This window comes from Ferrovibrio sp. GW821-FHT12E11, assembly GCF_058806975.1.
In genome coordinates this window covers 443,270-666,287 of record NZ_JBXAQG010000001.1, presented here as the reverse complement: position 1 = coordinate 666,287, position 223,018 = coordinate 443,270, and the positions used below count along the sequence as shown (strand labels likewise).

The 223,018-nt window shown below is 64.0% G+C and carries 220 protein-coding genes, 4 tRNA genes and 1 pseudogene (2 of these 225 cut by a window edge); 143 read left to right on the top strand and 82 right to left on the bottom strand.

All coding sequences use genetic code 11. The annotated features are described in order from the left end of the window. The 4 genes and pseudogenes from AC1ROT_RS03345 to AC1ROT_RS03330 form a co-directional block, all read left to right on the top strand. Positions 1-943, top strand: partial view of a Re/Si-specific NAD(P)(+) transhydrogenase subunit alpha gene (locus AC1ROT_RS03345; protein ID WP_492970143.1) — the 3' portion only. It extends 209 nt beyond the left edge of the window; the window shows 943 of its 1,152 coding nt (coding positions 210-1,152); the start codon falls outside the window, past its left edge; the stop codon is at positions 941-943. A 20-nt stretch (positions 944-963) separates the two neighbouring features. Further along, positions 964-1,245, top strand: a pseudogene (locus tag AC1ROT_RS03340) (proton-translocating transhydrogenase family protein); the annotation flags it as partial. Positions 1,246-1,255: 10 nt separating this feature from the next. Further along, positions 1,256-2,653, top strand: coding sequence for an NAD(P)(+) transhydrogenase (Re/Si-specific) subunit beta (locus AC1ROT_RS03335; protein WP_492997207.1), 1,398 nt, complete (start codon positions 1,256-1,258; stop codon positions 2,651-2,653). Between the two features lie 241 nt (positions 2,654-2,894). Beyond that, positions 2,895-4,013, top strand: a complete 1,119-nt coding sequence (locus AC1ROT_RS03330) for a pentapeptide repeat-containing protein (RefSeq protein WP_493001127.1) — start codon at positions 2,895-2,897, stop codon at positions 4,011-4,013. Between the two features lie 6 nt (positions 4,014-4,019). Here AC1ROT_RS03330 and AC1ROT_RS03325 read toward each other — a convergent pair whose 3' ends face one another. After that, positions 4,020-5,138: a hypothetical protein gene (locus AC1ROT_RS03325; RefSeq protein ID WP_492997206.1), complete on the bottom strand. Its 1,119-nt coding sequence runs from the start codon at positions 5,136-5,138 to the stop codon at positions 4,020-4,022. A gap of 428 nt (positions 5,139-5,566) precedes the next feature. Here AC1ROT_RS03325 and AC1ROT_RS03320 point away from each other — a divergent pair, with 428 nt between their 5' ends. The 3 genes from AC1ROT_RS03320 to AC1ROT_RS03310 all read left to right on the top strand — a co-directional run bounded on the left by AC1ROT_RS03320 (position 5,567) and on the right by AC1ROT_RS03310 (position 6,297). Next, on the top strand, positions 5,567-5,776 hold the full coding sequence (locus AC1ROT_RS03320; RefSeq protein ID WP_492970146.1) for a cold-shock protein: 210 nt from the start codon (positions 5,567-5,569) through the stop codon (positions 5,774-5,776). A 98-nt stretch (positions 5,777-5,874) separates the two neighbouring features. Beyond that, the gene (locus AC1ROT_RS03315) at positions 5,875-6,039 is read left to right on the top strand and encodes a hypothetical protein (protein ID WP_492997205.1); all 165 of its coding nucleotides are present in this window, start codon (positions 5,875-5,877) and stop codon (positions 6,037-6,039) included. Positions 6,040-6,069: 30 nt separating this feature from the next. Then, a complete protein-coding gene (locus AC1ROT_RS03310) occupies positions 6,070-6,297 on the top strand; it encodes a hypothetical protein (RefSeq protein ID WP_492970148.1) in 228 nt (75 codons plus the stop codon). A gap of 7 nt (positions 6,298-6,304) precedes the next feature. On the opposite strand, the gene AC1ROT_RS03305 is transcribed toward AC1ROT_RS03310, so the two are convergent. Further along, entirely contained in the window at positions 6,305-8,800 is a 2,496-nt protein-coding gene (locus tag AC1ROT_RS03305; protein ID WP_492997204.1) for a hybrid sensor histidine kinase/response regulator, read from the bottom strand. A 143-nt stretch (positions 8,801-8,943) separates the two neighbouring features. Next, entirely contained in the window at positions 8,944-9,414 is a 471-nt protein-coding gene (locus AC1ROT_RS03300) for a YaiI/YqxD family protein (RefSeq protein WP_492997203.1), read from the bottom strand. Between the two features lie 35 nt (positions 9,415-9,449). On the opposite strand from AC1ROT_RS03300, the gene greB reads away from it, so the two are divergent. Genes greB through AC1ROT_RS03285 form a run of 3 tightly spaced genes read left to right on the top strand, consistent with a single transcriptional unit; the run spans position 9,450 to position 11,475 of the window. Further along, positions 9,450-10,013 carry a transcription elongation factor GreB gene (gene greB, locus AC1ROT_RS03295; RefSeq protein WP_492970151.1) on the top strand — a complete coding sequence of 188 codons (564 nt, stop codon included), beginning with the start codon at positions 9,450-9,452 and terminating at the stop codon, positions 10,011-10,013. Continuing rightward, a complete protein-coding gene (locus AC1ROT_RS03290; RefSeq protein WP_492970152.1) occupies positions 10,010-10,267 on the top strand; it encodes a ParB N-terminal domain-containing protein in 258 nt (85 codons plus the stop codon). The genes greB and AC1ROT_RS03290 overlap by 4 nt, the downstream gene beginning before the upstream one ends. 5 nt (positions 10,268-10,272) lie before the next feature. After that, positions 10,273-11,475: a BaiN/RdsA family NAD(P)/FAD-dependent oxidoreductase gene (locus AC1ROT_RS03285; protein WP_492997202.1), complete on the top strand. Its 1,203-nt coding sequence runs from the start codon at positions 10,273-10,275 to the stop codon at positions 11,473-11,475. A gap of 25 nt (positions 11,476-11,500) precedes the next feature. Here AC1ROT_RS03285 and AC1ROT_RS03280 read toward each other — a convergent pair whose 3' ends face one another. Then, complete coding sequence (locus tag AC1ROT_RS03280; RefSeq protein WP_492997201.1) at positions 11,501-11,779, bottom strand: hypothetical protein; 279 nt, start codon at positions 11,777-11,779, stop codon at positions 11,501-11,503. A gap of 220 nt (positions 11,780-11,999) precedes the next feature. Further along, positions 12,000-12,326, bottom strand: coding sequence for a YciI family protein (locus AC1ROT_RS03275; protein ID WP_492997200.1), 327 nt, complete (start codon positions 12,324-12,326; stop codon positions 12,000-12,002). Positions 12,327-12,502: 176 nt separating this feature from the next. Between AC1ROT_RS03275 and AC1ROT_RS03270 the strand changes: the two genes are divergently transcribed. Next, positions 12,503-14,152 carry a GMC family oxidoreductase gene (locus tag AC1ROT_RS03270; protein WP_492997199.1) on the top strand — a complete coding sequence of 550 codons (1,650 nt, stop codon included), beginning with the start codon at positions 12,503-12,505 and terminating at the stop codon, positions 14,150-14,152. Here AC1ROT_RS03270 and AC1ROT_RS03265 read toward each other — a convergent pair. Together AC1ROT_RS03265 and ppa are read right to left on the bottom strand one after the other, a co-directional pair. After that, the gene (locus tag AC1ROT_RS03265) at positions 14,149-14,655 is read right to left on the bottom strand and encodes a PAS domain-containing protein (protein ID WP_492970160.1); all 507 of its coding nucleotides are present in this window, start codon (positions 14,653-14,655) and stop codon (positions 14,149-14,151) included. The genes AC1ROT_RS03270 and AC1ROT_RS03265 overlap by 4 nt on opposite strands. Before the next feature lie 114 nt (positions 14,656-14,769). Further along, the gene (gene ppa / locus AC1ROT_RS03260) at positions 14,770-15,303 is read right to left on the bottom strand and encodes an inorganic diphosphatase (RefSeq protein WP_492970161.1); all 534 of its coding nucleotides are present in this window, start codon (positions 15,301-15,303) and stop codon (positions 14,770-14,772) included. A gap of 152 nt (positions 15,304-15,455) precedes the next feature. On the opposite strand from ppa, the gene pyk reads away from it, so the two are divergent. Then, a complete protein-coding gene (gene pyk, locus AC1ROT_RS03255; RefSeq protein WP_492997198.1) occupies positions 15,456-16,877 on the top strand; it encodes a pyruvate kinase in 1,422 nt (473 codons plus the stop codon). Next, positions 16,877-17,209, top strand: coding sequence for a DMT family protein (locus tag AC1ROT_RS03250; RefSeq protein WP_492970163.1), 333 nt, complete (start codon positions 16,877-16,879; stop codon positions 17,207-17,209). The genes pyk and AC1ROT_RS03250 overlap by 1 nt, the downstream gene beginning before the upstream one ends. 7 nt (positions 17,210-17,216) lie before the next feature. Here the strand turns inward: AC1ROT_RS03250 and AC1ROT_RS03245 are convergent, their stop codons facing one another. Further along, on the bottom strand, positions 17,217-17,759 hold the full coding sequence (locus tag AC1ROT_RS03245) for a tetratricopeptide repeat protein (RefSeq protein ID WP_492970164.1): 543 nt from the start codon (positions 17,757-17,759) through the stop codon (positions 17,217-17,219). 153 nt (positions 17,760-17,912) lie between these two features. On the opposite strand from AC1ROT_RS03245, the gene AC1ROT_RS03240 reads away from it, so the two are divergent. From AC1ROT_RS03240 to AC1ROT_RS03230, 3 genes are all read left to right on the top strand, one after another. After that, positions 17,913-18,302, top strand: a complete 390-nt coding sequence (locus AC1ROT_RS03240; RefSeq protein WP_492970165.1) for a COG4315 family predicted lipoprotein — start codon at positions 17,913-17,915, stop codon at positions 18,300-18,302. A 72-nt stretch (positions 18,303-18,374) separates the two neighbouring features. Beyond that, on the top strand, positions 18,375-18,911 hold the full coding sequence (locus tag AC1ROT_RS03235; RefSeq protein WP_492970166.1) for a sigma-70 family RNA polymerase sigma factor: 537 nt from the start codon (positions 18,375-18,377) through the stop codon (positions 18,909-18,911). Further along, the gene (locus tag AC1ROT_RS03230) at positions 18,908-19,690 is read left to right on the top strand and encodes an anti-sigma factor family protein (RefSeq protein ID WP_492997197.1); all 783 of its coding nucleotides are present in this window, start codon (positions 18,908-18,910) and stop codon (positions 19,688-19,690) included. Before AC1ROT_RS03235 ends, AC1ROT_RS03230 begins: the two co-directional genes overlap by 4 nt. A 7-nt stretch (positions 19,691-19,697) precedes the next feature. On the opposite strand, the gene AC1ROT_RS03225 is transcribed toward AC1ROT_RS03230, so the two are convergent. The 6 genes from AC1ROT_RS03225 to phaR form a co-directional block, all read right to left on the bottom strand. Further along, entirely contained in the window at positions 19,698-20,585 is an 888-nt protein-coding gene (locus tag AC1ROT_RS03225) for an alpha/beta hydrolase (protein ID WP_492997196.1), read from the bottom strand. A 7-nt stretch (positions 20,586-20,592) separates the two neighbouring features. Next, a complete protein-coding gene (locus AC1ROT_RS03220; protein WP_492970169.1) occupies positions 20,593-21,573 on the bottom strand; it encodes a 2-dehydropantoate 2-reductase in 981 nt (326 codons plus the stop codon). 1 nt (position 21,574) lies between these two features. After that, positions 21,575-23,095, bottom strand: coding sequence for a glycerol-3-phosphate dehydrogenase (gene glpD / locus AC1ROT_RS03215; protein WP_492970170.1), 1,521 nt, complete (start codon positions 23,093-23,095; stop codon positions 21,575-21,577). 34 nt (positions 23,096-23,129) lie between these two features. After that, complete coding sequence (locus AC1ROT_RS03210; protein ID WP_492970171.1) at positions 23,130-23,570, bottom strand: hypothetical protein; 441 nt, start codon at positions 23,568-23,570, stop codon at positions 23,130-23,132. 79 nt (positions 23,571-23,649) lie between these two features. Further along, on the bottom strand, positions 23,650-25,476 hold the full coding sequence (locus AC1ROT_RS03205; protein ID WP_492970172.1) for an adenylate/guanylate cyclase domain-containing protein: 1,827 nt from the start codon (positions 25,474-25,476) through the stop codon (positions 23,650-23,652). 61 nt (positions 25,477-25,537) lie between these two features. Further along, a complete protein-coding gene (gene phaR / locus AC1ROT_RS03200) occupies positions 25,538-26,131 on the bottom strand; it encodes a polyhydroxyalkanoate synthesis repressor PhaR (RefSeq protein WP_492970173.1) in 594 nt (197 codons plus the stop codon). A gap of 357 nt (positions 26,132-26,488) precedes the next feature. Between phaR and AC1ROT_RS03195 the strand changes: the two genes are divergently transcribed. The 3 genes from AC1ROT_RS03195 (at position 26,489) to phbB (ending at position 29,909) form a co-directional block, all read left to right on the top strand. After that, positions 26,489-27,784, top strand: a complete 1,296-nt coding sequence (locus tag AC1ROT_RS03195; RefSeq protein ID WP_492997195.1) for an alpha/beta fold hydrolase — start codon at positions 26,489-26,491, stop codon at positions 27,782-27,784. 118 nt (positions 27,785-27,902) lie between these two features. Continuing rightward, positions 27,903-29,078: an acetyl-CoA C-acetyltransferase gene (locus AC1ROT_RS03190; RefSeq protein WP_492970175.1), complete on the top strand. Its 1,176-nt coding sequence runs from the start codon at positions 27,903-27,905 to the stop codon at positions 29,076-29,078. A 108-nt stretch (positions 29,079-29,186) separates the two neighbouring features. Then, entirely contained in the window at positions 29,187-29,909 is a 723-nt protein-coding gene (phbB, locus tag AC1ROT_RS03185; RefSeq protein ID WP_492970176.1) for an acetoacetyl-CoA reductase, read from the top strand. A gap of 51 nt (positions 29,910-29,960) precedes the next feature. Here phbB and AC1ROT_RS03180 read toward each other — a convergent pair whose 3' ends face one another. Continuing rightward, on the bottom strand, positions 29,961-30,422 hold the full coding sequence (locus AC1ROT_RS03180) for a PAS domain-containing protein (protein WP_492997194.1): 462 nt from the start codon (positions 30,420-30,422) through the stop codon (positions 29,961-29,963). Between the two features lie 187 nt (positions 30,423-30,609). On the opposite strand from AC1ROT_RS03180, the gene AC1ROT_RS03175 reads away from it, so the two are divergent. The 5 genes from AC1ROT_RS03175 to AC1ROT_RS03155 all read left to right on the top strand — a co-directional run bounded on the left by AC1ROT_RS03175 (position 30,610) and on the right by AC1ROT_RS03155 (position 34,903). Continuing rightward, entirely contained in the window at positions 30,610-31,059 is a 450-nt protein-coding gene (locus tag AC1ROT_RS03175) for an RT0821/Lpp0805 family surface protein (protein ID WP_492997193.1), read from the top strand. 96 nt (positions 31,060-31,155) lie between these two features. Further along, the gene (locus AC1ROT_RS03170) at positions 31,156-31,968 is read left to right on the top strand and encodes a class I SAM-dependent methyltransferase (protein ID WP_492997192.1); all 813 of its coding nucleotides are present in this window, start codon (positions 31,156-31,158) and stop codon (positions 31,966-31,968) included. 85 nt (positions 31,969-32,053) lie between these two features. Next, positions 32,054-32,713 (top strand): methyltransferase family protein, encoded by a 660-nt coding sequence (locus AC1ROT_RS03165; protein ID WP_492997191.1) that lies wholly within the window; start codon positions 32,054-32,056, stop codon positions 32,711-32,713. 98 nt (positions 32,714-32,811) lie between these two features. Beyond that, entirely contained in the window at positions 32,812-34,029 is a 1,218-nt protein-coding gene (locus AC1ROT_RS03160) for an ABC transporter substrate-binding protein (protein WP_492970181.1), read from the top strand. Positions 34,030-34,144: 115 nt separating this feature from the next. Then, positions 34,145-34,903: an SDR family NAD(P)-dependent oxidoreductase gene (locus AC1ROT_RS03155; protein ID WP_492997190.1), complete on the top strand. Its 759-nt coding sequence runs from the start codon at positions 34,145-34,147 to the stop codon at positions 34,901-34,903. Positions 34,904-34,905: 2 nt separating this feature from the next. Here AC1ROT_RS03155 and AC1ROT_RS03150 read toward each other — a convergent pair. The 4 genes from AC1ROT_RS03150 to AC1ROT_RS03135 all read right to left on the bottom strand — a co-directional run bounded on the left by AC1ROT_RS03150 (position 34,906) and on the right by AC1ROT_RS03135 (position 39,346). Beyond that, positions 34,906-34,980: transfer RNA gene (locus AC1ROT_RS03150), tRNA-Gln, on the bottom strand. Between the two features lie 64 nt (positions 34,981-35,044). Then, the gene (locus tag AC1ROT_RS03145) at positions 35,045-35,944 is read right to left on the bottom strand and encodes a 4-(cytidine 5'-diphospho)-2-C-methyl-D-erythritol kinase (RefSeq protein ID WP_492997189.1); all 900 of its coding nucleotides are present in this window, start codon (positions 35,942-35,944) and stop codon (positions 35,045-35,047) included. A gap of 6 nt (positions 35,945-35,950) precedes the next feature. Continuing rightward, complete coding sequence (locus AC1ROT_RS03140) at positions 35,951-37,696, bottom strand: tetratricopeptide repeat protein (RefSeq protein ID WP_492997188.1); 1,746 nt, start codon at positions 37,694-37,696, stop codon at positions 35,951-35,953. Positions 37,697-37,699: 3 nt separating this feature from the next. Further along, positions 37,700-39,346, bottom strand: coding sequence for an electron transfer flavoprotein-ubiquinone oxidoreductase (locus tag AC1ROT_RS03135; RefSeq protein ID WP_493001126.1), 1,647 nt, complete (start codon positions 39,344-39,346; stop codon positions 37,700-37,702). A gap of 141 nt (positions 39,347-39,487) precedes the next feature. Between AC1ROT_RS03135 and AC1ROT_RS03130 the strand changes: the two genes are divergently transcribed. The 7 genes from AC1ROT_RS03130 to AC1ROT_RS03100 all read left to right on the top strand — a co-directional run bounded on the left by AC1ROT_RS03130 (position 39,488) and on the right by AC1ROT_RS03100 (position 46,230). Then, a complete protein-coding gene (locus AC1ROT_RS03130) occupies positions 39,488-40,366 on the top strand; it encodes a uracil-DNA glycosylase (RefSeq protein ID WP_492997187.1) in 879 nt (292 codons plus the stop codon). Next, positions 40,363-41,571, top strand: coding sequence for an MFS transporter (locus AC1ROT_RS03125; RefSeq protein ID WP_492997186.1), 1,209 nt, complete (start codon positions 40,363-40,365; stop codon positions 41,569-41,571). Before AC1ROT_RS03130 ends, AC1ROT_RS03125 begins: the two co-directional genes overlap by 4 nt. A gap of 91 nt (positions 41,572-41,662) precedes the next feature. Continuing rightward, positions 41,663-43,432 carry a lytic transglycosylase domain-containing protein gene (locus AC1ROT_RS03120; protein WP_492997185.1) on the top strand — a complete coding sequence of 590 codons (1,770 nt, stop codon included), beginning with the start codon at positions 41,663-41,665 and terminating at the stop codon, positions 43,430-43,432. A gap of 66 nt (positions 43,433-43,498) precedes the next feature. After that, positions 43,499-44,074, top strand: a complete 576-nt coding sequence (gene moaB / locus AC1ROT_RS03115; protein ID WP_492970188.1) for a molybdenum cofactor biosynthesis protein B — start codon at positions 43,499-43,501, stop codon at positions 44,072-44,074. A gap of 95 nt (positions 44,075-44,169) precedes the next feature. After that, complete coding sequence (locus tag AC1ROT_RS03110; RefSeq protein ID WP_492970189.1) at positions 44,170-44,616, top strand: GNAT family N-acetyltransferase; 447 nt, start codon at positions 44,170-44,172, stop codon at positions 44,614-44,616. 64 nt (positions 44,617-44,680) lie between these two features. Further along, the gene (locus tag AC1ROT_RS03105; RefSeq protein ID WP_492997184.1) at positions 44,681-45,790 is read left to right on the top strand and encodes a PA0069 family radical SAM protein; all 1,110 of its coding nucleotides are present in this window, start codon (positions 44,681-44,683) and stop codon (positions 45,788-45,790) included. A 14-nt stretch (positions 45,791-45,804) separates the two neighbouring features. Then, the gene (locus tag AC1ROT_RS03100) at positions 45,805-46,230 is read left to right on the top strand and encodes an MmcQ/YjbR family DNA-binding protein (RefSeq protein ID WP_492997183.1); all 426 of its coding nucleotides are present in this window, start codon (positions 45,805-45,807) and stop codon (positions 46,228-46,230) included. Here AC1ROT_RS03100 and AC1ROT_RS03095 read toward each other — a convergent pair. Beyond that, positions 46,215-47,018 (bottom strand): phosphodiesterase, encoded by an 804-nt coding sequence (locus AC1ROT_RS03095; protein WP_492997182.1) that lies wholly within the window; start codon positions 47,016-47,018, stop codon positions 46,215-46,217. The two genes, AC1ROT_RS03100 and AC1ROT_RS03095, sit on opposite strands and share 16 nt — an antisense overlap. 111 nt (positions 47,019-47,129) lie before the next feature. On the opposite strand from AC1ROT_RS03095, the gene AC1ROT_RS03090 reads away from it, so the two are divergent. Both AC1ROT_RS03090 and AC1ROT_RS03085 read left to right on the top strand, forming a co-directional pair. Then, positions 47,130-47,336, top strand: coding sequence for a hypothetical protein (locus AC1ROT_RS03090; RefSeq protein ID WP_492997181.1), 207 nt, complete (start codon positions 47,130-47,132; stop codon positions 47,334-47,336). A 3-nt stretch (positions 47,337-47,339) separates the two neighbouring features. After that, the gene (locus AC1ROT_RS03085) at positions 47,340-47,510 is read left to right on the top strand and encodes a hypothetical protein (RefSeq protein ID WP_492970194.1); all 171 of its coding nucleotides are present in this window, start codon (positions 47,340-47,342) and stop codon (positions 47,508-47,510) included. Between the two features lie 17 nt (positions 47,511-47,527). Here AC1ROT_RS03085 and AC1ROT_RS03080 read toward each other — a convergent pair whose 3' ends face one another. Next, positions 47,528-47,788: a hypothetical protein gene (locus tag AC1ROT_RS03080; RefSeq protein WP_492970195.1), complete on the bottom strand. Its 261-nt coding sequence runs from the start codon at positions 47,786-47,788 to the stop codon at positions 47,528-47,530. A gap of 291 nt (positions 47,789-48,079) precedes the next feature. Here AC1ROT_RS03080 and AC1ROT_RS03075 point away from each other — a divergent pair, with 291 nt between their 5' ends. Continuing rightward, entirely contained in the window at positions 48,080-49,003 is a 924-nt protein-coding gene (locus AC1ROT_RS03075; protein ID WP_492997180.1) for a ketopantoate reductase family protein, read from the top strand. A 28-nt stretch (positions 49,004-49,031) separates the two neighbouring features. Here the strand turns inward: AC1ROT_RS03075 and AC1ROT_RS03070 are convergent, their stop codons facing one another. From AC1ROT_RS03070 to AC1ROT_RS03030, 9 genes are all read right to left on the bottom strand, one after another. Continuing rightward, positions 49,032-50,201, bottom strand: coding sequence for a hypothetical protein (locus AC1ROT_RS03070; RefSeq protein ID WP_492997179.1), 1,170 nt, complete (start codon positions 50,199-50,201; stop codon positions 49,032-49,034). Positions 50,202-50,215: 14 nt separating this feature from the next. Next, positions 50,216-51,028: a peptidoglycan-binding protein gene (locus AC1ROT_RS03065; RefSeq protein ID WP_492997178.1), complete on the bottom strand. Its 813-nt coding sequence runs from the start codon at positions 51,026-51,028 to the stop codon at positions 50,216-50,218. Next, entirely contained in the window at positions 51,025-52,029 is a 1,005-nt protein-coding gene (locus AC1ROT_RS03060; protein ID WP_492997177.1) for a hypothetical protein, read from the bottom strand. The genes AC1ROT_RS03065 and AC1ROT_RS03060 overlap by 4 nt, the downstream gene beginning before the upstream one ends. Before the next feature lie 33 nt (positions 52,030-52,062). Then, on the bottom strand, positions 52,063-53,877 hold the full coding sequence (locus AC1ROT_RS03055; protein WP_492997176.1) for a hypothetical protein: 1,815 nt from the start codon (positions 53,875-53,877) through the stop codon (positions 52,063-52,065). A gap of 321 nt (positions 53,878-54,198) precedes the next feature. Further along, positions 54,199-55,050, bottom strand: coding sequence for an adenylate/guanylate cyclase domain-containing protein (locus AC1ROT_RS03050; protein WP_492997175.1), 852 nt, complete (start codon positions 55,048-55,050; stop codon positions 54,199-54,201). Between the two features lie 474 nt (positions 55,051-55,524). Continuing rightward, positions 55,525-55,601, bottom strand: a tRNA-Ile gene (locus AC1ROT_RS03045). A gap of 71 nt (positions 55,602-55,672) precedes the next feature. After that, complete coding sequence (gene rpoD / locus AC1ROT_RS03040) at positions 55,673-57,757, bottom strand: RNA polymerase sigma factor RpoD (RefSeq protein ID WP_492997174.1); 2,085 nt, start codon at positions 57,755-57,757, stop codon at positions 55,673-55,675. Positions 57,758-57,821: 64 nt separating this feature from the next. Then, positions 57,822-59,654, bottom strand: a complete 1,833-nt coding sequence (gene dnaG, locus AC1ROT_RS03035; RefSeq protein WP_492997173.1) for a DNA primase — start codon at positions 59,652-59,654, stop codon at positions 57,822-57,824. A gap of 52 nt (positions 59,655-59,706) precedes the next feature. Further along, positions 59,707-60,165, bottom strand: coding sequence for a GatB/YqeY domain-containing protein (locus AC1ROT_RS03030; RefSeq protein ID WP_492970200.1), 459 nt, complete (start codon positions 60,163-60,165; stop codon positions 59,707-59,709). 287 nt (positions 60,166-60,452) lie between these two features. Between AC1ROT_RS03030 and carA the strand changes: the two genes are divergently transcribed. From carA to AC1ROT_RS03005, 5 genes are read left to right on the top strand one after another with little or no spacing between them, the layout of a single operon-like run. Continuing rightward, positions 60,453-61,628 carry a glutamine-hydrolyzing carbamoyl-phosphate synthase small subunit gene (gene carA, locus AC1ROT_RS03025; RefSeq protein ID WP_492997172.1) on the top strand — a complete coding sequence of 392 codons (1,176 nt, stop codon included), beginning with the start codon at positions 60,453-60,455 and terminating at the stop codon, positions 61,626-61,628. A gap of 30 nt (positions 61,629-61,658) precedes the next feature. Beyond that, the gene (gene carB / locus AC1ROT_RS03020) at positions 61,659-64,892 is read left to right on the top strand and encodes a carbamoyl-phosphate synthase large subunit (protein ID WP_492997171.1); all 3,234 of its coding nucleotides are present in this window, start codon (positions 61,659-61,661) and stop codon (positions 64,890-64,892) included. A 21-nt stretch (positions 64,893-64,913) separates the two neighbouring features. Continuing rightward, complete coding sequence (gene greA / locus AC1ROT_RS03015) at positions 64,914-65,387, top strand: transcription elongation factor GreA (protein ID WP_492970203.1); 474 nt, start codon at positions 64,914-64,916, stop codon at positions 65,385-65,387. A 24-nt stretch (positions 65,388-65,411) separates the two neighbouring features. After that, a complete protein-coding gene (locus tag AC1ROT_RS03010; protein ID WP_492997170.1) occupies positions 65,412-66,269 on the top strand; it encodes an alpha/beta hydrolase in 858 nt (285 codons plus the stop codon). A gap of 10 nt (positions 66,270-66,279) precedes the next feature. Continuing rightward, positions 66,280-66,972 (top strand): response regulator transcription factor, encoded by a 693-nt coding sequence (locus AC1ROT_RS03005; protein ID WP_492997169.1) that lies wholly within the window; start codon positions 66,280-66,282, stop codon positions 66,970-66,972. A 3-nt stretch (positions 66,973-66,975) separates the two neighbouring features. Here AC1ROT_RS03005 and AC1ROT_RS03000 read toward each other — a convergent pair whose 3' ends face one another. Next, complete coding sequence (locus AC1ROT_RS03000; RefSeq protein ID WP_492997168.1) at positions 66,976-67,731, bottom strand: enoyl-CoA hydratase/isomerase family protein; 756 nt, start codon at positions 67,729-67,731, stop codon at positions 66,976-66,978. 122 nt (positions 67,732-67,853) lie between these two features. On the opposite strand from AC1ROT_RS03000, the gene AC1ROT_RS02995 reads away from it, so the two are divergent. Beyond that, on the top strand, positions 67,854-68,687 hold the full coding sequence (locus tag AC1ROT_RS02995) for an MBL fold metallo-hydrolase (protein WP_492997167.1): 834 nt from the start codon (positions 67,854-67,856) through the stop codon (positions 68,685-68,687). 32 nt (positions 68,688-68,719) lie between these two features. After that, positions 68,720-69,535 (top strand): class I SAM-dependent methyltransferase, encoded by an 816-nt coding sequence (locus AC1ROT_RS02990; RefSeq protein ID WP_492997166.1) that lies wholly within the window; start codon positions 68,720-68,722, stop codon positions 69,533-69,535. Here the strand turns inward: AC1ROT_RS02990 and AC1ROT_RS02985 are convergent. From AC1ROT_RS02985 to AC1ROT_RS02935, 11 genes are read right to left on the bottom strand one after another with little or no spacing between them, the layout of a single operon-like run. Further along, entirely contained in the window at positions 69,532-70,701 is a 1,170-nt protein-coding gene (locus AC1ROT_RS02985; protein ID WP_492997165.1) for an ABC transporter permease, read from the bottom strand. The two genes, AC1ROT_RS02990 and AC1ROT_RS02985, sit on opposite strands and share 4 nt — an antisense overlap. Positions 70,702-70,707: 6 nt before the next feature. Next, positions 70,708-71,733: an ABC transporter permease gene (locus AC1ROT_RS02980; RefSeq protein ID WP_492970210.1), complete on the bottom strand. Its 1,026-nt coding sequence runs from the start codon at positions 71,731-71,733 to the stop codon at positions 70,708-70,710. 18 nt (positions 71,734-71,751) lie between these two features. After that, complete coding sequence (locus AC1ROT_RS02975) at positions 71,752-73,653, bottom strand: ABC transporter substrate-binding protein (protein WP_492997164.1); 1,902 nt, start codon at positions 73,651-73,653, stop codon at positions 71,752-71,754. Then, positions 73,650-75,572: an ABC transporter ATP-binding protein gene (locus AC1ROT_RS02970; protein ID WP_492997163.1), complete on the bottom strand. Its 1,923-nt coding sequence runs from the start codon at positions 75,570-75,572 to the stop codon at positions 73,650-73,652. Before AC1ROT_RS02970 ends, AC1ROT_RS02975 begins: the two co-directional genes overlap by 4 nt. Further along, entirely contained in the window at positions 75,569-76,069 is a 501-nt protein-coding gene (locus tag AC1ROT_RS02965) for a hypothetical protein (protein ID WP_492997162.1), read from the bottom strand. The genes AC1ROT_RS02970 and AC1ROT_RS02965 overlap by 4 nt, the downstream gene beginning before the upstream one ends. Next, positions 76,066-76,863: a polysaccharide deacetylase family protein gene (locus AC1ROT_RS02960; protein WP_492997161.1), complete on the bottom strand. Its 798-nt coding sequence runs from the start codon at positions 76,861-76,863 to the stop codon at positions 76,066-76,068. Before AC1ROT_RS02960 ends, AC1ROT_RS02965 begins: the two co-directional genes overlap by 4 nt. After that, positions 76,860-78,014, bottom strand: a complete 1,155-nt coding sequence (locus AC1ROT_RS02955) for a glycosyltransferase family protein (protein ID WP_492997160.1) — start codon at positions 78,012-78,014, stop codon at positions 76,860-76,862. Before AC1ROT_RS02955 ends, AC1ROT_RS02960 begins: the two co-directional genes overlap by 4 nt. A 6-nt stretch (positions 78,015-78,020) precedes the next feature. Continuing rightward, a complete protein-coding gene (locus AC1ROT_RS02950; protein WP_492970216.1) occupies positions 78,021-78,593 on the bottom strand; it encodes a histidine phosphatase family protein in 573 nt (190 codons plus the stop codon). Next, positions 78,590-79,729 carry a glycosyltransferase family 4 protein gene (locus AC1ROT_RS02945; protein ID WP_492997159.1) on the bottom strand — a complete coding sequence of 380 codons (1,140 nt, stop codon included), beginning with the start codon at positions 79,727-79,729 and terminating at the stop codon, positions 78,590-78,592. Before AC1ROT_RS02945 ends, AC1ROT_RS02950 begins: the two co-directional genes overlap by 4 nt. Positions 79,730-79,736: 7 nt before the next feature. Then, positions 79,737-80,975: a glycosyltransferase family 4 protein gene (locus AC1ROT_RS02940; RefSeq protein WP_492997158.1), complete on the bottom strand. Its 1,239-nt coding sequence runs from the start codon at positions 80,973-80,975 to the stop codon at positions 79,737-79,739. A 31-nt stretch (positions 80,976-81,006) separates the two neighbouring features. After that, positions 81,007-82,233, bottom strand: a complete 1,227-nt coding sequence (locus AC1ROT_RS02935) for a glycosyltransferase family protein (RefSeq protein WP_492970219.1) — start codon at positions 82,231-82,233, stop codon at positions 81,007-81,009. A gap of 201 nt (positions 82,234-82,434) precedes the next feature. Between AC1ROT_RS02935 and AC1ROT_RS02930 the strand changes: the two genes are divergently transcribed. The 6 genes from AC1ROT_RS02930 to AC1ROT_RS02905 are packed head-to-tail and all read left to right on the top strand — an operon-like array spanning position 82,435 to position 90,778. Next, complete coding sequence (locus AC1ROT_RS02930) at positions 82,435-85,086, top strand: ABC transporter transmembrane domain-containing protein (RefSeq protein ID WP_492997157.1); 2,652 nt, start codon at positions 82,435-82,437, stop codon at positions 85,084-85,086. Between the two features lie 27 nt (positions 85,087-85,113). Further along, entirely contained in the window at positions 85,114-85,569 is a 456-nt protein-coding gene (locus AC1ROT_RS02925) for a cyclic nucleotide-binding domain-containing protein (RefSeq protein ID WP_492970221.1), read from the top strand. A gap of 6 nt (positions 85,570-85,575) precedes the next feature. Continuing rightward, positions 85,576-86,064 carry a class I SAM-dependent methyltransferase gene (locus AC1ROT_RS02920; protein WP_492997156.1) on the top strand — a complete coding sequence of 163 codons (489 nt, stop codon included), beginning with the start codon at positions 85,576-85,578 and terminating at the stop codon, positions 86,062-86,064. 48 nt (positions 86,065-86,112) lie between these two features. Continuing rightward, positions 86,113-88,248, top strand: a complete 2,136-nt coding sequence (locus tag AC1ROT_RS02915; RefSeq protein WP_492997155.1) for an NAD(P)-binding protein — start codon at positions 86,113-86,115, stop codon at positions 88,246-88,248. Beyond that, the gene (locus tag AC1ROT_RS02910; protein ID WP_492997154.1) at positions 88,248-89,279 is read left to right on the top strand and encodes a P1 family peptidase; all 1,032 of its coding nucleotides are present in this window, start codon (positions 88,248-88,250) and stop codon (positions 89,277-89,279) included. The genes AC1ROT_RS02915 and AC1ROT_RS02910 overlap by 1 nt, the downstream gene beginning before the upstream one ends. An 11-nt stretch (positions 89,280-89,290) precedes the next feature. Continuing rightward, positions 89,291-90,778 (top strand): ABC transporter substrate-binding protein, encoded by a 1,488-nt coding sequence (locus AC1ROT_RS02905; RefSeq protein ID WP_492970225.1) that lies wholly within the window; start codon positions 89,291-89,293, stop codon positions 90,776-90,778. Between the two features lie 70 nt (positions 90,779-90,848). On the opposite strand, the gene AC1ROT_RS02900 is transcribed toward AC1ROT_RS02905, so the two are convergent. After that, positions 90,849-92,033 (bottom strand): hypothetical protein, encoded by a 1,185-nt coding sequence (locus AC1ROT_RS02900; protein ID WP_492970226.1) that lies wholly within the window; start codon positions 92,031-92,033, stop codon positions 90,849-90,851. Between the two features lie 261 nt (positions 92,034-92,294). Here AC1ROT_RS02900 and AC1ROT_RS02895 point away from each other — a divergent pair. Continuing rightward, a tRNA-Arg gene (locus AC1ROT_RS02895) sits at positions 92,295-92,371 on the top strand. Between the two features lie 230 nt (positions 92,372-92,601). On the opposite strand, the gene AC1ROT_RS02890 is transcribed toward AC1ROT_RS02895, so the two are convergent. Beyond that, a complete protein-coding gene (locus AC1ROT_RS02890) occupies positions 92,602-92,919 on the bottom strand; it encodes a hypothetical protein (RefSeq protein ID WP_492997153.1) in 318 nt (105 codons plus the stop codon). 8 nt (positions 92,920-92,927) lie between these two features. Continuing rightward, positions 92,928-93,572 (bottom strand): GntR family transcriptional regulator, encoded by a 645-nt coding sequence (locus AC1ROT_RS02885; RefSeq protein ID WP_492997152.1) that lies wholly within the window; start codon positions 93,570-93,572, stop codon positions 92,928-92,930. A gap of 251 nt (positions 93,573-93,823) precedes the next feature. Between AC1ROT_RS02885 and AC1ROT_RS02880 the strand changes: the two genes are divergently transcribed. The 32 genes from AC1ROT_RS02880 to AC1ROT_RS02725 all read left to right on the top strand — a co-directional run bounded on the left by AC1ROT_RS02880 (position 93,824) and on the right by AC1ROT_RS02725 (position 125,617). Next, positions 93,824-94,321 (top strand): gamma-glutamylcyclotransferase family protein, encoded by a 498-nt coding sequence (locus tag AC1ROT_RS02880; RefSeq protein ID WP_492970229.1) that lies wholly within the window; start codon positions 93,824-93,826, stop codon positions 94,319-94,321. Positions 94,322-94,365: 44 nt separating this feature from the next. After that, positions 94,366-95,256, top strand: coding sequence for an ABC transporter substrate-binding protein (locus AC1ROT_RS02875; RefSeq protein WP_492997151.1), 891 nt, complete (start codon positions 94,366-94,368; stop codon positions 95,254-95,256). 152 nt (positions 95,257-95,408) lie between these two features. Continuing rightward, positions 95,409-96,260 (top strand): amino acid ABC transporter permease, encoded by an 852-nt coding sequence (locus tag AC1ROT_RS02870; RefSeq protein ID WP_492970231.1) that lies wholly within the window; start codon positions 95,409-95,411, stop codon positions 96,258-96,260. 6 nt (positions 96,261-96,266) lie between these two features. Next, entirely contained in the window at positions 96,267-97,043 is a 777-nt protein-coding gene (locus AC1ROT_RS02865) for an amino acid ABC transporter ATP-binding protein (protein ID WP_492997150.1), read from the top strand. A 24-nt stretch (positions 97,044-97,067) separates the two neighbouring features. Continuing rightward, positions 97,068-97,505, top strand: coding sequence for a VOC family protein (locus tag AC1ROT_RS02860; protein WP_492997149.1), 438 nt, complete (start codon positions 97,068-97,070; stop codon positions 97,503-97,505). Positions 97,506-97,744: 239 nt separating this feature from the next. Beyond that, positions 97,745-101,629, top strand: coding sequence for a trifunctional transcriptional regulator/proline dehydrogenase/L-glutamate gamma-semialdehyde dehydrogenase (gene putA, locus AC1ROT_RS02855; protein ID WP_492997148.1), 3,885 nt, complete (start codon positions 97,745-97,747; stop codon positions 101,627-101,629). 110 nt (positions 101,630-101,739) lie between these two features. Then, positions 101,740-102,618, top strand: coding sequence for an amidohydrolase family protein (locus AC1ROT_RS02850; protein WP_492997147.1), 879 nt, complete (start codon positions 101,740-101,742; stop codon positions 102,616-102,618). 28 nt (positions 102,619-102,646) lie between these two features. Then, positions 102,647-103,609, top strand: coding sequence for a Bug family tripartite tricarboxylate transporter substrate binding protein (locus AC1ROT_RS02845; protein WP_492970236.1), 963 nt, complete (start codon positions 102,647-102,649; stop codon positions 103,607-103,609). A gap of 19 nt (positions 103,610-103,628) precedes the next feature. Continuing rightward, positions 103,629-104,708, top strand: a complete 1,080-nt coding sequence (locus tag AC1ROT_RS02840; RefSeq protein ID WP_492997146.1) for a 4-oxalomesaconate tautomerase — start codon at positions 103,629-103,631, stop codon at positions 104,706-104,708. Between the two features lie 24 nt (positions 104,709-104,732). After that, positions 104,733-105,452, top strand: a complete 720-nt coding sequence (locus AC1ROT_RS02835; RefSeq protein ID WP_492970238.1) for a PIG-L deacetylase family protein — start codon at positions 104,733-104,735, stop codon at positions 105,450-105,452. Continuing rightward, complete coding sequence (locus AC1ROT_RS02830; protein ID WP_492970239.1) at positions 105,449-106,147, top strand: 4-carboxy-4-hydroxy-2-oxoadipate aldolase/oxaloacetate decarboxylase; 699 nt, start codon at positions 105,449-105,451, stop codon at positions 106,145-106,147. Before AC1ROT_RS02835 ends, AC1ROT_RS02830 begins: the two co-directional genes overlap by 4 nt. Before the next feature lie 4 nt (positions 106,148-106,151). Continuing rightward, positions 106,152-107,057, top strand: coding sequence for a DUF1932 domain-containing protein (locus tag AC1ROT_RS02825; protein WP_492997145.1), 906 nt, complete (start codon positions 106,152-106,154; stop codon positions 107,055-107,057). Positions 107,058-107,093: 36 nt separating this feature from the next. Next, positions 107,094-108,392, top strand: coding sequence for a gallate dioxygenase (locus AC1ROT_RS02820; protein ID WP_492997144.1), 1,299 nt, complete (start codon positions 107,094-107,096; stop codon positions 108,390-108,392). Between the two features lie 62 nt (positions 108,393-108,454). Next, positions 108,455-109,351 carry a LysR family transcriptional regulator gene (locus AC1ROT_RS02815; RefSeq protein ID WP_492997143.1) on the top strand — a complete coding sequence of 299 codons (897 nt, stop codon included), beginning with the start codon at positions 108,455-108,457 and terminating at the stop codon, positions 109,349-109,351. Between the two features lie 280 nt (positions 109,352-109,631). Continuing rightward, the gene (locus AC1ROT_RS02810) at positions 109,632-110,405 is read left to right on the top strand and encodes an ABC transporter ATP-binding protein (protein WP_493001124.1); all 774 of its coding nucleotides are present in this window, start codon (positions 109,632-109,634) and stop codon (positions 110,403-110,405) included. After that, a complete protein-coding gene (locus AC1ROT_RS02805; protein ID WP_492997142.1) occupies positions 110,402-111,265 on the top strand; it encodes an ABC transporter permease in 864 nt (287 codons plus the stop codon). Before AC1ROT_RS02810 ends, AC1ROT_RS02805 begins: the two co-directional genes overlap by 4 nt. Before the next feature lie 30 nt (positions 111,266-111,295). Further along, positions 111,296-113,023 carry an N-acyl-D-amino-acid deacylase family protein gene (locus tag AC1ROT_RS02800; RefSeq protein ID WP_492997141.1) on the top strand — a complete coding sequence of 576 codons (1,728 nt, stop codon included), beginning with the start codon at positions 111,296-111,298 and terminating at the stop codon, positions 113,021-113,023. 25 nt (positions 113,024-113,048) lie between these two features. Beyond that, a complete protein-coding gene (locus AC1ROT_RS02795) occupies positions 113,049-114,107 on the top strand; it encodes an ABC transporter substrate-binding protein (RefSeq protein WP_492997140.1) in 1,059 nt (352 codons plus the stop codon). A gap of 32 nt (positions 114,108-114,139) precedes the next feature. Next, positions 114,140-114,988 carry a GntR family transcriptional regulator gene (locus tag AC1ROT_RS02790; RefSeq protein ID WP_492970246.1) on the top strand — a complete coding sequence of 283 codons (849 nt, stop codon included), beginning with the start codon at positions 114,140-114,142 and terminating at the stop codon, positions 114,986-114,988. Continuing rightward, complete coding sequence (locus tag AC1ROT_RS02785) at positions 114,985-116,205, top strand: ABC transporter substrate-binding protein (protein ID WP_492997139.1); 1,221 nt, start codon at positions 114,985-114,987, stop codon at positions 116,203-116,205. Before AC1ROT_RS02790 ends, AC1ROT_RS02785 begins: the two co-directional genes overlap by 4 nt. 57 nt (positions 116,206-116,262) lie before the next feature. After that, positions 116,263-117,135, top strand: a complete 873-nt coding sequence (locus AC1ROT_RS02780; protein ID WP_492997138.1) for a branched-chain amino acid ABC transporter permease — start codon at positions 116,263-116,265, stop codon at positions 117,133-117,135. Positions 117,136-117,138: 3 nt separating this feature from the next. Continuing rightward, entirely contained in the window at positions 117,139-118,104 is a 966-nt protein-coding gene (locus AC1ROT_RS02775) for a branched-chain amino acid ABC transporter permease (protein ID WP_492997137.1), read from the top strand. After that, positions 118,097-118,849, top strand: coding sequence for an ABC transporter ATP-binding protein (locus tag AC1ROT_RS02770; RefSeq protein WP_492997136.1), 753 nt, complete (start codon positions 118,097-118,099; stop codon positions 118,847-118,849). The genes AC1ROT_RS02775 and AC1ROT_RS02770 overlap by 8 nt, the downstream gene beginning before the upstream one ends. Next, entirely contained in the window at positions 118,842-119,543 is a 702-nt protein-coding gene (locus AC1ROT_RS02765) for an ABC transporter ATP-binding protein (protein WP_492997135.1), read from the top strand. Before AC1ROT_RS02770 ends, AC1ROT_RS02765 begins: the two co-directional genes overlap by 8 nt. A gap of 59 nt (positions 119,544-119,602) precedes the next feature. Next, positions 119,603-120,484: an isocitrate lyase/PEP mutase family protein gene (locus tag AC1ROT_RS02760; RefSeq protein WP_492970252.1), complete on the top strand. Its 882-nt coding sequence runs from the start codon at positions 119,603-119,605 to the stop codon at positions 120,482-120,484. Beyond that, positions 120,481-121,881 carry an FAD-dependent oxidoreductase gene (locus AC1ROT_RS02755; RefSeq protein ID WP_492997134.1) on the top strand — a complete coding sequence of 467 codons (1,401 nt, stop codon included), beginning with the start codon at positions 120,481-120,483 and terminating at the stop codon, positions 121,879-121,881. Before AC1ROT_RS02760 ends, AC1ROT_RS02755 begins: the two co-directional genes overlap by 4 nt. A 2-nt stretch (positions 121,882-121,883) precedes the next feature. Continuing rightward, positions 121,884-122,441 (top strand): DUF4440 domain-containing protein, encoded by a 558-nt coding sequence (locus AC1ROT_RS02750; RefSeq protein WP_492970254.1) that lies wholly within the window; start codon positions 121,884-121,886, stop codon positions 122,439-122,441. A 28-nt stretch (positions 122,442-122,469) separates the two neighbouring features. Further along, a complete protein-coding gene (locus tag AC1ROT_RS02745; protein ID WP_492997133.1) occupies positions 122,470-122,736 on the top strand; it encodes a GIY-YIG nuclease family protein in 267 nt (88 codons plus the stop codon). Between the two features lie 86 nt (positions 122,737-122,822). Further along, entirely contained in the window at positions 122,823-123,422 is a 600-nt protein-coding gene (locus AC1ROT_RS02740; protein WP_492997132.1) for a hypothetical protein, read from the top strand. A gap of 29 nt (positions 123,423-123,451) precedes the next feature. Then, entirely contained in the window at positions 123,452-124,450 is a 999-nt protein-coding gene (locus AC1ROT_RS02735; RefSeq protein ID WP_492997131.1) for an isopenicillin N synthase family dioxygenase, read from the top strand. Positions 124,451-124,452: 2 nt separating this feature from the next. Continuing rightward, positions 124,453-124,911: a VOC family protein gene (locus AC1ROT_RS02730; RefSeq protein ID WP_492970258.1), complete on the top strand. Its 459-nt coding sequence runs from the start codon at positions 124,453-124,455 to the stop codon at positions 124,909-124,911. Between the two features lie 130 nt (positions 124,912-125,041). Further along, positions 125,042-125,617, top strand: a complete 576-nt coding sequence (locus AC1ROT_RS02725) for a PRC-barrel domain-containing protein (RefSeq protein ID WP_492970259.1) — start codon at positions 125,042-125,044, stop codon at positions 125,615-125,617. 81 nt (positions 125,618-125,698) lie between these two features. Here AC1ROT_RS02725 and AC1ROT_RS02720 read toward each other — a convergent pair whose 3' ends face one another. From AC1ROT_RS02720 to AC1ROT_RS02710, 3 genes are read right to left on the bottom strand one after another with little or no spacing between them, the layout of a single operon-like run. Continuing rightward, positions 125,699-126,259: a hypothetical protein gene (locus tag AC1ROT_RS02720; RefSeq protein ID WP_492970260.1), complete on the bottom strand. Its 561-nt coding sequence runs from the start codon at positions 126,257-126,259 to the stop codon at positions 125,699-125,701. Beyond that, on the bottom strand, positions 126,256-126,588 hold the full coding sequence (locus AC1ROT_RS02715; protein WP_492997130.1) for a rod-binding protein: 333 nt from the start codon (positions 126,586-126,588) through the stop codon (positions 126,256-126,258). The genes AC1ROT_RS02720 and AC1ROT_RS02715 overlap by 4 nt, the downstream gene beginning before the upstream one ends. A gap of 1 nt (position 126,589) precedes the next feature. Then, positions 126,590-127,927 (bottom strand): flagellar basal body P-ring protein FlgI, encoded by a 1,338-nt coding sequence (locus AC1ROT_RS02710; protein WP_492997129.1) that lies wholly within the window; start codon positions 127,925-127,927, stop codon positions 126,590-126,592. Positions 127,928-128,125: 198 nt separating this feature from the next. Here AC1ROT_RS02710 and AC1ROT_RS02705 point away from each other — a divergent pair, with 198 nt between their 5' ends. Then, positions 128,126-128,557, top strand: coding sequence for a flagellar assembly protein FliX (locus AC1ROT_RS02705; protein WP_492970263.1), 432 nt, complete (start codon positions 128,126-128,128; stop codon positions 128,555-128,557). A 156-nt stretch (positions 128,558-128,713) separates the two neighbouring features. Beyond that, the gene (gene dksA / locus AC1ROT_RS02700; protein ID WP_492970264.1) at positions 128,714-129,133 is read left to right on the top strand and encodes an RNA polymerase-binding protein DksA; all 420 of its coding nucleotides are present in this window, start codon (positions 128,714-128,716) and stop codon (positions 129,131-129,133) included. A gap of 155 nt (positions 129,134-129,288) precedes the next feature. Here dksA and flgH read toward each other — a convergent pair whose 3' ends face one another. Genes flgH through flgF form a run of 4 tightly spaced genes read right to left on the bottom strand, consistent with a single transcriptional unit; the run spans position 129,289 to position 132,465 of the window. After that, entirely contained in the window at positions 129,289-130,104 is an 816-nt protein-coding gene (gene flgH / locus AC1ROT_RS02695) for a flagellar basal body L-ring protein FlgH (protein ID WP_492970265.1), read from the bottom strand. Positions 130,105-130,132: 28 nt separating this feature from the next. Then, positions 130,133-130,894 (bottom strand): flagellar basal body P-ring formation chaperone FlgA, encoded by a 762-nt coding sequence (flgA, locus tag AC1ROT_RS02690; protein WP_492970266.1) that lies wholly within the window; start codon positions 130,892-130,894, stop codon positions 130,133-130,135. 30 nt (positions 130,895-130,924) lie between these two features. Further along, positions 130,925-131,710, bottom strand: coding sequence for a flagellar basal-body rod protein FlgG (flgG, locus tag AC1ROT_RS02685; protein WP_492970267.1), 786 nt, complete (start codon positions 131,708-131,710; stop codon positions 130,925-130,927). 26 nt (positions 131,711-131,736) lie between these two features. Further along, positions 131,737-132,465 carry a flagellar basal-body rod protein FlgF gene (gene flgF / locus AC1ROT_RS02680; protein WP_492970268.1) on the bottom strand — a complete coding sequence of 243 codons (729 nt, stop codon included), beginning with the start codon at positions 132,463-132,465 and terminating at the stop codon, positions 131,737-131,739. Between the two features lie 247 nt (positions 132,466-132,712). On the opposite strand from flgF, the gene AC1ROT_RS02675 reads away from it, so the two are divergent. The 7 genes from AC1ROT_RS02675 (at position 132,713) to AC1ROT_RS02645 (ending at position 141,229) form a co-directional block, all read left to right on the top strand. Next, the gene (locus AC1ROT_RS02675; RefSeq protein WP_492970269.1) at positions 132,713-133,213 is read left to right on the top strand and encodes a flagellar basal body-associated FliL family protein; all 501 of its coding nucleotides are present in this window, start codon (positions 132,713-132,715) and stop codon (positions 133,211-133,213) included. Positions 133,214-133,228: 15 nt separating this feature from the next. Beyond that, the gene (fliM, locus tag AC1ROT_RS02670; protein ID WP_492970270.1) at positions 133,229-134,260 is read left to right on the top strand and encodes a flagellar motor switch protein FliM; all 1,032 of its coding nucleotides are present in this window, start codon (positions 133,229-133,231) and stop codon (positions 134,258-134,260) included. Next, complete coding sequence (locus AC1ROT_RS02665) at positions 134,257-134,811, top strand: DUF6468 domain-containing protein (protein ID WP_492970271.1); 555 nt, start codon at positions 134,257-134,259, stop codon at positions 134,809-134,811. Before fliM ends, AC1ROT_RS02665 begins: the two co-directional genes overlap by 4 nt. Further along, positions 134,808-135,731 (top strand): MotE family protein, encoded by a 924-nt coding sequence (locus AC1ROT_RS02660; protein ID WP_492970272.1) that lies wholly within the window; start codon positions 134,808-134,810, stop codon positions 135,729-135,731. The genes AC1ROT_RS02665 and AC1ROT_RS02660 overlap by 4 nt, the downstream gene beginning before the upstream one ends. A 160-nt stretch (positions 135,732-135,891) precedes the next feature. Further along, complete coding sequence (locus tag AC1ROT_RS02655; RefSeq protein WP_492970273.1) at positions 135,892-137,340, top strand: DUF1217 domain-containing protein; 1,449 nt, start codon at positions 135,892-135,894, stop codon at positions 137,338-137,340. 36 nt (positions 137,341-137,376) lie between these two features. Continuing rightward, positions 137,377-137,766, top strand: coding sequence for a response regulator (locus AC1ROT_RS02650; protein WP_492970274.1), 390 nt, complete (start codon positions 137,377-137,379; stop codon positions 137,764-137,766). Positions 137,767-137,932: 166 nt separating this feature from the next. Next, a complete protein-coding gene (locus AC1ROT_RS02645) occupies positions 137,933-141,229 on the top strand; it encodes a tetratricopeptide repeat protein (RefSeq protein WP_492997128.1) in 3,297 nt (1,098 codons plus the stop codon). Positions 141,230-141,268: 39 nt separating this feature from the next. Here the strand turns inward: AC1ROT_RS02645 and fliP are convergent, their stop codons facing one another. From fliP to AC1ROT_RS02630, 3 genes are all read right to left on the bottom strand, one after another. Further along, entirely contained in the window at positions 141,269-142,048 is a 780-nt protein-coding gene (gene fliP / locus AC1ROT_RS02640; RefSeq protein WP_492997127.1) for a flagellar type III secretion system pore protein FliP, read from the bottom strand. Further along, entirely contained in the window at positions 142,048-142,431 is a 384-nt protein-coding gene (locus tag AC1ROT_RS02635; protein WP_492997126.1) for a flagellar biosynthetic protein FliO, read from the bottom strand. The genes fliP and AC1ROT_RS02635 overlap by 1 nt, the downstream gene beginning before the upstream one ends. 75 nt (positions 142,432-142,506) lie before the next feature. Further along, on the bottom strand, positions 142,507-142,806 hold the full coding sequence (locus tag AC1ROT_RS02630) for an EscU/YscU/HrcU family type III secretion system export apparatus switch protein (protein ID WP_492970278.1): 300 nt from the start codon (positions 142,804-142,806) through the stop codon (positions 142,507-142,509). Between the two features lie 149 nt (positions 142,807-142,955). Between AC1ROT_RS02630 and flgB the strand changes: the two genes are divergently transcribed. The 12 genes from flgB (at position 142,956) to AC1ROT_RS02570 (ending at position 164,049) form a co-directional block, all read left to right on the top strand. Then, on the top strand, positions 142,956-143,387 hold the full coding sequence (flgB, locus tag AC1ROT_RS02625; RefSeq protein ID WP_492970279.1) for a flagellar basal body rod protein FlgB: 432 nt from the start codon (positions 142,956-142,958) through the stop codon (positions 143,385-143,387). Between the two features lie 21 nt (positions 143,388-143,408). Continuing rightward, positions 143,409-143,819, top strand: a complete 411-nt coding sequence (gene flgC / locus AC1ROT_RS02620) for a flagellar basal body rod protein FlgC (RefSeq protein ID WP_492970280.1) — start codon at positions 143,409-143,411, stop codon at positions 143,817-143,819. 27 nt (positions 143,820-143,846) lie between these two features. Next, complete coding sequence (fliE, locus tag AC1ROT_RS02615) at positions 143,847-144,146, top strand: flagellar hook-basal body complex protein FliE (RefSeq protein ID WP_492970281.1); 300 nt, start codon at positions 143,847-143,849, stop codon at positions 144,144-144,146. 102 nt (positions 144,147-144,248) lie between these two features. Continuing rightward, positions 144,249-144,515 (top strand): flagellar biosynthesis protein FliQ, encoded by a 267-nt coding sequence (gene fliQ / locus AC1ROT_RS02610; RefSeq protein WP_492970282.1) that lies wholly within the window; start codon positions 144,249-144,251, stop codon positions 144,513-144,515. A gap of 12 nt (positions 144,516-144,527) precedes the next feature. Then, entirely contained in the window at positions 144,528-145,292 is a 765-nt protein-coding gene (gene fliR, locus AC1ROT_RS02605; RefSeq protein ID WP_492970283.1) for a flagellar biosynthetic protein FliR, read from the top strand. Between the two features lie 10 nt (positions 145,293-145,302). Further along, positions 145,303-146,403, top strand: coding sequence for a flagellar biosynthesis protein FlhB (flhB, locus tag AC1ROT_RS02600; protein ID WP_492970284.1), 1,101 nt, complete (start codon positions 145,303-145,305; stop codon positions 146,401-146,403). Positions 146,404-146,418: 15 nt separating this feature from the next. Continuing rightward, on the top strand, positions 146,419-148,731 hold the full coding sequence (locus AC1ROT_RS02595) for an ATP-binding protein (protein WP_492997125.1): 2,313 nt from the start codon (positions 146,419-146,421) through the stop codon (positions 148,729-148,731). 251 nt (positions 148,732-148,982) lie between these two features. After that, positions 148,983-157,082 carry a beta strand repeat-containing protein gene (locus AC1ROT_RS02590; protein WP_492997124.1) on the top strand — a complete coding sequence of 2,700 codons (8,100 nt, stop codon included), beginning with the start codon at positions 148,983-148,985 and terminating at the stop codon, positions 157,080-157,082. 404 nt (positions 157,083-157,486) lie between these two features. Further along, entirely contained in the window at positions 157,487-158,560 is a 1,074-nt protein-coding gene (recA, locus tag AC1ROT_RS02585; RefSeq protein ID WP_492997123.1) for a recombinase RecA, read from the top strand. A gap of 570 nt (positions 158,561-159,130) precedes the next feature. Next, the gene (alaS, locus tag AC1ROT_RS02580; protein WP_492997122.1) at positions 159,131-161,776 is read left to right on the top strand and encodes an alanine--tRNA ligase; all 2,646 of its coding nucleotides are present in this window, start codon (positions 159,131-159,133) and stop codon (positions 161,774-161,776) included. A 21-nt stretch (positions 161,777-161,797) separates the two neighbouring features. Further along, complete coding sequence (locus tag AC1ROT_RS02575; protein ID WP_492970291.1) at positions 161,798-162,982, top strand: cyclic nucleotide-gated ion channel; 1,185 nt, start codon at positions 161,798-161,800, stop codon at positions 162,980-162,982. Beyond that, entirely contained in the window at positions 162,979-164,049 is a 1,071-nt protein-coding gene (locus AC1ROT_RS02570; protein WP_492997121.1) for a beta-N-acetylglucosaminidase domain-containing protein, read from the top strand. Before AC1ROT_RS02575 ends, AC1ROT_RS02570 begins: the two co-directional genes overlap by 4 nt. 57 nt (positions 164,050-164,106) lie before the next feature. Here the strand turns inward: AC1ROT_RS02570 and AC1ROT_RS02565 are convergent, their stop codons facing one another. Further along, a complete protein-coding gene (locus AC1ROT_RS02565; protein ID WP_492997120.1) occupies positions 164,107-165,318 on the bottom strand; it encodes an NADP-dependent isocitrate dehydrogenase in 1,212 nt (403 codons plus the stop codon). 169 nt (positions 165,319-165,487) lie between these two features. Then, the gene (locus AC1ROT_RS02560; protein WP_492970294.1) at positions 165,488-166,069 is read right to left on the bottom strand and encodes an LOG family protein; all 582 of its coding nucleotides are present in this window, start codon (positions 166,067-166,069) and stop codon (positions 165,488-165,490) included. A 227-nt stretch (positions 166,070-166,296) separates the two neighbouring features. Here AC1ROT_RS02560 and AC1ROT_RS02555 point away from each other — a divergent pair, with 227 nt between their 5' ends. Then, a complete protein-coding gene (locus AC1ROT_RS02555; RefSeq protein ID WP_492997119.1) occupies positions 166,297-166,743 on the top strand; it encodes a c-type cytochrome in 447 nt (148 codons plus the stop codon). Positions 166,744-166,807: 64 nt separating this feature from the next. On the opposite strand, the gene AC1ROT_RS02550 is transcribed toward AC1ROT_RS02555, so the two are convergent. After that, a complete protein-coding gene (locus tag AC1ROT_RS02550) occupies positions 166,808-167,500 on the bottom strand; it encodes a cytochrome b/b6 domain-containing protein (RefSeq protein WP_492997118.1) in 693 nt (230 codons plus the stop codon). Between the two features lie 132 nt (positions 167,501-167,632). Here AC1ROT_RS02550 and AC1ROT_RS02545 point away from each other — a divergent pair, with 132 nt between their 5' ends. From AC1ROT_RS02545 to AC1ROT_RS02490, 12 genes are all read left to right on the top strand, one after another. Further along, positions 167,633-168,652: a LysM peptidoglycan-binding domain-containing protein gene (locus AC1ROT_RS02545; RefSeq protein WP_492997117.1), complete on the top strand. Its 1,020-nt coding sequence runs from the start codon at positions 167,633-167,635 to the stop codon at positions 168,650-168,652. Between the two features lie 132 nt (positions 168,653-168,784). Beyond that, positions 168,785-169,801: a Ppx/GppA phosphatase family protein gene (locus tag AC1ROT_RS02540; RefSeq protein WP_493001123.1), complete on the top strand. Its 1,017-nt coding sequence runs from the start codon at positions 168,785-168,787 to the stop codon at positions 169,799-169,801. Next, positions 169,801-170,487 carry an RlmE family RNA methyltransferase gene (locus AC1ROT_RS02535; RefSeq protein WP_492970299.1) on the top strand — a complete coding sequence of 229 codons (687 nt, stop codon included), beginning with the start codon at positions 169,801-169,803 and terminating at the stop codon, positions 170,485-170,487. Before AC1ROT_RS02540 ends, AC1ROT_RS02535 begins: the two co-directional genes overlap by 1 nt. A 102-nt stretch (positions 170,488-170,589) precedes the next feature. Continuing rightward, a complete protein-coding gene (locus tag AC1ROT_RS02530) occupies positions 170,590-171,312 on the top strand; it encodes a transglutaminase-like domain-containing protein (protein ID WP_492997116.1) in 723 nt (240 codons plus the stop codon). A 10-nt stretch (positions 171,313-171,322) separates the two neighbouring features. Next, entirely contained in the window at positions 171,323-172,786 is a 1,464-nt protein-coding gene (guaB, locus tag AC1ROT_RS02525) for an IMP dehydrogenase (protein ID WP_492997115.1), read from the top strand. 7 nt (positions 172,787-172,793) lie between these two features. Continuing rightward, the gene (locus tag AC1ROT_RS02520; RefSeq protein ID WP_492970302.1) at positions 172,794-174,071 is read left to right on the top strand and encodes an RsmB/NOP family class I SAM-dependent RNA methyltransferase; all 1,278 of its coding nucleotides are present in this window, start codon (positions 172,794-172,796) and stop codon (positions 174,069-174,071) included. Between the two features lie 36 nt (positions 174,072-174,107). Next, positions 174,108-174,587, top strand: a complete 480-nt coding sequence (locus AC1ROT_RS02515; RefSeq protein ID WP_492997114.1) for a tetratricopeptide repeat protein — start codon at positions 174,108-174,110, stop codon at positions 174,585-174,587. A gap of 115 nt (positions 174,588-174,702) precedes the next feature. Further along, positions 174,703-175,194 (top strand): tetratricopeptide repeat protein, encoded by a 492-nt coding sequence (locus AC1ROT_RS02510; protein WP_492970304.1) that lies wholly within the window; start codon positions 174,703-174,705, stop codon positions 175,192-175,194. Positions 175,195-175,244: 50 nt separating this feature from the next. Then, positions 175,245-176,804: a glutamine-hydrolyzing GMP synthase gene (gene guaA / locus AC1ROT_RS02505; RefSeq protein WP_492997113.1), complete on the top strand. Its 1,560-nt coding sequence runs from the start codon at positions 175,245-175,247 to the stop codon at positions 176,802-176,804. 33 nt (positions 176,805-176,837) lie between these two features. After that, on the top strand, positions 176,838-178,466 hold the full coding sequence (locus tag AC1ROT_RS02500; RefSeq protein WP_492997112.1) for an ABC-F family ATP-binding cassette domain-containing protein: 1,629 nt from the start codon (positions 176,838-176,840) through the stop codon (positions 178,464-178,466). Positions 178,467-178,511: 45 nt separating this feature from the next. Further along, the gene (locus tag AC1ROT_RS02495) at positions 178,512-179,162 is read left to right on the top strand and encodes an FABP family protein (protein ID WP_492970308.1); all 651 of its coding nucleotides are present in this window, start codon (positions 178,512-178,514) and stop codon (positions 179,160-179,162) included. Further along, positions 179,159-179,569, top strand: a complete 411-nt coding sequence (locus AC1ROT_RS02490; protein WP_492997111.1) for a DUF1801 domain-containing protein — start codon at positions 179,159-179,161, stop codon at positions 179,567-179,569. The genes AC1ROT_RS02495 and AC1ROT_RS02490 overlap by 4 nt, the downstream gene beginning before the upstream one ends. On the opposite strand, the gene AC1ROT_RS02485 is transcribed toward AC1ROT_RS02490, so the two are convergent. After that, positions 179,566-180,132, bottom strand: coding sequence for a TetR/AcrR family transcriptional regulator (locus AC1ROT_RS02485; RefSeq protein ID WP_492997110.1), 567 nt, complete (start codon positions 180,130-180,132; stop codon positions 179,566-179,568). The genes AC1ROT_RS02490 and AC1ROT_RS02485 overlap by 4 nt on opposite strands. Before the next feature lie 109 nt (positions 180,133-180,241). On the opposite strand from AC1ROT_RS02485, the gene AC1ROT_RS02480 reads away from it, so the two are divergent. Both AC1ROT_RS02480 and AC1ROT_RS02475 read left to right on the top strand, forming a co-directional pair. Then, positions 180,242-181,069 (top strand): VOC family protein, encoded by an 828-nt coding sequence (locus AC1ROT_RS02480; protein ID WP_492997109.1) that lies wholly within the window; start codon positions 180,242-180,244, stop codon positions 181,067-181,069. A 21-nt stretch (positions 181,070-181,090) separates the two neighbouring features. Further along, the gene (locus AC1ROT_RS02475) at positions 181,091-181,528 is read left to right on the top strand and encodes a putative quinol monooxygenase (protein ID WP_492997108.1); all 438 of its coding nucleotides are present in this window, start codon (positions 181,091-181,093) and stop codon (positions 181,526-181,528) included. A gap of 74 nt (positions 181,529-181,602) precedes the next feature. On the opposite strand, the gene AC1ROT_RS02470 is transcribed toward AC1ROT_RS02475, so the two are convergent. Continuing rightward, positions 181,603-182,001, bottom strand: coding sequence for a RidA family protein (locus AC1ROT_RS02470; RefSeq protein WP_492997107.1), 399 nt, complete (start codon positions 181,999-182,001; stop codon positions 181,603-181,605). A 98-nt stretch (positions 182,002-182,099) separates the two neighbouring features. Here AC1ROT_RS02470 and AC1ROT_RS02465 point away from each other — a divergent pair, with 98 nt between their 5' ends. After that, the gene (locus AC1ROT_RS02465) at positions 182,100-182,999 is read left to right on the top strand and encodes a LysR family transcriptional regulator (protein ID WP_492997106.1); all 900 of its coding nucleotides are present in this window, start codon (positions 182,100-182,102) and stop codon (positions 182,997-182,999) included. A 15-nt stretch (positions 183,000-183,014) separates the two neighbouring features. Here AC1ROT_RS02465 and AC1ROT_RS02460 read toward each other — a convergent pair whose 3' ends face one another. After that, the gene (locus tag AC1ROT_RS02460; RefSeq protein ID WP_492970312.1) at positions 183,015-183,485 is read right to left on the bottom strand and encodes a VOC family protein; all 471 of its coding nucleotides are present in this window, start codon (positions 183,483-183,485) and stop codon (positions 183,015-183,017) included. A 155-nt stretch (positions 183,486-183,640) separates the two neighbouring features. Between AC1ROT_RS02460 and AC1ROT_RS02455 the strand changes: the two genes are divergently transcribed. From AC1ROT_RS02455 to AC1ROT_RS02430, 6 genes are all read left to right on the top strand, one after another. After that, the gene (locus AC1ROT_RS02455; RefSeq protein WP_492970314.1) at positions 183,641-183,970 is read left to right on the top strand and encodes an ArsR/SmtB family transcription factor; all 330 of its coding nucleotides are present in this window, start codon (positions 183,641-183,643) and stop codon (positions 183,968-183,970) included. Beyond that, positions 183,967-184,431, top strand: a complete 465-nt coding sequence (locus tag AC1ROT_RS02450; protein ID WP_492997105.1) for an SRPBCC family protein — start codon at positions 183,967-183,969, stop codon at positions 184,429-184,431. The genes AC1ROT_RS02455 and AC1ROT_RS02450 overlap by 4 nt, the downstream gene beginning before the upstream one ends. A 15-nt stretch (positions 184,432-184,446) precedes the next feature. After that, positions 184,447-184,863 carry a GFA family protein gene (locus AC1ROT_RS02445; RefSeq protein ID WP_492970316.1) on the top strand — a complete coding sequence of 139 codons (417 nt, stop codon included), beginning with the start codon at positions 184,447-184,449 and terminating at the stop codon, positions 184,861-184,863. A 92-nt stretch (positions 184,864-184,955) separates the two neighbouring features. After that, positions 184,956-186,137: a formate-dependent phosphoribosylglycinamide formyltransferase gene (gene purT, locus AC1ROT_RS02440; RefSeq protein ID WP_492997104.1), complete on the top strand. Its 1,182-nt coding sequence runs from the start codon at positions 184,956-184,958 to the stop codon at positions 186,135-186,137. Positions 186,138-186,154: 17 nt separating this feature from the next. Beyond that, positions 186,155-186,553 carry a RidA family protein gene (locus AC1ROT_RS02435; RefSeq protein ID WP_492997103.1) on the top strand — a complete coding sequence of 133 codons (399 nt, stop codon included), beginning with the start codon at positions 186,155-186,157 and terminating at the stop codon, positions 186,551-186,553. 109 nt (positions 186,554-186,662) lie between these two features. After that, positions 186,663-187,493 (top strand): aldo/keto reductase, encoded by an 831-nt coding sequence (locus tag AC1ROT_RS02430; RefSeq protein WP_492997102.1) that lies wholly within the window; start codon positions 186,663-186,665, stop codon positions 187,491-187,493. 14 nt (positions 187,494-187,507) lie between these two features. On the opposite strand, the gene AC1ROT_RS02425 is transcribed toward AC1ROT_RS02430, so the two are convergent. Next, positions 187,508-187,987 (bottom strand): MarR family winged helix-turn-helix transcriptional regulator, encoded by a 480-nt coding sequence (locus AC1ROT_RS02425; protein WP_492997101.1) that lies wholly within the window; start codon positions 187,985-187,987, stop codon positions 187,508-187,510. A 169-nt stretch (positions 187,988-188,156) separates the two neighbouring features. Between AC1ROT_RS02425 and AC1ROT_RS02420 the strand changes: the two genes are divergently transcribed. Genes AC1ROT_RS02420 through AC1ROT_RS02410 form a run of 3 tightly spaced genes read left to right on the top strand, consistent with a single transcriptional unit; the run spans position 188,157 to position 191,374 of the window. After that, positions 188,157-188,600, top strand: a complete 444-nt coding sequence (locus AC1ROT_RS02420; RefSeq protein ID WP_492997100.1) for an organic hydroperoxide resistance protein — start codon at positions 188,157-188,159, stop codon at positions 188,598-188,600. A gap of 11 nt (positions 188,601-188,611) precedes the next feature. Then, positions 188,612-189,649, top strand: coding sequence for an alpha/beta fold hydrolase (locus AC1ROT_RS02415; protein WP_492997099.1), 1,038 nt, complete (start codon positions 188,612-188,614; stop codon positions 189,647-189,649). A gap of 15 nt (positions 189,650-189,664) precedes the next feature. Continuing rightward, entirely contained in the window at positions 189,665-191,374 is a 1,710-nt protein-coding gene (locus AC1ROT_RS02410) for a cytochrome c biogenesis protein DipZ (RefSeq protein ID WP_492997098.1), read from the top strand. 23 nt (positions 191,375-191,397) lie between these two features. Here the strand turns inward: AC1ROT_RS02410 and AC1ROT_RS02405 are convergent, their stop codons facing one another. Beyond that, positions 191,398-192,177 carry a potassium channel family protein gene (locus AC1ROT_RS02405; protein ID WP_492970320.1) on the bottom strand — a complete coding sequence of 260 codons (780 nt, stop codon included), beginning with the start codon at positions 192,175-192,177 and terminating at the stop codon, positions 191,398-191,400. A 126-nt stretch (positions 192,178-192,303) separates the two neighbouring features. Here AC1ROT_RS02405 and AC1ROT_RS02400 point away from each other — a divergent pair, with 126 nt between their 5' ends. From AC1ROT_RS02400 to AC1ROT_RS02380, 5 genes are all read left to right on the top strand, one after another. Continuing rightward, positions 192,304-192,642: an ArsR/SmtB family transcription factor gene (locus tag AC1ROT_RS02400; RefSeq protein ID WP_492997097.1), complete on the top strand. Its 339-nt coding sequence runs from the start codon at positions 192,304-192,306 to the stop codon at positions 192,640-192,642. A 58-nt stretch (positions 192,643-192,700) separates the two neighbouring features. Then, positions 192,701-193,234 (top strand): SRPBCC family protein, encoded by a 534-nt coding sequence (locus AC1ROT_RS02395; RefSeq protein WP_492997096.1) that lies wholly within the window; start codon positions 192,701-192,703, stop codon positions 193,232-193,234. 74 nt (positions 193,235-193,308) lie between these two features. Beyond that, positions 193,309-193,668, top strand: coding sequence for an ArsC family reductase (locus tag AC1ROT_RS02390; RefSeq protein ID WP_492997095.1), 360 nt, complete (start codon positions 193,309-193,311; stop codon positions 193,666-193,668). A 71-nt stretch (positions 193,669-193,739) separates the two neighbouring features. Next, positions 193,740-194,186, top strand: coding sequence for a MaoC family dehydratase (locus AC1ROT_RS02385; RefSeq protein ID WP_492997094.1), 447 nt, complete (start codon positions 193,740-193,742; stop codon positions 194,184-194,186). 116 nt (positions 194,187-194,302) lie between these two features. Then, positions 194,303-194,809 carry a DUF1993 domain-containing protein gene (locus AC1ROT_RS02380; protein WP_492997093.1) on the top strand — a complete coding sequence of 169 codons (507 nt, stop codon included), beginning with the start codon at positions 194,303-194,305 and terminating at the stop codon, positions 194,807-194,809. Here AC1ROT_RS02380 and AC1ROT_RS02375 read toward each other — a convergent pair whose 3' ends face one another. From AC1ROT_RS02375 to AC1ROT_RS02345, 7 genes are all read right to left on the bottom strand, one after another. Further along, positions 194,810-195,682 (bottom strand): NAD-dependent epimerase/dehydratase family protein, encoded by an 873-nt coding sequence (locus AC1ROT_RS02375; RefSeq protein ID WP_492997092.1) that lies wholly within the window; start codon positions 195,680-195,682, stop codon positions 194,810-194,812. It abuts the gene before it with no gap. Positions 195,683-195,735: 53 nt separating this feature from the next. After that, the gene (locus tag AC1ROT_RS02370) at positions 195,736-196,152 is read right to left on the bottom strand and encodes a GNAT family acetyltransferase (protein ID WP_492997091.1); all 417 of its coding nucleotides are present in this window, start codon (positions 196,150-196,152) and stop codon (positions 195,736-195,738) included. A gap of 6 nt (positions 196,153-196,158) precedes the next feature. Beyond that, the gene (gene hutC / locus AC1ROT_RS02365) at positions 196,159-196,932 is read right to left on the bottom strand and encodes a histidine utilization transcriptional repressor HutC (RefSeq protein WP_492970331.1); all 774 of its coding nucleotides are present in this window, start codon (positions 196,930-196,932) and stop codon (positions 196,159-196,161) included. A gap of 4 nt (positions 196,933-196,936) precedes the next feature. Continuing rightward, complete coding sequence (locus tag AC1ROT_RS02360) at positions 196,937-197,719, bottom strand: ABC transporter ATP-binding protein (protein ID WP_492997090.1); 783 nt, start codon at positions 197,717-197,719, stop codon at positions 196,937-196,939. Next, positions 197,716-198,492, bottom strand: a complete 777-nt coding sequence (locus tag AC1ROT_RS02355; protein WP_492970333.1) for an ABC transporter permease — start codon at positions 198,490-198,492, stop codon at positions 197,716-197,718. Before AC1ROT_RS02355 ends, AC1ROT_RS02360 begins: the two co-directional genes overlap by 4 nt. A gap of 68 nt (positions 198,493-198,560) precedes the next feature. Further along, on the bottom strand, positions 198,561-199,529 hold the full coding sequence (locus AC1ROT_RS02350; RefSeq protein ID WP_492970334.1) for an ABC transporter substrate-binding protein: 969 nt from the start codon (positions 199,527-199,529) through the stop codon (positions 198,561-198,563). Between the two features lie 76 nt (positions 199,530-199,605). Further along, positions 199,606-200,406, bottom strand: coding sequence for a phytanoyl-CoA dioxygenase family protein (locus AC1ROT_RS02345; RefSeq protein WP_492997089.1), 801 nt, complete (start codon positions 200,404-200,406; stop codon positions 199,606-199,608). A 346-nt stretch (positions 200,407-200,752) separates the two neighbouring features. Here AC1ROT_RS02345 and hutH point away from each other — a divergent pair, with 346 nt between their 5' ends. Both hutH and AC1ROT_RS02335 read left to right on the top strand, forming a co-directional pair. Beyond that, positions 200,753-202,282: a histidine ammonia-lyase gene (gene hutH, locus AC1ROT_RS02340; protein WP_492997088.1), complete on the top strand. Its 1,530-nt coding sequence runs from the start codon at positions 200,753-200,755 to the stop codon at positions 202,280-202,282. A gap of 356 nt (positions 202,283-202,638) precedes the next feature. Then, complete coding sequence (locus AC1ROT_RS02335; RefSeq protein WP_492970337.1) at positions 202,639-202,908, top strand: HU family DNA-binding protein; 270 nt, start codon at positions 202,639-202,641, stop codon at positions 202,906-202,908. A gap of 61 nt (positions 202,909-202,969) precedes the next feature. Here the strand turns inward: AC1ROT_RS02335 and AC1ROT_RS02330 are convergent, their stop codons facing one another. From AC1ROT_RS02330 to AC1ROT_RS02315, 4 genes are all read right to left on the bottom strand, one after another. Continuing rightward, positions 202,970-203,338, bottom strand: coding sequence for an SET domain-containing protein (locus AC1ROT_RS02330; protein WP_492997087.1), 369 nt, complete (start codon positions 203,336-203,338; stop codon positions 202,970-202,972). Positions 203,339-203,391: 53 nt separating this feature from the next. Then, on the bottom strand, positions 203,392-204,249 hold the full coding sequence (locus AC1ROT_RS02325) for a dienelactone hydrolase family protein (protein ID WP_492997086.1): 858 nt from the start codon (positions 204,247-204,249) through the stop codon (positions 203,392-203,394). 127 nt (positions 204,250-204,376) lie between these two features. Then, positions 204,377-204,544, bottom strand: a complete 168-nt coding sequence (locus AC1ROT_RS02320) for a hypothetical protein (protein ID WP_492970340.1) — start codon at positions 204,542-204,544, stop codon at positions 204,377-204,379. Positions 204,545-204,550: 6 nt separating this feature from the next. Continuing rightward, positions 204,551-205,192 (bottom strand): hypothetical protein, encoded by a 642-nt coding sequence (locus AC1ROT_RS02315; RefSeq protein WP_492997085.1) that lies wholly within the window; start codon positions 205,190-205,192, stop codon positions 204,551-204,553. Positions 205,193-205,477: 285 nt separating this feature from the next. On the opposite strand from AC1ROT_RS02315, the gene AC1ROT_RS02310 reads away from it, so the two are divergent. The 4 genes from AC1ROT_RS02310 to AC1ROT_RS02295 are packed head-to-tail and all read left to right on the top strand — an operon-like array spanning position 205,478 to position 210,346. Next, positions 205,478-206,128, top strand: coding sequence for a tetratricopeptide repeat protein (locus AC1ROT_RS02310; protein ID WP_492970342.1), 651 nt, complete (start codon positions 205,478-205,480; stop codon positions 206,126-206,128). 25 nt (positions 206,129-206,153) lie between these two features. Then, complete coding sequence (locus tag AC1ROT_RS02305; protein WP_492997084.1) at positions 206,154-207,488, top strand: PQQ-like beta-propeller repeat protein; 1,335 nt, start codon at positions 206,154-206,156, stop codon at positions 207,486-207,488. 8 nt (positions 207,489-207,496) lie between these two features. Further along, the gene (der, locus tag AC1ROT_RS02300) at positions 207,497-208,909 is read left to right on the top strand and encodes a ribosome biogenesis GTPase Der (protein WP_492970344.1); all 1,413 of its coding nucleotides are present in this window, start codon (positions 207,497-207,499) and stop codon (positions 208,907-208,909) included. Between the two features lie 36 nt (positions 208,910-208,945). Beyond that, positions 208,946-210,346, top strand: coding sequence for a serine hydrolase domain-containing protein (locus AC1ROT_RS02295; protein WP_492997083.1), 1,401 nt, complete (start codon positions 208,946-208,948; stop codon positions 210,344-210,346). Between the two features lie 5 nt (positions 210,347-210,351). Here AC1ROT_RS02295 and AC1ROT_RS02290 read toward each other — a convergent pair whose 3' ends face one another. Beyond that, complete coding sequence (locus AC1ROT_RS02290; RefSeq protein WP_492997082.1) at positions 210,352-210,990, bottom strand: glutathione S-transferase family protein; 639 nt, start codon at positions 210,988-210,990, stop codon at positions 210,352-210,354. 126 nt (positions 210,991-211,116) lie between these two features. On the opposite strand from AC1ROT_RS02290, the gene AC1ROT_RS02285 reads away from it, so the two are divergent. Continuing rightward, the gene (locus tag AC1ROT_RS02285) at positions 211,117-211,869 is read left to right on the top strand and encodes a sulfite exporter TauE/SafE family protein (RefSeq protein WP_492997081.1); all 753 of its coding nucleotides are present in this window, start codon (positions 211,117-211,119) and stop codon (positions 211,867-211,869) included. Between the two features lie 22 nt (positions 211,870-211,891). On the opposite strand, the gene AC1ROT_RS02280 is transcribed toward AC1ROT_RS02285, so the two are convergent. After that, positions 211,892-212,275 (bottom strand): DUF3606 domain-containing protein, encoded by a 384-nt coding sequence (locus tag AC1ROT_RS02280; RefSeq protein ID WP_492970348.1) that lies wholly within the window; start codon positions 212,273-212,275, stop codon positions 211,892-211,894. A 154-nt stretch (positions 212,276-212,429) separates the two neighbouring features. Here AC1ROT_RS02280 and AC1ROT_RS02275 point away from each other — a divergent pair, with 154 nt between their 5' ends. Next, entirely contained in the window at positions 212,430-212,795 is a 366-nt protein-coding gene (locus tag AC1ROT_RS02275; RefSeq protein WP_492970349.1) for a DUF1304 domain-containing protein, read from the top strand. 1 nt (position 212,796) lies between these two features. On the opposite strand, the gene AC1ROT_RS02270 is transcribed toward AC1ROT_RS02275, so the two are convergent. Next, the gene (locus AC1ROT_RS02270) at positions 212,797-214,023 is read right to left on the bottom strand and encodes an MFS transporter (protein WP_492997080.1); all 1,227 of its coding nucleotides are present in this window, start codon (positions 214,021-214,023) and stop codon (positions 212,797-212,799) included. Between the two features lie 273 nt (positions 214,024-214,296). On the opposite strand from AC1ROT_RS02270, the gene AC1ROT_RS02265 reads away from it, so the two are divergent. Continuing rightward, complete coding sequence (locus AC1ROT_RS02265) at positions 214,297-215,109, top strand: hemerythrin domain-containing protein (RefSeq protein WP_492997079.1); 813 nt, start codon at positions 214,297-214,299, stop codon at positions 215,107-215,109. A 339-nt stretch (positions 215,110-215,448) separates the two neighbouring features. Continuing rightward, complete coding sequence (locus AC1ROT_RS02260) at positions 215,449-215,832, top strand: response regulator (RefSeq protein ID WP_492970353.1); 384 nt, start codon at positions 215,449-215,451, stop codon at positions 215,830-215,832. 71 nt (positions 215,833-215,903) lie between these two features. On the opposite strand, the gene AC1ROT_RS02255 is transcribed toward AC1ROT_RS02260, so the two are convergent. Then, positions 215,904-217,706, bottom strand: a complete 1,803-nt coding sequence (locus tag AC1ROT_RS02255) for an AIPR family protein (RefSeq protein WP_492997078.1) — start codon at positions 217,704-217,706, stop codon at positions 215,904-215,906. 98 nt (positions 217,707-217,804) lie between these two features. Continuing rightward, positions 217,805-218,236 (bottom strand): hypothetical protein, encoded by a 432-nt coding sequence (locus AC1ROT_RS02250; RefSeq protein ID WP_492997077.1) that lies wholly within the window; start codon positions 218,234-218,236, stop codon positions 217,805-217,807. A gap of 434 nt (positions 218,237-218,670) precedes the next feature. Here AC1ROT_RS02250 and mnmA point away from each other — a divergent pair, with 434 nt between their 5' ends. Continuing rightward, a complete protein-coding gene (gene mnmA / locus AC1ROT_RS02245; protein ID WP_492997076.1) occupies positions 218,671-219,852 on the top strand; it encodes a tRNA 2-thiouridine(34) synthase MnmA in 1,182 nt (393 codons plus the stop codon). A 91-nt stretch (positions 219,853-219,943) separates the two neighbouring features. Continuing rightward, positions 219,944-220,019: transfer RNA gene (locus AC1ROT_RS02240), tRNA-Met, on the top strand. Positions 220,020-220,028: 9 nt separating this feature from the next. Here AC1ROT_RS02240 and AC1ROT_RS02235 read toward each other — a convergent pair. The 3 genes in view from AC1ROT_RS02235 to AC1ROT_RS02225 are tightly spaced (at most 22 nt apart) and all read right to left on the bottom strand, a layout consistent with a single transcriptional unit that may run on beyond the window. Then, entirely contained in the window at positions 220,029-220,811 is a 783-nt protein-coding gene (locus tag AC1ROT_RS02235; RefSeq protein WP_492997075.1) for an SDR family oxidoreductase, read from the bottom strand. Then, positions 220,811-221,734, bottom strand: a complete 924-nt coding sequence (locus tag AC1ROT_RS02230) for a dihydrodipicolinate synthase family protein (protein ID WP_492997074.1) — start codon at positions 221,732-221,734, stop codon at positions 220,811-220,813. Before AC1ROT_RS02230 ends, AC1ROT_RS02235 begins: the two co-directional genes overlap by 1 nt. 22 nt (positions 221,735-221,756) lie before the next feature. Further along, a protein-coding gene (locus tag AC1ROT_RS02225; RefSeq protein WP_492997073.1) for an FAD-binding oxidoreductase crosses the window boundary here: on the bottom strand, positions 221,757-223,018 show its 3' portion. Its footprint extends 157 nt past the window's final position; only the last 1,262 of its 1,419 coding nucleotides appear in the window; its start codon lies off the right edge, out of view; it ends in the stop codon at positions 221,757-221,759.

Below are 223,018 nucleotides of genomic sequence, written 5' to 3'. Positions count from 1 at the left end.
GGTGCTGAAGGTGCAGCGGCCGATGACGGCGGCCGAAGGCAGCGATGAACTGGCGCTGCTGAAGAAGGGCGCCGTGCTGGTTGCCGGCCTGCAGGCCCTGCAGCAGCGTGACCAGGTGAAGGCCTATGCTGCCGCCGGCGTGAATGCCTATGCCATGGAACTGATGCCGCGCATCACGCGCGCGCAGTCGATGGACATTCTCTCCTCGCAGTCAAATCTCGCCGGCTACAAGTCGGTGCTGGACGCGGCGGCCCATTTCGGCCGCGCCTTCCCGATGATGATGACTTCGGCCGGCACGATTGCCCCGGCGCGTGTCTTCATCATGGGCGTTGGCGTGGCAGGACTTCAGGCCATTGCGACGGCAAAACGCCTCGGCGCCGTGGTGTCGGCCACCGATGTGCGCCCGGCCACCAAGGAGCAGGTCGAAAGCCTGGGCGGCAAGTTCGTCTGGGTCGACGACGAGGAAGCTCGCAGCTCGCAGACCGCCGGCGGCTACGCCAAGGAAATGTCGGCCGAGTACAAGGCCAAGCAGGCGGCCCTCGTGGCCGAAACCGTGAAGAAGCAGGACATCATCATCACCACCGCACTGATCCCTGGCCGTCCGGCTCCGGTGCTGGTGACGGAAGAAATGGTGAAGTCGATGCGTCCCGGTTCGGTCATCATCGATCTCGCGGTGGAAGCCGGCGGCAATTGTCCGCTGAGCAAGCCCGACGAGGTCGTGGTGGTCAACGGCGTCAAGATCGTCGGCTATACCAACTATCCCAGCCGCGTCCCGGTCGATGCCTCCAACCTTTATGCCAAGAACCTGTGGAATTTCCTCAGCCCGCATTGGGACAAGGACGCCAAGACCTTCAAGTTCAATCCGGAAGACGAAACCGTCACCGGCACCTGCCTGACCCGCGATGGCCAGGTGGTGCATGCGATGCTGAAAGAGGGGAACTGATCATGGGTGAGGTTTATTCCTTCTTCTCGCTGCTGACGGTTTTCGCGCTGGCCTGCTTCGTCGGCTATTACGTGGTCTGGAGCGTGACGCCGGCCCTGCATACGCCGCTGATGAGCGTCACCAATGCAATCTCTTCGGTCATCATTGTCGGTGCGCTGATCGCCGCTGGCGCGTCGGCGGTATTCGACGCCTCCAAGGTCTTCGGCCTGCTTGCCATTGCCCTGGCTGCCGTGAACATCTTCGGCGGCTTCCTGGTCACGCAGCGCATGCTGGCCATGTACAAGAAAAAAGAAAAGAAGTGAGGGCCGCGCCATGCCGATCCAACTGACCGCGCTGCTCTACCTCGTCAGCTCCATCCTGTTCATCCTGGCGCTCCGCGGCCTGTCGTCGCCCGAGACCAGCCGCAAGGGCAATACCTACGGCATGGTCGGCATGGGCATTGCCGTGCTGACCACCATCGCCAATCTCGGCGCGCTCAGCGACACCATCGTTTGGGTGCTGGTGGCGTTGGTGATCGGCGGGGCCGTCGGCACCGTGCTGGCCCGCCGTATCCAGATGACGGCGATGCCGCAGCTGGTTGCCGCCATGCACAGCCTCGTTGGTCTCGCTGCCGTGCTGGTGGCTGCGGCCGCCTTCTACAATCCGGCGCCCTATGGCATCGTGAATGCCGCCGGCGTCATCACGGTGGCGGCGCGCATCGAGATGTCGCTCGGCGTGGTGATCGGCATCATCACCTTCTCCGGTTCGCTGGTGGCGTTTGCCAAGTTGCAGGGCCTGGTCTCCGGCAGCCCGGTGATCTTCAAGGGGCAGCATTTCCTGAATGCCCTGATCGGTCTGGTCATTGTCGGGCTGGTCGTTGCCTTCTGCATGAACCCGAGCCGCGAACTGTTCTGGGCGGTGACGGTGCTGGCGCTGATCGTCGGCTTCACCATCATCATCCCGATTGGCGGTGCCGACATGCCGGTCGTCGTCTCGATGCTGAACAGCTATTCGGGCTGGGCCGCGGCCGGCATCGGCTTCACCCTGCAGAACCCGGCGCTGATCGTCACCGGCGCGCTGGTCGGCTCCTCGGGTGCGATTCTGTCCTACATCATGTGCAAGGGCATGAACCGCTCGCTGTTCAACGTCATCCTTGGCGGCTTCGGCGGCGATACCGCCGCGGCGGCCGGCGGCCAGAAGGTCGACCGTCCCTACAAGAAGGGTTCGGCTGACGACGCCGCCTTCATCATGAAGAATGCCGGCAAGGTCATCATCGTGCCGGGCTACGGCATGGCGGTCAGCCAGGCCCAGCATGCGCTGCGCGAGATGGGCGACAAGCTGAAGGAAGAGGGCGTGGAAGTGAAATACGCCATCCATCCGGTGGCGGGCCGCATGCCCGGCCATATGAACGTGCTGCTGGCCGAGGCCAATGTCTCCTATGACGAGGTGTTCGAGCTGGAGGAGATCAACTCCGAATTCCAGACCGCCGATGTCGCCTTTGTGATCGGCGCCAATGACGTGACCAACCCGGCTGCCCGCGACGATCCGAAGAGCCCGATCTTCGGCATGCCGATCCTGGATGTGGACAAGGCCAAGACCGTGCTGTTCGTGAAGCGCTCGATGGCCTCGGGCTACGCCGGTATCGATAACGAATTGTTCTATAAGGACAATACGATGATGCTGCTGGCCGATGCCAAGAAGATGGTGGAAGACATCGTCAAGGGACTCTGAAGCTTCCGCCTGCGGCAGCCCCACCCGTTCAGACGGCCCGGATCGCAAGTCCGGGCCGTTTTTGTTTGGAATTTCTATAAATCATAATTTTTCCATTGCACTTTTGACGCGAGCGGAATGTGCTAAACACGGGCGCGAAAAAAGGCCCAGACACAAAACACGTTCCGCGATCATGTCCTCTCTGTCCGATCAAGATCTGATAGCGTACGATCCTGCCTTGCTGCGGGAGGGCGCAGACGTGATGCAGGTCCTCGATTTCACCCATCGAAACCTCGAGAACGCCAACTTTGAGGGCCGCACCTTGCAGCGGGCCAAACTGGCGGGCAGCAACCTGCGTTCGGCCCGTATGTCGCGTGCTGACCTGCTGGAAGCCGACCTGTTCGGGGCCGATCTGGCTCGCGCCGACCTGCAGGGCGCCAACCTGACCAAGGCGATCCTGCGTGGCGTGAATCTCAAAGGCGCCAACCTGAACAATGCTGTCCTGATCGATGCGGATTTCCGCGGGGGCGTGATGATGCGGCCCGGCGGGCAGACCCGCGTGGGCAGCGAAATCCCCGATCTGACCGACTGCCTGCTGGAATATGCCACGGCCGCGCGTGCGCAGTTCTCGGGCGTCGACCTGAGCGGCGCTTCGCTGGTGGGCGCCGATCTGTCGGGTGCGAATTTCTTCGGCAGCAACCTGCGCAACGCCGATCTGTCCTACGCCAATCTCAAGGGGGCGAATTTAAGCGACTCCAAGCTGATCGGCACGCGGCTGGTGGGCGCCAATCTCAGCAACGCGCAGATCGTCAATGCCACGGTAGACGGTGTGGTGGCGGTGGGCGCGAATTTCGCCGATGCGGTGATCCGCGGCGTCGGCATGGATGGTTTCGACACCGAGAACCAGAAGCTGGTGGAAGAGTACGATTTCGCCGCTGACTTGGCCGATGCAGTGGACCAGCATCGCACCTGGATGGTGTCGGGCGGCAAGAATGGGCGCCAGCTCAATCTTTCGGGGCGTATGGTCGCCTACCACGATTTCTCGGGCATGAATTTTGATGGTGCCGATTTTACCGACAGCGACTTGCGAGGCTGTTGCTTCGACCGCTGCAGCTTGCTGATGGCGAATTTCGTGCGCGCCAACCTGGCAGGCGCCAGCTTCGCGCAGGCCAGGATTTCCGGCGCGCGCTTCGTGGAGGCCAACCTGCGCTGGGGCAACCTGTCAGATGCGGCCTCGGGCAGCCTGCCGATCTACCTGGGCGATGGCCGCTTTACCGGCCGCCATGCCACCACCGATTTCAGCCGGGCCAACATGGCCAATGCGAAGCTGGATGGCCTCGACCTGACCTCCTGTCTGCGCGACAGCGGCACTGCCGACTGACCGCTTTCAGTCTTCCGGCGTTGCCGCCGTGGTGCTGCGTATCAGATCGGCATGCTGCAGGCCGCAGTAATACGGCTCGCCCTGATCGGGGAAGGCATTGAGCTTGGCGTTGTAGCAGCGATGCTTGAAACCATGCTTGTCGGTGATGGTGATCAGCGTTGGCCGGTGCCGGCCATCCTCCAGCGGGCCGGTCAGGTAGAAGGCAATGCGGTCGATCCGGTAGCCCAGGATGCGCAGCTCGCCCAGATTGGACAGTCGCTCGCTGGTGGCGATCAGGAATGTTTCGGTGTCGCAATGCTTCTGCCCCAGGCCCAGCGGGCGCTCGAAGTCGCCGATCAGCAACTGGTCGGACAGGGCGGTGCTGATCAGGCGGGCCACCTGGATGGTGACATCGCCGACGATGAAGGAGCCGCCGTCGCTGCCGTCCTTGCGCGGCTGGTGATACAGGAAATGGCTGCCGATGCTCAGGCACAGACGCAGCACCGGCACCGTCGAGGCCGTTGTCACCGTACGCTTCAGGGCCGAGAACAGGATCTGGAAGATGGCAACGGCGCAGAAGAAATCGATATCGGCACGCAGGCCCTGGCGCTCGTTCCAGACATAGAAGCCGTCGCCTGTTGTGGTGCGGCCGAAACTCACGGCCAGGCCCTGCACCCGCGCCATCTCCTCGGCCAGGTTCAGCGAGAATTCCAGGGTGGTGAGCTGGGCGGCCTGCAGCTCCGGGCTGGCCTTGGAAAACTCGACGATGTCGATCAGCAGCACCGCACGATGTTGCGTGCGGGTCACGGTGAACAGGCTGAAGACCTGTTCGACCAGGGCCGGCGGTGTTTCGCCGGGGCCATAGCCCACCGGCATCTCCAGGCGCAATTCGACCGGCTGCACGTCCAGCAGGCGGGCGGCATCGTCCAGCTCCGCGCCATTCATCAGGTTGCCCTCGCCGAACACGGACAGATGTCGGGCATGGTCGCTGAACAGGCGGACCTTGGGCACGGTAATGATTTCGATGCCGCGCCGGCTGGGCCGCCAGCCCACCAGGGCGTTGCTACCGAACCGCCACAGATCGAAAAAGATGCCATGCAGTTGCTGCTGCACCGCATTTTCACGGAATGCCCCGTATGCCGTCATTTTTTAAGGGACCCACCCCTTGGAGTTTGCGGTTGAATAGCCGCACCCGGGGCGGCGAATCAACGGCAATCTCTGCCGCCCCCATGCTGCCCCGAACCGGGCGGTCTGCATACCCTTCTGTGCCGGACGGCGCGCCGGCCGGGCCGATTGGGGCCGGAAGCGGTCTTTTTCAGCCCGGGGCAGGGAACCGACCCCCCGGTTTTGCGTTTGAAGTTATGGACTTGTGCCAGGCAGGCGGCACTTTGGGTGCCGTCAGCCTTGCAGGAATGGCAAAACCGCCTATGTTAGGTTCGTCATTCTACTTGGACTGCCGGCCTGCTACCCCCCTCGATCATTTCGGATGGGTCCAGACCTCTGCCATCCTGGACATAGTCTGATGCGACGTACATGAGTGCGCCGCTGTTACCATCTGAACGAGGAATAAGCACATGGCCGTCGGCACTGTGAAATGGTTTAACGGCACTAAGGGTTACGGTTTCATTCAGCCGGAGAACGGCGGCGCGGACGTGTTCGTCCACATCTCCGCCGTCGAACGCGCTGGCATGTCCGGCCTGAACGAAGGCCAGAAGGTTTCCTTCGAGGAGCAGCGCGATCCGAAGCGCGGCAAGACCTCGGCGGTGAATCTGAAGGCCGTCTGATCCATCATCGGATTTAGGCGAAGGGGCGTCCGGCGACGGGCGCCCCTTTTTCTATCCCCATACCTCATTGCGGGTATGCCTTATTGCAGGAGAGCGTCATGGCTTTCAAACCGAACTACAACCAGCAGCGCGCCGAACGCGATCGCGCCAAAGAACAGAAGAAGCAGGAAAAGCTGCAGAAGCGCCAGGAAGAGTCGGAACGGCGTAAAAGCGGTCAGACCGATGATGCCCCGGATGGCGGCGCGACGTCCGATCCGGCCTGAGGCCGCCTTGAGTTTTTGTGGAGTAGCCCCATGGCCAAGAAGAAAATCAATCCGAACGCCGCCTTCATCCTGTTTCACGTCATCTATCAGGATGGCGCGCAGACCTCGAACCGCCGCGTGCCGTCGGAACTGATCGGCGGTCTGGATGGCGAAGCCCCCATCAAGGCCTTCCTCGAGGGGCAGGATCGCGAGATCGCCGAGAAATCCGGCCGTCCGCGCGGCCCGATCAAGACCATCACCCGGGTTCCGGGCCAGTAACGCGGCCTCAGCGCTGCCGCAGCTTGCCCAGCAGGCTGCTCAGCGCGGCGCCCTGGCGGGCGTTCAGTTGTATTGCCGGCGCTGACGCCGGCGCCATCACGGCATCGTCCTGGGGATTGGCAATCCGTCGCAGCGCCCGCACCAGATCGAACTGGTCGATCGGCTTGGGCACGAAATCATCGGCCCCGGCAGCCAGATAGCGCTCGCGGTCGCCCTTCATCGCATTGGCGGTGAGCATCACCACCGGGATTTTGGCCACCGCACCGTCCAGGGCGCGGATGGCGCGGGTGGCGCTCATGCCGTCCATCTCCGGCATCTGGCCGTCCATCAGCACCACGTCATAGGGGCCGCGCTGGGTCACGGCCGTCACCGCCTCGCGGCCGTTCTCCACGATATCGGCGCGGCAATCCATCAACGCCAGCAGATTGCGCACCAGCATCTGGTTGCCGGGATGGTCCTCGGCGACCAGCACGCGCAGGCCGAGGCGGGGCAGGGTCGGCTGGCCTTCGCCATCCAGGGCGGCGTCGGGCATGCCCAGGGCGCGGTCGCAGAGGATGGTGAAGCGGAAGGTGCTCCCGTTGCCGTAGCGGCTTTCCACATGGATGTCGCCGCCCATGGCCTGGATCAGCTGACGCGAGATCGCCAGGCCAAGTCCGGTGCCGGCATGGCGGCGGGTCATCGACAGGTCGACCTGGCTGAAGCGCTTGAACAGCTTCTGCAGGTCTTCTTCGGTCATGCCGATGCCGGTATCGCGCACGGCGCAGCTCAGCTCGAAGCGGCCGTTGTCGATCGGTCGGCAGGCCACTTGCACATCCACCCGGCCACGGTCGGTGAACTTGATGGCATTGCCGATCAGGTTCAGCGTCACCTGGCGCAGGCGGCGCGCATCGGCGCGCAGGGCTGCCGGCAGCGAACCGGTGATGGTGAGCTGTACCGGCAGATCCTTCTCGGCGGCGCGTTGCTGCACCAGTTCTATGGCGCCACGGAACAGGGCCTCCGGCGCGAAATCCTCGGGCATCAGCTCGATCTCGCCCGACTCCAGCCGCGATAGATCGAGGATGTCGTTGATCAGCGCCAGCAGGTGGCGGCCGGATTCCTGCGCCACCTGGGCATATTGCCGGGCATCGTCGTCCAGCGGCCGGTAGAGCATCAGGGTGATCATGCCGAGCAGCGCGTTCAGCGGCGTGCGCAGCTCATGGCTCATATTGGCAAGGAAATCCGACTTGGCCTTGGTCGCGCTCTGCGCCAGTTCCATCGCGCGCTGCAGCTCGGTGGTGCGGGCAGCGACCTGTTCGGCCAGCACCCGGTTGTCGGCGCGGATATGGCGCTCGGCCTCGATCAGGGCGGCGGCCATGGTGCGGATAGCCGCATGCAGGTCGGTCAGTTCGCGCGGCGCCACGGCCGGCAGCGGCGGGAAGGCGATGTCGCGGGCGCCGCCGGCAATCGCCGTTGCGGTGTCGCTGACGCCGGTGAAGACCCGGGCGAGATAGCCGGCCAGGCTCCAGCCGGCCACGGCGAAGACGGCGGCCAGTCCCAGGCCGAGCAGCCAGAGATTGCGCTCGAAGCGATGCAGCGTGGCGAGCGCACTGGCTTCGGGCCGGCGCAGCACCACATGCCAGCCCAGGCCGGGGAAACTGTCATACCCGGGCGAGCGCACCGCCACGGTCAGAAAGCGGCCATCAGGCCAGTCGGCCATGGCGCCGGCATCCCTGGCGGCGACCAGATCGCGCAGCAGCGGCTTGGCCGTCGTGCTTTCATTGATGAAAGAACCGGGCAACGGCACGCCGTCCTTGTCGACCAGCGCCACCTGGATATCGGTGCGGTCCAGCCCCAGGCTCTGCAGCACGTCATGGCGCAGGCGGTCGGCCCAGCGCCAGTCCATATGGGCGGCGAGCACGCCGATGGTTTTGCCGCCCCTGTCGGTCAGCGGCAGCGCGATATCGACAAAGCGCAGCGGCTCGCGGCCGCCGGGATTGAGGATCTTGTCGAGCATGACGGCTTCATGCACGTCGCCGAACCACAGCCCCTTGATGCCCTGCTGGAACACCGGGCGCGACGAGCCGTCGGCGCCTTCCATCAGGCCATCATTGGCGGCGATGACAATACCCTTGTCATTGGTGACGCCGAGATAGGCATAGCGCTTGCCGCCGCGCGGCCCGGCATTCAGCCGCTCGATCTCGGCGCGCATGGCGTCGGGCTGCCAGTTCGGGTTGCGCATGACATCCAGCCGGCTGAGCAGGACCAGCTCCTGGGCGCGGTGATGCATGCCGGTGTCGAGACGGTTGGCCAGCTGGATGCCGGCCATGCGCAGCTGGTCGGCGGCGCGACGCGCGATCAGCTCGGCGCCGTAAATCTGCAGAATGCCGGCGGCGATCAGGATGGTCAGCGCCGGAATCGCTGCCAGCAGCAGCGCCAGCCCGGCGCGCAGCGGAATATGGCGCCGCCCGGCATGGGCGGCAGCCTTGAGTTCACCCCCGATTGAGGTTCTGCCGAGCTGTTCCATTGGATGTCCGATTGATCCGTGGCGGGCAATCTAGACCGTGAGCCGGGCCCGTCCTATCGCCGTTTTCCGGCCCAACCGGAATACGGGGTTATTTTCCGGTAACCTCCGGCCACGACTCGGGATTCGCCATGCCGCGGCCGGGGCTAGACGGCGCGTTTCAGCGTCACGATGGCCTCGTGCAGCGCCTGCAGGAAGGCCGAGCGGTCCTTCTGCGAAAACGGCCGCGGCCCGCCGCCCACGCGCTCGGTCGGGCTGGCGTCGCGCAGACTGGTCATCAGGTTGCGGGTGGCGAGGTCCATGCCGATCGAGGCCTCGGTGAAGGTGCGCCCCGTCGGGCTCAGAACCGTGGCGCCGGTCTTCACGCAGCGGGCGGCCAGCGGGATATCGGCGGTGATCACGATGCTGCCGGGGCCGGCCTGTTCGGCGATCCAGTCATCGGCCTTGTCCAGCCCGGCTTCCACCACCACCAGCCGCAGCCAGGGCTCGCGCGGCACGTTGAGCCAGGCATTGGCCACCATCACCACGGCGGCGCCATGGCGTTCGGCCACCTTGTAAATCTCGGCCTTGACCGGACAGGCATCGGCATCGACATAGATGGTCGGCGGCTGGGACATGGCTGCTTTATGCCATGCCATGATAGGATCGCGCCATGAGCAAGGCCTTCACCAAAGAGTCGGACAACGACCCCGACGACGACCTGGAAGACGCCGCGCCGCCGATCCCGGCTGGCGCCAAGAATTACATCACCCCTGCCGGCCTGAAGCGCCTGCAGGGCGAACTGCGCCAGCTCAAATCCGTCGAGCGGCCCAAGGTGGTGGAGATCGTCTCCTGGGCCGCTGGCAACGGCGACCGCTCGGAGAATGGCGACTATCTCTACGGCAAGAAACGCCTGCGCGAGATCGACCGCCGCATCCGCTTCCTGCTCAAACGCCTGGAAATCGCAGAGCCGGTCGATCCGAAGCTGCAGAAGAACCGCGACCAGGTCTTCTTCGGCGCCACCGTCACCTATGTCGATCCCCATGGCGAAAACAAGACCGTGCGCATCGTCGGTATCGACGAGGCGCGGCTGGAACAGGGCGAGGTGAGCTGGATTTCGCCGGTCGCTCGCGCCCTGATGAAGGCGCGCGCCGGCGATATCGTCGACCTGCGCACGCCGCACGGGCCGGAACAGATCGAAGTGCTGAAGATCGCATACGAGGACCAGGCCGCATGATGAAAGCCATTCCGGTGAAGCTCGCCGAGATTTACGTGCCGGCGAAATTCAAAAGCACCCTGGATGCGGCCAAGGTCTCGACGCTGGCCGACCAGATTCTGGTCGATGGCGGCATGACCACGCCGATCCAGGTGCGCCGCGACGAGAAGGAAAAGCGCTATGTGCTGATTGCCGGCCTGCATCGGCTGGAAGCCATGCGCTCGCTCGGCGAGGCGACGATTGCCTGCTACATCGTGGCGGCGCGCAAGTTCTGATCCCCATGCAGCCGTTTGACGCCATCATCATCGGCGCCGGTGGCGCCGGGCTGTTCTGCGCCAGTGTGGCCGCGCAGCGTGGCCGGCGCATCCTGCTGCTCGATCATGCCGACCAGCCGGGCGAGAAGATCCGCATTTCCGGCGGCGGCCGCTGCAACTTCACCAATCTGCATGCCGGCCCGAACGATTTCCTGTCGCAGAACCCGCATTTCGCCAAATCGGCGCTCCGGCGCTACACCTGCCAGGACTTCATCGCCCTGGTGGATCGTCACGGCATTCCCTGGCACGAGAAAACCCTGGGTCAGTTGTTCTGCGACGGCAGCTCCAAGCAGATCATCCAGATGCTGCTGGACGAATGCAGACACGGGCCCGGCCAGGTCGATATCCGGCTCGCCACCTCCATTGCCACAGTCGCGAAAACCGACAGCGGCTTCCGCGTCGGGACGACGAATGCCGGGTCCTTTGAGGCCGCGCAGCTGGTGATCGCCACCGGCGGACCCAGCATCCCGAAAATGGGCGCCACCGGCTGGGGCTACGATCTGGCGAAGCAGTTCGGCCTCGCTGTGATCGCGCCGAAGCCGGCGCTGGTGCCGCTCACTTTCGATCCGCGCGAGGCCGGCCGCTGGACCGACATGGCCGGCGTGGCGGTGGAAGACTCGGAAGCCGCCTGCGGGAAAAAGACCTTCCGCGAGGCGTTGTTGTTCACGCATAAGGGCCTCAGCGGGCCGGCGATCCTGCAGGTTTCCTCCTACTGGGAGCAGCGCGGACGGACGGAGCCGGTGCGGCTCAACCTGCTGCCCGGCCGGGATGGTTTTGCGCTTTTGAAAGCGGCGCGCGCCGAGCGCCCGAAAGCCGACCTCGCCACCGTGCTTGCCACCCTGCTGCCGCGGCGGCTGGCACAGCGGCTGGCCGAGATTGCGGTCTCGGACGGCGCGCGCATGGCGGACCTGTCGGATGCGCGCCTGCGCGGCGTGGCGGCGGTGATGCAGGACTGGCAGCTGCAGCCCGGCGGCACCGAAGGCTATGCTAAGGCGGAAGTGACGCTCGGCGGCGTGGATACGGATGCGCTGTCGTCGCAGACCATGGCGGCGAAAGCCGTGCCCGGCCTCTATTTCATCGGCGAGGTGGTGGACGTGACCGGCCATCTCGGCGGCTTCAATTTCCAGTGGGCGTGGAGTTCCGGCCACGCGGCGGGGCAGGCGCTGTAGCGCCAGCCAGCAGCGTAAGGATGGGTCAGCGCGGCGGCACGCGCCCGACTTCCCAGCGGACGCCATTCAGCATCACCATGGTGGGCGGAGACAGCAGAACCGGCGTGGCGGGGCGGCTGCGAATCTGCAGGATCATCGCCGCGGCCAGCAGCAGGGCGGCCAGCGCTGCGATGCCAGCCGGATTGCCGGCGCCGGGCAGCAGCGCCAGCAGCAACAGGCCCAGCAGCGCGGCACGCTGATGCGGCGGGCTGGTGGGCCGTGGCAGGCGGCAGTTGGCGGGATGGGAACGAGGATAGCGGCGCATGGCCATAGTCTGGCCGGGCCGTGGCTGTGGCGGCAGGCAGACAAACAGTAACGCCGCCGCAGGTATCCGGAAATTTAGCAGGCCGGCCGGTGTTTTTGGGGGCAACGCCAAATCCCCCCACCGTCATGCCACGGCAAGGCCGTGGCTCCACGTCTTGGGTTTCGGCAAAGAGTCGTGGATGCCACGCAGGCGTGGCATGACGAGAGTGTAGCGTGGCGCCTCAGGCCGTCGCGCGCTGCTTCGCCAGTTCGGCATCCAGGCTGCCCGGCTGCAATTCCGGTACGATCTGGCGGGTCTGCACGATGTCCACCGTCTCGAAGACCGGCTCGCGGAAATAGGGATCGCGGGCCAGATGGGCGTCCAGCGCCGCGCGGTCGGGCATCTCCAGCACCATCAGGCTGCCGATCACCGCGCCGCTGTCATCGATCATCGGGCCGCCATAGCGAAACACCTCGCGGCAGCCGGCAACGAATTCCAGATGGGCAGCACGCCATTTCTGGCGCATGCCGGTGCCGGGACGGTCCTTGGCGGTGACGATGAAAAGCATGATGGGGCCTCCGAAATGCGCGACGATCGTGAATAGCATGATGCAGGCAGGGGGTCAGCCCGCTGACGCTGATGTGATAGTTCACGAAAGAACCGGCGATCGGGCCAAGAGGCTTTCCCTGCGGGCTGAAATCACTAATCTTTGATCTGTGAAATGACACGGGAATTGGAAACGCCATGGCCGCTGAGGCCCAAGAAATCGTTGAAGGCACCACCTTCGATTACATCATTGTCGGCGGCGGCACTGCCGGCCTGCTGCTCGCCAACCGGCTGTCGAAAGATCCCAGGAACAAGGTGCTGGTGGTCGAGGCCGGCGGCCGCGACAACTGGGTCTGGTTCCACATCCCCATCGGCTACCTGTTCGCCATCGGCAATCCGCGCGCCGACTGGTGCTACCAGACCGAACCGGTGCCGGGCCTGAACAACCGCTCCATCGGCTATGCGCGTGGCAAGGTGATCGGCGGCTGCACCGCCATCAACGCCATGGTCTACATGCGCGGCCAGGTGCAGGATTACGACACCTGGGCGCAGATGGGCCTCTCCGGCTGGGGCTGGGACGATGTGCTGCCCTATTTCAGGAAACACGAAGACTTCCATGGCGGCGCATCGGCGCTGCATGGCGCCGGCGGCGAATGGCGCGTGGAAAAAGCCCGCGTGCGCTGGGATCTGCTCGACAGCGTCCAGCAGGCCGGCGAGCAGATCGGCATTCCAAAGACGGAAGATTTCAACCTCGGCACCAACGAGGGCTCGGGGTATTTTCAGGTCAACCAGAAGAAGGGCTTCCGCTGGTCCACGGCTTCCGCCTTCCTGCGGCCGGTGATCGACCAGCGACCCAATCTCGGCATCGTCTCCAATGCCCATGTCGAAAAGATCGAATTCGATACCGCCACCGACAGCGGCCGGCCGCGCGCCAGATCCGTGATCGTGTCGGACGATTTCGAGCGCCGCCGCGTCAAGGCGCGCAAGGAGATCATCCTCTCGGCTGGCGCCATCAACTCGCCGCAACTGCTGCAGTTGAGCGGCATCGGTCCCGCGGCGCTGCTGAAAGAGCACGGAATCGATGTGCTGGTGGATGCGCCCGGCGTCGGCGCGAACCTGCAGGACCATCTGCAGCTGCGGCTGATCTACAAGGTGAAGGGCGCGCGCACCATCAACGATGCGGGCCTGTTCGGCCGCGCACTGATGGGGCTGGACTATGCGGTGCGCCGGCGCGGCGCGCTGACCATGGCGCCCAGCACCTTCGGGATGTTCACGCGCTCGTCGCCTGAGCATGAGACGCCGAATGTGGAATTCCATATCCAGCCGCTGTCGCTGGACAAGTTCGGCTCGCCGCTGCATGCCTTTCCGGCGTTTACCGCCAGCATCTGCAACCTGCGGCCGACGTCGCGCGGCCATGTGCGGATCAAATCCAGTGATCCGAAGCAGGCGCCGGCGATCCAGCCCAATTACCTGGACACCGAAGCCGATATCCAGGTGGCGGTCGACAGCCTGAAGCTGACGCGCAAACTGGCTGCCGCGCCGGCTCTGGCGAAATACCGGCCGGAGGAATACCTGCCCGGCCCGCAGGTCCAGACCGAAGCCGACATGCGCGTCGCCGCCGGCCAGATCGGTGCGACGATCTTCCATCCGGTGGCCACGGCGAAGATGGGCGTCGACAGCGATCCGATGGCGGTGCTGGACGGGCGCCTGCGTGTAAGGGGGGTGGATGGCCTCAGGGTGATCGATGCCTCGGCCATGCCGCTGATCCCCTCGGGCAATACGGCGTCGCCGACGCTGATGATCGCCGAGAAGGGCGCTGAGATGGTGCTCGAAGATAATCGCGGCTAGGCGAGGTCGCGGCCGAGGAAGTTGGAGATATTCAGGATCAGCGCCGCGTCATCATGGCCGGTTGCGGCCCGATGGGCGAAGGGCAGAAGCATGCGCCTGTAGCGCTGATAGTCGCGGTTCATCCAGAACAGGCTGCGCTCCACATAGTGCGGCTGGCCGCTGCGGCAGACGAAATCATATTCGGGCTGGATCTTGGCATTTTCGGCCCCGTGAAACTGCGCCATGGTCAGGCCGGTAAATTCATAGCCGTGCACCTCCACCATGGCGGTGCCAGCCAGCCGCACGCGATAGTCGAAGCCGTTTGCCCCTCGCGTGACGTCCCATAGCACGATATGGGGCAGCAGATCCGGGATGCTGAGCGGGTCGAGATCCTTGCGGTCGGGCAGGGGGCCGCCGTCATTGCGGGGCAGGCTCCGCCACCAGTCGAGGGCGCGACGCAGGCGCGCATCGGTGATGCGGTCAAGATCGGCGCCGGCGGCAATAGGCGGATCAGGGGAGAGCATGGTCTGACTCTGCGCGACCGGACGTTCCGATACCAGCAGATTCTCCAAAGATCCGATGCCGGGAACGAAAACGGCGGCCTGTGGCCGCCGTCTCTGCACTGTATGTGGAGCGCTTTACTTGATGCCGGCGGCGCGCACGATGCCTTCGGTGATCATCTTGGCGGCCTCGTCGGGGCCGACCCAGCCGGCGCTCTTCACGAACTTGCCCTTTTCCAGGTCCTTGTAGTGGACGAAGAAATGCTCGATCTGCTCGATCAGGCTGGCCGGCAGGTCCTGGTAGGTCGCGACATTGGTGTAGAAGGGATGCAGTTTGTCGACCGGCACGGCGATGATCTTCTCGTCGCCGCCAGCCTCGTCTTCCATCTTCAGCGCGCCGATCGGGCGCGAGCGGATCACGGCGCCGGCCACCACCGGCACATGGCTCACCACCAGGATGTCGCAAGGGTCGCCATCGCCGCCCAGGGTATGCGGGATGAAGCCGTAATTGGCCGGGTAGAACATGGCGGTGTGCAGGAAGCGGTCGACGAACAGCGCGCCCGAATCCTTGTCCAGTTCGTATTTCACCGGCACGCCGCCGGCCGGAATCTCGATCACGGCGTTGATGTCGTAGGGCGGGCTCTTGCCGACGCTGATGCGGGCGATATCCATGGTCGTGGTCCTTTGGTCCTTGGGGACTCTGGCGGGGAAGCGGCGTCTTTTTCGCAAATGCAGCAGAAAACGCAACCGCTTGATCCTTAATATTTTCGTCGCAGATGGTGCCTCCCGGTGACTAAGATGGGGCCTCTGGAGCTGGGGGGAGTATGCATCGGGAACGCAACGTCAAGATTGTCGCCACCTTGGGACCCAGTTCCAGCAGTCCCGACCGTATCCGGGCCCTGTTCGAGGCCGGCGCCGATGTCTTCCGCCTCAATTTCAGCCATGGCAGCCATGCCGATCATCTGGAGCGTATCCGGACGGTCCGCGCCCTGGAGATCACCAGCGGCCGGCCGATCGGGCTTTTGGCGGATTTGCAGGGGCCCAAGCTGCGAATCGGCGCCTTCCGGGATGGTGCGGTGGAGCTGCAGCAGGGCCAGAGCTTCCGTCTCGACCTGCAGGCCGGCGCCGGCGACATCACCGGGGTGCAACTGCCGCATCCCGAAGTGCTGGGCAGCCTGAAGCCCGGCGCCGAGCTGCTGCTCGATGACGGCAAGCTGCACCTGCGGGTGAAGGCCATCGGCGTCGGCTGGGCCGAGACCGAGGTACTGGTCGGCGGCCGGCTCAGCGACCGCAAGGGCGTCAACCTGCCCAATGTGGTGGTGCCGCTCTCGGCGCTGACGCCTAAGGATCGCGCCGACCTGGCCTTTGCGCTGGAGCACGGCGTCGACTGGGTGGGCCTGAGCTTCGTGCAGCGGCCCGATGATCTGCGCGAGGCGCGTGCCCTCATTCAGGGCCGCGCGGCGCTGCTGGCCAAGATCGAGAAGCCCTCGGCCGTGGAGACGCTGGACGAAATCGTCACGCTCTGCGACGCGCTGATGGTGGCGCGCGGCGATCTCGGCGTCGAGATGCCGCTGCAGGCGGTGCCGGGCCTGCAGAAACGCATCGTGCGCACGGCGCGCCGCGCCGGCAAGCCGGTGGTTGTTGCGACGCAGATGCTGGAAAGCATGATCAAGGCGCCGGTACCGACGCGCGCCGAGGTTTCCGATGTGGCGACGGCGGTCTATGATGGCGCCGATGCGGTGATGCTGTCGGCCGAAACGGCGTCCGGCGATTATCCCATCGAGGCCGTGCGCACCATGAACAGCATCGCCGAGCAGGTGGAGCGCGATCCGCTCTATCGCGGCATCATGGATGCCGAACACAACAATCCGGAGAATACTGCGTCCGATGCGATCACCGCGGCCGCCCGCCAGGTGGCCGAAACCATCAATGCCGCCGCCATCGTCACCTATACGATGTCGGGTTCGACGGCGCTGCGGGCCGCGCGCGAACGGCCGCGGTCGCCGATCCTCTGCCTGACGCCGCTGACCGAGACGGCGCGGCGGCTCAGCATCGCCTGGGGCGTCAATGCGGTGGTATCGGCGGATGCGATCAACTTTTCCGACATGGTGTCGAAGGCGGTGGCATTTGCGCGCACCAGCGAAATGGCAAAGCCCGGCGACAATCTGGTCGTGACTGCCGGCGTGCCCTTCGGAACGCCGGGCAATACCAATGTGTTGCGGATTGCGCGGGTGGAGGCCGGCTGATGCCGACGATTGCGTTGCTGATCGGTTCGAATGTGCTGATGACCTTTGCCTGGTACTGGCACCTGAAATATCAGGAACAGGCACTGTGGAAGGTGATCCTGATTTCCTGGGGTATTGCCTTCTTCGAATACTGCCTGGCGGTGCCGGCGAACCGCATCGGCTATACTACCGGCGGCTTCACGGCGGCACAGCTGAAAGTCATGCAGGAGGTGATCACGCTGGCGGTGTTCGCCGGTTTTGCCGTGTTTTATCTGGGCGAGGGGCTGCGCTGGAATTACCTGGCCGCCTTCTTGTGCCTGATCGGCGCGGTCTTCTTCATCTTCCAGAAATGAAGGCGGCCTAAAGCTCTTTGGCGTCGATCTTCCGGCGCAGCTCTTTCAGCTTGTCGGCGCCGTCGGTCAGATGCGGGTTGGCGGCCATGGCGCGGCGATAGGCGCGCAGCGCTTCTTCCAGGTTGTCCAGCCGCTCCATAATCAGAGCCAGACCGGTCAGCGCGCCGAAATGGCGCGGCTCAAGTTTCAGCGTGCGCTCGATATCGGCCACCGAGCCGGCATAGTCGCCGGCCAGGAAGCGCACGGTGGCGCGTTTGTTGTAGGCCTCGGGGAAATCGGGCTTCAGTTCGATGATGGCGGTGAAGATATCGGCGGCGCGCTTGTGGTCGCCCTTTTCCATCACCGTCATGCCGCCCTGCATCAGGGCATCCAGCGTGTCGGACTCGCTCTTGCCCCAGGCTTCCCAGATCTTGCGCTCAAGCTGGCGCGCCTCGATGGGATTCTGGGTGTCCTGCAGTTTCTCGAACAGGCTGTCGACCACGCTCTGCCCGGCCGCCGGAAGCGCCAGGAACAGCAGCGAAAGCAGCGTGGGGATCGCCAGTAACCGCATGAGTCGAATGGTAGGTCCGCAGCCAGCCCCCGGCAAGGGCCGTTTTGCCGGCGCATTTATTTGTGATCGCCGGGAATAAACCGGCCGGCCGACGGTCTAACCCTCCAGCGGCTGCCGCGAGGGCGGCCGGCCAACCAAAAAGGGGATTTCCCGATGATGATGCGCAACCTGATGCTGAGCGGCCTGCTGGTTCTCGGCCTTGCCGCCTGCGCCACCCAGACCACCGCGCCGGCCGTGCCTGGCGATACCGCCCTGGGATCGGTGCTGGTCGATGCCAAGCGCATGACGCTCTACACCTTCGACCGCGACACCGCACCGGGCAAGTCGGCCTGCAACGGCCCCTGCGCCGTCAACTGGCCGCCGCTGGTGGCAACCGCTGGCGACATGACCAAGGGCGACTGGAGCGTGATCACCCGCGACGACGGCAGCAAGCAGTGGGCCTACAAGGGCAAGCCGCTTTATGGCTGGGTGCGCGACACCAAGCCGGGCGACACCACCGGCGACGGCTTCCTGAACGGCGCCTGGCACGTCGCCAAGCCCTGATCCGGAGGGTATGGTCGGGCGGCGACCCAGGGACGTTACCCCGCTGTCGCCGCCCACCGCCTGGACATCTGCATGCTGTTCCGCCGCGCCCCGCATCCGATTGAAGCCGAGCTGCCGCGCCTGCGTCGCTTCGCGCTGGCGCTGACGCGCAGCCGAGATGGTGCCGACGACCTGGTGCAGGACTGTATCGAGCGGGCGCTTGGCGCCTGGGGCACGCGGCGCGGCGATGCCGGCAGCCTGCGGCCCTGGCTGTTCGCCATCCTGCATAACCGCTGGCGCAGCCGGTCGCTGCGCGAAGGCAGCCGGCCCGACGGGAATGCGCTGGAGGATGCAGCCGAACCGCAGGCCAGCGGCGGACAATGGGAGCGCCTGGAATTGCGCGACATGGATGCCGCATTGGCCCTGCTGCCCGAGGACTGGCGCGCCCTGCTGCTGTTGGTCGTGGTGGAAGGTTTGAGTTATGAGGATGCGGCGAAGGTGCAGGATATTCCGGTTGGCACCGTGATGTCGCGGCTGGCGCGGGCGCGTGATCGTCTGCGTCGTCTGATGGATGGCGAACCGCCGGAAGGCAGGGATGGCCAGGCGGTTCATCTGAGGAGAGTGAAATGACCGGCGATGCTGCAAGGACCGTGACCGAGGCGGATCTGCAGGCCTATGTCGATGACCGTCTGCCGGCCCATCGCCGCGCCGATGTGGAGGCGTATCTGGCCCTGCATGCCGAGGATGCGGCGAAGGTTGCCGCCTGGCAGCAGCAGACCGAAGATCTGCGCGCGCATTTTGCCCCGGCACTGGATGAGCCGGTGCCGGCCGAACTGGCGGCATTGTTTGCCATCCAGCGTCAGCGCAGTGCAGCGACGGCCCGGATGCTGCGCATCGCCGCGCTGCTGCTGGTTGCCGTGCTGAGCGCCGGCGCCGGCTGGTTCGGTCGCGGCTATATGTCGCCCGCCGTCACGGCGGCGGGCCTGCCGCAGGAAGCGACGCGGGCGCATCTGATATACAGCCGCGAAGTGCTGCATCCGGTGGAAGTCACCGCCAAGGAAGAGCAGCATCTGGTCGCCTGGCTGTCCAAGCGTGTCGGCACGGCGCTGAAGGTGCCCAGCCTGATCGCCCAGGGCTACGGGCTGGTGGGCGGCCGCCTGCTGCCGGCCTCCAGCGGCAATCATGCTGCCGCGCAATTCATGTACGAAAATCGCCAGGGCCAGCGTCTGACACTCTATGTGCGCTCGGGCGAGGGCGGCACGGATACGTCTTTCCGCTTCGCCGGCGAAGGCAGTGCGGCAGCTTTCTACTGGGTCGATGGCGGTTTCGGTTACGCCCTGACCGGCGAGAGCGGCCGCGAAGCCCTGCTGCCGGTGGCGCGCGTGGTCTACGAACAGCTCAGCCGCTGACCGGTTTTTACAGGCGGCCGAGGCCGGCCTGGCGCAGCAGTGCCGCACCCAGCGGATGCGAGGGGTTGGCGCCATCGAACTTGATGGTGAAGTGATCGGCACCCTTGATGCGCAGCAGGCTGGCATTGGTGCCGGCATCGCGCAGCGCCTGATGGAAATCCACGCTCTGGGCGATCCAGCCCTCCGGCTCGGCATCGCCGCAGGCGACCAGCACCGGCCCGGTGACGCGTCCAGTCAGCTTCAGCGACTGGCGCGCCAGGCTGTTGCGCACGGCCATGGCGCCATCCAGCCGGATATCCGCATTGACGCTGACATGCAGCACCGGTTCCAGTTCATAGACGCCGCTGACCAGGCCTAGTGATGCAATGGGTGGCTGAGGAGGAAGATCGCTAGGCCAGGGTGCGGCGGCCATCATGGCGGCCAGATGCGCACCGGCCGAATGGCCGATGACATGGATTTTCGTCGGATCGGCGCCCCAGTCCGCGGCGCGGCTGGCGATATGCACCAGCGCATCCTGCATCTGGCGCACGATGGCATCGATGGTGACGGCAGGGCAGAGATCGTAGTTCAGGTTTACCACGACAGCGCCGGCCTTCACGAAGGGTACGATGGCAAAGGTGGTGGTGTTCTTGTCGAGCCCACGCCAGTAGCCGCCATGGATGAAGACCACCAGCGGTGCATTGGGCTTCACGACGGCAGGCTTGTGCAGATCGTAGGTCTGCAGCGGGCCCGGTCCGTAGCGCAGGTCGTAGTCGCCGCCGATCTCGGCCTTGGCCAGGGCCGAGCGTTCGACATAGGCGTTGAAATGCTGCTCGAAAGCCGGCACGGCCTTGCGCGGGTTGAACTGCGCCTCGATCTGTTCGGAGGAAAGGCCGCGCCAGTCGAAGCTGCTCATGTCGGGTTCAATCCTTGTAGGTGCCGGCCACGCGGGCGCGGGTTTTCAGCAGGGCCAATACGGTATCGATGGTCGGCGTGGCGATGTTCAGCTTGCCGGCCAGCTCGGCGATGACACCGATCAAGGCGCCGATTTCCATCGGCCGTTCGGCTTCCAGGTCCTGCAGCATCGAGGTCTTGTGCGGACCGACCTTCTGCGCCGCATCCATGCGCTGGGCGATGGTCATCGGGAACTGGATGCCGAGCGCTTCGCCGATCTTCTGCGCTTCGGTCATCATGCCGCCGAGCACCGCTCTCGCATCCGGATCGGCCGCCAGTCCGCCGAGCGTGCCATGGGTGAGCACGCTGACCGGGTTGAAGGAAAGGTTGCCCCACAGCTTGGTCCAGATCTCCTGGCGGATGTTGTCCACGACGGGGGCGTCTATGCCCGCTTCTGTTAGGATTTTGCTCAACTGCTGCACGCGCGCGGATTTGCTGCCATCCGGTTCGCCGATCGGCAGCCGGCTGCCGCCGCTATGGCTGATCACGCCGGGTGCGGAAATGGCGCCGGCAACCCAGACCACGCTGCCGATGGCGCGCTCCGGTCCGATCAGCGACCATTGCCGGTCACCGGGATCGACGGAGGCCAGTCGCGTGCCATCCAGCGGACCGCCGTGACGATAGAAATACCAGTAGGGCATGCCGTTCATCGCCGTAATCATGGCGGTATCGGGTCCGAACAGCGGCAGCATCTTCTGCGCCATGTCGGGTACCGCCGGCGCTTTCAGGCTGAGGATCACCACATCCTGCGCACCGGCTTCGGCCGGATCGTCGGTGCAGGCCGGATGGGTGGTGAACCGCCCACCTGCGGTCTCCACCGTCAGGCCATGGGCGCGGATGGCGTCGCGATGGGCGCCACGGGCGATCAGGGTCACCTCATGGCCGGCACGTGCCAGCAGGCCGCCAAAATAGCCGCCGATGGCGCCCGCACCCACGATAGCGATCTTCATCTCAGGCTGCCTCGATATTGGGACGATGCTGGGCCATCCAGTTGGTCAGGCGTTCGCGTTCCAGTGCGGTGGCCCAAAGGCCGCATTTGGTGCGACGCCAGAGCACATCGTCGGCCTCGCGCGCCCATTCATGGCGCATCAGGTAATCCACCTCGCGGGCATAGAGCCCGCCGCCGAAATGCTCGCCCAGATCGACGGCCCATTGCGCGTCGCCCAGAATGGCATTGACCGCGGCGCCATGCCGGCGCGCCAGGCGGGTCAGCCAGGCCGGGTCGAGGCCGGGATAACGATGCTTCAGATCGGCGACAAAGGCTTCGAAGGTGAGGGCGCCGAGATCGCCGCCCGGCAGTGGCTGGGTGCCCGACCAGCTTTTGCCCATCTTGGGATAGAAGGGCAGAAGCTTGTCCATCACCTGCTCCGACAGGCGGCGCGCCGTCGTCAGCTTGCCGCCATAGACCGACAACAGCGGCGGCTCACCGGTTTTGGCGTCGAGGTCCAGCACATAGTCACGCGTAATGGCGGAGGGGTCGCTGTCGCCATCGTCATACAGCGGGCGTACGCCGGAATAGGACCAGACGATCATGTCGCGGGTCACGTCCTGCCTGAAATACTCGCTGGCGGCTTCAAGAAGGTAGGTGGTTTCCTCCTCGCTGATGCGCGGTGGGCCATTCAGTTTTTCGAGCTGCACGTCGGTAGTGCCGACCAGGGTGAAGTCGCGCTCGTAGGGAATGGCGAAGATGATGCGGTTGTCGGCATTCTGGAAAATGTAGCAGTGGTCGCCATCGAACAGCTTTTTCGTCACGATATGGCTGCCCTTGATCAGCCGGACACTGTTCTTCGGCGTCTGGCGGAAGGCGCCTGTCAGTGTCTCGCGTACCCAGGGACCGCCGGCATTGACGATGCCGCGCGCCGTCACCTGCCGCGTGCTGCCATCGATCTGGTCGGTCAGCGTCGCATGCCACAGGCCGCCTTCGCGTTTTGCGGCTGTCACCGCGGTGCGGGTGTGGATCTGCGCGCCCTTCTGCCGGGCGCTCATGGCGTTCAGCACCACGAGACGCGCATCGTCGACCCAGCAGTCGGAATATTCGAAGCCACGCTTGAATTTCGATTTCAGTGGTTTGCCACGCAGGTCGCCGCTCTCGAAGTCGACGCCGATGGAGCCGGGCAGGGTCTGGCGGCCAGCCAGGTGATCGTACAGGAACAGGCCGATACGGATCATCCAGGCCGGACGCAGGCCCGGATGATGCGGCAGCACGAAACGCAGCGGCCAGATGATATGCGGCGCCATCTTCATCAGCACTTCGCGCTCGCCGAGCGCTTCCCGCACCAGACGGAATTCGTAATGCTCCAGATAGCGCAGGCCGCCATGGATCAGCTTGGTGGCGGCGGAAGAGGTGGCGCCGGCCAGATCGCCGCGTTCCGCCAGGACAACGCTGAGGCCGCGGCCGGAGGCGTCGCGGGCAATACCGGTCCCGTTGACGCCGCCGCCGATAATCAACAGATCGGCAGGTTCAGAAGACATTGAAAACAACCGCTGGAAGGCTGGAAAGCGGCCTTTATACGGTCACGCTCACTTGCTGTGCAAGGTCGAGGTCCAGGCGGCCGCGCCGGGCGGCGCTGCGATAGGCGCCCAGGGCCGCATTTCGGGCCTCGGCCGGGGGCTCGGCCTCCTCGGTCTGGGCCAGTTGCTGGGTATGGTAGGTGTTGACCCCGAAGGCTTCGCGCCAGGCGCGCCGGCGCTCCAGATGGGGTGGAATCTCGATCGTCGGATCGGCGGCCTCGCCACGGTCGCTGCGCCGCCGCAGCAGTTCCATCACGCCCGGGCTGGCGCTGCGGGTCTTTTGCAGCAGGCTGCTGCCCTGGGTGGAGGGAGAATCGCCGGTTTCGGTGCGGAAGGGTTCCGCGGTCGTACGCTGGCGTTTACGGGTTTCGGAGGCGGAATCCGGCTGCGCGCCCGCAGGCGTGACCCCGATCCCAATAACCGCCGGATTGACCATGAAACCCCGTCCTTAAGCCCCGGACTCAAGCAGGGATTCGGTAAACGCGAGGTTAATCATGTAAAATTGTGACCGGGTTTTACGGCCGATCCAGGCGATAAACGTCCACCATGCCCATGCGGCCCTTCACAGCCAGCCGGCCGACCAGCGGCGGCGGCGGCTCCAGCCGAGCCAGGCCCACGGTCTGGGCACTGGCGAGGGCGATGAACGGCTCGTGCGCCAGCTGGTGATCGTGGCCAAGCTGTTCCAGGCGCTGGGCCGTGTTCACCGTGTCGCCGACCACGGTGTAGTTGATCCGGCCGGGCGCCCCGATATTGCCGACCACCGCCGGCCCGGAATGCAGGCCGATGCGCATGCGCAGGGTTGGTTTGCCCAGCATGGCCCGGCGGGCATTGTCGGCCGCCAGCGCCTGACAGATCGCCATCACCGCCCGGCAGGCATGGGCGGCATGGTCTTCATCGCGCTTGATCGCGCCCCACACGGCCATGACGGCATCGCCGATGAACTTGTCGACAATGCCGTTCTCGGCTTCGATACAGGCGGTGACCAGGGCGAAATGGTCGTTGAGGATTTCCGCCGTCTCCTCGGCGCTCATCTGCTCCGACATGGCGGTGAAGCCGACCAGATCGGTGAAGATGACGGTGACGTCGCGCAGCTTGCTGACATTGACGGCATCCTCGCCCTCGCGCACCAGGCGGTTGACCAGCTTGCGCGGCACGTAGTTGCCGAACCAGTGCAGCGCCGCATTGGCAGCGTTGATGGCCTGTCCGGCGTCGTCCAGCTCGCGCAGACGCGTGCGATCCAGCGGCGGCGCATCGAAGTCGAGGTTGCGCAAACGGTTGGCGGCAGCGCCGATGGCCAGCAGCGGCCGGCGGATCAGATGCGCGAGACGCCAGGCGATCAGCAGCGACAGCACCAGACTGAGCAGGCCGACGGCGGCGGCCAGCTGCAGGCGACTGATTTCGCGGTCGATCTGGTCGAAGGCGAAATAGCGGCCGACCAGCCAGGGCTTGTCGCCGAAGCTGGTGATGCGGCGATAGACAAAAATCCACTGGCGGCCTTCGGCTTCGATGATATGGGCGCTGTCGGCATCGCCGAGCAGGCTGCGCGCCATCACGCGGTCGAGCCGGCCGCTCCAGATGCGGCGCAGCACGGGATCGTGAATCTTGTTCAGGCGCGGAACCGGGTTCTCCATCGAGAGGCCGTATTCGTGATTCAGCAGCGTGGGATGCGCCAGCACGAAATCGTCGTCATAGAGGATGAAGTTGGCGGCTTCGTTGTCGACGCTGTCGGTCTCGATCAGCCGCGACAGCGTCACCAGCGACACCACGGCCAGCACCTGACCGACGAAGACCTTGTCGATCACCACCGGCGCCTGGGCATTGATCAGGGCCTGGCCGATTTCGGGATTCCAGATCAGGTCGCCCCAGTGCACCGGCTTGTCATGCAGGTCGGGCCGGTTCTGCAGTTCGAACAGGCGGCGCAGCGCCTCCAGCCGCGCGGCCGCGTCGGGGTAGTCGCGCAGGCTGTCATGCAGGGCCAGCAGGTTGCCGTTCTGGCGGATCACGCGGGTGGCGATGGTGTCATTGCGCAGGAAGCCGAGGGCGTCGACCTGTGGCAGGGCGTCCAGGGCCGCGCTCATGTAATCGGTCAGGCGGCCGAGGTCGTTGACGCCGATCTGTTTGCGCTGCAATCGGGTGCGCAACGCTTCCACCTGGTCGGCGGCCGGGTCCAGCTGGTCGCGGGTGCGCTCGACAAGCTGGTTGACGATGCGGTCGTTGCGGTCGCGCAGCAGTTCCACCGTATTGAGGCGGCCGCTCAGCATGGCAATGCCATAAGCGATGCCGGCCAGCACGACGAGCAGGCCGACCGCCATGGTCAGGACAAAGGTGATGGACGGGCGCACGCGCACCCGGCGCGAGCCGGACTTCACTGGAGGCGGATTGGCAGGCGGGAGTGTGGCCCGCTCACCCCTTGGTTCGGGCAAGAGCTTCGACCTGCTTGCGCAGATCTTCCATCTGCTTTTTCAGGGTATCGACCTCGGCGGGCTTTTCACCAGCGGCGGCCTTGTCGGCATCGAGAGAGTCGCTGCCCGCCACGAAGGGGTTGAACAGCGTCATGGCGCGCTGGAACATCTGCATGTTGTTGCGGCCCATTTCCTCGATGCTGCGGAACGGGAACATCTCGCCGAAGGCTTCGGCCATATACTGGCGCATCTCGTCCTGATTGCGCTGGAACGAGGCCATCGAGATTTCGAGATAGCTCGGCACCAGGGTCTGCAGGCTGTCGCCGTAGAAGGTGATCAGGCGGCGGAGGAAACCGATCGGCAGCAGCTGCTGGCCGACCTTCGATTCTTCCTCGAAGATGATCTGGGTCAGCACGCCGCGGGTGATGTCTTCGCCGGTCTTGGCGTCCTCGACCAGGAAATCCTGACCGTCCTTCACCATCTGGCAGAGGTTTTCGAGCGTCACGTATGAGGACGTCGCCGTGTTGTACAGCCGCCGGTTTGCATACTTTTTGATCTTGATCGGCGCTGCTGTCGTCTGCTCGGTCTCGGCCACGGTTCCCACGCTCCCTAGGTCTGTTATCACACATCTTCGCGCGTATTCCTTTGTATACGCAAGTCTCTTGTGCGCCGCGAAAGGGTGGCCGGGAAAGCGCGCTTGGGTGTAGGCTGCACCCTATGAGCGATCCCAAGTCAGGTTCCGGCGAAGGCGATGCCCAGGCGCTGGCGCAGCGCTTTCTCGATCTTTGGCAGGAGCAGGCCGGCCTGCTGGCCACCGACCCGAAACTGGCTGAATTGTCGGCCACCTGGCTCAATCTCTGGAAGCAGGGCGCGGCCGCCGCGGGTCAGGCGACGGGGCAGCCCCAGACGGCAGGGCAGCCATGGGCCTGGGCTGCGGGGCAAGGAGGCGGAAATGTCGCAAAACCAGCACCCGGAGCCGCAACGCCTCGGCCCGCGTCCGCTGCCGCTGCATCTGGCGACGGCCAACCTGATGTTGCTGAGCTCGCTCGCCGTCTGGCCGACTGCGAGGCACGCCTCGCCGCACTGGAATCCGCAGCTGCAGGCCCGGTTCGCCGCGCTGGCGCCGGACCTGGCAAGCGTCGACCCAAGTGACTTCACCGCGGAACTGATCCACGCCGGCCTGGCGCGGCTGACCGCCATGAGCGGCGCCATGCTGCGGTATCGCCAGCATGAGTATCAGCGCCGGTTGCCCGATCCGCCGGTGCTGTGGCGCGAGGGCAGCAGCCGGCTTTTGTCGTTTGCCGATGATGGCCTTCCGGTACTGCTGGTGCCCTCGCTGGTCAATCGGTCCTATATCCTCGATCTGGCCGAGGGCCAGAGTCTGGCGCGCTGGCTGCCGCAGCAGGGTCTGAGGCCCTTCCTGCTCGACTGGGGCGATCCGGGCGAGACAGAGCAGCGCTTCGACCTGACCGCCTATATCGCCCGCCAGGTGCGGGCGCTGGCCGCCGTAAAGCAGGCCGCCGGCCGTGCGCCGGTACTGCTGGGCTACTGCATGGGCGGCAACCTGACGCTGGCTGCCGCGCTGCAGGCGCCTGACGATGTTGCGGCGCTTGCCTTGCTGGCAACGCCCTGGGATTTCCATGCCGGCGGCGCCCATCACGCAGCGCTGGTGCAGGCTCTGGCACCGGCGCTGGTGCCGCCGCCTGCATCTGCCGCCGATGCGCCGCCGCCGATGCTGGATGTCGATACGCTGCAGGGTTTCTTCTGGGCGCTCGATCCGCTCACCGCCCTGAAGAAGTTCACGCTGTTCCAGGCGATGCCGCCGGGCGGCGATGCCGAACGCCGCTTCGTGGCGATGGAAGACTGGCTGAATGATGGCGTGCCGCTCGCCGGCCCGGTGGCGCGCGACTGCCTGCTTGGCTGGTATGGCGACAATCTGCCGGTGCAGGGGCGCTGGAAGGTCGCCGGGCGTGCGGTGCGGCCGCAGGACTGGCGCAAGGATACGCTGGTGGTGCTGCCCGAACGCGACAAGCTGGTGCCCAAGGAAGGGGCTGCCGCTTTACTGGGCCAGTTGCCGCATGGGCAACGACTGGATGCGGCCAGCGGCCATATCGGCATGGTGGCCGGCCCGCGTGCCGAGACCGGGCTGTGGCAGCCGCTGGCCGCCTGGCTGCGGCAGGCCTCTGCTCTGCCGACGGAGCAGTCCGCAAAGCCGGTACGCCGTCGCAAGACCAAAGTGCAAGCCTGAGCCACGCTTTTGCCGGGGCGCAGGTCTTGCCGCAGTTGCGAAAAGACCGCTATCGTTTCGTCAAAATCAACGTCTCGACCTATATCAACTATATAAGTCCAGTCTGGAGGGACATCCCATGACCGATATCGTCATTGCCAGCGCCGCGCGCACGCCGGTCGGCTCCTTCAACGGTGCGCTCAGCGGCGTGCCTGCGCATTATCTCGGCCAGGTCGCCATCGATGGTGCGCTCAAGCGCGCTGGGGTTGCCGCCGCCGATGTCAGCGAAGTCATCATGGGGCAGATCCTGACGGCGGCGCAGGGCCAGAATCCGGCACGCCAGGCGTCGATCAATGCCGGCCTGCCGGTGGAAGTGCCGGCCTGGGGCGTCAACATGCTCTGCGGCTCGGGCCTGCGCGCGGTCGCGCTGGGCTTCCAGGCGATCAAGAACGGTGACAGCGAGATCGTGGTTGCCGGCGGCCAGGAAAGCATGAGCCAGGCACCGCATGCGGCCTACCTGCGCGCCGGCCACAAGATGGGCGACCTCGGTTTCATCGACACCATGATCCGCGACGGTCTGTGGGATGCCTTCAACGGCTATCACATGGGCAACACGGCCGAGAACGTGGCCAAGCAGTTCCAGATCACCCGCGACCAGCAGGATGAATTCGCCGCCAGGAGTCAGAACAAGGCGGAAGCCGCGCAGAAGGCTGGCAAGTTCAAGGACGAGATCGTTCCCGTCACCATCAAGGGCCGCAAGGGCGACACCGTGGTGGAGAATGACGAATACATCCGTCATGGCTCCACCGTGGAAGCCATGAAGGCGCTGCGTCCGGCTTTCGCCAAGGATGGCTCGGTGACGGCGGGCAATGCATCCGGCATCAACGATGGCGCCGCTGCCGTGGTGCTGATGAGTGCGGACGAAGCCAAGAAGCGCGGCGTGAAGCCGCTGGCCCGCATCGTCAGCTGGGCGCAGTCGGGCGTCGATCCGTCGATCATGGGCACTGGCCCGATCCCGGCGTCGCGTGCGGCGCTGAAGAAGGCCGGCTGGAAGGCCAGCGATCTCGATCTCGTCGAGGCCAACGAGGCCTTCGCCGCGCAGGCCTGCGCCGTGAACAAGGATATGGGCTGGGATACCGACAAGGTGAACGTCAATGGCGGCGCCATCGCCATCGGCCATCCCATCGGCGCTTCGGGCGCCCGCGTGCTGGTGACGCTGCTTTATGAAATGCAGCGCCGCGATGCCAAGAAAGGCCTGGCCACGCTTTGCATCGGCGGCGGCATGGGCATTGCGATGTGCATCGAGCGCGACTGATCGCATGAAGAAAAAGGCCGGGAGGGGAGATCCCGGCCTTTTTTCTGTACCGGAATTGCCAAAATCTGACGCCATAACAGCAAAAAAGTATTCAACAGGAGGATCATCATGTCTCGCGTAGCGATTGTCACTGGCGGCACCCGAGGGATCGGCGCTGCGATTTCCCGTCTGCTGCATCAGAGTGGGTACAAGGTTGCAGCGAACTATGCGGGCAACACCGAACGCGCCAAGGCCTTCGAGTCTGAAACCGGCATCAAGACCTATCAGTGGAATGTCGCTGATTTCGACGAATGCCAGAACGGCGTCAAACAGGTGGAGCGCGACCTTGGGCCGATCGATGTCATCGTCAACAATGCCGGCATCACCCGCGATGGCACCATGCATCGCATGGGGCATGACCAGTGGCAGGCGGTGATCGATGCCAATCTGGGTGGCTGTTTCAACATGTGCCGCGCCGCCATCGACGGCATGCGCGAACGCGGCTTCGGCCGCATCGTCAATATCGGTTCGATCAATGGCCAGGCCGGCCAGTACGGCCAGGTGAATTATGCGGCGGCCAAGTCCGGCATCCATGGCTTCACCAAGGCTCTGGCGCAGGAAGGTGCAGCGCGCGGCATTACCGTGAACGCGATTGCGCCCGGCTATATCGATACCGACATGGTGGCTGCCGTGCCGGCCAATGTGCTGGAGAAGATCGTCGCCAAGATTCCGGTCGGCCGGCTGGGCCGCGCCGAGGAAATCGCCCGCGGCGTGCTGTTCCTGGTGGCCGACGAAGGCGGGTTCATCACCGGCTCGACGCTCAGCATCAACGGCGGCCAGCATATGTATTGAGGCCGGGCAATCCGGCGGTACTAGGCCCGCAGCGCAAGCTGCGGGCTTTTTTCATGTCTGCGGCGGATCCAGGGGCGCCAGGGCCACCAGCAGGAAACCGATCCTGTCGTCATGGCCCGTGAACGGCAGGATCAGGCGTTCCACGGTGATGAATTCGCGCCGCGGCCCCATGAAGGGCGAACGGCTGGCATGGGGCTCGCCGCTGGCGATCACCGCCTCCATGCGGGTTATCGCCAGGCGAATCTCGGGCGTATCGCCCAGCGTGTCGAGGAAACGGCCGGTCGGGTCGTAGCCGAACAGTTCGGCCACGCCGGTCCCGGCCACCCGGTAGCGATAGCGCATGGGATCGCCCGGATGCAGTTCGATATAGAGCAGCCAGGGCAGGATGCCGCCCGGCAGGGTCAGCGGATCAATTGTGCTGCGTGGCGGCGCACGCCCGTCCGGCAGGCGGTGGCCGCTCCAGTAATCCAGAAGCCGCAGCAGCAGAGGGCTGGTAAGATCGGCCGGCAGCATTGATAAGCGGCACCAAAGCAGCAAAGACAGTCCAACGTTGCATCGCCCCCGGCTTAAGTAAAGGAAAACCGCTGTTTCCGCTGATCACACCGGCGTCAGATTTTTTTAGTCACAACCACGGCTAACACAAATCCGCCATGATCGGAGCAGAGCTTAACGCTGAAAGCAGTCCCAAGGAGGCTGTGCCATGCTTCGTAGTGCCATCGCCTGTTCCGCCCTTATCGTTGCCGCCGGCGTCATGCTGTCACCGGCGCCGGCCAAGGCCGACAGCTTCTCGTTCGGCTATTCTTCGGGTGACTACCGGCGCGGCTATTACGGGCCGCCACGCTACCACCACCATTACCACCGCCCGCCGCCGCGCTATTCCTATTATCGCTACGACTATTACGCGCCGCCGCCCCCGGTGATGTATGTTCCGCCGCCGGTGGTTTATGCGCCGCCGCCAGTCTATGCCGCACCCCAGGTCTATGCTGCGCCGCCAATGATATCGGCCGCACCGGCTTCCCCGGTTTATGTCGCGCCGAATGGCCAGTATTGCCGCGAGTATCAGGGCGGCGTCTCGGTTGGCGGCTCGCACCAGCGTGGTTATGGGACTGCCTGTCTGATGCCGGACGGCGCCTGGCGCGTCATGAACTGACCGTTTTCCCGCTGTCGGCGTGACCACAGTTTGGTCACGCCCATGGGCATCTGCCGTCGCTACCTCAGTAGGGTGGCAACGGCAGAGGAGGCGGGTGTGGCGGCAGACCGGAAAACCTATCTGAAGCAAGGCTATCGCCACATTGGCGGCTGGCTGTTTCCCTACAGCGCGCAATTCATCGATACGCTGGCGAGCCTGCAGCGCGATGCCGAAATCCCCGGCGGCGTTGGCGAGATCGGCGTGCACCATGGCAAGCTGTTCATCCTGCTGGCCCTGGCCTTGCGAACCGGCGAGAAGGCGGTTGCCATCGATGTCTTCGGCGACCAGCATCTGAACCTCGACCAGTCCGGCGCCGGCGACCGCTTCGTCTTCGAAGGCAACCTCCACCGCTGGCTGCCCGACAGCAGGGCCGTCACCATCCTGCAGCATTCGTCTTTCGACGTCACACCAGAAGCCATCCTCAGAGCCGCCGGCCCCCTGCGGCTGGCATCCATCGACGGCGGTCATACCGAGGCTTGCGTGGTCAACGACTTCGGTCTGATCGAAGCCGTGCTGGCGCCGAAGGGCGTCGTCATTCTGGATGACTGCTTCAATGAATTCTGGCCCGATGTGGCATCGGGTGTGGCGCGCTACATGCTGGCGCCGTCCACCAAGCTGCGGCCCTTCGCCATCACGCCGAACAAGACCTATTTCGCCCTGGCTGACGATGTCGGGTTCTATCGCGGCAAGCTGCGCCACTATGCCGGCTACTATTTCGAAAAGACGGCGCAGATGTTCGGCGGCGATGTCGATATCTACGGCACCCAGGCCTATACCTTCTCGCTGAAAAAGCGGGCCATCGAATGGGTCAAGTCGACCCCGGCCGCGCCCTATGCCCGCGCCCTGCATGCCGCTGTAAAAAACCGGTAACCGCGACTCCAGGTCGCACGGCGCGGTCGGAGCCGGCCCGCTGGCCTGTGCTATACTCGCCCCGATCCATTGCTCCGGGGAAACCATGTCCTTGTCCGCACCCATGCCGGCCGCCGCCGCACCGCCTGTCGTCGAAGACCGCCTGTCGCTGGTGCAGCGCCGGCGCAAGCAGTTCGCCTCCGGCAGTGGCCTGCTTCTGCTGCTGGTCCTGCTGTTCACCGAATCGATGTGGCCGTCGGAAACCGTCCTGCATGAAAGCCTGGAGCTGTTCGGCTATCTGCTGATCGTGCTGTGCATCGCCGGCCGCACCTGGTGCTCGCTGTATATCGGCGGGCGCAAGAAGCAGGTGCTGGTCGATCAGGGGCCGTATTCGATGAGCCGCAATCCGCTCTACCTGTTTTCGGTGATCGGCGGCCTCGGCGTTGGCCTGCAGGCCGGCAATCTGGTAACCGGTCTGGCGCTCGGCCTGTTCGTCTTTGCCCTGTTCAGCGTGGTGATCCTGCAGGAAGAGGCCTTCCTGAAATCCCGCTTTCCGGCCGAGTTTGCCGCCTATGCTGCCCGCGTGCCGCGCTGGGGCCCGCGTCTGGCTGCCTGGCATTCCGATCAGGAACTGACCGTGCAGACCCGTTTCGTGCTGGTCACTTTCCGCGATGCGCTGTGGTTCCTGCTGGCGATTCCGCTTCTGGAGGGAATCGAGATGTTGCAGGATGGTGGCTGGCTGCCGGTGCTGCTGCAACTGCCGTAATTCTCCGCTGTGCGCTGCAGCATGGCAAAATAGCATTTGACGATCGTTTGCCTTGCAAACAATAATCCTCCGTAACAAAAAACCACGGAGGAAATACCATGCGCACCGCTCTTCGCGTCGCGGCCCTGCTGGCTGCCGGCGTTCTGACCGCCCCCTATGCCCAGAATCAGGCCCTGGCCCAGGACAAACCGATCAAGATCGGCGTGCTGAACGACATGTCCAGTGTCTATGCCGATTTCCAGGGCCCGGGTTCGGTGCTGGCGGCGCAGATGGCAGCCGAAGACTACATGAAAACCAGCAAGCGCAAGGTCGAGGTGATCTTCGCCGATCACCAGAACAAGCCCGATGTCGGCGCCAACATGGCGCGCCAGTGGTATGACGTGGACGGCGTCGACGTGATTGCCGATCTGCCCAACTCGGCCGTGGCCCTGGCGGTGAACCAGATCGCAAAAGACAAGAACAAGACCGTGCTCGGCTCCGGCGCCGGCAGTTCGCTGCTGACCGGCGAACAATGCTCGGCCAATTTTGTGCACTGGACCTACGACACCTGGTCCTACGGCCATTCGGCGGCCCGCGCCGCTTTCGATCAGGGCGGCAAGAAGTGGTATTTCATCACGGCCGACTATGCCTTTGGCCATGATCTGGAAAAGCAGGCCAGCGACGAAATCAAAGTGCTGGGCGGCACCATTGTCGGTGCGGCCCGTCATCCGGTCGGTGTCAGCGATTTCAGCTCCTTCCTGCTGCAGGCGCAGTCGTCCGGCGCCGATGTGGTGGCCTTCGCCAATGCCGGCGGCGACCTGACCAATTCGCTGAAGCAGGCCGCCGAATTCGGCCTGGCGGAGAAGCAGCGCATCGTCGGCCTGATCTTCGGTGTCACCAACGTCCCGGCGCTCGGCCTGAAGGCGGTGCAGGGCCTGCAGTCGGTCGCGCCGTTCTACTGGGACATGAATGACGGCACGCGCGAATGGTCCAAGCGCTTCCAGGCCCGCCATGGCAAGAAGATGATGCCGAACGACATGCATGCCGGCGTCTATGCCAGCCTGATGCATTATTTCAAGGCGGTGGACAAGGTGGGCGGGCAGGCCGATGGCCGCGCCGTGGTGGCGGCGATGAAAGCGATGCCGACCGACGACGCACTGTTCGGCAAGGGCACCATCCGTATCGACGGTCGCAAGATGCATCCGATGTATCTGCTGGAAGCCAAGAAGCCGGCCGAGTCCAAGGGCGACTGGGATTACCTGAAGGTGGCGGGCACCGTGCCGGCCGAGAAGGCCTTCCGTCCGCTGGCCGACGGCAATTGCCCGCTGGCGAAGTAAGCCTTTTGAACGCGTGAGACCGGCGCCGGATTGCATCCGGCGCCGGTTGCTTTTCTACTTCTCCGCAACGAAACGCCGGACCCGGCGTTAGTCAGGACCGTTTGCGGAGGACGCTATGAAAATTGTGGCCATCACCGGCGGGGCGCAGGGCATCGGCCGCGGTATTGCGCTCGCCTTCGCCGATGCCGGTTATGCGGTTTCGATCGCCGATCCGGCCCATGATGCCGGCAGCGAACTGCTCGACATCCTGAAAGGTCGCGGCGCCAAAGCCAGTTTCGCGGTGACCGATGTATCCGATCCCGCCGCCGTGGAGGCCTGGATTGCGCAAACCATACGCGAACTGGGTTGCCCCACGGTTCTGGTCAACAATGCCGGCTTCATGATCCGCAAGCCGTTTCTCGATCTGCCGCTGGAAGATTTCGATGCCGTGATCGCCGCCAACCTGCGCGGCACGTTCATCTGCTCCCAGGCGGTGGCGCGCGAGATGGTGAAGCGCGGCGAAAGCGGCGGCTGCATCATCAACATGGCCTCCACGCGCGCTTTCATGTCGGAGCCCGGCACTGAGGGCTATTCGGCGTCCAAGGGCGGCATTGTCGCGCTGACCCATGCAATGGCGATCAGCCTGGGGCCGCAGCGCATCCGGGTGAACAGCATCAGTCCCGGCTGGATCGAGACGCGCGACTGGCAGTATTCCAAACGCGCTGAAACGCCTAAGCATTCGAACGAAGACCGCGAGCAGCATCCGGTCGGCCGCGTCGGCAGCCCTGAGGATATCGCCGAGGCCTGCCTCTATGTCGCGTCAGCGGGCTTCATGACCGGCCAGAACATCGTCATCGACGGCGGCATGAGCGTGAAGATGATTTATGCGGAGTGAAATGGCTGGGGCGGGAGGGATCGAACCTCCGAATGGCGGTACCAAAAACCGCTGCCTTACCGCTTGGCTACGCCCCAGCAGATCCCTGTAGAAACAGGGCAGGTCAAGCGGGGCGGACAATACTGGGGGCGGAAGAGGGTTTCAACCCGCCGCGGTCGCCGCCACCCACCATTTCGGATGGGCGCGACCGATATTGCGGGCGGCGAAATCGGCCTCTTTTCTGTCGGCGAACAGGCCGAAGCAGGTGGCGCCCGAGCCGGACAGCCGCGCCAGCAGGCAGCCGGCCTGGGCCCGGATCGCCGCCAGCACCGGGTCGATCTCCGGCGCCATGAACCGCGCCGGCGCTTCCAGGTCGTTGCGGCGCGCCCGCAGCAGGATGGCCAGATCGGCGGCGCTGTCGGGCCGGCGTTCCAGCGGCTGCGGCGGACCGAAGCGGCCGCCCAGCGCGGCAAAGACATCCCGGGTCTCCAGCGCGATGCCGGGATTGACCAGCACCAGCCAGAGCGGCGGCAGGGTCGGTGCCGGTGTCAGTTGCTCGCCGATCCCTTGCATCAGCGCGGCGCGGCCGAGCAGGCAGGCCGGCACATCGGCGCCGAGCTTGACGGCGGCGCGGCTTAAACCCTCGTCATCCAGTTCGATCTGCCAGAGTGCCCGCAGGGCATGCAGGGCGGCGGCGGCATCGGCCGATCCGCCGCCGATGCCCGAGGCCACCGGCAGGGTCTTGGTCAGCGTCAGGGCCGCACCCTTTGCCGCGCCGGTCTGCAGGTTCATCGGCTGCAGCAGGGCGGCGGCGCGCAGCACTAGGTTGTCGGTCGCATCGGCCTGCAGGATTTTCGCTTGCGGGCCTTCGATGGTCAGGGACAGGTCTTCGGCAGCCGCGGCGGTCACCCGGTCGCAGGCGCCGGCATCCTGCGCAAACACCACCAGGCTTTCGAGGCTGTGATAGCCGCCATGTTCCGCATGGTCTGGGCGTTTGCCGGTGACATGCAGGAACAGGTTGATCTTGGCCGGCGCCAGCCGGCTCAGCGCCGCGGCCGTCATGACGTTCTACTTGGCGGCGACCGGGTCGAGACCGTGATCGATCTTGCGCTGGACCGTCAGTCCCAGTTCCTGTTCGGGATTGAGGCCGAGGGCGCGACGCCACTGGAACCGCGCCTCTTCCTGACGGCCGACCCGCCAGTAGGCATCGCCCAGATGATCGGTAATCACCGGATCGCCGCCCTTGAGTTCCACGGCGCGCTCCAGCTGCACCACGGCTTCCGTGTATTTGCCCTGGCGATAGAGCGCCCAGCCGAGTGAGTCGACGATGGCGCCGTCATTGGGGCGCAGTGCGACGGCGCGCTCGATCATCTTGGTGGCGCGCTCGACATTGCGATGCATGTCGACCCAGGAATAGCCGAGATAGTTCAGCACCAGCGGCTGGTCCGGCTGCAGCTCCAGGGCCTTCACCATATCGGCTTCACCCTTGTCCCACTGCTTGGAGCGTTCGAAGGCCACACCACGGCCGAACAGGATGCTCCAGTGGCGCTGTTCCAGACGCGGAATGCGGTCGAGCGCCGCCGTATATTCCTTCGCCGCCTCGGGCCATTTCTCCATCTGGCGATACATATCGGCCAGCGTCAGCAGCGCCATCGGGCTGGCCGGTTCGGCCGAGGCCATGCGGCGCAGGATGCGCACGGCTTCGTCGGTGCGGCCAAGCTCGTTGATGCACCAGGCCGAGCGCAGCTGGGCGCTGGTCGTCAGGGCCGAGCCGGTCGACACCTTGCTGTACATGTTCAGCGCCTGGTCGAAGCGGTTGCGGCCCTCGTAGATGTCGCCCAGCAGCATGCGGGCATCGTCCAGGTCGGGGCGCATGAACAGCGCCAGCTGCAGGTGCAGCTCGGCCAGCTCGCCGCCATCGGAACGGCCCAGCGCCGACGCCGAAGCGAACATGGCTTCGGCCATGCCTTCCACCGCATTGCCGACCAGGGGTTCGACGGCCTGGCCGCGGCGGCTGTCGAGCCGGCGCAGGGCATGCAGCAGCACGGGATTGTCGGGGTTGAGCGCCAACTGTTCGTTCAGCAGGCTGCGCGCTTCCGCGCCGCGGCCCTGACGTTCGAGGAACCGGGCATAGCCGTCCACCAGCCGGTTGCCGGCGCCGCGGTCGCGGCCCTCGATGGCATCGCGATAGGCAGCCTCCGCCGGCTCGGGCTGGTTGACCACTTCGAGCAGCAGCGGCTTGAGATGCACATAGACGCCGCTGAGCAGCGGATGGCGCTCCAGCTTCTGCAGATTGCTCATCGCCTGGTCGCTTTCGCCCTTGCCGGCATGGGCGAAAGCGGCAAGCAGCGGATTGAAGGCGGCATGGATGCCGCCGCTGGGGCCGGCAGCCACCAGTCTCAGCACGCCGTCATAGTCGCGCGCCAGCATCATGGCCGAGGCCTGGGTCATGCGCGGCAGGTATTCGGCCGGATTGATCTGTCGCAGCACCGGCACCAGCGTGACCGCCTCATTCACGCGGCCATCGGCGATCAGGGCAATGAAGGCGCCCTGGGCCAGCATGCTGCTACCCGGGTCGTCGCGCAGCGCCCGCAGGTAATAGTTGGCGGCGGCGGTGTTGTCGTTGTGCTCGCGTGCATGGCGGGCAGCGAGGAAATTGCCATACGGGCTGTCGAGACGATACGTGCCGCGTGTCGAACCCTTATTCGAACCGCTTGGTCCGCCGCAGGCACTCAGCGGCAGAACGATCGCCAGCAGCAGGGCTGCAGCGAGCGAGGAGGAGAGGCGAATACGGGAGGCGGCTGTATCTGTCATGGCTCACATGTTTGGGTAATTTGGACCGCCGCCCCCCTCAGGCACGGTCCAGTTGATATTCTGCGCCGGATCCTTGATGTCGCAGGTTTTGCAGTGAACGCAGTTCTGCGCATTGATCTGGAAGCGCGGGTTGTTGCCGGCGTCGTCGCGCAACACCTCATAAACGCCTGCGGGGCAGTAGCGTTGCGCCGGTTCGTCGAATTTCGGCAGGTTCTCTGCAATCGGGATCGACGGGTCCTTCAGCTTCAGATGGATCGGCTGGTCTTCCTCATGGTTGGTGTTTGACAGGAACACCGAAGACAGCTTGTCGAAGCTGATCTTGCCATCGGGCTTGGGGTAGGCGATAGGCTGACAGTCCTTGGCCAGCTTCAAGGTCTCGTGATCGGCCTTGGTATGCCGTGTGGTCCAGGGCACCAGGAAGCCCAGCCCCAGATCGTTCAGCCACATGTGGATGCCGCCCAGCAGGGTGCCGATCCACATGCCGTATTTCATCGCCGGCTTGACGTTGCGCACCTTCCACAGGTCCTTGAACGACCAAGAGGTCTTGAAGGCTTCCGGATAGGCGACCAGTTCGTCGCCGCCGGTGGCGCCAGCCTTCAGCGCCTCGAACGCGGCTTCGGCGGCCAGCATGCCGGACTTCATGGCGTTGTGGCTGCCCTTGATGCGCGGCAGGTTGACGAAACCGGCCGAGCAGCCGATCAGGGCGCCGCCCGGGAAGGTCAGCTTCGGGATCGACTGCAGGCCGCCCTCGTTGATGGCGCGCGCGCCATAGGAGATGCGCTTGCCGCCTTCGAAGAATTCGCGGATGTCGGGATGCGTCTTGAAACGCTGGAACTCATCGAAGGGCGAGAGATAGGGATTCTCGTAGCTCAGATGGATGACGAATCCGACCGCCACTTGGTTGTCTTCCAGATGGTACATGAAGCTGCCGCCGCCGGTGCTGTTGTCCAGCGGCCAGCCCTGTGTATGCACCACCAGACCCGGCTTGTGCTTGGCCGGATCGATCTGCCACAGCTCCTTGATGCCGATACCGAACTTCTGCGGATCGACGCCGTCGCGTAAGGAGAATTTCTTCATCAGCTCCTTGGCCAGCGAACCGCGCACGCCTTCGCCGATCAGGGTGTATTTGCCGCGCAGCTCGACGCCCGGCGTATAGCCTGACTTGTGTTCGCCATCGCGGCCGATGCCCATGTCGCCGGTGGCGACGCCCACCACTTCGCCCTTGTCGCCATACAGCACTTCGGCGGCCGCGAAACCGGGAAAGATTTCCACGCCCAGCTCTTCGGCCTGCGTTGCCAGCCAGCGGCAGACGTTGCCCAGCGAGACGATGTAGTTGCCGTGATTGTTCATCAGCGGCGGCATGGCGATATTGGGAACCGGAATGTGATTCGCTTCGGTCAGGATCCAGAAGCGGTCATCGGTGACCGGGGTGTTCAGCGGCGCGCCCTTGGCCTTCCAGTCGGGGATCAGCTCGTTCAGCGCGATCGGATCGACGACGGCGCCCGACAGGATATGGGCGCCGATTTCCGAGCCTTTTTCGATGACGCAAACCGATACGTCGTGATTCTGCTCGGCAGCCAGCTGCTTCAGACGGATCGCGGCAGCCAGGCCGGACGGGCCGGCGCCGACGATAACCACGTCATATTCCATCGATTCGCGTTCAGACACGGGGCACCTCTGAAGTGATGTCTTTTTTATTTGGGGGCGTCGCTGCTGGTCAGCTTGACGCTCCCTGCCTGCTTACCAGACTATGGGGTGCAAGCCAACGGCGCGACGCCCGGCCGGAGCCCGATGAACGCCACGGAAACCCCTGATTTTCCTCCCAGTCTGCTCGATATTGCCCTGTTCTATGCCGAAGCCGGCGTCGACGAGGCGATCGGCGATGTGGCAATCGACCGCACGGTTGCGCCGCCGTCCAGGCCGGCGCCCGCGCCGGCAGCGAACCCTGCCGTAGCGGCATCGCCGGCCGCGACTCCGGCGACCGGCCCAGCCTTTGGTGCGGCAGCTTTCCAGGCCTCGCGCGCCACCCAGCTGCCCAATCCGGCCCTGCTGTCGGGTCAGGCGGTGGAAACCGCTGCCACCAAGGCGGCCCAGGCCTGTAGCACGATCCCCGAGCTGGAAGCCGCGATCAAAGCCTTTGACGGCTGCGCGCTGAAGGCCACCGCCACCAATACGGTGATCGCGCGCGGCAACCCGAAGGCCGCCTTCATGATCGTCGGCGAAGCACCTGGCCGCGACGAGGATGCGCAAGGGTTGCCTTTCGTGGGCGAGAGCGGCCAGCTGCTTGACAGGATGCTCAAGGCGATCGGCTGCGACGACAGCAATGTCTATATCTCCAATCTGCTGTTCTGGCGTCCGCCGGGCAATCGCGATCCTTCCACGGAAGAGATTCTCGCCTGCAAACCCTTCGTCGAGCGGCTGATCGAACTGGTGCAGCCGAAACTGATTGCCTGCGCCGGCAAGTTTTCCGCCGCCACGCTGCTCGGCACCACCCAGGGCATCACGCGCGTGCGTGGCCGCTGGCACGAATACAAACGCGGCGATGTGACGATCCCGGCGATGCCGCTGCTGCATCCGGCCTATCTGCTGCGCCAGCCCGGCGTGAAGCGCGAAGCCTGGCGTGACATGCTGGAACTGCGCAGCAAACTGGATGAATTGACGCGCGCATGACGCGGATCTTCTACGGCTGGGTCGTTGTCGCCGCCGCCTTCCTGGTGATGTTCACCGGCTTTGGCGCGGCCTACAGCTTTCCGGCCTTCTTTGAGCCGTTGAGCCGCGAATTCGGCGCCACGCGTGGCACGGTCTCGCTGGTCTTCTCGGTCGCCGGCTTTTTCTATTTCGCGCTCGGCGCCATCAGCGGGCGACTGGCTGATCGTATCGGCCCTCGGCCGGTGGTCGGCTTCGGCATGGCCTGCATCGGCATCGGGCTGATTGCGGCCAGCTTCGCCGACAGTCTCGCCGGCGTCGTCATCTTCTACGGTCTGGGCATCGGCATCGGTGTCGGCTTCTCTTATGTGCCGGCCATCGCCACGGTGCAGCGCTGGTTCGCGGCCAAACGCGGCCAGGCGTCTGGCTGGGCCGTGGCCGGAATCGGCATCGGCACCATGGCGGCGCCGCCGGCGGCAGCCTTCGCCATCGAATATCTGGGCTGGCGCGGCGCCTATGTGCTGATCGGCATGGCCGCGCTGCTGCTCGGCGCGCTGGCCACCTGGCTGCTGCGGGCCTCGCCGGCCAGCATGGGACTGCAGCCGGATGGCGCGGCCGCCCCCGCAACGACAACGGCCGGTCCACCGCCGGGTCTGGAGCTTGGCGCGGTGCTGCGCCATCCGGCCTTCTGGCTGCTCTATGCCGCCGGCGCTCTGAACTGCATCGGCACCTTCGTGCCCTTCGTGCATCTGGCGCCCTTTGCCATGGACCAGGGCCTGACGCGCGGGCAGGGCGTCTGGCTGGTCGGCCTGATCGGCATCGGCAGCACGCTCGGCCGCTTCGTGCTCGGCGGCCTGGCCGACCGCATCGGCCGGGGCAAAACCTTGAGCCTCGTCATGCTGCTCAGCGGCATCGCGCTGGCCTACTGGAGCGTGGCGCAGGGCTTCTACGAACTGGCGATCTTCGCGCTCGCCTTCGGCCTGTTCTATGGCGGCTTCGTCGCCCTGATCCCCGCTGTCGCTGCCGACCTGTTCGGCCTGCGCGCCATGTCCTCGGTGCTGGGCGTGCTCTACACCTCGGTGGCGCTGGGCACGCTGCTCGGACCCACGCTCGCCGGCTGGGTTTACGACACGGCCGGCAGCTACACCTGGCCGATCCTGATCTGCGCCGTCGGCTGCGTGGCCGCCGCCGCGATCATCCTGCGCCTGCCGGCTGCCATAAAGCATTGAAAACAAAGGCTGCGACTGTTGGCTGCGGCGTCTTTACTTGTCCCTTAACCGCATCTGCGCTATCCCAGACGGCCACGAAGCGGGGGAATGAATGCGTCTGGGGGGGTGGCTCCTTGTTTGCGGTCTGAGTCTGGCCGCCGCGGCACCGGCCGCGGCGCAGTCGGCTGACCTGCCCGTGATCCTCGGCGCCGAGGATACCGAACGCTACCAGCGCATCTTCGATCTGCAGACCGATGCCGAATGGGCCAAGGCCGATCGCGAGATGGCGCGCCTGAAGGACCGGCTGCTGACCGGCCATCTGCTGCACCAGCGCTACACCCATCCGACCGGCTATAACGCCTCTTACGTCGAACTGAGCGACTGGCTGTCGAAATACCGCGACCATTCCGGCGCCGACGAGATCTATCGCGCCGCGCTGAAGAAGAAGGGCCGCAAGGACAAGGGGCCGGTGACCCCGCTGGGCACCGATGTCGGCGAATATGCCGGCGAGCAGCCGGGCACGGTGGCCACCACGCGCCGCATCCCGCAGTCCAGGGACCGCGACCCCGAGCATCGCAATGCCATCGTGCAGGCCGAAAGCCAGTTCACCGCGCTGCTCAAGCGCGACCGCCTGAACGAGGCCGAGGCGCTGCTCAACAAGCCCGATATCCGCAGCAAGCTCAGCGCGGTGGAGTATGACGACTGGCGCCGCCGCTTGGCCTGGGTGGCGCTGCTGGAAGGCCAGGACGACCGCGCGCTCGCCCATGCCGCCGCCGCCGCCCAGCGCTCGCGCGCCCGCCTGTCGGAGCCCGACTGGGTCGCCGGCCTCGCCGCCTGGCGGCTGGGCAAATACGACAACGCCGCCCATCATTTCGAGAATCTGGCGTTTTCCAAAGTGGCGACCAGCTGGGAAAAATCCGCCGGCGCCTGGTGGGGCGCGCGCGTGCAGCTGCGCCTGCGTCAGCCCTCCGAAGCCATCCGCCTGCTGGAAATCGGCGCCAACCAGGAACGTACCTTCTACGGCCAGCTGGCTCTGGCGCAGCTTGGCACTGACCAGCCGCTGCGCTGGACGCCGCCGCCGCTGGATGCCGCCGACACGCGCAAGCTGCTCGACATTCCCGCCGTGCGCCGCGCCCTGGCCTTGAGCGAAGTGGGCGAGGCGGTGCGGGCCGACCGCGAAGTGCTGCGGCTGTTCGCGCAGTCGTCGGACACCATGGCTGGTGCGCTGCTCGGTCTTGTCTCGCGCATGCAGGCTGCGCCCGCATCGTCGATGAAGATTTCGATCGCCTGGTACACGGTGAAGGGCGAGGGCTTCGATTCCGCGCTCTATCCGCTGCCGCCCTGGGAGCCCGAGGGCGGCTTCAGTGTCGACCGCGCGCTGGTCTTCGCCTTCATGCGCCAGGAAAGCGCCTTCAACGCCCGCGCCATGAGCACGGCCGGCGCAACCGGCCTGATGCAGCTGATGCCGCGCACCGCCGGCGCGGTGGCCAACGACAAGAGCCTGCATCACAAGACCGGGCGGCATAAGCTGTTCGCGCCGGAATACAATATCGAGCTGGGCCAGCGCTATCTGCAGCACCTGCTGGAAATGCCGATGATCCGCGGCAACCTGCTGTATCTGACGGCGGCCTATAATGCCGGCCCGGGCAACCTGCAGAAATGGCTGCGCGCCTCGCCCGACCAGAACGACCCGTATCTGTTCATCGAGACCATTCCCTTGGGCGAGACCCGCAATTTCGTGCAGCGCGTGCTGACCAACTACTGGGTCTACCGCGCCCGCATCGGCCAGCCCGATACATCTTTAAGCGCCACCATGACCGGCGGTTGGCCGGTCTATCGCGGCTTCGACCGCGCCGAGCAGCGGGCAGAGAAGAAGAACTGACGCTGGTCACTAGCCGTCGCCGGCCGCAAATCCTAGGTTAGTGGCGTCTTCAGTCGAGGAGCCGCCATGTCCAGTCTCGCCCCCCAGTCCTATGTCGATGCCGATGGCAAGCGCCTGTTCGTGCCGGTGCGCATCGCCGTGCTGACCGTTTCCGACACCCGCAATTTCGAGGATGACAGATCCGGCAACACCCTGGCCGAGCGCCTGACCGAGGCCGGCCATATGCTGGCGGCGCGGGCCATCGTGAAGGATGACGTCGCGGAGATTCAGGGCCAGCTCACCGACTGGATCGATGACGACACCGTGGATGTGATCCTGGCCACCGGCGGCACCGGCGTGACCGGGCGCGATGTGACGCCGGAAGCCTTCGAGGGCATTTACGAGAAAAGCATCCCCGGCTTCGGCGAGCTGTTCAGGATGCTCAGCTACCAGAAGATCGGCACCTCGACGATCCAGTCGCGCGCCACCGCCGGCGTCACGCGCGGCACGTATCTCTTCGCGCTGCCCGGCTCGCCCGGTGCCTGCCGCGATGCCTGGGACATGATCCTGAAAGACCAGCTCGACTACCGCCACAAGCCCTGCAATTTCGTCGAGCTGTTTCCGCGCCTGCGCGAGCATGAGCGCCGCGGCGGTGGGAAATAGCAGACTGGCCCCATGCCTTTTGCATGAACTGGCACTTATCCTGGAACCGCTGTCGGGGTAATCAGGTCGGATAAAATTGCAGAAAGTGTGAATCCATGTCCGATATCGTCATCCGTCCCATCGCTGCCACCGAACGGGCGCAGTGGGAGCCGCTCTGGCTCGGCTATCTCGCCTTCTATGAAAAGAGCGTGCCCGCCGCCGTCACCGATGCCACCTGGACGCGCCTGCTCGATCCGCAGAATGCCATCGAGGGCCTGATCGCCTGGGAGGGCAGCACGGCTCTGGGCCTGGTGCAGTATCTGCTGCATCCCTCGACCTGGAACCTGGGCGGCAATGTCTATCTGCAGGACCTGTTCGTGGTGCCGCAGGCGCGCGGCAAACGCATCGGCCGCCGCCTGATTGCCGCCGTCACTGAGGCATCAAAAGCCAAGGGGGCCGGCGTGCTCTACTGGCAGACCGAGGAATTCAACGGCACGGCGCGCCGGCTGTATGAGCGCGTGGCCAAGCGCGCGCCCTTCGTGCGCTACAACATCGAACTGTAAGCCGCGGTTTTCCGGGACAGCTTAGTTCTTGAAATGTTCTCATGGCCGGATTATGCTTCCGGCCATGAAGAAGATCGCCCCGCGCGCCATTTCCACGCCCGAAGACCACGCCCATCCCGATGCCCGGCGCGGGCGTGGCGCGCTGTCGACCGTGCGCAGCCGCTACGACACCGAAACGCGGCAGAAGCAGGATGACGGCTGGGACAGCCTGGAGGAGGCCGACCCGATCCGCACCCATCTCCACGAGGATGCGACGCGCAGCATCATCTCGTGGAACAAGTCGCCTGACATTCCCTTCGATCGCTCGATCAATCCCTATCGCGGCTGCGAGCATGGCTGCATCTACTGCTTCGCGCGTCCCAGCCATGCCTATCTCGGCTTCTCGCCGGGCCTCGATTTCGAGACCGAGATCATGGTCAAGCGCAATGCCGCCACGCTGCTGCGCAAGGAGCTGGCGCATAAGAATTACAAGATCGCCACCATGTCGATGGGGACCAACACCGATCCCTACCAGCCGGTCGAGCGCGACCTGAAGATCACCCGCAGCATCATCGAGGTGCTGCTGGAAACCCGCCATCCGCTCGGCATCGTGACGAAGAATCATCTCGTCACCCGCGATATCGACCTGTTGTCGCAGATGGCGAAGCTCGGCCTGGTGAAGGTCTATCTCTCGGTCACCACGCTGGACCGGCATCTGGCGCGCAATATGGAGCCGCGGGCCTCGACGCCGGGCAAGCGGCTCGAAGCCATCCGCATGCTCAACGCCGCCGGCATCCCGGCCGGTGTGATGACGGCGCCGATGATTCCGGCGATCAACGACATGGAGATGGAAAATCTGCTGGAGGCCGCCTGGGAGGCCGGGGCGCGCGAGGCCGGCTGGGTCTTCCTGCGGCTGCCGTATGAGTTGCGCGAGCTGTGGCGCGAATGGCTGCAGGCGCATTATCCGGATCGCGCCTCCAAGGTGATGAAGCTGATCCAGGATGCGCGCGGCGGCCAGGATTACGTCGCCGATTTCGGCGACCGCATGCGCGGGCAGGGTGCCTATGCCGACCTGATCGCCCAGCGCTTCCGGCTGGCGATCAAGCGCATCGGCTTCAACGAGCGGCGGCTTTCCTTACGCAAGGACCTGTTCCGCCCGCCGGTGCTGGATACGCGGCAGGGGAGCCTGTTCTAGGGAAATTTGTTCTGATGGCGAAATACCAGGTGCCGAAGAAGAAAGATGTGCAGAAGCTGGCGCCCCGTAACACAAAGAACGGGCGGCCGACCGATCGTCTGCAGAAAATCTGCATGGCGCTGCCCGAGGCCGAGGAGCGCGAGACCTGGGATATTCCCACCTATCGCATCCGCAACAAGATCTTCGCGCTGGAAAGCGCCATTCAAGAGCGCCGTGCCGTCTGGTGCAAGGCGGCAGAGGGCAGCCAGGAACTATTGGTCAACGCCGATCCGGACCGTTTCTTCGTGCCGCCCTATCTGGGCCACAAGGGCTGGGTCGGCATGTGGCTCGACAGGCGCGTCGACTGGACTGAAGTCGCCGAACTCGTGCGCAGGAGTTACATCCTGATCGCGCCGAAGACGCTGGCAGTGAAGGTCGCCGAACCTCAGGCGAAGGGATAAGGCCCGGGATAGTCGCCGACCAGGCAGTAATGCGTAATGAGGCCGGTCTCCGCCCGCCAGTGGTGCAGCAGGAAGGCCGGCGGCTCCAGCCAGGATTGCGATTTCGCCGCGGGGCTGAGCTGCAGCGCGATGGTCGTCGCGGTGCTGGGCGCGGTGCACAGCGCCGTGCCGCCGAAACGCAGTTGCATGAAGCGGTGCACATGGCCGCAGGTGATGCGCTCCACCGCCGGATAGCGCCGGACCAGCGCGGCGAACCGGTCGCCGCCTTCGCACCAGTAGGGATCCATATAGGGGATGCCGGTGGCAAACGGCGGCTGGTGCAGCATGATGATGGTCGGCCGGTCCGCCTCGCACGCCAGCGCGGTTTCCAGCCAGCCCAGCGCCGCATCGTCGATCGCGCCGTGATGTTTGCCAGGCAGGGTGACGTCGAGCGCCAGGATACGCACGGGCCCGCGGTCATCGATCACGTAGTGTAAAGGCCCGCCGTCATCTGCCGGCAGATACGGCTGGTCGGCGAAGGCGGTGCGAAAGGCGGCGCGCGCGTCGTGGTTGCCGGGGATGACCAGCCACGGGATGTCCAGCGCCGCCAGCAGCTCGCGCGCCATCGCGTATTCGGCCGGGTCGCCATGGTCGACGATATCGCCGGTCAGCAGCACCAGGTCGGGCCGGGGCGTCCACGCATTCAGTTGCGCCACGGCTGCGGCGAAGCTGGCATTGGAGTCGGCGACGCCCTGGTAGAGCTGGCCGCGCGGGCGGATATGGGGATCGGAAAGCTGGGCGATGAGCATGGGGAGGAAAGCTGAAGGGTTTTATTCACTGTGACTGGGAACTCCGTCCCTGCCTAGCCTGTTCTGCGCAGGACCGCCTCAGCTCCGCGGTCGGTCCAGGAGTAGTCGCCCATGCCCAGCCGCGAATTCAGCCCGTTCAGCCTTGCAGCCAACCCTTTCCGCGCGCTGGATCGCCAGATCGACCGCATGCTGGACCGTTTCGAGGCCGGGTCCGGCGAACGGATGGACGAGCCGCTGTCACCGTCGCTGTTTATGCGGGTGGTGGGCATCACCAGCCACAATGCCGCCCCCCCTAAGGCCGACACGGCCGAGGACTGACCGATGACGGCGAAGCAGCAGCGTGTCAGGGAAACCGAAAAGACCCTGAAGGACGCCAAGAAGAAACGCGTCGAGGGCAAGCCGGCGTCGGGCCGCCTCGCGCCCGACCCCAAGGGCCGCGACCGGGGGCCGAAGCATCCCGGCCAGGACGTGGTCAATCCCGATCCGGATTAGACCGCGCGCCTTGCCGCCTAGTCAGCGGCATCTTCCACCACATCGTAATCGTCGTCTTCCGGCCATGAGGTTTCGGTCAGGCGCCGCTGTGCCTCCAGCAGATGGCCGATGGCATCGTTCAGCGCGTCGTTGCAGGTGCTGACGTCGCGCAGGATGCCCTTCGAGCCGGCGGCGCCGCGGCTGAAGGCGACATTCAGATCGTTCTGCGCCTGCATCACATGCTCGAGAATCTGCATGCTGCTCTGGTAGGCGGATTGCAATTTCGTGGCTGCGACCATGACGCGCTCCTGTCGTTCGCCTTGTCTACCTTCGCCGTGCCCCCACAACCCCATGCTAGCCAAGCAGCGTCACGGTGCCAGTGAATTATGGCGACATCGTGCGAGAGGATTTTTTTTCAGAAGCCGGGAACCGATCGCCACAACCACGCTCTGCGCGGAGAACGGCGAGAAAGCCCGGCGATTAAGATTGCTGTACCAGCGTTGCGGGTCTGGCGGCCTTTCAGCATAGTGCTGTGCAGGGCTGTGATAGGCAGGCCCGGCAGGCTTATGCGCATCGTGGAGAAGAAAAGTATGCGTCTTTTGGTGGTCGGTGCCGGTTCGACCGGCGGATATTACGGCGGTCGCCTGGCCGAAGCAGGACGCGATGTCACCTTCCTGGTGCGCCCGGGTCGGGCGGCGCAGCTGCAGAAGACCGGCCTGCAGATCGTCAGTCCGGCCGGCGATGCGACGGTGACGCCGAAGCTGGTCACGGCCGGCCATATTGCCGGCTCATACGATGCGGTTCTGCTGACGGTGAAGGCCTATTCGCTCGGTGCCGCCCTGGATGACATGGCGCCCGCGGTCGGCCCCGATACCATGATCATCCCCGTGCTCAACGGCATGCGGCATGTCGATGCCATCGCCGGACGCTTCGGCAAAGCCTCCCTGATCGGCGGCCTGTGCCGCATTCCGGCCCAGCTCGATGCCGAAGGTCGGGTGATCCAGATGGGCAAGTTCCACGATCTGGCCTATGGCGAGATGGACGGCCGTGTCACGTCGCGGATCGAAAGGCTGGATGCCCTGCTGAAGAATGCCGGCTTCGACGCCAAGCTGACGCCGCATATCGAACGCGAGATGTGGGAGAAGTGGATTCTTCTGGCGTCGCTCGGCGGCCTGTGCTGCCTGATGCGCGGCACCGTGGGCGATGTGGAAGCGGCGCCCGGCGGCACCGCTTTTGCGCTCGGCCTGATCGATGAAGTCGTCGCCACCGTGAAGGCTGTTGGCGTTGCACCCAGCGAGGCCTTTGTGGCCAATACGCGCGAGACGCTGACCAAGACCGGGTCTGCCCATACCTCGTCGATGTATCGCGACCTGCTGAAGGGCGTCGCCGTCGAGGCCGACCAGATCATCGGCGATCTGGTGGCGCGGGCGCAGCAGGCCGGCATTGCCACGCCGCTGCTGTCGCTCGCCTATACCAGTCTAAGCGTTTACCAGAATCGCCTGGCGGCATCCTGAGAGGTGCTGCGCAGTCCCCGCGTTCAGGTCAGCCCTTCTCCGGAATCTTGAAGCCGAGATAGACGCCGCCGGTGATGCCCATCAGCGCCAGCAGGTTGGCGCCGAAGGTCGGTGTCTCCAGCGCCAGATAGACCTGGCTGATATAGATCACGGCCAGAACGAGGGTCCAGACCACGATCTGGAACCGGTGCAGCGTCGGGCCGCTGCTGTCGTTGACGATGTCGGCGAACAGCGAGGTGCTGCGATAGGGCCGGGCGAGCGCATCGTAGGCTTCCCACAGCTGCCTGTAGGTGACCTTGGTGTCATTGTTCAGGACCGCGCCGGGAATGGTCGTGGCGGCCTCGGTGTTCGGCGCGCTGTCTTTCGCCAGCGCCAGGGCCTTGACCTGGTCGGCATCCTTCAGGCCCATGGCGATCAGCAGGTCGCGCACCCGGTTGGCGTCGGCGCGGCCGGTATCGATCGCCACCGCGCCCAGCGCCGTCGCCGCCGAGATGCCGAGCAGCGTGAAGCTTTCGGCATTGATGGAGTTCAGGTCGCGCAGGGTGACGCCGATCAGCAGGAAGGATGCGAAGATCAGGCAGAACCACACCGCCATCTGGCACAGACCCAGGCTGTAGGTACGCTCGGTCTCGGGGATCTGCGGCACTGGGCGGTCGCGCAGGATGCCGGTGCGCAGCCCCATCACCACGATGGCCAGGGTCACCAGCATCACGGCGGCCACGCCCAGGGTCATCGCGCCGCCGGAGAATTTCTGGATCGTGATGCTGGCCTCCGCAGCCTGGTCCTTGGTGGGCGTCTTGGTATAGGGAACCTCGGTGCCATCATTGACCAGCGCGAGGCTGACCGTCGTGGAACTGCCCTCGAAAGCCTTGCCCAGTAGGCCGGCCCAGAGCGCGCGGTTGGAATTGGCGCCGTCGGTGCGGCTGAGGCTGAAGGAGAGTTCCTTGCCCGGGCCGTACCATTTCGGTTCGACGCCCAGCGGCGTGCCGTTGAGGCGCAACTGGATTTTCTTCGGATCGATCATGACCTTGTCGTCGGCCAGCGTGATCACCAGCTTCAGAATGCCATTCAGGTGATACTCGCCGGCCTTGACGATGGCGTAGGCCACTGGCGGTTTCGGCTCATCGGCAGCCACGGCCGGGAGAGACGGCAGCAGCAGGGTGAGCAGCAAGGCCAGGTTCAGAAGGATGGCGCGCATGGCAGACCTCATGTTCACGGCATGGCGTAGGCGATGAATCCCAGGCTGATCTCGCCGATGCGGCGCTTGTCGCGGCGGAACACGCCGGTGCCCTCGCGCGAGCCGCCGTCGTTGGAGTTGCCCTCGATGGTCACCAGCTTGCCGCCGACCACGGCCTCGACGAGGCCCATATGGCCCTTGCCGCCGCCGGTATCGATCAGGAACAGTTGGCCGGGCATCACCAGCGCCGGCTGGGCCACGGCTTCGATACAGCGGATGCGGTAGATGCCGCGCAAGCCGGCGCGGTCCCAGTGGTCATGCACACCGGCGGTGCGGATGGCAGGGTTGGCGACACTGAGGTTTTTGCACGCCTCGTCGAAGCACCAGTAGGCGAAGGCGGCGCACCAGGGATAGTCGCCCTTGCTGGCATCGAGGCCGACGCGTTTCAGATACTCGTCGACCTGCGGCCCACGGTTGGACCCCGGCGGCTGTTCGCTGACGCCGACCTGGCTGGCGGCGACGGCGATCACGCGGGCGAGCAGCGGATCGGTCGAAGCCGTGGCCGTGGGCGCGGCGACGGGCGGGGCATTTGTGGCGGCTGTTGTGAACAGTGACTGCCAGGTCAGCGGGCCGACCGTGCCATCGACCTTCAGCGGCAGGCCATCGTCGTCGGTGTTGCGGGCCTGGAACAGCTTCACGGCCGCCACGGTCTGCGCGCCATAGAGGCCGTCCTCATCGACCTGGCCGCAGCTGCGCCTGTTCAGCTGCTGCTGGACCGCGCGCACGAGATCGCGTTCAGAGGTGCCCTCCGACAGCGTGATGCCGGGGGCGGGAGGTGGGGTGGTCATGGTACCTCCGTTAAGCATGTATTCTCGTCGACGTTCGAGAATTTCCTCGGCTTGTCTGCAGGGCCTGGGAAGCCCAGCAGGCTCAGCCTGTAATTCAGGTAGGCGCCTTGAGAGGTCAGTACGGCCTGCTGGCCGCGAGCCTTGCGCTCCCCGTTGAACTTCTCGATGCCGTCCAGAATGTCGACGAGTTCTGCGTATATGAACTTATTCATGCATTTCGCTGATTCATCGGATTTGCTGCCTCTTGCAGGATCAACCGCTTCTGAAATGGCGTTGCCCCAGGCGATCAGGGTTTGCAACCGCACCATGGAGGCGTAAATGCGGACGTCATGATGCTCGGGCACATTCTGGCTGCTCGTCAGTGCGGCTTTCATGCCGGCGTGAGCGCTTTTGAAGAAGTCGATGGCTCTGCCGAATTTCTTTCGCCTTTGAATACCTGAACTGAGGGGCAATCCCGCGGCGTAATGACTCATGCCTATATCGTGGTCGCGCAGATACGGCAGGATCTCCATCTGGTACGCATCACGTGGGCCGAGTTGCGACTTGTTCTGCAGCGCTAATCCACGAGCTGCCAAGGCGCGTCGGTAGAAAGCCTCTCCCGGATCCGGCGTTTTTTTATTTTCTTCCTCATTCTTGAGGTCGGCCTTGATCTTGTCCGCGGCCTTTGGCGCCAAGACGTTCGGCGGCACCAGCGTGGCCAGATCGGCCAGCCGCTGCAGAGTCATGGCGTGCAGGGCATGGGCGGTGGCGAGCAGGCCATCGTCTTTTAGACTGGCGGTGCTTTCACTGAGGTCGCCGGTCAGGAGGCCGTCCGCCGTCTTGTAGTAGGTGGCAGCCGATATATAGGCGGACGGCAGCGCCAAATCCTGCGACATCAACCGTAGTTCTTCCTGCGCTCCTTTGGAGAAAGCGTCCTGCGCCTGGGACAGGCGATGGATGGTGCAGCCGCCGAGCGCGACCAGCGCTAGGACCAGGGCGAGGCCGCGCAGCGCCGCAGGCATGAGATTTATGCGTGTCATTGGATATCTCCCGGTTCAGGTCGACGCGGCAGTCGGAAGCTGTTGGGTAAGCTGCTTGGCGAAATCATCGAAACTCATGCCGCCGGCGGCAAAATCAGATACCGCCTTGCGCAGGACATTGAGCTGGGCGTCGAGTTTGTCGTCCTTGGCCGGCGCGGCAGCGAAGCGGGCGAGGGCGATGTCCAGCAGCAATACAGCGGCGGAGGCCCGTGCCAGCCGCCACCGGCCTTCGTCCGGCGCCTTGGCGATCTCGTCGGCCACGGCATCGATGATCGCCTCCAGTGCCACCTTGCCGGCAGCGCTGCCGTTCGGCACCTTGCGCAGTAGGGCCATCCGCAGGCCGGCGGCTTTCAGCGCCGCCTTGATGATGGATAGCCGCGCCTCGGCTGTGAGGGTGGAGAGTTTCTGTCCGCGCAGCGCGGTCAGCACCGCGGTGAGGGCCGCCGAGAGATAGGGCGATTCCTCGATCTCGCCGATGCGGGTGACGACCCAGAGCGGATTCTCGGTCACCTCGGCCAGCACGGCATCCAGCAATGCCGCCACCTGTTCCTTGCCGAAGGCCGGCATGGCATTGCCGGCCGCCGCATCGGCCAGCACTTTCAGCACCTGTCGCGTGGCAATCAGCAGGATGTTGCGGCCGGGATCCCTGCGGTCGCCGCCCCACAGCACGTCGAGGTTGGTGACGGTCTTCTCCAAGATGATGGCGATGATTTCGGGGAAGGCCGCTTTCAGATTGGCCGGTCGTCCGGCGACGGCGAAGCTTTTGGCGACCTCGCCGATCAGGGCTTCGACGCCGCGCGGCTTTGCGCCGATGCCCAGCACGCCGGGATGGCTGCCCACGGCGGCCAGCGTGGCGCGGATCAGGGTTTCCAGTCCCTTGCTGGAAACCAGGGAGCGCAGGTCAATCGAATTGCCATCCTTTGGTACCAGCAGGCTGAGGATGCTGCTGCCGACCTCCTTGATCACGGCGGCTTCATCGCCATCCTTGACGCCCAGGAACAGCTGCGGATTGCCGAGCACCGTGTCAGCGCCGCTTTTCAGGATGGTGGCGGCGATCAGCTGTGCCCAGCCGGCAGCGTCTTCGATGGCGTCTTGGGGTTTCCCCACCAGCTGATCCTTCAGCGTGGCGGCCAGTGCCTTCGAGATATTGGTGACGAAGGCTTCTTCCTTCTGCCCGCCGACCAGCAGGTTCGGCTCGTTGCCGACTGCCTCCAGCACGCCGACTAGCATTCGGCTGAGAATGTCGCCGAGCCCGGCCTGCTGGAAATCGACATCGGCGATGCCGGTGAGGAAGGCTTTGAGTGCGCGACCTTCGGGGTGTTTGTCGGAAATGGCGCCGGGCTTGTTGGAGAACCAGAAGACAGCGGTCTCGATCAGCGTGCCAAGCGCGATCTGCGTCGTGGATGGACCGGCGCCATCCTGGCCTTTGGCCCATTGGCGGATTTCCAGCAGGGCCAGTGCTTCGGCTGTGGACACGGCGTCCGTGGATGTCGGGATATCCACGTCGCCATTTTTTACGGTGATTGGGTTAATCGCCGACCAGCTTGCAGAGTAGGCGGTACGAAGGAAGTCCTTCTCTTCATCACTCAGACTATTCTCATCACGCTCGGCCTGAGCGTGAATGCGTTCAAGCTCTGTGTTTTTGGCTGGCGCATATTCTGGTTCATTGAACCATCGAACGGCGGTGGTGAGGGCCAGGCGGGGCGCGCGCGGCAGTGGCAGCGTGATGGCGGCGTTGCGCACGGATGTGGCATAGGCACTGCGCAGGCCCTGGTAGAGCCGCACGCCGGCCTGGATTGCGAGGAATACGGCATCGACAGGAATCGTCACGAAAAGCCCCCATGCGGTTGCTGTTCTGACGAACCGGTCTTGCTGCCTTACACTGTTGTTATTCGCGTCACGCCTACTGAGGCAGGAAACGGTCACGCACGAACAGCGCAGCGGGAGTTGCTATGCGCAAAGACCCTTTGGCAGAGATTGTCCCCCGATTGCATGACCCACCCCTGAGTCATGCTTATTTGCCTGCGTGTGCACGCTATCCATGCGGCGGCATACGCTCAATGGGAAAGCGCGGTCGCGATCATAATAAGTACAGGAGTATGTCGTGCGTTGGGCCTGATGTCGTATCGGCCCGTAATGATCCGCAGACGGTCAGTTCCGCCGCAGCGGCCACAGCCGGCGCGGATCGATGCCGGCCGGGAATTTCATGACCAGGATGAAGACAACGCCGATCATCGGCCAGAAGAACCAGATGCGGCCCGGACTGGTCGCCAGGTTGATCACGGCCAGCAGCAGCAGGACCACGCCGTACCGCCAGGCGCGCTGGCGCCAGGCGGCGAATTTCACTTCCGGATCGTCGGCATCGGCTTGCGGCCCGGCCTGCTGCGGCCCGGTCTGTTGCGGCCCGGTCTGTTGCGGCAGGGGGCGCTGCGGCACGGTCTCGCCGCGATACGGCGCGGCGGCCAGGCCATGGGCGCCGACCAGCACACGATAGGCCGGCACCGGTTCGGCGATATTCTTGATCTCGCGGTCGCCGATGAAGGCGAAGCCGATATCCAGCTTCTTGCGCACCTGCTCGAACACCGTGCCCGAGATGCAGATGCCGCCGGCCTCGGCCAGCGATTCCAGCCGCGCGGCGATGTTCACGCCTTCGCCGTAGATGTCGTTGCCCTCGATCATCACGTCGCCGATATTGATGCCGATGCGGAACTGCATCGGCGTGCTCTGCGGTGTGTCCTCGTTGCGGATGGCGATGCGGCGCTGGGTTTCCACGGCGCAGAACACGGCTTCGACGGGCGAGCTGAACTCGGCCAGCAGACCGTCGCCCCAGGTGTTGATCAGGCGGCCGTGATGGCGCTCGATCTCGGCCACCATCACTTCGCGATACTGCTTGAGCCGCGTCACCGTGCCGACCTCGTCCATCTCCACAAGCGCGCTGTAGCCCTGCACGTCGGCGCAGAAGATGGTGGTCAGTTTGCGGCGGATGCCGTCAGCATCGGTCATCGAGAAAGCGTCCCTGCTTTTTATTGGCGGCAGTATACGGCTGTGCTTTGGCAACACAGCGGTATTTACGCCGCGATGTGACGGCGGGCAATGAAACCGCCATCGATGCGGTTACACGGCTGGCCCGGCGCTTCCCTGCGGCCTTGACGAAATGTTCATTATATGTTCTGATTTAGCAGCTGATCTTTGACATCGTGAACTTTGACATCGTGAATCTGTACCGGCCATTCGTGGCCTTCCGTCGGGATGGGAGAGGAACGGGCAAGGTCGAATACCATTGCATGCAAACCGGGTGGGCTCAGGATGGCGGCAAAAGGCTCTCCAGATGGCTCCAAATGGTCCCGCGCTGGTCCGGTTTGGCAAAGTTTGGCTCCAGATGGTTCGATATGGTTCGAGTTGTCAGGTTTGCACGCTGGGCCCGACCAGCACTCGCCAGCAACATCAATGGGTTATGTGGAAAAAAGGGGGCGGGGATGGTGGGCCCGGAGGGACTTGAACCCCCAACCAGACCGTTATGAGCGGCCGGCTCTAACCAGTTGAGCTACAGGCCCACGCGTCCCCTGCGACGAAAAAGGCCCCGGCTTTGAGACCGGGGCCCTGATCTCGTCCTGCCCGATACGGCTTACGTATCGAGGAAGGAGCGCAACTTACGCGACCGGCTCGGGTGCTTCAACTTGCGCAGCGCCTTGGCTTCGATCTGGCGGATACGTTCGCGGGTCACCGAGAACTGCTGGCCGACTTCTTCCAGTGTATGGTCGGTGTTCATGCCGATGCCGAAGCGCATGCGCAGCACGCGCTCCTCGCGCGGGGTCAGCGTCGCCAGCACGCGCGTGGTGGTCTCGCGCAGGTTCGAGTTGATCGCGGCATCGACCGGGAGTACCGCGTTCTTGTCCTCGATGAAGTCGCCCAGATGCGAATCTTCCTCGTCGCCGATCGGCGTTTCGAGGGAGATCGGCTCCTTGGCGATCTTCAGCACCTTGCGCACCTTCTCCAGCGGCATGCCGAGCTTGGTCGCCAGTTCTTCCGGGGTCGGCTCGCGGCCGATCTCGTGCAGCATCTGGCGGCTGGTGCGCACCAGCTTGTTGATCGTCTCGATCATATGCACCGGGATACGGATGGTGCGGGCCTGGTCGGCGATCGAGCGGGTGATCGCCTGCCGGATCCACCAGGTGGCATAGGTCGAGAACTTGTAACCGCGGCGGTATTCGAACTTGTCCACCGCCTTCATCAGGCCGATGTTGCCTTCCTGGATCAGGTCGAGGAACTGCAGGCCGCGGTTGGTGTATTTCTTGGCGATGGAGATGACGAGGCGCAGGTTGGCCTCCACCATTTCCTTCTTCGCCACGCTGGCCTCGCGCTCGCCTTCGCGCACCTGCTTGTAGATGCGCTTGAATTCCGAGATCGGCAGGCCGAACTCGGTGGCAATCGCGGTGATCTGGTCGCGGACCGGCGTCACTTCCTTGGGGCCGGCCTCGCCGAAGCGCGCCCAGCCCTTGTGGGTCTTCAGCTTGGCGACCTTGCCGAGCCAGTTCGGATCGAGCTCCTGGCCGTCATACTGCTTGAGGAACTCGTCGCGCGGAATCTTGAAGCTCTCGGCCGAGCGCAGCAGCTTGCCTTCCAGCATCATCAGCCGCTTGTTCAGGCCATACATGCTTTCGACCAGGCTTTCGATGCGGCCATTGTTCAGGTGCACCGATTCCATCAGGACAATCATTTCCTGCTTGGACTTGGCATAGGCCTTGTCCTTCTTGGCATCGGCATCGGCATGCACCAGAGCCGCCTGCAGACGCTCTTCCTGCGTCTTCTGCAGCTTCTTGTAATGCTTGGCGATGGCATCGAAGGCTTCCAGCACCTGCGGCTTCAGCTGGGCTTCCATCGCGGCGAGCGACAGGTTGGCCTCGTCTTCCTCGTCGGGCTCTTCGGGCGCCGCCGGCACTTCCGGCTCGTCGCCAGGCGCAGCCTTCTTCTTCTCGGCCTTCACCAGGACGGGGGCAGCAGCAGCGGCAACCGCCGGCTTGGCCGGCTTCGCATCCAGCTTCGGCGCCGGGGCCGTGGCATCCTCGGCCTCGTCGGCTTCCACGCCATCCAGCGCGGCATTGTCGGGGCCGCCGCCGGCGCCGCCGAGCGTGGCTTCCAGATCGACCACGTCGCGCAGCAGGATCTTGCCGTCGACCAGGTCGTCACGCCATTTCACGATCGCCTGGATGGTCAGCGGGCTTTCGCAGATCGCGCCGATCATCTTCTCGCGGCCGGCCTCGATGCGCTTGGCGATGGCGATTTCGCCCTCGCGCGACAGCAGCTCGACCGAACCCATCTCGCGCAGATACATGCGCACCGGATCGTCGGTGCGGTCGACCTCGGCCTTGGCCGGCGCGGTGGCAGCGGCTTCGCCGTCGCCGCCTTCGGCTTCCGCCTCGCCGTCTTCCTTGTCGACCGCAGCGATGCCGCCGTCTTCCTGCTCTTCGCTTTCCACGATGGTGATGCCCATTTCGGACAGCATCGCCATGGTGTCTTCGATCTGCTCGGACGAGACATGCTCGGGCGGCAGCACGGCGTTGATTTCGTCATAGGTGACGTAGCCGCGCTCCTTGGCTTTCGCCAGCATGCGCTTGATGGCAGCCATCGACGCGTCGATCAGCGGCGTGTCGACGGTTTCTTCTTTTTCGGGTGCTTCTGCGGTGTCAGGGGCCGCTGCCTGTTTCGCCATGCCGGTTCCTAACTGTCCTGTCTTGTAAAATGCTCAAGGCCGCCCGGGGTGAGCGGCCTGGTATTCAATCCGTATCCGATACCGAAACCTGGTTGCGCGCCGAACCGACCTCTGCCTGTAAGGCCTGGAAGCGCTGCCATGCTTCGGGATTTGTATCGCTGGCCAGATCGGCCTCTGCCGCTGCCAGCTCCTGCTCCAGCTCCGCCAGACGGTACCGCTGCACAGCCTGCCACCACCCTCGCTCAACCTTGTCCGCCGGCGTATCGGCGCGCGCAAAGGGCTCCAGGATCCGGCCGGTCTCGCCAGTCACGAGGTCGAGTGCGGCCCCGAGTCCTCGCTGCCTGAGATGGGCTGCGAAGGCCTCGCCGTCAAGACCCGGATGGCGGGAGGCTTCTTCTAGAATCCGGCTCTTAAGGCTGTCAAGCGGCCCCGGGGGGAAGGTTAGGGCGGCAAAGGCGTCGCCATGGTCCTCCAGCAGCCAGGGATGGGCCAGAACGGCGGCGATTAGGGCCTTCTCGGTGCGGCCCGGCGCGGCATTGACCGGCCCGCCCACGGCCAGGGGCGGCAGGGGCTTGCCGAACTGCCCCTGCGGGCGATTTGGGCGGTTATTGGGGGTCCAGGTCCGGGTCGGGGCGAAAAGCGTGCGCAGGCGGGCCCGGAAATGGTCGCGATAGTGGTTCTGGACTGCCGGGTTCTTGATCTGGCGGGCGACCTCGTAGAGGGCGGCTTCCAGGGCGGCGCGACGCTCCGGGGTGTCCAGCGGCCTTACTTCAGTTTCTTTTCGCCACAGGATATCGGCCAGCGGCAGGGCGGCGGCCAGCACTCCGTCCATGGCGGCACGGCCCTGGCTTTTGATCAGATCGTCCGGGTCCTGGCCGCCGGGCAGGATGGCAAAGCGGAAGGAGTGGCCGGGTTCCAGCAGGGGCAGGGCGCGGTCGGCCGCCCGCATGGCGGCGCGGATGCCGGCATTGTCGCCATCGAAGCACAGGATCGGCTCGGCCGAGAGCCGCCAAAGCAGGGCGATCTGCTCCTCGGTCAGAGCGGTGCCCAGCGGGGCCACGGCATGGTCGATGCCGGCCTGGGCGAGGGCGATGACATCCATATAGCCTTCCACCACCACCACCGTGCCGCTGTCGCGGGCGGCCTCGCGGGCCATGGCATGGTTGTAGAGGTTGCGGCCCTTGTGGAAGAGCGGCGTCTCCGGCGAGTTGAGATACTTCGCCGGTGCATCCGGATCGAGCGCGCGGCCGCCAAAGGCGATGATGCGGCCGCGACGGTCGCCGATCGGGAACATGACGCGGTGGCGGAAACGGTCGTAGCTGGCGCCGCCGTCTTCAGGCTTGATCAAAAGCCCGCTCTCGATCAGCAGGTCTTCCGGCAGCTTGCGGGCCAGCATGGCCTCTTTCAGGGCGGTGCGGCTCTGCGGCGCATAGCCCATGCGGAAGCGTTCGACGGTTTCGGGTTTCAGGCCGCGCTTCTGGATATAGCTGCGCGCCTCATTGCCCACGGCGCCTTTCATCTGCGCCTGGTACCAGCTTGCGGCTTCCTCCAGCGCCTTGCCCAGCGTGGCGACCTGTTCGGCCTTCTCGCGATCCTCGGGCCGCATGCGCGGCACCTCGAGGCCGGCTTCCTGGGCCAGCAGCTCGACGGCTTCGGGGAAGGCCATGCCGCTGCTGCGCATGGTGAAGCCGATCACGTCGCCATGGGCGCCGCAGCCGAAGCAGTGGAAAAAGCCCTTGTCGTCGTTGACGGTGAAGGAGGGCGACTTTTCGTTATGGAAGGGGCACAGGCCGCTGAATTCGCGACCACGCTTGATCAGGCGCACCGAGCGGCCGACCACGCCCGACAGTGGCAGCCGGTTGCGCAGTTCTTCCAGAAACGAATCGGGGAAGGCCATGGCTCTTCCTAAATCGCTGTTTCAGCCGCGACTCGGACCGACTCGGGATGGGTCAGCTGAGTTGAGCCTTCAGGATAGCCGCTGCCTTGCCGAAGTCCATCTGACCGGCGTATTTCGCCTTCAGAATCGCGACGGCCTTGCCCATGTCCTTGATGCTGGCGGCGCCCGACTCGGCGATGGCGGCCTTGGCGGCAGCCTCGACGTCCGAGTCGGAGAGCTGCTGGGGCAGGTAGCCCTCGATGATGGCGATTTCTTCCTTTTCCTGGGCGGCCAGTTCGGCCCGGCCGCCGGCCTCGAAGGCGGTGGCGGATTCACGGCGCTGCTTCACCATATTCTGCAGCAGGGACAGGATGGCGCCATCGTCGATGCCGGTGCGCTCTTCCGCCGAGGTGCGGGCGGCAATGTCCTTGTCCTTGATGGCAGCCAGAACCATGCGGATGGTGGCCAGACGCCGGGCGTCCTTCGCCTTCATGGCATCCTTCATCGCCTGGTTGAGCGTGTCACGCAGCATCGCAGTCCTCTTGCGGTATACGGAATCGGGGTGTTTTCGGAAGGCGCGCAGCATAGCCCAGACGGCGATACAGCGCAAAAGGAATAAGTATATGATTTTTCTTTGTTTTTAACCTCTGAGGCAGGCTTGACGATGGCCGCGGTTTTGATATGGTCCGGCCTCGGTTGAAGCGGCGCCCGCCGCCGCCGCAATCATCGTTGAACAGCTGTGCCGTACCGCCGGATGCCATCGCCTCCGGTGGTTTTTTGCGGCCTGACGTCTGCCTTGCCGAGAGTATGGAGCCCATCATGGCCGAGACACCGAAATACGCCGCCGCACCCGGACCGGGTTATACGGGCGTGGTGGTGCTGGCCGATGGCAGCGTCTACTGGGGCCACGGCACCGGCGTCGAGGGCGACGCGGTGGGCGAGGTCTGCTTCAACACCTCGATGACCGGCTACCAGGAAATCCTCACCGATCCCTCCTATGCCGGCCAGATCATCACCTTCACCTTCCCGCATATCGGCAATGTCGGCACGAATGCTGAAGACATTGAGACGCAGGGCATTGCGGCCCGCGGCCTGATCCTGCGCGCGCCGATCACCGGCCCGTCCAACTTCCGCAACAACAGCCAGCTGACCGACTGGCTGAAGCTGCGCGGCCTGATCGGCGTGTCCGGCATCGATACCCGCGCCATGACCCGGCGCATCCGCGACCAGGGCGCGCCGAACGGCGTGATCGCGCATCGCCGCGACGGCAAGTTCGACCTGGCGGCGCTCCATGCGAAGGCCAAGGGCTGGCCGGGCCTGGAAGGCATGGACCTCGCCGCCGAGGTCACCTGCCGGCAGACCTACAGCTGGGACGAGACGCGCTGGCAGCTCGGCAAGGGCTACGGCAAGCTGACCAACCCGAAATTCCATGTCGTCGCCATCGACTACGGCATCAAGCGCAACATCCTGCGCTGCCTGGCCGATATCGGCGCAAAGGTTACCGTCGTGCCGGGCAACGCCACGGCGGAAGACGTGATGCGTCATAAACCTGACGGCGTTTTCCTGTCGAACGGCCCCGGCGATCCGGCGGCGACCGGTGAATATGCTGTGCCGACGATCAAGGCGCTGGTCGACAGCGGCAAGCCGGTGTTCGGCATCTGCCTCGGTCATCAGATGCTGGCGCTCGCGCTCGGCGGCAAGACCGGCAAAATGGATCGCGGACATCGCGGCGCCAATCATCCGGTCAAGGACCTGGAGACCGGCAAGGTGGAGATCACCAGCCAGAATCACGGCTTCTGCGTGATTGAAGAAACCCTGCCGCAGAACGTGGTGCGCACCCATGTGTCGCTGTTCGACGGTTCCAATGAAGGCATCAAGCTGACCGACAAGCCGGTCTTCTCGGTGCAGCATCACCCTGAGGCCTCGCCCGGTCCGCAGGACAGCCATTATCTGTTCAAACGCTTTGCAGAGTTGATGGAGCAGCAGCGCGGTTAATCCCGCGCGCGCTTCGCTCCCAGGTGAATCATGCCCAAACGTACTGACATCAAAAGCATCCTGATCATCGGCGCCGGTCCCATCGTGATCGGCCAGGCCTGCGAGTTCGACTATTCCGGCACGCAGGCTTGCAAGGCGCTGCGCGAGGAAGGCTATCGCGTCATCCTGATCAACTCGAACCCGGCCACGATCATGACCGATCCGGGTCTGGCGGATGCCACCTATATCGAACCGATCACACCCGAGATCGTCGCCAAGGTGATCGAGAAAGAGCGGCCCGACGCGCTGCTGCCCACCATGGGCGGCCAGACTGCGCTGAATACCGCGATGAAGCTGGACGAGATGGGCGTGCTCAAGCAGTTCGGCGTCAAGATGATCGGCGCCACGCGCGAAGCCATCGAGATGGCCGAGGACCGCGAGCAGTTCCGCCAGGCGATGAACCGCCTGAAACTCGACATGCCGCGGTCTGGCACCGCGCATACGCTGGACGAAGCGCGCGCCCTGCTGCCCACTGTGGGCCTGCCGGCGGTCATCCGCCCGTCGTTTACGCTGGCCGGCACCGGCGGCGGCATCGCCTATACGCATGAGGAATTCGACGAGATCGTCACCCGCGGCCTCGATGCCTCGCCCACCACCGAAGTGCTGATCGATGAGTCGGTGCTCGGCTGGAAGGAATACGAGATGGAGGTTGTCCGCGACCGCAAGGACAACTGCATCATCATCTGCTCGATCGAGAATATCGATCCGATGGGCGTGCATACCGGCGACAGCGTCACCGTTGCGCCGGCCCTGACGCTCACCGACAAGGAATACCAGATCATGCGCGACGCCTCGATGGCGGTGCTGCGTGAGATTGGCGTGGAGACCGGCGGTTCGAACGTGCAGTTCGCCGTCAACCCGGCCGACGGCCGCATGGTGGTGATCGAGATGAATCCGCGCGTGTCGCGGTCGTCCGCGCTGGCCTCCAAGGCCACCGGCTTCCCGATTGCCAAGGTCGCCGCCAAGCTGGCGGTCGGCTATACGCTGGACGAACTGATGAACGACATCACCGGCGTGACGCCGGCGTCGTTCGAGCCGACCATCGACTACATCGTCACCAAGATGCCGCGCTTCACCTTCGAGAAGTTCCCCGGCACCGACCGCCTGCTGAACACCTCGATGAAGTCGGTGGGCGAGGCGATGTCGATGGGCCGCAGCTTCCAGGAGAGCCTGCAGAAGGTGCTGCGCTCGATGGAAACCGGCCTGACCGGTCTGAACGAAGTGGCTATCGCCAATGCCGATGATGTGGATGGCAAGGATGCCATCGTTGCAGCATTGGCCAAGCCGACGCCGGATCGCCTGCTGGTGATCGCCCAGGCTTTCCGTCATGGCCTGAGCGTTGCCGAGATTCATGCCGCCTGCAAATACGATCCCTGGTTCCTGGAGCAGATCGAAGAGATCGTGCAGACCGAGGAGCGGGTCCGCAAAGCTGGCCTGCCCAAGGATGCCGATAATCTGCAGGCCCTGAAGCGCATGGGCTTCTCCGATGCCCGTTTGGCCGAGCTGGTGCAGCAGCCGGAAGCCGAGGTTTCGGCGGCCCGCCGCAAGCTCGGTGTCGTGCCGGTGTTCAAGCGCGTCGATACCTGCGCGGCGGAATTCGAAAGCCGCACGCCCTATATGTATTCGACCTATGAATTCGGGCCGAATGCCGAATGCGAGGCGCAGCCGCAGGACCGCAAGAAGGTGATGATCCTGGGCGGCGGTCCAAACCGCATCGGCCAGGGCATCGAGTTCGATTACTGCTGCGTGCATGCGGCCTATGCGCTGAAGGAAGCCGGGTTCGAGACCATCATGGTCAACTGCAACCCGGAAACCGTGTCCACCGATTACGACACCTCGGACCGCCTGTATTTCGAGCCTCTGACCGTGGAAGACGTGCTGGAGATCGTGCGCGTCGAGATGTCGGCGGGCACGCTGCTGGGCGTGATCGTGCAGTTCGGCGGCCAGACGCCGCTGAAGCTCGCGGCCGGCCTGGAAGCGGCAAAAGTGCCGATCCTGGGCACCTCGCCGGATGCCATCGACCTGGCTGAGGACCGCGAACGCTTCCAGCAGCTGCTGCAGCAGCTGAATCTGAAGCAGCCGGTCAATGGTATTGCGCGTTCGGAAGACGAGGCTCGCGCTGTGGTGGCGAAGATCGGCTATCCGGTGGTGATCCGCCCGTCTTATGTGCTGGGTGGCCGCGCCATGGAAATCGTGCGCACCAATGCCCAGCTCGAACGCTACATGACTGAGGCCGTGAAGGTTTCGGGGAATTCGCCGGTGCTGATCGACAGCTACCTGTCGGATGCCATCGAGGTCGATGTCGACTGCCTGGCCGATGCGGAAACGCAGTTCGTTGCCGGCGTGATGGAGCATATCGAAGAAGCCGGAATCCATTCCGGCGACAGCGCCTGCACCCTGCCGCCTTACAGCCTGGCGCCGGATATCATTGCCGAGATCAAGACGCAGACCCAGGCACTCGCCCGGGCCCTGAAGGTCGTCGGCCTGATGAACGTGCAATATGCGGTCAAGGACGGCACGGTTTATATCCTTGAGGTCAATCCGCGCGCCTCGCGCACCGTGCCCTTCGTCGCCAAGGCCATTGGCGTGCCGCTGGCCAAGATCGCCTCGCGCGTCATGGCGGGCGAGAAGCTGGCCAGCTTCAATCTGCACGAGACCAAGGTTGATCATATTGCCGTCAAGGAAGCGGTCTTCCCGTTCGCCCGCTTCCCCGGCGTCGACATCATTCTCGGCCCGGAGATGAAGTCGACCGGCGAAGTGATGGGCATCGACCGCGATTTCGGCACGGCCTTTGCCAAGGCGCAGCTGGCGGCCGGCACCATCCTGCCGCCCAAGGGCAGCGTGTTCATTTCGGTGCGCGATGGCGACAAACCCGCCCTGGTGGATGCGGCGCGGCGCTTGATTTCCATGGGCTTCGAGATCGTCGGCACCACCGGCACGGCCCGCTTCTTCGAGGAGCACGGCATCGCCGTCAGTCGCGTCAACAAGGTGATGGAGGGTCGCCCGCATGTGGTGGATTCCATGAAGAACGGCGCTATCCAGCTGGTCTTCAACACCTCTGAAGGCTCGGCCTCGATCCGCGACAGCTTCGACCTTCGGCGTACGGCGCTGATGAACAAGATTCCGTATTTCACCACCGTGGCCGGCGCCAAGGCCGCGGTGCGGGCAATTGAGGCCCTGCGGTCAGGAAGCCTTGCGGTCGTCCCCCTCCAAGCCTACTTTTAACGGTCAGACAGGAAGGGAATTATGCAGAAGATTCCGATGACCGCGACCGGCTACCAGCGCCTGGAGGCCGAGCTGAAGAATTTGAAATCGGTCGAACGGCCGTCGGTGATCCGCGCGATCTCGGAAGCGCGCGAGCATGGCGACCTGTCCGAAAATGCCGAATATCATGCGGCGAAGGAGCGTCAGGGCTGGATCGAGACGCGCATCCTCGAGGTTGAAGACAAGCTCAGCCGCGCCGAGGTGATCGACGTATCCAAGCTGTCGGGCGACAAGATCAAGTTCGGCGCCACCGTCGTGCTGGCTGACGAGGATACCGACGAAGAAAGCACCTACCAGATCGTTGGCGCCGACGAGGCCGATATCAAGGCCGGCCTGCTGTCGATCACCGCGCCGCTGGCGCGGGCGCTGGTTGGCAAGGCCGCCGGTGAGAATGTCGAGGTCACCACGCCCGGCGGCACCAAGGCCTACGAAATCGTCTCGGTCGGCTTCAAGTAAAACCGGATAGCAGCGAGGGAGCCGATGTCTGATCGCGCCGCTCTCGACAAGCTGTATAACAACCGCGCCGCGGTGCCGACGCATCCGCAGGACCTGGAGCGCTGGGCCACGCGCAGTGCTGAGGCGCGGCAGACGCTGCCCTGCCGCAAGGATATCGCCTACGGGCCGCATCCGCGCGAGACGCTGGACCTTTTCACGCTCCCCCAGGCCGACGGCCCGTTGCTGGTGTTCATCCATGGCGGCTACTGGCAGGCGCTGACCAAGAACGAGAATGCCTATCTCGCCACCGGCTATGTGCCCACCGGCCTGGCCAATGTGGCAGTGGTGAATTATCCGATCGGGCCCGAGGCGGATATGGACCGCATCGTCGCCTCGATCCGCCGCGCCATCCTGTTCCTCTGGCGTGAGGCGGCGCCGCTCGGTTTCGACCGCAACCGCGTCCATGTCAGCGGTCATTCCGCCGGCGGCCATCTGACCGCCATGGCGCTGCTGACCGACTGGGCAAAGCTGGATGGCGCCGCGCCCGCCGATCTGGTGAAAAGCGGGTTTTCGGTTTCCGGCCTGCATGACCTGCGGCCGATCCAGCAGACCTACCTGAACGACAAGCTGGGCATGGATCAGGTGGTGGCGGCGCGCAATTCGCCGCTGCTGCTGCTGCCGGACTTCGGCGGACCATTGCCGCCATTGGTTTGCGCCGTGGGCGGGGCGGAAACGCCGGCTTTCCACCAGCAGCAACACGATTTCGTGACGGCCTGGCAGGCGCTTGGCCGCAGCAAGGTGACTGCGATCACAGCGCCTGACCGGCATCATTTCGATATCATCGACGAACTGGTGCTGCCTGGCCGGGCCTTGCACGACGCAATGGCCGCGCGGCTGCGCTGAGGGGGAAACGATGAGCGGACCAAAACGCCTGCTGCTGGTGGATGACGACACCATCCTGCAGAGTCTGCTGGCAGAACAGCTGGAAACCACGCGCGAATTCTCCACGCTCTGCGTCAACGATGCCGCTGCGGCACTGAAGCTGTTGCCGGGCGAGCATTTCGATCTGGTGCTGCTGGATGTCGGTCTGCCCGATATGGATGGCCGCGACCTGTGCCGCAAGATGCGCGAACAGGGCATGCGCGCACCGATCATTATGCTGACGGCGGCCGATGGCGAGGCCGACACCATCCTGGGTCTGGAATCCGGCGCCAACGACTATGTCATCAAGCCGTTCAAGCTGGGGGTGCTGCTGGCCCGTATCCGGGCGCAGCTGCGCCAGTTCGAGCAGAGCGAGGATGCGGTCTTTTCGATCGGGCCCTACAGCTTCCGGCCCTCCAACAAGATGCTGCTGGATACCGAGAAGGCCGGCAAGAAGGTGCGGCTGACCGAAAAGGAAACCGCGATCCTGAAATACCTGCTGCGCGCCGGCACCAAGCCGGTGCCGCGCGAGACCCTGCTGGCCGAGGTCTGGGGCTACAATGCCGGCGTCTCGACCCATACGCTCGAGACCCATATCTATCGCCTGCGCCAGAAGATCGAGCGCGATCCCGGCGCGGCGCGGCTGCTGATCACCGATCCGGGCGGCTACCGCCTGCAGCCATAGGGCTTATGCGCCGGTAAATCTCGGCGGACGCTTCTCGCCCATGGCCAGGCGGCCCTCGGCAAAATCCCCGGTGCGGAAACTGCCGGCGGCGCGGTCGCGGGCCGCGCGCTCGTCGAACAGGCCATTGATGATCTCGTTCAGGCTTTGCTTCATGCCCCGCACGGCCAGCGGAGCGAGGCTGGACAGTGTGGCGGCCAGCGCCTGCGCCCGGGCCTCCAGTTCATCAGCCTGAACCAGCCAGTCGAGAAACCCGGTGCGCAGCATTTCGGCGGCATCGAAGGTTTCCGTGGCCAGGAACAGGCGCTTGGCCGGGCCGAGCCCCAGCCGGGTGACAGCGCGCTTCAGTCCATGCGGGTGGTACTGGATCCCAAGTTTCGCTGGTGGAATGAAACAGCGGATGTCTTCGCGACCAAGACGGAAATCGCAGGCCAGCGCCAGATCGGTGCCGCCGCCATAGACGCCACCCTGCAGCACGCAGAGCGTGGGAAAGGGCAGCGTTTCCAGGCGGTCGCAGACGCGCTCCAGGGGATTGTCGCGCCAGTCATGGCCGGCCACCGAGCCGAAATCGACGCCGGCGCAAAAGCTCTTCCCCTGGGCGCAGAGCAGCAATGTGCGGATATCGGATCGTCCGGACAGCTCTATTAACGCAGCGTCAAGCGCGTCCAGGTCGGCAATTTCCAAGGCATTGTGCTTTTCCGGGTGGCAAAATGTGACGGTCGCCAAGGAACCTTGGATTTCAGTAATAAACGCTTGAGACATGCGCCCGCCCGCCCTTAATCTTCTCCATGACAGATTTCCGCACAGACCTCGCTGACCGGCAAGGCTCAGTCGGCATAGAAGGCTCTCCATCCCTCGACGCTGACGGGAAAAAGGAGGCCACGGTGGGGGTTGAGGATTTTTACGTTCGCTTCTGGGGCGTGCGCGGCAGTATTGCCGTCGGTTCGCCGGAAGTGATGCGCTATGGGGGCAACACTTCGTCGATCGAGGTGCGATGTGGCTCGCACCTGCTGATCTTCGATACCGGCACCGGCGTGCGCGCGCTGGGTATTGCGCTCAGCGAGCGAAAGCAGCCGATCGATGCCGATATCTTCTTCAGCCATACCCATTACGACCATGTCTGCGGCATGCCGCATTTCTGCCCGGCCTTCGATCCGCGCAATACATTCCGCATCCATGCCGGCCATGTTACCGATACCGGTGGCATCAAGGGCGTGCTGAAGCAGATGATGTGCTCGCCGCTGTTTCCGGTACCGCTAGAAATCTTCCAGGCGAAGATATCCTTCCATGATTTCGCGCAGGGCGCGGTGCTGCAGCCGCATCCGGGCGTGACCGTGCGCACCGGCCCGCTGAGCCATCCCGATCTTGCCACCGGGTATCGTGTCGAATTCCAGGGCAAGTCGATCTGCTACCTGACCGATACCGAGCATCCCGAACAGGGCATGGACGAGAATATCCTGAAGCTGATCGCGGGCGCCGACATCGTCATCTATGACTCGATGTACACCGCCGAGGAGCATAGCTGCCGCAAGGGCTGGGGCCATTCCACCTGGCAGGCCGGCGCCAAGCTTTGCGATGCTGCCGGCGTGAAGACCTTCGTGGTGTTCCATCACGACCCCGATCACGACGACGCCTTCATGGACAAGGTGGCCGCCGACGTGGCTGTCGTGCGCCCCGGATCGGTGGTGGCCCGCGAGGGCCTGGTCCTGCGGCCCTGATGCCGGCCGGCCTGCACTGGCGGCGGCTCCGCATGGGGCTGCAGACGATCCTTGGCCTGCGCGCGCAAGGATTTTTCATTCCCTATCGCTATGCCGATGGCATCGCCGCACGTCAGCCGGTTTACGATGCTATCGCCGGGCAGTTTGCTGCGGCCGAGCCGGTCTTTGCCGATGTGCTGCGGCAGGCCGACAGTTTTGCCGACGCGCTGTTATCCGTGGCCGCAGAAAAGGCGCCGCCGCCCGCGCCGCGGTTTACGCAAAGCTGGTTCCCGACGCTTGATGCCGTCGCTGCCTATACGCTGGTGCGGCAGCATGCACCCAAGCGGATCATCGAGGTCGGCTCCGGCCATTCCACGCGCTTCCTGGCCCGTGCCGTGGCCGATGCCGGCCTGACCACCGAAATAATCGCCATCGATCCGCAACCGCGCGCGGCCCTGACCGGCCTGCCGGTGCGTTTCATCCCCGCCATCGTGCAGACCGCCGATCCGGCGCTGTTCGCGGCCCTGCAGCCCGGCGATATCCTGTTCATCGATTCCAGCCATATCCTGATGCCGGGCAGCGATGTCGACTGGCTGTTCAACCGCGTGCTGCCGGCATTGCCGCCCGGCGTGCTGGTGCATATCCACGATATTTTCCTGCCCGACGACTACCCGCCCGATTGGGCCTGGCGTGGCTATAACGAGCAGCAGCTGATTGGCGCTCTGCTGGCGGGCGGTTTCCGGCCGCTCTTTTCCAGCCATTACGCCCTGACACGGATGGCAGCGGCGGTCAGGGGCAGTGTGATCGGCCGCCTGCCGCATGTGGCGGAGGCGCGGCCCGCCAGCCTGTGGCTGGTGAAACCGGCCTAGCGGTAGGGATCGGCGGCGTCGCGCAGGCCATCGCCAAAGAAGTTGAAAGCCAGAACCACGATGATGACCGGCAGGGCCGGCGCCATCAGCCAGGGATACAGCGCCACCACATTGATATTCTGGGCCTCGTTCAGCAGAACGCCCCAGGAGGTGATCGGCGGCCGCAGGCCCAGACCAAGGAAGGACAGCGCGGTTTCGCCCAGGATCATCGACGGCACGGAAAGCGTGGCCGAGGCGATCAGATGGCTCATGAAGCTGGGCAACAGGTGACGACCGATGATGCGGCTGGGCGAGGCGCCCATCAGCTTTGCCGCCGTGGCAAAATCCTCTTCGCGCAGACTGAGCAGCTTGGAGCGCACGGCCCGCGCCAGTCCGGGCCAGTCGAGCAGTCCCAGGATGATGGTGATGCCGAAATAAACCAGGATCGGCGACCAGGTGATGGGCAGGGCCGCGGATAATGCCATCCACAGCGGCAGTTCCGGCAGCGAGCGGATCAACTCGATCAGGCGCTGGATCACCGTATCGATCCAGCCGCCGTAATAGCCGGAGATGCCGCCCAGCACGATGCCGATGATGAAGCTGATGGCGATGCCGATCAGGCCGACCGTCAGCGAGATGCGGGTGCCATAGACGATACGCGAAAAGATATCGCGCCCGAGGCGGTCGGTGCCGAGCAGATAGAACTCACCGTTTTCGGCCGGACAGACGAGATGGAACCGCATGGGCACCATACCCCAGAAATCATAGGCATCGCCCTGGCAGAAGAAGCGCAGCTTCTGCACCCGGTTGAGGTCCGGCGTATATTCGCGCTTCAGCGTTTCGGTATTCATCTTGAAGCGCTGGCCGTAAACAAAGGGTCCGACGAAGCTGCCTTCGTGGAACAGGTGGATTTCGTGGGGCGGCGCATAGATGCCGCGTGGATTGCGGGTTTGCAGGTTGTAAGGCGCAATAATTTCCGAGAACAGCGTGGAGGCGTAGATGATCAGCAGGATCACGCCGCTCCACAGCCCCAGACGATGGCGGCGGAATTTCCACCACATCATTTTCCATTGCGAGGCCCGGTAATACTGCTCCTGGCCCGGGGTCATGGCCTCGATCGAATGGGGATCGAAGGGCTGCGGGTTGACCCAGTGTTCCACGGGCTGGCGGTTCTGATCGCTGCTCATGGGGTCCTACTTGGCCTGGCCGCCGGCGAGGCGGATGCGGGGATCGAGCAACGCCAGCAGGATATCGGAAACCAGCATGCCGATCACGGTCAGCAGGGCGAGGAACATCAGGAAGGAGCCGGCCAGATACTGGTCAAGCGACTGAAGCGCACCGAGCAGCATCGGCCCGGCGGTCGGCAGGCTCATCACCACCGACACGATCACCGAGCCGGAGACGATGGACGGCAGCAGGTTGCCGATATCGGCGATGAAGGGATTGAGTGCCATGCGGATGGGATACTTCACCAGCATGCGCAGGGGCGGCAGGCCCTTGGCCCGCGCCGTCGTGACATACTGTTTCTGCAACTCATCCAGCAGATTGGCGCGCAACCGGCGGATCATGGCCGCCGTGCCCGACGTGCCGATGACAATGACGGGAACGATCATATGCACCATGAGCGAGCGGATCTTTTCGCCATTCCAGGGCGCATCGATCAGTTCAGGGTCGACAAGGCCACCCATGCTGACGCCGAACCAGATGTTCGAATAATAAAGCAGCACCAGGGCAAGCAGGAAATTCGGCGTTGCCAGGCCGATATAGCCCAGCAGCGTGAAGCCATAGTCGCCCCATGAATATTGCCGTGTGGCGGAATAGACGCCGATGGGGAAGGCAACCAGGTAAATGAAGATGATGGTGAAGACGTTGATGATGGCGGTCATCGCCAACCGGTCGCCGATCAGTTCGCCAACCGGCCGGTTGTATTCAAACGACCAGCCCCAGTCGCCCTGCAGCAGGCCGGAAAAACCGTTCGGTCCCGGCCAGAAGCCCATCCAGATGCCGTATTGCTCGAACAACGGCCGGTCGAGGGCATATTGCTGGCGCAGGAATTCCGCGCGTTCCAAAGCGCCGGTTTCACCCTGGGCGCGCAATTCGGCGATCTGGTTGCTCAGGTAGTCGCCGGGCGGCAGCTTGATGATCAGAAAGATCAACAGGCTGATGACCAGCAGGGTGGGGATCATCAGCAGCAGTCGACGCGCGAGGTAAGTCAGCATGTTGTCTATCGTCCGGCTTTACGGCTGCAGCCAGAAGGTTTCCGGACGGTAGAGGCCGACGAAAGCGCCGGGATCCCAGTTGAACACGCCCTCTTTCGGGATGTTCATCATCTTCCTGCTGGCGACGATCGGCTGGAACACGCCGCTGATCACGCCGATGGTGAAGGTCTGCTCGGTGTGAATGGCCAGCATGCGGTGCCAGATGCGCGCACGTTCGGCGGCATCGCCGGTGTCGAGCCAGGCCTGGTACAAGTCGAACAGTTCCTGCGCCAGCGGCATATCGACCGGCTCGCCCGACTGATGGGCGGTTTCGTGCCACTGTCCCCATTTTGGCCATTGCAGGCCGTATTGCGAAGTCGGGGCCAGCTCATTGGGTTTGGTATCGGCATTCGGCAGGCCGTTTTCCAGGCCAGCCCAGACCGACATGATCGCCTCGCCGGAGAAAATGCGGTTGCGTACGACATCGCGCTGGCTCGGCTTGGCGAACAGCTTGATGCCGATCTTGGCCCAGTTCTCGCCGATCAGTTCCAGGATATCGGTCTGTTCCGTGTCTTCGCCGGCAGTCTCGACGATCACTTCCGCCGGCCGGCCATCGCTGAGTAGTCGGATGCCATTGCCGTCGCGCTTGGTCAGGCCGATCTGGTCCAGCAGGCGGTTGGCGGCCGCATAATCCAGCTTGGCATTGGTGTGCTGGTATTCCGGCTTGAACAGCGGGCTGTCGGGCAGCACGGTGTTGTTCGATTCAATGGCCAGGCCGAAGAACAGCGATTCATTGATGCCCTGACGGTCTATGCCGAGGGACAGGGCGTGGCGGAAGCGGGCGTCGCGCATCAGGCGCCGCCAGACCGGGTCGTTGGCATTGAGATTCGGATAGAGCGTGAAATGCGAACCCTTGGCGGTGCGCCACAGCAGCGTCTTGTAGCCGGCGCGCTTCTCGTTTTCCTTCAGGAAGGTGAAGTTGTTGAACGTGATGTTGCGGAATTGCAGATCGGCCTCGCCGGCGCCGCTCTTGGCCGGAATCAGCTTGCCGTCCGCCTGGGTCATGACAATGCGATCCAGATAGGGCAACTGGCGGCCGTTGCTGTCGATGCGATGGAAATACGGATTGCGCATGGCGATAAAGCGCACCGCTGGCGGCTTGGTGGCGATGACCCAGGGATCGAGACCGGGCAGATCGGGATTGTCGCCCTCGATCATATTGTCCATGCGGTTATGCAGGGCGGCCCAGTTGGCCCGCTTTTCAGCCGTAACCAGTGCCGCCAGCTTCTGCGCATCGGCGTAACGGCTGTGGAACTGCTTCAGGTAATGCGCCGGGCGATAGAGATTGAAGGCCGAGGTGCCGGCGATGCGGGGCAGGAAGGCGGCATTGCGCTTCGACCAGCTGTAACGGATCGTTGTCTCGTCAAGGAATTCTACCTTCGGTCGCTCGCCGTCGATCAGCAGATCGGCGGGTGGACCGGAAGGGTTGAGTTCCTTGTTGTTGGCGACATCTTCCCAGTAATAGCGGAAATCGTCGGCCGTGAAGGGATGGCCGTCCGACCAGCGATGACCCTTGCGCAGATGGAAGGTGAAGATGCGCTCTTCCTGGACATCCAGCTTTTCCACCAGGTCGGGCACGATCTGGTATTTTTCATCATAGACGACCAGGCGCGTATAGCCGATGACGTTGAGCAGCCGGGTTTCGCGGGCGCGGCTGATCAGGGTGCGCATGTCGCCGCCAGGGCGCCCGGCTTCGGTCGGCGCCTTGAAGCTGATAATCATCGGATGTTCGGGCAAGCGCTTGGCGATCGGCGGCAGTTTCCCGGCATTCACCTCGGCGGCGAACATCGGGGTTTCCTGCAGGTCAGGTGTCTGCGCAACGGATGATCCGGCGCCAAGCGTGAGGCCGAGGGCTATGCAAAGGGCGAATAAGGTCTTCATGCAACCAGGTCCCGGAAATCGGCGGAGGCGGCAGCGCGGACCAGGTGGCCATCGCCAACTTCAATCATGCCCGGACGCGCCGTGGAGTCGATAGTGAAGGGGCGCGGCCATGCGGCTGGCTTGGACGCCTTGTCTTCCATGAGCAGACGCAGGTCGAGGCGGCTGTTGGGATCAGGCTTGGGCACGGCCGACAGCAACGCCTTGGTGTAGGGATGGATCGGATTGCTAAACAGCAGTTCACGCGGCGCCAGTTCCACCAGGCGGCCGGCACACATCACGGCGATACGGTCGGCAATATAATCCACCACGGCGAGGTTGTGCGAGATGAACAGGTAGGTGAGGCCGAGTTCGCTTTTCAGGTCCTTCAGCAGATTCAGGATCTGCGCCTGGATCGAGACATCCAATGCCGAGACCGGCTCGTCACAGATCAGCAGGTCGGGTTGCAGGGCGAGCGCACGGGCGATACCGATACGCTGGCGCTGGCCGCCCGAGAAGGAATGCGGGTAGCGCCGCAGGAAGCGCGGATCGAGGCCGACCAGTGTCATCAGTTCCTTGACGCGTGCAAAGCGCTCGTCGGCATCGCCGATGCCATGAATGATCAAGGGCTCGGAAACAATGTCGAACACCGTCATGCGGGGGTTCAACGACGAAAAGGGGTCCTGGAAGATGAACTGCACCTGGCGGCGATAGCGGAACAGCGCGTCGTCCTCCAGTTTCAGGACGTCGACCATCTGGTTGCCATCATGAAAGCGGATGCTGCCGCTGTCGGTGCCCACGGCGCGCAGGATCATCTTGCTGGTGGTGGTCTTGCCACAGCCGGATTCGCCGACCAGTCCCAGGCACTCGCCGCGCTTTACGGTAAAGCTGACATCGTCGACGGCAGGCACTTCGCCAGCCTTGGTCTTGCCGAACAGGCCGCTCTTGCGCAGGGAAAAGCTTTTGCTGATATGGGAGACATCCAGCAGGGTTGCGTTTTCCGCGGTTGTCGGCGGGCGCTTGTTGCCGCTGCGCAGCAGGCTGCCGACCTCACCTTTGATTTCGCGGATCGGCACCAGTCGCTCGCCCGGCTTCATATTGAAGCGCGGCACGGCATTCAGCAGGGCCTTGAGATAAGGATGCCGCGGTGCACCGAAAATATCCTGCAGGGCACCGCGTTCCATGACCTGGCCGTGATACATGACCACGATCTCGTCGGCCATGTTGGCGACCACACCGAGGTCATGGGTAATCATCAGCACGGCCATGCCCAGTTCGCCCTGCAGATCTTTCAGCAGTTTCAGAATCTGGGCCTGAATGGTGACGTCCAGTGCCGTGGTCGGTTCATCGGCGACCAGCAGGGCGGGGCGGCATACCAGCGCCATGGCGATCATGGCGCGCTGGCGCAGGCCGCCGGAGAGTTCGAAGGCGTAGGTCTTCAGGGCGCGCTGCGGATCGGGGAAGCCGACCAGTCGCAGCATTTCCATCGTCAGTTCGCGCGCCTGGACTGCATCAGCCTTGCGGTGCAATTGCAGCGCCTCGGTGATCTGGTCGCCGATAGTATGGAGCGGACTGAGCGACGTCATCGGCTCCTGGAAGATGATCGAGATGCGGCCGCCCTGCAGTTCGCGCATGGCGCTGGAGCCGCGGGGCAGAGCGGCGATATTCACCGAGCGCCCGGGCTGTTCCGGGTCGTTGAACAGAATGTCGCCACCGGCAATGCGGGCCATCTTGGGCAGGATGCCGAGGATGGCCTGGCTGACCACCGACTTGCCGGAACCGGACTCGCCAACCAGAGCCACGGTACCGCCCTGGGGGATGCGGAAACTGACGCCATCGACAGCCCGGATCAGGCCTTCGGGCAGATCGAAATGCACTTTGAGGTCTTTGACCTCAAGAACATTGGCATTGAGGTCCGATATGCTGGCGACCGGGGCGCTCATGGCCGTGACCCTTGCATGGCTCGCAGGCGTGCGGCGTTAAGACGGGAGGTCTCATCGATGACAGCGCCGGTCCGTCCGGCCGCGGCAAACGCCTGTTCGACCAGAGTCGGAAACCCGATCAACTCGCTATCGGCGCGCAAAGTTCCCCCATTCCCCTCAACGATCACCCGCAGCCAGCCTTCGCTGCGGTCGCGGCGGGTCGAATAATAACGCAAGGTAACCTGCCGGACCTCGCGCCATGGCAAGACCAGCCGCTTCCCCAAACCCCATCGCCCGGTGCATGTCACGCCTGCCTCGTCGAGTGATATCTCGATCTGCTGGCGCCACAGAGTGACGGCGCCCAGCCAGGTCAGTAACAGGCTCAAACCAGCCAACAGGGCAAAAATGACAGATTGAGGCGCGGCAAACAACAGAAGTCCCAGACAGATAACCAGGCCCAGGCCGGCCCGCAGGTAGTCCGGCCACAGCCGGGAAAAGGGGTAGTACAGGCGGGTCATGACCGGGTCATGACAGGTTCGGGCCGCCCGATGGACAGCGCGGTGGCGGCGTCGACCCAGCGGACGGCGGGGTGCCGGGTGGCCCGGAAGAAGCCGGCGATGAAATCCCACACCATCTGGTCATGCCGCAGGTGGTGGGTGAGCAGGCCGACAGCTTGCTCCGGTAGCTGGCCAAGCCGCATGGCGCGCAGGGTTTCGATGCCTGTGGTCAGGCCCCGGCTGAGCCCGGCGGCGGCATTTCCGCCATGCCAGTCAATCGGATCGATATGGGTGTTGAGCCAGGCCAGGCCATCGGCAGCCCAGTAATTCTGGCGGGGCTTGAAACCGGAGATAGCCGTGAAACCCAGCCCGGGCAGGGCCGGCAGGATGTCGCCGGCTGCCCGGTTCCACGGCGGCACCAGCACCGGCAGCAGGCAGTCCGCGAAGAACTGCTGCATCCGTTCGCGCCCGTTTCGCAGGTCAGACAAACGAGCTGTCAGGGGGCGATCAGAGGGGAATTCGGATTTCCTCTCGGTCAAGCTTGCGTGATTTGCATGTGCGAAGCCGTGTTGCATTGCAACAATGCCAGGCAGGCCGCTCAAACGCTCGGCCAGTCCCGGCTGCGTCTGTGCGGGAATAATGGCCAGCGCCAAAGGGGCCGCGCTGCTTTCATGCAGGTCGAGCAACTGCTCCAGCGCCGGCGTGGCATCAACGGCGTCGTCGTCGCGCCACCAGAATGTCGCCGCCCGGCCTTCGGCGGCCCAGCGGTCGAGTTCCAATGTCAGGGCATGCCAGTCAGGCAAAGCTGACGTCATCGCCGCTCGTCCAGGAAGCGCCGGACCAAGTGCACCGTGTAATCGGCGCCATCCAGGCGAATGCCCGGGCCTGTCGCCCTCGGCGCGGTCAGAGCCTGGTCGATACGCGCGGCCAGCCGCTCGGGTGTGATCTCGGTTTCGCGCAGCACCTGCAGCAGGCCGCGTTCGGCCAGCAGTTCGGCGCGCAGGGCCTGTTCGGTTTCCTCGCCGCCGGCAAACGGCACCACCACAGCCCGCGCACCGCTGCTCAGGGTTTCCATCACCGTATTGTAGCCGGCCTTGCTGATGGAGAGCAGGCAGTGTCGCAACATGCCGGGGAAGTCCGGCCGCACCGTTTCGATGGTGACGCCCGGACCGGCCTGCCGGCGCAGGTCATCGATCGCCGCCGGGTCTTCGTGCCGGCTGACGAGAAAACGCCAGGGCCTGTCGCGTGCGGCGGACAGGGGTTTTGCCGCCAGTGCCGTGCGGAAGAGCGGCAGGCCGACGGCGCCGCCGCCGGCCGAGACCAGAACCTCATCGCGGCCGGCATCGGTCTGCGGGATCGCATGCTGCTCCACAATATAGCCGGTGTAATGCAGTTGACTGGTGATGCGTTCGGCCAGTGGAAACGTCTTCTCAAAAGGCACAACAGCCGGATCGCCGTGGATCAGGGCATGATCGTAATAGTCCTGCAGCCACTGGATGCTGTCCAGGTCGCGTTCCGGCTTGGTGCGGTCCACCAGGATATCGCGCACCGAGCAGAACACCATCGGTCGCGGCTGGCGCTGGCGGATATTGGCCAGCAAGGGCAGCAGTTCGAACCGCATCGGCCGGCGGCCGAAGGGGAACAGTTCGGTCAGCAGGGCATCCGGCGCGAAACTGTCAAAGACGCCCTGCAGACGGGCAATGCGCATGCTGCGCCAGGCATCGGTGATCTCGGCACCGGTTTCATCCAGCAGGATCTTGAAGCTGGCATCCTTGGCGCGCGCCGGCGGCAGTTGCACGAAGCTGACGCCGCCCAGACCGTGCAGGGTGGGGTCCGGCATGCCGCCCGAGACCAGTTGCACCGGGCTGCCGGCGCGGGCAAATGCACGGGCGATGGCGGCCACGCGATGCAGATGCCCGACCCCAAGCAGATGCTGCACATAGATCATAATGCGCGGCGCGGTCATCTCGTTTCACTCCAGCGGAATATTGGCCGCCAGCAGTTCCGGTCGGCCATCAGCGGTTATGCGAAATTCCTGCAGGCAGCGCCAGTCCAGTTTCACCGGCGGCTTGCCCAGCATCGGCCAGTCGAAGGCCAGCGCCAGAATGGCGCGGATCACACCCTTGTGGGTCACGGCGCCGCAATCGCCATCCAGGCGCTGCAGCCAAGGGAGCAGGCGCTGCTGAACCTGACGCGGACTTTCTCCACCAGGTGGCAGCAGGTCCAGGCCGCGGGCTTCGTTCTCGGCGAAGGCAGCGCCATATCGGGACTGCAGGTCAGCCAGACTGTGGCCTTCATAGGCCCCCCAGTCCATTTCGATCAGCTCTGGTGCCACCGCGGCCTGAAGGCCCAGGGCTTGCGCCGTTTCACGGGCACGGCGCAGCGGACTGACAAACCATGGGCGCGCACGATAAGCATCTGGAATCCGCTGCTTTGCGAAAGCCGCGCTGCCGGCCGCGGACAGCGGAATATCAGCCCGGCCCTGCAACCGGCCGGCGGCATTCCATTCGGTCGGCCCGTGCCGTAACAACACCAGGCGGGTCATGATCCCGGCACCAGGCGGTCCAGAATTGCCGTCAGCCGCATCTGGGCGGCCGGCATCGCATGATTGGCGGCCACATGGCGAGGAGCTGCTAGCGCCAGACGCAACCGTTCGGCCGGATCTGTCAGCAATCGGAGCAGGCCGGCCGCAAAGGTTGTGGGCTGATCGTCGGGGACGAGCCAGCCGCTTTCCCCATGACGCACAATATCCGGCACGCCACGGGTCATCACCGAGAGGATCGGCAGGCCGGCCGCCTGGGCTTCGAGCAGAGCCATGCCGTAGGCTTCATTGATGGCCGGCCAGACATACAGATCGCAGGCCGCGTAGAGCGCCGACAGCCTGTCGGATTCCATCTGGCCAAGAAAACTGACGCGCTCGCGCAGTGGCGCGAACGCGGTTTCGACGGCAGCGCGTTCCGGCCCGTCGCCAGCCAGCAGCAGTTGCCACGGCTGATCCAGGGCCAGCGGCAGGGCTTCGGCGAGCCGTCGGAACGATGCGAGCTTGTCGCCGCTGCGCATCATGCCGACCGCGAGCAGCCACGGCCGGTCCGGCGGCAGCGCGAAGCGGGCAGCCATGGCCCGGCGATGATCATCGCGTTGCGCGGCGGATGTCATGAACAGACCGGTTTCCAGGAAGGGCGGGAAGGGAATCACTTTGGCCGGGCCGGCAAGGTCACCCAGACAGGCGCGGTCCAGCGTTGTCACGGCCAGCAGGGCGTCGGCGGCGCGGATCGCTGTTTCAGCCTGGGCATAACCCGCAGCCCAGGGGCCGTTCTTGCGCTTCGGCGCCACCGAGGCTTCCGCGATGACATAGGGCATGCCGGCCCGCGCCTTGAGCGCCGGCGCCAGATAGTCGGCGGCCTTATGATAGACATGGTAGGTGAAAAGCAGGTCCGGTCTTGCCTGTGGATTGGCCTGCCAGTTCGCCAGCAGGCGGGCAACTTCCGTGGCTGCTGTGGCCGCCGTTGCGGCTTCTCTGGCCGGGTCGCCATCGCGGTTATAGCTGCGAAGATCCGAGATCATGTTGACCTCATGACCCAGCCCCCGCAGGGCCGCCATGAACAATCGCGCAATGCGGCGATCGCCCGACGGTGCCGGATGGTCCGGTGGCTTCAGTGGGGCATAGAAGCCGATCCGCATGGTCGTCTCAGGCCGTCAGGCCGAAGCGCTTCGCCAACTCGGCGATGCCGCGGGTCATGCCGAAGTCCTGCCGCACCCGGGCTGCCGCGCGGGTGCCAAGCCGACCTCGCAATGCCGGATCGACAATCAGGTGATTGAGGGCAACAGTCAGCTCGTCTGCGTTTTCCGCCGGCACCAACAGACCGGTTTCGCCATCGACAATCAGTTCCGGAATGGCTGAGATCGCGCTGGAAATACAGGGCAGGCCCTGGCTCTGCGCCTCCATCAGGACGTTGGGCAATCCATCCATGTCGCCGTCGCTGTCACGCCGGCAGGCCAGCGCGAAGATATCCGCTTCGCGGTAGGCGGCGATCACCGCCTCCTGGGCCTGGGGGCCACGCCAGGTGATCTTTTCCGCAATCCCGAGCCGGGCGGCCTGTTCCTTCAGGCTGGGCAGCAGCGGCCCGCCGCCAATATGCGTGAAATGCCAGTGCAGGTCATCGCGCAGCTGCGCCAGGGATTTCAGCAGGAGATCGAAGCCTTTTTTCTCAACGGCGCGACCAATCGAGAGCACCTGTACCGGGTCCTGGGCATCGCGGCCGTCGCGCCCGGGGCGCCAGGCTGGCGGATCGGGGAAGCGGCCAAAATCCAGGCCGTGATAGACAAGGCTGACCTTTGAAGAATCGCTGAGCGCGGTCAGATGCGTGACGTTATGGGCCGTGCATGTCACAGCCCAGCGGCAATCGGTCAGCTTTTCGCGTTTTTCCCAGTCCGGTGTAATCCAGATGTCGCGGGCATGCGCAGAGGCCGTCCAGGGATACTGCAGAATCTGGGCTGCGTAGCGCGTCACCGATCCGGGTGTGTGAATGAAATGCGCATGCAGGTGGCGATAAGGGGCGGGCAGCTCAGCGGCCAGCACCAAAGCCTGGCCGAAGCGGCGCATGCGGTTTGGGGTCCGGTCGCGCTTCAGATCGCGCCACCATTGCGATAAGGCCATCCGATAGCCGGGCAGCCTGCGGGCGCACCACCAGCCGCGCAACACGCGCAGCGGCTCCTGATACAGGTATTCCGGCAGATACAGAACTTTGGCTCGAATCTGATTGTGCAGCGGATGGCGCTTTTTGTCGGTTGGATGGCGCAGGGACACGATCAGAATATCCAGCCCCAATGACTCCAGCGCAGCGATCTCCTGCGCGATGAAAGTCTCCGAGAGCCGGGGATAGCCTTTCAATACGAAGGCAACGGCGTTGGGGGGGGACGCAGACATACGCTTCAGCTTTTACTGTACCGGCGAGGGTTCAGCCCCGCAGCTCGACAACATTGTCGGTCGTCGCCTGTCCCGAAGGGCGCAGCCAGGGCTGGACAAGGCGGTCAAGATTGTCGAGCCCTTCCAGCAGGCCGGGGATGACGATCTCGGAGGGTTGGGGCTGGCGGGGCAGGTTGCGTAAGGCAGCGGCCATGACGGCGGGGCTGTATTCTCCGTCATCTTCCAGCATGCGCACCAGACCGAGCTGCTGGGCGCGGTCGGCACGGATATACTGTTCCATGCGCGGTCGTTTGCGCGGCACGATGATCGCGCGTTTGTCCAGGCTGAGGATTTCGCAGAACGTGTTGTAGCCGCCCATGGCCAGCACGCCGACGGCATTCTGCACCAGATGCTCCATATGGGCATCGAAGGTGATGGCCTCGACGCGCGGCAGCTTGGCGACTCGCGTCAGGAAATCAGTGCGACGCTCTTTCTGCATGAAGGGGCCCAGCACGATCAGGGCCGGGTAGGGCAGCATCTCATTGCTTTCATAGGCGCGCAGCACCCATTCGATCAGGCCCTCGCCATCGCCGCCGCCGCCCGGGGTCACCAGAAGGAAGGGGCGCTGGGTGATTTCCGGCAACTGGTGCTCTGGCGTGGCCTCGGCCGAAAAACGCGGCAGGTAGCCGGTATACACCACCTTGCGCCGCACCTTTTCCGGCAGGGTAATGCCTTCCAGCGGGTCGCAGAACTGCGGCAGGCCGTAGACCCAAATCTGGTCATACAGGTTTTTCAGCGCCGGCATGACGTTCTTGCGTTCCCATTCCGGCTTCAGGGCGCTCGGTTCGTCCATGACGTCACGCAGGCCCAGAACTAGGCGGGTGCCGCGGGTTTTGAGCATTTTCATGGTCTCGAGGACTTCGCCGCGCAGGCCGAGCGGCTCCTTGTCGACGATGAAAATGTCGGGGTCGAATACGCGTGCCGTGTGCTGGATGATTTCAGCGCGCAGCTTCAGGGTTTCCTCGATATCCATTGGCAGGCTGAGCGACGTGTACTGGCCGTCGCGCAGCTTGATCACGCCGGGGATGCGGACGAAATCGACGCGACTGCGGAAATCGAAGCTGCCGATGATGGGGGAGCCCGACATGATGAGGACAGACATGTCCTTGTGCCGCTCGACCAGGGCATGGGCGATCGTTCGGCACCGGCGCAAATGGCCAAGTCCAAAGGTGTCGTGGCTGTATATCAGCACACGGGTGCCATCGCTGCGCGATACCATGCTGATTCCCCCCATGCGGGAGCTGGGACTTGGGGTAATAATCTTTCGGGACTATGGCATAGCCCGGGGGGCGAGGCCAAGCCCCTGATCGTGCCGGTAAACCTATGTATAAGATGGTTTCTGTGGCTGCGGGACCGGCCGGTCTGGGCGATTGAGCCGGATGGCGACCATAGGTTAAGGTCGGCAGGCCTAGGGGACGTCGTGGAAAAGAATCTCTACAGCTTTATCCTGAAATACAGTCTGAAACAGCAGGTGATCATCACTGTGCTGTCGGTCCTGTCTTTCGTGCCGTATTACTATTACCTGTCGATGCCCAAAACGATTGTCAATCAGGGCATCCAGGGGAAGGACATCAGCTTCCCGGTCGATCTGTTCGGCCTGGGCTACCCGCTCGATCACACCATGTACCTGATGGTGCTTTGCGTCGGGTTCCTCGGACTGGTGCTGGTCCAGCAGGGCTTCAAATACGCCATCAATTATTTCCAGGGCGTGGCCGGCGAGCGCATGTTGCGCCGTCTGCGCTATGATCTCTACGCCCAGATCCTGCGCTTCCCGCTGCCGACTTTCCGGCGCACCAGCCAGGGCGAGATCATCCCGATGGTGATTGCCGAAGTGGAGCCGATCGGTGGCTTTATCGGCGAAAGCTTTGCGTTGCCGATTTTCCAGGGCGGCATGCTGCTGGTGATTTTCGGCTTCCTGCTGGTGCAGAATCCCCTGATGGCCTTCGCCGCCGTGGCCCTGTATCCGGTTCAGTTCTATGTCGTGCCGCGCATGCAGGCCAAGGTGCGGGCCCTGGGGCGTGAGCGGATCAAGAACCAGCGCCGGCTGTCAGACCGCATCGGTGAAACCATCAGCGGTGTAACCGAATTGCACACGCATGACGCTTCCAACCGCATGCTTTCGGAATTTTCCCGCCGCCTGAGCTTCAGCTACTGGATCCGGGTCGAGATTTTCCAGCGCAAGTTCATGATCAAGTTCCTGAACAATTTCATTCAGCAGCTAGGTCCGTTTTTCTTTTACGCAATCGGCGGCTATCTCACGATCCGCGGCCAGATGGATGTGGGTACGGTTGTCGCCGCCGTGAATGCGCATAAGGAAATGGCGGCGCCTTGGAAGGAATTGCTCAACCACTACCAGACGCGCGAGGACGTGAAACAGAAATACGAGCAGGTCATCAGCCAGTTCGAGCCTGACGGCATGCGCCCTACCGATGACCAGCATGCGGAGCCCGAGCAGCCGGTGGTTCTGGCCGGCCCAATGGCGACCTCTGGCATTGTGCTGCATGACGACCAGGGCCTTCCGGTGCTGGAGAATGTCAATCTTTCGCTGCCCTGGCCGGCGCGCGTCGCCATTGTTGGCGACCATGGTCGCGATGAAATGCTGCAGGTTCTGGCCCGCACGCTGCTGCCCGTGCGTGGTAAGGTCGTTATCAACGACCAGAATATTGCCGATCTGCCCGAGACTGTGACAGGCCGGAAGCTGGCTTACGTCGGACCGTCCAGCTACGTCTTTAACACCAGCCTCGGCGATAACCTGTTCCTCGGCTTAAGGCATCGGCCCAAACATCCACGCCAGTTGCAAGGCGATGACTTGCGCCGTTTCGAGCGCGAGTTGGCCGAGGCGCTGGCATCAGGGAATTCGCCGTACGACCCCGACGCCGATTGGACGGATTATGAGGCGGCGGGCGCCAAGACGCCGGAAGACATCACGGGTATCGCCATCGCGGCGCTGAAAGCGGCGGCCTTGGAAGAGGATGTCTATCAGATCGGCATGCGCGGCACGGTCGATCCCGAGGCCAAGCCGGATGTGGCCGAGCGGGTGCTGGCGGCGCGCCGGTCCTTCCGCGAGAAGCTGACCAGTGGCGCCCTGGCGGACCTCGTCGAAAGCTGGGATCCGGAGCGCTACAACAGCAATGCGACGGTGGCCGAGAATCTCATGTTCGGCACGGCTCGCAATGGCGTCTACAACGAAGACAGCCTGGCCCGTGATCCGCATGTGCTGGGCGTTCTGGATCAGGTCGGGCTGCGGCGGCGGTTCCTGGAGATCGGTTACGAAGTGGCCGGTACCATGGTCGAACTGTTTGCCGATCTGCCGCCAGACCATGCTTTCTTCCAGCAATTCAGCTTCATTTCCTCCGACGACCTGCCCGATTACAAGGACATGCTGATGCGGGTGAAGCCCGAGGCATTGGACCAGGTGTCGGAGGAAGATCGTGTGCGACTCATGTCGCTGCCGTTCAAGCTGATCCTGGCCCGGCATCGCCTGGGGCATTTCAATGATGCGGAGCGCGCCAAGATTCTGGAGGCGCGCCGCATCTTTGCCGAGACTCTGCCTGAAAACCGCCGAGATGCGATTGCCTTTTTCGACCCAGAGCATTTCACCGTATCGTCCAGCATCGTCGACAACATTTTGTTCGGTCGCGTGGCTTATGGTCAGGCCCAGGCGCAGGAGAAGATTGGTCGCGTCATGGCCGATGTGGTCGAGCAGCTTCAGTTGCGTGAGCCGATCATTGCCGTTGGTCTGCAGTTCGAGGTCGGCATTGCCGGCGGCCGTCTCAATGCCGGCCAGCGCCAGAAACTGGCCATCGCACGTGCGCTGCTGAAACGGCCGGACTGGCTCATGCTGTCCGAGGCGACGGCCGCAATGGATCCGCGCAGCCATGCCGCTGTCATCAAAGCCGTGGTCGATATGCGCAAGGATGCAGGCCTGATCTGGTCTCTGCAGCGCGCTGCCGATGCGGAACAATTCGACCTTGTAGTCATGCTCGAAAACGGACAGGTCAGTCAGGTCGGGGCGTTTGCGGAGCTGCGTGACAGAAGCAGTCGATTCAAGCAGATGCTGGCGCCGACCTGAATATGCGAAATATGAGGAGAATGCGTCATGAGTTTGAATGAAGAAGTCGAACTGCTGCGGCGCATTCCGCTTTTCGCCAAGATTGAACCTTCGAAGCTGAAGCTTCTCGCTTTTACCAGCCAGCGTTTGACCTACAAGGCGGGCGATGTGCTGTTCCATCAGGGCGATCCCGGCGATGCGGCCTTTGTCATCATCGGCGGCGAAGCTGACGTCGTGGTGGACACGCCTGGTGGTCCCCTGAAGGTGGCGCATCTGAAGCAGAATGATTTTGTCGGCGAGATCGCCATCCTCTGCGATGTGCCGCGTACGGCGACGGTGACCGCTTCCAACGAGGTGACGACCCTGCGGATCGAGAAGGATCTGTTTTTCCGGCTGATTGCCGATTTCCCGCAAATCGCCATCGAGATTATGCGCGTGCTTGCACAGCGCCTGGAGCGCACGACGGCGGACCTGCGTGAATTGTCGGCGCGTGCGAAGGGCTGACGGCAGGTGAGCCGCCTCGACAGCTTTATCCGTCGGTTGACGGCGCAGCGCGAGATACTCAACTGGGCCATTGCCGAAATTGCGTCTCGCGATGGGCTCGTGCTGGAAATTGGCCTGGGCAATGGCCGGACCTACGATCATCTGAAGGCTGGCCTGGATGCCGGGCGTATTTACGCTTTCGACCGGGCGAACAATGCTAATCCGCGGTCGATCCCATCCGAGGACCGCCTGATCCTGGGCGAATTCTCCGATACGCTGCCGGCGTTCGCGGCCCGGCATCCCGGCGCCGCCACTCTGGTGCATAGCGACGTAGGGCTTGGCGATCCGGAAGCCAATGCGAGACAGGTTGTGCAGATGAGTGGGTGGTTACCACCGCTGCTGGCGCGGGGTGCGCTCTTGCTCAGCGATCAGAAACTGACGCATCCTGACTTGGCATTACAGCCGCTACCGGTTGCGATACCGGCAGACCGCTATTTCTTTTATACCAAGATCTGATTGAGTGATGGAATACAAACCGTAGATTCAATAATCAGCAGGCAGGCTATGTCGGAAGCAAAGAAGCAGAAAATTGCCATCCTTGGCGGCGGCGTGGCCGCACTGACCAGCGCTTTCTATCTGGCGACAAGCCCCGGCGCGGCTGAGAAATACGACATCACCATTTACTCGATCGGCTGGCGGCTGGGCGGGAAATGCGCGACCGGCCGCAATCCGGAATTCGGGCAGCGGATCGAGGAGCACGGCATCCACGGTTTCCTCGGCTCGTATTACAACACCCTGTCGATGATGACCGAATGCTACGACAAGCTCGGGCGTCCGCCGGGACAGCCGCTCGCCACGTTCCAGGAAGCGTTCTATCCCGTGGACAGCATCCTGTGCTGGGAATTCCGCGACTACCGCTGGGTGAACTGGCCGATCAACGTGCCGCGCAATTCGCTGGAGCCGTGGCAGCCGACCTCGATGCCGACGCTGCAGCACTGGGTCACCGCGATCGTCGATTTCCTCAACCATTTTGCCGACCATCATCCGTCCGGCGCCACGTTCACAGAGAATCTCCAGCTCAAGGCCGCCGGCGTCATGCTCAAGGGCCTGAGCAGTCATATGGCGGCGATGCAGCGCGGCGACGCCGGGCCGCTGCAGAAGGGCATCGAGCAGTTCCTCGATTTCTTCAAGAAGGCGGCCGAGCATCTGGTTGTCGACAATGACCCGCTGCGCCATCTGTACATCACGCTGGACTATTTCCTGACCATGCTGCGCGGCATCCTGGCGGATGACGTGCTCAACAAGGGCTTCGATTTCCTGGACGACGAGAATTTCTCGGACTGGTTCGCCCGCCATGGCGGCTCGATGCTGATGATTTCCTCGCCGCTCAGCCTGAATACGCCGAACCTGTCCTACCAGTATCCCGATGGCGACACGACGCGACCGCCGGCGATGGCGGCCGGCGCCTATCTGCACTGGACGCTGCGCGAATTCGCCTATCTCGGGTCATTCGGCTGGCTGTTCGCCGCCGGCACAGGCGATACCGTGGTGGCGCCGCTCTATCTGGTGCTAAAGCGGCTCGGTGTGAAATTCGAACTGTTCCACAAGGTGCGCGAGATCACCGCGACGCCGGACGGCAAGGGCGTGGACGAGGTGGTGTTCGACCTCCAGGCCACGTTGAATGACCCCGAAAAGGGCTACGATCCCCTGATTGAGCTGCCGCTCAAGGCCTATGGTGGCAAGACCCTGCCGGTCTGGCCGGACCGGCCGCGGTATGAGCAGCTTATCCAGGGCGAAGAGATGAAGGCCGCCAAGGTCGATATCGAAAGCTACTGGACGCCGTGGAAACCGGTGGGCGAAAAGCGCATCAAGGTTGGTCGCGACGTGGATACGGTGATCTGCGCGATTTCCATCGGCGCGCTGCCGGTCCTGGCACCGCAGCTGATGCAGGCCAATCCGAACTGGCCGCCCATGGTCGACAAGATCAAGACCGTGCAGACCCAGACGCTGCAGATCTGGATGAATCGCACGCTCAAGGACATGGGGCTGCCCTTCGTTTACAAGAACTACGACCGGCTGATCGGCGCTACCTTCGTCAATCCGATCGATGGTGTGGCCGATTTCACCGACCTGATCCCGGTGGAGGACTGGCCCGAGGACCACATGCCGCAATCGCTGCTGTATTTCTCCGGCGCCGCTCCGCAGTACGATGCGCAGCCGCCCTTCAGCGATCACGACTACCCTAAGCGCGAATATGCCCGTGTGAAGGCGCAGGCGCAGCAGTATCTGCAGGCCTGCATGGGGGCGCTGCTGCCCAAATCCACCACCAACGCCGTGAACCCACCCGGCGACCAGATCGGTTTCGATTTCGGCCAGCTCGTCTGCCCCTACAACGACACCACGACGCTGGGCGTGGCGCGCCTGGGTCAGCAGTTCTGGAAGCCGAATATCGATCCCACCGAACGCTACGTGACCTCGCCGCCGGGCAGCACCAAATACCGGCTGAAGGCCTGGGACTCAGGCTTTAATAACCTGGTGATCGCCGGCGACTGGATTTATACCGGCCTCAATGTCGGCAGCTTCGAGGGTGCCTGCATGGGCGGCAAGCTGGCGGTGCATGCCATCGATCCGGCCGCGATGCCGCTCGACAAGGTCTACGGCTATCCGCCGGCCCAGGGCCCCAAGGCGACCAGTCTCTGATGGCCGGCGGTCGGCCCGGCGCGCTCAATCTTTTAACCGACGTGCCTGGCCTGCAGGTCGGCCATGCTGTCGATGAATCGTTGCGCAGCGGCGTCACCGTCATTCTGCCGGACCAGCGCGCGGCCTGTTCGGTCGATGTGCGCGGGGGCGGTTCGGGCACGCGTGAGACCGACCTGCTGCGACCCGAGGCCGCCGCAACCGCGGTGGACGCCGTTTGTCTCTCCGGTGGTTCGGCCTTCGGTCTCGATACCGCGTCAGGGGTCATGCACTGGCTGGCCGAGCGCGGTCGAGGCGTCATGGTGCGTGGGCATGTCGTACCGATTGTACCGGCTGCCATTCTGTTCGACCTGGCCAATGGCGGCGACAAGGCCTGGGGCCAAGAACCGCCTTACCGCTCTCTAGGCCGCAAGGCGTGTGACGCGGCGGCTGCGGGCGGTTTTCCGCTGGGCAATGTCGGTGCGGGGTATGGCGCCATGGCCGGCCAGTTGAAGGGCGGGCTGGGCAGCGCATCCTGGGTCGAGACCGATGGACTGGTCGTTGCGGCGCTGGTGGCGGCCAATCCGGTGGGCAGTGTGCTGACCCCGGGCAACCGCAGTTTCTGGGCCGCACCCTGGGAGCAGGGAGCCGAGTTCGGTGGTCTGGGATTCGAAGCTGCCGCTGTCGATCTGGGGATCGCGGCGGAATCGCGTCTGGCGCAGGCCGGTGCCCATACCTGTATCGGCGTGGTGGCGACGAATGCCCGGCTCGACAAAAGTTTTTTGCGCCAGATTTCAGTCATGGCGCATGACGGGCTGGCCCGCGCCGTGCGGCCGGTTCATACGCCGTTTGATGGCGATACGCTCTTTGCGCTGGCGACCGGTGCATGGCAGGATAGCAGCAGTGCCGCTGACCCATCCTGGCTGGTTGCCCGGATCGGCAGCATCGCTGCCGATTGTGTTGCCCGTGCCGTTGCGCGCGGCGTCTGGGCGGCAGAGCCGCTGGGCGCCTTGGACAGCGCCCGGCATGCGGTGGCGAAGGCAAGGAACTCGTAAAGGAGACGATCATGCAGGGCTGGAAAGTATTTGGCATTGCGCTCGGAGTGACCGCGTCGCTCACGGCGGCTCAGGTTCTGGCGCAGACGAAGAAGGATGCGCTGGTGCTGGCGATGACCCTGGAACCGCCGGGTCTCGATCCCACCATTGCGCCGGCTGCCGCCATCGGCGAGGTGACGCATTACAATATCTTCGAAGGCCTGACCAAGATTGCCGAGAATGGCGAAGTGGTCCCGCTTCTGGCTGACAGCTGGACGGTTTCACCGGATATGAAGGTCTTCACCTTCAAGCTGAAATCCGGCGTAAAATTCAATGACGGCACGACCTTCGATTCAGCCGATGTGAAATACGCCTTCGAGAAGTATGCCGGCGAAAAGAGCACCAACAAACGCAAGGCGGTGTTCACCAATATTGCCTCGATTGAAACGCCGGATCCGTTGACCGCGACGGTCACGCTGAAAACCACCGATCCGACATTCCTGTTCAGCCTGGGCGAAAATACCGCCGTTATCACCGCCCCGGAATCGAGTGAGACCAACGCCACCAAGCCGGTCGGCACCGGACCCTATAAGCTGGAGCAATGGGTGAAGGGCGATTCCGTAACCCTGACGGCGGCCGATACCTATCGCAATGCCGGCGCCATCAAGATCAAGACGGTCAAGATGCGCTTCATCAGCGATCAGGGCGCTCTGGTCGCAGCGGTTCGCGCCGGCGACGTCGATGCGGTGCCGATCGGCATCACCGGCGAAAACGTGCGCGAATTCGAGAAGGACAAGCGTTTCAAGGTGACCGCCGGTTCGACCGAAGGCGAGACCATGGTCATCATCAACAACAAGCGCAAACCGTTCGATGACGTGCGGGTGCGCCGTGCGCTGACCTATGCCATCGACAGGGAAGCCGTGGTCGAGGCGGCCTCGGCCGGTTACGGGAAGGTGATCGGCAGCCACTTTCCGCCGCATGATCCCGCCTATGTCGACCTGACCAAGCAGTATACCTACGATCCGGCCCGTGCCATCGGCCTGCTGAAAGAGGCCGGCGTCAGCAATCTGGAAGTCACACTGCGTCTGCCGCCGCCGCCCTACGCCCGCCCGATCGGCGAGGTGGTGCAGGCCATGCTGTCGCAGGTTGGCATCAAGGCCAAGATCGAGAATGTCGAATGGGCGCAGTGGCTCGACGGCACCTTCAAGAACAAGAATTTCGACCTGACCGTGATTAGTCATGTCGAACCGAATGATTTCGTCAAATATGCCGAGCCTGAATATTACTGGCAGTATGACAGCCAGAAAGCCAAGGATCTGATCGCCAAGGCGAACTCGACCCTGGACAAGGCGGAGCGTACCAAGGCTCTGCAGGACCTGCAGCGGCTGCTGGCCGACGATGCGGTCAACGTCTTCCTGTACAACCTGCCGCGTCTGGGTGTGTACAAGCAGGGCCTGACCGGCTTCTGGGTCAATGCCCCGATCTTCGTCAACGATCTGACGGCGGTTGCCTGGCAGTAAAAGAATTCAGGCAAAGAAAAAGCCCGCCGGCAAAACCGGCGGGCTTTTTTTATCTCGTCTCTGCGCCGGATCAGCGCACGAAGACATGCACCTCGTTCGTGGCCGACTGCACATTGCCGCCGGCGGAAACATTCACGCGGCTGGCCGGCAGACCCATATCGGACAGTGAGCGCAGCACGCGGTCCGCATTACGGCGGGCCTGGTTCTGGTTGCTGGCCGTCTGCGCCTGGGTGCCGGCGCCGGCGACGGCCACCACGTCGAACACCGCATTTGGCTTGCGGGCCAGGGCCTGCGAGACGGCGTTGTACAGGGCCTGCTGATAGGGCACGTCGGCGCGGTCGAAGCGGATGACAACCAGCGGGGTGCGGCCATCGGTGCTGACCGGGCCGGCAGCATCGGCGGCAGCAAACTGCTGGGCGCCGGCATAGAAATTGGCGCGATTGCCCAGGCCCGGGCCAAGCAGTTCGCCCTGTTTGATCGCGGCGGACAGCGTGGTCAGGTTGGTGCGTTCGGCGCCGATGTAATTGGTCTGGCGGGCAACATCCTGGCTGACCTCGCCCAGCACGCGGTCGATCAGCACGACGGTGCGGGCGGTTTCGTCCTCCAGCACGGCGAGCTGACGATGGTCTTCATCGATGGCGCCGGAGAGGCTGTAGCTCGATTTGATCGACTGCAGCAGGTAGGTCGACATCGCGGAATCGGCGGCCACCTGATTGGCCAGATTGCTCAGATTGCCGACATCGGCCGACATGCGGTCGAGATCGACCTGGGCCTGGCCCCACTGGCTGACCAGAATCGGGTTACCCGGGGTGGTGCCCATCTGCAGGCGGGTCGACACGGCAGCGACCGTGCCGTGGTAGCGCTGCGAATTCTGGGTGGCGCTGGTGCGGATACCCTGCAGCTGCTGGTTCCGCTGGGTCACCTGACCCTGCAACTGGGTCAGTTCGGTGCGCATCTGCTGCACCTTGGTCCCGACGAAAGTGCCGGTCGGCTGGCCGGGCGTAACGCCCGGGGGCACGAAATTGGTGGTGTTCAGGCTCGGCGGGCTGAGGGTCGGATTCGGGTTCGCCTCTGCGGCCGACGCAGGAATCTGCTGGCGATAGGTGTTCGTGCCGGCCGGGTCTTCACCGGTCAGGGAAGGCCAGAGTTCGTCGCCGACATAGGAGCAGCCTGACAGCAGCAGAGCGATGGAAACGGTGCCGACCGAGGTCAGACCGCGACGACGCTGCACCGGATTACGAACATAATTTGCCATGCCACGCCGTCTCGCGTTGATGTTTAGGACTGTTGTCTGCTGGCCTGGAGGCCCCCCGCCACGACAGGATCGCGCCGCCGAAAACGGTCGACTCAAACCTGCTGCGAACAGCGGCATTCTAGGGTTCGTCAATAGCGCCCGCAAGCACCATCTTCCTGTAGAATCCGAGGCTTGCGCCTGTTGCCAACAATCCGGGCTTGGCCCTTGCATCCCCCCGGTGAATTGAGTAGGTTCCGCCCCCGTTGCGGTATCACCGCGTGTGCGCTCGTAGCTCAGCTGGATAGAGCACCAGACTACGAATCTGGGGGTCAGGAGTTCGAATCTCTTCGAGCGCACCATTTTTTCAATGACTTAAAGAATGCCGCTTCTCCCGCAGGGGTTCTGCCGGGGGTATTTTGCGAAATTATAGCTTCCCTGGCATTTGCCATTCTGGGAAGTCGGGCTGGTGGATTTGGCTCCCGGTCAATTCCGCAAAAAGCTGCCCCCGAGTCGGTGGAGTAGCGCCTGAGCATTTCCGGGGCAGTCTCCCAAAATGGCGAACTGTCACGCCCCACCATTTTCAGGCTTTTTACCGTCGCCCGGCAGGCGTCTTTTCCGCTCTGCCGAGCTTCCAGGTTCGCCCATCCTCAAGTGTCACCGGCCAGCGGCGTTTCGCCACCTCGGTGCCGCGCGCCGTGCGATGGGCCGGCACGATCAGGGTGCCGCTGCCATCGCGGCGCTGCCTGAATTCTGCAATCACGGTGATGTCGTCGGAGAATTCCAGCGACACATAGGTCGTGTCCTTGTCCGGCAGGGCGAGGGTGGATTTTGCCAGCGGGACGGGATGTAGCTTTTGGCCGGGATAGAGATGCGAATGTCCGCTGGCTGCCCGGACATAACGGTTCATGAGGGGCGCTATTCTTCCAGCGCGGTGCAGACGATTTCCATGGTCTGCAGCACATGCTCGCGCGCCAGCTTCTCGGCGCGATCGCCGTCATGGGCCTGCAGAGCCTCCAATAGCTGCTGATGCTGCACATGCGATACATCCAACTGCTCGCCGGAGAAGATGATCGGGTCCTGCATGTTCCAGTAGTGGAACTGCGTCTTTTCGTGGAACTGCAGCAGCATCGGATTCTGCGAGGCCTGCAGAATCTTCTGGTGCAGTAGCTGGTTCATGCGGTTCAGCGTCTTGCGCGTCGGGGTATTGGGCGGGACCATTTCGCCAATCAGCGTAGCGATCTCGGTCAGCTCGGAATCGGTGATGCGTTCGGCTGCCAGGCGCGTGGCATAGCCTTCTATTGCGATGCGGCTCTCGAAGATCGCTTTCACGCCGGCGGTATCGACCGTCTGCACGACCCAGCCGCGATCGCGAACCACGAAACCTTCGCCCTGCAGCCGCAGAAGGGCTTCGCGCACCGGTGTACGACCGGCATCTAGATTGGCCGCGAGGTCTTCTTCCACCAGACGGGCGCCGGGACGCAGGTCGAGCGAAAGGATTCTGGTGCGCAGTTCGCGATGGACGCTGGATGCCTGCAGGTCTGCCGAATTCTTGCGTGTCATGATTCGCCCCTAAGCACTGATCCAGCCATGATTCCGGGCCGCCAAACAAGACTGCGACACGCGGCGCCGATCAACGGACCAGCGCGTATATTTTTTCATATACAGAATTATATACTCCACGGCGAGCGCGAAGTGAAAAGGCCCTGCGAGCATGAGTTTATTGGCGGTTTTTCGGGTTAATATTTTCGTATACAAAGACATATATTTTTGTAAATATTGAGTCGTATTCACGATTCAGCAAGGATCATTCGATGTTCTATTTCGCATACTGCACTTGGCTCAACGACCCGGAAATCCGCCGTTACATTCCGAATTGCAAGCTGATCACCAAGGCCTATGCGGCCAACTACCGCCTGCAGTTCCATGCCGCCGGCGATCGCAAGGACCGCGGCTGGTGCCATCTGAACGGCGTGATGGATGCATGGGGCGAGAAATGCCTCGGCGCCGTCTTCGAGGACACCAGCGGTTTCGCCGAGGACTACGACGATTTCGAGCGTTTCGCGCTCACCGTCCATGGCGACGACGGCAAGACCTACGACTGCTGGACCTACCGCCTGATCACGCCGGGCATCGCGATGCGGCCGCCGAATTTCTACTGGCAGCATATCCCGGACGGCCTGAAGGCGATGAAATTCCCGGCCGACTATATCGCCAAGGTGCAGGCCACCTTCGATGCGGCGGCTGAATGCCCGCGTGCCGACCGGCCAAATCCATCCGCCATTCCGGGCAAATCTGCCGCCAGCCGATAGTCCAAACCATCAGGCAGGACCGTTATAAAAACAGGGGGTGCATCATGTTCAAGAAAATCGCGTCTGTCGTCTTTACCGTTTCCATGGTTGGCCTGGGGGGGATGATCCAGGTTTCAACTGCGCATGCTCAGGTCAAGCTTTCGCCTGAGGTGCTGGCGCTGATTCCGGCCGAGATCAAGCAGCGTGGTACGTTGCGCGTCGGCTCGCAGCAGACTTTCCCGCCGGTGGAATTCCGTGAACCGGGCAAAACGGAAGTCACCGGTGCCAGCGCCGACCTGCTGGTTGAAGTGGCCAACCGGCTTAACCTCAAGCTCGATTACATCCAGTCGGAATATGCAGCCCTTATTTCCGGCGTCGAAGCCGACCGCTTCGATATCGCATCGGGGGGCATCAGCGACACGGAAGAGCGCGAGCAGAAACTCGACTTCGTCAATTACATGCAGTCGGGTGGCAGCATCATGGTGCTGGCGGCCAGTACCGATAAATTCGACACCATCATGGATTTTTGCGGCAAGGGCATCGCCACGATGCTGGGCGGCCGCACGATCATGACGGCGGTGGAAGCGGCTTCCGAGCGTTGCACCAAGGATGGCAAGCAGCCGATCCGTGCCGAACAGCTGCCGACCGCGCCGGATTCGCGCATGCAGCTCGATCTCAAGCGGGTGGAAGGCTATATCGGCGACTTTCCGGCGCTGGTCTATATGGGATCGCAGTTCCCGGGGCGCTACCGCATCGTCGGCGGCAACTACATGTTGACGCCCTACATTACCTCTTGGGCCTTTGCCAAGAATCGCGCCGGCCTGCGCGATGCTGTGCAGAAGGCGACCCAGAGCATGCTGGAAGATGGCACTTACAAGAAGATCCTCGAGAAATGGGGCGTCGGTGGTGCGGCTTTGCCGGTCATCACCGTCAACCTGCCGTCGAGCAAGCGGTAACACTGTGAGGTAGTGTGCCGGCCGTTGTCATGGCCGGCACTGTCGTCGGCGGTTCGGCCGGGTGTTCCGAGGGGCAGCCGGCCGGATCGAACCAGAGGCAGGGTGGTGTGCTATAACGCCGTCATCCGCGTCCCATTCCAGAGGCTAGTCCCGTGACTCCTTCCCTCCGCAAGCCAGCGCATCCGACGCGCCGCGTCGTGCATCGCCGGCACTGGGGTGCCTGGCTGTTCGGCATCATCGTGCTGCTGCTGCTGGGTGCCATCGTCAATGCCGGCATCAAGTCGAAGGTGGTAGATCCCGGCATCTTCCTTGATTACGTCTTTAGCAAGAACATCCTGATCGGCGCCGGCAATTCGATCATGCTGGGCACGGTGGCTTTGCTGCTGGCAGTCGCTGTTGGTTTGATCGTGGCGATCATGCGGGTCAGCGGCAATCCGATCCTCGTCGGCTTTGCGGCGACATACGTTTATCTGTTCCGCGGCACACCCATGCTGATTCAGCTGATCTTCTGGTTCAACGCGTTTCCGATCATGTTCACCGACCTGCATATAGGCATTCCGTTCACCGATATCGTTCTGGTGAATGCGCCGATGACCAAGGTGATCACGCCCTATGTGGCAGCCCTGGCGGGTTTAAGCCTGGCTGAAGGCGCCTATATGGCCGAAATCATCCGTGGCGGTTTCCTTGCGGTCGACCAAGGCCAGCGCGATGCGGCCCGCTCGCTCGGCATGACCGGGAATGCGGTAATGCGCAAGGTGGTGATCCCGCAGGCGGCGCGCATCATCGTGCCGGCCACCGGAAACCAGTACATCATGCTGCTGAAATCGACTTCGCTGGCTTCGGCCATCGGCTATCTCGAACTGCTGCGCATCAGCACGGATATCTACGCGGCGAACTTCCGCGTCGTTGAACTGCTGGCCGTCGCCGGCTTCTGGTACCTGGTGATGACGGCGGTGGCCACCGCGTTGCAGACCACGCTCGAAAAACTCTATCCGCACCGGTAGGCCGCCATGACCCAGACTCCTGTGGCTATCGAACTGTCTGGCTTGACCAAGTATCGCGGCACCCAGGCGGTGCTGCGCGATGTCAGCTTCACCGTGCCGCGCGGGCAGGTGGTTGCCGTGCTGGGGCCTTCGGGTGCCGGCAAGTCGACGCTACTGCGTTGCATCAACCATCTGGAGACCATCGACGGCGGCAAGATCTTCGTCGAGCAGCAGCTGATCGGTTATCGCGAAGAGGCCGGCGTGCTCTACGAACTGGCCGACCGTGATATCAGCCTGCAGCGCCGCGGCATCGGTATGGTGTTCCAGAGCTTCAACCTGTTCCGACATGTGACCGTGCTCGACAATGTAATGTCCGGCCCCGTGCATGTGCTGCATATGCCACGCAACAAGGCCGAAGTGCTGGCGCGCGGCCTGCTGGAACGCGTTGGTCTGCAGGAAAAGGCCGGGGCCTATCCCAACCAGCTATCGGGCGGCCAGCAGCAACGCGTGGCGATTGCCCGCGCGCTGGCGATGTCGCCCGCCGTCATGCTGTTGGATGAGCCGACCAGCGCGCTCGATCCCGAACTGTCGCAGGAGGTGATCGCAGCGATCCGTCGCCTGGCCGATGACGGCATCACGCTGATGATCGCCACCCATGAAATGGCATTGGCGCGGGATTTCGCCGATCGCGTGCTATTCATGGTCGATGGCGCGCTGGTGGAAGACGCGCCGGCCAAGCAGTTCTTCAGCGATCCGCAGCATGAACGCAGCCGGCAGTTCCTCTCGCGCATGAGTGCGCATTGATTTTCCGAGCATAAGGGTATTGTCATGTCGCCGTTCAAACAGCTCCATCACATCTGCATCGTCGTCCACGATCTCGCCTCTTCCGTTGCCTATTACGAGAAGCTGGGAGTCGGGCCATGGTATGATTATCCCAAGGGCGGCAAATACGAATTCTTCGAGGTGCCGAACAAGGCCGCCTCGGATGGCATGCGCTACAAATGCGTCGATCTCGACAATGTGCAGATCCAGCTGTGCCAGCCGCCGGAACTGGACTCACCGCAGCGCCGCTTCCTCGATACTCATGGCGAGGGCGTCTATCACCTGGGCTTCGAGGTATCGGACCGCGACCAGGCCGAGGCTGCCGGCCGCCAGCTCGGCCTTGGCGTGGTGGCGCGTGGCAAGCGCGTGGATGGTTCGGGCTTTGCCTATTTCGATACGCGCGAAGGTGCCGGCGTGGTGTTGGAAATCCGCAAGACCGCCTGACCCGAATATCGGCGCAACTGGATGAATGAAGGTTGCGCCTTTTGAAGACTAAATCTAGCGGAAAAGCACTGGGTAAGTGCTGAATAAGTTGGCGCGTTCGGATTAATAATATTGTAAACCAATAGCTTAATAAATTTCTCAAGGTTGCGCCTTTCGTGTTGACTCGGTTGCGCCTTTTGACCGATGGTCTCGCCAGAAGGGCCTTGAAACAGGCCTGAGTCGTAGGGCGGGAGCGGCGCGTGCCAGTCACCACAATCGGCGTAAAGATTGACGAAGACCTCAAGGCCCGACTGAAACGGGCCGCCGACGGCATCGGGCGCTCGCCGCACTGGCTGATCAAGCAGGCGATCTTCTCGGTGCTGGAAAAGGTCGAGCGCGGCGATGCACTGGATGACCTGTTCGCCGACAGCAAGGCGACTATCGACCTGTCCGATGCCCCGGCCGGGCAGGATGCCATGCAGCCGCCCTTCCTGGAATTTGCCCAGACCGTGCAGCCGCAGAGCGTGCTGCGGGCGCAGATTACCGGCGCCTATCGCCGGCCCGAGCCGGAATGCCTGCCGCAACTGATCGCCGAAGCGACGTTGCCCAAGCCGGTGACGACGCTTGCCCGCGATCTCGCCCGCAGGCTGGTCGAGGCGTTGCGCGCCAAAAGCCAGTCTGGCGGCGTCGAGGGCCTGATCCACGAATACTCGCTGTCCAGCCAGGAAGGCGTGGCACTGATGTGTCTGGCCGAAGCGCTGCTGCGCATCCCGGATCGCGCCACGCGCGATGCGCTGATCCGCGACAAGATCGGCATCGGCGATTGGGAGGCGCATCTGGGGCACAGCCGTTCGATGTTTGTCAATGCTGCCACCTGGGGCCTGCTGATCACCGGCCGCCTGACCGCGACCAGCAGCGGCAAGTCGCTGTCGGGTGCACTGACCAAGCTGATCGCCAAAGGCGGTGAGCCGCTGATCCGCAAGGGCGTCGATATCGCCATGCGCATGATGGGCGAGCAGTTCGTGTCGGGCCAGACCATTGCCGAGGCGCTGGCCAACAGCCGCAAATGGGAAGCACAGGGTTTCCGCTATTCCTATGACATGCTGGGTGAGGCGGCGACCACGGCCGCCGATGCCCAACGCTATTACGCCGATTACGAACAGGCGATCCATGCCATCGGCAAGGCGGCGGCCAGGCGCGGTATCTATGAAGGCCCCGGTATTTCGGTGAAGCTTTCGGCGCTGCATCCGCGTTACAACCGCGCCAATCTGGAGCGCGTGAAGGCCGAGTTGCTGCCACGCCTTAAGGCGCTCACTCTGCTGGCGCGGCGCTATGATATCGGCCTCAATATCGATGCCGAGGAGGCAGATCGTCTCGAAATCTCGCTCGACCTGCTGGAAAGCCTGTGCTTCGACCCGGATCTGGCCGGCTGGAACGGCATCGGCTTTGTCGTGCAGGCCTATCAGAAGCGCGCACCCTTCGTACTCGACTGGATCATCGATCTAGCCCGCCGCAGTGATCATCGCCTGATGGTGCGTCTGGTGAAGGGTGCCTATTGGGACAGCGAGATCAAGCGCGCCCAGGTCGATGGCCTGGAAGGATTCCCGGTCTATACGCGGAAAGTCCATACCGATGTGTCGTATCTGGCCTGTGCCCGCAAGCTGCTGGCGGTACCCGATGCGGTCTATCCGCAATTCGCCACCCATAATGCGCAGACACTCAGCACTATCCATGCGATGGCGGGCGAGAACTATTATACCGGCCAGTATGAGTTTCAGTGCCTGCATGGCATGGGCGAACCGCTGTATGAAGAGGTCGTCGGTCGCGAAAAACTGAATCGACCCTGCCGCATCTACGCCCCGGTCGGCACGCATGAAACCCTGCTGGCCTATCTGGTACGTCGCCTGCTGGAAAACGGTGCCAACACCTCCTTCGTCAACCAGATCGCCGATCAGGCGATTTCTCTCGACAGCCTGATTGCGGACCCGGTCGAAACGGCCATGGCGATCCAGCCGCTGGGCGCGCCACATCCGAAAATCTCCCTGCCGCGCGACATGCTGGGCAAGCGCCGCAACTCTGCCGGCATCGATCTTTCCAACGAACAGCGTCTCGCATCATTGTCTGCCGCGCTGCTGTCGAGTGCCGATCACAGCTGGCGTGCGGTGCCACTGCTGGCGGACGGCGCCGTGGAAGAGGGGGATGCGCAGGTGGTGCGCAATCCGGCCAACCGCAGCGATATCGTCGGGTATGTGATCCCGGCCAGCAATACGCTGGTGACACTGGCAGTGGATGGCGCTGTGGCCGCGGCACCGATCTGGCATGCCACGCCGCCGGCCGAACGCGCGCAATGCCTGTTGCGTGCCGCCGATCTGCTGGAAGCGCGTATGCCACAGCTGCTCGGCCTGATCGTGCGTGAAGCCGGCAAGTTGCTGCCCAATGCCATCGGCGAGGTGCGCGAAGCCATCGACTTCCTGCGCTACTATGCCGAAAGCGTGGCGCATGATTTTTCCAATGACACGCACCGCCCACTCGGGCCTGTGGTTTGCATCAGCCCGTGGAATTTCCCGCTGGCGATCTTCACAGGCCAGGTGGCGGCGGCGCTGGCCGCGGGCAATGTCGTGCTGGCCAAGCCGGCGGAAGAAACGCCGCTGATCGCTGCCCAGGCCGTGCAAATCCTGCGTGAGGCAGGGATACCGGCCGGTGCCGTGCAGCTGCTGCCCGGTGATGGCCGCGTGGGTGCCGCATTGGTGGGGGATACTCGTATCCGTGGCGTGCTGTTCACCGGTTCCACCGAAGTGGCGCGCCTGATCCAGAAACAACTGGCGTCACGGCTCACGCCCGATGGCAAGCCGATCCCGCTGATTGCCGAAACCGGCGGTCTCAATGCCATGATCGTCGACTCTTCTGCGCTGCCTGAGCAGGTGGTGGCTGATGTGCTGGCCTCGGCTTTCGACTCTGCCGGTCAGCGTTGCTCGGCTTTGCGTATTCTGTGTCTGCAGGACGATATCGCCGACCATGTGCTGACCATGCTGAAGGGCGCCATGGCCGAACTCGCTATCGGTTCGCCGGATCGCCTCTCGGTCGATGTCGGCCCGGTGATCACCGCTGCTGCGCAGCAGTCGATACTGGGCCATATCGAGACGATGCGCGGTCGCAAATGCCGCATCGAACAGCTCGCTCTGCCGCCGCAGGCCCGTCATGGCACTTTCGTGCCGCCGACCCTGATCGAACTGGCCAGGGTTTCCGACCTGAAAGCGGAAGTCTTCGGTCCGGTGCTGCATGTTGTGCGCTATCGCCGCGAATATCTCGACGCTCTGATCGGCCAGATCAATGCCTCGGGTTACGGTCTGACCTTCGGCCTGCACAGCCGTATCGACGAGACCATCGCCCATGTCACCCAGACGGTCGAAGCGGGCAACCTTTATGTGAACCGCAATATCATCGGCGCCGTGGTGGGCGTGCAGCCCTTCGGCGGTCATGGCCTTTCGGGTACTGGGCCCAAGGCCGGCGGCCCGTTGTATCTGCGTCGCCTCCTGGCGGCGGCGCCCGCCGTGACCGGACTGGCAGGTAAGAGCATGAAGGATTCTACTGACAATCAGGGTGCGGCCGGGTATCTCGCCTGGCTGATCGGCAAGGGCTATGCGGATGAGGCGCGTCGTTGCCAGGAGTATGTCGTCCGCAGTCCATTTGGCTTTGCCCGTGAACTACCTGGCCCGGTGGGTGAGCGCAATGTCTATGCGCTGTTGCCGCGCGGTGGCGTGCGCTGTGTGGCGCGGTCGTTGTCTGGCCTGCTGCAGCAGGTGGCCGCCGCTTTCGCCACCGGCAATAATGTCCTTCTGACCGAAGGCACGCCCTTTGCCAATATCTTCGATAGCCTGCCTGACGATCTGCGTGCACGGATCAGCATCGATAACAGCAACACCGATGTTGCAGTCGTGTTGTTCGAAGGCGATGGCGATGCCTTGAGCCGGCTGGCGCAGACTCTGGCCGGACATGCGTCGCCGCTGCTGCCGATCTTCAGCGTGTCGGGCAGTTCGGTTTCGACCAATGACGATTATCCGCTCGAATGGCTGGTGACCGAACGCACGGTCAGCACCAACACCACCGCGGCCGGTGGTAATGCCAGCCTGATGAGCGTGGGGTGATATTTCTAACGCTTCACATTTCATGATTTCTATTCATTAAATATCGAATTCATATCATTTGATTCAGGTATCGATCTTTTCGCATCCTGCCTCTCCAGGTAGGAACGCCGATGACAGTCCATCCAACAATCGCGCCGCCGCATCCCGATCCGCGGCCGCCCGTGTTTCGTCTGCCGTCCGGCAGTTGCGACACCCATTGCCATATCTTCGGGCCCAACAGCCTGTACCCTTATGTGCCGGAGCGGCCCTACACGCCGCCCGATGCGCCGCTGGCGATGTTCAAGGCGCTGCATGCCCGGCTGGGCGTCGAGCGTGCCGTCATCGTCAATGCGACGCCGCATGGGCGCGACAACCGTGTTGTCACCGATGCGATTGCACAGAGCAACGGCCGCTACAAGGGCATCGCCAATGTCGATGAGAGCTTCAGCGATGCCGAACTGGCGGCACTGAACACCGCTGGTATCAAGGGCTGCCGCTTCACCTTTTTGCCGCGTCTCGGCGCCTTGCCCGACATGGATGCCTTCGGCCGTATCATGCGCCGTATCGCGCCGCTCGACTGGCATGTCGACCTCTACCTGCCGGTGACCGGGCTGGAGCCTTTCCTGCCGATCCTGGCCGGCCTGCCGGTGGCCTACGTGATCGATCACATGGGCGTGCCTGATGCGGCGGCCGGCATCGACCAGCCAGGTTTTCAGACATTGCTGCGGCTGTTCGAACGCGACCGGAAATGCTGGGTCAAACTGACCTGCCCCGAGCGGGTTACCGCCACCGGCGCGCCGTTCCACGATGCCGCGCCGTTCGCGCGCCGCCTGATCGAGATCGATGCGGATCGCGTGCTCTGGGGCACCGACTGGCCGCATCCCAATGTGACGCTGATGCCCGACGACGGCGACCTGGTCGATCTGGTGCCGCTGTTCGCGCCGACAGCGGAGCTGCAGCGCAAGCTGCTGGTCGACAACCCGACGCGGCTGTTCGGCTTCACGGTCTGACTCATAAAAAAACATCGGAGCGAAACGCATGATCCGGAAAGCGGCTGTCATCCTCGGGTTACTCGCCACCGCCATCGGTGCGGCACAGGCGGAAACCTATCCCAGCCGTCCGATCCGCGTGACGGTACCGTTTGGCGCTGGCGGTGTGGCCGATATCACCGTGCGGCTTGTCACCGAGAAGATGGGTGACAAGCTGGGCCAGCGTTTTGTCATTGAGAACCTGCCTGGCGCCGGCGGCGGCCTGGCCGCCCAGCGTGCGCTGGCGGCGCCGGCCGATGGCTATACGCTGGCACTGTTCAGCAACGGCACGGCGGTCAGCGTGCCGCTATTCAAGAGCCTGCCTTTCGATCCGGTGAAGGATTTCGTGCCGATCTCCACCATGGGCACCTTCGATTTCGTACTGGCCGGCAATGGCGCGGCGGCCTATCGCGGCTTAGGCGATTTCATCAAGGCGGCGCAGGCCAAGCCGGGCACCCTGAATATTGGCACCATCAATGTCGGCAGCACGCAGCATCTCTCGGGCCTGCTGTTCGCCAGCGAGGCCAAGATCAAGGTGGTGATGGTGCCCTTCCGCGCCACGCCTGATGCCCTGGTCGGTCTGCTGCGCAACGATGTCGATCTGGTGATCGACTCCTATGCCTCATTGAAATCTGGGTTGGACGACAAGCGCCTGATTGCGTTGGCCACCTCGGGTGCCGCGCGGTCCGAGCTGCTGCCGCAGACGGCTACCGTGGCCGAGCAGGGCGTGCGCGGCTACGACGTCACGTCTTGGAATGCTTTGTTCGCTCGCGCTGGAACGCCGGCCGAGGGGGTGGCGCTGCTGAACAGGACCATGCGCGAGGTTCTGACCGACGATGGGCTGAAGAAGCGTCTGCTGGAACTGGGCATCGAGGCCAAGGCCAGCACGCCAGAGGAACTGGGCAAGCGGCTGAAGGATGATATCGCGCGGTGGTCTGTGGTGATCGACTCAGCCGGTGTGCCGAAACAGTAACGTGGAAGAGGAGTGGGCGATGCAGGATAGCATCCGCTGCATGATGATGCGGGGCGGCACCTCGAAGGGGGCCTATTTTCTCGCCGAGGACCTGCCGGCCGATATCGCAGTACGCGATCGCATCCTGCTGCAGGTGATGGGCTCGCCCGATGTGCGCCAGGTCGATGGCATCGGTGGCGCCCATCCGCTGACCAGCAAGGTGGCGATCGTATCGCGCTCCAGTGACCCGGCCTGCGACATCGATTTTCTGTTCTGCCAGGTCAGTGTGAGCGAGCCGGTGGTGGATACGACGCCGAACTGCGGTAACATCCTGGCCGGCGTGGCGCCCTTTGCCATTGAGCGCGGCCTGATCAAGGCCGGCAGTCCGGAAACCCGGGTCAAGGTGAAGACCATCAACACCGGTACGATTGCCGATATCCTGGTGCAGACGCCGGATGGCAGCGTTGTTTATGGCGGCGATGCGCACATCGACGGGGTGCCCGGCACGGCGGCGCCGGTTGCCATAGATTTCCTGGATGCAGCAGGCTCGGTTTGCGGCAGCTTGCTGCCAACCGGCAACACGGTAGACCGCGTTGCCGGCGTGGATGTCACATTGATCGACAATGGCATGCCGGTCATTGTGCTGCGCGCCGATGCGGTGGGTCGCACCGGCTACGAGCCGCGCGACCAGCTCGACAAGGACGTGACGCTGAAGGCACGGCTGGAGGAGATTCGCCTTGCCGCCGGACCCTTGATGAACCTGGGTGATGTGTCGAAACGCGTGGTGCCCAAGATCGCGCTGGTGGCGCCACCGCAGACGGCGGGTGGCCATCTGTGTACCCGCAGCTTCATCCCGCATGAATGCCACGCCTCGATCGGTGTTTTCGCCGCCGTGACGGTGGCCACCGCCTGCGTGCTGCCCGGTTCGCCGGCGGCCAGTGTCACGCGGATTCCCGTCGGCCCGGTCAAGGTGATGTCGGTAGAGCATCCGACCGGCGAATTCACCGTGCGGCTGGAAGTGGATGAGAGCGGCAACCAGCCGGTGATCACCCGCGCCGGCCTGCTGCGCACGGCGCGCGCCCTGTTCGACGGCCGCGTCTTCCTGCGCGGCGCCGCGTAAATCAAGTGGTGAGGAGAGTGTTGCATGGCTGAGAAAACAGGTCTCGTCGTCACGGCCCATCCGGGCGATTTCGTCTGGCGCGCCGGCGGCGCCATCGCACTGCATGTGAAGCAGGGCTATCGCGTCAAGATTGTCTGCCTGGCCTATGGCGAGCGCGGCGAGAGCCAGTGGGCCTGGAAGAAGGCCGGGGTGAAGCTGGAGGACGTGAAGGCGCAGCGCCGCGAGGAATCGCAGAAGGCCGCCGAGGTTCTGGGTGCTGAGATCGAATTCTTCGATGCCGGCGATTATCCGCTGCGCCAGACCGACGAGATGCTGGATCGGCTGGTCGATATCTACCGCGAAGTGAAGCCGAAATTCGTGCTGACCCATGCGCTGGAGGATCCATATAACTTCGACCATCCGCTGGCCGCGCATATCGCGCAGGAGGCTCGCATCATCGCCCAGGCTGCCGGCCACAAGCCCGATCCCGAGCGTGCCTATACCGCGCCGCCGGTCTTCCTGTTCGAGCCGCACCAGCCCGAGCAGTGCAATTTCAAACCGCAGGTAATCCTGAATATCGATGAGGTCTGGGAGACCAAATACAAGGCCTTCCAGATTCTCGCCGCGCAGAAGCACCTGTGGGAATACTACTCGCGCGTCGCGCTCAACCGCGGCATGCAGGGCGGCCGCAATGCCGGCATCGCTATGACCTATGGCGAGGCCTATCAGCGGCTGTTCCCCGCCGTCGTGAGTACGCTGTCATGAAACCGGTCGTCGTCCGCAACATTCCGCGCGTCGATCAGGCCACGGTGGATGTGCTGGCCGGGCTGGGTGTTTCCACCAGCCACGAGGCCTCGAGCCGTTCCCCCAACCTGATGAAGACCTATATGCGACCGATCTGGCCGGGCGCGCAGGTGGCCGGCAATGCGGTCACCGTGCTGGCGCAGCCAGGCGACAACTGGATGCTGCATGTGGCCGTCGAGCAGTGCCAGAAGGGTGACATCCTTGTGGTGGCCTGCACGACGGAGAACAGCGACGGCATGTTCGGCGACCTGCTGGCGACGTCGCTCAAGGCCAGGGGCGTGGTCGGCCTCGTGATCGATGCCGGCTGCCGCGATGTGAAGACGCTGCGCGAGATGGGTTTCCCGGTCTGGTCAAAGGCGATCAATGCGCGCGGCACCGTCAAGGCGACGCTGGGTAGCGTGAATGTGCCGGTGGTCTGCGCCGGGGCTCCGGTCAATCCCGGTGATGTCGTCGTGGCCGATGACGACGGCGTGGCGGTCATCCCGGCCGCCGATGCCGCGACGGTCGCCAAGGCCGGTCAGGCCCGCGAAGCCAACGAAGGCGAAAAGCGCGCAAAACTGGCCTCGGGCGTGCTGGGCCTCGATATGTACAAGATGCGCGAGGGACTGGCGGCTGCCGGACTGGTCTATGTCGATCATCCCTACAAGGGGAACTGATGTCATGACCAATCATCCACGTATTGCCTTCATCGGTTTCGGCGAGGCCGCGCAGGCTTTCACCAGGGGGTGGCGCAATGAGGCGATGCCCTGTTCGGTCACGGCCTACGATCTGTTGCTAGACGATCCGGCCCGGGCCGAGGGCAAGCGGCGCGAGTGTGCAGCGCTGGGCGTGACGGTGGCCGTAAGCGCCACGGCCGCAGCGGAATCCGCCGATATCGTGATCTCCGCGGTGACCGCCGACCAAGTGATCCAGGCGGCCGCCAGCATTCTGCCCGCAATACGGCCTGGCCTGCTGTTTCTCGACATCAATTCCGCCGCCCCGTTCCGCAAGACGGCGGCCGCCCTGTCGTTGGCCGAAGGCGGTGTCGAAACAGTTGATGTCGCGGTGATGGCGCCGGTTTATCCGAAACTGCACAAGACGCCGCTGCTGCTCAGTGGCGCGGGTGCGGCCAGGGTGGCGCCGATTCTGACCGCGCTGGGCATGGACCTGGAAGTGGTGTCAGATGAGTCGGGCGATGCCTCCACCGTGAAGATGGTGCGCAGTATTGCAATCAAGGGCATCGAAAGCGTTGTGATGGAATGCATGGTTGCCGCCGTAAAGCTCGGCGTCGAGAGCCGCGTGGTGCCGTCAATCAGCGATTATCTGTCGAAAAAGGATTTCGCCGCGCTGGCCAATCATGTCATGGAGCGTGTGGTGGTGCATGGCAAACGCCGCGCCGCCGAGATGCGAGAGGTGGTCGATACGCTGGAAGCTGCCGGTCTGAGCCATTTCATGCCGGCGGCGACGGCGGAGCACCAGCAGTGGGTTGCCGATCTCGATCTTGCATCACGCTTTGCCGGCCCGGTGCCGAAAGATGGACGCGCCATCGCCGCTGCCCTGCTGGTGCGGCAGACGGCACAGTCGTAAACTCTTCGCTGTTCCTTTTACCAACGGTTCCATGCCATGGCCCGCATCATCGGCTCGATCGCCACCTCGCACACGCCCACCATCGGATTCGCGCATGACTGGAAAACGAAGGATGATCCGGTCTGGGGTCCGATTTTCACGGCCTATGAACCGATCCGCGACTGGATCGCCGACCGGAAGCCCGATGTGTTCTTCGTGATCTACAACGATCACATCACGTCCTTCTTCTTTGACCATTATTCGGCTTTCGCACTCGGCATCGGCAACGAATACAAGGTTGCCGATGAAGGCGGCGGTGCCCGTGACCTGCCACCGGTCGGCGGCCATGCGGCGCTGGCACAACATATCGGCGCATCGCTGATGGCCGATGAATTCGATATGTCGTTTTTCCAGAACCGCGCTCTGGACCACGGCTGCTTCTCGCCGCTGTCCATGCTGATGGAGCACAAGACGGGCTGGCCAGTGCCGATCATCCCGCTGCAGGTTGGCGTGCTGCAGTTCCCCATTCCGAGCGCGCTGCGCTGCTGGAAGCTGGGGCAGGCGCTGCGTCGCGCCATTGAGAGCTATCCAGAAGACCTGAAAGTCGCGATCCTGGCTACCGGTGGGCTGTCGCATCAGGTGCATGGCGAACGTGCCGGCTTCAACAACACCGACTGGGATATGGAATTCCTGGAATTGTTCGAGAAAAATCCGCAGAAACTGACGCAGATGACCCATGCCGAATATGCCACCCTGGGCGGCATGGAAGGCTCGGAAGTGATCATGTGGCTTATCATGCGCGGCGCCATGAACGAGAAGGTCAGAAAGCTGCACCAGACCCATTACCTGCCGTCCATGACCAGCATTGCCACGGCGATCTACGAGAACGCTGAAGATATCGTACCGTCGCAGGAGGCCGTCGCCGCCCAGCGCACCCATATCGATCGCCAGATGGCGGGTGCGGAAAAGCTGGAAGGCACTTACCCCTACACATTACAGCGCAGCGTGAAGGCGCATCGCATCAACCGGTTTCTGCACGATCTGGTCATCCTGGCCCATCGCGAGGCTTTTCTGGCCGATGCCGATGCGGCTTTTGAAAAGGCAGGCCTGTCGGTGGAGGAGCGTGACCTGATCCGGCGGCGCGACTGGCGTGGCCTGATCCACTATGGCGCAATTTTCTTTGTGCTGGAAAAGCTCGGTGCGGTGACGGGCATCTCTAATCTGCATATCTATGCCGCCATGCGCGGCGAGACGCTTGAGGATTTCCAGAAGACCCGCAATGCGCCGGGTGCCCTATATTCTGTTGCCGGCAAGAGCGCCGGGGCGCAGAGCTGGGATAAGCCGGCCAAGACATAAGCGCCCGGCGATGCTAAACAGGATGCCACACGGGGCAATGAGACGCCTGAAGCGGAACGCCGATGCGGATTGATTTTCTGGGCCTTGAGGCCTTTCTGAGCATTGCCGATCACGGGAGCTTCCATCGTGCTGCCGCGAATCTGAACCTTTCGCAGACGGCCCTCAGCCATCGCATGAAAAAGCTGGAGGATGATCTCGGCGTCAAACTGCTGACCCGCACCACGCGGCATGTGGCGCTTACCCCGGCAGGCGTCGAACTCTTGCCCAATGCCCGTCGCCTGATGGCGGATATCTCTGCGTCTTTCGATGAACTGCGACAGCAGGGGCGGGCGAGGCAGGAAAAGTTGGTGATCGGTTGCCTGCCCACCATTGCGGTGCATTATCTGCCGCCGTTGCTGGGACAGCTACGCAAGACCTTTCCAGACCTGAATATCCGCGTGCTCGACAATTCCAAGTCGGAGATTGCGGAGAAGGTGCATAGCGGCGAGGCTGAATTTGGCATCACGATTGTCGCCACCGACCGTTGGGACCTCGAAATCACGCCGCTGATGAAGGAGCCCTTTATGTTGATCTGCGCCACCGCCCATCCACTGGCGACGCAGAAATCGGTTAGCTGGTCATCCCTGCAGGGCGAACCGCTGGTCAGGGTCAGTACCCAGACCGGCAATCGCCAACTGATCGACGACGCGTTGGGCGCCCGGCGTGAGGAAATGACCTGGCGGTATGAGGTCCAGCATGTGGTCAGCGCCATTGGACTGGTGCGCGCCGGCCTGGGTCTGGCGGTGGTGCCGCAACTGGCCGTCAATGTGGCGGATTCGCCCGGCGTGGTCGCTGTGCCGCTACGAAATCCCACCGTTTCGCGTACGCTGGGTGTCGTGGCGCGTCGCGGCGTGCCGCTGTCACCCGCCGCTGATACTCTGCTCGCGCTGCTGCGCAAGCATGTCAAAGCTACGGCATAACTTCGGCATTTCGATTCGGCCGGTTCGGTCGATGACCGCAACGAAACGTCTGTCCGCTTCCATATCCCCTTCCTGAAACGTACCGATGAGGAGCGATGCCGTCTAAGGCATCACGCTGCCTGCGGCTTGACCGCTGGTTCCGCTCAGCATGCTTCATCTTTGACCATAATGCGGCGCAGCATGGGACTGTCTGCCCTGTGGGCAAGAAATCTGTTGACCATCCTGCAATCCCCCTATTGTATTATCAATGTAACAATTGAGGGATTCGGGCCGCGTGCCGATGATAGCCATCCGGGATGTCAGTAAAGTCTTCGTGGCCCGCGGCCGCGAAGTGTCGGCATTGCTGCCAACCTCGCTGGATATCGAAGCTGGTTCCTTCGTTTCCTTTGTCGGCCCCAGTGGTTGCGGCAAGTCAACCCTGCTCAATATGATCGCCGGCATTGTGGAGCCGACGGGCGGGAACCTGATCCATGACGGTCGGGCTGTCAGCGGCACCAACACCCATGTTGGCTACATGACCCAGGCCGACAGTCTGCTGCCCTGGCGCACGGCAGAGGAAAATGTTGCTTTTCCCCTGCATCTGCGTGGCTTCTCGAAGGCGGAGGCCGAAGCCAGAGTCACGAAGATGCTGGATATGGTCGGTCTCGACGGTTTCCGCAGGCATTTCCCGTCGGAACTGTCGGGCGGCATGCGCAAGCGTGTCGCGCTTGCCCAGGTGCTGGCCTATGACCCCGGCACGCTGCTGATGGACGAACCCTTCGGGGCGCTCGATGCGCAGTTGAAGCTGGTGATGCAGGGCGAGTTGAGCCGAATCTGGGAAGAAACCCGCAAAACCATTGTCTTTGTAACGCACGATCTTGCCGAGGCCATTGCGCTGTCGGATCGGGTGGTGATTTTCAGTGGCCGCCCCGGGCGTATTAAGGCGATCAAGTCCATCGACTTGCCCCGGCCGCGGGATGTGTTCAAGCTGCAGTTCGATCCGGATTTCCGCGCGCTTTACAACGAATTGTGGGACGCGCTGGCGCCCGAAATTGTCGCGGCGGGTCGCGCATGAGCAGCGATACGGCCAACAAGCCATTCGATGCCGGCGAAATCCGCAAGGCACCCGGACATTCTGCGCCCGGGCAATTCGTCCGTGCCGCCGAACGGGCAGAGCGCGCGCGGCGATGGGGCATACGGATCGGTCAGGTCGCTATTGGCATTGCCATCCTGGCGCTCTGGCAGTTTGCATCCGGCCGGCTGATCGATCCCTTTTTCATATCTTCGCCGTTGGAAGTTGCCGTGAAGCTGTGGCTTTGGCTGCGCAACGGAACACTGGCCAATGCCTTCTCCTACACTATGCAGGCCATGGCGGCCGGTTTCGTCATCGGCAGTACAACCGGCTTCTTCATCGGGTTTCTGCTCGGGCGCTCGGATACCACCGCGCGGCTTTTTGACCCTTATATCACGGCGATCTACTGCCTGCCCAAGATTGCGCTGGCGCCGCTTTTGATCATGTGGTTCGGCATCGGCATCGAAAGCAAGATCGCGATGTCGGCTCTGATCGTATTCTTCCTGGTTTTTCTCAATACCTTCGCCGGCGTACGCGATGTCAGTTCGATCCATATCAATGCCGCGCGCATCATGGGCGCCAACAGCTGGCAACTCTTGCGCCATGTGATTTTCCCTTCGGCGGCCGCCTGGGTTCTCACCGGCCTGAAGGTCTCGGTGCCCTATGCCCTGATCGGCGCGGTGGTGGGCGAATTGATTTCTTCCAATCGCGGCATCGGCTTCCTGATCGGGCAGGCGTCCGGACTTTTCGATACGGCGGGAGTTTTTGCCGGTCTGGTGGTTCTGGCGGTAACCGGCATTGCCCTGAATAGTGGCCTCAAGGCCTTGGAAAACCATCTGCTGCGCTGGCGTGAAGCGAAATGACGGCCGTGGTTTTATCTGAAGAGGACCGGAATGGCGTATGACCTGAAGATTGTTGGCGGCACGATTATCGATGGCACCGGGGCGCCGGGCTACCGCGGCGATGTCGGGATCAAGGATGGTCGTGTTGTTGCCCTGGGCGATGCGCCTGATGCGGCCAACCGTACGATCGATGCCGACGGTTTGGTGGTCTCTCCCGGGTTTGTCGACATTCACACGCATTATGACGCCCAGGTCTTCTGGGATCCGATGCTGACGATTTCCCCCTGGCATGGCGTTACCAGTGTGGTGATGGGAAGCTGTGGGTTCGGCATTGCGCCGACGCGCCCCAAGGATCGGAGCCTGATCCTGCGCACGCTTGAGCGCGTCGAGGCAATGCCCCTGGATGCTCTTGAAGCCGCGCTGGGCGATGACTGGCCGTTTGTGACCTTCCCGGAGTATCTCACAGCGCTTGAGCAGCGCGGCACGGCAATCAATGTCGGCGTCATGATCGGACACACCCCGACCCGCCTTTATGTGATGGGCGAGGAAGCCGTGGAACGCGCGGCAACCCCCGACGAGATTCGGCAGATGCAGGATATCGTACGGGAAGGCATGCAGGCCGGCGCCATTGCCTTCGCCACGTCGGTCTCGCGCATCCATATCGGCTTCGACGGTAAGCCGATTCCCAGTCGTCTGGCTGAATTCGATGAATTGAAGGCCCTGGCGCGTGCCGTTGGCGAAGCCGGCAGCGGCGTGATTCACTTCAACGGCGCGCGTGAACCGTTGTTCGACCAGTATCTAGCCATGCATGAAGAAAGTGGCCGCCCGGTCTGCTGGACAGCCCTGTTGTCGGGGCAACTCGGTCCCGGACGGCATCGCGAAAGCCTAGCGCGCACCAGTCAGTTGCTGGCCGAAGGCAAGCCAATCTATCCCCAGGTCGCCTGCCGGCCGATTGTCAGTGAGTTCGACTTCCGCTCGCCGGTGGTTTTCGACACCTGGAGCCTGTTCAAGCCGGTGCGGGTCGCCAAAAGCGAGGCCGAGCTGCTGGCCATTTATAAGGATGCGGCCTTCCGGCACCAGTTCCGTGAAGAGGTGGCGGGCCGCGGCGGCCGGGATAGCGATTTCTCCGGCGGCAAGGACGAAGGCGAGATGCGCCGCGCTTCCTGGAAACTGACCGAGATCAGTTATTGCGAAGAACATCCTGAACTGGTCGGTCGCAAGCTGGAGGATGTTGCCGCGGAGAAGGGGGTATCCCCTGTCGATCTGATTCTCGACCTGGCCGTGGATAGTAACCTGCGTACCCGTTTCCGCATGCCGCTGGTCAATTTCCAGGAAGACGAAGTGGAAGAACTGCTGCGCGATCCCAACACCGTGGTGGGACTCGGCGATGGCGGCGCGCATCTCTCGCAGCTCTGCGATGCCTGTTATGCGACGCATCTGCTCGGCTACTGGGTACGGGAGAAGAAGTCGTTCAGCCTGGAGCGTGGTGTGCATATGCTGACCGGGCGCACTGCGGCGATTTTCGGTATCACCGATCGCGGCCTGCTCGCCGTCGGGAAGCCGGCCGATGTTGTGGTCTTCGATCCAGCCACCATCGGTGCCGGCCCGCTTGAGCGCGTTTATGACCTGCCTGCCGGCGCAGATCGACTGATATCCCGGGCCTCAGGCATTCATACCGTCATTGTCAACGGCACGGTGCTGCCGCCGCCAGGGGAAGACATGCCGGCTGGCGTCAGGCTGCCGGGCCATGTGCTGCGCAGCGCACCGGCCGTCAGTTGAATCGGATTTAACGGAGGAGGGGATCATGGAAGGTATCGAGCGTAGGGCGTTTCTGCAGGGCGTTGCGTCGGTCGGCTTCATCGGCAGCCTCGGTATGCCAGCTTTCGGTCAGACCGGCCTGGCGGCATCGAGCTTGCGCTCGAATGCCAAATCCTTTCTCTGGGGCGCAGAAGATTTTGCGCAGGGGACCGGCCTGTTCAGCAAGGCCGGCCTGAAGCTCGAACTGGCGGCAACCAATCGCGGCGTCAATCAGGATGCGCTGATCGGCGGCGCTGCCGATATCCTGCTGGGTGCGCCGACGCAGAACATGCGTGTCCAGATCCGGCGCCAGCCGGTCAAAATGATCTGTGGCTGGGTCAATAAATTTGCCTCCAACGTCGTGATCAAGAAAGAGATTGCCGACAAGGCCGGCATCACCGAAGCTTCGCCGCCGGAAAAGAAGGCTGCGGTTCTGCGTGGCCTGAAAATCGGCACCACGGGTGCGGGCGGCGGGCCGGATCAGCTGGCTCGCTATTTCCTGCGCCTGGCCAAGATCGATGCGGATCGGGATGCAACCCTGGTTCCGATCCAGGGTGGTGTTTCGCCAACCCTGGCCGCGTTCGAACGCGGCACCATTGATGGCTTTGTGCTGTCGTCACCCGCCTCCGATATGGCGGTATCGAAGTTCGGTGCCGTCTATCTGTTCAATATGGTGACCAATCCGCCGCCGGAATTGAAGGACTACCTCTACATCACGGCCAGCGTCAGCGAGAAGACGATTAAGGACAAGCCGAACGAGCTTACGGCTTACTGCAAGGGCATCGCCATGGCGCTGAAGGGTATCGACAGCGATCCGGCAGGTTTCAAGGCCTTTGCCAAGGAGTACTTCGCCGATATGGATCCGGCCCTGTTTGAAGTGGCCTTTGCCAACAATGTCGGGATGTACATGAAAACGCCGGTTCCGACCAAAGCCCAGTTCGATCTGAATCTGGATTTCCTGGACAACGAGCTGAAGACCCTCAGTCAGCCGGGTATTCCCGCGGGCTTCAAGTTCGAGGATTCCTACGATCTGCGGTTTGTCGAATCCGCGATGCGTGGGCTCTGAAGCGAACCCGGGCAAAGGGCGAGGCAATCGGCATGAGCAGGAAAAATACGGTGATGGTGGATGAGCGGTTGCCGACGCCGCTCTACCACCAGATATTCCTGATTCTGCGTGGCCAGATTGTTGAAGGCCGGCTGTCGGCCGGCATGCAGGTGCCGGGCGAAGAGGAGCTGGCGCGGCAGTTCAACGTGTCGCGCATCACGGCGCGACGCGCTCTGGCCGAACTGGCCGCCGAGGGGCTGGTTACCCGCGGTCGCGGTCGGGGCACCCATGTCATGGCGCGCAAGAATGAACCGCCACCGGTCCATGGCGGCGTTGAAGGTCTGATCGAGAATCTGATGGCTATGGGTCTCAAGACCCAGGTGGCTTTGCTCGATTTCGGCTATGAACCGGCGGCCCCGGATGTCGCCGCCGCGCTGCAGGTCGCGCCAGGCGAGGAAGTACAGCGCGCGGTGCGCGTGCGTTCGCTGGCCGATGGCCCATTCTCGCATCTCACCACTTATGTGCCGGCTGATATCGGTCGGAAATTCGGCCGCAAGGAAATGGCGCGAGAACCGCTTCTGGCCCTGCTGGAGCGCTCGGGCGTAGTGATCGGCAGTGCGGACCAGACATTGTCAGCCACTCTGGCCGATACCCGAGTGGCGCCGCTGCTCAAGACCTCGATCGGCGCACCGTTGCTGCGCATCAACCGCATCGTGCATGACAGTCATGGGCGTCCGGTCGAATACATCATCGGATTGTATCGTCCGGATCGCTATCAGTTTCGCATGAGCCTCGACCGCGTGCGCGGCGAGGATCGCAATACTTGGTCGGCCAGCGTGGCGCCGGCGACCGGGGAAACCAGGTCTGCGCCACGATCCAGAAACAGGGAGAAGAAGTCATGATCAAGTCACCACGCGTATCCCGCCGTCTGTTCCTCGCCGGAACGGCTGCAACCGCCGGCATCGCCGGCTTTCCTGCCATCCTGAAAGCGCAACCGCGCACCCTGAAGGTTGGTGTTCTGCATCCCGTCACCGGCCCACTGGCTCCCTCGGGTCAGCAGTGCCGTCTCGGGGCCAAGCTGGCGATCGACACGATCAATGCCAACGGCGGCATTGCCTCGCTGGGCGGCGCCAAGATCGAACCGATCTATGCCGACGCCCAGTCCCAGGCGGCTGTCGGCGCCGCTGAAGTCGAGAAGCTGAACGAAATGGGCGTGGCGGCGATTATCGGCCCGTTCGCCTCGGGTATCGCGCTGACCACGACCCAGGCTGCGGCCAAGCACAATATTCCCCACATCGTCGATGTCGGCGTGGTTGACCAGGTGGTCACGCGCGGCCTGACCAATACCTTCCGCTTCGGCCCCGGCCTGAGCAAGATCGTCGACAGTGCCATGGAAAATCTGGTCGCCATGAACAACCAGGCCGGCAAGCCGGCCAAGACGGTGATGATCGTCCATGAGGAATCGGCCTTCGGCGCTGGCATGGCCAAGACCCTGAACGACAAGCTGCCGGGTATGGGTTTCGAGGTGCTCGAGACCATCGCCCACGCCAATCCGACGCGCGACTTCAACAACATCGCCCTGAAGATCAAGGGCCGTAACCCCGACCTGCTGATTCCCTCGAATTACTACAACGAATTCGTGCTGCTGGCCCGCACGCTGCGTCAGCAGAAGGTGCGGCCGAAGGCGATCTACTCGATTCTCGGCGGCGCGGCCTCGCAGTACCGGTTCGTGCAGGAATTCCCGGAAGCGGCCGAGTTCATCATGGACTGCAATCACTGGTTCGATCCGCGTAACCCAGTGGCTCTGGAACTGAAGAAGAAGGTCGAGGCGGAGAAGCAGTTCTTCTCCTATGAAGTCTTCCTCAACCACGAATGCATACGCCTTCTGGTCGATGCGGTCGAGCGGGCGGCTTCCACCGACCGCGCCGCCATCACCCAGGCGCTGGCGGCTTCGGGCTGGTCGAACCATTTCATGCCTTACGGGCCGACCAAGTTCGTCAACGGCCAGAACGAAGGCGCGGCCCCGGTCAACACCCAGATCCTGCAGAAGGATATCAAGGTGATCTTCCCCAAGGACTTCGCCAACGCCAAGCCGGTCTTCCCGGCGCCGAAGCTCTGATCGTCCATCCGATGCGGGGCCGGTTCGCCGGCCCCGCATATTCTCCTGCGTGACTTTATGCTTGAAATCTCGATTCTGCTGCCGGCAATCCTGAACGGCCTCACCACCGGTGCGGTATACGCTCTGATCGCGCTCGGCCTCACGCTGATCTACGGCGTGCTGCATATCATCAATTTCGCTCATGGCGCCTTGCTGATGCTCGCCATGTATGGCGTCTTTTTCCTGCACGCGGCGCTGGGTATCGATCCCTATCTGGCGTTACCGGTGATGGCACTGGCTTTGTTCGGCATCGGCTATGGCCTACAGCGGTTTGTCATCGGTCGCGCCAGTCACGGTAAGGACGAGAATATCCTGCTGGTGACCCTTGGCCTGTCGGTCGTGATCGAGAATCTGGCCCTGTATTTCTGGACATCCGATACCAGGACCATCGAGACGCCATATTCCTTCGAGGTGATCGATTTCGGTATCGCCTTTATTTCGGTGCCAAAGGCCGTGGCCCTGCTCGGTGCCCTGGTGGTGGGGGCGCTGTTGTGGCTGCTGATCACCCGCACTGACCTGGGACGGGCTATCCGTGCGATCGCCAAAGAACGTCAGGGCGCACGTCTGGTCGGCGTCAATGTCGACCATATCTTTGCCATGTCGTTCGGCATCGGTTGTGCCTGCCTGGGTGTTGCGGCCTGCCTGCTGCTGCCCAGCTTCTATGTCAGTCCGCAGGTCGGCCATGCCTTCGTGCTGGTTGCCTTCACGGTTGTGGTGCTGGGTGGCATGGGCAGTTTCGTCGGCGCGCTGCTGGGCGGGCTGATCATCGGCGTGACGGAAAGCCTGGGCGGTCTGTTCCTTGGCGAAAGCCTGGGACAGCTTGGTATTTTCCTCATTTTCATCATCGTGCTGCTGTTCCGGCCTACCGGCCTGCTCGGGCAGAAGGCATAACCTATGCGCAGCCTGACCATTATCATTCTCTTCCTTGTCATCTTGCTGCCGCTGCCGCTGGTCGTGAAATCCGATTTCTGGATCACCTGGGTGACGTTGGCATTGTTCTATGCCTGGCTTGGCCAAGCCTGGAACCTGCTTGGCGGCTATGGCGGCCAGTTCTCCTTCGGCCATGCGCTGTTCTTTGGCACCGGCGCCTATTGCACGGCCGTGCTGCAGATTCAGTTCGGACTGAATGCCTGGGTCGGCTTTGCCTTTGCCGCGGTCACGGCCGGAATCGTCGGTGCCGCGACCGGCTGGCTGGTTTTCCGTTACGGTTTACGTGGCTCGTATTTCGCGTTGGTCACACTGGCCTTCGCCGAAGTCTTCCGCATTCTGGCCAACACCTTCGCTTTCACTGGCGCGGGTGTTGGCCTGCTGGTGCCGCTCAAGCCCGGTTTCGCCAGTCTGCAGTTCGATACCAAGGCTGGATTCTTCTGGCTGCTGCTGGCCCTAGTCGGGATCGGCCTGCTGATTACCTGGTGGCTGGAGCATTCCCGCTTCGGTGCCCGGCTGATCGCGGTCCGGGAAAACGAGGATGCTGCCCGCGCGGTCGGTGTCGATCCGTTCACGAACAAGCTGCTGGCGATCATGCTGTCCGGTGCCATGGCCGGTATCGGCGGCGCCGTCTATGTCCAGCTGTTCCTCTATATCGATCCTAATATCGCCTATGGGCCCGCCATGTCGGTCGAGGCATTGCTGGTGCCGATCATCGGGGGGCTGGGCACCGTATTCGGGCCTGTTCTGGGCGCTTTCGGTCTGCACGCCATTGCCGAAATCGGTCGTGGTGCTTTCGGCGATGCACCCGGGCTCAATCTGGTGCTCTATGGCGTATTGCTGGTGCTGATGGTGCTCTTCCTGCCCAATGGCCTGTTCGGCCTCGGCCGGATCAGCCTGCGTCGCCTGTTTAAGCGGGGCACCCATGCTTGAGATTACGCATCTGTCCAAGCGGTTCGGCGGCCTGGTTGCCACCAACGATGTCAGTTTCACGGTGCCTGCCGGTTCCATCACGGCGCTGATCGGCCCGAATGGGGCCGGCAAAACCACGATCTTTGCCCAGATATCGGGATTTCACCGCCCCGATGTCGGTCAAATCCGGTTTGAGGGCCAGTCGTTGCTGGGGCTGACACCGGAACGGATCTGCAGTCTTGGCGTGACCCGCACGTTTCAGATCGTCCAGCCCTTCGCCGGGCTCAATGTGCGGGAGAATATTGCGGTTGGTGCGCATCTGCATCGACCCCGTCGGCGCGATGCGCTGGATCATGCCGAGGCAATTGCGCAGCAGGTGGGACTGGCCGAGCAGATCGATAAGCCGGCTGCCGCGCTCACTATTGCCGGCCGCAAGCGGCTGGAACTGGCCAAAGCCCTGGCCACAGACCCGAAGCTGCTGCTGCTGGACGAAGTGATGGCCGGTCTGAACCCTGCCGAGATCGACGCTATCCTGCCGGTGATCCGGCGTATCCGCGATGCCGGCGTTACCATCCTGTTGATCGAGCATGTGATGCGGGCCGTCATGAACCTGTCGGATCGGGCTTTTGTGCTCAACAACGGGGCCCTGATTGCCGAAGGATCTCCGGCCGAGGTTGCCGCCGATCCGAAGGTGATCGAGGCTTATCTCGGTCACGGTGCAGCAGCGCGCATCGCCGCGCAGCAGGCGGAGACGCATCATGCTTGAGATCAGGGATGTGCATGCCGGTTATGGCGAGGTGGAGGTCCTGCGCGGCATCAATCTTTCCGTCCAGCGCGGCGAGATCGTGGCCTTGCTGGGCGCCAACGGCGTCGGCAAATCCACGCTGAACAACAACCTGTCCGGTATCTACCGGCCCAGCGCCGGGCAGATCCGTTTCCTCGATCGTAACATTGCCGGTGCCGGGTCGGATGATATTGTCGCCGCGGGCCTGATCCAGGTGCCGGAAGGCCGCCGTGTCTTCCCGAACCTGACCGTGCGCGAGAATCTTGAACTCGGCAGCTACCGTCGCGGCAAGGTACGGCGGACACAGAATCTGGAACGCGTCTATCAGGCCTTTCCCCGCCTGCGCGAACGCATGGGGCAGGCGGCCGGCACCCTGTCGGGCGGCGAGCAGCAGATGCTGGCGATCGGCCGTGGCCTGATGGCGGAACCGGAACTGCTGATCCTGGACGAGCCGTCGCTTGGCCTGTCGCCGCTGCTGGTGGAAGAGATGTTCGCCCTGATTCAGCAACTGAATGGTGAGGGGCTGACCATCCTGCTCGTCGAGCAGAATGTGGTGCAGTCTCTGGCCATCGCGCATCGGGCTTTTGTTCTGGAGCATGGCGTCATCGCCCTGTCCGGCGCTGCCGCCGACCTGTTGAACGATCCGGGGCTGAAAGCCTCGTATCTGGGAGTTTAGGATATGAGAAATCCCGCTCTATCGACTGTCCAGATTCATATTTCAGAGGAGGCGCGCGCATGAGCAGTTTGCGCGAACGTCTGCGGCGTGGCGATATCGTTGTCGCCCCCGGCGTCTATGACGGGCTCAGTGCCTTGGTGGCCACGCAGGCCGGCTTCGACACCCTGTATCTGTCCGGTGCCAGTATCGCCTATACGCGCTTCGGCCGCTCCGATATCGGCCTGGTCTCGATGACCGAGGTCGCCGATACCCTCGGGGCGATCTGCGAGCGGGTGGAGACCGCTATCATGGTCGATGCCGATACCGGCTTCGGCAATGCGCTCAACGTGCAGCGGACTGTGAAGCTGTTCGAGCGCAACGGCGCCAGCGCCATCCAGCTTGAGGACCAGGCCGCACCGAAGCGTTGTGGTCACCTCGACGGCAAGACGTTGGTTTCGGCTTCCGAGATGGTCGGCAAGATCAAGGCGGCGCTCGATGCACGTGTCTCGGACCAGACTCTGATTGCGGCTCGTACCGATGCCATCGCGGTGGAAGGATTCGATGCAGCGATGGAGCGTGCCAGCCGGTATATCGAGGCCGGCTGTGATATTCTGTTCATCGAAGCACCGCAGAACACCGCGGAGATGCGCAGCATCACCAGCCGCTATGGCAACAGCGTGCCGCTGATGGCGAATATGGTGGAAGGCGGCAAGACGCCGCTGCTCAGTTCTGCCGAACTGGCCGAAATCGGCTATCGCCTGGCGATTTTCCCCGGTGGCCTGACGCGTGCGCTTGCCCATTGCATGACGGCGTATTTCGCCTCGCTGAAACAGCATGGCACAACGGCGCCATTCCGGGATCGCATGCTGGATTTCAATGCGCTGAACACCCTGATCGGCACCCCGGAACTGCTGGCGCAGGGCCAGACCTACGACGCCGTCAATTTCGAGAAGCGGAAGTGAGCGTCCAACCCGCAGCCGGGATGGCCTTTCCTGTTTCCGTGCCGGTTCTGGTGATCGGTGCGGGCGCCTGTGGCCTGACGGCGGCGCTGGCGGCGCATGATGCCGGCGCAGAGGTTCTGGTGCTGGAGCGCGAGCCATCGCCCAGCGGCTCGACGGCGATGTCGTCGGGGATGATTCCGGCCGCCGGCACGCGATTGCAGGCGGCGCGCGGCGTGCCGGATACGCCTGCCATCATGGCGGCCGATGTCCAGAAGAAGGCGCATGGCGAAAACGATCCCGCCATGGTGCAGGCGATCTGCGCAGCCTCCGGTCCCACGGTGGACTGGTTGATCGATACGCATAAGGTGCCGCTGACCCTGGTTGAAGGGTTCCTATATCCCGGCCACAGCTTTGCCCGCATGCATGCGCCAGCTTCGCGCAGCGGCGCCGATCTGGTCGGCGGGTTGCTGAGCGCCGCCACTGCAGCCGGCATTGATATCGTCTGCGATGCCACGGTGACCACACTCTATGCCGATCCCGATGGCCGCGTGCGTGGCGTGGCCTTTGTGCGGCCCGACGGTGCGGTGGAAACCATCGGCTGCGACACGCTGGTGCTGGCCTGTTCGGGCTTTGGCGGCAATGGCGAGCTGCTGCAGCGGCATATCCCGGAGATCGCGGCGGCACAGTATTACGGTCATACCGGCAATCGTGGCGATGCCCTGCACTGGGGCGAGCAGCTGGGTGCGGCGACGCAGAATCTGGGTGCCTATCAGGGCCATGGATCGCTGGCGATGCCGCATGCGATCCTGATCACCTGGGCGCTGATGATGGAAGGTGGATTCCAGGTCAACGCCGAAGGCCAGCGCTTTTCCAGCGAGCATGACGGCTATTCCGAACAGGCGATGCGCGTGATCGCGCAGCCCGGCGGCTTTGCCTGGAATATCTACGATGCCCGCCTGCACAGACTTGGACAGGATTTCGAGGATTACCGCGATGCCGTCAGCGGCGGCGCGGTGAAAAGCGCCGATGACATCGGCGGCCTGGCGGCGGCCTGCAGCCTGCCGGCGGATGCGCTGGCGGCCACGCTGGACGAGACCCGGGCACTGGCACGCGGCGAGGGCCAGGATTCCTTCGGTCGCGATTTTAGCGGCAAGCCTGCGCTGGCCGCACCTTTCTATGCGGTCAAGGTGACCGGTGCGCTGTTCCACACCCAGGGCGGCCTTGCCATCGACACGGCCGCGCGGGTGCTGCGTGCTGATGGGTCGTTCCTGCCAAACCTGTTTGCCGGCGGCGGTGCTGCCTGCGGCATCTCGGGGCAGGGACGCGACGGCTATCTCTCCGGCAACGGCCTGCTCGCTGCCGTTATCCTCGGCGCCAAGGCGGGTGCCGGTGCCGCGGCATTGTCCAAGGAGTCCTGATCATGCCTGTCGTCCGCGTCACCCTGATCGAAGGCTACAGCGACGATGTGCGCGGCCGGCTGCTGCAGGGTTACAGCGAGGTCACGCGCACGGTGCTGGAGGCCATCCCCGATGGCATCACCACCTTTGTCGAAGAGGTGAAGCAGACCAGTTATCGTCGCGGCAACCAGGAAAAGCACCCGAAGGCACCACCGCCGCCGCCCGAACAGATCGTGCGCAGCTTTCTGTCAGCCATGGAACAGCGCGATCTTGCTGCAGCCACGGCCTTGCTGGCCGATGGGTTTTCCATGGTGTTCCCCGGCGATAAGCGCTTCGGCAGGCTGGATGAGTTGCTGGCCTGGGCCGCGCCGCGTTATCGCCGCATCGCCAAGGTCTATACGCGCTTCGATACCGTGCCGGGCATGGAGAATGCCGTTGTCTATTGCTACGGCACGCTCGAGGGCGAGCGGCCCGATGGCAAACCGTTCAGCGGTGTGCGCTTCATCGATCGTTTCACGGTGAAGGCCGGCCGTCTGGTGGATCAGCAGGTCTGGAACGATCTGGCCGAGACTGGCGGCTGAGCGCAATTCCGGGCATGTCTCGGAATGCATGGATTGCTTCGTCTATATTCTGGGGAGCGCGGGAAAGGGCGGGCCGCGCACCTATGTGGGCTGGACCACCGGTCTCGACCAGCGGCTGGCCCGTCATAACGCCGGCACCGGCGCTCGCTCGACGCGGGGCCGGGTCTGGCTACTGTTGTATGCCGAGCGCCACGATACCCGCAACGCCGCCATGAGCCGGGAATGGCATCTCAAGCGCGACCGTGTCTTCCGTCGCCAGCTGCTGCAGGACTGCGTCGGGCTTCTGAACCCTTAAGTGGTTGATTTTAGTGGAAATAATAATATTGCATAAAGAACAAAATAGGAATATTATTAGGATAATTATCTCTACAGAGGGTGTCGATGCTGGCCTGCCATGACAGTTGCCTGCCCCCGGCGGTGCAACAGGAGATTTATGACCACCTGATGCAGCCGGGCTGGCAATTCGGCTGGAAATCCGATCCGGTCTCAGACCGCTTCTCGTTCTGGCACAAGCATTTTGCTGGTGCTCTGATGCCTGGGGACGAGGCTGCCGGACCAGGACTGGCCGAACGCGACTGCGCGGGTGATCTGGCCATTACCGCACCGCCGCTGCATCGACTCTGGCTGACGGTGGCTGCCACCATTCTGAAAGGGCACAGGCTGGTGCGGTGCTATGCCAACGGCCATGCCTTCGGCAGCGAGGGGACAGTGCATATCGACACCCGATCCGAAACCGGACGAACCTCGATTTACTATCCGCATCTCGCCTGGGAGCCGAACTGGGGCGGCGAGACCGTATTCTTCAATGCCGATCGCAGCGATATCATTGCGGCGGTTTATCCCCGGCCCAATCGCCTGCTCACCTTTGCCGGCGCCATTCCCCATGTGGCGCGGGGCGTCAGCCGCTTGTGCCCGCAGATGCGCGTGACGCTCATGTTCAAGACCGAACAGATCGTCGCGTCTGGCATCAATACTGCATAGAAACAGGGGAGACGGCAGGAGATAGTCTGATGGTGCTGTATACGCCGCCGGTTGCGGTCCGTGAGTTGCCGGTTATCGATCTTGGAAACGCGTCGGAGGAGGCTGCGCGGATTGCGCAGCAGATTCGTCGCGCCTGCTGCGATACAGGATTTTTCTATATTGCCGGCCATGGCATACCGCAGGACCTGGTCGAAGCCCAGTTTTCCCGCGCCCGGCAGTTCTTTGCTTTGCCTGCGGAAGAAAAGGCTGCGCTGCACATGTCGCGCTCGCGCAGTTTTGCCGGCTACGAGCCGATGGCGGGACAGATGCTCGATGCGGACTCGCCCCCGGATCTGAAGGAAGGCTTTTACTACACGGCCGAACTGCCGCCCGATGATCCTTATGTCCAGGCCGGTATCCGCGGGTATGGCGGCAACCAGTGGCCACAGGCGACAGCGGGTTTCGAAGCCGATGCATTCCGCGCGCAGATGCTGGCCTATCACGCGGCAATGCGTGATCTTGGCGACCGCCTGCTGGGTCTGCTGGCGCTCTCTCTCGATTTGCCGGCGGACTATTTCATGCCGATGTATCGTCGTGCCAATGCGGTCGTCCGCCTGTTGCATTACCCGCCGCAGCCAGAAACGGCACGGCGCAACCAGCTTGGCGCTGGCGCGCATACGGATTGGGGCGGCATCACGCTGCTGCTGCAGGATGATGCCGGCGGTCTGGAGGTGCAGAATGCGGCCGGCGACTGGATCATGGCGCCGCCGATCTCCGGCACATTTGTCGTCAATCTGGGTGATCTGGTACAGCGCTGGACCAACGATCTGTATCGCTCGAACATGCATCGCGTGCTGAACCGGCGCAGCGACGGGCCGTCGCGGGATCGCTATTCGGTGCCGTTCTTTTACACGCCGGATCATTATGCCCGCATCGAATGTCTGCCGGGCTGCAGCGACGCCGGACATCCGCCGAAGCACCCACCCTGCCTGGCCGGCGAGCATATGATGGAGATGTTCAATCGCAGCTACGGTCGTAAGGCGGGATGAGCATGGCTGTCGCGCGCCTGTCCTATATCAATCTGTTTGCCCGCGACATTGTCGCGCTCTCGGCCTTTTATGCAGAGCTGTTCGGCTTCACCGAGATCGCGGCCCATCGCTCGCCGATCTATCGCTGCCTGGATGCCAACGGGCTGGAGCTGGGCTTCAATGCCCATGAGGCTTATGCGCTGCTGAATCTGTCGGATCGCCAGCCGGCGACGGCAGACGCGGTGCCGCTGGGGGCCTATTTCACGGTCGAGCTTGCATCCGCTGATGCAGTCGATGCCGCCGCTGCGGAGTGTCTGCGTCTGGGTGGCGCCGTGCTCAAGTCACCGTATCTGACCTATTATAATGCCCGTCAGGCGGTGCTTGCCGATCCGGAAGGCAATGTGTTCCGCATCAATCACCGCATCGGGCCGCGCACGCCCTATGACGATTTGCCGGTGGAGCAGCGGCCGGTCAAACGCTGAGTCTCGCTGCGCTGGCCACGGATTTGTCGTGGCTTTGTCGCGGCCGCGCCACGCTTGCAACCCCATATTGATGTGGTCCGGCCGGTATGGCGGCTGGTGCACGTATAACACGAATGATGGAGAGGAACCCATGAAGCGCATATTCGCTACAGCGTCCGCCATGGCATTCGCCCTTGCGGTTCCGGGTCTGGTCCTGGCTCAGGAGAAAACACCCGGGACTCTCATGGATACGGAGCCGGTAAAGCCGGCCGCATCCGACACGATGGCGCCGATCCCCGGCACCGGCACAGCTGAGGTAAAGGGCAACAAGTTGATCGGCGCCGATGTGAAGAACGGCGCCAATGAAAAGATCGGTGATGTCAACGAAGTGCTCGTGACCACCGATGGCAAGGTCAATGCCGTGATCGTTTCGATTGGTGGCTTTCTTGGCATCGGCGACCGCAAGGTGGTGATGCCATGGGAGCAGTTGCGATTCAGCAGCGAAGGGAGTCAGCTCGTGGTCGTGACTAACGCGACCAAGGAAACGCTGAAGACCATGCCGGAATACCAGGATCCGGCGCGCGCCTCGTCGCAGCAGCCGGCGCGCGTGCCCATGGGTAGCGGAGCAGGTGGCAGCGGTACGACGGGTACCGGTGGCGGCGGCATTGGCGGGATGGGCGGCGACACCTCGCGGCCGATCCGTCCGGCACCCAGTACGTCGGACTAAACGTCGGACTAAAGTCTGGAAAAGAAAGCCCGTCCGGCGGCTGGCCGGACGGGCAAGTGGTACTGGCGGGGGGGAAAGACGTCAGCAGGTTTCGTTGTTGAACAGCGAAACGGCTTGCCGGGCGGCGTAATTGGTGGTCAGCGCCGTCATGGCGCCGGTGCGGCCATAACCGCTGCCAAGCTGGCTCTGCTTGGTCGCGCCGCGGATAATGGCATCGAGCAGCTTCTTGTTGGCGTCGCGGGCGGTCCGCACCACGATCTCGTTGCGATAGCCGACCTTCTGCATGTCGGCCAACAGGTTTTCCAGCTTCTTGCGCTCGGCTTCGGGCGCATTGCGCAGGGCTTCGGGATTCTGGTTCAGCACCTTCTGCTTTTCACGCAGCAGGCCGGCGATGACGCGTTTCTGTTCGCTGGTGCGGTCCAACTGGTCATAGGCAAACCGCTCAAGCATGGCGGTCTCTTCCTGCATGACGTCTTTCAGCTGGATGACCAGGTCGCTGAGTTCGGCAATGGTGGGCAGGACGGCGCCGTCACCCTGATTGTCGACCACCCGGGGTGCCGTCGAAATGCCCAGGCGCTGGGCGGCGCGGTCGCTCAAAGGCTGGGGGCGGCGTGGCGGTTGCGGCGGCTGCTTGTTGATCATGACTGGGCCTCCTGCATCTTCAGCATCTGGCCATACACCATATCGGCGATGCCGATGCCGCGGCCCTTGGCCATGGCGCGACCGTACTGGTCGTTCAGGAAGGACTTCCAGGTGCCTTCGGCACTGCCGCCACCGGTCAGGGTGTCGGTCTTCACGCCGGCAGACATGGATTCGAAGACCTGGGTGAGGAAGAAGGCTTCGAAATCTTCCGCAGTCTTGCGGACGTCGGCCTTGGTCTTGGACTTGAAGTTGTCGCTGCCCACACGATCGGCGCGGGCCTGGTCGATGGCGAAACTGTTGATGGCGGGCGAGGCGGAGATGCTGGACATGTCACATCACCTGGATTTCGGCCTGCAGCGCGCCAGCGGCCTTGATCGCCTGCAGGATGGTGATCATGTCGCGCGGGCCGACGCCAAGGGCATTGAGACCGTCGACCAGTTCCTGCAGCGACACGCCGCGCTTCAGGATGCCGAGGCGGCGATCCGCCTGTTCGTCGACCTGGATGTCTGTGCGCGGCACCACCACGGTGGAGGCGCCGCCGCCGATCTGGCCGGCCTGGCCGGCCGTGCCGGTGCCGGGAACGGCCTGGGTGATGGTGTCGAACACGAAGTTGCCACTGGCATCGCGCACCGGTTCGCCGTTCGGGCCGATGCGCGGCACCTGCACGGTGCCGGTGGCGGCCGAGGTGCCGGCGATGCCGGCGACGCTGGTGGGACCAGGCGCGAAGGGATTGGGCTGCGAAACCTGCGCGGTCTCGGTGATGCGGACGGTGAGCGAGCCCTGGGCGATGGCAACGGTATCGATGCGCACATTCGGACCCATCACGATGGTGCCGGAGCGCTCGTCGATGATGACGCGGGCCATCTGGTCGGTTTCGACCTGCAGCTGCTCGACCTCGGTCATGAAGCCGATGATGTCGCGGCGGAAGCGATCCGGGATGTCGATATGCACGGTGGTCGGATCCAGCGCGCGGGCGGTCGGCACGCCGGCCAGCGTCGAAACGGCCTGGCTGATGCGGCGGGCGGTGGTGAGATCGGGGTTCTTCAGTGCCAGGCGCAGCACCGGCAGCGAGGCGAGCTCGAAGCCGACCTCGCGCTCCACGATGGCGCCATTGGCGATGCGGCCGGCGGTGGGCACGCCGCGGGTGATCTGGGCGGCGGCGCCCTGGGCCTTGAAACCGGAAACGGCAATCGCGCCCTGGGCCACACCGTAGACTTCGCCATCGGCGCCGAGCAGCGGGGTGACCAGCAGCGTACCGCCCTGCAGGCTCTTGGCATCGCCCATGGTCGAGACAGTGACGTCGATGCGGCTGCCATGGCGGGCGAACGGCGGCAGCGAGGCGGTGACCATCACGGCGGCCAGGTTGTTGGTGCGGTAGGTGCCGGCGTCGCGGATGTTGACGCCGAAACGCTCCAGCATCGCCGCCAGGCTCTGCTTGGTGAAGGGGGCGTTGGTCAGGCTGTCGCCGGTGCCGTCCAGGCCGACCACTAGGCCGTAACCGACCAGCATATTGTCGCGGATGCCTTCGAAGTCGGCGATGTCCTTGATACGCGAGCCGGCCTGGGCCTGAGTGGCCACGATCAGCATCATCAGGGGCAGCGCCAGCGCCAGCCGCAGCATGGTGCGCAGGGTCAGGGGGCGGGTCTTCTTGGCAGCGAAGCGGATCATCTCGCGTCTTCCTCAACTCGTGACCGGTCGCCGGGACCGGTTCTCTCGTGCCGAATAATGCGATTGTCATGCCAAGGGTAATGGCATTGATTTTATTTGGATTTTCGGCCAGGTTCGGGTGCCATGCGGCAAAAAATGCCGGCTTTACCCGGCCAGTCTTATCGGGCACCATGGCACGAGTTAAGAGATTGCAATTCCATGAGCATCGATAAAGTCAAAGGCCCGGGCGGCATCGCGCCGGGCGGCCCTAAGCGTTCGACCGGCACCAGTGCGGCCGGAGGGCCCAGTTTTGCCAGCATGCTGAAGGGGGCGGAGAAGCCCGCCGGTCAGGTCGGGCAGGCGGCTCCGGTGACGGCCCTCGACGCCATGCTGACCATCCAGGCAGTCGACGAACAGGGCGGCGGGCGGCAGAACCGCCAGCGCGCCTTCCGGCGCGGCTCGACCCTGCTGGAAAAACTCGACGAAATCCGCCATGGCCTGCTCACCGGCAGCATCCCGGCCGCCCGTCTCCAGACGCTGGCACAGACCCTGCGGGCCGAGAAGATGAGCGTCGAAGACCCTCAGCTGGCCGAAGTCCTGGCCGAGATCGAGCTGCGCTGCGAGGTCGAATTGGCCAAGTTGGGCCTGTAGAAATCAATCCGGACTCGGACGTTTCATAATTATTTCAAGAAATCAAAGGCTTCTGGCTTTTTCGACAGCCTTGCTCCCGGGCGGGCCGATTCATATACTCCCGCGCGCCGCGGCTTAGGGTATCGGAGTCGCTGCGGCGCCTGGAGGGTCTCTTACATGGGTATCCAATTGAAGGCGAATTATAAGCCGACCGAGAGTGAGTCCTTCATGAACCCGCGCATGAAGGAATACTTCCGCCGCAAGCTGCTGGCCTGGAAGGAAGAAATTCTGCGGGAATCGAACCAGACCTTGCAGCACCTGCAGGAAGACACCGCGCAGGAGCCGGATATCGCCGATCGGGCCTCGACCGAGACGGACCGCTCGCTGGAGCTGCGGACGCGTGATCGTCAGCGCAAGCTGATCTCCAAGATCGACGCCGCAATGAAGCGGATCGACGACGGGACCTATGGCTACTGCGAAGAGACCGGCGAACCGATCTCGCTCAAGCGCCTGGAAGCCCGTCCGATCGCCACGCTGTCGATCGAGGCGCAGGAGCGCCACGAGCGTCGGGAGCGGACCCATCGCGACGACATGTAGTCTGTCGTCTTCGTCCAAAACACGAAAAGGCCGGTCTTCTGACCGGCCTTTTGCGTTTCCATAAGCCCCTGGCGTTTTGCCGCGGTCCGCATCCTGCGGTCCTGACGCACGTTCTGGCGCGCCCGAATTTCGGGCGGGGCTGGATCCCTTCCGACTTAGAAGGGGAAGATGATGTCGTAGACCTGCTGACCCCAGCGCGCCTGCTGCACATCGGTCAGCTGACCGCGGCCGCCGTAGGAGATGCGCGCTTCGGCCATCTGGGTATGGGTGATGGTGTTGGTGGCGGTGATGTCTTCCGGCCGCACGATGCCCTGGATCAGCAGTTCACGGACTTCATTGTTCACCCGCATTTCCTGACGGCCCTGCACCACCAGGTTGCCGTTCGGCAGCACTTGGGTCACCAGGGCAGCCACGCTCAGGACGATCTGCTCCTGACGGTTGACCTGACCCTGACCCTGGACCTGCGAGGCCGAGTTCACACCAACCGCATTCTCGGGATCGATGTTGTTGAACACCTTGTTCAGGGCCGAAGGCGCGCCGGCGCCCGTGGTCACGGCGCCGGCAACGAGGCCGGCCTCCATGCCGAGGAAGTTCGGAATGCCGGCGGTTTCGCTGTTGGCCCGCGAGGTCGACGTGTTGTTCTGCAGCTGGGCGCGTTCCTGGATATTGACCTTCACAGTCATGATGTCACCCACCTTGGTGGCGCGCGGATCCTTGAAGAACTGGCGCGCACCCGGCCGCCACAGCGAGTTGGCATGGCGCGGTGTCACTTCCGGCGCCGGCATCGGCAGGCTGACCGGGCGGTAATCGCGGGCTTCGGTCGGATTGTCGATCCTGCTCATGTCCGGGGCTTTGCCGATATCGGCAAGGCGGCCGAGATTGCCGCAGGCGCCCAGCGTCACGGCGAGGCCGGTTACAGCGGCGACACGCAGCATGGCGGCGAAAGGAGCGGGTTTGGTCTGGCGGATCATGACGATGGTCCTTCTAAGCACAGTCAAATCAGTTCGAGGCAATGACGCGGGCAGCAGTCAGGACCTGCACCTGGTTGGCGGCGATCACCGTCGCCTGCACGGTCTTCTTGCTCTGCACGTTCATCACCTGGATCACATCGCCGATGCTGCCGGCTTCCAGCGCGCGACCGGTGGTGGTCAGCGTCATGCCCGGGCCCTGGGCCACCATGGTGACGAGGCCGTTCTTGGTGATGGCTTCCGGCCTGCCGACATCGGCAGAGCGGATCGGGCTGCCGGCATTCAGCGGACGGCGCGGGCTCTGGCCGATCAGATCGTCCACGCGGTCGATATAGCCGCCGCCGTAGCGGCCGGCCGGCACACGCAGCCATTCGATGTCGTTGCGGTCGATGGTCTGGCCGACATTGATGCGGTTCTTCAGCACCGGGATGGCCTCCACCGACTGGGCGCGGCCACTGACCTTGATCGCCTCGCCGCCGCCATGGATGCCGATGGCGGCATAGAAGCGGCCGCTGCGCGCATCGAAGGAGAAGCTGTCGAACCGCAACACGGCAGCGGCGGTGGCCGGAACTTCCAGTTCGTTGCCGGTACCATGGAAACTGATTTCCACCGGCTGGCCACCATTGCGCTGCTGCACCATGTCGGCGATCCGCTTGCCGATCTCGCGTTCGCCGATGATGCGGGCGCTGGCGACGGCGATCTGGGTCTGTGCCGGCGCGACCGCCGGGATCGCTGCCGCGGTGAGGGCGGCGGCGGCAAAGCCGGCGAGGGTCAGAGTGCGAAGCGGGGTCATGATGATCTCCTGAACTATGCGTCTGGCCGATTACCGGAGGCGGCCGGCGGTCTGCAGCATTTCGTCCGAAGCCGTGATCACTTTCGAATTCATTTCGTAAGCGCGCTGCGCCGTGATCAGGTTGGTGATTTCCTGCACCGGGTTGACGTTCGAAGTTTCGACATAGCCCTGGCGCAGGACGCCGAAGCCTGCGGCATTCGGATTGCCCACCGTGGGCTGGCCCGAGGCCGGCGTTTCGAGATAGAGATTGTCGCCGGTCGACTCGAGGCCGGCGTCATTGATGAAGGTGGCGAGCTGGATCTGGCCCAGCTGCTGCGGCTGCGCCTGGCCGGCGATGCGGGCCTCGACAATGCCGGTGGCGTCGATGCTGACCGCCAGCGACCCCTGCGGCACGGTGATGCCCGGCTGCAGCTGATAACCGTCGACCGTGACGATCTGGCCCTGGCCATCGACCTGGAACGAACCGGCGCGGGTATATGCGGTTTCACCCGACGGCAGCGTGATCTGGAAATAGCCCTTGCCGCTGATGGCGAGATCGTAAGAGTTGCCAGTGGTGGTCAGGTTGCCCTGCTCATGGATGCGGTAGACACCCGCCGTGCGCACGCCGACGCCGATCTGGACACCGGTGGGCACGATGGTGTTGGCATCCGACGAGGTCGAACCCGGCCGGCGCATGTTCTGATAGAGCAGATCCTGGAATTCAGCGCGCTGGCGCTTGAATGCCGTCGTGCTCATGTTGGCGATGTTATTCGAGATAACTTCGACATTGAGCTGCTGGGCCATCATGCCGGTGGCGCCGGTGCTGAGCGAACGCATGTTAGGTCTCCTGGTCCGTCAATCGTTTAGTTCGTGCGACCGAGGCGCTGGATGGCCTGCTTCAGCCGATCATGCTCGCCGTCGATCAAGTTCTGGGTGGACTGGTACTGCCGGGTCAGCTCGATCATGTTGGTCATCTCGAGGATCGGCTCGACATTCGATGCTTCCAGCATGCCCTGCAGCATGGTGCTGGCGGTGCCCGCGGCCTTCGGCTGCTGGGTGGTGACGTAGAGGCCCTGCGCCGTCTTGCGCAGTTCCTGTTCGCTGTCGAAGGTGACCAGGTCGATCTTGGCGATCTGCTGCTGGCCGATATTGAGGGTGCCGTCGACGGACATCGTGGGCGTGCCGCCCAGGCCGTCGTTCGGCAGGATGATTTCGCGGTCGCGGTTATCGAGCACCGGATGGCCACCGCTGGTCACGAGTCGGCGGTCGGCGTCCAGGCGCAGGTGGCCGTCGCGGGTGTAGCGGCGGCCCTGGGGGGTATCCACAGTCAGGTAGCCGTTGCCGCTGATGGCGAAGTCATAGGTGTTGCCGGTCTGCTCCAGCTTGCCGGCGCGGAAGTCGCGCAGCACGCCGAAGTCATTGACAAAGCTAACCTTTTCTTTCTGGTTCGGGCCCTTGAGGTATTCCTCGAACAGCACCCGCTCGCCCTTGTAGGCGTTCGAATTCATGTTCGCCAGATTGTTGGCGATGGCATCCATCTCTCGACGCATCGAGGACAGGCGGGACAGGCCGATATAGGTCGCGTTTTCCATGGCACCAAACTCGTGGTTGGTCGTTTGCTGCCAAGGGTATTGCAGGCAGCGTGCCAACAGATTTTTTGCCGGAAAACGGCCGTTAAAATCGTAAAACCTGACCACTGGGCGATTTCTGACCCCCACCGCCGGCCCGCGACCCGGCAAAAACTGCCGGGCGGTGATAAAGTATTAACGGTGGGCCCTTACCAATGGCATCTGGAGCGAACCGGCCACAGCCGGATTCTGGGGCCAGGGATGTGCCGGCATGAGTGACGAGACTGAAGGCGAAGTTGACGGCGAAGGCGAAGGCCATGCCCCCAAGAAAAAGGGCAAGCGCGCCATTGTGATCATTGGTGCGGTGGTGGCGCTGCTGCTGCTCGTGGGTGGTGGCGGTGCGGCCTATTTCTTCCTCTTCGCCAACAAGCATGAGGAAGCCGAGGTCAAACCCGAGGTGCCGAAGGTCACGGTCTTCTACGACCTGCCCGACATCCTGGTGAACCTGAACTCGACCGGCCGTCAGGCCTCTTATCTGAAGCTGAAGGTGGCGCTGGAGCATAACGAGCCGCTGTCGACGCCCAAGCTGAACGAGTTGCTGCCGCGCGTGGTCGATAATTTCCAGATCTACCTGCGTGAACTGCGACCGGACGATCTGGTCGGCTCGGCCGGCCTGTACCGTTTGAAGGAAGAACTGCTGATCCGGGTCAACCAGGCCGTGGCACCGATCAAGATCAACGACGTTCTCTTTAAAGAGATGCTGATCCAGTGACCAAGCGAGACAGTCATGGCGGATAATACCGAAGACGGCGCGGAATGGGCTGGCGGCGCAGGCGATGACGGCGGCGGGTCGACCCGCATCCTGAATCAGGACGAAATCGACAGCCTTCTTGGTTTTGACGCCAGCGTCGAGGAAGACGCCGACAAGGCCGGCATTCGCGCCATCATCAACAGCGCGCTCGTTTCCTACGAGCGTCTGCCGATGCTCGAGGTGGTGTTCGACCGCCTGGTGCGTCTGATGACCACCTCATTGCGTAACTTCACGTCCGACAACGTGGAAGTCTCGCTCGACAATATTACGTCGATCCGTTTCGGCGACTACCTGAACTCGATCCCGTTGCCGGCCATCCTCAGCGTCTTCCGCGCGGTGGAGTGGGACAACTACGGCCTGCTCACCGTCGACAGCTCGCTCATCTATTCTATCGTCGACGTGTTGCTCGGTGGTCGCCGCGGCACGGCGGCGATGCGTATCGAAGGTCGTCCGTATACGACCATCGAGCGCAACCTGGTCGAGCGCATGGTCAACGTCGTGCTCGACGACATGCGCGCCGCCTTCGAGCCGCTGGCGCCGGTCAACTTCTCTTACGATCGCATCGAGACCAACCCGCGCTTCGCCACCATCGCCCGGCCGGCCAATGCGGCAATTCTTGCCCGCCTGCGCGTCGACATGGAAGATCGCGGCGGCCGTCTCGAGCTGCTGCTGCCCTATGCCACCCTGGAGCCGGTCCGCGAACTGCTGCTCCAGATGTTCATGGGCGAAAAGTTCGGCCGTGACTCGATCTGGGAAAACCACTTGGCCACCGAGCTGTGGTCGACCGATGTCGAGATCGAAGCCGTGCTCGATGAGCAGGTGATGACGCTGGGCCAGGTGATGGCACTGGAAGTCGGCAAGACCATCATGTTCAACGCCACCCCGGAATCGGTGGTGATGATGCGTTGCGGTGGCATTCCGATGGTCGAGGGCCGCATGGGCCGCATGGGCAATAACATCGCGGTCAAGATCGACCGCACGCTGAAAAGTTTGGGAGGTGTGGGATGACGCTGACCCTGATCGTTGAGCTTGTTGTTGCTGTTCTGCTGGTCATCACGCTCACCATTTCGTTGGTGCTGAACCGCCGCCTGGGCAACCTGCGTGCGAACCAGGACGAGATGCGCCGCCTGATCGGCGATTTCGACAAGGCGCTGGTCAAGGCGCGCCAGGGCATGACTGAACTAAAGACGGCATCGGCCGCCGCCGACACCTCGCATGAAGAGCGCATGAAGCAGGCCAAGACTCTGCGCGACGAACTCGGCTTCATGGTCGAGACCGCCGACCGCCTGGCCGATCGTCTGGCCGGCGAAGCCACCAACACGCGCGGCTTGCGTCAGGAACGGGCGCAGGAGCGCAGCCAGGATCTGGGCGTCGCCCGCGATGGCGACATGCTGGCCAGCAAGATCGTGCCGCCGCGGCCGCAGGCACCGGTGACGCCGTTCCCGGCCAAGAAGGCGCCGGCCAATGGTGCGCCGGTCGGCGGTGCCAAGGATTTCAAGATCGAGCCGCGCTCGGAGGCCGAGCGTGAGTTGCTGATGGCCCTGAGGCAGGCGCGATGACGATTGCCGCGCGGCAGCCGGCGATGCCGGCTTCGCCTCCGACCGCGCGCCGGTCGCTGGCGGGCCGCGTGCGGATTCTGCCGCTGACGATTTTGGCGGTGGCCTTGCTGCTCGGCCTGAAGATCGGCGCCTTGTGGCAGGGGCGGGCCGAACTGTTTGTCACCGGGGCCGGCGCCCAGCAGGGCAATCAGCCGGCTGCCGGCCAGCCGACGCAGCTGACGCCGCAGGCGCAACAGACGCAGCAGGCGCCGCAGCAGCTCGCCCAGGCGCCGGCGCAGCCGGCGGCCAATGCGCCATCCTCGACGGCCGTGCCGCAGTCGGCGCCATCGACCCGCGCCGGATCATCCAGCGTGCAGTCGCTGGCGGATCGCGATCCCACCACCTTCACCCGGGCGGAAGTGGAGCTGCTGGCCAATCTGGCCCAGCGCCGCGAGCAGCTCGAGCAGCGGGCGCGCGAGATCGATCTGCGCGAAAGCCTGCTCGGCGCGGCGGAAAAGCGGATTGACGACCGGCTTGCCGAGCTGAAGAAGCTGGAAGCCAGCATCAAACAGATCGTGCAGCAGTACGACAAGCAGGAAGAGCAGAACCTGCAGGGCCTGGTGAAGGTCTACGAGAATATGAAGCCGAAGGATGCCGCGCGCATTTTCGAGAAGCTTGAGCCGAACATCCTGCTCGGCGTGGTCGAGCGTATGAAAGAGGCCAAGCTGGCACTGGTGCTGGCGGATATGAGTCCGCAGACCGCCCAGGATCTCACGGTGCGACTGGCGACGCGCAAACAGATTCCGCCCAGCGTGCGCAGCGGCGCCGAAATCCAGCTGCAGAATCCTGCACCGCCGGCACCGGTATCGGCACCGGCAGCCGCAGCACCGGCGGCGCCTGCCGCGGCCGCGCCGGCCCGCCGCCCGGGGGCGGGCGGCTGAAATCAGGGTTAATTATGGGTTAACTGCATGATGTAGTTGGGGAAACCCGGTCTTGTGGGTTTCCCTGCACATGTTAAAATCCAAGTGAAATATCGTTACAGGCGGGACCAGAATCGGTTCTGCGCACCACCATCATCACTGCCGCAGGAGGCGAGCAAGGATGTCCATAGATCTCAGCGTTCTGATTTCAGGTACCTCGACCACAGCGGCGACCATGTCGCCGATGGCGATGTACAAGAAGCTGCAGAAACTCGCCGAAGAAAACAAGACCGCCGCAGAACCCGACGCCGCCCAGGAAGCGGCGAAGGCGAAGATGCGCGAGATGAACAACGCGGCGATCCGCGTGCGCAACAATCAGTATCGCGACACCAACGCCCAGGTCGTCAACGACGCGACCTATTACAAGAATCGCATCAAGACGGCGACAACCGCCACCGAGCTGGTGAACGACGACCGCTTCCTCAAGGTGCTGGCCACCGCCAACGGCTTTGACGACATGTACCTGCATGATCGCCAGCGTCTGCGTGATGTGCTGCTCAGCGACCTGAACGATCCCGCCTCGCGCGCCCGCACGGGCACGCTGCGCGATCTGGAGCTGGCGAAGAAATACAATTTCGGCGCTCCCGGCGATCAGCTCGACGTTGACGGCAACACCGTCGGCCTGGATACGGAGGGCCGCATCGTCAACGACGCGACGGTCGACGCGCCGCTTTCTGCGGGTCTGGCCAAAATCCGCAACCTGATCGTCGACCTGAACGGCAAGGCCCAGGTCACCAAGAATTCCAAGGATCCGGCCGACGACGGCAAGCTGATCTTCGGTGCGGATTCGGGCGACCGCGACATCAACATCTACAAGTCGAAGTCGCAGAAGGCCATCCTGCCCGAAGAGCAGGCGCCGAAGCCGACCCTTTCGGTGAACTATTACGAATTCGCCGGCGACGACTTCGACAAGTTCCGCTCACGCAAGGATGTGCAGCGCGAGATCGATTATTACAAAGAGAACATCAAGGACATCAAATCGGTCGACGATTTCTTCAATGACTCGCGGCTGGTGAAATTCGTCCTGTCGTCCTTCGATCTCGAGAGCGAGGCCGTCTATCCGGGCAAGATCCGCAAGATTCTGGAAAGCGACCTGAGCGACCCGGATTCGCTGGCCAACCGCTTCCAGGATGTGCGCTTCAAGAAGATGACCGAGCTGCTGCAGATCAACTTCCTCAAGGAAGGCAAGCTGAAGCTCGAATCCACCACGCTCGACCTGACCCGTCAGTACGAGCGCGTGGCGTATGAGAAGCATCTGGACGAGCAGGCGCCCGGTGTGCGCGCCGCTATCGAATTCGAGCGCCGCGTCAAGGATGTGACGCAGACGGTGCAGCTGCTGGGCGACAGCGTCATGCGCGACGTGGTGCTGGTCGGCAACAATATTCCGAAGGAACTCGCCTATCAGGAAGTCGATGCGCAGATCACGGCGCTGGAAAAGCGGATCGACGTCAAGGCGCTGACCAGCGACAAGGCCGAGATCGACAAGCTGGTGACGCGGTATCTGACCTTCAAGGGTACTGAAGGCACCACTGGCAGCGGCAACAGCTATCTGCTCGACCTGTTCGGCTGATTCCCCTTTTCCACGGTCGCGTGTAAAGTCGACGGCATGGCCGTCGATCTTTCGTCCTTTCCTGTTCTCGTTGTCGACGATCACCGCACCATGCTGGCCATTATTGCCAAGCAGTTGCGCGATCTGGGTTTCGGCATGGTCGATACGGCCGGTGATCCGGTCTCCGCACTGACCATGCTGCGGCGCCAGCGCTACCGCCTGGTACTGTCGGACTGGAACATGGAGCCGATGGACGGGATTGCCTTTCTGCATACGCTGCGCGGCGATCCGGATTATGCCCAGGTGCCCTTCATCCTGATCACGGCCGAGGCACGGCCGGAGAACGTGCTGCAGGCGCGGCGGCTGGGCGTCGATGGCTATCTGGTCAAACCCTTCGATGCGGCCGGCCTGCGGGCGAAGCTCACGGCCGCCATCGGTCCGTTCTGAAATCCGCCACGCCGGCCCCGACGGGACCGGCATTTGCGCCGATCTTGCCGAAAGAACAATCTGTTAATGATATCGCCTTATCCTGCCAGACTCCTATAATCGCACGTATCAATGGGCGATTCTGGGCAGCTCGAAGACTGGATTGAGGTTGGTGCAGACAGGGACCATGGCTGATCGTCGCGATAGTCCGACCGCGACCCCGGACGTGGCGCTGGGGCAGGGCAGCCGGCTGGCTGTGCTACGCCGTCTTGCCATGGCGGGGACGGCCGCGCTCGCGCTGCTGGCGCTGGATGACACCGCGCTGCGGGCGCAGACCCTGCCGCAAAACAATGCGGCTCCGGTCGGGCAGAGCCAGCCCCAGGCTGCACCGGCGCCCGCCGCACAGCCTGCCGCGGCGGCCGTGCGCCTGCGCGCCGGCGAGCATCCGACCTATACCCGCCTGGTGTTCGACTGGCCCGAGAAGGTCGAGTACAGCCTGAATACCGAAGGACGGCAGGCGGCCTTGCGCTTTGATCGCGCCGGGCCCATCGATCTCGGCCGTCTGGCGCAGTTCCCGCCGCGCAATGTCAGCGCCCTGGCCACGCGCACTGATGGCGGTGCCAGCATCGTCAGTTTCGGCATTCCGGAAGGCGCGGCGATTAAGGCCTGGCGCGATGGCAACAAGGTGGTGCTGGATATCACCCCGGCTGCCGATGCCAAGGCCGCAGACGCGAAACCGGCCGAACAGAAGCCGGCGCCTGCGCAAACGGCCGCACAGGCGGCGAAGCCCGCCGATCCGAAACCCGCAATGCCGCCTGCCGCGCCGGCTGCAGCTCCGCAGCCTGTCGTCCCGCCCCAGCCGGCGGCACCGCCGGTCGCCGCTGCACAGCGTCCCGGCACGGCTGCGCCGCAGACCAACACACCGCCGGCCAGTGCCGCAGCTCCTGCCGCTCAGCCGCCGCGCGACCAGCCAACCCTGGCCAATAGCGGTTTGCCCGCTGCCGCCCCGGTGGCCGGTGTGCAGACCGCGCCGCTGGGCACCTTCATGCCGGCGCCGCCGGTTGGTCCTCAGCGCGGCGAACCGCTGGTGCCTTCGGTGGATTCCAGCCGCACCGGCCCGCTGCTGAATTTCCCCTGGAGCCGGCCGGTTGCCGCCGCCGCCTTCATGCGCAATGGCAATCTCTGGCTGGTCTTCGACCGTGCCGCGTCGGTCGATCTGCGTCCGATCACCACCCGCGACTGGGGCGGCGCCATCAACAGCATTGAGCAGCTGCCGGTGCCCGGCGTGACCGTGCTGCGGTTGCAGGTGCCGAGCGGCACCACGGCCAGCTTCACCCGCCGCAACACCGGCTGGCAGATCAGCATCAACACCATCCAGCCCGAACAGCTGGTGCCCAAGGATGTGGCGCCCGCCGACGACGCGGTGCCGGCCCGCGACCGGCCGCAGGAAATCGACGTTCGCCGTCAGCTGGATGCCGATGGCGGCGCCAAGCTGTTCTTTGCCGCCAACGATCCGTCACCGCAGCTGGTCATCCCCGATCCGGATACCGGCGACAGCCTGACGGTGGTGCCGTTTGCCGGTGCCAATGGCGGTGTTTCAGGACGCCGCGATTTCATCGAACTGAGCGTGCTGCACAGCTTCCAGGGCTTTGCGGTGGAGCCGCATGCCGACAATCTGGTCATCAACCGTTTTCCGCGCGGCATGGAGATGGGCACGCCGAATGGCCTGTCGCTTTCGGCGCCGCGTGGTGCCGATCCGAAGAGCGGTGCGACGGAGATCTTGCTGTTCGGCGATTGGCGCAAGGTCGACGGCAAGACCTATAACGAACAGGAAGAGGTGCTGCAGCGCCGGTTGGCGCTGAGCCCGCTGAGTCAGCGCCAGAATGCGCGTATTGCGCTCGCGCAGTTCTATGCCGCCAGCGACATGCAACCGGAAACGCTGGGCGTGCTGGCCCGGGCCCGCGCCGAACAGCCCGATCTGGAGCGCGACAAGCTGTATCGCGCCCTGCGCGGCATTGCCTATATGAAACTGGGCCGCACCGCCGATGCGGCCAACGATCTGGATTCGAAGATTTTCGACGACGATCCGGATGTGCTCGCCTATCGCGGCATGCTCGCGGCCGAACGCGACGACTGGCCGGCGGCGCGCCGCAGCTTCTCGCTGGCCGGTGCGGCGGTTGCCAAATTCCCGCCCGATCTGCGCGCACAGCTGCGTCTCACCATGGCGCGGTCCTGGCTGGCTGGCGGCGATGTGGCGGCGGCGACGGCCGAACTGCGGGCGCTGGAAGGGGACAGCCTGACCCGCGGCCAGGCGGCGGAAGGCAATTACATCCGCGGTCTGCTGGCCGATGCGACCAACAAGCCGGAAGAGGCGATCCGCTATTTCGACCTTGCCTCGGGCAGCGGCGACCGGCGCGCGCGCGCACTGGCCGAATACGCCAAGACCGACATGATGTTCGCCCGCAAACTGATCAATGTGCCGCAGGCGATCGAACGCCTTGATGGCCTGCGGTTCGCCTGGCGCGGCGGCCCGTTCGAATTCAACCTGTTGCGCCGTCTGGGCGAGTTGCAATTCTCGATCGGCGACCTGCGCAGTGGCATCACCACCTTCCGCCAGCTGGTGAAGTATTTCCCGCGCTCGCCCGAAATGCCGCTGCTGACCCGGCAGATGAGCGATGAATTCACCAAGCTGTTCCTCGATGGCGGCGCCCAGGCGCTGCCGCCGCTGAATGCATTGGCGCTCTATTACGATTATCGTGAGCTGACGCCGCCGGGTCCGGAAGGCGACGAGATCATCAGCAAGCTGGCCGACCGCCTCGTCTCGGTCGATCTGCTCAATCGTGCCGCAGAATTGCTGGAGCATCAGATCCAGTATCGCCTGCGTGGCGAGGAGCGGGCCAGGACCGGTGCGCGGCTGGCGGTTGTCTATCTGCTGGACCGCAATCCCGATGCGGCACTGAAGTCGCTGCAGATCACCCAGGCCGCCAATCTGTCGCTGCCGGTGCAGCAGGAGCGCAAGCAGCTGGAAGCGCGCGCCCTCGGCGATCTCGACCGTTTCCCCGAAGCGCTCAACCTGATCGCCCAGGATCCCAGCCCGGAGGCGCGCGCGCTGCGCTCCGACCTGCACTGGCGCGCCAAGGACTGGACGGCGTTTTCGCGCGTCGTCAGCCAGATGCTAGGCAATCGCAATGCCGATCCCGCGCCGCTGCTGGCCGACGAGCGCAAGCAGGTGATGCAGCTGGCCGTGGCCTATTCGCTGAGCAATGACACGGCGGCGCTGGATGACGTGCGTCGCAAATACGAGGCAAAGTTCCGCGACACGCCCGATGCCGCCACCTTCGCTGCGGTTTCCAGCACGCTGACCCGTGCCGCCGGCGATCCGCGCGAACTGGCTGCGGCCATCGCCCAGATCGGCCAGTACGAGGCCTTCATGAGCCGCTACCGCGAACGCGTGGCCAAGGGCGGCCTCAGCGCCATCAACTAGGATCTTGGAAATGCGGGAGCGGCGGCCGGCTGGCCGCCGTCATCTGGCGACGAAGCTTTCCACCAGCGCCGCGCAGACCAGGTTCCAGCCGTCCACCAGCACGAAAAAGATCAGCTTGAACGGCAGTGAGATCATCACCGGCGGCAGCATCATCATGCCCATCGACATCAGCACCGATGCCACCACCATGTCGACCACGATAAAGGGAATGAACAGCAGGAAGCCGATCTCGAAGGCGCGCTTCAGTTCGCTGATCATGAAGGCGGGGATCAGCACGCGCAGCGGGATGGCGTCGGGGCTGGCCGGCGGCGGCAGCTTGGCAAAGCCGGTGAACAGCGCCAGGTCCTTTTCGCGGACCTGGCCGCGCATGAACTCATGGAATGGCGCCATCGAACGGTCGAAGGCGGCGCGTTCGTCGATCTGTTCCTCGATCAGCGGCTGGATGCCATCGTTATAGGCGCGTTCCATATACGGCTGCATGATGAAGAAGGTGAGGAACAGCGCCAGGCTGACCATCACGGTATTGGGCGGCGTGCCCTGGGTGCCGAGCGCACTGCGCAGCACCGACAGCACCACGACGATCCGCACGAAGCTGGTCATCACCACCAGGATGGATGGCGCCAGCGCCAGCACCGTGGTCATCAGCACGAGCTGAACCACGCGGCCGGTCAGCGAGCCACCCTGGCCCATGTCGATATTGACCGACTGCGCCAGCAGCGACGACGGCATCAGCAGCAGGATGGCGGCGAGACCAAGGCCGGCCGTGACGGGCAGCAGGCGCCGGATCGCGGAAAGGCAGATCGCGGGAAGAATGGACATCAGCGGTCCCGGCCGGGGACGCGCAGCGTGGGCCAGCCGGCACTGTCGGTCGGCGGTTGCTGCGGCGGCTGTGTGGGGTCGCTGGCGCGACGGCGCGGCTGCGCCGGATCGGCGGGCGGCGGGGCCGGGATACCGGTCTCGATTACAACGTCGCCGTGATTGCCCAGCAGCAGCAGATGTTCGGTATCGTCGCGGCGCACCAGCACCAGGCGGCGGTTGCCATCGACCACGGCGCTTTCGATCACGCCGATCCGCTGGCCCGGCCGCATCTTGCCCAGCCGGCTGCCGCCGGACAGCGCGCGCGCGCCGAACCAGAACAGCCCGAGCAGCAGCAGCAGGGCGCCAAAGGCGATCACGACTTGAGTGGGATTGATGCTGTCCATCTGCGATCCGTAAATTGCGCGCTACTCTGTAAGCCGGTCCCGAGTCGGGTCAAGCTGCCTTGCCGGCGCGGCGGTTCAGCCGCCGGGAGCCTTGCCCTGGGTGCGGTAGATGTAGCTGAGGATCTCGGCCACGGCGGCAAAGGCTTCCAGCGGGATCAGGGCGTCGAGGTCCAGCTTGGCCAGGATTTCCACCAGGTCGGCGTCCTGGCGGATGGTGATGCCGTTATCCAGGGCGATTCTGATGATCTGGTCGGCGATATGGCCCTCGCCGGTGGCCACCACCCGGGGGGCGTCCTCCATCTCCGGCTCGTAACGCAGCGCCACCGCCCGGGAACGGGGCGGTTTTTCAGGCTTTTTTACGGGCTTGTCAGGCACGGGCAGGTCCGGGTTGGGAAGCGCTGCGGCATCCTACCACGGTTGCCGGTTAACAGAATCTTCACGACTCAGGACCACTCTGCGACCCACGGATAAAGGCTTGTCTTCTGGCCACCGGAACCCGTTCCGGCCGCAGGGTTTGTGTAGAGATGGATCTCGACAAGATTGGCATTCTGAAGGCGATCACCCGGCGCATGGACTGGCTGGGCGAGCGCCAGCGCGTGCTGTCGGAAAACATCGCCAATGCCGATACGCCGAACTACAAGCCCAAGGATCTGAAGGCGGTCAGCTTTGGCGAGTTGGTGCGCGGCAATCAGCTGAGCGCCAGCGGTAGCGGCGGTTCGGCCGGTACGGCAGCGACCCAACCCGGCCATTTCCGCGGTCTGGCCGGTCGCGGCAGCGATAACTGGAAGGCCACTCGCGCTCAGGGCAATTACGAGACGGCGCCGAACGGCAATGCCGTCAACCTGGAACAGCAGATGATGAGCGTTGCTGAAACCCAGGGCGACCATAATATGATGACCAACCTGTACCGCAAACAGGTCGGTATGCTGCGCAAGGCGCTGAGCAGTCCGCGTTAAGGCAGGCAGAGGACAAGACGCATGGAACTCAAGAATTCTATGAAGATTTCCGCTTCGGGCATGCGTGCCCAGGGCGAGCGTCTGAAGACCATTGCGGAAAACCTGGCCAATACGGACTCGCTGGGCAAGACGCCGGGTGCCGATCCCTATCGCCGCAAGACCGTGAATTTCAAGTCCGAGCTCGACCGCGCGCTCGGCGCCAATATGGTCAAGGCGCAGAAGCCGGTGGCCGACCGCTCGGATTTCGAGCTCAAATACGATCCCGGCCATCCGGCGGCCAATGCCGATGGCTATGTGAAGATGCCCAACGTGAAATCGGTCATCGAAATGGCCGATATGCGCGAGGCGCAGCGCACCTACGAAGCGAACCTGAACGCAGTCGACTCGGCCAAGCAGATGCTGACCCGGACCATCGACCTGCTGCGCAACTGATAACGGCTGGCAAGGGAGATCGCATCCATGGTTGATTTTCGGATTGGCGGCAGTATTCCCGGCCTCAACCCCGCGCTGGGCGTTGGCGATGTCAGCAAGGTCAAGTCGGGTGGCGGCTTCGGCGAGATGCTGGGCGAAGCGCTGCAGGGCGCCCTCGACTCCAACAAGGCGGCGGAAGCGACCTCGGCCAAGGCGGTCGCCGGCAAGGCCGATGTCACCGATGTGGTGACGGCCGTGACCAATGCCGAACTGGCCCTGGATACCGTGGTGGCGGTGCGCGACAAGGTGATCAGCGCCTACCAGGAAATCATTCGCATGCCGATCTGAGGCTGCGCTCGCCGGCCTGTCCGGCGGATGCTGACATCATCTTCAGTGGACGGCTGGGCCTTTGCCGACAATTCGGTATTATCGGCGGCGGAGACCGAATCGATGACGCCCGTCGAAGTCACAGACATTATGCGCGATGCCATCTGGGTGTTGCTGAAGGTATCGGGGCCTGCCCTGATCGTCAGCCTGGTGGTCGGCATTATCATTTCGCTGCTGCAGACGCTGACCCAGCTGCAGGAGCCGACCCTGACCTTCGTGCCGAAAATCCTGGCGATCTTTGCCACGCTGATCATCACCATGCCGTTCATGATCGGCACCATGGTGACCTTCATGGAACAGCTGGCGCAGCGCATCGCTGGCCTGGAATAGCGGGGCCGGGCCGTGCTGCAGGATATCGCCGCCGGAAACGTCTACGTTTTTCTTCTTCTCTTTGCCCGTCTGGGCTCTGCCATGATGTCGCTGCCCGGCGTGGGCGAAAGCTCGGTTCCCGGCCGCGCCCGGCTCAGTCTCGCGCTGCTGACGGCCGGGCTTGCCGTGCCGGTCCTGGGGCCGACCCTGCCACCGCTGCCGGCCCAGCCGCTGCAACTGGCCTTCCTCATCATCACCGAAGTCGGTTTCGGCCTGGCACTCGGTCTGATCGCCCGCCTGATCGTCTTCACCCTCAATGTCGCCGGCACGGTGATCGCCATGCAGGCTGGCCTGTCGGCGGCCACCTTCTTCGATCCGACGCAAGGGCAGCAGAATGTGCTGGTCTCCAGCGCCTTGGTGTTCTTCGGCATCGCCCTGATCTTCGCCACCGACCTGCATCTGCTCTGCCTGCAGGCGGCCTATGACAGCTATACCCTGTTCCCGCCGATGCGGGCGCCATCGTTTGGTGATTTCGCCAATGTCGCCACGCGGCTGATCGACAGCGGCTTCGCGCTGGGTATCAAGATGGCGGCGCCCTTCATCGTCTACGGCATCATCTTCAACGTCGCTCTTGGCCTGCTCAACCGCCTGATGCCGCAGCTGCAGATCTTTTTCATCATGCAGGCGCCGCAGATCGCCATGTCGCTGGTGGTGCTTGGCCTGTCGCTGAGCGCGATCGGGATCGTGTTCACCACGCGCTTCGAGGAACAGATGTCGCAGTTCCTCGTGCCACGCTAGGAGGAAGGGCATGTCGGAAGACGCTGACCCAGAATCCAAAACCGAAGACCCTTCCGGGAAACGCTTAGGCGAGGCGGCCAAGAAGGGCAATGTGGCCAAGTCGATGGAAATCGGCTTCTGGTTCACCTTTCTGGCCGCGGCGATCGTGCTGTGGATGCTGGCCGCGCCGCTGTCCAAGAAGATCATGGGCGCGACCCTGGTCTTTTTCGAGCAGCCGCACCTGATTCCCATCGATCCCAGCCATCTCGACAATCTGGCGGTGGACCTGATGATCGAAGTGGGGATGGCGCTGTCGCCGGTCCTTGCCGTCTTCGTGATTTTCAGCCTGGTGAGCAGCATCATCCAGAATCCACCGCAGATCAGCGTCGAGAAACTGCAGCCCGATTTTTCCAGGCTGTCGCTCTCTGCCGGTCTCAAGCGGCTGATCTCGCTCAACTCGGTGGTCGAGTTCGTCAAAAACATCGTCAAGATCGTCATCATCGGCTCGATCCTGATGACGATCCTGATGCCTGAACTCGACTCCCTCGAGACATTGATCGATCTGGATATCTCGATCCTGCTGGAGCTTTGCCTCAAGATCGTGCTGAAGGTCATCGGGGCGCTGCTCGGCATCATGACCATCGTCGCTGCCGCCGACTATGCCTATCAGAAATACAACTATATCAAGCAGCTCCGCATGACCAAGCAGGAGGTCAAGGAGGAGTACAAGGAGCAGGAAGGCGATCCGCTGATCAAGGCCAAGCTGCGGCAGTTGCGCATGCAGCGCGTGCGCGGCCGCATGATGGCGGCGGTGCCGCAGGCCAGCGTCGTGGTCACCAACCCGACCCACTATGCCGTGGCGTTGTCCTACGACTCCGAGAAGACCGATGCGCCCCGGGTGGTGGCCAAGGGCACCGATCTGATTGCGCGGCGCATCCGCGAGATCGCCACCGAGAACAAGGTGCCGATCGTCGAGAATCCGCCGCTGGCGCGCGCCCTGTTCAAGACCGAGCTGGATCACGAAATTCCGGTCGACCATTTCCGCGCCGTGGCCGAGATCATCTCCTACGTCATGCGTCTCAAGGACGGCATCGAGGCAAAATACGAACCCAAGGTCGAGACGGTCGAATAGCATGGGCCGATCGTCATGACATTGTCTTTCGCCTCCCTGATCGGCACGCCGCGACGGCGCACGGCCTGGCTGCTGGCCGAGGCCAGCCCGTTTGCCCGCGCCATCACCCGCGGCCATGATCTGCTCGTCGCCAATACCGCCTATCGCGTGCTGGCGGCGCGGCTGGAGCGCGATGGCGCCACCGATCCCGAACAGCTGCTCGGCGCCGAGCTCGGCAATGCCGAAACCATCGCCCGGCTGCGGGCCCTGCTGCCGTTGGGGCGGGCCGTGCAGGAGGATGTGCAGATCGCGGTCGGCGATGGCGTGCTGTCGCTGCGCGTCACGGCGATGCAGGCGCCGGAGCGGCGCAACTGGGTGATCTGGGATATCCAGGAAGTGGCGGACAGTGCGGCGGCCCTGGTGGCCGTCCGGCAGCAGCGCGACGAGCTGGCTGCCTTTATCGACAACGCGCCGGTCGGGTTGTATTCCGCCGCGGCCGACGGACGCTTCCTGTTTGCGAACCGCACCTTCGCGGCCTGGCTCGGCGTGCTGCCCGAGCAATTGGTGGGCAGCGATATCATGCTGGCCGATGTGCTCTATCACGGCGAAGGCCGCGAGAACGAGGCGATGACGCCCGACTGGCTTGGCGGCGAGGCCAAGCTCAAACCCTTGGCCGGCGGCGAGGGCGGCGGTTCGACCGCCGGCGCCGGCGGCTTCCGCCTGGTCAGCGTCAGCCAGAGTTCGGTCTCCGATACCGATGGCAATCCGCTGCGCTACAGCGCGGTGGTGCATGATCTGGGGCTTGAGCTGCGCCAGCGTGGCACGCTGCGTCCCGTCGAAGCCGAGTTCCGCCGTTTCTTCGACCAGGCGCCGATCGGCATCCTGGTGCTGGATGGCACCGGCACCATCCGCGAGGCCAATGCCGCCTTTGCCATGCTCTGCGGTCGCGACGACTGGCTCGGCCAGCGTCTCGCGGCCCTTGTGCGCGAGGAGGATGCGCTGTCGCTGACCCGCCATCTGATGGCGCTGCGGCGCGGCGAAACCTTCAGTCGGGCGCTGGAAGTGCGGCTGGCCGGCCCGCGTGAGCGCGTGGTGGAGGTCTTCGCCGCATCTTCGGCCGAGCGCGACGATGGCCAGTCGGCCCAGCTGGTCTATCTGGTCGACACCACCGAGCAGCGCAGCCTGCAGAGCCAGTTCCATCAAAGCCAGAAGATGCAGGCGGTGGGGCAGCTCGCCGGCGGCATCGCCCATGACTTCAATAACCTGCTCACCGCGATGATCGGCTTCTGCGACCTGCTGCTGCAGCGGCACCAGCCCGGCGACCAGTCCTTCGCCGATGTCATGCAGATCAAGCAGAATGCCAGCCGCGCCGCCAACCTGGTGCGTCAGTTGCTGGCGTTCTCGCGCCAGCAGACCCTGGTGCCCAAGGTGCTGGACGTCACCGACGTGCTGGCCGACCTGCGCAACCTGATCGGCCGCCTGATCGGCGAGACCATCACGCTCAACATCATCCACGGTCGCGATCTCGGTCTGGTAAAGGTCGACCAGGGCCAGCTCGAACAGGTCATCATCAATCTCGCGGTGAATGCGCGCGATGCGATGGTCGAGGGCGGCGAACTGCGCGTGCGCACCATGAACCATATGGTCGAGCAGGCGACGCCGCTGGGCACCGAGACCATCCCGCCCGGCGATTATGTGCTGATCGAGGTGACCGACAGCGGTCATGGCATCGCGCCCGAGCATATGGTGAAGATCTTCGATCCCTTCTTCACCACCAAGGCGGTGGGCGCCGGCACCGGCCTCGGTCTCTCCACCGTCTATGGCATCATCAAGCAGACCGGGGGGTTCATTCATGTCGAGAGTGCGCCGGGCGAAGGCGCCTGCTTCCGCCTTTATCTGCCGCGCTACCGGCCGACCACCGACGAACTGAGTGCCAGCCGTGAAGACATCCGGCCCGATACCCGCGATCTCACCGGCCAGGGCCTGGTGCTGCTGGTGGAAGACGAGGATGCGGTGCGCGCCTTTGCCGCCCGGGCGCTCCGCAACAAGGGCTACACCGTGATCGAGGCGGCGTCGGGCGACCAGGCGCTGGCCCTGCCGGCGGAACAGCTCGACCGGGTGGAACTGCTGATTTCGGACGTGGTGATGCCCGGCCTGGACGGACCGAGCCTGGCGGCGCAGCTGCGGACCCGCCGCCCGGATCTGAAAATCCTGTTTATCTCCGGTTACGCCGAAGACAGCTTGCGCAACAACATGGCGAAATCGCCCCATGTGAACTTCCTGCCCAAGCCCTTTTCGCTCAGTCAGTTGGCCGGCAAGGTCAAGGAAGTGATGGACGGGGTGATCTGAGACCAATCTCTGGCTGCATCCTGGGCGCCGTGAAAGTCCGGGTGCAGCCAGAGATTGGCCGATCGCACCGGCATAGATCGCATCCGGACTGATTCCGGATATTTCTTCGAGTTTCTAAGAATTTATTGGATTTTCGCGCCGCTAAAAGCGAGGCTCTGCCGGACAGAATCGTCGCATCGATCGCGGCGCTAAAAGCGCAGCCTGTTGCCGTCATGATTTGACTGGCGTTCAGGCTCTGGGAGAGATTTTCAGTGACCAGTGTTGGCCTCTATCCGACAACGCAAATCGCGGGTCTGTCTGCGACCGCGATCCGGGGGCTGACCACGACCGACATCCAGTCGCTCAAATCGACCCAGATCGCCGCGCTGTCCCAGACAGGCATTGCCACGCTGGATACCACGCAAGTCGATGCGCTGCTGAGCAAGCAGATCAAAGCCCTCACGGCGGCGCAGCTGGGCTATTTCAGCACCTCCCAGCTCGTCTTCGATGCCGCGCAGCTCGCCGTTCTCTCGGGCACGCAACTGCAGGCCCTCAGCACGACCAACCTCAATCATCTCGACACCACCCAGATCCGGTCGCTGAGCACCACCCAGATTCGGACCCTGACGACGACGCAGATCGCGGGTCTGCGACCCAGTGATATCGGGGAACTGACGGCCACGCAGATCGGGAGCCTGACCGGCACCCAGGTGGCGGCACTCCAGACCAGCGATCTGAATGCCTTCAGCACCGCGCAGATCCAGGCGCTGACGGCCGGGCATATCCGGGCCTTGAGCACCACGCAGGTCGCGTCGCTGACATCGACGGCCGTCGGCAACCTGAATGCGACGCAGGCAAGAAACCTGACCACCACGCAGATCGGCGTGCTGAATGCGGCGCAGGTCGGCGCGTTGACTGGCCCGGCGCTTTCCGGACTGTCGACGGTTCAGTTGCAATCGCTGAGCACAACCAATCTGAACGCGCTCGACACGACGCAGACGCGGGCGTTGACCACGACGCAGGTGAAGGCGCTGACCGCAGCGCAGATCGCGGGTCTGCGGACAACGGATATCGGCGAGCTGAACACGACGCAGCTGAAGGTGCTGACGGGAACGCAGTTACGGGCGTTGAGCACAACCAACCTGAATGCGCTTGATGCCACGCAGAGCCAGGTGCTGACGACCAGCCAGATCTCCGCGCTGACCGCGACCCAGATCGCCGCGCTTGATACGACCGATGTTGCCGATTTGACATCGACGCAGGTCCGGGCTCTGACCGTCGCGCAGGTGGCCGCGCTCGGCACCGCCGACCTGAATGCCTTCAATACCACGCAGTTGCAGGCGCTGACGGCGACGCAGGTGCGGGCCCTGACCACGGCGCAGATCGCATCCCTGGCGACCACGGCGATCAATCTCCTGACTGCGACGCAGGTAAAGGGGCTGACTTCGACGCAGATCGGACGGCTGTCCGAATCCCAGGTCGGCGCCCTGACCGTGACCGCAATCACCGGGCTGACGGCGCCGCAGCTGCGCGCACTGAGCACCACCAACCTGAATGCGCTCAACACCGCGCAGGTGCAGGCCCTGACGACAGGGCAGGTGCGGAGCCTGACGACGACCCAGGTCGCGAGCCTGCGGGCGACCGATGCCAGCGAGCTGACGAACACGCAGATATGGGCGCTGACGGCGGCGCAGTTGCGCGCGCTGAGCACAACCGGCCTGAATGCTTTTAGCACCACGCAGGTGCAGGCGCTGACCGCGGCGCAGGTGAGGGGACTGACGACGACGCAGGTCGCGGGCCTGCGGTCCGGCGATATCGGCGAGCTGAACGCGACGCAGGTCAAGGCGCTGACCACGGCGCAGTTGCGTTCGCTGAGCACCACCAACCTGAACGCGCTCGATACGACGCAGACGCAGGCATTGACTGCGGCGCAGGTAAAGGGCCTGACGACGACGCAGGTCGCGGATCTGCGGTCCGGCGATATCGCCGAACTGGCCACGGCGCAGGTGCAGGCGCTGGCCACGGCGCAGTTGCGCGCGCTGAGCACGACCAACCTGAACGCACTCGGCACGGCGCAGACGCAGGCATTGACTGCGGCGCAGGTAAAGGGTCTGACAACCACGCAGGTCGCGGGTCTGCGCTCCAGCGACATCGATGAACTGACCACGACGCAGGTCAAGGCGCTGACCACCACGCAATTGCGGTCGGTGGGGACAGCCAGCCTGAACGCGTTCGACACCACGCAGACCCAGGTGCTGACGGCGGCGCAGGTGAAGGGGCTGACGACCACGCAGATCGCGGGGTTGGACACCACCGATATCGGCGAATTCACCACGACGCAGATCAAGAGCCTGACCACCACGCAGGTGGCGGCATTCGATCCGGCCGATGTGAACGGCCTCACCACCGCCCAGTTGCAGGCCCTGGCAACGACGCAGGTCAAGGCGCTGAGTTTAACGCAGCTGGGCGCATTCAGCGCAACGCAGGTCAAGGCGCTGACGACGGCGCAGCTCTCCGCACTGACCACGGCGCAGCGCAATGCCCTGGGCACGGCGACCATCGCCACCCTGACCACGACGCAGCTCAGGGCGCTGACCACCACGCAGATCGCGTCGCTGACTGAAACGCAGGTCGGCACCCTGACCTCGACGTCACTTTCGGCCCTCGCCCCGACCCAGGTCGCCGCCTTGACCACCGCGGCGCTGAACGCCCTGAGCGCCAGCCAGGTGCAGGCTCTGACCGCAGAGCAGATTTCCGCTCTGACCACGACGCAGATCGCGGGCCTGCGCGGCGCCGATGTTGCCGAATTCACCACGACGCAGATCAGGAGCCTGACCGCCACCCAGGTGGCGGCATTCGAGCTGGCCGATCTGAATGCCCTGACCACAAGCCAGGTCAGGGCGCTGGCGCCGACACAGCTGACGGCCCTGGGCACGGCGGCCGTGGCGGCCTTGTCCAGTACGCAGGTGGCGGCGCTGACCACCACGGTGCTGAATGCCCTGAGTCCGACGCAGCTGCGGGCGCTGACGACAGCACAGGTTTCCGCCCTGACCACGGCCCAGGTCGGGTCGCTCGATACAACGGCCATATCCGGCCTGAGCACGACGCAGCTGAGAGCGCTGAGCGCGACGCAGATCGCGGCGCTGAACGAAAGCCAGATCGGCGCCCTGGCGCCGACGGCGATTGCAGCCCTTGCCACCACTCAGGTGGCGGCCCTGACCACCGCTGCGGTGAACGCGCTGTCGACGACGCAGGCGCAGGCGCTGACGGCGGAACAGGTGGCGGCGTTGACCGCGACGCAGATTGCGGGTCTGGCGGGCACTGATATCGCCGAACTGGGCACGACGCAGCTGCGCGCCCTGACGACGGCGCAGGTTTCCGCACTGAGCACGACGCAGATCGGGTCGCTTGATACAACCGCCATCGCCAGCCTGAGCACGACGCAGATGAGAGCGCTGAGCGCGACGCAGATCGCGGCGCTGGACGAAAGCCAGGTCGGTGCCCTGGCGCCGACGGCACTGGCGGCTCTGTCCACCACGCAGGTGGCGGCCCTGACCACCGCCGCCCTGGATGCGCTGTCGACAACGCAGGCGCAGGCGCTGACGGCGACGCAGGTGGCGGCGCTGGGCACGGCGCAGATCGCCGGCCTGCGCAGCACCGATATCGGTGAACTGAGCACGACACAGCTCAGGGCGCTGACCGCGACCCAGATCGCGGCCCTGAATGAAACCCAGATCGGCGGGCTGGCCCCGACGTCCCTGACGGCCTTCGCCACCGCGCAGGTGACGGCCCTGACCACGACGGCACTGAATGCGCTGTCCACGACGCAGGCGCAGGCGCTGACGGCGGAGCAGGTTTCCGCTCTGACCACCACGCAGATCGCCGACCTGCGCGGCACCGATATCGGCGAACTGAGTACGACACAGTTACGGGCGCTGACCGTGACGCAGATCGCGGCTTTGAATGAAAGTCAGGTCAGTGCCCTGGCGCCGACGGCCCTGGCAGCGCTCGCCACCACGCAGGTGGCGGCGCTGACCACCACCGCCCTGAATGCCCTGTCGACGACGCAGACGCAGGCCCTGACGGCAGAACAGATTTCCGCGCTGACCACAGCGCAGATCGCCGGCCTGCGGACCACCGATATCGGTGAGCTGGACACCGCGCAGGTCCAGGCGCTGTCGACGACGCAGGTGGCGGCGCTGAGCACGGCGCAGCTGGATGCGCTGTCAACGACGCAGCTGCAGGCGCTGACGGCGGAGCAGGTTTCCGCGCTGAGCGCGACCCAGGTCGGGTCGCTCGATACAACCGCCATCGCCGGCCTGAGCACGACGCAGCTCCAGGCCTTGAGCACCACGCAGATCGCGGTGCTGACGGCAACTCAGGTCGGCGTGCTGGCGCCGACGGCGCTGGCGGCGCTCGCCACCACGCAGGTGGCGGCGTTGAGCACGGCGGCTCTGAATGCCCTGTCGACGACGCAAGTGCAGGCGCTGACGGAAACACAGGTTGCCGCGCTGAGCACGACGCAGATCGCCGGCCTGCGCACCACCGATATCGGCGAACTGGACACCATCCAGGTGCAGGCGCTGACGGCGACGCAGGTTTCGGCGCTGGGCACTGCCAATCTGAACGCCCTGAACACCAGCCAGGCGCAGGCGCTGACGGCAGAGCAGGTAGGGGCGCTGAGCACCACGCAGATCGCGAACCTGCAGGCTGCCGATATCGGCGAGCTGGGCACCACGCAGGTCCGGGCACTGACCACGACGCAGATCGGGGTGTTGAGCACCACGCAGGTCCGGGCGCTCGATGCAACCGCCATCGCCAGCCTGAGCACGACGCAGCTCAGGAGCCTCGGCGCGACGCAGATCGCGGCGCTGACGGAAACCCAGGTTGGTGCGCTGCTCCCGACGGCGCTGGCAGCGCTCGCCACCACGCAGGTGGCAGCCTTGACCACGACGGCGCTGAATGCGCTGTCCACCACGCAGGTCCAGGCGCTGACGGCGGAGCAGGTGGCGGCGCTGACCACGGCGCAGATCACGGGCCTGCGCAGCACCGATATCGCCGAACTCGGCACCACGCAGATCCGGGGCCTGACCGCGGCACAGGTCGCGGCGCTGAGCACCACCAGCCTGAATAGCCTGGACACGACGCAGGCCCAGGCCCTGACGGCGGAGCAGGTGGCAGCGCTGACCACGACGCAGATCGCCGGCCTGCGCAGCACCGATATCGCCGAACTCAGCACCACGCAGATCCGGGGCCTGACCACGGTACAGGTTGCGGCGCTGACGGAAACCCAGGTCGGCGCCCTGACTCCGACGGCGCTGGCGGCGCTGGCCACCACGCAGGTGGCGGCCCTGAGCACGGCGGCCCTGAATGCCCTGTCGACGGCGCAGGTGCAGGCGCTGACGGAAACGCAGGTTTCCGCGCTGACCACGACGCAGATCGCCGGCCTGCGCACCACCGATATTGCCGAGCTGGGCAGCACGCAGATCCGGAGCCTGACGGCGACGCAGGTTTCGGCGCTGAGCAGCGCTAATCTGAATGCCTTCGACACGACCCAGGCCCAGGCGCTGAGCACCGCGCAGATCGCGGCGCTGACCACGACGCAGATCACGGGCCTGCGCAGCACCGATATTGCCGAACTCGGCACCACGCAGCTCCGGGCACTGACCACCGCCCAGGTCGCGGTGCTGAGCGAAAGCCAGGTCGGCGCCCTGACCCCGACGGCGCTGGCGGCCCTTGCCACCACGCAGGTGGCGGCGCTCAGCACGACGGCGCTGAACGCCTTGAACGCCAACCAGGTCCAGGCGCTGACGGCGGAGCAGGTCTCCGCGCTGGGCACGACGCAGATCGCAGGCCTGCGCACCACCGATATCGGCGAGCTGACCACCACGCAGGTGCGGGCGCTGACAGCGACGCAGGTGGCAGTGCTCAGCACCACCAACCTGAATGCCCTGACCGCCAGCCAGGCGCAGGCGCTGACGACGGCGCAGATTGCCGCACTCAGCACCACGCAGATCGCGGGTCTGCGGACCACCGATATCGGTGAACTGACCGCCACGCAGGTGGCGGCCCTGACCACGGCACAGATCGCGGCCCTGAGCACCACCAGCCTGAATGCCTTCGACGCGACACAGGCCCAGGCCCTGAGCACCACGCAGATCGTGGCCCTGACCGCCACGCAGATCGCCGGTCTGCGCAGTACCGACATCGCCGAACTGGGCACGACGCAGCTCAGGGCCCTGACCACGGCGCAGGTCGCGACACTGAATGAAACCCAGGTCGGCGCCCTGACCCCAACGGCGCTGGCGGCCCTTGCCGCCACGCAGGTGGCGGCGCTGAGCACGACGGCGCTGAATGCCCTGAATACCAGCCAGGTCCAGGCCCTGACGGCGACGCAGGTTGCCGCGCTGAGCACGACGCAGATCGCGGGCCTGCGCACCACTGATATCGCCGAACTGGGCACGACGCAGATCAAGGGGCTGACGGCCGCGCAGCTCGCCGTGCTGGGCACCGCCAACCTGAACGCGCTGTCGACAACGCAGGCCCAGGCCCTGACGACAGAGCAGATTGCCGCGCTGAGCACGACGCAGATCGCCGGCCTGCGCACCACCGATATCGCCGAGCTTGGCACGACGCAGATCAAGGGGCTGACGGCCACGCAGCTCGCCGTGCTGAGCACCACCAGCCTGAATGCCTTCGACACGACGCAGGCGCAGGCGCTGACGGAGACGCAGGTTTCCGCGCTGAACACCACGCAGGTCGCCAGCCTGCGCACCACCGATATCGGCGAGTTTGGCACGACGCAGATCAAGGGTCTGACGGCCGCGCAGCTCGCCGTGCTCAGCACCACCAGCCTGAATGCTCTGACGACGACGCAGGCGCAGGCGCTGACCGAGACCCAGGTGGCGGCGCTGAGCACCACCCAGATCGCCGGCCTGCGCACCACCGATATCGCCGAGCTGGGCACGACGCAGATCCGAGGCCTGACGGCTGCGCAGCTTGCCGTGCTCAGCACCACCAACCTGAATGCGCTCAACACGACCCAGTCCCAGGCGCTGACGGCGACCCAGGTTGCCGCGCTGAGCACCACCCAGATCGCCAGCCTGCGTACCACCGATATCGCCGAGCTGGGCACGACGCAGATCCGGGGCCTCACCGCCGCGCAGCTTGCCGTGCTGAGCACCACCAGCCTGAATGCATTGTCGACGACGCAGGCGCAGGCGCTGACCGAGACCCAGATCGCGGCGCTGAGCACCACCCAGATCGCCGGCCTGCGCACCACCGATATCGCCGAACTGGGCACCACGCAGATCGCGGCGCTCACCGCCACCCAGGTTGGCGTGCTGAGCACCGCGCAGATCGCCGGCCTCGCCACCACGCAGGTGGCGGCGCTTCAGACCACCGACCTGAATGCCCTGAACACCACGCAGACCCGGGCCCTGACGGCGACGCAGGTGGCGGCGCTCACCACCACGCAGATCGCGGGCCTGCAGACCACCGATATCGGTGAGCTGACCACGACGCAGATCAAGGCGCTGACGGCGGCGCAGGTGGCGGTGCTCAGCACCACCAATCTGAATGCCTTTGCCACCACGCAGACGCAGGCCCTGACCGCGACCCAGGTGGCGGCGCTGAGCACGACGCAGATCGCCGGTCTGCGCACCACCGACATCGCCGAACTGGGCACGGCCCAGGTGCAGGCGCTGACGGCGGCGCAGGTGGCGGCGCTGAGCACCACCAATCTGAATGCCTTTGCCACCACGCAGGTGCAGGCGCTGACCGCGACGCAGGTGGCGGCGCTGAGCACGACGCAGATCGCCGGCCTGCGCACCACCGATATCGCCGAACTGGGCACGGCCCAGGTCAAGGCGCTGACGGCGACGCAGGTGGCGGCGCTCAGCACCACCAACCTCAATGCCCTGGTCACCACCCAGGTGCAGGCCCTTGCCACCACGCAGGTGGCGGCCCTGACCACGACCCAGATCGCCGGTCTGCGCACCAGCGATATGGCCGAGCTGGGCAGCACGCAGGTGCAGGCGCTGACGGCCACGCAACTGTCAGCGCTGAGCACCACCAATCTGAATGCCCTGAGCGGCTCGCAGACACGGGCGCTGACCACGACGCAGATACAGGGCCTGAGCACCACCCAGATCGCCGGCCTGCGCTCGACCGATATCAACGAGCTGTACCGGACGCAGCTTCAGGCATTCTCCACCGCCCAGGTGGCGGCGATCGCCACCACGGCCATCAGCGGGCTGAGCGCGAACGACATCCTGGCGTTCAGCCCGGCCCAGGCGAATGCCTTCACCTCCGCGCAGGTCTCGGCGCTGAACCGCTGGCAGTACCGCGCCTGGCTCGAGGCGCTGGCTTAAGAGGCTGGGAACAGCGCGGCGCGTCCTGCCAGCCTCCCGCTGCGACTCGCCTATCAGGCCTCTGAAATCCCATTTATCTCTGGTTACGTGGCGTGGGAATTTCACCCCCATAAGGCGAAATTCACCCATTTGAATGGCCACAAAAGGCCAGTTTTATCGGCTAACCGGCCTGGAAAGAGCGGGACCGGCGCCTTTTGGACAGGGCGGCGGGGAATCGCCCGGCAGGCTGAACGCCCGCGAACATCGCAGCATAGCTTTGAGAACATCAGTAGAATAGACCAGCAAAATCAGGGACATGCAGGGGTCGCAAGATTTTGCTGGACAATGGCAACGATATAGGAACATATGGGGTCAGAACGGCGTATAATTGCAATTCACTGGTCCCCATGAAAGGATGCCCCGCAATGTCGTCCCCCTCTCTTCGGCTCGTGGACAAGGAAAACATGGATAAGGGTAAGGCTCTGGAAGCGGCGCTCTCGCAGATCGAGCGCAATTTCGGCAAGGGCTCGGTGATGAAGCTCGGCCAGCGTCAGAGCATGGAGGTGGAGTCGATCTCCACCGGTTCGCTCGGCCTGGATATCGCACTCGGCATCGGCGGCCTGCCGAAGGGCCGCATCGTCGAGGTCTACGGTCCGGAAAGCTCGGGCAAGACCACCATCGCCCTGCATGTCGTGGCCGAGGCCCAGAAGAAGGGCGGCACCTGCGCCTTCGTCGACGCCGAACACGCGCTCGATCCGTCCTATGCCCGCAAGCTCGGTGTGAATATCGAGGAGCTGCTGATCTCGCAGCCCGATACCGGTGAGCAGGCGCTGGAAATCGCCGACACCCTGGTCCGCTCCGGCGCCATCGACGTGCTGGTCATCGACTCGGTCGCCGCCCTCGTGCCCCAGGCCGAACTGGAAGGCGAGATGGGCGACACCCATGTCGGCCTGCAGGCCCGTCTGATGAGCCAGGCGCTGCGCAAGCTGACCGCCTCGATTTCCAAGTCGAACTGCATGGTCATCTTCATCAACCAGATCCGCATGAAGATCGGCGTGATGTTCGGCAGCCCGGAAACCACCACCGGCGGCAACGCGCTGAAGTTCTACGCCTCTGTCCGCCTCGATATCCGCCGCATCGGCGCCATCAAGATCCGCGACGAGGTGGTGGGCAACCAGACCCGCGTGAAGGTGGTCAAGAACAAGGTGGCGCCCCCGTTCAAGGTGGTCGACTTCGACATCATGTATGGCGAGGGCGTCTCCAAGACCGGCGAACTGATCGACCTGGGCGTGAAAGCCAATGTGGTCGAGAAGTCGGGCTCCTGGCTCTCGTTTGATAGCCAGCGCATCGGCCAGGGCCGCGAGGCCGCCAAGGTCTTCCTCAAGGAAAACCCTGAAGTGGCCAATCGTATTGAAGCCGCGATCAAGGCCAATACCGGCATCGTGGCCGCCGCGATCGACGCCGGCCCGGATGCGGGCGAGGTCGAAGACGCGGAATAGGATTTCCCCAAGCTCAACGCCGGCAAACCACGGCGCCTGAGTTAATCTCCTCCATGGGAAAAGCCCCGGCAGCGGACCTCGCTGCCGGGGTTATTTTTTGCCTTGCGCCCATCCGCCCCGGGGCGGCCTGGCTTTTTCCACGACCGCTTGAAATGTTCGCGGAGCGTTCTAAATGGGGCATTACCAAAGCTGCTACCTTTGGTGGAAGTTTCGGTTAACGCGAAGCGGAATGAAGCGAAACGAAGCCAAACGAAGCGAAAGGAAACCGGAATGAAGCGAAACGAAGTGAAACGAAGCGGGATGAAGCGAAACGAAGCGGAATGAACCCGTCGCGAAGCCGGCTGGCCTGGCCGTGGCGGCCCGGTCGGGGCGCTGCCCGCAAAGGCGGCAATTCCGCGCCGGGGCAAGGACTTACCCTGCCGCCCCCTTCGCTGGACAGGGACGGGAGGGGACGTTAAGACAGTCCTCTTGCCGGTTTATGGCCGGTTCACGACAATCTGACCAGCAAACGACAGGGCGATCCGGCCAAGAGACAGCTCCGGAGCGCCGCCGACCAGGGGTATGAAGTCAATGTCCTCCGCCAGCGACGTCCGCCAGGCCTTCCTCGACTACTTTGCCAAGAACGGGCATAGCGTGGTCGATTCCTCGCCGCTGGTGCCGCGCAACGACCCGACCCTGATGTTCACCAATGCCGGCATGGTGCAGTTCAAGAATGTCTTCACCGGCCAGGAAAAGCGCCCCTATACCCGCGCCACCACCTCGCAGAAATGCGTGCGCGCCGGCGGCAAGCATAACGACCTCGACAATGTCGGCTACACCGCGCGCCATCACACCTTCTTCGAGATGCTCGGCAACTTCTCCTTCGGCGACTATTTCAAGGACGACGCGATCCCGCTCGCCTGGAACCTGATCACCAAAGAGTATGGCCTGCCGAAGGAAAAGCTCTGGGTCACCGTCTATCACGATGACGACCAGGCGCATGGCATCTGGAAGAAGATCGGCGTGGCCGAGGATCGCATCGTGCGCATCGCCACCTCTGACAACTTCTGGGCCATGGGCGATACCGGTCCCTGCGGTCCGTGTTCGGAAATCTTCTACGACCACGGCGACAAGATCTTCGGCGGCCCGCCGGGCAGCCCGGATGCCGATGGCGACCGCTATATCGAGATCTGGAATCTCGTCTTCATGCAGTTCGAGCAGGTGACGAAGGAGCAGCGCATCTCGCTGCCGAAACCGTCCATCGATACCGGCATGGGCCTGGAGCGCATCACCGCGGTGATGCAGGGCAAGCACGACAATTACGATATCGACCTGATGCGGGCGCTGATCGAGGCCTCGGCCGATGCCTCGCATACCGATGCCGATGGCGAGCACAAGGTGAGCCATCGCGTGGTGGCCGACCATCTGCGCTCCTCCTGCTTCCTGATCGCCGATGGCGTGCTGCCGTCGAACGAGGGCCGCGGCTATGTGCTGCGCCGCATCATGCGCCGCGCCATGCGCCATGCGCAGTTGATGGGCTGCAAGGAGCCGCTGATGCACCGCCTGGTGCCGGCGCTGGTGGGCGAGATGGGCCGCGCCTACCCTGAACTCGGCCGCGCCGAAGCGCTGATCGCCGAGACGCTGAAGCTGGAGGAAACCCGCTTCAAGCAGACGCTGGATCGCGGCCTCAAGCTGCTCGATGAAGCTACGGCCAGCATGTCGAAGGGCGACATGCTGCCGGGCGAGACCGCCTTCAAGCTCTATGACACCTACGGCTTCCCGCTCGATCTGACCCAGGATGCGCTGCGTCCGCGCGGCATCAACGTCAATCTCGACGGTTTCCAGTCGGCCATGGCCGCGCAGAAGGCCGAGGCCCGCAAGGCCTGGGCCGGCTCGGGCGAGGCGGCGACCGAGAAGGTCTGGTTCGAGACCAAGGAAGAGAAGGGCGCCACCGAATTCCTCGGCTATGACACGCAGTCTGCCGAAGGCCGCATCGATGCGATCATCGTCAACGGCCAGCCGGTCGGCGAAGCGAAGACCGGCACCGAGGTCGCCGTCGTGCTGAACCAGACGCCGTTCTATGGCGAGTCCGGCGGCCAGCAGGGCGACAGCGGGCTGATTGTGACGGCCGGCGGCGCCAGGGTCGAGGTCAGCGACACCCAGAAGAAGCTCGGCGCCCTGCATGCCCATCTTGGCAAGGTGACCGAAGGCACGCTGAAGCTGGAAGACATGGCGATCCTCACCGTGGATGCCACGCGTCGCGGCGCCATTGCGTCGAACCATTCGGCCACGCATCTGCTGCATGCGGCGTTGCGTCGCAAGCTGGGCGATCACGTGACGCAGAAGGGTTCGCTGGTTTCCCCGGATCGTTTCCGCTTCGACATCAGCCACCCCAAGCCGATCAGCGCCGATGAGGCCGCTGCCGTCGAGGCCGAGGTCAATGCGATGATCCGCCAGAACGATGCCGTGACCACGCGGCTGATGACGCCGGACGAGGCGATCAAGGCCGGCGCCATGGCGCTGTTCGGTGAGAAATATGGCGACGAGGTGCGCGTGCTCTCGATGGGCAAGCTGGAGGACGGCAAGGATTACTCGACCGAACTCTGCGGCGGCACCCATGTGAAGCGCACTGGCGACATCGCGCTGTTCAAGATCGTCAATGAAGGCGCGGTTGCCGCCGGCGTGCGCCGCATCGAGGCGCTGACCGGCGAGGCCGCGCGGCATTACTTCCTGGAACAGGAAGGCACCCTGCAGGCCGCCGCCGATGCGCTGAAGGCGCAGCCGAAAGACGTGCCGCAGCGCTTGACCGCACTGCTGGACGAGAAGCGCAAGCTGGAGCGGGAACTGTCGGAACTGCGCAAGCAGCTCGCCACCGGCGGCGGCGGTGCCGGCGCCCAGGTGAAGGATATCAAGGGCGTGAAATTCTCCGCCCGGTCGCTCGATGGCGTGCCGGCCAAGGATCTGCGCGGCATGGTCGATGCGATGAAGAAGGAAATCGGTTCCGGCGTCGTGGCGCTCACCTCGGTGGCGGACGGAAAAGTTTCTGTTGTCGTCGGCGTCAGCGCCGACCTGACCGGCAGGATCAATGCGGCCGAGCTGGTGAAGATCGCCACGCCGCTGATCGGCGGCCAGGGCGGCGGTGGCCGGCCTGACTTTGCGCAGGGCGGCGGTGCCGATCCGGCCGGCGCCGGCAAGGCGCTGGACGCCATCGCGGCCGAGATCGACAAGGCCGCATAACCGGAAAAGGCAGCTGGCGCAATGACCGAACAGGGCTGGCGCCAGGTCTGCTTCGACCTTCTGGCCGATGACCGCCGCGATGCGCGCCCCGGTCATCGCCTGACTTCCTGGCTGATCGTTATCAGCGTGCTGGCCTGCGCCGTCGCCATCATGCTGGCCACGGTGCCCGGGCTGGATGCGCCAAGCATCTTCTGGCTCGACCGCCTGCGCGAGGCGACCGATATCCTGTTCACAGCCGAGTATCTGCTGCGCATCTGGATCGCACCGGTTTATGCCCATGGCGGCCGGGTTGGCGCGGCCGCCATGCGGCGGCGCTACATGGGCTCGTTCCTTGGCGTAGTCGACCTGCTGGTGATCCTGCCCTTCTGGATCAACCTGGTCGTGCCATTCCCGCGCGACCTGTTCCTCGCCACCGAGATGTTCACGCTGTTCAAGCTGGCGCGCTACACGCCGGGTCTGGCGCTGGTCGCCGCCGTGCTGAAGCGCGAGGCACGGGGCCTGACCGCGGCGCTGGTCGCCGTCAGCGTCATGCTCGTGGTGGGTTCCTCTATCATATATGTGCTGGAGCACGAGGCGCAGCCCGAGGTGTTCGGCTCGATCCCCAAGGCGCTGTGGTGGGGTATCGTCACCGTCGGCTCGGTCGGTTACGGCGACATGATCCCGGTCACGCCGCTGGGCAAGCTGTTCAACGGCTTCATGATCGTGATCGGCGTCGGCACGATTGCCATTCCCGCCGGTCTGCTCGCGTCAGGCTTTGCCGAGGAGATCAAGCGCCGCGAATTCATGGTCACCTGGCGCGCGGTGGCGGCGCTGCCGTTGTTCGCCAAGCTGGATGCCAGTTCGATTGCCGAGATCGCCAGCCTGCTGAAAGCCCAGGTGGTGCCCAGCGGCACCGCCATCGTGCGCCGGGGCGAGCGCGCCGAAGCGATGTTCTTCATCATGGCCGGCGAGGTGGAGGTCGAGATCCTGCCCAAGCCGGTGGTGCTCGGGCCCGGCCAGCATTTCGGTGAGATCGCGCTGCTGCGGCGCACGGATCGCACGGCGACGGTCAGCGCCATCACCGATTGCCGCCTGCTGGCGCTCGAGGTGACCGACTTCCAGCGCCTGCTGCAGGTGCACCCCACCATCCGCGACCATATCGACCGCATCGCCACCGAACGGCTGGAACAGCGCGGCCAGATGGAGACCGGGCCTTCAGCCACATGAGCGCGCCGCCGCTGGGGATCATTGAGGGTTTCTACGGCCGGCCCTGGGCCTGGCAGGACCGGCTCGTCACGCTTACGCGGCTTGCCGGCCATGGTTACGGCTTCTATCTCTACGCACCGAAGGGCGATCCCTTTCTGCGTCGTCGCTGGCAGAAGGAACATCCGCCCGAAATGGCGCAGCGGCTGGCCGAACTCAGCATCCATTGCCGCAGCCTGGGCCTGCGCTTTGGCATCGGCCTCAGTCCCTATGAGCTGTATGCCAAGTTCGGCGCCGGCAAGCGCGCGGCGCTGGCGCGCAAGCTCAGCTTCCTCGACAGTCTGGGTATCGACGATCTCGCCATCCTGTTCGACGACATGCAGGGCGACCGCGACGATCTTGCCGTGCGCCAGCTTGAAATCATCGACTTCGTGGCGGCGCGGACCAAGGCCAGCCGGCTCATCGTCTGCCCGACCTACTACACCGACGATCCGATCCTCGACCAGATCTTTGGCCAGCGGCCGGCGGGCTATGTCGAATCGCTGGGCCGTGAACTCGATCCGGCCATCGCGGTGTTCTGGACCGGCGACAAGGTTTGTTCGACCGCGATTGCGCCCGACTATCTGGAAAGCGTTGGCGGCCGGCTGCGACGCAAGCCGCTGCTATGGGACAACTACCCGGTCAACGACGGGCACATGATGTCGCAATACCTTTACCTGCGCGGTTTCGACAACCGCCCGGCCGCCATCGGCGCGCAGCTTTCCGGACATGCCATCAACCCGGCCTTGCAGCCCACGCTCACCTGCATTCCGGCGCTCACGCTGGCGGCCCTGTATCGCGAAGGGGCAGGCTATCGCGCGGAGGAAGCATGGGACAGAGCGGCGAGGGAACTGCTGGGCGAAGCGTTTGCGGAACGGCTCCGCGCCGATATCGCGGCACTGCAGGATACGGGGCTGGATCAGCTGACGCCTGACCAGCAGGCCGGGCTCCGCAGTCGCTATGGCAGCATCGAGCATCCGGCAGCGTGTGAGATCGTGCAATGGCTGGACGGTGCCTTCCGCATCACGCGCGAAGAGGTCAAGGCGCAATAAAGAAAAAGGGCCGCGTCATGGACGCGGCCCTTTCGGTCCGGAATGAAGGACCGCGGCTTACGCCAGGGCCTTCTTCATATTCTCGTCGATCTTGTCCAGGAACTTCTGGGTGGTCAGCCAGGGCTGGTCCTTCGAGATCAGGATCGCCAGATCCTTGGTCATGAAGCCGGCCTCGACCGTGGAGATGCAGACCTTCTCCAGCGTATGGGCGAACTTGTCCAGATCGGCATTGCCATCCAGCTTGGCGCGATGCATCAGGCCGCGCGTCCAGGCGAAGATCGAGGCGATCGGGTTGGTCGAGGTCTCGCGGCCGGCCTGGTGTTCGCGGTAGTGGCGCGTCACTGTGCCATGGGCGGCTTCGGCTTCCACCACCCTGCCATCCGGCGTCATCAGCACGCTGGTCATCAGGCCGAGCGAGCCAAAGCCCTGCGCCACCACATCGGACTGCACGTCGCCGTCGTAGTTTTTGCAGGCCCAGACGAACTTGCCCGACCACTTGATGGCGCAAGCCACCATGTCGTCGATCAGGCGGTGTTCGTAGGTGATGCCGGCGGCCTTGAACTTGGACGAGAATTCCTGCTCGTAAACTTCTTCGAACAGGTCCTTGAAGCGGCCGTCATAGGCCTTGAGGATGGTGTTCTTGGTCGACAGGTACAGCGGCCAGCCGCGCACCAGCGAGTAGTTCATGCTGGCGCGGGCGAAGTCGCGGATCGAGTCATCCAGGTTGTACATCGCCATGGCGACGCCGCTGCCGGGGGCCTTGAAGACCTCCTTCTCGATGATCTTGCCGTCTTCGCCGACGAACTTGATGGTCAGCGTGCCCTTGCCGGGGAAGCGGAAGTCGGTGGCGCGATACTGGTCGCCAAAGGCATGACGGCCGACCACGATCGGATCGTTCCAATGCGGCACCAGGCGCGGCACGTTCTTGCAGATGATCGGTTCGCGGAAGATCGTGCCGCCGAGGATGTTGCGGATGGTGCCGTTGGGCGACTTCCACATTTCCTTCAGCTTGAATTCGGTCACGCGCTGTTCGTCCGGCGTGATGGTGGCGCATTTGACGCCGACGCCGTGTTTCAGGATCGCATGGGCGCTGTCGATGGTGACCTGGTCATTGGTCTGGTCGCGGTATTCGACGCCAAGATCGTAGTAGAGGAGATCCACATCCAGGTAGGGAAGGATCAGCTTCTCCTTGATGAACTTCCAGATGATGCGGGTCATCTCGTCGCCGTCGAGCTCGACGACCGGATTCTTGACCTTGATCTTCGCCATAAACGGGCCCCTCCACAGTCACGGTTTGCATGATTTGAGCGATGGCCCGGACCCTAGCAAAGCCGGCCGTCCGGGCAAAGCCCTTGGGGCCCGGGCGGCGGGTGGATTTAAACTCTAGGCGGGGCGAGAAAAGGTCAAACCGGCCGCTTTCGGGGCCGGGACCTGCGGATCAGATCTTGCTGGTCCGGTCCGCATGTTCCGGCGCCGGCTCGGCCAGCAGGGCGGCGATCACCGCTTCGGCATCCTCCACCACGGTATAGAGGGTGGTTGCGGTGCGGCGGGCAAAGCCGCGCTCGATCACGGTCTCGATCAGCGCCATCAGCGGATGCCAGTAGTCTTCGGTGTTCACCACCAGCACCGGCTTGTCATGCAGCTTGAGCTGCCGCCAGGTGATGACCTCGAAGAATTCGTCCAGGGTGCCCAGGCCGCCGGGCAGGGCGATGAAGGCATCCGACATTTCGACCATCATCTTCTTGCGGGTGTGCATGCTGTCGACCACATGCAGCTCGGTCAGCCCGGTATGGCCCACTTCCCAGTCATGCAGATGGTTCGGGATGATGCCGACCACTTCGCCGCCGGCTTTTAGGACGGCATCGGCCACCACGCCCATCAGGCCGATGCGGCCGCCGCCATAGACCAGCCGGATGCCGTTCTCGGCCAGGCGTTGGCCAAGGATCTGGGCCTGGGCGGTATAGACCTGGCTCTCGCCGAGGCTGGAGCCGCAATAGACGCAGACGGAACGAATGGCCATGGGGGTAATCCGGAAGGCTGAAATGGCGGTTCAAAGGGTGGGGATGGGTAGCTGATTCCGCCCCCGGATACCAGCGGAAAAGCCCGGTCGCCGCCGGACGAAAGGCCGGGACCGGCGGCTCTAAAATTTTCGTGAGGATGAAAGGGTTTGTCGTCTGTCCGCCCATGAACCGGGTATAGATGGAGTTGGCCCGGACAGCAGACGGGTCTCAATCGAGGGGACTAAACATGGCAATGTGGCATAAGGCCATCCTGGCGGCAGCGCTCGGTCTGGCAGTGGCATCCGCAGGCGGCTACGCCTGGGCCCAGGCGGACGCGATCAAGGCCCGCAAGGACGGTTTCCAGGTCTTCCGCGTTTCGGCGGGGGCGATCAAGAAGGTGGTGGACGATAACGGCCCGGCCTCGGCTGCCGTCGCGCCGGCCGAAGCCATCGCCGCCCAGGCCGGCAAGCAGCTCCAGCACTTCCCGGCCGGCTCCGACAAGGGCGAGACCAAGGCCAAGCCGGACATCTGGACCAACTGGGCCCAGTTCGAGGCCAACATGAAGGATCTGGAATCCAAGGCTGCGGCGGTGGCGACCGCTGCCAAGGCTGGCGACATGAATGCGGTGAAGGCGGGCTTCGGCGCCATGGGCGCGTCCTGCGGCACCTGCCACAAGGCCTTCCGCATGGACTGACCGTTCCGCAGGGAATGGCAAAAGGCGCGGCTCAAAGGCCGCGCCTTTTTTATTTGACCGGGCTTTACTTGATCAGGCGCAGGCCGCCGAAAACCACGATCAGGCAGAGGGCGAAGAGCGCCAGGGCCAGCAGCGGATGGCCGCCCGGCGCATCGGCTGCGGCCACAGCCTGCTTGCGGCCGGTCACCATCGGGGTCACCAGGTTTTCCTTCTTTACCGTCAGGTAAAAGATCGTAGACAGCAGATGCACGGCGATCACCGCGAGCAGGGCCCAGATCGCCAGCCGATGGGTGGTGCTGAGCAGGGCGCTGGTGCTGGTGGCCACCTTGGAATAGAGCGGCCCCTCGGTGAAGATGTCGTCGCTGGTGAACAGGCCGGTCACCGCCTGCAGCAGCAAAAGCGCCAGCATGGCCAGCACGGCATAGCCGCCGACCGGGTTATGGCCGATATATTTCGGCCCCGGCCGGCCGAAGAGGGTGCCCAGATAGCGCAGGCCCGCCATCGGCCCGGCGACGAAATCGCTGAACCGGGCATACCGGTTGCCGGCAAAGCCCCAGATCAGCCGGAACAGCACCAGCGCCAGCACCACCTGGCCCAGGGTCATATGCAGGTCGAGCTTGCCCTGCCAGCCGGTGAAGACCATGGCCACCACCAGGGCGACCAGGGCCCAGTGGAACAGCCGGGTGGGGAGGTCCCAGACCCGGATCGAGGCGGTTTGGGGTGAACCGGCGGGGCCGGCAGACGTTTCAATGCTCATGGGGGCAACGATCAGGGCTGGTGAAATTCAGTAAGGATTTGCAAATCTTGGGCAAGTTAGAGGAGTTGCGGGTCCTCTGACGAGGACTTAATCTCACCCGTCGTTCACAATAAAGCTAGCCGGGAAAATCGAGTGCGAGGCAGTCGTTTCTTCTTCATCCTTCTCGGCGTCGCTGTTCTGGGCATCCTGGCGGTGATTTTCTTCGGCGCCGATCCCAACAAGCGCGGCATGACCCCGACGGCGAATATCCCGCCGCCGCCGGTTCCCGCAGCCCCCGTTGCACCGTCGCCCGACAGCGTGGCCAAGGCCCCGCCAAGCTTCGATGTGGTGCGCATCAGCCGCAACTGCACCTCCGTTTTCGCCGGCCGCGCCATGGCCGGTTCAGTGGTGGTGGTGAAGGCCGGCCAGCGCGAACTGGGCCGCGTCACCGCCGATACCCGCGGCGAATGGGTGCTGGTGCCCGATCTGCCGCTGGAACGCGGCAACCAGGAATTCATGCTGGAATCGCAGATGCAGGGCCAGGAGCCGATCAAGGCTGAAGCCAGCGTTGTCGCCGTCGTGCCGGAATGCCAGCCGGGCGAGGGCGGCGAGCAGGCGATTGCCGTGCTGACGCCGCTGAAAGGCGCCAGCCGCCTGCTGCAGCGTCCCGATGGCGCAATTGATCCGGCGCGCAAGGGCCTGTCGCTGGATGCCATCGAATACGATCAGGCCGGCAACCTGATCCTGTCGGGCCGCGCCCAGCCGGGTTCCACCGTGCAGGTCTATCTGAACAACGAGCCGATCGGTGTCGCCAATGCCGACGACAAGGGCCGCTGGAGCCTGAAGCCGGACAAGGCCGTCGATCCCGGCATCTATTCGCTGCGCGTCGACCAGGTCGAACAGGCCGGCGGCAAGGTGGCTTCGCGCCTGGAGCTGCCGTTCAGCCGGGCCCGGCCCGAGGACATCCAGCTGAACGCCGATGGCAGCAGCGTGGTGGTCCAGCCCGGCAACAGCCTGTGGCGCATCGCCCGACAGGTTTATGGCCAGGGGCCGCTCTATACCGAGATCTACCGCGCCAACCAGGGCAGCATCGTCGACCCGGACATGATCTATCCGGGCCAGATCTTTGCCCTGCCGCGCGAGGGCCGTCAGGCGCCGCCCAAGGCGAACTGACCGCGGAAATGCAGCAATGCCGCCGCTTCTTCCGTGCCTTAACGGGGGAGCGGCGTCGCGCTACACTGATCGCATGATCGGATTTGCCATACCCTGCGCGGCCCCGCTGCCCCGGACCCTGGTTTCGTGACCATGGAAGCCCCCGTTGCACGGCAGGGTGCCCCCCACGGCGTCCCCGCCCGGGGCGCGCCGCCGACCTTTGCGGCCATTGACCTGGGCACCAACAATTGCCGGCTGCTGATTGCGCGGCCGCTGCGCGATGGCTTCCGGGTCATCGAGGCGTTTTCGCGCATCGTCCGTCTGGGCGAAGGCCTGAGTATTTCCGGCCAGCTGTCCGATGCCGCCATGGCGCGCACCATCGAAGCCCTGAAAATCTGTTCCGAGAAGATGGCGCGGCGCAATGTGGACGTGGCGCGCGCCGTTGCCACCGAAGCCTGCCGCCGTGCCGGCAACGGCGCGGAATTCCTGCATGAAGTGCAGAGCGCCACCGGCATCAAGCTCGACATCATCTCCAGCCAGGAAGAAGCACGGCTGGCGCTGACCGGCTGCGCGCCGCTGCTGGAGCCGCCGCATCGCCAGGCCATCGTGTTCGATATCGGCGGCGGCTCGACGGAAATCCTCTGGGCCCGCCTGCATGGCGGCGGCCGCACCGAGGTGATCGACTGGATTTCGCTACCCTTCGGCGTCGTCAACCTGACCGAGCGCTTCGGTGCCGGCCATACCGACAGCGGCACCTATCAGCAGATGATCGACGAAGTGGCCACGGCGCTGCAGCCCTTCGAGGACAAGCACAAACTGTCGCAGCAGCTGACTGACAACAATATGCAGGTGCTGGGGACCTCGGGCACCGTCACCACGTTGGCTGGCCTGCTGCTCAACCTGCCGCGCTACGAGCGTCGCCTGGTTGATGGCTGCTGGCTGGATTATGCCAAGGTGATGGCGCAGTCGCGGCTGCTGGCCTCGCAGAGCGTGCCGGAACGGGCGCTGTATCCCTGCATCGGCGAGGAACGTGCCGATCTGGTGGTGGCGGGTTGCGCCATTCTGGAAGCCCTGTACAAGTTCTGGCCGACCGAACGCCTGCGTGTCGCCGATCGCGGCGTGCGCGAGGGCGTGCTGGTCGAACTGATGCGCCAGCGCAGGAGATACTGATGCCGCCGCGCAAAGCCGGCCCCAAAGTCAAAGTGAAAACCGCGCGTGGCCGCACTGTCGGCTCGGCGAAATGGCTGCAGCGTCAGCTCAACGATCCCTATGTTGCTGCCGCCAAGGTGGATGGCTGGCGCAGCCGCGCGGCCTTCAAGCTGATCGAGCTGGATGACAAGTACAAACTGCTGAAGCCCGGCATGCGCGTGCTCGATCTGGGGGCGGCGCCGGGCGGCTGGACGCAGGTGGCGGTCAAGCGGGTGAAGTCGCAGGACAAGGGCCCGGGTGCGGGCGGCGGCTTCGTCCTGGGCGTGGATATCAACCCGGTCGATCCGATCCCGGGCGCGTCCCTGTTGCTGCAGGATTTCCTGGCCGAAGGCGCCGAAGAGGCGGTGATCGATGCGCTGGGCGGCAAGGCCGATCTGGTGCTGTCGGACATGGCGGCGCCGGCCACCGGTCATCGCCAGACCGACCATATCCGCATCATGATGCTATGCGAGGTGGCGCTGGATTTTGCCACCCGCGTGCTCAATCCCGGCGGCGGCTTCCTGGCCAAGGTGCTGCGCGGCGGTACCGAGAATGACCTGCTCACCATGATGAAGCGGGATTTCCGCACCGTGCGGCATGTCAAACCGCCGGCTTCAAGGGCGGATTCGGCGGAATCTTACGTCATCGCCAGCGGTTTTCGTGGCTAACAGCCCATAATCCCTGCCTATTTCGAGGCTGGACCGGGCGGCAAAGACGGTCTATATCCTCCGCGGCAAGACACCCACTCCCAGTCAGGAGCCGCCTTGCCAATGACCGCGCCGGAGCTTTCCGAGCCCGCGGTGGACCCGGCATACCTTGCCGCCACCCCCTACATCGACAGCGATCATGCGGCCGTGCGCGCCCTGGCGCGCGAAGCAGTGGGGGATGAGACGGATCCGAAGGTAAAGGCGATCCGGCTGTATTACGCGGTGCGCGACCGCTTCCTCTACGATCCCTATGCCGTCGACGTGACGCCCGAAGGCATGCGCGCCTCCAATGTGATTGCCAAAGGCCATGGCTTCTGCGTCAACAAGGCACTGCTGCTGGCCGCTGCCGCCCGGGCCGAGGGCATCCCGGCGCGTCTCGGCCTGGCCGATGTGAAGAACCATCTGGCCACGGCGCGCCTGCGCGCCCAGATGGGCACCGATATCTTTTACTATCATGGCTTTGCCGAGCTGTTTCTGGACGGTAAGTGGGTGAAGGCGACGCCGGCCTTCAACCTAGCGCTCTGTGAGAAATTCCGCGTGCTGCCGCTGGAATTCGATGGCGAAACGGACTCGGTGTTCCATCCGTTCGACGCCGACAACCGGCGGCATATGGAATATGTGGCCGACCGCGGTAGTTATGCCGACATGCCCTTCGATGAATGGCGCGACGCCATGCTGACCCATTACCCCGACCTCTGGCGCATCGACCGTGCTGGTGGAGATTTCGCGGCGGAAGCCGCGGTGGAAGCCGATAACAACAATAAAACCTCGCCCAGATCGCGTTAAGGAGCCTTCGATGCAGTTCCGTGAAGCCTATACATTCGATGACGTGCTGCTCGAGCCGGCGGCATCCAGCGTGCTGCCCACCGAAGTGGATACGCGTACGCGCCTGACCCGCAGCATCGAACTCGGTATTCCGCTGCTCTCGGCGGCGATGGACACAGTGACCGAAAGCAAGATGGCGATTGCCATGGCGCAGGCCGGCGGCATGGGCGTGATCCACAAGAACCTGACCATCGAGGAACAGGCCCGCGAAGTCACGGCTGTGAAGAAGTTCGAGAGCGGCATGGTGGTCAATCCGCTGACCATCCGCCCCAATGAGACGCTGGCCGATGCGCTGGCGCTGATGGAGCGCTATGGCATCCACGGCATTCCGGTGACCGAGACCCATGGCGGCAAGCTGGTCGGCATTCTGACCAATCGCGATGTGCGTTTCGCCTCCAACATGCTGCAGCCGGTCCACGAACTGATGACCAAGAGTCCGCTGATCACGGTGCGCGAAGGCGTATCCAGCGGCGAGGCCAAGAGGCTGCTGCACCAGCATCGCATCGAGAAGCTGCTGGTGGTGGACGAGGATTATCGCTGCGTCGGCCTGATCACCGTGAAGGATATCGAAAAGGCCCGCCTGCATCCGAATGCCGTGAAGGACGAACAGGGCCGCCTGCGCTGCGCCGCCGCCGTCTCCACTGGCGCTGATGGCCTGGAGCGCGCCCAGGAACTGATGAACAGCGGTGTTGACGTGATCATCGTCGATACGGCGCATGGTCATTCCAGCCGTGTGCTGGAAACCATCACCGCGATCAAGAAGGTGTCGAACCGCACCCAGGTGATCGGCGGCAATGTCGCCACCGCGGAAGGCACCAAGGCGCTGATCGATGCCGGCGTCGATGCCGTCAAGGTCGGTATCGGTCCGGGCTCGATCTGCACCACGCGCATCGTCGCCGGTGTCGGTATCCCGCAGCTGACGGCTGTGGTGGATGCCGTTGCGGTGGCGGCGAAGTCCGGTGTCCCGGTGATCGCCGATGGCGGCATCAAGTTCTCGGGCGACGTGGCCAAGGCGATCGCCGCCGGCGCCAGCGCCTGCATGATCGGATCGCTGCTGGCCGGTACCGACGAGGCGCCGGGCGAGGTCTTCCTCTACCAGGGCCGCTCCTACAAATCCTATCGCGGCATGGGCTCGATCGGCGCCATGGGCCGCGGCTCGGCCGACCGCTACTTCCAGCAGGAAGTGAATGACAAGCTGAAGCTGGTGCCGGAAGGCATCGAGGGCCGCGTCGCCTACAAGGGCCAGGCCGGGGCCATCCTGCATCAGCTCGTCGGCGGCCTGCGCGCCGCCATGGGCTATACCGGCAACGGTACGCTGGAGGCCATGCGCACCAACTGCCGCTTTGTCCGCATCACCTCGGCCGGCCTGCGCGAAAGCCATGTGCATGATGTGGCGATCACCCGCGAGGCACCCAACTACCGGCAGGAGGGTTGAGGTCTCCATGACGCCTGCGGCGCGGCTCGCCGCCAGCATCGAGATCATCAGCGAAATCCTGCAGCGCGCCGCTGCCGCTGACCGTGTGGTCACCGACTGGCAGCGGCGCAGCCGTTTTGCCGGTTCGAAGGATCGCCGGGCGGTGAGCGAAACCGTCTATGCCGTGCTGCGCGAACAGGGCATGCGGCGCTGGCGTATCGAGCAGACCGGCGCCGAGCTGACACCACGTCTCCTGGTCTTTGCCGATGCGTCCACGCCGCCGCATGTCTGGCGGCAGCTCTGTGCCGATGGCGGCTACGGCCCGCCGCCGCTGGACGAGACCGAAACCGCGGCGCTCCTGCGCCTGCCGTCCGATGAAGACGCGCCGCTCTGGGCGCGCGCCAATCTGCCGCCGGCAGTGGCCGATATGGTGCAGGCCACATTCGGCAGCGATACCGAGATGGAGCTGGCGGCGCTGAATGGCCGCGCACCGCTCGACCTGCGCGTCAACACGCTGAAGAGCAATCGCGAGCTGGTGCTGGAACAGTTGCGCGCCGATGGCATCGCTGCGGCTGCCACGCCGCTGTCGCCGATCGGCATCCGCATCCCCGAGCGCGTGCGCCTGGACATGAATTCGCTCTATCGCGACGGCCTGATCGAGCCGCAGGACGAGGCGGCCCAGCTCGCCGGCCTGCTGGTCGATGCGCGGCCCGATGAACTGGTGATCGATCTCTGCGCCGGCGCCGGCGGCAAGACGCTGCTGCTGGCAGCAACCATGCGCAACCAGGGTGAAATCCAGGCCGCCGACAACGACCAGCGGCGGCTGGAGCGGCTGGTGCCGCGGCTGGATCGCGCCGGCGCTCGCAATATCGTGATCCATGATGCCGATGCGCTGCCGCAACTGCTGGGCGCGTTCGAGGGCCGGGCTGATCGCGTGCTGCTGGATGTGCCCTGTTCGGGCAGCGGCACCTGGCGGCGCAATCCGGAAGCGCGCTGGCGCTACGATCCGGCCAGCCTGGACGAGGTTTTGCGGCGTCAGCGCGGCCTTCTCAGCGATGGCGCGCGGCTGGTGAAACCGGGCGGCCGGCTGGTCTATGCGACCTGTTCGATCCTGCCGGCCGAGAATGGCGACCAGGCCGACTGGTTCCTGGAGCATCACGGTGAGTTTACGCCGCTGCCTCTGGCCGATGCCTGGCCGCCGGGTGTAACCGATCAACGCATACGTTCCGGCGACCGTCTCAGCCTCACCCCGTACCGGCATGGCACCGATGGTTTCTTTGCCGCCGCATTCCGGAGGCAGGCATGAGCGGCCAGGAACGGCATCTTTGCGAGGAGCCTGTCCATGTCCCGTCTCTCGATCTCCCGTTTCACCCTGGCCCTGCTGGCGAGCCTGCTGATTGCGGCACCGGTCTTCGCCGCCGGCGGCAGCGATCCGGCACCGGCCGCCAAGTCGGTCGATCCGAATTTCACCGAGGGCAAGAAAGCCATCGACGCCAAGGACTGGGCGAAAGCCATTCCGCTGTTCGAGCAGGTGGTGGCCAAGGATGCGCAGAATGCCGACGCCTTCAACTGGCTGGGCTATGCCTGGCGCAACCAGGGCAACTACGACCAGTCCTTTGCCTTCTATGCCAAGGCGCTGGCGGTCAATCCACGGCATCGCGGCGCCCACGAATATGTGGGCGAGGCCTATCTGAAGGTGAACAATCTGGAAAAGGCCGAGGAGCATCTGAAGCGGCTCGACAGCCTGTGCACCTTCGGCTGCGCCGAATACACCGAACTGAAGGCCAAGATCACCGCCTACAAGGCTGCCAAGCCGAGCTGACCGGCTCGGTCCGCCCGTCCAACCGGGCCATCCGGACCCCGGCTTCGGCCGCGGCGAGGGTGGCCCCCGTCGGGCCGGCCGGGATATACTGGCGGCCCCATCAAGGAGCCGTGCCATGATCCGTTCCGGTCACCGTTTCCCCCGTATTTTCCTGGCTGCTGTTCTGGCGCTGGCCCTGCCGGCCGCGCCGGTGTTCGCCATGGGCAACAACGATCCCGGAGCCGGCATGCCCAAGGCCGCCGATCCGAATTTCACCGAAGGCAGGAAGGCCATCGACGCCAAGAACTGGACGGTCGCCATCGACCTGTTCCAGAAGGTGGTGGCCAAGGACGCGAAGAATGCCGACGCCTTCAACTGGCTCGGCTATGCCCAGCGCAACCAGGGCGACTATGACAAGGCCTTCGCCGCCTATGGCAAGGCGCTGGAACTCGATCCCAAGCATCGCGGCGCGCATGAATATGTCGGCGAGGCCTATCTGAAAGTGAACAACCTGGCGAAGGCGGAAGAGCATCTCAAGACGCTGGATGCGCTCTGCACCTTCGGCTGTGCCGAACTGACCGAACTGAAAACCAAGATCGCTGCCTACAAGGCGGCCAAGCCGAGCTGACGTCCCCGCGCCAGCCCGCACCACGACAAGCAGAGGAGCTTTAAACGCCGATGGCGGAGCGCATTCTTATTATCGATTTCGGATCCCAGGTCACCCAGCTGATCGCGCGCCGCGTTCGTGAATCCGGTGTCTATTGCGAGATCGTACCCTTCCAGAAGGCGGACAAGTGCCTGGACCTGGTGAACGATCACGGCACGCTGAAGGGCATCATCTTCTCCGGCGGGCCGGCCTCCACCACGGAAGAATTCTCGCCGCGCGCGCCGGAAGGCGCCTTCAAGCTCGGCCTGCCGATCTTCGGCATCTGCTATGGCGAACAGACCATCTGCATGCAGTTGGGCGGTAGTGTCGAGACCGGCCATCATCGGGAATTCGGCCGCGCCTTCCTCGAGATCAAGGACGACTGCGACCTGTTCGACGGCGTCTGGGCCAAGGGCGAGAAGCACCAGGTCTGGATGAGCCATGGCGACAAGATCACCGAGATCCCGACCGGCTTCCGCGCCGTCGGCGTCAGCGATGGTTCGCCCTTTGCCGCCATCGCCGACGATGTGCGCAAGATCTACGCCGTGCAGTTCCACCCGGAAGTGATGCACACGCTGGACGGCGCCAAGCTGCTGCGCAATTTCGTGCGCAAGGTAGCCGGCTGCTCGGGCGAATGGACCATGAAGGGCTTCCGCAACGAGGCCATCGCCAAGATCCGCGAGCAGGTCGGAAAAGGGCGCGTGATCTGCGGCCTCTCCGGCGGCGTGGATTCTTCCGTCGCGGCCGTGCTGATCCATGAGGCGATCGGCGAGCAGCTAACCTGCGTCTTCGTCGACCACGGCCTGCTGCGCAAGGGCGAGGGCGAGGAGGTCGTCCGCCTGTTCCGCGACCATTACAACATCCCGCTGATCCACAACGATGCGTCGGCGCTGTTCCTGAGCAAGCTGGCCGGCATCAGCGATCCGGAAACCAAGCGCAAGACCATCGGTGGCCTGTTCATCGATGTCTTCGAGGCGGAAGCCAAGAAGATCGGCGGCGCGCAGTTCCTGGCCCAGGGCACGCTCTACCCGGACGTGATCGAGAGCATCAGCTTCTCCGGCGGCCCCAGCGTCACCATCAAGTCGCATCACAATGTCGGCGGCCTGCCGGCGCGCATGAACATGCAGCTGGTCGAACCGCTGCGCGAGCTGTTCAAGGACGAAGTCCGCATGCTGGGCCGCGAGCTCGGCCTGCCGGAATCGCTCGTCGGCCGGCATCCCTTCCCGGGACCTGGCCTGGCGATCCGCATTCCGGGCGACATCACCAAGGAAAAGCTCGACCTGCTGCGCGAGGTGGATGCGGTCTATCTCGACGAGATCCGCAAGTCCGGCCTTTACGACCAGATCTGGCAGGCCTTCGCCGTGCTGCTGCCGGTGCGCACCGTCGGCGTGATGGGCGACGGCCGCACCTACGACCAGGCCTGCGCCCTGCGCGCGGTGACCTCCACCGACGGCATGACGGCGGATTACTACCCATTCCCGCATGACTTCCTCGGCCGCGTCGCCACCCGCATCATCAACGAGGTGCGCGGCATCAACCGCGTGACCTACGACATCACCTCCAAGCCGCCCGGCACGATTGAGTGGGAATAAGGCGGATTCGGAAATTTCAGTTAGTGCAGATCCATGATTCGTCTCGATAACGTCAGCAAGCAGCACGGCCATCAGATCCTGTTCATCGATGCGTCGATGGGCCTCCAGAAGGGGGAGAAGGCCGGGCTGGTCGGGCCGAATGGCGCCGGCAAGTCGACCCTGTTCCGCATGATCGTCGGCGAGGAAAAACCCGACGATGGCCAGGTGGCGATCGATACCGGGATGACCATTGGCTATTTCAACCAGGATGTCGGCGAGATGTCCGGCCAGAGCGCTGTTTCTGCCGTGATGGATGGCGTCGGCCCGGTGAGCGCGCTGGCCGCCGAAATGGCGCAGCTCGAGGCCGCGATGGTCGATCCGGACCAGGCCGACCAGATGGACGCCATCATCGAGCGCTATGGTGAGGTGCAGGGGCGCTTCCAGGAACTGGATGGCTATGCGCTGGAAGCGAAGGCGCGCGAGGTGCTGGCGGGCCTGAGCTTCAGCCAGGAGCGCATGGACGGCGATGTCGGGCTCTTGTCCGGCGGCTGGAAGATGCGTGTGGCGCTGGCTCGTATTCTGTTGATGCGGCCCGATGGGATGCTGCTCGACGAACCGAGCAACCATCTCGACCTTGAAAGCCTGATCTGGCTCGAAGCCTTCCTCAAGGATTATGACGGCGCGTTGCTGATGACCTCGCATGATCGCGAGTTCATGAATCGTATCGTCGGCAAGATCGTCGAGATCGACGGCGGTTCGCTCACCACCTATTCGGGGAATTACGATTTCTACGACCAGCAGCGGGCGCTGAACGAAAAGCATCGCCAGGCGCAGTTCGAGCGCCAGCAGGCCATGCTGGCCAAGGAGATCAAGTTCATCGAGCGTTTCAAGGCGCGCGCCTCGCATGCTGCGCAGGTGCAGAGCCGGGTGAAGAAGCTCGACAAGATCGAACGCGTCGAGCCGCCGCGGCGGCGTCAGGCGGTGCAGTTTGAATTCCGGACGCCGCCGCGCTCGGGCGAGGACGTGGCCAACTTCCGCGACGTGCACAAGAGCTATGGCAGCCTGTCGATCTACACAGGGCTGGATTTCCAGGTGCGCCGCAAGGAACGCTGGTGCATCCTGGGTGCCAACGGCGCCGGCAAATCCACCCTGCTGAAACTAATCGCCGGCGATACCAAGCCAGACCAGGGTACGGTGGCGCTGGGCAGCAGCGTGAAGATGGGCTATTTCGCCCAGCATTCGATGGACCTGCTGGACGGCGACGACACGATTTTCGAAACGCTCGACAAGTCATTCCCGCAGGCCGGACAACCGGCGCTGCGCACGCTGGCCGGCTGCTTCGGCTTCTCCGGCGACGATATCGAGAAGACCTGCCGCGTGCTGTCGGGCGGCGAGAAGGCGCGTCTGGTGATGGCCAAGATGCTGTACGACCCGCCGAACTTCCTGGTGCTCGACGAACCGACCAACCATCTCGACATGGCGACCAAGGAAATGCTGGTGGCGGCGCTGGCGGATTTCGAGGGCACCATGTTGTTCGTGTCGCATGACCGCCATTTCCTCGCGGCGCTGTCAAACCGCGTGCTGGAACTGACGCCCGAAGGCGTGCACCAGTTCACTGGCGGCTATACCGAATATGTGGCGCGCACCGGCCAGGAAGCACCGGGGCTGCATCCTGGCGGCTAGTCAGCAGGTGAGGCGGCATTCTGAGGCGTTAGACGGGGGAGCGGCATGAATCCATTTCCAGAAGACATTTTCACCGAACCGGAGGATGTCGATCCCGACACCCTGGCGAATCTGGGCCCGCTGCGCCGGCTCGCCGGTGTGTGGGAAGGCAAGAAGGGCATCGACCTCAATCCGAAGGCCGATGGCCCGGAGCGCCGGCAGTATCTCGAACGCATCGAGATGCAGCCGATTGATCCGCAGGCCAACGGGCCCCAGCTGCTCTACGGCCTGCGCTACCACGTGCACGTCAACACGCCGGAAGAAGACATCACCTTCCACGACCAGACCGGTTACTGGCTGTGGGAACCGGCGACCGGCCTGGTGATGCAGACGCTGGCCATCCCGCGCGGCCAGACCGCGCTGGCGGTCGGCCAGGCAAAGCCCGATGACCTGAGCCTGGTGGTCAACGCCACGCGCGGCCAGACCAATTACGGCATCTGTTCCACCGATTTTCTCGAATACGCCTTCCGCACGGATTCCTACCGCCTCGAAATCACCTTCGACGCGGACGGCAGCTGGAAATACGTGTCAGACACCATGCTGATGGTGCGCGGGCGCAGCGAGTTGTTCCGGCATCGCGATGTGAACCGGCTGGTGAAGGTGGCGGAACCGCAGCCAAACCCGCTGCTGCTGCGGCAGAGGGAAAAAACCGCATGAGCGCCGCCAAAGCTACATCCCCCTCGAAGCTGATCGACGCGAAGATCAAGGCGCTCGGCGACTGGCGTGGTGAGACGCTCGCCCATGTCCGCGCGCTGATCAGGGCGGCTTTGCCGGACGTGGTCGAGACGGTGAAGTGGCGCGGCGTGCCGGTGTGGGAGAGCAACGGCATCCTCTGCACCGGCGAGACCTACAAAGCAGTCGTGAAGCTGACCTTCGCCAAGGGCGCATCGCTTGACGATCCCAAGGGCCTGTTCAACGCCAGCCTTGAGGGCAATACCCGGCGCGCCATCGATATCCCCGAGGGCGGCAAGCTTAATGCCACGGCTTTCAAGGCGCTAATCCGCGCCGCCGCTGCGCTAAACGCTTCGGCGCGCACGAAGAAGGCCCCGAAGCGCGCCAGCTAGAGCATCAGGCCCTTGAGCAGCTCTTCGGACGGCACAGTCAGCAGGCCGTCGGCTTTCAGCATGACGAATCCGTGCAATTGGGCCCAGATCGCATAGGCGGCGAGACGGGTATGTTTCGACGCGCCCTCGCTTACGCGGTCCAGCAGCGGCTGGAAACTTGCCCAGGCCGCGGTCTTCAGGTCGCTGCCTTCCGCCGCCTCGGCGGCGAGACTGGAAGCGAACATCAGGCGATAGAGCTGCGTATGCTCCTCCCCGAACCGGAGATAGGCGGTGCAGATTCGCTTGATGGCGCCGACCTTTGAGCCCGCTTCTGAAGCGGCCTGCAACACGCCCGTGAAAGCCTCGAATGCATCGGTTGCCACCGCGGCGAGAAGCTCGTCGCGGTGCGCGAAATGGCGATAGGGCGCCGATTGCGCCACGCCGGCCCTGCGCGCCAGCGACGCCAGGGACAGGGTTTGCGCGCCATGGGTAGCGATTTCGTGCCGCGCCGCCTCCAGCAGGGTCCGGCGCAAGTCGCCATGGTGATAGGCGTCACGTTTGCTTTTGATCGTCGGCTTTTTCATGTGATAGGCAATAACATTTTTCTTGATCCACGGTCAACCGGGTGTATGTGATTGCTTATCACATCAGGAATGATGCTGATTTTCATCCACACAAGGAAAGGAATGTCACATGACCACTCAGTCCAATCACGAAACGGCGGTTGACCGCCGCTTGGTCCTCCGGGCTACCGGTGCGGCGGCCCTCATCGGCGGTCTGGGGCTCACGGCTCTGCCGGCCGCTGCCCAGACCGTCCGGCAGAGCGCGGGAGATGCCGCGCCGCTGGGGGCGCGCCTGCAGGGCGTCCAGCATTTCGGCCTCACGGTGCAGAACATGGACCGTGCCTATGCCTTCTACACGGAAGTGCTGGGCGGCACGGAGGTGATGCGCGATGGAGATTTCTACGGCGAGCGGATTCACAACACGCTGCTGACCGACCAGGAAATCGAAGCTCGGGTGCGCCGGGTTAATCCGCAGACGATCGGTGTGCCTGACCTGCGGAGCGGCGCGCAGCGCCTGGATGTGCGCTTCATCCAGTTCGACAATGTCGTGATCGAACTCCTGCAGTACCGCGATGCGACCCAGCCGACGGGCAGCGGCAATGCTTTCGCCGAACCGCTCGACCATATGAGTCCGGCGTTTCCGCGCATGATGCATATCTGCTTCCATATCCGCGACGATGTCGATTTCAATCGCTTCATCGCCGATCTTGAAGCGGAATCCGCGCGACGCGGGATGACGCAGGTCAGGGCCAACCGGGTGGTCACCGTCGCCACCGAGCCGGAGCGCCTGGCCACGCCGATCGAGGCCAACAGCAACGGGATCACGGAAGGCCAGTCGAACGGGTGGCGCCTGATCTATTGCAAGGGCCCGGAGGGCGAGCAGCTCGAGTTCGTCCAGGCCCTGGGCCCGGTCAAGCGCCTGTTCGATCGTGCGCGCGACGCGCGCCGGAATATCTGAGAAAGACAAGGAGAAACCCCAATGTCCTATACATCACTCAAATACGCCGCCGCGATTGCGATCTCGGCAAGCGCGATCTCTGTCCCGGCGCTGGTCAGTCATGCGGAACCGCAAGGTGTGACGAAGCAGGCCACTGTCCGCTATGGCAACATTCCGGCTGGTGCCTATGCGGTCGTTGCAGAGGTTCGGGCAAAAGCCGGCAAGGAGAACGAACTGCGTGAAGCGACGTTACCGCTCGTGGCGCAGGTCCGGAACGAGCCGAACAACATCGTCTACGTCCTGCATGAGGATCGCGCCGCGCCCGGGCATTTCGTGTTCTACGAAATCTTCGCCACCGAGGCCGACTTTGTAGCGCATAACGCCACGCCGCATGTCCAGGCCTGGTTTGCCCGCCTGCCCGAGCTGGCCGAAGGCGGGGTGACCGTCACGCATATGCAGGTGCGGGGGAATGCGCTGTAGCCGATACAGAGTGGCCGGTATGAAAGGGAGGCAAAGGCCTCCCTTTCTTCTGGATGAGCTGGTGTCCGCTCATCTCACGCCTTCGCCGGAATCCGCGCGATTACCTTGAGCTCGAAGTCGAAGCCGGCCAGCCAGGTGACGCCCACCGCGGTCCAGGTCGGATAGGGTGGTTCGCCGATTTCCGCGTCGCGGACCTTCAGCACGGTGTCGAACTGTGTTTGCGGATCGGTGTGGAAGGAGATGACGTCGATGACGTCGTCGAAACTGCCGCCCGCCGCCGCCAGCACGGCCTTCAGATTGGCGAAGGCGCGCCGCACCTGATCCTCGAAGACCGGTTCGGGTGAGCCGTCGTCGCGGCTGCCGACCTGGCCCGAGACGAAGAGCAGGTCGCCGGCGCGGATGGCAGGGGAATATTTGTGCAGGTCGTACAGTGCATGGCGGTTGGCGGGAAAAACGGCGTCGCGTTTGGTCATGTCGGGCTCCTGGGTGTGAATGCAGGGCTAACATAAGGGCGGGAGATTAATGGGATTAGGCGTGGAAATCTGTATGAGCTGATGTAAAATCCCCAGTAATGTCCCGCCCGTCGCTTCACGACCTGACCGCTTTCGTGGCGGTCGCCACCCACCGCAGTTTCCGGCGCGCCGCTGACGAACTCGGCACCGCACCGTCCACGCTGAGCCATGCCATGCGCGGCCTGGAAGAGCGTCTGGGCGTGCGCCTGCTGAACCGCACGACGCGCAGCGTCTCGCCGACCGAGGCCGGGTTTCGGCTGCTGGCCAGTCTGCAAACCGCGCTGGCCTCGCTCGACGATGCGCTGGGCAGCGTCGCGGGCTTCCGCGGCAAGGTCGCGGGCACGGTGCGGATCAACGCGCCGCGTCTGGGCGCGGTGCTGCTGGTACGCCATGTCCTGCCGCGGATGGCGGAGCGCTTTCCCGATGTGACGGTGGATCTGGTGGTGGAAGGCCGGCTGGTCGATATCGTCTCGGGCGGCTTCGATGCCGGCATGCGGCTGGCAGACTCGATTCCGCGCGACATGATCGCGGTTCCCTTCGGTGGGCCGATAGGATTCATCTGTGTCGCCTCGCCGGACTATCTGAAACGCGCGGGTGTGCCGAAAACGCCCGACGAGCTGATGCGCCATCGCTGCATCGGCCATCGCCTGCCGGGCGGCAAGCTTTATCGCTGGGAGTTCGAGCGTGCCGGACAGGCGCTGGTGATCGATGCGCCCGGCTCGGTCATCCTTGATGACGAGGAGCTGATGGTGGAGGCCGCCGTGAAAGGCTTAGGCGTTGCCTATGTGGCGAATGCCGCCGCCACCGCAGCGCTCAAGGCGAAACAACTGCGCACGGTACTGTCTGCCTGGATGCAGGCGGAGGAAGCCATCGCCGTCTATTATCCCGGGCATCGCGCCGTGCCGCCGGCCCTGCGCGCGTTCCTCGATGTGGTGAAGGAAGTGGGCAGGGGCCGGTAAGGCTTGGCCATCGATTTAGCCCTTTGCTGCCGCTTCCAGCCCGGCGATATCGAATTTCACCATCTTCAGCATGGCCTCGGTGACGCGCTTGGCCACCGCCGGATCCGGGCTGCCCATCAGTTCGCCCAGGCGTTTCGGTGTGATCTGCCAGCACAGGCCCCAGCGGTCGCGCAGCCAGCCGCATTGTTCGGTCGAACCGCCATCCTTCAGGGCATCCCACAGGCGGTCGATCTCGGCCTGGGTCTCGCATTCGACAATGATCGAGAAGCTGTGGTTGAACGGATCCAGCGGCCCCGCCTGGATGGCCATGTAGCGCTGGTCGCCCAAGGTGAAGCCCGCCAATGTCACGCTGCCGGCCGGCCCGCTGGGTGTCTCGGCGGGCAAGGTTGAAACCCAGCCGACCGACGAGCCGGGGATCAGCGATGTGTAGAAGCGGATAGCCGCCTCCATGTCTTTCTCGAACCAGAGATGCTGCGTGACTTTCATGATGTGTCCTTCTGTGTGGCCGGCCCGCAAGGGCATGTGATCCAAGGACGGTGCGGCCGGCCCCGTTCCGACAGGCCGGCGCAAAAAACGTTGCGGTTCGATATCGGTAATAAATTAGCATTGACTAATCAATAAGTGATTGCTAATATGATTTCATGATTGAAGCAGCCCCCATCAATGCCGTCATGCGCGCGCTCGCCGATCCTACCCGGCGCGCCGTCTTCGAACGGGTCGCCAATACCAGCGAGATCACCGTGGCCGAGCTGACGCGCGGCAGCGGGGTGACGCAGGGCGCGGTCTCGCAGCACCTGAAGGCGCTGAAGCAGGCCGGGCTCGTCATCGAACGCCCCGAGGGCCGCAACGTTTATTACCGCGCCCAGCCGCAAGGGCTGGAGCCGCTTTTCGACTGGATGAGCCATTACAGCGTCTTCTGGCGCGAACGCTTCGCCGACCTCCGCACCCTCCTGAAGGATATCGATCCATGAGCACTCTCGCCGTGAAGCCGCAGGCGCAGTCCATCGTGGTCGACGAGGTCTTCCACCATGCGCCGGACATTCTCTGGAAAGCGATCACCACCGGCGCCCTGATCGGACGCTGGATGATGGAGCCGACCGGTTTCGCGCCGGTGGAGGGCACGCGTTTCACCTTCAAGACGGCGCCGGCCGGCGCCTGGGACGGCATTATCCGCTGCCAGGTTCTGGAGGTGAAACCGAACGAGCGCTTCGCCTATGCCTGGACCGGCGGCGATGAGGGCAATGTCGGCTATGGCTCGCGGCTGGATACGGTGGTGACCTTCACGCTGACCAAGGTGCAGACCGGCACGCGGCTTCGCCTGGAGCATTCCGGCTTCGTCCTGCCGAAGAACGACACGGCCTATACGAATATGAGTCAGGGCTGGGTCAAATGCGCCCGCAACCTCGACGGCGTCGCCGGCGACCTGGACTGAACAGGAGAGACGACCATGAGTAAGCCTTACACGGGCGGCTGCGCCTGCGGTGCAATCCGCTACGAGATCGCCGCCGAGCCGGTCTTCTCCAATCATTGCCAGTGCCGGCACTGCCAGCAGGAGAGCGGCACCGGCCATGGCTCCTACATCACCTTCCCGAGCCGCAAGGATGTGACGTTGACCGGCAAGGCGGCCCATTGGGATCTGCGTGGCGACAGCGGCAGCATGAAGACCCGCGGCTTCTGCGCCACCTGCGGTTCGCCGGTCTATCTCACCTTTGCGGCGATGCCCGACATCTTCACCATTCATGCCGCCAGCCTGGACGATCCCGGCCGTTTCACGCCCCAGGTGGTGACCTATGCGATGCGCGGCCATGCCTGGGATCATCTGGATCCGGCGCTGCCGAAATTCGACAAGATGCCGCCGGGCTGATAACGGGACGGGCGCGGTGGCGGCCGGATCGCCTAGCCATGGCGGGGCAGATGCACTAGAACGTGGTCTGCTGATTCCAGAGGAATGGGGACATGGCCGCCACTGCAAAAATCCTGTTGCTCGGCTCGGGCGAGCTGGGCCGCGAATTCGTGATTTCCGCCAAGCGGCTGGGTGCCCATGTCGTGGCCTGCGACAGCTATGCCGGCGCGCCGGCGATGCAGGTGGCCGATGAATTCGAGGTCTTCTCGATGCTGGATGGCACAGCTTTGGGTGCCGCCATCGACAGGCACAAGCCCGATTTCATCGTGCCGGAAGTGGAAGCCATTCGCACCGAGGTGCTGAAGGACTACGAGGACCGTGGCCAGAATGTGGTGCCTTCGGCGCGCGCCACCATCATGACCATGAACCGCGACCGCATCCGCGAGGTGGCCGCCACCGAACTCGGCTTGCCGACCTCGAAATATCTCTATGCCGAAAGCCTGGAGGAGATGCGCGCCGCCGTCGCCAAGGTGGGGATTCCCTGCGTGGTCAAGCCGGTGATGTCTTCTTCGGGAAAAGGCCAGAGCACGGTGAAGGCCGAAGCCGATATCGACAAGGCCTGGAATTATGCCGTGGCCGGCATGCGCGGCGACCGCGTCTGCGTGATTGTCGAGGCATTCATCGCCTTCGATTACGAGATCACGCTGCTCACCATCCGCACCCGCGACGGGGTTGTCTTCTGCCCGCCCATCGGGCACCGGCAGGAGCGCGGCGATTATCAGGAAAGCTGGCAGCCGACACCGATGTCAGACAAGGCGATCGCCGAAGCGCAGCGTCAGGCGAAAGCCGTGGTCGACAATCTCGGTGGCTATGGCCTGTTCGGCGTCGAGTTCTTCATCAAGAATGACGACGTGATTTTCTCCGAACTGTCGCCGCGCCCGCACGATACCGGCATGGTGACGCTGATCTCGCAGAACCTGACCGAGTTCGACCTGCATGCCCGCGCCATCCTCGGCCTGCCGATCCCCTCCATCACGCAATACGGCGCCAGCGCCTCGGCGGTGATCCTGGCCGATCGCGATTCCAGCGATTTCTCGGTGGAAGGTGTCGCCGATGCCCTGCAGTCGCCGGGCCAGGGTATCGACATCGATGTGCGCATCTTCAACAAGCCGACCACGCGGCCCTATCGCCGCATGGGGGTGACGCTGGCGCTGGTGCAGGACGGCGATACCGATGTCGCGCGCAAGGCTGCAAAGGCTGCTGCCGACAAGGTGAAGATCAGCTACAAGGGCTGAGAAGAGGAGAGGGTACCATGGCCATCGACCGCAGCAATCCGCAGGGCCTCGCCAAGCCGACCGGCTATAGTCATGTCGCCATTGTCACCGCCGGCCGGCAGGTGCATGTGTCGGGCCAGGTGGCGCTCGACGCCGCTGGCAATCTGGTGGGCAAGGACGATATCGGCGCCCAGGCCGAGCAGGTCTTCGCCAATCTGAAGACGGCGCTGGCCGCGGCCGGCACGGATTTTTCGAAGGTGTTCAAGATGGTCACCTATGTGGTGGACCTGACGCCCGACAAGCTGCCACCGGTGCGCGCCATGCGGGCGAAGGTGTTTGGCGATGGACCTTATCCGGCCAGCACGCTGGTCGGCGTCACGGCCTTGGTCAATCCGGATTTCCTGCTTGAGATCGAGGTCATCGCGGCGCTCGACTGAGCGTACGGGAACAAGCTGTTTTTCCCTCACGGCAACAATCGGCGGCTGGAAAATCGCAAGCTGCTGCCCCATGTCTGTGGCTCCGGTTTTCTCCAGCCACGGACCTGACATGACCGCCCAGCCTTCCATCTCCCTCAATGACGGCCGTTCCATTCCGCAGCTCGGGCTGGGTGTCTGGCAGGCTACCGATGCGCAGGCCGAAGTCGCCGTGCGCGCCGCCCTGCAAGCCGGCTATCGCCATGTCGACACCGCGGCCATCTACGGCAACGAAGGCGGCGTCGGTGCGGGCCTGCGCAGCGCCGGCGTCGCGCGGCAGGAGGTTTTCGTCACCACCAAGCTGTGGAACGACGCGCAGGGGGCGGACAGTGCGCTCAGGGCCTTCGACCAGAGCCTGAAGCGCCTTGGTCTCGACTATGTCGACCTGTATCTGATCCACTGGCCGGCGCCGCGGAAAAATCTCTATGCCGAAAGCTGGAAGGCGCTGCTGCGCCTGCAGAAAGAGGGACGGGCGAAATCCATCGGTGTATCGAATTTCATGCCCGAGCACCTGGATCGCATCATTGGCGAGACCGGCGTGACGCCGGTGCTGAACCAGATCGAGCTGCATCCGCGTTTCCAGCAGAAGGCGTTGCGCGAGGCCCATGCCAGACATGGCATCGTCACCCAGTCCTGGAGTCCGCTCGGGCAGGGGCAGCTGCTGTCCGATCCGGTGATCGGCGCGATTGCGAAAAAGCATGGCCGCACGCCGGCCCAGGTGGTGATCCGCTGGCATCTCGACAGCGGTCTGGTCGCGATCCCGAAATCCGTGACGCCGAGCCGCATCGTGGAAAATTTCGATGTCTTCGGCTTCGCGCTCAATGCTGAAGACAAGGCGCAGATTGCGAAACTGGATGACAAGGCCGGCCGCATCGGCCCCGATCCGCTTACCGCAGCCTTTTAGGCTGCGGATACGGTTCACTCGGCGGCGTCGCGGACCGCTGTCGCCTTCAGCAGGTTGTCGCGCAGCACCGACACGCTTTTCTGCAGCCGGGCGAATTCCTCGGGCTCGAGGCCAGTTTCCTTCAGCAGCGACATGGTCTGGCCTTTCTCGCGCAGGCGCCGGCCTTCCGGCGTCAGGCTGACCAGTACCTGGCGTTCGTCCTTCGGGTCGCGCTGGCGCTTCACGTAACCCAGTTCCTCCAGCTTCTTGAGGATCGGGGTCAGCGTGTTGGATTCCAGGAACAGCTTCTCGCCCAGGCTGCTCACCGTCACCCCGGCATCTTCCTCCCACAGCGCCACGATGGCGATGTACTGGGTGTAGGAGGAGAGGCCGAGCGTCTCCAGGATCGGCTTGTAGGCGCGGCCGAAGGCCAGGTTCGCCGAATAGATGGCGAAACATAGGAAATCCCCCAGCTGGCGTGAGGATTTAGGGGTTTTTGCGGCTTTGGCGCTCATGGGCGGGGCTCCGGGAACACGTGAATCCGGGGACACGTGAAGGTGATCACATTTCCTATATAGATCGGTTCCGATTAAATCGGAAGGGGTTGACGTTCCGACTGGCGCAGCAATATGTATCGCATCCGATTTAATCGGTAGCATTAATATAGAGCCAAGGACCTCCCCCATGACCCAGCTTTCCCCCACGCTTCACACCACGCTGAATACCGTGCTTTACACCGGCCGGACCCGCACCACCGGCGGCCGCGATGGCGCTGCCCGCAGCGATGACGGCCGGCTTGATATCCAGCTCTCCCAGCCAGGCAGCAAGGGCGCGGGCACCAACCCCGAGCAGCTGTTCGCCGCCGGCTGGTCGGCCTGCTTCATCGGCGCCATCGGCCTGGCGGCCGCCGCGCAGCGGGTGAAGTTGCCGGCCGGGCTGTCGGTCGATGCCGAAGTCGATCTCGGCAAGACGGTGGCTGGCGATTACGGCCTGTCGGCGCGTCTGAATGTCAGCCTGCCGGGCCTGGATGCGGAAACCGCCCGTAGCCTGGTCGAGGCCGCGCACCAGACCTGCCCGTATTCGCGGGCGACGCGCGGCAATATCGACGTCGCCATCAATCTGGTCTGAGGACGATGACAATGGACCGTCACTCCGACAGCATCCATCCGTCGCGCCGGCGTTTCGTCGGCGCGGCCGCCATGGCGATGGCCACCGTACAGCTCGGCCTGATCGTCTCGGCTCGCGCCCAGACCGCACCGGCGCAGGCCGGTGCGTCTGCATCCTTCGGCCCGCTGAAGCAGGTGAATGCCGGCGTGCTGAAAGTCAGCTATGCCGAGGCTGGACCGGCCGACGGTCCGCCCGTCCTGCTGCTGCATGGCTGGCCCTACGACATCCACAGTTTCATCGACGTCGTGCCGGTGCTGGCGGCGGCGGGCTACCGTGTGATCGTGCCGTATCTGCGCGGCTATGGCGACACGCGGTTCCTGTCGGATGCTACGCCGCGCAATGGCCAGCAGGCGGCGCTGGCCGTCGACATCATCGCCCTGATGGATGCCCTGAATATCCCGAAGGCGGTGGTGGCCGGTTTCGACTGGGGTGCGCGCACCGCCAATATCATGGCGGCGCTGTGGCCCGAACGCGTCAAGGCGATGGTCTCGGTCAGCGGCTATCTGATCGGCAGTCAGGCAGTGAACAAGAATCCGTTACCGCCGAAGGCGGAGCTTGAATGGTGGTACCAGTTCTATTTCACCACCGAGCGCGGTCAGGAGGGCTATAAGAAATATCGTCGCGAGTTCAACCGGCTGATCTGGCAGCTGGCCTCGCCGAAGTGGAACTTCGACGACGCGACCTTCGAGCGTTCGGCCGCGTCATTCGACAATCCCGATCATGTCGACATCGTGATCCACAATTACCGCTGGCGCCTTGGCCTGGCGGCAGGTGAATCGCACTATGACGCCCTGGAGCGGCAGCTCGCCACCGGGCCGGCGCTTGCCGTGCCCAGCATCACCATGGAAAGCGACGCCAACGGCGCGCCGCATCCCGATCCTGCCGCCTATGCGAAGCGGTTCACCGGCAGGTACCAGCATCGTCACATCACCGGCGGCATCGGGCACAACCTGCCGCAGGAAGCGCCGCAGGCCTTCGCCCAGGCCATCATCGACGTCGACCGCTTCTAACCGACAGGTGCGATCATGACTCTCTTCATCCTGGCCTATCTGGCTGGCCTCATCACCATCGCCACGCCCTGCATCCTGCCGGTGCTGCCTTTCGTGCTGGCGCGTGCCGGCATGCCGTTCCGGCGCGGCGGCCTGCCCATGCTGCTCGGCCTGGCCATCGCCTTCGCGGCGGTGGCCAGCCTGGCGGCGGTGGCCGGCGGCTGGGCGGTGGATGCGAACAGTCATGGTCGTACCGTCGCCCTGGTGGTGATGACCGTGTTCGGCCTTGCGATGCTGTTTCCGGCCCTGGCCACGCGGCTGATGGCGCCGCTGGTGCTGCTCGGGTCCGGGCTGGCGCAGAAGGCGGAAGCACGCGGCACGACCGGGTCGTCGGTGCTGCTTGGCATCGCCACCGGTCTGCTCTGGGCGCCCTGTGCGGGTCCGGTGCTGGGACTGATCCTGACCGGCGCGGCGCTGCATGGGCCGTCGCTGGAAACCGCGCTGCTGCTGCTGACCTATGCTCTGGGTGCTGCGACGGCGCTGGGCGCGGCCCTGCTGTTCGGCCAGCGTCTGCTGTCGGCGGTCAGGAGTCGGGTGCAGTGGGGCGCGGGACTGCGGCGCTTTTCCGGCGCCGCTGTCGTGGCCGGCACGGCCGCGATCTGGAGCGGACTCGATGTCGGGCTGTTCACGCGGCTCTCCTCAGACAGCACCGCGCGGATCGAGGAATGCCTGCTCACCTTTCTCGGCAACGCCCGCGCGGCGGAAGCGCGCGCGGCGCCGGCCCTGACCGGGCCGCAGGCGGCGCTGCTGACGGCGCAGCAGTGGCTGAACACGCCGCCGCTGCGTGCCGAGGACCTGCAGGGCAAGGTCGTGCTGGTGAATTTCTGGACCTACTCCTGCATCAACTGCCTGCGCGCCCTGCCGCATGTGCGGAACTGGGCCGAGAAGTACAAAGACCGCGGCCTTGTCGTCATCGGCGTGCACACGCCGGAATTCGCCTTCGAGAAGAATATCGGCAATGTGCGCACGGCGCTTGGCAACCTCGGCGTCGGTTATCCCGTGGCCATCGACAACGACTTCGGCATCTGGCGCGCCTTCGGCAACCAGGGCTGGCCGGCGCTGTATGTCATCGGGGCTGATGGCCGCGTACGGCATCAGGTCGTGGGTGAGGGACGGTATGAGCAGTCCGAGCGGCTGATCCAGCAACTGCTGTCCGAGACCGGCGGCACGCCTGTCGCCATGCCACTCGGCGGCGCGCAAGGGCAAAGCACCCAGGCGGCAGCGGATGAGCGCAATCTGCGCTCGGGCGAAACCTATATCGGCTATGAGCAGGCGCGGAACTTCGCTTCGCCCGGCGGCCTGCAGGAAGACCGGCCGTCGGTTTACCAGCCCGCGTCAGCCTTGCGGCTCAACCAGTGGAGCCTGGCCGGCAACTGGACGGTCGGCAGCGAATACGCCACGACGAATGGCGGGGCGGCCGGGATCCGGTACCGCTTTCATGCCCGCGACCTGCACCTCGTGCTGGCGCCGCCTGCGCCGGGCCGTCCGATCCGCTTCCGCGTCACCATCGATGGCGCCGCCCCCGGCGCCGATCATGGCTTCGATACGGATGCTGAAGGCTGGGGCACCATCCGGGACGACCGGCTGTATCAACTGGTCCGCCAGACCGGTGCCGTCACCGATCGCACCTTCGAGATCGAATTCCAGGAGCCGGGCGTGCGCGCCTATGCCTTCACCTTCGGGTAGGCCGCGGCCTTCCGCAGCTCGGTCTAGACCGCGCCGTCGTCCGGGATCGGCAGCACACGGCCGCAATGCTTGCAATGCACGGCGTCGCGGTCGTGGATGCGGAGCGCGCAGTCCGGGCATTCGAAGCGTACCTTGTGCGGGCGGAAGATCGCCTGCAGCAGCCGCAGGAACAGGCTGACGCCCACAATCATGATGAGCACGGCCAGCAGCCGGCCGCCAGGTCCCACCAGGGTGATGTCGCCGAAGCCCGTCGTGGTCAGCGTGGTGATGGTGAAATACAGCGCATCGATATAGGTCGCGATGCCGTTGTTGATGTTGTGCTGCGTCACATAGACGAAGGACGTGACGATGAAGACGAAGACCGCGAGGTTGAGGCTGCGCTGGATCACGTCTTCATAAAGGCGGAAGCGCTGCGACGTGGCGCGCAGGTCCTTCAGCAGCCGGTAGGAGCGCAGCAGCCGCAGGGCTCGGAAGACGCGCAGGAAGCCCAGATTCTCCAGCACCGCCGGCAGGAACAGCGAGGCGATCACCGCGATGTCGGTGGCGGTCGCAAGGGTCAGCAGATGCTGGCGGCGGTCTTTCTCGGCATAGAGGCGGGCGGCGAATTCCAGCGTGAGCAGGGCGCCAAGCGTGAAATCGAGCGGCAGCAGCCACCACTGGTCCTGCGCGGCCGAGGCAACGATGAAGACGGCGATGGTGAGCAGGTCGAAGCCGATCAGGCTGTAGCGGAACAGCCGCGCCCGGCGGCTGTCGCCGAAATACAGGGCCTGCAGCGTTGTGCGGAAGCTCGTCTCGCGTGGCATGGGCCCTCGGCTGCCGGGCGGTTCATCCTACAGTCCTGATTTTAATGGGCTATTTCCGCGCTTGACGCAACCGGGGCGTCTCCTGTATTAAACCAAAAGGTTATTTAACTAACAGGTTTAATTCAGATGACCATCGATCACCTCAGCACCACGCTGTCCGCGCTTGCCGATCCGACCCGCCGGGCGATCCTGGCGCGGCTGGCGCTGGGCGAGGCCTCAGTCGGTGAACTGGCCGAACCCTTCGAGATGTCGATGCCGGCCGTGTCCAAGCATCTGAAGGTGCTGGAGCGGGCCGGGCTGATCACCCGGGGTCGCGAGGCCCAGTGGCGGCCCTGCCGGCTGGAGGCGGGACCCTTACGCGATGTCGCCGGCTGGCTCGAGGAATACCGCAAGTTCTGGGATGCCAGCCTGGATCGGCTGGATGCCTATCTGACCGCGATGCAGAAAGCAGATGGTCACGACTGACAGCGCGGCGGTCCCCGGTCCTGATTTCCCACTCCAGAAGAAACAGAGAGAAGAAGCGATGTTGAAGATTCTTGCCATTGTTGCCGGCGTGCTGGTCGTCGTCGTTGTTGCCGTGATGATCGTTGCCGCCACGCGGCCCGACGAGTTCCGCACCGCCCGTAGCACCAGCATCAAGGCGCCGCCGGAGAAGATCGCGCCCTATATCAACGACCTGCGCCGCCATGTGGAATGGTCGCCATGGGAGAAGATGGATCCGGGCATGACCCGCAGCTACAGCGGATCGCCGGCCGGCGTGGGCCAGCATTACGACTGGGACAGCAAGAAGGATGTCGGCGCCGGCAGCCTGGAGATCACCGAGATCACGGCGGCGCGCACCAGGATGAATCTCGATTTCACGCGGCCCTTCAAGAGCAACAATTTCGTCGAATTCACCTTCGAGCCGAAGGGGGACGCCACCGAGGTCACCTGGACCATGCATGGCATCACGCCTTATGTCTTCAAGATCGTCCATGTCTTCATCAATCCGGACAAGATGGTGGGCGGCGCCTTTGCCCAGGGCCTGGCCGACCTGAAAGTGCTGGCCGAGAAATAGGCCACTTGCGAATCGTCGCGTCGTTCCGGCATAAAGCCCCGATCCCCCAAGCTTCCGGCTGCTGGAGCGACGCGATGAGCCTCACGATCTACGGCATCAAGAACTGCGACACCATGAAAAAGGCCTTCACCTGGCTTGACGATCATGGCATCGCCTATGATTTTCACGACTACAAGAAAGAGGGCATTGCCAAGGGCAATCTGGATGTCTGGTGCAAGGCGCTCGGCTGGGAAACCGTGCTCAACCGCGCCGGCACCACCTTCCGCAAGCTGCCCGATGCCGACCGCGAGGGTCTCAGCCAGGGCAAGGCGATTGCCCTGATGCTGGCGCAGCCCTCGATGATCAAGCGGCCAGTGCTGGATCTCGGTGACGGCCGCCTGCTGATCGGCTTCAAGCCCGAGGCATATGCGGCGGCCTTCAAAAAGAAGGCCTGAGTTCACAAAAGAGACCTGCGCATCGGTTCCCGTGGCGGCATAATCCGGCCATACGGAGACAGGACCGCAGCATGGACAAACTCTATCTGGACGACCTGAGCGTGGGGCAGCGCTTCATCAGCGGGACCCATGCGCTGGACGAGGGGCAGATCAAGGCCTTTGCCGGCCAGTTCGACCCGCAGCCCTTCCATCTCGATCACGAACAGGCAAAAGCCACGCTGTTCGGCGGCTTGGCCGCCAGCGGCTGGCACACGGCGGCCATCACCATGAAGCTGCTGGTGGCGTCCGCACCGCTGGCCGGCGGTATCCTCGGCGCCGGCGGCGAGCTCTCCTGGCCACAGCCGACCCGGCCCGACGACGTGCTGCATGTGGAAGCGGAGATCGTCGAGATCATCCGCTCGAAATCGCGGCCGGACCGGGGTTCGGCGATGATGCGGATCACCACGAAGAACCAGCGGGACGAGATCGTGCAGACCTTTGCCGTCCGCACCGTCGTCCCCGTGCGGCCGCAGGCCTGAAAGACCGCCGGCGGGCTTGCCAATCCGCCGGGCTTACCTACTTGGTGGCGGGTCAACCGGCAGCAGACCGGCCAGTGGGGGCTGGGCCTGCCGATCCGACCAGGAGATCATCACCAATGTCGCTTTCGATGTACCAGGCCTCCGTGCCGGTCTTTACCCGTGCCCTCGGCATGCTGTCCAACCTGCTGACCAAGGCCGAGGCCCATGCCGCCGCCAACGGCCTCACGCCGTCCGACCTGCTGGACGCCCGGCTGGCGCCGGACATGTATGCCCTGACGCGCCAGATCCAGGCCGCCGCCGATGCCGCCAAGTTCGGCGCCGCGCGTCCGGCCGGCGTCACGCCGCCCAGCAACCCGGATACGGAGACCAGCTTCGCCGAACTGCAGGCGCGGCTGAAGGCGATGATCGATTTCATCAACGGCATCGGCGAGGCGGCTTTCGAAGGCGCCGAGACGCGCCCGGTGGCGGTCAAGACCGCCAATGGTGAACTGAAGTTCACCGGCCAGAGCTATCTGCTCACCTTCGCGCTGCCGAATTTCTTCTTCCACGCGGTTACGGCCTACGACATCCTGCGCCACAAGGGCGTGGCCCTGGCCAAGCGCGACTTCCTCAATCTGGGCTGATCAGCGCGCCAGGCCTTCGCGATAGCTGGCGTAGAACGGACGCCAGCCGAGCGCGGTCCTGGCCCGCGTATTCCTGAGCCGGAAGGACGGAAAGCCGGCGGCCCCACCGGTGTCCGGCGCGGGCTGGCCGAGGCTGGCGGCGATGAAGCCGAAGACATCGCGCCATGGCGCCGGTGCATCGTCGCAGACGATCAGCGTCTGCCGCGATGGCCAGCTTGCCACGGCAGCGGCGGTGGCCGCCGCCATGTCGGCGATATGCACCAGCGAGACATAGTCGCTGCCGTCACCGGGCATGCGCAGCTTGCCGCTGGCCGCGCCCGCGAACCAGCGCTCGTCGAAGCCAGTGCCCGGCCCGTAGAACAGGCCGCCGCGCAGGATGATCCAGTCCAGTCCGGATGCCCTGATCGTTGCTTCCATCGCCAGGGCGGCATGGATCGCCTTGCCCGCGATCGTATCGGTCGGCGCGGCAAAGACGTGATCTTCATCGGACCAGGCGTCGCTGCCCGATGCGTTCACGAAGCTGATGCTCTGCTGCAGGATGCGTGTGATGCCGGCCGCGCGGCAGGCCGTGATGAAATTTGGCGCACCCTCGACGCGCAGCTTATCGTTCGCGGCGAAGTCTCCACGGCCGCTGGGGCCGGGCAGGGTGGTGGCGAGATTAATGGCGACGGAACAGCCGTCAAAGGCAGCCGTCATCGCCGCCGTATCGAAAATATCCGCAACCCGCACCGTTGCGCCGCAGGCCCGGGCAACCCCGGCGGCCTCGGGGCGTCGGACAATGGCGGTCACCGGATGACCGGCGGTGACAAGGCGCGGGATCAGGTGGCGCGCATAGACGCCGTTGCCGCCCAGCAGGGCGATCTTGTCCGTCATGGTCGTCTCTCCCCAATAGCGCCGGGAAGACTATGACGGGTTTTGCCTGCGGTCTACTTGCCGTCAAAACGGCGGCTGAAGATCACGCGCGGCTCTTCGATATAGCCGAGGGCCTGGTAAAAGGCGCGCACCCTGTCGTTCTCGGGCCGCACCATCAGCATCACCTTGGGGATGCCGCGCGCCTTCACCCAGTCTTCGGCCGCTGCCACCAGCCGGCGGCCGTGGCCGCCCTTCTGCAGGGCGGGATCGACGGCCAGGTAATAGAGCCAGCCGCGATGGCCGTCATGGCCAACCATGACGCTGCCGATAACCTTACCACCCTCATCGCCGATGAGGATGGTCGATTCCGCTTTCGAGATGCAGGTGTCGATGTCGCTGCCGGGATCGTTCCACGGTCGGGTCAGGCCGCAGGCTTCCCACAGGGCGATGACGGCGGCGCGATCTTCGCCGCGATAGGGACGGATATCCATGATGACTCAGCCCGATGTCTGGTTGCCGTCGGGCCGGAAGCGGCTGCCGAGCCGGTAGCGCGACGACGGGTGCAGGAAACGCACCAGCGTCACCGTCGTGCCGCGGTTCCAGGTGCGCCGGGTCAGCAGCAGGCAGGGTTCGGTCGCCGGCATATGCAGGCGGCTGGCCTGGTCGGCCGTCGGCAGCACGGCATCCACCACATGCTCGATCTGGTCGCAGGGCACATGGCGCACCAGGTATTCACTGGGCGGAATCTCGGTGAAATCCTGCGCCAGGAAATCCGGCGCCATCTTCGGGTTGACGTAGCGGTCTTCCAACTGCACCGGGGTTTCGTTTTCCAGATGCAGGCAGACGATGTGATAGACGGACTCGCCCGGCGTCAGGCTGAGCCAGGCGGCGATCTCCGGCGGCGCGGCGATACGCTCGGCGACCTGCAGCACGCAGCGATAGTCGTGCCCGCGCTGGCGGATTTCACTGGCGATATTGGCGATCTGCAGCAGTGTCGACTGCGGTTTGTCCTCGGCGACGAAGCTGCCGACGCCGACCACGCGCACGATGCGGCCCTGGTCGACCAGTTCGCGCAGGGCCCGGTTCACGGTCATGCGCGAGGTGCCGAACTCGACGAGCAGTTCATGTTCCGAGGGCAGGCGATGGCCTGGTGGCCAGGAGCCATCCTGGATCTTGCGCTGGATGTAATCCTTCACCTGCTCATACAGCGCCATGGCCGGCGCGGTGGCCGACGCGGTTCGGGTAAGTTTGCTGGCGCTGGCGGTGGTCATGGCATCAGTGATCGGCAGCGATGGCTTCGGCGCGGATTTCCTCGGTCAGCCGCGCCTTGATCGCCATGAATTCCGGCGAGGTCTTGATCGTGTAGGGGCGCGGATGCGGGAAGTCGGTTTCCACTTCCGTCTTGATCCGGCCGGGGCGGGCGGTAAAGACCACCACGCGGCTGGCCATGAAGATCGCCTCGTCGATGTCGTGGGTGACGAACAGCACGGTCTTCTGCGCCTGCTCCCAGATGCCGAGCAGCAGTTCCTGCATCAGCACGCGGGTCTGGTTGTCCAGCGCACCGAAGGGCTCGTCCAGCAGCAGGATCTTTGGGTCATTCGCCAGCGCCCGGGCAATCGCCACGCGCTGCTGCATGCCGCCCGATAATTGCTTGGGGTAATGATCCTCGAAGCCGCGCAGGCCGACCTGGGCGATGAAGCGTTCGCTGATCTCGCGCTGCTGTTTTGCAGGCATGCCCTTCTCGCGCAGGCCGAAGCAGATATTCTGCCGCACGGTCAGCCAGGGAAACAACGTGTAGCTTTGGAACACCACGCCGCGGTCGGCGCCCGGGCCGATCACCGGTTCGCCATCCAGCAGGATGTCGCCGCTGGTCGGCGTCTCCAGGCCGGCCACCAGGCGCAGCAGGGTCGACTTGCCGCAGCCCGATGGGCCCAGCACGGTGATGAAGTCGTTGTCGCCGATTTCGAGGCTGACGGGCAGCAGGGCCTGGGTGGGCGGCGCATCGCGGCGCACGCCGGGGAAGGTCTTGCTGACGTTCCGGATCGAAAGACGGCTCACCGCAGCAGACTCCACGAGAACAAGCGTTGATTGAGTTTCTTGAAAGCGAGATCGGAGATTAGGCCGACCAGGCCGATCACCACGATGCCGGCGATGATATGGTCGGTCGCCATCAGCGCCTGGCTGTCGGTAATCATATGGCCGATGCCCGAGGAGGCACCGATCAGTTCGGCGACGATGATGTAGGTCCAGCCCAGGCCCAGCACCTGGCGCAGCGCCTCGCAGATTTCCGGCGCGGCGCCCGGCAGCAGCACGCGGCGGATCACGCCGGTATCGGTGCAGCCCAGCGTATAGGCGGCTTCCACCAGGTCGCGGCGGGTGGCGGCGACAATCATGGTGATCATCAGGGTGAGCTGGAAGAAGCAGCCGAGGAAGATCACGGTCAGTTTCTGCTTTTCGCCGATGCCAACCCACAGGATCAGCAGCGGAATGAAGGCCGAGGCCGGCAGGTAGCGGGCAAAGGAAATGAAGGGCTCGAAGAAGGCCTCGATCGGCTTGTAGGCGCCCATGGCGATACCGAGCGGCACGGCAATGATGGCGGCGATGGCGAAGCCGCCCACCACACGCCAGATGGTCATGGCCACGTCGAAGCTGAATTTCTGGTCGAGAAAAAGATGTATCCCGGACTGCAGTGTCTGCCATGGGTTCGCCAGGAAATGCGGCGGCACCAGGCCGGTGACGGTAATCAGGGCCCACAGCCCCACAAAACCAACGAAGAACGCTATGCCAAGAACGATACGGCTCTCGCGCGTCACGGGGACGAGCAGTTTCATACGGACCTCGGCATGGTGTTCATCATCGGTATCTGCGGGACTGTGGGCATTGTACTGATCTTACGCTTTTAGTTCAGGAAGCTGGTGTCAAACAGGCTGTCCATGTTGGTCGGCGCGGTCTTGATCACGCCGATTTCCTGCAGCAGCACGGCGGCTTCCTTGTTGAAGGCCTGGATTTCGCCATTGAAGAACTTCTTGTTGGCCTCGCGGTCGGCCCATTTGATCATCGACTGCGACTTCTCGAACTGCTCGGCCGTCTGCTTGACGTCGGCGCCCATGATGGTGAAGGCCTTCACCTTGTCCTTGGCGATCATTTCCAGCGACTCGAAGTAGCTTTCGACCAGCGCCTTCACGGCCTTCGGGTTCTCCTTGATGAACTTGGGCGTGCAGCCGAAGCTGTCGAAGACCATCGGATACTGCAGCGAGTCAGCGATCAGCTTGCCCGACTCCGGCTTGTTGCGCACGAGGCTCAGATACGGCTCGTAGGTGACGGCGGCGTCGAGGCCGGCAGTGCCGGCGACGAAGGCATTGGCGGCCGGGGCCGGCTCCAACGTCACCAGGGTGACGTCGCTGAGCTTCATGCCGTTCTTCTTCAGGATCCACGACAGGGTGAAATGCGGGTTGGTGCCGGGTGCCGAAGCGGCAACCGTCTTGCCCTTCAGGTCGGCGACCTTCTCGATGCCCGGCTTGGCGACGATGCCGTCCGAGCCCATGCCCTGGTCCATCTTGAACAGCTGCGTGGTGGCGATGCCGTTGGTGTTCCACACAATCCAGGTTTCCACCGTGGTGGCGGCGCACTGGATGTCGCCCGAGGCGAGCGCCAGGTGGCGGTCCTTCTGCGGGATCTTGGCGATCGTCACATCGAGGCCGTTCTTCTTGTAGATGCCGGATTCCTTGGCCAGCGTGATCGGCGCGAAACCGGTCCAGCCCGAGATGCCGATGCCGACTTTGGTTTCCTGCGCCTGGGCCAGCGAGGCGGAAACGGCGAGGGCGGCGCCGAGCAGGGTGCCGACTGCAAGTTTGGTGGATGTGGACATCGTGGTCTCCGTGAGAGGTGAAGCGTGAAAGATGAACGGGACGCCCCGGCTGCAACTGGGCCGGGACAGGGTGAACTCAGGTGATGGACGCGCCGGCGGAATAAATGACGGGAAAGATCGGCGCATCGAACGGATCGCCATCGGCCATGGTCAGGCCGGTGAACGGCGGCGATCCCTTGCCGGCACGCTGGGCGTAGACGGCATCGTCGCCGACCCAGCGGGCGGAAAAGACCCGGCGCATGCGCGGCGAATGATTGGCCGGCGCGCCATGCACGGTACGGAAGTTGAAGGCGATGGCATCGCCCGGCTGCATGTCCCAGCCGGCGATGTCCAACTCGCTGCGCATGCCCTCGATATCGGGCATCACTTCGAAATCGTCGTTGTCGTAGAGCCGCGTGCCGTTGAAGCGCATCGGCCGGAAATCCTTGCCCCAGCGATGCGAGCCGCGCACGCATTCCATCACCACATCGCGCGGCACCGGATCGAGCGGAATCCAGAAGCTCACGCTCTGTTTGCCGTCGACGCAGTAATAGGGCTGATCCTGGTGCCAGGGCGTGATGGTGCTGCCGCCCGGCTGCTTGACCAGCACATGGTCGTGGAAAAAGCGGCCGGTCTTCGAGCCCATCAGGGCGGCGGCAACCCGGGCAGCATTGGACTGCTGCACGAATTGTTCGAATTCAGGGATGCGCTGCCAGTTGCACAGATCCTGGAAGAACGGCGCCGAACCGTCTTCGGGCTTCACCGTGCGCTCCAGCGGACTTGGATTGGCCATCAGGGTTTCGATGCCGGCGCGCAGCGGCTCGACCCAGGGCTTGAACACACCGCGCAGGACAATCACGCCGTCCTGCTGGTAGGCCGTCACATCGTCCGGGCTCACCAGCGCCTCTTGGCTGACTGGCGACTGTTGTACGGCACTCATCCCCACCCCACTAGATTGGTCTATACAGGTTGGAAAGCACAAAGCATGCCATGGCTTAGTGCCTGTCGGGGCGCGGTGCGGGCGATGCCCGGATGCTGAAGAAGGCTGTATTCAGCGGCAACCTGCCCATGTTTTGGGCCTTGTTGTCGCGCCCCGCCTGCTTGCGTCCTGGTCGTTTCGACCACCCCCGACGCTGCCCAGATTAAGACCGTGGCGCGAAACTCGGCAAGTCAAATAATCATGTATAGACAACTGAACGGACCGGGCCTTAGGCTGACCGGGTCGTCGGCAGGGGAGATTCGTCATGCGCTATCGTTTGCAGCCCGGAAAACTGCCATTGCGTGACCTTGCCCGGCTGTATCGCGGCGAGGGCCCGATGGCGGTCGATCTCGATGAAACCGCCCGCGGTCCTGTGGAAAAGACGGCGGCCCTGGTCGCCGCCGCGGCGGCTGGCGAAGCGCCGGTCTATGGAATCAACACCGGGTTCGGCAAGCTGGCGAAGGTGCGCATCGCGCCCGACCAGGTGGCGGAGCTGCAGCGTCGCCTCGTGCTAAGCCATGCCGTGGGAACTGGCCCGCTGCTGCCCGATGCCATCGTGCGGCTGATCCTGCTGCTCAAGATCAACAGCCTCGCGCAGGGACTCTCGGGCGTGCGCTGGCAGACCATCGAAGCCCTGCTGGCCCTGCTCAATGCCGATGTGCTGCCCTGCATTCCCGCGCAGGGCTCGGTCGGCGCCTCGGGCGATCTGGCGCCGCTCGCGCATCTGGTGCTGCCGCTGATCGGTGTCGGGACCGTGCGGATCGATGGCGTGGAGCTGCCCGCCGCAGCCGGCCTGGCCAAAGCGCGGCTGGCGCCGCTCACGCTGGGCGCCAAGGAGGGCCTGGCGCTGCTCAACGGCACGCAGGTGTCCACCGCGCTGGCGCTTGCCGGCCTGTTCGCCACCGAAGACGTGACGGCGGCGGCGCTGGTCACCGGCGCGCTCAGCACCGATGCCGCCGCCGGCAGTGACACGCCGTTCGATCCGCGCATTCATGCGGCCCGCGGCCAGCCGGGCCAGATCGCGGTGGCCGATATGCTGCTGCATCTGCTGGAGGGTTCGCAGATCCGCGCGTCGCACCGCACCGGCGACGAACGCGTACAGGATCCGTATTGTTTGCGCTGTCAGCCCCAGGTGATGGGCGCGATCCTCGATCTGCTGCGCAACGCCGCCGGCACGCTCGCCTGCGAAGCCAATGGCGTCTCCGATAATCCGCTGGTGTTTGGCGAGGGTGAAATCCTCTCCGGCGGCAACTTCCATGCCGAACCGGTGGCCTTTGCCGCTGACATGATCGCCATCGCCCTGGCCGAGATCGGCAATATTTCCGAACGCCGCATTTCCCTGCTGGTCGATCCGGTGCTGAGCGGCCTGCCGGCGTTTCTCGCGCCGAACCCCGGCATCAACTCGGGTTTCATGATCGCCCAGGTGACGGCGGCGGCGCTGGCGTCGGAAAACAAGCAGCGCGCCCATCCGGCCAGCGTCGATACCATCCCGACCTCGGCCAACCAGGAAGACCATGTCTCGATGGCGGCTCATGCCGGCTACCGCCTGCTGGCGATGGCGGAGAATGTTGCCGGCATCGTCGCCATCGAATGGCTCTCGGCGGCCCAGGGCGTCGATCTGCGCCAGCCATTGCAGACCTCGCCGCGGCTGCAGGCTGCGCATCGGCTGCTGCGCGACGAGGTGAGCTTCATGGGCGAGGATCGTTATCTGGCGCCCGATCTGGCGGCGGCCAAGGCGCTGGTGCGCGCGGGCAGCCTGCGCCAGCTGCTGGCGCAGGACCTGATCGCGGCCTGAGCCGTCAGGTCTTCGAGGTCAGCCGGCAGACGGCAAGCGTCACGGCGAAGCTGGCGAATGCGACGAGGACGCCGGCGAGGAAAAGCTGTTCCAAAAACGGCATGGGGAGACTCCTTCTGCGATGCCACGCAGACAGGCTATGCCGTCCCGGCGCCGGCCGGTTTGATCTGGATCAAGGCAGCGTCCGATGGCCCGGAAAAAGGCGACTCGCATCCGGCTCGCGGCGAATCGGATTGTCAGCGAGTCAGGGTCCGCCTCGGGCTTGTCTGGGCCGTGGGATATGCTACCTCGGTTCACCCGCTGCGGATGGTCCGATTCTGTCTGGCGGGAGCAATCCGCAGAATTTGGAGAGGGCAATGAACAAGGCTGATTTGATCGAGATCGTCCGCGAGACCGCCGGCAGCACCAAGGCGGCGGCCGGTGAGGCCGTGGATGCGCTGTTTGAGGCGATGGCGAAGTCGCTGAAGAAGGAAGGCGGCTTCACCATCGTCGGCTTCGGCACCTTCAAGGTGTCCAAGCGCGCCGCCCGCAAGGGCCGCAACCCGCAGACCGGCGAGACGATCAAGATCGCAGCCTCGAAGTCGGTGCGTTTCAAGGCGTCGACGAATTTGAAGAGCCGGCTGTAAGCCCGGCGCCCTTCGGCATGCAAAAGGCCCGCTCCTGCAGCGGGCCTTTTTTTATTCCGGTTTATTCCAGCGCAAAGCTGTCGCAGAACTCGCCGTAATCGCAGGTGATCTCCTCGCCCCTGGCGATGTCGCGCGCCGCATAGGTGAGCGGCGTGGTATTGTCGGTGTTCGGCGTGGTGCTGTGGTTGATGAAGCGGGTGTTGTCCAGGCTGACCACCCAGCCGCCGGCAATCTGCGGCGTGGTGTAGCCGTAGCGATCCACGAAGGCGCGCACCACCTCGGGCAGATTTTCGAAATCGCTTTGCGGAATGATGCGGTCGAAGGCGGGCTCGAAGCGCCAGATCAGCGTGCCCTTCTTGATGGGCTCTGCTGCGAACAGGCCGACGCCCTCGATGGTGCTGGCGGCGGTGTAGGTGGGAACCAGAAGCATGCCGGCTGACTCCGTGTGACCGGCGTCAGCCTAGCATGCTCCCATTCAGATGATCAGCCCATGCGCATCTTGAAGAAGGCCACGGCCTTGCCGAAGCCGTCCTCGGCCTGCTCCTTGCGGTAGCTCGGGCGGTAGTCGGCATGGAAGGCATGCGGCGTGTCGGGATAGACGTAGAAGACGGCGAACTTCTTCTCGGCTTCCAGCGCCGCCTTCATGCGGTCGACGGTGTCGTTCGGGATGCCCTGGTCGGCGCCGCCGTAGAGGCCGAGCACCGGCGCCTTCAGCTGCTTGACCACATCGATCGGATGCTTCGGCGTCAGCTCGCTCGCCTGGCCGACCAGGCGGCCGTACCAGGCCACACCGGCTTTCACCTTCGGGTTATGCGCGGCATAGAGCCAGGTGATGCGGCCGCCCCAGCAGAAGCCGGTGATGCCCAGCTTGTTCGGGTTGCCGCCGTTCTTGGCGGCCCAGGCGGCGGTGGCGTCGAGATCGGCCATCACCTGCGCATCCGGCACCTTGGCGGCAGCGGCCTGCGCGCCGGCCATGTCGGTCACCTTGCTCATGTCGGCCTGGCGCGCATAGAGATCGCCGGCGATCGCCTGGAAGCCCTGCTTGGCGAAGCGACGGCAGGTGTCCTTGATGTATTCGTGCACGCCGAAGATTTCCTGCACCACCAGGATGGTGGGGAAGGGGCCGGCGCCGGCCGGCTGGGCGCGATAGGCCTTCATGGTGCCGCCCGGCACCGGGATGTTCACTTCGCCGGCAGTCAGGCCGGTCTCATCGGTCTTGATCGCGGTCTGGCCCATCACCGGACCGGCGGCCACGGTGAAGCCGGTGATCAGGCTGGTGGCCATGAAGCCACGGCGGTTGAAATCGACTTTCGGCATCAGGGCGAGCAGATCGGCGTTCATATAGTCCTCCATGGAAATCCGGCCGGGAATCCAGAACGGCCCCGGCGAAACAGACGCGGCAGGATAGCGGGGAGGCCCCATATCCTGTCGATAAAAATTCCGTGAGAATCGGCAGATATCGGATGAATTATCCGAACAGGCGGTAGGCGAAGGCGACGCCTGCGAAAATCGCCAGCCAGATGGCGAGGAACATCAGGATGCGGCTGCTCTTCCACGGCAGGCGCAGGGCCGCCGGCAGGATCAGCAGGACCGCCAGAAGAACGGCGGCAAGCTGCAGCCAGTCAGGCTGGGTCACAGAGGATCAGTCGGCCGCCGAGACCTTGGTGGCACCGCCGCGCATGCAGGTGCGGTGCAGGCGGTCGGCTTCCGGTTCCTTGAAGGAGAGGAAGCGCATCTCCAGGCCGCTGACCACCTTGTAGGACGGATTGGCCTCGGCGGTCGGGCCCTGATGTTTGGCGGGCAGGGTATGCACGACCGACAGCACATTCTCCGGGCTGATGCGCATTTCGATCTTGCCGCCATCGGCAGCCTTATCGCTGGCGCAGACCCGGCCGAGCTGACGGTCGAAGCTCTTCACGCGGTCGTATTTCGGATCGGCGACGCCATCGGGCACATCGCTGCTGACGCTGCTGGCGATCAGGGCCGGGCGGTATTTGTGGAATTCGGCGGTGGCCAGCACGATGCTGCCATAGGGGAAGAAGATTTCGACATCGTCCAGGCGGGCATGTTCGCCCAGACGGCCATCCACCACCGGCAGTTCGATCACGCGATACGAGGGCAGGCGGGTGACGTCTTCGTTCAGGCGGATGATGCCGCGGTCATTGCCGCGATCCTTGGCGCGCTCTGCTTCGAAGGGCACGATTGCGGTTGGTTTGGCGCCTTTGCCCTTGCTCTGGGCCGCCGCCATCTGCGGCACGAATCCGACGCTTATGCCGGCAGCCATAACAGCTGCCACAATCCAGAATCGACGCATGAAGGTCCCCCCTCGAAGCGGATCGCCTGACCGGCGATATGGGCGCCACTCGCCCTTTGGTCTGTCGAATGTTGGGCGCAGACTAGCCGTTTTTCCGATTCTTGCCAAGAGTCCAAGAGTTATCAAAAGGTTACTGGCAAATTTGGGAGTCTTCCGGGCTTTGCCATCGTCTGGCGATCCGGGTAATGTACGGCCGCTTTCAGGCCGACCCCTTTGTCATGACGGGCCGGCCTGTTGTCGCTTGAGGAGTGCCGCGTGGCCAATTTTATCGAGGAAGTCGACGAGGAAGTCCGCCGCGACCGGCTGGAAATCCTGTGGAAGCGGTTCAGCCCGTTCATCATCGGCGCTGTTGTCCTGCTGCTGCTGGCGGTGGCCGGGCATCAGGTCTGGAAGAGCTGGCAGGCCGACAAGGCCGCCGCGGCCGGAACGGCGTTCAGCGCAGCCCTGACCCAGGCGCAGGGCGGCAAGCCGGCGGAAGCCGCGCAGGCCCTGAGCGAACTGTCGAAGACGGCGCCGCGCGGCTATGCGCAGCTGGCGCGGTTCCAGCAGGCCGCCATGCTGATCGAAGCCAAGGATATGCCCGGCGCCATTGCCGCCTATGATGCCATCGCCGCCGACAGCAGCTTCGAAACCCGTTTCCGCGATCTCGCCCGCTATCTTGCGGTGTTCCATGGCCTCGACACCCTGGAGCCCGAGCCGATGCGCCAGCGTCTGGGCGCCATTGCGACCGACAGCCCGTGGTCGGCCAATGCGCGCGAATTGCAGGCGCTGGTCGAACTCAAGGGCGGCAATATCGAAGCGGCGCGCAAGCAGCTGACCGCGCTGGCCGACGATCCGCTGGTGCCGGCAGGATTGCGTGGCCGCGCTGCTGAGCTGCTCGCCGCGCTCGGCGGACCCGTGCAGTAACCAACATAACGTCAAAGGCTCGTTCATGAAGCGCTTCGCCGTCCTGCTGCTCGCCGCCGCCAGTCTCGCCGCCTGCGATACGGTTGGTGACTGGTTTGCCGACAGCAAGCAGCTGCCGGTGGCGACCGGTGAACGCATTTCCGTGCTGGCCTTCGACAGCCAGCTTGATCCCGATCCGCAACTGGCGGAAACCCCGGTCAGCCTGCCCAGGCCGTGGAAGAACCCCGACTGGCCGCAGGCCGGCGGCTATCCCGGCCATGCCATGCAGCATCTGGCACTTGGCGACACGCTGCGCCGCGCCTGGGCGGCCGATATCGGTGCCTCGGCGAGCGACGAGCAGAAGATCCTGGCCCAGCCGGTGGTGGCTGAAGGCCGCGTCTTCACCATGGATGCCGAAGCCCAGGTCAGCGCTTTCGACACGGCCAATGGCCGTCGTCTCTGGCGCGTGCGGCTGACGCCCAAGCGCGAGGATGACGGCGCTATGGGCGGTGGCCTCGCCTATCATGGCGGCAAGCTGTTCGTCAGCACCGGCTACGGCGATGTCTTCGCACTGGAGCCGGGCACCGGCCGCGCCTTCTGGATCGCGGCCCTGAAGCAGCCAATCCGCGGCGCACCGTCGGCCGATGCCGGCCGCGTCTTCGTCATCACTTACGACAACCAGATGCATGCCCTCGATGTCGAGCGCGGCGAAGAAATCTGGTCCCATGCCGGCATCAGCGAAGCGGCCGGTTTCCTCGGCGCCGCCAATCCGGCGATCGAAGGCAATATCGTCATCACGCCCTATTCCTCGGGCGAGTTGCTGGCGCTGCGTGCCGATACCGGCGTGGTCGCCTGGTCGGAACAGCTGGTGCGTGCCGCCGGCCGTATCAGCCAGGCCGGCGCGCTGAACGACATCAACGGCCGCCCGGTGATCGATCGCGGCGTCGTCTATGCCGTCAGCCAGTCGGGCCGCTTCATCGCCATCGACCTGCGCACCGGCGAGCGCATCTGGGAGCGCGTCATCCCGAGCATCCAGACGCCCTGGATCGCCGGCGACTTCATCTATGCCATCACCATCGACGCGGAAATCCTCTGCCTGTCGCGCCGCGACGGCAAGGTGAAGTGGATCCGCCAGCTGCGCCGCTATGAAGACCCCAAGGCCAAGACCAACAAGGGCATCATCACCTGGTACGGCCCGGCCCTGGCCGGCGACCGCCTGCTGGTTGCCTCGACTGACGAGCGCGTGCTGGCCCTGTCGCCTTATACCGGCGACCTGATCGGCCAGGTCTCGCTGTCGGATAAGGCCTCGCAGCCGCCCGTGGTGGCCGATGGCACCGTTTATATCGTAACCGACGACGCGCGACTGATCGCGCTGCGTTAAGGAAAACCATGTCCGCCAAGATTGCCATTGTCGGCCGACCCAATGTCGGCAAGTCGACGCTGTTCAACCGTCTGGTGGGCAAGCGGCTGGCGATTGTCGACGACACGCCGGGCGTCACCCGCGACCGGCGCGAGGGTGCTGCGCGTCTGGGCGATCTGGAATTCACCGCCGTAGATACCGCCGGTCTGGAAGATTCCGACGTCGAGAGCATGACCGGCCGCATGCGGGTGCAGACCGAGGCGGCGGTAACCGAAGCCGATGTGGTGCTGTTCGTGATTGACGGCCGTGCCGGCGTCACCCCGATCGACAAGCATTTCGCCAACTGGCTGCGCAAGCAGAAGACGCCGGTGCTGCTGCTGGCCAACAAATGTGAAGGCGGGGCCGGCAAGACCGGTGTCGGCGAGGCCTATGGCCTGGGCTTTGGCGATCCGCTGCCGGTATCGGCCGAGCATGGCGAGGGGCTGTACGATCTGGCCGTCGCGCTGATGCAGCATATCGGTGGCAATGTCGATGGCGTGCCGGCTGAAGACAGCGACTTGCTCGACGACGTGATGGCCGATATCGACATCGACCCCGATGCCGAGGCGCCGCCGGAAGAAGACAAGCGGCCAATCCAGCTCGCCGTGGTGGGCCGGCCGAATGCCGGCAAGTCGACCCTGATCAACAAGCTGATCGGCAGCGACCGTCTGCTGACCGGGCCGGAACCGGGCCTGACCCGCGATGCCATCGCCATCAAATGGGAATACGAGGGCCGTGAAATCCGTCTGGTCGATACCGCCGGCATGCGGCGCAAGGCCCGCGTCGACCAGAAGCTGGAAAAGCTGTCGGTCGCCGACTCTTTACGCACCATCCGGCTCGCCCAGGTGGTCGTGCTGGTGCTGGACGGCGCGCTCGGTTTCGACAAGCAGGATCTCACCATTGCCGATCATGTGCTGAGCGAAGGCCGGGCACTGGTTCTGGCGGTGAACAAATGGGATGCCGTCGAGGATCGCGCGTTGACGCTGAAGGAGATCGAGGATCGCCTGGAACGCTCGCTGCCGCAGGCGCGCGGCGTTCCCGTTATCACATTCTCGGCCCTGACCGGCCGTCACCTCGACCGCCTGCTGCCGGCGGTGATGAAGCAGTATGAACGCTGGAACACCCGTATCCGCACGGCGCCGCTCAACCGCTGGCTCGATGAAGTGACCCAGCGCAATGCGCCGCCGCTGGCCGGTGGGCGCACCGTACGCATCCGCTATGCCACCCAGGTGAAGGCGCGGCCGCCGACGATTGCGCTGTTCGCGCCGCGCGCCGAATACATCCCGGAATCCTATCTGCGCTATCTGATCGGCAGCCTGCGCGAGATTTTCGACCTGCAGGGCGTGCCGATCCGTATGCACCTGCGCAAGGGCAAGAATCCCTTCGTCGACGAAGAAGACTGATCTAGAATCCCCCGCATAGACCGGCGGGAGGATTCGATGGACAGATGGTTTCGGGCGGCGCTCGATTACATTCCCGACTGGGTTGATTTCCAGGTTCGCGGTTCGGGTCGTACCGGCTGCGTGCTCGCCATCGCCCATCGCGGCAAGCTGGTGTTCCAGCATGCCGTCGGTCATGCCAATGACCTGAAGCAGACGCCGCTGACCCTGCAGCACCGGTTTCGCGTCGCTTCCCATTCCAAGACCTTCACGGCCGCCGGCATCATGAAGCTGCGCGAGCGGCGCAAGCTGCGCCTGGACGACCCCATCGGCCAGTATGTCGATGGCCTGCATCCGAAGCTGGCCGCGGCCACACTGCAGCAGTTGCTGTCCCATGGCGCCGGCGTGGTGCGCGATGGCGGCGATACCGGCCACTGGTCCGACACGCGGCCCTTCCGCAATGATGCGGAATTGCGCGCCGACCTGGCGCTGCCGCCGACCATCGAGCCCAACACGCGGTTCAAATATTCCAATCACGGCTACGGCCTGCTCGGCCTGGTGATCGAGAGCATCACCGGCGAGCCTTATGTCGACTGGATGCGCCACGAGATCGTGGCTGCGGCCGGTTTGCGCGAGACCGAGCCCGATTTTCATCGGCGCCGCTGTGCGCCGATGGCCAGCGGCCATAGCAGCAAGCTGCTGCTCGGTCGCCGCGTCATCATTCCCGGCGACAACGATACGCAGGCGCTGGCGCCGGCCACCGGCTTTGTCAGCACGGCGGCCGATCTGGTGCGCTTTTACAGCCAGCTGATGCCGTCGTCGAAAAGCCATCTGCTGTCGGTGGCCAGCCGGCGCGAGATGATCCGCCGGCTGTGGCGCGATCCCTACAGCAGCATGGAAACCCATTACGGCCTCGGCATCATCAGCGGCCAGATCGGCGACTGGAGCTGGTTCGGCCATTCCGGCGGCTTCCAGGGCTTCATCACCCGCACCGCCAACCTGCCGGATCAGGAGATCACGATTTCGGTGCTGAGCAATTCCAGCGACGGTCTGGCCGGACTATGGCTCGATGGCATCGTGCATATCCTGCGCGGTTTCGCCCGCCATGGCGCACCGACACGGCGCACTGCCGACTGGCGCGGGCGCTGGTGGGGCCACTGGGGCGCCACCGATCTGGTGCCGATGGCCAACAAGATCATGGTGGTCAATCCGGTCTTCATGAACCCCTTCATGGATGCCAGCGAACTGACCGTCGAGGGCCGGGACCGCGCGCGCACCACACAGGGCGGCGGCTATGCCAGCTATGGCGAGCCGGCGATGCTCAAGCGGAACGCGCGCGGCAAGGTGAGCGAGGTCTGGATCGCCGGCTGGCGCATGCAGACCGAGGCCAAAGCGGCGCAGGCGATGAGCGCGCTATACGAGCCGAAGGTCACAAAGACAAAGGCGCGCAAGCGCCGCTGAGGCGGCTACGGCTGGCCGTTGCGGCCGAACTGCAGGAAACCCGGCCGTTCGCTTAGCCGCTCGTAATAGGCGCTGACGGCCGGGAAGTCCGGTCGCGGCATGGGCGTCCCGAACCAGCGGTTCACCGACAGGCCGATGACGATATCGGCGGCATTGAAGGCGGCGCCCGTCACATAGGCCGCGGTGCGCTGCAGTTGCTGCTCCAGCACTGCGACCTTGGCGGTCCAGTCCGTGATCGAGCGTTCGATCTCGGCCTGGTTGGTGAAGGCGGCGGGATTGCGCACCAGCGCCATGTAGGCGTAGCGCCAGGCGCTGTTGAAATCGCCGAGCTGCCAGTCCATCCACATCTCCACCTTGGCGCGGCTGGCGCTGTCGGTCGGCAGCAGGTCGGGGCGGCCATGACGGCCGATCAGGTAGCGTACGATGGCATTCGATTCCCAGAGCACCACGTCGCCGTCGCGCAGCACCGGCACCAGGCCATGGGGATTGAGGGCGAGGAAGGCCGGGTCGCGCGTCGAGCGGCCATCGCCGCCCCAGCTCGCGTCATGGACATAGTCCCGACCATCCTTCAGGCCGAGTTCGGCGCAGGTCCACAGCACCTTGCGCACATTGATGGAACCGGCTTTGCCCAGGATGGTCAGCATGGCGCTCTCGGAACGGCTTGGAAAAAATCGCCGGGACTGTAGCCGAAAATACTTCGGCCGCGACCGAAACATTGCACCCCTGCAATCTGTCATAAGGGGGTGTCGTTATCGTGACAGGAGAGTCGTGTGTTTGCCGGTTTTGAACTATCCGCCCTGGTCTGGATCGCCTTTGTCTTCCTGCTTGCCGGCACGGTGAAGGGCGTGATCGGCCTTGGCCTGCCCAGCATCACCCTGGGCCTGCTCGCCGCCACCATGGACCTGCGCATGGCGATGATCGTGCTGCTGGTGCCCAATCTCGCCACCAATGCCTGGCAGGCGTTTGTCGGCGGGCATTTCCGTGTGCTGCTGCGCCGGCTCTGGGTTTTTCTGCTCGCTGCCACGGTGGCCATCTGGTTCGGCGTCGAAGCGCTCAGCATTATCGATCCGAAATGGCTGAACGCGTTGCTCGGCCTGCTGCTGATCGCCTATGCGCTGCTCGGGCTGCTGCGGCCGCCGGTGGCGCTCAGCGCCTGCCACGAATTCTGGGCCGGACCGCTGGTCGGCGCGGTCAACGGCGTGCTGACCGGGCTCACCGGCTCCTTCGTGGTGCCCGGCGTGCTCTACCTGCAGGCATTGGGATTGACGCGCGACCAGCTGGTGCAGGCGATGGGCCTGCTGTTCATGGCCTCGACGCTGGCGCTCGGCGCAGCCCTTGGCGGCCGCGCCATGCTGGACGGCGACCAGCTGCTGCTGTCGGCGCTGGCCGTGGTGCCGGCGGTGCTGGGGATGGTGACGGGGCAGGCGCTGCGCAGCCGCATGTCGGAAGCCGCCTTCCGCCGCGCCTTCTATATCGCCCTGCTGCTGCTGGGTCTTTATATCGTCGGGCGGTTCATCCTGTGACCCGCCCGACGATCGCGTGCAATCAGAGCGGCTTGTTCAGGTAATGCGCCACTTCCTGCGGGAAGAAGCCGACGCTTTTGACGGCTTCCTTCAGCTTGGCTTCCGACACGCCGAAGCGGTCGGTCCAGTATTCGATCTCGCTCTTGTCGGCAACATTGACGCGCTCATGCAGGCGCTTGCGCGTCTTGTCGCCGGCGCCGGCCTGGTCGCCGTTTTTCGCCAGCGAGGGCGTGCTGGCGGTCGGCTGGCTGATCGAGGCTGGATCGCTGGCCGGGAAACTGTCGCGCAGCGCCGCATCCAGTTCCACGTCCTCGTCGCGGTCCTCGCGCTTGGCTTCCTGCATCTGCTCTTTCGAGGGCTTGCTCGACTCAGTCTTCAGTTCCGAAGGATGACGGCTGCTGGCCATGACGGGCCTCCTTTGTGGGATCGCAGGACTAACGGTCCGCAGCCACGGCAGTTCCCGCTGGCGAATCGCGAAAAAGCAGGCGAAGCGCGGGCTTAGGCGGGGCTTATCCATGCTATGCTCCATGCCGGGACTCGCCAAACGCGGAGACGGCTCCATGGCAATCGCGGCAACGATCATGGTGGCGCTGGTGGCGCTGCTGCATGTGTATTTCCTGGTGCTGGAGATGGTGCTGTGGACCAAACCCACCGGCCTGCGCGTTTTCCGCAACACGCCGGAGAAAGCCGAGATCACCCGCGTGCTGGCGGCCAACCAGGGCCTCTATAACGGCTTCCTCGCCGCCGGCCTGATCTGGGGCCTGCTGCATCCCGATCCGATTGCGGCGCGCGAGCTGCTGACCTTCTTCCTCGCCTGCGTCATCGTCGCCGGACTCTACGGCGCCTGGACGGTCAGCCGCCGCATCCTCTATGTGCAGGCCCTGCCGGCGCTGGTGGCGCTGACCCTGGTCTGGCAGGTGATGTGATCTAGACGGCGGCCTGCCGGCTCTGCCAGCGGAAGCCGAGCACGGCGCTGAGCAGAAGCGCGGCGCCGCAGGCGGCGATCACCGGCCGCGCGCCGAACCAGGCGAACAGCCAGGCGCTGACCGCCGTGGCCAGCAGCGCGCCGGTCCAGGCGCCGACCAGCTTCAGCCGATAAAGCCGCGCCACCATGCGGCGGTTGGCCTCGGCCTGGATCTGGCTCAGGAAACTCAGGTCGGCCAGCGGCCCGCCGCAGGCGGTGAGCGCGGCGGCCAGCATCAGCCAGCGGATATCGGGCGCCGTCGCCATGGCGCAATAGCCGATGCCGGCCACGATATGCCCGGCCCGCGTCCACCAGGGCGCGCGGCGGATTTCCAGGTTGCCCGCCACCAGGCTGCAGGCGATGTTGCCGGCGCCATAGGCCGCCATCACCGCGGCATAGCCGCCCAGGTCGCCCATCGCCTCGCTCTGGATCATCAGCGCCACGCCGAGGATATAGCCGACCTGCCAGGCGCCGTTGCTGACCACATTGGCGATCAGCGCGAACCACACCGGCGGCCGTGCCCGCGCCGCCTGCAGGGCCTCCAGCACCTCGCGCAACGGCCGCGCGGCTTCCGCGGCGGTGGGCAGGGCCTCGGCCGGCTTCACGTCGGGCGGCACGCGCCGGTGCAGCAGAAACGTCGCGGCGGCCGAGGCGAAGAAGCCCAGCGCCGCCGCGGTGAGGATCGCCATCTGCGACAGCACGGTCTGCAGCAGGCCGATCAGCAGCGGCCCGACCACGCGCGACAGCCGAGCGGCGGCATCGATCAGCGCATTCATCGCGTTCAGCAGCGCGCCCTCGCGCGTCAGCCGCGGCAGCGCCGCATAGATCACCGGATAGGGCAGCGGCCGCAGCAGTGCCATCAGCAGCACGGTGGGCACGAAGAACCAGGTCGCATCGGGCGCCACCAGCAGCCACAGCGCCGGCAGCAGTACCAGCACCGCGCGCAGCGTGTCGATCACCGTCAGGCTGGAGAATTCCTCGAAGCGGTCGACCAGCAGGCCGCCGAACAGGCTGAGCAGCAGCGACAGCGCCGCCGTGCCCATGATGACCCAGGAGGCATGGGCGCCCACCGCGTCGACGGCGATCCAGGCAATCGAGGCATCATACACCTGCAGGCCCACCTGGCCGATGCTGGTGCCGAACCAGAGCAGGGCCATGTTGCGGTCGCGCAGGGGGCGGAACAGGCGCATGGAGGCGAAAGAAATGAAAGCGGGGCGAGAGAAAGAAAGAGAAAGAAGCGGAGCGAGAGAAAACCGGGCGAAACAGGCGTTGAATCGGTTGTACGCCTCGGGCCGCGCCGCTTCAACCCGCCGCTGACTTCATTCTGTCGGCGCGCGGCCCGCGGTCGCGCATGATCGTCGCCGCGCGGAACCAATCGGCGACAGCATGGTTGTTGGATACCCGAGCCGCAGACGGCTCCACTGTCGCCGGCAGCGACGCACCAGCAACCTGGAGACGCCCCCATGGCCAGACAAGCGACCAAGACCAAAACCGCCAGCACCAAGGCCCGCAGCGGCGCCGCGCGGAAAACGGCCAAGACTGCCAAGTCCGCCAAGTCAGCAGCGTCGCGCGCCAAGAGCGCGACGCGCAAGGCGAGCGCCCGCAAGACGACAGCCGCCCGCAAGACGACAGGCGCCCGCAAGGCCGCGCCGAAATCTGTCGCGCGCCAGTCTGGCGCCAGCAAGTCCGCCGTCACCACCGGCCGCGCCACAGGACGTGCCACCGTGGCGCAGAATGTCAGCAAGCCCTCGCAGTTGCCCTTCACCGCCTCGGCGGCGATGACCAAGGTGGTGAAGGAGATGGTGACCAGCCTGGCCGTGGAGGGCACGCCCGATGACGCCATTGCCCTGCTGAAGGCCGATCACCGCAAGGTGGAGGGCCTGTTCGAGCAATTCGAGCATACCCAGAACAAGGCCGAGAAGGCCGAGCTGGCGGCCAAGATCTGCCTGGAGCTGCGCGTGCATACCCAGGTGGAGGAGGAAATCCTCTATCCGCCGGCCCATAAGGAGATCGAGCACGATCTGGTGGATGAAGCGGTGGTGGAACATGCCGGCGCGAAAGACCTGATCGCGCAGATCGAGGCCGGCGATCCCGCCGATCACCTCTATGATGCGAAGATGAAAGTGCTGAAGGAATACATCAAGCATCATGTGAAGGAAGAGGAAGAGGAGATGTTCCCCAAGCTGAAAGGGCATGACCTCAACCTGCATGCCATGGCCGAACAGATGGCCGACCGCAAGGCACAACTGCTGAAGCAGTTCGCCCGGGCGAAGTAGACGTAACGCGGCCAAGTAACGGACACAGTCGCCGCCACGGCACGGCGGAAACGGCAAGGCCCCGCGCGCGCGATCGCGCGGGGCTTTCTTTCGTGGGGGGAGCCCGGTCCGGCGGGATCGGCCGGGGGCGATGATCCCGCAGGCGCGAATGCTGCGACGCGGGACGTCATCATAAAATCGTAAACGGGGCCATCATAAACCTGTGACAATTGCCAAGGCCGGGCTGGCTTGTGTTGACGGCGGCGCCGGACGGATTTTGAATAATGGGGCTGTAGGGTTTTTTCCGGTCGCGATCTGCAGGGGCCGTGCGATCTGCCCCTTTGCCGATGGGAGAGTGCGATGCATGCCCTGATCATCGAAGACCACGATCCGATGGCCAATGTCATCGCCGCCATCCTGACCTCGGCGGGGCATACAGTGGTACGCGCCAGCGATGGGCGCTCCGGCGTGGCGAAGTTCGAGGCCGAACGCTTCGATGTGGTGATCACCGACATCATCATGCCCGACCAGGAAGGCCTGGAAACCATCCGCCAGCTTGTGCAGCGGCAGCCCGATGTGCGGATCGTCGCCGTGTCGGGCAGCGGCAACAACGGCGGCATCGATTACCTGCGCATCGCCCGCGAATTCGGCGCGGCGGCCACGCTGCAGAAACCGTTCCAGCCGGAAGACCTGCTGCGCCTGGTGCAGATGCAGGAGCGCGGCGTGGTGGCTGCGGCGGATTGAGGCTGCACGAAACAGGGTTGCATTGCGACTAAAACACAAAGCCCCGCGAGAGCGATCACGCGGGCCTTTTTTTATATGGTAAACTTATAACTCTTTACGTCGGCGTTTACTGTAGAGCCCTTGTAGTAATTAACATAATCGAATGAGCCGCCCTTCTGCTGGTAAGCAGCATTGGTGGATTTTCCTTCTGCCCATTTTTCAAATTTGAGCCATTGCCCCAAGATCGCTTTAACGACTTCTTTCTCGGCTTTACCCTTGGTCGTTCCGAGATTCACACAGGCAGCAATAATTGCGTACTGACCGTAACGTAAGCCTTGGCCGTATTGGGTTGTGTGATAGCGGTCTTTCGGTTTTTTCGGCGGAGACTTTCTCTCTTTCTCGACAAGGCGAAGAGTTTCATAACCATAAGCATATTGGTCGACTTTTTTTGCGTCGAGAAGTGTGGCGAGTTCTGCCTTTTCGAAGAATTGTGCAATACTAGTCTTTGCTTGATTAATTCTATAGTCAGCGGCTAACCCGACTCTAACCAACTTTTCTCGATTAATGAGCATGAAGCGTTCTATGTAATTTGAGTTGAGCCCATCTGCAAATTCGCCGCGTTTGCGCTCATAATAGAGGCCGTATTTTTCGAAGAATAGATTCTGCAGTTTGATTTGAATCTCGTCATTTGAGCGACGATCGGACTCTTCGATTTTCGTTTGAGAATTACTGGCCTTCGAGACTTTCCCAATCAGCTCCAAGCGCAATCCGTCGGTCTTCTTATTTTGTGTACCGACAAATGTGATGACACGTAGAAGAACTTCTTTTCCCTTAAATGCACTGAAGTCTTTCGTCTTGGCGCATTCTTTATAAATTCGGCTCAAGGTATATGCAGTTTGCCCACCATTAACTAGTTGTGGATTTCTTAGAACGACTTGCGCTGTTCCTTGTTTGGCGGTGTCTGAACTAATAGATGTCTGGTCGGATATTATGGTGATGCCGTTGTTAAAAAGAGCGAACTCATTGCTGTCTTCGTTCAGCAGTGAGTGTCTGATCTCTTTATTGACGGAGTTTGATTTTAATTCGAGAAAGCTTCTTGGATTGAAGTGAAGGATGGAATTTTTATAAGTATCCATTATTCGTCCTATTTCGCGAGTGGGGACGAATAGAATCTTGACATTCGATTTTAGGGAATTTGCCTTAACATCGTAGTCAAGGTGAGTCTCCCCTCGAAGATTTGCGAGATTAATTTCTATTCGAAGGTTCGGGTCTGAAAAATATGTGCCGTGAATAACGGGAAATAGTAACTCTTGGTATATTCGCTCATGCGAGAATTGTTCTGGTGAGTACCCTTCAATCAATTTCTTTAATTGCGCTTGACTAAAGTTTTTGGAATTTCCCAACAAAACAACTTTTACTGTGTAACTGCCTGAATCGGGCAGTTGTTGGACAGCCTTCTGCAGGCTTTTTGTAATTCTTTCATTATATGAATTTCCTTTTTCATCCTTTTTAAGACCTTTCAGGATTCTTTTTACATCCATCTTTAATAAATCGTCTGCCGACATATTGTTGGCTGTGAAATTACCTGCAGTCGCTCTAAATTTTGATTGTAGTACGAATATGATCTTATTCGTTGGATCTATATAAAATGCGTCGATACCGCCATCAAATTTGCCATCGGTAATGAGCGATTCTCGATCGGGAAATTTTACGATTCCAAATCTGGCTTTTAGGAAGAGGTGGAGCAGCGCCCGTGAGCGGGCTTGTATAACTTTGTCCTGATCGCCTGGCGGAGGATGGTATTCTTTTGTTGTGGTTGGCGCTTCTTTGCAGAGTGCGTCCAGTACATTGCAAAGCGTCTTGTAGCGGCGCGCGTTGCCAAGTTTGTTGTCCATTGTTTCCTGCCTGTAACTTCCCCAACCTCAGAGCTTTATATTGGAGTTGCGATCGGCAAAGGAGAAAAAACAAATTCGCATACTTTGGTATGTTCGGTTTACAGAGTAGTTCCTAACCTCTCCAAATCCTTCATCACCCAATCCGCATCGCGCGCGAATGTCGCGTCGTCCATCTCCGGCAATCTGAACAGTGTGAAGATCACCTCGGCGCCGTTGCCATTGGCGATCACGCGCAGCGGCACATAGATCTCTGCGCCGGCCGGTGTCGTCACCGTATGGTCGAGGATGCCGAAGGGATTGCGCGGACTGAATACCACCGTCATCAGGCCGGCTTCCTGCTGCGCCACCCAGCGGCCATCGTCGAGCTGCCGCAGCGTGCCGAGCCCGCTGGCCCAGGCGGGCCAGTTCGCCGGATCGGCGAGGAAGGCATAGACCGCCGCCACCGGCCGGCCGATAGATATACTGAGATGGCGGCAGGGCAGGGTCGGTCCCGATAGCGGCGGGCCAGGCAGGGGGGTGGGCGGGGTCATAAACGGCTCCCTTGATTTTTACGAATGTTCATTATATGTTCTTTTTCGGGTGTCGTCAAACCCGGATGATGGTCCGTGTCCGGATTTCTGACCGGGCGACCCGGGGAAGCCGGACGAAGCAAAACGAAGCCCGGCGAATGCAAACGAACGCAAACGAAGCCGAACGAAGCGAAACGAAGTCGGGCGAAGGCAAACGAAGCAAAAGGAGCCCGAGGGAAGCCGGGCGAAGCGGAATAAGCCGGAATAAGACCGAATAAGCACCGGATAAGACCGAATAAGACGGAATAAGCATCGGATAAGCCGGAATAAGGATCGGATAAGGCGGAATAAGGCGAAACAGACATGCAGGGCGCATTGATTTTCAGCCGAACCGGGGTGTTCGCCGGGGCAACCTTTGCTTGCCCGGCGGAAGCCGGGCGCTATAGTCCGCCCCCATGATCGCCCCCGTTAACATATCCGGCCTGAACAGCCCTGGTCTGAACAGTCCCATTCTTAATAGTTTGGGCCTGCCCGGCGCGCCGTCGCAAACCCGCGTGGTGGTGGCCATGTCGGGCGGGGTGGATTCCTCCGTGGTCGCCGGCCTGCTCAAGCGCGAAGGCTACGATGTTATTGGCATCACGCTGCAGCTCTACGACCATGGCGCGGCGCTGGCCAAGAAAGGTGCCTGCTGCGCCGGCCAGGATATCCACGATGCGCGCCAGGTGGCCGAGCGACTGGGCATTCCGCATTACGTGCTGGATTACGAAAGCCGCTTCCGCCAGTCGGTGATGGACGAATTCGCCGACAGTTACGTGAATGGCGAAACGCCGATCCCCTGCATCCGCTGCAACCAGCGCGTCAAGTTCCGCGACCTGCTGGAGACCGCGCGCGACCTCGGCGCCGCGGCGCTGGCCACCGGGCATTATGTGAAGCGTGCTCTTGGTGCAGAAGGCCAGGCTGAACTGCACAGGGGCCGCGATCCGCGCCGCGACCAGAGCTATTTCCTCTACACGACGACGCAGGCGCAGCTCGACTATCTGCGTTTTCCACTGGGTGACCTGGAGAAGCCCGCCGTGCGCAAGCTGGCGGAAGAGTTCGGGCTGATCGTGGCCGACAAGCCGGACAGCCAGGATATCTGCTTCGTGCCCAATGGCGATTACGCCAGCGTCGTGGCGAAGCTGCGCCCCGAAGCAGCCGAGCCGGGCGAGATCGTCGATCCCGAGGGCCGCGTGCTCGGCCGTCACGAGGGCATCATCCATTTCACCGTCGGCCAGCGCAAAGGCATCGGCATCGCCGGCCCGGAGCCGCTCTATGTTCTGCGCATCGATGCGCCGAAGCGCCGCGTCGTCGTCGGGCCGAAAGCGGCGCTGGCGCGCAGCAGTGTCATGCTGCGCGAACTGAACTGGCTCGGCGGCGCCATTCCGGCCGAGGGGCTGGAGGTCAGCGTGAAGCTGCGCTCGGCGCAGCCGGCGGTGGCGGCGACGATCTTCGCGGCCGGCGAAGGGACAGCCCGGCTGGAGCTGGCCATGGCCGAATTCGGCGTCGCGCCCGGCCAGGCCGGGGTGGTCTATGCCGGCGACCGCCTGCTCGGCGGCGGCTGGATCGCACGCGCCGCGGCCGGCGAATTAGCCGCCTGAAATCAGGGGCTTGCGGCGCGCTTGACAGATCGGGGCCGGTTCCGTATTCCATGCGCCTCCGCGCCGGGTTTTACCGGTGCGGTCCGGATGTGGCTGGATAGCTCAGTTGGTAGAGCAAGGGACTCATAAGCCCTGGGTCGGCGGTTCAAATCCGCCTCCAGCCACCATCCCGCCTCTTATAATCCCCGCACCATGCCGCCATCGACCCGCAGTTTCACGCCGGTGATATAGCCGGCGCGCGCGCTGGCCAGGAAGGCCACCGCATCGGCGAATTCGTCGGGCCGGCCATAACGGCCCATCGGAATCGTCGCCTGCGAGGCCTTGGCGATCTCCTCGCGGCTCTTGCCCTGCTTGGCGGCGGCGGCGCCGTCGAGCTGGTCGACGCGGTCGGTATGGATGCGGCCGGGCAGCACCAGATTCACCGTCACCCCGCTGGCCGCCACTTCCGCCGCCAGCGTCTTCGACCAGCCCAGCACCGCCATACGCAGGCTGTTGGAAAGCGCCAGATTCGGGATCGGCTGCTCGATGCCCGAGGAAGCAATCGTGATGATGCGGCCGAAGCCGCGCGCCTGCATCGGCAGCAGCAGCCGGTTGCTCAGGTGAAACAGATGCCCGGCCATGGCGGTGAACTGCTGCTGCCACAGCTCCAGCGCCATGCCGGCGGCCCCACCCGGCGGCGGCCCGCCGGAATTGTTGACCAGGATATCGACGCCGTCGGGCAGCATCGCGTCCGCCAGCGCATCGACCGAGGCGCGGTCGGCGAGGTCCAGCGGTTTCGCCGAGAGCCGTGCGGCGACCTCGGGCGACTCTTGCGCGATCCAGGCCTGGGTATCGGCCACCGTGCGCGCGGCGGCGATGACACTGGCGCCTTCGCGGGCCAGCACGCGGGCGACGGCGGCGCCCAGGCCGCGGCTGGCACCCAGCACCAGGGCGCGTTTGCCGGTGAGTCCCAGATCCATCAGCCGATCTCCTGCAGGCGCTTGGCTTGCCGCGCGATCATGGTCTCGATCTCCGCGATGTCCGCAGGCGAGAGCTTCGGGCCGGGCTTGCGCAGGGCGGCAGAGGCAATCACGCCGCGCTTCTGCAAAACGTATTTCCTGATGGCAAGACCAGGGCCGGGCTGCTGCTCGTAGCGGGCCAGCGGCAGATAGGCGTCGAAGATGTCGCGCGCGCGGCCCGGATCGTTCTGCTGGTAGGCGCGCACCACGCCCACCATCATTTCCGGATAGGCGAAGCCGGTCATGGCGCCATCGGCGCCGCGCTCCATCTCCTCGGGCAGGAACAGCCCGCCATTGCCGACCAGGATGCTGACGCGCCGCAGGTCTTTCATGGCGCGCAGGGCGCTCAGCTTGGCCAGGCCCGGCCAGTCCTCGTGCTTCAGCATCACGCAGGACGGCAGCGCCTTGATGATGCGGGCGATCACGGACGCAGCCATATGCACATTGGTCGACTGCGGGAAATCCTGCACCACGAAGGGCACGGCGCTGCCGATGGCCTCGACCGCATTCTCGTAATAGGTGACGATCTGGTCGTCGGTCTTCAGCGTGCCCGGCGGGGCGATCATCACGCCGGCGGCGCCATCGTCCATCACGGCCTTGGTGAGTTCGGCCATCGAGGCAAAGCCGGGGCTGGACGCGCCCACCACCACCGGTACCTTGCCATTGAGCCGTTTCAGGACTCTTTGGACGAAGCTGCGCGATTCCGTCAGCGTCAGTTTCGGCGCTTCGCCCATCATGCCCAGCAGGGTGAAGCCGGTGACGCCCTGCTCCATGTAGAAATCGACCATGCGGTCGGTGCTGTCCAGGTCCAGTGCGCCGCTGTCGGTGAACGGCGTGACCGAGATGATGTAGACGCCCTTGGCGGTTTCGTCGAGTTTGGCCATGAAGTCCTCGTTAGGCGAGCGGTTATGTTTGGAGCAGTTTGCCCGGGTTAAGAATATTGCGGCTGTCGAACAGCGCCTTGATGTCATGCATCATCTGCAGCGCGACGGCGGGCTTGTAGCGCGGCAACTCGTCGCGGCGCAGCTGGCCGACGCCATGCTCGGCGCTGATGCTGCCGCGATAGCGCTCGACCAGATCATGCACCACGGCATTGAGCGGTCCGGTGAGGGCGTAGAAGTCGTCGTCGTTCATATGCGGTGCGCGCTGCAGGTTGTAATGCAGGTTGCCGTCGCCCAGATGGCCGAAGACCAGAAAATTAAGACCGGGGAAGGCGGCTTCTACGGCGGTTTCACACTCATCCATGAAGGCGGCAAGCCTTCCGATGGGCAGCGCGATATCATGCTTGATGGTCTTGCCGGCCCGCACCTGCGCTTCCGAGATGCCTTCGCGCAGGCGCCACAGGGTTTTGGCCTGTTCCTGGCTTTGGGCGATTACCGCATCCGTGGCCTCGCCGGCTTCGATCGCCTCGGCCAGGACGCTTTCCAGCAGGCCGCTAAGATCGGCGGATGCATCGGCATCGCTCAACTCGGCCAGCACCACGGCCGGCGGCACGGCTGCAAAGGGCGACACCGTGCCGGTTACATGCCGCAGCACCAACTCCAGGCAGTTGCGCGTCATGAATTCAAAGGCTGTCAGGCGGTCGCCGGCGCGTGCGCCCAGCCGCACGAAGAGCTTGAGTGCGGCATCGCGATCAGGCAGGGCGACCATGGCGGTGGCGCGCGTCGCGGGGGCGGCATAGAGCTTCAGCACAGCCGCCGTGATAACCCCCAGCGTGCCTTCCGAACCGATGAACAGGTCGCGCAGGTCATAGCCGGTGTTGTCCTTGCGCAACCCGCGCAGTCCGTCCCAGATGCGGCCATCGGCCAGCACCACTTCCAGCCCCAGCGCCAGTTCGCGGGTGTTGCCGTAGCGCAGCACGGCGATGCCGCCGGCATTGGTGGCAAGGTTGCCGCCGATGGTGCAACTGCCTTCGGCGCCCAGGCTCAACGGGAAGAACCGTCCGGCTTCGCGCGCCGCGGCCTGGATATTGGCAAGGATGCAGCCGGCATCCACCGTGATGGTGTTGCCGACCGGATCGATCTCACGGATTCTGTTGAGCCGGCCCAGACTGAGGATCACCTGCCGGCCGCTGTCGTCCGGCGTGGCGCCGCCGGCCATGCCAGTGTTGCCGCCCTGCGGGATAACGGAAACGCGCGCCTCGTTGCAGCAGCGCAGCACGGCTGCGA

Excerpts from the sequence above, each read along its gene's own strand:
- ppa (WP_492970161.1), bottom strand. The coding sequence starts at position 15,303 with ATGGATATCGCCCGCATCAGCGTCGGCAAGAGCCCGCCCTACGACATC.
- AC1ROT_RS02370 (WP_492997091.1), bottom strand. The coding sequence starts at position 196,152 with ATGGATATCCGTCCCTATCGCGGCGAAGATCGCGCCGCCGTCATCGCC.
- AC1ROT_RS02675 (WP_492970269.1), top strand. The coding sequence starts at position 132,713 with ATGAGTGACGAGACTGAAGGCGAAGTTGACGGCGAAGGCGAAGGCCAT.
- AC1ROT_RS02900 (WP_492970226.1), bottom strand. The coding sequence starts at position 92,033 with ATGGCAAATTATGTTCGTAATCCGGTGCAGCGTCGTCGCGGTCTGACC.
- AC1ROT_RS03235 (WP_492970166.1), top strand. The coding sequence starts at position 18,375 with ATGCTGTTCCGCCGCGCCCCGCATCCGATTGAAGCCGAGCTGCCGCGC.
- AC1ROT_RS02415 (WP_492997099.1), top strand. The coding sequence starts at position 188,612 with ATGGACCGTCACTCCGACAGCATCCATCCGTCGCGCCGGCGTTTCGTC.
- AC1ROT_RS03320 (WP_492970146.1), top strand. The coding sequence starts at position 5,567 with ATGGCCGTCGGCACTGTGAAATGGTTTAACGGCACTAAGGGTTACGGT.
- AC1ROT_RS02560 (WP_492970294.1), bottom strand. The coding sequence starts at position 166,069 with ATGGCCATTCGTTCCGTCTGCGTCTATTGCGGCTCCAGCCTCGGCGAG.
- AC1ROT_RS03090 (WP_492997181.1), top strand. The coding sequence starts at position 47,130 with ATGCCCAGCCGCGAATTCAGCCCGTTCAGCCTTGCAGCCAACCCTTTC.
- AC1ROT_RS03155 (WP_492997190.1), top strand. The coding sequence starts at position 34,145 with ATGAAAATTGTGGCCATCACCGGCGGGGCGCAGGGCATCGGCCGCGGT.
- flgF (WP_492970268.1), bottom strand. The coding sequence starts at position 132,465 with ATGGAAAACGCGACCTATATCGGCCTGTCCCGCCTGTCCTCGATGCGT.
- AC1ROT_RS02480 (WP_492997109.1), top strand. The coding sequence starts at position 180,242 with ATGACCACTCAGTCCAATCACGAAACGGCGGTTGACCGCCGCTTGGTC.
- AC1ROT_RS02515 (WP_492997114.1), top strand. The coding sequence starts at position 174,108 with ATGTCCCGTCTCTCGATCTCCCGTTTCACCCTGGCCCTGCTGGCGAGC.
- AC1ROT_RS02645 (WP_492997128.1), top strand. The coding sequence starts at position 137,933 with ATGGCTGATCGTCGCGATAGTCCGACCGCGACCCCGGACGTGGCGCTG.
- AC1ROT_RS02635 (WP_492997126.1), bottom strand. The coding sequence starts at position 142,431 with ATGGACAGCATCAATCCCACTCAAGTCGTGATCGCCTTTGGCGCCCTG.
- hutH (WP_492997088.1), top strand. The coding sequence starts at position 200,753 with ATGCGCTATCGTTTGCAGCCCGGAAAACTGCCATTGCGTGACCTTGCC.
- AC1ROT_RS02840 (WP_492997146.1), top strand. The coding sequence starts at position 103,629 with ATGCAGGATAGCATCCGCTGCATGATGATGCGGGGCGGCACCTCGAAG.
- hutC (WP_492970331.1), bottom strand. The coding sequence starts at position 196,932 with ATGACCACCGCCAGCGCCAGCAAACTTACCCGAACCGCGTCGGCCACC.
- fliE (WP_492970281.1), top strand. The coding sequence starts at position 143,847 with ATGGTTGATTTTCGGATTGGCGGCAGTATTCCCGGCCTCAACCCCGCG.
- AC1ROT_RS02350 (WP_492970334.1), bottom strand. The coding sequence starts at position 199,529 with ATGTCCACATCCACCAAACTTGCAGTCGGCACCCTGCTCGGCGCCGCC.
- AC1ROT_RS03270 (WP_492997199.1), top strand. The coding sequence starts at position 12,503 with ATGGCCGCTGAGGCCCAAGAAATCGTTGAAGGCACCACCTTCGATTAC.
- AC1ROT_RS03250 (WP_492970163.1), top strand. The coding sequence starts at position 16,877 with ATGCCGACGATTGCGTTGCTGATCGGTTCGAATGTGCTGATGACCTTT.
- AC1ROT_RS02400 (WP_492997097.1), top strand. The coding sequence starts at position 192,304 with ATGACCATCGATCACCTCAGCACCACGCTGTCCGCGCTTGCCGATCCG.
- AC1ROT_RS02710 (WP_492997129.1), bottom strand. The coding sequence starts at position 127,927 with ATGATCCGCTTCGCTGCCAAGAAGACCCGCCCCCTGACCCTGCGCACC.
- AC1ROT_RS02550 (WP_492997118.1), bottom strand. The coding sequence starts at position 167,500 with ATGAGCATTGAAACGTCTGCCGGCCCCGCCGGTTCACCCCAAACCGCC.
- AC1ROT_RS03230 (WP_492997197.1), top strand. The coding sequence starts at position 18,908 with ATGACCGGCGATGCTGCAAGGACCGTGACCGAGGCGGATCTGCAGGCC.
- AC1ROT_RS02470 (WP_492997107.1), bottom strand. The coding sequence starts at position 182,001 with ATGACCAAACGCGACGCCGTTTTTCCCGCCAACCGCCATGCACTGTAC.
- AC1ROT_RS03305 (WP_492997204.1), bottom strand. The coding sequence starts at position 8,800 with ATGGAACAGCTCGGCAGAACCTCAATCGGGGGTGAACTCAAGGCTGCC.
- AC1ROT_RS03195 (WP_492997195.1), top strand. The coding sequence starts at position 26,489 with ATGTCGCAAAACCAGCACCCGGAGCCGCAACGCCTCGGCCCGCGTCCG.
- AC1ROT_RS02805 (WP_492997142.1), top strand. The coding sequence starts at position 110,402 with ATGAGCAGCGATACGGCCAACAAGCCATTCGATGCCGGCGAAATCCGC.
- AC1ROT_RS02520 (WP_492970302.1), top strand. The coding sequence starts at position 172,794 with ATGACGCCTGCGGCGCGGCTCGCCGCCAGCATCGAGATCATCAGCGAA.
- dksA (WP_492970264.1), top strand. The coding sequence starts at position 128,714 with ATGGGTATCCAATTGAAGGCGAATTATAAGCCGACCGAGAGTGAGTCC.
- mnmA (WP_492997076.1), top strand. The coding sequence starts at position 218,671 with ATGATCGCCCCCGTTAACATATCCGGCCTGAACAGCCCTGGTCTGAAC.
- AC1ROT_RS02445 (WP_492970316.1), top strand. The coding sequence starts at position 184,447 with ATGAGTAAGCCTTACACGGGCGGCTGCGCCTGCGGTGCAATCCGCTAC.
- AC1ROT_RS03225 (WP_492997196.1), bottom strand. The coding sequence starts at position 20,585 with ATGAGCAGCTTCGACTGGCGCGGCCTTTCCTCCGAACAGATCGAGGCG.
- AC1ROT_RS02705 (WP_492970263.1), top strand. The coding sequence starts at position 128,126 with ATGAGCATCGATAAAGTCAAAGGCCCGGGCGGCATCGCGCCGGGCGGC.
- AC1ROT_RS02800 (WP_492997141.1), top strand. The coding sequence starts at position 111,296 with ATGGCGTATGACCTGAAGATTGTTGGCGGCACGATTATCGATGGCACC.
- AC1ROT_RS02490 (WP_492997111.1), top strand. The coding sequence starts at position 179,159 with ATGAGCGCCGCCAAAGCTACATCCCCCTCGAAGCTGATCGACGCGAAG.
- AC1ROT_RS02395 (WP_492997096.1), top strand. The coding sequence starts at position 192,701 with ATGTTGAAGATTCTTGCCATTGTTGCCGGCGTGCTGGTCGTCGTCGTT.
- AC1ROT_RS02915 (WP_492997155.1), top strand. The coding sequence starts at position 86,113 with ATGTCGGAAGCAAAGAAGCAGAAAATTGCCATCCTTGGCGGCGGCGTG.
- AC1ROT_RS02865 (WP_492997150.1), top strand. The coding sequence starts at position 96,267 with ATGACCCAGACTCCTGTGGCTATCGAACTGTCTGGCTTGACCAAGTAT.
- AC1ROT_RS02745 (WP_492997133.1), top strand. The coding sequence starts at position 122,470 with ATGGATTGCTTCGTCTATATTCTGGGGAGCGCGGGAAAGGGCGGGCCG.
- AC1ROT_RS02925 (WP_492970221.1), top strand. The coding sequence starts at position 85,114 with ATGAGTTTGAATGAAGAAGTCGAACTGCTGCGGCGCATTCCGCTTTTC.
- AC1ROT_RS02975 (WP_492997164.1), bottom strand. The coding sequence starts at position 73,653 with ATGAAGACCTTATTCGCCCTTTGCATAGCCCTCGGCCTCACGCTTGGC.
- AC1ROT_RS03190 (WP_492970175.1), top strand. The coding sequence starts at position 27,903 with ATGACCGATATCGTCATTGCCAGCGCCGCGCGCACGCCGGTCGGCTCC.
- AC1ROT_RS02565 (WP_492997120.1), bottom strand. The coding sequence starts at position 165,318 with ATGGCGAAGATCAAGGTCAAGAATCCGGTCGTCGAGCTCGACGGCGAC.
- AC1ROT_RS02315 (WP_492997085.1), bottom strand. The coding sequence starts at position 205,192 with ATGGCTGCCGGCATAAGCGTCGGATTCGTGCCGCAGATGGCGGCGGCC.
- AC1ROT_RS02235 (WP_492997075.1), bottom strand. The coding sequence starts at position 220,811 with ATGGATCTGGGACTCACCGGCAAACGCGCCCTGGTGCTGGGTGCCAGC.
- AC1ROT_RS02325 (WP_492997086.1), bottom strand. The coding sequence starts at position 204,249 with ATGAACGCCGATCTGCTCGCCCTGATGCCGAAAGTCGATTTCAACCGC.
- AC1ROT_RS02290 (WP_492997082.1), bottom strand. The coding sequence starts at position 210,990 with ATGCTGACCATCCTGGGCAAAGCCGGTTCCATCAATGTGCGCAAGGTG.
- AC1ROT_RS02790 (WP_492970246.1), top strand. The coding sequence starts at position 114,140 with ATGAGCAGGAAAAATACGGTGATGGTGGATGAGCGGTTGCCGACGCCG.
- AC1ROT_RS02940 (WP_492997158.1), bottom strand. The coding sequence starts at position 80,975 with ATGTCTGCGTCCCCCCCCAACGCCGTTGCCTTCGTATTGAAAGGCTAT.
- AC1ROT_RS02250 (WP_492997077.1), bottom strand. The coding sequence starts at position 218,236 with ATGACCCCGCCCACCCCCCTGCCTGGCCCGCCGCTATCGGGACCGACC.
- AC1ROT_RS03180 (WP_492997194.1), bottom strand. The coding sequence starts at position 30,422 with ATGCTGCCGGCCGATCTTACCAGCCCTCTGCTGCTGCGGCTTCTGGAT.
- AC1ROT_RS02420 (WP_492997100.1), top strand. The coding sequence starts at position 188,157 with ATGACCCAGCTTTCCCCCACGCTTCACACCACGCTGAATACCGTGCTT.
- AC1ROT_RS02435 (WP_492997103.1), top strand. The coding sequence starts at position 186,155 with ATGGCCATCGACCGCAGCAATCCGCAGGGCCTCGCCAAGCCGACCGGC.
- alaS (WP_492997122.1), top strand. The coding sequence starts at position 159,131 with ATGTCCTCCGCCAGCGACGTCCGCCAGGCCTTCCTCGACTACTTTGCC.
- flhB (WP_492970284.1), top strand. The coding sequence starts at position 145,303 with ATGTCGGAAGACGCTGACCCAGAATCCAAAACCGAAGACCCTTCCGGG.
- AC1ROT_RS02390 (WP_492997095.1), top strand. The coding sequence starts at position 193,309 with ATGAGCCTCACGATCTACGGCATCAAGAACTGCGACACCATGAAAAAG.
- AC1ROT_RS02960 (WP_492997161.1), bottom strand. The coding sequence starts at position 76,863 with ATGACGTCAGCTTTGCCTGACTGGCATGCCCTGACATTGGAACTCGAC.
- AC1ROT_RS02740 (WP_492997132.1), top strand. The coding sequence starts at position 122,823 with ATGCTGGCCTGCCATGACAGTTGCCTGCCCCCGGCGGTGCAACAGGAG.
- AC1ROT_RS03220 (WP_492970169.1), bottom strand. The coding sequence starts at position 21,573 with ATGAAGATCGCTATCGTGGGTGCGGGCGCCATCGGCGGCTATTTTGGC.
- AC1ROT_RS03310 (WP_492970148.1), top strand. The coding sequence starts at position 6,070 with ATGGCCAAGAAGAAAATCAATCCGAACGCCGCCTTCATCCTGTTTCAC.
- AC1ROT_RS02540 (WP_493001123.1), top strand. The coding sequence starts at position 168,785 with ATGGAAGCCCCCGTTGCACGGCAGGGTGCCCCCCACGGCGTCCCCGCC.
- AC1ROT_RS03335 (WP_492997207.1), top strand. The coding sequence starts at position 1,256 with ATGCCGATCCAACTGACCGCGCTGCTCTACCTCGTCAGCTCCATCCTG.
- AC1ROT_RS02970 (WP_492997163.1), bottom strand. The coding sequence starts at position 75,572 with ATGAGCGCCCCGGTCGCCAGCATATCGGACCTCAATGCCAATGTTCTT.
- AC1ROT_RS02905 (WP_492970225.1), top strand. The coding sequence starts at position 89,291 with ATGCAGGGCTGGAAAGTATTTGGCATTGCGCTCGGAGTGACCGCGTCG.
- rpoD (WP_492997174.1), bottom strand. The coding sequence starts at position 57,757 with ATGGCGAAACAGGCAGCGGCCCCTGACACCGCAGAAGCACCCGAAAAA.
- AC1ROT_RS02475 (WP_492997108.1), top strand. The coding sequence starts at position 181,091 with ATGTCCTATACATCACTCAAATACGCCGCCGCGATTGCGATCTCGGCA.
- AC1ROT_RS03070 (WP_492997179.1), bottom strand. The coding sequence starts at position 50,201 with ATGCGCGCCATCCTTCTGAACCTGGCCTTGCTGCTCACCCTGCTGCTG.
- AC1ROT_RS02980 (WP_492970210.1), bottom strand. The coding sequence starts at position 71,733 with ATGCTGACTTACCTCGCGCGTCGACTGCTGCTGATGATCCCCACCCTG.
- AC1ROT_RS02485 (WP_492997110.1), bottom strand. The coding sequence starts at position 180,132 with ATGAAAAAGCCGACGATCAAAAGCAAACGTGACGCCTATCACCATGGC.
- AC1ROT_RS02890 (WP_492997153.1), bottom strand. The coding sequence starts at position 92,919 with ATGAACCGTTATGTCCGGGCAGCCAGCGGACATTCGCATCTCTATCCC.
- AC1ROT_RS03165 (WP_492997191.1), top strand. The coding sequence starts at position 32,054 with ATGTCCTTGTCCGCACCCATGCCGGCCGCCGCCGCACCGCCTGTCGTC.
- AC1ROT_RS02275 (WP_492970349.1), top strand. The coding sequence starts at position 212,430 with ATGGCAATCGCGGCAACGATCATGGTGGCGCTGGTGGCGCTGCTGCAT.
- AC1ROT_RS03135 (WP_493001126.1), bottom strand. The coding sequence starts at position 39,346 with ATGGAATATGACGTGGTTATCGTCGGCGCCGGCCCGTCCGGCCTGGCT.
- AC1ROT_RS02875 (WP_492997151.1), top strand. The coding sequence starts at position 94,366 with ATGTTCAAGAAAATCGCGTCTGTCGTCTTTACCGTTTCCATGGTTGGC.
- AC1ROT_RS03075 (WP_492997180.1), top strand. The coding sequence starts at position 48,080 with ATGCGTCTTTTGGTGGTCGGTGCCGGTTCGACCGGCGGATATTACGGC.
- AC1ROT_RS02830 (WP_492970239.1), top strand. The coding sequence starts at position 105,449 with ATGAAACCGGTCGTCGTCCGCAACATTCCGCGCGTCGATCAGGCCACG.
- AC1ROT_RS02570 (WP_492997121.1), top strand. The coding sequence starts at position 162,979 with ATGAGCGCGCCGCCGCTGGGGATCATTGAGGGTTTCTACGGCCGGCCC.
- AC1ROT_RS02660 (WP_492970272.1), top strand. The coding sequence starts at position 134,808 with ATGACGATTGCCGCGCGGCAGCCGGCGATGCCGGCTTCGCCTCCGACC.
- carA (WP_492997172.1), top strand. The coding sequence starts at position 60,453 with ATGGCCGAGACACCGAAATACGCCGCCGCACCCGGACCGGGTTATACG.
- AC1ROT_RS03210 (WP_492970171.1), bottom strand. The coding sequence starts at position 23,570 with ATGGTCAATCCGGCGGTTATTGGGATCGGGGTCACGCCTGCGGGCGCG.
- AC1ROT_RS03315 (WP_492997205.1), top strand. The coding sequence starts at position 5,875 with ATGGCTTTCAAACCGAACTACAACCAGCAGCGCGCCGAACGCGATCGC.
- greB (WP_492970151.1), top strand. The coding sequence starts at position 9,450 with ATGAGCAAGGCCTTCACCAAAGAGTCGGACAACGACCCCGACGACGAC.
- AC1ROT_RS03105 (WP_492997184.1), top strand. The coding sequence starts at position 44,681 with ATGAAGAAGATCGCCCCGCGCGCCATTTCCACGCCCGAAGACCACGCC.
- AC1ROT_RS02780 (WP_492997138.1), top strand. The coding sequence starts at position 116,263 with ATGCTTGAAATCTCGATTCTGCTGCCGGCAATCCTGAACGGCCTCACC.
- AC1ROT_RS02380 (WP_492997093.1), top strand. The coding sequence starts at position 194,303 with ATGTCGCTTTCGATGTACCAGGCCTCCGTGCCGGTCTTTACCCGTGCC.
- AC1ROT_RS02495 (WP_492970308.1), top strand. The coding sequence starts at position 178,512 with ATGAATCCATTTCCAGAAGACATTTTCACCGAACCGGAGGATGTCGAT.
- AC1ROT_RS03130 (WP_492997187.1), top strand. The coding sequence starts at position 39,488 with ATGAACGCCACGGAAACCCCTGATTTTCCTCCCAGTCTGCTCGATATT.
- moaB (WP_492970188.1), top strand. The coding sequence starts at position 43,499 with ATGTCCAGTCTCGCCCCCCAGTCCTATGTCGATGCCGATGGCAAGCGC.
- AC1ROT_RS02655 (WP_492970273.1), top strand. The coding sequence starts at position 135,892 with ATGTCCATAGATCTCAGCGTTCTGATTTCAGGTACCTCGACCACAGCG.
- AC1ROT_RS02730 (WP_492970258.1), top strand. The coding sequence starts at position 124,453 with ATGGCTGTCGCGCGCCTGTCCTATATCAATCTGTTTGCCCGCGACATT.
- AC1ROT_RS02750 (WP_492970254.1), top strand. The coding sequence starts at position 121,884 with ATGCCTGTCGTCCGCGTCACCCTGATCGAAGGCTACAGCGACGATGTG.
- flgH (WP_492970265.1), bottom strand. The coding sequence starts at position 130,104 with ATGATCCGCCAGACCAAACCCGCTCCTTTCGCCGCCATGCTGCGTGTC.
- fliQ (WP_492970282.1), top strand. The coding sequence starts at position 144,249 with ATGACGCCCGTCGAAGTCACAGACATTATGCGCGATGCCATCTGGGTG.
- AC1ROT_RS02720 (WP_492970260.1), bottom strand. The coding sequence starts at position 126,259 with ATGATCAACAAGCAGCCGCCGCAACCGCCACGCCGCCCCCAGCCTTTG.
- AC1ROT_RS03065 (WP_492997178.1), bottom strand. The coding sequence starts at position 51,028 with ATGACCACCCCACCTCCCGCCCCCGGCATCACGCTGTCGGAGGGCACC.
- AC1ROT_RS03010 (WP_492997170.1), top strand. The coding sequence starts at position 65,412 with ATGTCTGATCGCGCCGCTCTCGACAAGCTGTATAACAACCGCGCCGCG.
- AC1ROT_RS02595 (WP_492997125.1), top strand. The coding sequence starts at position 146,419 with ATGACATTGTCTTTCGCCTCCCTGATCGGCACGCCGCGACGGCGCACG.
- AC1ROT_RS02255 (WP_492997078.1), bottom strand. The coding sequence starts at position 217,706 with ATGGACAACAAACTTGGCAACGCGCGCCGCTACAAGACGCTTTGCAAT.
- AC1ROT_RS03285 (WP_492997202.1), top strand. The coding sequence starts at position 10,273 with ATGCAGCCGTTTGACGCCATCATCATCGGCGCCGGTGGCGCCGGGCTG.
- AC1ROT_RS03275 (WP_492997200.1), bottom strand. The coding sequence starts at position 12,326 with ATGCTTTTCATCGTCACCGCCAAGGACCGTCCCGGCACCGGCATGCGC.
- AC1ROT_RS02785 (WP_492997139.1), top strand. The coding sequence starts at position 114,985 with ATGATCAAGTCACCACGCGTATCCCGCCGTCTGTTCCTCGCCGGAACG.
- AC1ROT_RS03000 (WP_492997168.1), bottom strand. The coding sequence starts at position 67,731 with ATGTCTCAAGCGTTTATTACTGAAATCCAAGGTTCCTTGGCGACCGTC.
- AC1ROT_RS02305 (WP_492997084.1), top strand. The coding sequence starts at position 206,154 with ATGAAGCGCTTCGCCGTCCTGCTGCTCGCCGCCGCCAGTCTCGCCGCC.
- AC1ROT_RS03330 (WP_493001127.1), top strand. The coding sequence starts at position 2,895 with ATGCAGGTCCTCGATTTCACCCATCGAAACCTCGAGAACGCCAACTTT.
- pyk (WP_492997198.1), top strand. The coding sequence starts at position 15,456 with ATGCATCGGGAACGCAACGTCAAGATTGTCGCCACCTTGGGACCCAGT.
- AC1ROT_RS03325 (WP_492997206.1), bottom strand. The coding sequence starts at position 5,138 with ATGACGGCATACGGGGCATTCCGTGAAAATGCGGTGCAGCAGCAACTG.
- guaB (WP_492997115.1), top strand. The coding sequence starts at position 171,323 with ATGCAGTTCCGTGAAGCCTATACATTCGATGACGTGCTGCTCGAGCCG.
- AC1ROT_RS03125 (WP_492997186.1), top strand. The coding sequence starts at position 40,363 with ATGACGCGGATCTTCTACGGCTGGGTCGTTGTCGCCGCCGCCTTCCTG.
- glpD (WP_492970170.1), bottom strand. The coding sequence starts at position 23,095 with ATGTCTTCTGAACCTGCCGATCTGTTGATTATCGGCGGCGGCGTCAAC.
- AC1ROT_RS02385 (WP_492997094.1), top strand. The coding sequence starts at position 193,740 with ATGGACAAACTCTATCTGGACGACCTGAGCGTGGGGCAGCGCTTCATC.
- AC1ROT_RS02450 (WP_492997105.1), top strand. The coding sequence starts at position 183,967 with ATGAGCACTCTCGCCGTGAAGCCGCAGGCGCAGTCCATCGTGGTCGAC.
- purT (WP_492997104.1), top strand. The coding sequence starts at position 184,956 with ATGGCCGCCACTGCAAAAATCCTGTTGCTCGGCTCGGGCGAGCTGGGC.
- AC1ROT_RS02500 (WP_492997112.1), top strand. The coding sequence starts at position 176,838 with ATGATTCGTCTCGATAACGTCAGCAAGCAGCACGGCCATCAGATCCTG.
- fliP (WP_492997127.1), bottom strand. The coding sequence starts at position 142,048 with ATGTCCATTCTTCCCGCGATCTGCCTTTCCGCGATCCGGCGCCTGCTG.
- AC1ROT_RS02965 (WP_492997162.1), bottom strand. The coding sequence starts at position 76,069 with ATGACCCGCCTGTACTACCCCTTTTCCCGGCTGTGGCCGGACTACCTG.
- AC1ROT_RS02850 (WP_492997147.1), top strand. The coding sequence starts at position 101,740 with ATGACAGTCCATCCAACAATCGCGCCGCCGCATCCCGATCCGCGGCCG.
- AC1ROT_RS02845 (WP_492970236.1), top strand. The coding sequence starts at position 102,647 with ATGATCCGGAAAGCGGCTGTCATCCTCGGGTTACTCGCCACCGCCATC.
- AC1ROT_RS03140 (WP_492997188.1), bottom strand. The coding sequence starts at position 37,696 with ATGACAGATACAGCCGCCTCCCGTATTCGCCTCTCCTCCTCGCTCGCT.
- AC1ROT_RS02775 (WP_492997137.1), top strand. The coding sequence starts at position 117,139 with ATGCGCAGCCTGACCATTATCATTCTCTTCCTTGTCATCTTGCTGCCG.
- AC1ROT_RS02555 (WP_492997119.1), top strand. The coding sequence starts at position 166,297 with ATGGCAATGTGGCATAAGGCCATCCTGGCGGCAGCGCTCGGTCTGGCA.
- fliM (WP_492970270.1), top strand. The coding sequence starts at position 133,229 with ATGGCGGATAATACCGAAGACGGCGCGGAATGGGCTGGCGGCGCAGGC.
- AC1ROT_RS02530 (WP_492997116.1), top strand. The coding sequence starts at position 170,590 with ATGACCGCGCCGGAGCTTTCCGAGCCCGCGGTGGACCCGGCATACCTT.
- AC1ROT_RS02765 (WP_492997135.1), top strand. The coding sequence starts at position 118,842 with ATGCTTGAGATCAGGGATGTGCATGCCGGTTATGGCGAGGTGGAGGTC.
- AC1ROT_RS03100 (WP_492997183.1), top strand. The coding sequence starts at position 45,805 with ATGGCGAAATACCAGGTGCCGAAGAAGAAAGATGTGCAGAAGCTGGCG.
- flgB (WP_492970279.1), top strand. The coding sequence starts at position 142,956 with ATGGATCTCGACAAGATTGGCATTCTGAAGGCGATCACCCGGCGCATG.
- AC1ROT_RS02835 (WP_492970238.1), top strand. The coding sequence starts at position 104,733 with ATGGCTGAGAAAACAGGTCTCGTCGTCACGGCCCATCCGGGCGATTTC.
- AC1ROT_RS03160 (WP_492970181.1), top strand. The coding sequence starts at position 32,812 with ATGCGCACCGCTCTTCGCGTCGCGGCCCTGCTGGCTGCCGGCGTTCTG.
- AC1ROT_RS02715 (WP_492997130.1), bottom strand. The coding sequence starts at position 126,588 with ATGTCCAGCATCTCCGCCTCGCCCGCCATCAACAGTTTCGCCATCGAC.
- AC1ROT_RS03110 (WP_492970189.1), top strand. The coding sequence starts at position 44,170 with ATGTCCGATATCGTCATCCGTCCCATCGCTGCCACCGAACGGGCGCAG.
- AC1ROT_RS03175 (WP_492997193.1), top strand. The coding sequence starts at position 30,610 with ATGCTTCGTAGTGCCATCGCCTGTTCCGCCCTTATCGTTGCCGCCGGC.
- flgC (WP_492970280.1), top strand. The coding sequence starts at position 143,409 with ATGGAACTCAAGAATTCTATGAAGATTTCCGCTTCGGGCATGCGTGCC.
- carB (WP_492997171.1), top strand. The coding sequence starts at position 61,659 with ATGCCCAAACGTACTGACATCAAAAGCATCCTGATCATCGGCGCCGGT.
- AC1ROT_RS02885 (WP_492997152.1), bottom strand. The coding sequence starts at position 93,572 with ATGACACGCAAGAATTCGGCAGACCTGCAGGCATCCAGCGTCCATCGC.
- AC1ROT_RS03240 (WP_492970165.1), top strand. The coding sequence starts at position 17,913 with ATGATGATGCGCAACCTGATGCTGAGCGGCCTGCTGGTTCTCGGCCTT.
- AC1ROT_RS02330 (WP_492997087.1), bottom strand. The coding sequence starts at position 203,338 with ATGCTTCTGGTTCCCACCTACACCGCCGCCAGCACCATCGAGGGCGTC.
- flgA (WP_492970266.1), bottom strand. The coding sequence starts at position 130,894 with ATGACCCCGCTTCGCACTCTGACCCTCGCCGGCTTTGCCGCCGCCGCC.
- AC1ROT_RS02770 (WP_492997136.1), top strand. The coding sequence starts at position 118,097 with ATGCTTGAGATTACGCATCTGTCCAAGCGGTTCGGCGGCCTGGTTGCC.
- AC1ROT_RS02355 (WP_492970333.1), bottom strand. The coding sequence starts at position 198,492 with ATGAAACTGCTCGTCCCCGTGACGCGCGAGAGCCGTATCGTTCTTGGC.
- AC1ROT_RS03005 (WP_492997169.1), top strand. The coding sequence starts at position 66,280 with ATGAGCGGACCAAAACGCCTGCTGCTGGTGGATGACGACACCATCCTG.
- AC1ROT_RS02270 (WP_492997080.1), bottom strand. The coding sequence starts at position 214,023 with ATGCGCCTGTTCCGCCCCCTGCGCGACCGCAACATGGCCCTGCTCTGG.
- AC1ROT_RS02950 (WP_492970216.1), bottom strand. The coding sequence starts at position 78,593 with ATGACCCGCCTGGTGTTGTTACGGCACGGGCCGACCGAATGGAATGCC.
- AC1ROT_RS03095 (WP_492997182.1), bottom strand. The coding sequence starts at position 47,018 with ATGCTCATCGCCCAGCTTTCCGATCCCCATATCCGCCCGCGCGGCCAG.
- AC1ROT_RS02405 (WP_492970320.1), bottom strand. The coding sequence starts at position 192,177 with ATGCCACGCGAGACGAGCTTCCGCACAACGCTGCAGGCCCTGTATTTC.
- AC1ROT_RS02430 (WP_492997102.1), top strand. The coding sequence starts at position 186,663 with ATGACCGCCCAGCCTTCCATCTCCCTCAATGACGGCCGTTCCATTCCG.
- AC1ROT_RS02665 (WP_492970271.1), top strand. The coding sequence starts at position 134,257 with ATGACGCTGACCCTGATCGTTGAGCTTGTTGTTGCTGTTCTGCTGGTC.
- AC1ROT_RS03080 (WP_492970195.1), bottom strand. The coding sequence starts at position 47,788 with ATGGTCGCAGCCACGAAATTGCAATCCGCCTACCAGAGCAGCATGCAG.
- AC1ROT_RS03290 (WP_492970152.1), top strand. The coding sequence starts at position 10,010 with ATGATGAAAGCCATTCCGGTGAAGCTCGCCGAGATTTACGTGCCGGCG.
- AC1ROT_RS03060 (WP_492997177.1), bottom strand. The coding sequence starts at position 52,029 with ATGCCTGCGGCGCTGCGCGGCCTCGCCCTGGTCCTAGCGCTGGTCGCG.
- AC1ROT_RS02535 (WP_492970299.1), top strand. The coding sequence starts at position 169,801 with ATGCCGCCGCGCAAAGCCGGCCCCAAAGTCAAAGTGAAAACCGCGCGT.
- phbB (WP_492970176.1), top strand. The coding sequence starts at position 29,187 with ATGTCTCGCGTAGCGATTGTCACTGGCGGCACCCGAGGGATCGGCGCT.
- AC1ROT_RS02335 (WP_492970337.1), top strand. The coding sequence starts at position 202,639 with ATGAACAAGGCTGATTTGATCGAGATCGTCCGCGAGACCGCCGGCAGC.
- guaA (WP_492997113.1), top strand. The coding sequence starts at position 175,245 with ATGGCGGAGCGCATTCTTATTATCGATTTCGGATCCCAGGTCACCCAG.
- AC1ROT_RS03120 (WP_492997185.1), top strand. The coding sequence starts at position 41,663 with ATGCGTCTGGGGGGGTGGCTCCTTGTTTGCGGTCTGAGTCTGGCCGCC.
- AC1ROT_RS02650 (WP_492970274.1), top strand. The coding sequence starts at position 137,377 with ATGGCCGTCGATCTTTCGTCCTTTCCTGTTCTCGTTGTCGACGATCAC.
- AC1ROT_RS02810 (WP_493001124.1), top strand. The coding sequence starts at position 109,632 with ATGATAGCCATCCGGGATGTCAGTAAAGTCTTCGTGGCCCGCGGCCGC.
- AC1ROT_RS03280 (WP_492997201.1), bottom strand. The coding sequence starts at position 11,779 with ATGCGCCGCTATCCTCGTTCCCATCCCGCCAACTGCCGCCTGCCACGG.
- AC1ROT_RS02820 (WP_492997144.1), top strand. The coding sequence starts at position 107,094 with ATGGCCCGCATCATCGGCTCGATCGCCACCTCGCACACGCCCACCATC.
- AC1ROT_RS02465 (WP_492997106.1), top strand. The coding sequence starts at position 182,100 with ATGTCCCGCCCGTCGCTTCACGACCTGACCGCTTTCGTGGCGGTCGCC.
- AC1ROT_RS02910 (WP_492997154.1), top strand. The coding sequence starts at position 88,248 with ATGGCCGGCGGTCGGCCCGGCGCGCTCAATCTTTTAACCGACGTGCCT.
- AC1ROT_RS02860 (WP_492997149.1), top strand. The coding sequence starts at position 97,068 with ATGTCGCCGTTCAAACAGCTCCATCACATCTGCATCGTCGTCCACGAT.
- AC1ROT_RS02795 (WP_492997140.1), top strand. The coding sequence starts at position 113,049 with ATGGAAGGTATCGAGCGTAGGGCGTTTCTGCAGGGCGTTGCGTCGGTC.
- AC1ROT_RS03265 (WP_492970160.1), bottom strand. The coding sequence starts at position 14,655 with ATGCTCTCCCCTGATCCGCCTATTGCCGCCGGCGCCGATCTTGACCGC.
- AC1ROT_RS02575 (WP_492970291.1), top strand. The coding sequence starts at position 161,798 with ATGACCGAACAGGGCTGGCGCCAGGTCTGCTTCGACCTTCTGGCCGAT.
- AC1ROT_RS02460 (WP_492970312.1), bottom strand. The coding sequence starts at position 183,485 with ATGAAAGTCACGCAGCATCTCTGGTTCGAGAAAGACATGGAGGCGGCT.
- AC1ROT_RS02455 (WP_492970314.1), top strand. The coding sequence starts at position 183,641 with ATGATTGAAGCAGCCCCCATCAATGCCGTCATGCGCGCGCTCGCCGAT.
- AC1ROT_RS02230 (WP_492997074.1), bottom strand. The coding sequence starts at position 221,734 with ATGGCCAAACTCGACGAAACCGCCAAGGGCGTCTACATCATCTCGGTC.
- AC1ROT_RS03030 (WP_492970200.1), bottom strand. The coding sequence starts at position 60,165 with ATGCTGCGTGACACGCTCAACCAGGCGATGAAGGATGCCATGAAGGCG.
- AC1ROT_RS02760 (WP_492970252.1), top strand. The coding sequence starts at position 119,603 with ATGAGCAGTTTGCGCGAACGTCTGCGGCGTGGCGATATCGTTGTCGCC.
- AC1ROT_RS02260 (WP_492970353.1), top strand. The coding sequence starts at position 215,449 with ATGCATGCCCTGATCATCGAAGACCACGATCCGATGGCCAATGTCATC.
- AC1ROT_RS02265 (WP_492997079.1), top strand. The coding sequence starts at position 214,297 with ATGGCCAGACAAGCGACCAAGACCAAAACCGCCAGCACCAAGGCCCGC.
- AC1ROT_RS02985 (WP_492997165.1), bottom strand. The coding sequence starts at position 70,701 with ATGAGCAGCGATCAGAACCGCCAGCCCGTGGAACACTGGGTCAACCCG.
- AC1ROT_RS02815 (WP_492997143.1), top strand. The coding sequence starts at position 108,455 with ATGCGGATTGATTTTCTGGGCCTTGAGGCCTTTCTGAGCATTGCCGAT.
- AC1ROT_RS02990 (WP_492997166.1), top strand. The coding sequence starts at position 68,720 with ATGGGGCTGCAGACGATCCTTGGCCTGCGCGCGCAAGGATTTTTCATT.
- recA (WP_492997123.1), top strand. The coding sequence starts at position 157,487 with ATGTCGTCCCCCTCTCTTCGGCTCGTGGACAAGGAAAACATGGATAAG.
- AC1ROT_RS02425 (WP_492997101.1), bottom strand. The coding sequence starts at position 187,987 with ATGAGCGCCAAAGCCGCAAAAACCCCTAAATCCTCACGCCAGCTGGGG.
- AC1ROT_RS02410 (WP_492997098.1), top strand. The coding sequence starts at position 189,665 with ATGACTCTCTTCATCCTGGCCTATCTGGCTGGCCTCATCACCATCGCC.
- AC1ROT_RS02280 (WP_492970348.1), bottom strand. The coding sequence starts at position 212,275 with ATGGCCAGCAGCCGTCATCCTTCGGAACTGAAGACTGAGTCGAGCAAG.
- AC1ROT_RS03300 (WP_492997203.1), bottom strand. The coding sequence starts at position 9,414 with ATGTCCCAGCCGCCGACCATCTATGTCGATGCCGATGCCTGTCCGGTC.
- flgG (WP_492970267.1), bottom strand. The coding sequence starts at position 131,710 with ATGCGTTCGCTCAGCACCGGCGCCACCGGCATGATGGCCCAGCAGCTC.
- AC1ROT_RS03145 (WP_492997189.1), bottom strand. The coding sequence starts at position 35,944 with ATGACGGCCGCGGCGCTGAGCCGGCTGGCGCCGGCCAAGATCAACCTG.
- AC1ROT_RS02725 (WP_492970259.1), top strand. The coding sequence starts at position 125,042 with ATGAAGCGCATATTCGCTACAGCGTCCGCCATGGCATTCGCCCTTGCG.
- AC1ROT_RS02935 (WP_492970219.1), bottom strand. The coding sequence starts at position 82,233 with ATGGTATCGCGCAGCGATGGCACCCGTGTGCTGATATACAGCCACGAC.
- AC1ROT_RS02825 (WP_492997145.1), top strand. The coding sequence starts at position 106,152 with ATGACCAATCATCCACGTATTGCCTTCATCGGTTTCGGCGAGGCCGCG.
- AC1ROT_RS02945 (WP_492997159.1), bottom strand. The coding sequence starts at position 79,729 with ATGCGGATCGGCTTCTATGCCCCACTGAAGCCACCGGACCATCCGGCA.
- AC1ROT_RS03245 (WP_492970164.1), bottom strand. The coding sequence starts at position 17,759 with ATGCGGTTACTGGCGATCCCCACGCTGCTTTCGCTGCTGTTCCTGGCG.
- greA (WP_492970203.1), top strand. The coding sequence starts at position 64,914 with ATGCAGAAGATTCCGATGACCGCGACCGGCTACCAGCGCCTGGAGGCC.
- AC1ROT_RS02880 (WP_492970229.1), top strand. The coding sequence starts at position 93,824 with ATGTTCTATTTCGCATACTGCACTTGGCTCAACGACCCGGAAATCCGC.
- AC1ROT_RS02295 (WP_492997083.1), top strand. The coding sequence starts at position 208,946 with ATGGACAGATGGTTTCGGGCGGCGCTCGATTACATTCCCGACTGGGTT.
- AC1ROT_RS03050 (WP_492997175.1), bottom strand. The coding sequence starts at position 55,050 with ATGACCGATGCTGACGGCATCCGCCGCAAACTGACCACCATCTTCTGC.
- dnaG (WP_492997173.1), bottom strand. The coding sequence starts at position 59,654 with ATGGCCTTCCCCGATTCGTTTCTGGAAGAACTGCGCAACCGGCTGCCA.
- der (WP_492970344.1), top strand. The coding sequence starts at position 207,497 with ATGTCCGCCAAGATTGCCATTGTCGGCCGACCCAATGTCGGCAAGTCG.
- AC1ROT_RS02375 (WP_492997092.1), bottom strand. The coding sequence starts at position 195,682 with ATGACGGACAAGATCGCCCTGCTGGGCGGCAACGGCGTCTATGCGCGC.
- AC1ROT_RS02735 (WP_492997131.1), top strand. The coding sequence starts at position 123,452 with ATGGTGCTGTATACGCCGCCGGTTGCGGTCCGTGAGTTGCCGGTTATC.
- AC1ROT_RS02510 (WP_492970304.1), top strand. The coding sequence starts at position 174,703 with ATGATCCGTTCCGGTCACCGTTTCCCCCGTATTTTCCTGGCTGCTGTT.
- AC1ROT_RS03085 (WP_492970194.1), top strand. The coding sequence starts at position 47,340 with ATGACGGCGAAGCAGCAGCGTGTCAGGGAAACCGAAAAGACCCTGAAG.
- AC1ROT_RS02955 (WP_492997160.1), bottom strand. The coding sequence starts at position 78,014 with ATGACCGCGCCGCGCATTATGATCTATGTGCAGCATCTGCTTGGGGTC.